We start from the raw sequence: 226,088 nt of genomic DNA, 5'->3' as shown, positions 1-226,088 counted from the left end.
AGATCAGGATGTGGTCGCCGTCGCGTAGGTCGGGGACGCCCTCGAGCGGACGACCGTGACTGACGCGGTGGCCGGTCACGATGAAGTTCCCGATCTCGCCCGGCCCCACACCACCGGCAGGGCCGCGCGGGCTGGCGGCGACGCCGCGGTTCTGGATCCGGGTGCCGGGCCGGTCGTCCGCGGTGCCCTGGTAGGCGACGACGAGCAGATTCCGGACGCCGATCGCAGGAATCGACAGTCGCACCGGGCCGGACGCGGCCGGCGTCCGACCCGACCGCGACGGACTCGAAGGCTGGGAACTCGGAGGCGCGGGACTCGAAGGCTGGGGACTTGAAGGCGCTGAGGCCTGGGGAACCGGGCGGGACTGGATGGGGTTGACCGTGCGTGGCGGCGCCGGATCGCTGGACGGCGCGAGGTCGTTGCACCCGACCAGCACCGCCAGCGCCACGAACGCGCCCACCAGCCTCACCCTCCCAAGGTAGGCCGTGTCGACTGCTCCGGTCTGCGCTTCCGGGCGGTCGCGGAAGCGCAACTCGCGAGTCGGCTGAGCAGTGTTCGCCTGCGGGTCGCACGGTGTTGACCTGCCTGCCGGAGCTGCTTTGACAGCTTCGGAGTTATGACCCCGCCCAGCACTCCCCAGCAACCGTCCAACCAGCAACCGTCCACCGAGCTGACCCGCCGCGGTCTGCTCACGATCGGCGGCCTCGGCGCCGCGGCCGCCCTGGCCGGCGGCGAACTCGCGAAGCCGTCGACGGCCAACGCCGTCCCGCCGCAGTTCGACCACCCGTTCCAGCTCGGAGTCGCGTCCGGAGACCCGCTCCCGGACGGCTTCGTGATCTGGACCCGGCTGGCCCCGGAGCCGCTCGCCACCGACGGCCTCGGTGGCATGCCACCGCAGGCGTTCGGCGTCCGCTACGAGATCGCCGAGGACGAGCGGTTCCGCCGGATCGTCCGCCGCGGCGCCGTCGAGGCGAAGCCCGAGTCAGCGCACTCGGTGCACGTCGAGGTCGGTGGCCTCGCCCCGGGCCGCGAGTACTTCTACCGCTTCCGCGTCGCGACGGCGATCAGCCCCGTCGGCCGGACAAAGACCGCACCGCCGTACGCCGCCTCACCGTCGCGACTGCGGCTCGCGGTGACGAGCTGCCAGAACTACCCCGCCGGGTACTTCGTGGCGTACCGGGACATCGTCGCCTCGGACCTGGACCTGGTCGTGCACCTCGGCGACTACATCTACGAAGGCGCGGGCGCCGACGCGTCGCTCGGCCGGGCGCATGCACCCGCGGTCGAGTTGATGACGTTGACCGACTACCGCATCCGGCACAGCCAGTACAAGACGGACCCGCTGCTGCAGGCGGCTCACGGTCATCTGCCGTTCCTCGTCGTACCGGATGACCACGAGGTGAAGAACAACTACGCGGACGACTCCGCGGCCGGCCAGTCCGGTGCTGTGTTCCTGGCGCGGCGCGCGGCGGCGTACCAGGCGTACTACGAGAACATGCCGCTGCGGCGCTCGTCGTTGCCGGTCGGCCCGGACATCCAGCTGTTCCGGCGGGTCCGGTACGGCGGCCTTGCGCAGTTCCACCTGCTCGACACCCGGCAGTACCGCTCCAAGCAGTCGACGTGGACCGCGGGTACGGCCGTCGGTGGGTACTCGCCCGGCGCGCTCGATCCGGACCGGACGATCCTGGGTGACGCCCAGGAGCAGTGGTTGCAGCAGGGGCTCGGTGCGTCGACCGCGCGCTGGAACATTCTCGGCAACCAGACGAAGTTCGCGCCGTACGACCGGAAGGTGGGTCCGGGGCTGGACTACTCGGGGCAGGACAACTGGGGCGAGGGCTATGTTGCCGACCGCAACCAGTTGATGAGTTTCATCGCCGACCACCGGCCGTCCAACCCGATCGTCATCACCGGTGACGCGCACCGGAACTGGGTCTTCGACCTCAAGGCCGACTTCGCGAACCCGGAGTCCGAGACGCTCGCCACGGAGTACCTCGGGACGTCGATCACGAGTGGTGGGGACAGCACGCCGAGCACCGTCTACGGGCCGACCGCCGACAACCCGCACCTGAAGTTCCAGAACAACCAGCGCGGTTACATCCGCGTCGACGTCACCCCGGACCGCTGGCAGGCCGAGTTCCGCGTCTCCACCACCGTCCGCACCCCCGACGCCGCACTCTCCACCCTCGCCACCTTCGTCACCGAGAACGGCAAACCGGGCGCCCACCGGGTCTGAGTGTCGGCAGCTCGACAGGAGGTCTCCGCCAATAGATAGTGCACCTGAGCCTGCGCGTACACCGTCCCACGGGTGCACTACCTGTCGAGCTGCCGCGTTAGTCCAAGAGGGTGAGGTTGGCGGGGCCTAACTGGAGGGTGCCGGAGGTCAGTGGGGTCGAGCGGATGCCGCCGTGGCCCCGCAGGGCCTTCATCGCGCCGGGGGCGAGGACCTGGTCCATCCAGGCGCAGGGGTTGGCCGGGCGGTTGGCCTGGAAGGTGACGGGGCCGGCGCCCGTGTCGAGGGTGAAGCGGCGGCCCTCGACGCGGGTGCCGTCCGCGGCGCGGTGGGCGGCGAGTTCGTCGATCGGAAAGCCGCGGAGGGTGATGTTGCGGCGAGTGAGGTGTGGGTCAAGTGGCGTGGACAGGCCAAGGACGCGGACGACCTCGTCGAGCGAGGCGGCGTCGATCAGCGTGACGGCGGCGTTCTTGTGGACGGCCTGCCCGTAGTACCGGTCGCCGACGATGCCGAGGTCGGCGCGGATCTCCACCGAGGTCCGCGCAACCGACTCCGGGTCGGGCCGCGGCCCGTCTTGCGGGCGGCCCTCGAAGGCATGCTGCGGGGAGACGGCGAGTGCGACGATCTCGACCTGCATGTCAGCCCCAGGTGAGCGGGTCGAGGAGACGGAAGAAGTGCAGCCGCCGCGGATCCGGATCGGGTACGCCGTACGCGTCGAGGAACGGTGCCGGGTCCGCGGACCACTCGTCGTGGAGCTGGATCGTGGTGAGCGCGAGGTCGGCGTACCGATCGGCGACGCCGAGGCGGCCGAGGTCGATCATGCCGGTCACCTCGAGCGTGTCGGGGTCGAAGAACACGTTCGGCAGACAGGCGTCCCCGTGGCAGACGACCGGCTCCAGGACGCTCTCGACGTACGGGCGCTCGGCGTTCACCTGGTCGAGTAGTTCGGACGGCTGCAACCGCCGCCACTCGTCGGTGAGGAAGTCGGGGTTCACCGCGCCCCGCCGTACGACGTCGGTCGCGGCCGCGATCACCTCGTCCAGGGGACGCTCGAACGGGCAGTCGGTGAGGGCATGCAGCTCGCGAAGGACGGCACCCAGGCTCCGCATCGCCCGCTGATGTGCGGCCGGCGGAAGCGTGTCACCTGGCACACCGGGAACCGCCGAGGTCAGCAGACAAGCACCCGACGGCGACTCGGTCCAGTCCAGGACAGTTGCTCCCGGCAACCCGGTGCCGGCGAGCCAGGTGATCCGGTCGCGCTCCGCGGCGAGGTCCGGTACGCCGGACGGGCCGCAGCACTTGGCGAAGACGTCTCCACGGCGGTAGACAGACGTGTCGGACTCACCGACGTCGATGAGTGTCCAGTCGTCAGACGGCGGCGCGTGCAACGCGTTCCCTTGTGTGGTTGAGGATCGCGGTCACCGGTCGGCCGGTGACCAACTTGCCGTCAGCAACGAACCCTTCCTCCCGGCCGGTCAGGTCCTGGATCAGCCGTTCCCGCCAAAGGTCCCGCAGCTCGGGCCGCGACTCGACAAGATTGTGCAGCTCCCCCGGATCCGCCTCGAGATCGAACAGCTGCTCCACGCCGAGCGCGGAGCCCCATACGTACTTCGTCTTCCCGTCCGTCACCCACTGCACCGACTGCTCGAAGATCACATGCTCCCCGTGCAACCACTCCCGCACCGGAACGGACGAGCCCCGCAGGAACGGCGCCAGCGAACAGCCGTCCACCGTCGACGGGATCGGTACGCCGGCAAGATCGAGGAGCGTCGGCATCACGTCCCGGAGCTCGACCACCTGGTCCACCACACCGCCCCGCGTAGCGTCGGACGCCGACGCCCGGTCCGCGACGATGAACGGCACCCGGGCGGACCCTTCGTACGGCAGCGCCTTCCGGAACATCCGGTGGTCACCCATCATCTCGCCATGGTCGGACGTGAACGCGATGATCGTGTCGTCGTACACGCCGAAGTCGACGAGCGCCTCACGGATCCGGTTGATCTGCAGGTCGATCTGCGCCATCAGCCCGTAGTACCCGGCCCGCGCCCGGTGCACGACGTGATCCGGCAGGTCCCCGATCAGCGCCTGGTAGTCGCCGTCCCGCCGGAACTCGTCCCAGTCGCTCTCCCAGTCCCCCAGCTCACGCTGGTACGGAGGCAGCGCGTTGTACCGGTCGTACGCCCACGCCGGCGGGTCGTACGGCGGATGCGGCCGGTGGAACGACAAATAGAGAAAGAACGGTTTCGTCGGGTCCCGCCGGTACAGCCAGTCGATCGTCTGCGTACCGACCCAGTGCGTCGGGTGCACCTCCTCGGCCTTGTCCCACGGGCGGGCGACGACCGAGTTGCAGTTCACGCCGTGGTCGAAGTACTCCGCGTCCGGCGACACCCCAGGCTGTCGCCGTAGCCAGGGCACGTAGTCGTCGAAGAACCCGAACTGCTGCCGATGCGCCCGCCGCGAGTGATGCAGGTACCCGTCGTGCAGGATCACGTCGTCGAACCCGAGCCGCGCCCGCTCCGGCCAGACGTGCATCTTCCCGATCGCCTGCGTGTGATACCCGGCCTTCTTGAACTCCCCCTGCACTGTCACCGGGTGCGCGGCCTCGAACGGTACGCCGTCGACGTACCCGACCCGTCCGTGGCGTTCCTGCGACTGCCCGGTGAACAACGCGACCCGGGCCGGCACACACGTCGGCGTCGCGGAGTACCCACTGCTGAACCGCACCCCCGCCCGCGCCAACTCGTCCAGATGCGGCGTCTCGACGTACGGATGACCGGCGCACGACAGCGCATCACCCCGCCACTCGTCGACACAGATCAGAACCACATTGGGTTGACTCAAGAAGACTCCCGGACGATCAGTTGCCAGGGGAAGTCGAACACTTCGCCGGGCGCGCCTTCGCGCTCGGTGAGCCGTCCGACGATGATGTTCGACAGCGCCTCGTTGAACCCGACCGGCCCGACGGTCGACAACGACGGATCCAGCCGCTCGCCCTCGGGCGTGTTCCCCACGCCGACGATCGCCAGATCCCGGGGTACGTCGATCCGCAGCCGGTGCGCCGCCCGAACAGCGGCGATCGCGGCGAAGTCCGTGGTGCAGTAGAGCGCGGTCGGCCGCTCGGGCCGGGACAGCAACGCCATCGCGGCCCGGTAGGCGCCCTCGGGGTGCTGTTCGAAGACCTCGATGTCGTCGCTGCGGATCGGCTGACCGGCCGCGCGCAACGTGTTCGCATACGCGTCGAAGCGCGCGAACCCGGTGGTCCGCGAGGTGAGGGCGCCGACCCGGTCGTGGTGCTCGAGCAGGTGCTCGACCGCGAGATGGCAGCGCGGCTCGGCACCGGACCGGATCACGTCGAAACCACGCGGTTCGAGGGTCTCGCTGAACGCCACGATCTGCACGCCCTGCGCCGCGAACGTCTCCAGCTCCGCGACCTGCTCCGGCTCCGCCGTGACGCTGTCGATGAAGATCACGTCCGGCGTCCGGTTGGTCAGCACCGTCCGCCAGTCGCCGTCCGCCACGATCAGGGCCGTCTTGCCGAGCGGGCTCACCGCCGTACTGACGGTGGCCGCGACTGCCTGCGACCACGGGTCCGCGAGCACGCTCAGCGAGAGCAGGACCAGGTCGGACTTGCCGGTCCGGATCGCGCGGGCCGCGTCGTTCCGCCGGTAGCCCAGGCGGGACGCGGCCTCGCGGACCCGGTCCGCGGTCGAGTCCTTGATCGTGTGGCTGCGGTGCCGTCCGGACAGCACGTACGACACGGTCGCGACCGAGACGCCGGCCTCTTTCGCCACCATCCGCAGCGTCGGCCGCTCGGCCAAAGGTGAGGACATGAGACCGATTCTTACAGATCAGCCCTTGACCGCACCGGTGATGACGCCCTTGGTGAAGTGCCTTTGCAGGAACGGGTACACCATGGCGATCGGCACCAGCGCGACGACCACGACGGCCATCTGCAGGGATTGCGGCTGCGGCGGCGGGTGCACGCCGAGCTGGTCCGCGGACAGCGACTTGCCCTGCAGGACATAGGTCCGCAGGATCACCTGGACCGGCCATTTCGACGTGTCGTTCAGGTAGAGCAGCGCGTTGAAGAACGCGTTCCAGAACCCGACCGCGTAGAACAGCCCGACCACCGCGATCACCGCCTTCGACAGCGGCATGATGATTTGCCGGAGGATGGTGAAATCGCTCGCGCCGTCGATCCGCGCGCTTTCCAGCAGTTCACCCGGCACATTCATGAAGAACGTGCGCAGTACGACGAAATTGAACGCGCCCAGTGCGCCCGGGAGGATCAGGGACCACAGGCTGTCGAGCAGCCCGAGCTGCTTCACCACCAGGAACATCGGGATGATCCCGGGCGCGAACAACAGGGTGAACAGCACCATCAGCAGCACCGGCCGGCCGAACAGCACCGGCCGCGAGGTCGCGTAGGCCAGCGAGATCGTGACGGCCAGCGCGATCGCCGTACCGACGAGGGTCACGAAGACGCTGACCAGGATCGCGCGGCCCATCAGACCACCGCTGAACAAGGTCTGGTACGCCTTGAACGTCGGGTGCGACGGCCACAACACGTACCCGCCGGCGTCGATGATGTCCTTGTCGCTGGCCAGCGACGTGGAGATCACCACCAGGATCGGGATCACGATCGCCAGCGCGAAACCGCCCAGGACGACGGCCTTGATCGCCTGGTAGCCAGGCGACGGATTCTCTTTCCACACAGGTCTCATGAGCGCCTCTGGAAGATTCCCGGCTCACCGAGCCGATGAGCGAGCGAGTTCGCACCCCACAGCAGCAACGCACCGACCACGCCCTTCGCGAGCCCGGCCGCCGCCCCGCTGCTCCAGTCGCCACCGACCACGCCCGCGTAGTACGTGAAGGTGTCCAGTACTTCGGCCGCACCCGGACCGACCGAGTCGCGCTGCAGGATGAACTGCTCGAACCCGACGCTCAGGATGTCGCCGATCCGCAGGATCAGCAGCAGCACGATGACCGTCCGCAGGGACGGCAGCGTGATGTGCCACAGCCGCCGCCAGCGCCCGGCGCCGTCCGCCGCGGCCGCCTCGTAGAGCGAGACGTCCACGGTGGTCAGCGCCGCGAGGAAGATGATCATCGCCCAGCCGGCGTCCTTCCAGATCAGCTGCGCGACGACGAGCAGCGGGAAGGTGCTGGGGTTGGTCATGAACGGGATCGCGTCCAGCCCGGCCTGCCGGAGCAGGTTGTTGACGAACCCGGCGCCGCCCAGCGACTGCTGGAACAGCGTCACGACCAGCACCCAGGACAGGAAGTGCGGCAGGTACGCGATCGTCTGGAACCAGCGCCGGATCCGGTTGCTGATCAGCGAATCGACGATCAGCGCCAGCCCGATCGGTACCGGGAAGAACAGCACCAGCTGGACGACGGCCAGCAGCAACGTGTTCCGCAACGCGTCCCAGAAGTCCGGGTTGGCGTAGAGGTTGACGAAGTTCTGCAGGCCGTTCCACTCGCTGTGCATGATGCCCAGGAACGGCTGGAAATCCTGGAACGCGACGACGTTCCCGAGCACCGGCAGGTAGAAGAACACCAGCAGGAACAGCACCCCGGGAATCATCAGCAGCACCATCTGCCAGTCCCGGCGCCACTTCACCGCGAACGGCAGCCCGACTTTCACCCGCTGGGTCGATGACTTCTTCAGCATCGATCAGGACCCGGTGACCGGAACGCTCGACGGCAGCACGGCCGCGAACTCGTCACGCATCTTGTCGCCGCCGCCGGACTTCCAGCGCTTCAGCGCGGCGTCGTACGCGTCGATCTTCTGCCGCCCGGTGACGATGTCGACGATCGTGTCCCGGAATGCCGCGGTGAGCTTCGGGCCGACCTTGCTGCTGGTGTCGGAGTACGTGCCCGCGGTCGGGTTCCGCATCGCGAACTTCAGCAGCTGCTGCTCGGTCGCGTAGATCTTCTTGGTGTCCTCGGGGTACGCCGGGTTGAAGATCACGCTCTCCGGGGAGTTCATGATCTGCAGCGCACTGACCAGACCGGGCGCCTGCTGGTTGCCGGCCTTGGTCAGCACCGGGTTCTTGTTCGCGTCCAGCTGGTACTGCTGGCCCTCGACGCCGAAGTTCTTCACCAGGTACTCCTTGGTGCCGAAGGGCGCGGACAGGTAGTCCATCAGCGCCAGCAGCTCGCGGATCCGGCCCTCGTCGGTCTTCTTGAACGGCGTGAACCCGACGGTGCCGTAGCCCATGTCGTAGACCGGCTTCGCCTTGCCGTCGTGGCCGAACGGGATCATCGTGTCGACGAACAGCGTCGGGTCCAGGTTGCGGAAGTCGGCGGTCGCCCGCGGACCGACCGTGACCTGCGCGGCGATCTGGCCGTTCACGGTCTTCGGGGTCGCGTCGGCCAGGTTCAGGTCCGGGTAGAAGACCTTGGCCGCCCAGAGCTTGGCGGCGTACTCGACGGCCGCCTTGTAGTTGTCGGTCTCGTACAGGTGGGTGAGCGAGCGGTCCTGGTTCACCCGCCAGGAGTTCGGGGCGCCGAACCACTCGCCGAACATGTGCAGCATGTTGATGATCGCCGGCTCGAGCGCGTAGTTCGTACCGTTGCTGAGCTCCTTGCACTTGGCGAAGAACTCGTCCGCGGTGGTGCACTGCAGACCGCCGACCTTCGCCCAGGTCTTCGGGTTGCCCATCATCACCTGGCCGAACGGCGTCGACGGGATCGGGGCGCCCCAGATCTTCCCGTTCACCACCGCGGTCCGCCAGGAGGCCGGCTTCAGCGCGGCGAGGTTCGGGTACTCCAGCACCGCGTCGCCGGACAGGTACTTGGTCAGGTCCTGGAACTTGGCCTCGAGCATCGGGCCGATGTTCGGGATGCCCTGGTTCGGCGGCAGCCACATCAGGTCCGGCAGCGAGTCGCTGGCCAGCAGCGTGGCGAACTTCTCCGGGTACCCCGGGTCGGTGCCGATCGTCAGCTTCAGCTCACCGCCGAGCGCCTGGTTCAGCGCCTGCCACATCGGGTTGCTGCCCATCGGCGGCGGGGGCGTCGCGAAGGTCTCGGTCAGCGCGGTCACCGCGGACTTCAGCGGCGGCGCCTTGACGCTCGCCACCGCGTCCGCCGGGAACTTCAGGAAGCCGGGCTCCAAGCCGGACTCCGCGCCCGCCAGGTCCGGGTGCAGGCCCTCGAACGGCTTGTACGTCGGGAGCTTGAGCTCGCCCGACGCCTTCGCACCGCCACCGGATGCACCGCCGTCACCGCAGGCCGCCAGCGTGGAGGTGGCAATCGCCGCACCGGTGACCTGCAAGAACCGTCGCCGACTGATCATAGTTGCTCCAAGTTTCGAAGAAGTGCTCACTAACACTCACTTAAACGTTAACCGGGACCGTAAACCCCACCCACCCCTGGATGCAAGGTGCAAGCACAAACGAGCCGGCGGCCGCAGGTGGAGAACCTGCGGCCGCCGGCCGTCGTGCAGTTTCAGGTCGTGCAGCTTCAGCGAGTCGTCAGCAGCGCACCATCAGCCCGGTGCGGGCCGTGCACGTCTTCGTCGCCTTGTCGTTCGCCGCTGCCGGGTCGTCCGGCGAGCTCGCGGTCCGCTGCGCCGTCGCGGTCAGCGTGCCGCTCGTGAACAGCGACGTGTTCACGGTCACCGTGCGGGTCACGCTCGCCCCACTGGCCAGCGAGGCGAAGTCGCAGTTCACCGACCGTGTGGTGCCGACCCTGGTACAGGTCGAGGCGGAGTACGACGTCGCCGGCGAGAAGGTCCCGACCACCCGGACCCCGGTCGCCGGTGCCGGCCCGTTGTTCGTCACGGTGATCGTGTACGTGATCCGCGCCGTCCCGACCATCTTGACCGCGGCGGTCATGCCCACCGCGATGTCGGCGGGCACCGGTGGCGGCGGGTCGGCGATCGTCAGCGTCGGTCCGTCGAAGGTTTCGAACGCGTAGTTCTCCCCGATGAACTGGTGCTGCACCGTGTACGTTCCGAGCGGTGCGTCGGCCTTGACCCGGAAGGTGAAGGTCACCGTCCTGGACTCGCCCGGCGCGACGTCGCCGACACCGCCACGCACGCTGGTGCCGAGCGTGTCACACGCGGTGGCCTCCGGGCAGGACAGCAGGTCGACCATCGCCGGCAGGTTCCCGTCCTTGACGTACAGGCCGGCCTTTCCGCCCGTGATCGTGAAGTCGCGGTCGTTGTACACGGTCTGCTTGATCGTGAACGTCTGTCCCCGCTCGACCGAGGCCGGGTTGACCTCGATCGAACTGGTCGGCGGAGCCGCTCCGGCGCTGGTCCCCACCGCTACCAAAGTCGCGCCGGCGACGGCCGTCACCAGCGCAGCACGAAGTAACTTCCAGGCATGCAAAATACAGCCCCCCTATATCCCCAAAGAACCCCAGACAAAACTGCCCCCACAGACCGCCGATGGCGGTTCCAGCAGTATGTAGCGGTCACCAACGGTGGTCAACCGTTCGCTATTGCACGAAAGTGCGGACTTCAGAGTGCCATTTGTTGCAGGAGATCCTCGACCCGTTCGGTGCGGCCGGCCTGCCGGTGCCGATCCCAGTCGTCGCGGGACAACGCGTCACCGACCAGTTCGAGTGCTTCCGCGAGCTCTTCGTCTCGGTAAGGATTCGGGATCTCGAGGCGTTCGCCCATCGCTTCCTCGGCGCCGAACAGCTCGGCGGCGCCGACCGGATCGCCCTGGCGGAGCAGGATGTTCATCGCGGTGTTCGAGAACGCCATCGTGAGACTCGGGCTGCCGAGCGCCAGCACCGTCGGCGTCAGGTCCCGGGCGATCTCGGTCGCCTCGTCGACGCGATCCGCGAGTGCCAGCAAGAACGCCAGGTTCTGCCCTTGGACGGCGAGCTCGTACGCGTCCCCGAGCGATTCGATGATCGTCAACGACTCGCGGAGCAGGATCTCGGCGCGCTGGAGATTCCCGAGCGCCTCCTCGACACCCGCGAGGTGGCTGAGCACCCGACTCAGCCGCCACCGGTCGTCGAGAATGCGAAGCTGCTCGATCGCGGCGGCCAGGGTGGTCCGCGCCGCGTCGAGATCGCCCTGCTGACGTTGCACGGTCCCGAGCACGGTCATCCCGTACGCGACAGCCGCCGGATCCTCGAGCCGCCGCGCCATGTCCACGCTGCGCGTCGCGACCTCGAGCGCCTGATCCGTGTCCCCCTGGATCAGCAGCAGATTGCACAATCCACGGAGACAGGCGGCCAGCTCGGGTGAGGATGTCGTACCCGCGGCCGCGATGACGTCCTCGTGGGACCGGCGGCTCTCGGCGTGGTATCCGCCGATGACCCAGACCCAGCCGAGTGCCGCGCACAGCCGGAGACCGGTCCGTACGTCGTTGGCGGTCGCCCACGTCAGCGCTGCTCGGAAGTTGTCGAGATCGACCTCGACCTGCGCGAGTGGTGGTTCCGCCGTCGACTTCTTGATCTCCTCGAGCTGATCGGCCAGGTCCGCGTAGTACGTCGCGTGGGTGCCGTGCGTCGTCGCCGCCTCGTCCGTGGCGTGCAACTCGTCGGCTGCGAACTGCCGAGTGGTCTCCAGGAACCGGACCCGCGGGCCTTCCGGTCCCTCGGTCAGCGTGAGCAGGTTGGCGTCGGACAACTCGGCCAGGGCATCGAGCGGATCGGTGCCGGTGGCGACTTTCTCGACTGCGGTCAGGTCGGCACCGCCGGAGAAGACGGCAAGCCGACGGAAGGTGCGCCGGTCCTCGGCACTGAGCAGCTCGTACGACCAGTCGATCGTCGCGCGTAACGTGCGCTGGCGTTCCGGCATCGCGCCACTGGCGGACGCGACGTCCAGCGAGCGATCGAGTCGGGCCAGGAGCTCCGCGACGCCGAGCAGCCGGATCCTCGGCGCGCAGAGCTCGATCGCGAGCGGTAGTCCGTCGAGCCGGCGGCAGATCGCGACCACGTCGGCGGTGTTGGCGGCGGTCAACGTGAAGGTGGGCTGGACGGCCTGGGCACGCTGCACGAACAGTTGCACGGCGGCCGAATCCGCGTCGGTGACTTGGAGCGGCGTCACCGGGTGCCGGTACTCGCCGAGCAGACCGAGAGCGCGGCGGGAGGTCGCGACCAGCTTCACGTGCGCGGCGCCCGCCAGAATCTCGGCAGCGACCTTGCCGGCGGCGGGCAGTTGCTCGAGGTTGTCCAGGACGAGCAACAGACTGCGCTGGGCCAGGTAGGCGACGACCCGGCCGCGTTCCCGTGGCGGAATGTCCAGCACCTCGGCGATCGAGGTCCACAGCACGTGTTCCGACGTCGCCGCGGCGAGCGGAACGAAGTACACGCCGTTCGGAAACTTTTCCGTCATGGCGGACGCGGCGCCGATCGCCAGCCGGGACTTTCCGGAACCTCCCGGACCGGTCAGCGTGACGAGCCGTACGTCGGGCTCGGCGAGCAGACCGGTGATGCGGTCGAGGTCCTGCTCGCGGCCGAGCAACGGTGTTGACGGGGCCGGCAGGCTGGTCGCCGTACCGAGGGTCCGGGGCGGCGGAAAATCGGACGGCAGGCCCTCGATCGTGATCTGGAACAGGTGTTCCGGCTCCGGAATGTCCTTCAGATGATGCGTTCCGAGGTCTCGCAACGTGACACCGTCCGGCAACTCCGCGAGACGGCTCGTGACCGCCGAGACGACGATCTGGCCACCGTGCGCAGCGGCTCCGATCCGGGCCGCGAGGTGGACGTCCATGCCCCAGTAGTCGCCGGCGTAGACACCCGGCGTACCGGTGTGGATCCCGATCCGGACGCGCAACTGCTCGCCACCCGGCCACCGGTGGTCCGCCAGCCGGCGCTGACCGTCGACCGCCGCCCGCACCGCATCACCGGCAGTCCGGAAAACGACGAAGAAACTGTCGCCCTCGGTCCCCATCTCGGTACCGCCGTACGCCGCCCAGGCCGCGCGCAGGATCCGCCGGTGCCCTTCCAGCGCCTCGAGGTACAGGTCGCCCAACCGGCGCAGCAGCACCGTCGACCCCTCGATGTCCGAGAACACCATCGCCACCGTTCCCCCACCCATGCCGCCAGTCTCGATGGCGGGCGAAAAAACGTCGAGAGCTGGCGGCAACTTTTGCCGACCACCGGGAGTCAGATGCGGTGCGCGGCCAGGGAGGCCGCCGATGAGCAGGGGGTTCGCAGGAATGAAGCGGTTCGGGATTGTGGCGGGGGCGGTTTCCGGAGTTGCGGCGCTGGCGGGCGCGGGGGCGCTGCTGCTCGGCGGGGCGTTGCCGAGCAACGCGGCCACGGCGCAGGTGAAGACGGTTGCCGCGAGCAACAGCACGGCGGTGACCTACACGACGCGGTACTTCGACCGGTACAGCGAGGGCGCGCACGCCAGCGCGGTGCTGCCGAAGACCTGGCGCGAGGTCCAGCTGGCGAAGTTTCAGACGCGCTTCGACGACAGCGCCAACAACCGGATGATCCGGTTCGACATCACGTACAACTACAACATCAGCACCGTCACGGCGCTGAACCGCAAGATCGCCGCGCTCAAGGGCACCCGCGGTCTGCACATCGTCGGTACGTCGACCGTCGCGATGCGGTCGACCCGGAACCAGGGCCGGCTGCAGGTGAGCACCGTCGTCTACACCTACCGCAGCGGTAACACCACCCGCTGGGTCGCGACCCGGTACGTCGGCCAGCAGGGCGGCAGCAACGCCGAGGTCGAGATCTCGGTGGCCGGATCGCCGGCCCAGAGCAAGGTGCTCGGCGCGGTGATCAACAAGGCGACGGTCTCGCTCGCACTGGCGGGCTGACTCGAACGCTGGGGGGCGTTCGTTGCGGTACGCAAGGATAAATCCCGATCTGCATGATGCCGGTGGCGCGAGCCACCGGCATCATTCGTTGCAGTTAGCTGATCCCGGTTGTGCTTTCGCGGACGACCAGGCTGAACGGGGCCTGGAGACGGACCGGCTCCGCACCCGGTTGCTGGTCGCGCAGCGCCTGCAGAGCCAGCCGGGCGATCGCGACCCGGTCCGGCGCGACCGTGGTCAGAGTCGGCAGCGTGGCGAGGTCGTACGGGATGTCGTCGAAACCGACCACTGCGACATCCTGCGGTACGCGCAAACCACGCAGTACCAAGGCCCGGATCGCACCCATCGCCAGCCAGTCGGTGGCCGCGAAGATCGCGTCCGGGGCGGGGTTTCCCGAGTCCAGCCACTCGCCGAGCGTGCGCTCCGCGTCCTGACCGCGGAGCCCGCCGGTCGGCAGTACGACGTCCTCGTCGACCGGGAGCCCGGCGTCGGCGATCGCGTCGCGGTACCCGTTGATCCGCTCGTCCTCCATGCCGGGGCCGGGCGCCAGCGCCATCACCTGCCGCCTGCCGAGTGCCAGCAGGTGCTCGGTCGCGACCCGACCGGCCTCACGGTTGTCGATCCCGACGTGATCGGCGTCGAACTGCGCCGCGGCCTTCTCACCGAGCATCACCAGCGGCAACGCTGGATCGCGACCCGAGACGTCCTCGGCGGTCAGGCCGAGCGGACTCATCACGATTCCGTCCAGCCGCGCCGGGTGCCGCTCGGTGAGCAGCGCCAGCTCGGTCTCGCGGCGGCCGCCGGTCTGGTGGAACTGCACGATCCACCCGTACGCCTCGGCCGCGTCGAGCATCCGCGCCGCGAGCGAGGCGAAGTACGGCCGATCGAGCTGCGGTACGGCGAGCGCGATCACACCGCTGCGGCCCTGCGCCAGGTTGCGGGCCGCGATGTTCGGCCGGTAGCCGAGCTTGTCGATCGCGGCCAGCACCCGCTGCCGGGTCTCCTCGCGGACGTGCTCGGCCCCGTTGACGACGTTCGACACCGTCTTCATCGACACCCCGGCCGCCTCCGCGACATCGGTCAAGCGAGGCCTCATGGGCGTAAGCATGTCATGGGCCGAAGAGCGCGAGCAGCTAGGTCATGGGGCCTCCCGGCCTGGACTGAGGAGCGCAGGGAGCGCGGTCGCGGGGTCCCCGGTCTGGACTGAGGAGCGCAGGGAGCGCAGCGACTGGAGCGACGAGGGAAGACCGGGAACCAGACCCCGCGACCTGCCGCGCGCCAGCGCGGCATCGAGCACAGCGACTGGAGCGACGAGGGAAGGCCGGGAGTTCCAGCCCCATGACCCCGCCGGCGCCGAAGGCCCGGCCAAAAGAACAGCTTCATTTGAGGCCGGTGTGAGCCATTCCGGCCAGGATCCGGCGCTGGAAGATCACGAACACCACGACCACCGGAACCAGCGTTACCACGCTCATCGCGAACAGCGCGCCCCACTCCGAACTGCCGGTCGTGTCCAGGAATCCGCGCAGCGCGACCGGGACCGTCAGCTTGGTCCTGGTCGACAGGTAGATCAGCTGGCTGAAGAAGTTGTTCCAGGTCCAGATGAACGAGAAGATCGCGGTCGTCACCAGCGCCGGCGACAACAGCGGCAGGATGATCCGCCGGTAGATGCCCCAGTGCCCGCAGCCGTCGATCCGGGCCGCGTCGTCCAGCTCGACCGGGATCGACCGGATGAACTGCACCATCAGGAACACGAAGAACGCGTCGGTGGCGAGGAAACTCGGAACGATCATCGGCCAGAACGTGTCGATCCAGTGCAGGTTCCGGAAAATCGAGTACTGCGCGATCAGCGTCACGTGCGCGGGCAGCATCAGCGTCGCGAGCATCAATCCGAACAACGGTTTCCGCCCGACGAACCGCATCCGCGCGAACGCGTAGGCGGTCAGCGAGCAGGTCAGCACGTTGCCGATCACCACCGCCGCGCAGATGATCAGCGAGTTCATGATGTAGACGCCGAAGTTGGTCCCGGTGGAGGACCAGCCGAGCGCGTAGTTCCCGAGCGTCGGACGCTCCGGGATCAGGCCGGGATGCGAGAAGATCTCGGTGTTCGGACGCAGCGAGGCGGTGATCATCCAGAGCAGCGGGTAGAGCATCACCAGTGCCCCGAGGCTCAGTCCGATGTGTGCCAGGACGCGTTTCATCGGCTGGCCCCTTCGTCTCCGTAGAACACCCAGGTGCGGCCGAGGACGAAGTTCAGTCCGGTGAAGACCGCGATGATGAGGAGCAGCACCCAGGCCATCGCGGCGGCGTACCCCATCCGGAAGTTTCCGAACGCCTGCTGGTAGAGGTACAGGGTGTAGAACAGCGTGGAGTCGGACGGACCGCCCTTTCCGCCGCTGATCACGAACGCCGGGGTGAACGCCTGGAACGCGCCGATGATCTGCAGTACCAGGTTGAAGAACACCACCGGCGACAGCAGTGGGAGCGTCACCCGCCAGAACCGTTGCCATCGGCCCGCACCGTCCACCTCGGCGGCTTCGAGTACTTCGTCCGGAATCTGCCGCAGTCCGGCCAGGAAGATCACCATCGGCGCACCGAACTGCCAGACCCGGAGCACGATCAGCGTCCACAACGCCGTACCCGGTTCGGAGATCCAGCCGTGGCCCTGGATTCCGAAGAGGCCGAGGACCTGGTTGAGCAGACCGTCGCTGCCGAAGATCTGCTGCCAGAGCAGGGCGATCGCGACACTGCCACCGAGCAGGCTCGGCACGTAGTACAGCGCCCGGTAGACGGCCAGACCCTTGAGCCCCCGGTTGAGGAGTACGGCGACCGCGAGCGCGAACGCCATCTCGAGCGGGACCGAGACGCCGACGTAGATGAACGTGACCTTCAGCGACTGCAGGTACCGTGGGTCCTGGAAGAGCGCCGTGTAGTTCTGCAGACCCTTCCACTCGGGGGTGTTGAGCAGCGCGTAGTCGGTGAACGAGTAGTACAGCGACAGCAGCATCGGACCGATGGTCAGTCCAATGATCCCGATCAACCAGGGCAGCAGGAACAGGTACGCCGGGACGCTCCGGCGGAGGTTAGCGATCACTGACCGAGGGTCTTCCCGGCCAGGTCGACGAACTGCTGCGCGCCGGCCGCGGGCGTGGCCTTTCCGAAACCGATGTTCTCGGCGATCCGGCCGAACCCGGTGAGCAGCTCGCCGTACCCCTTCGGCCACGGCTTCGGCGACGGACCGACCTTCCCGGCCAGGCTCTCGACGTACTTGATCGCCCGCGCGCCCGCCGAGCCCGCGTCCGCGGAAACCAGGTCACGCGCTTTCTTCGACGGCGGTACGCCGAGCAGGATCCCGATCGCCTTGATCGCCTTCTCGTCGTTCAGCAGGAACCCGATCAGTTTCGCGGCGTCCTCGGGGTGCTTGCTCGCCGACGACACGCACCACAGGTCGAGGCCCTTGACGAACTGGCCCTTCAGGTCGCCCGCCGTCACCTGCGGGACCGGGAGGATCGTGAGCGGGCTCTTCACCAGCGGCTGGTAGAAGGTGACCTGCTGGACCCAGCCGAACTGCACCGGCGACTTGCCCTTGGCAATCAGCGACTTCTCGATCGCGGTCGTCTCGGCACTGACGTTCTGCGGCGGAGCGGCCTTGGCCTTCCGCAGGTCGTCCCAGTACCGGAACCACGCCTCGACGGTATCCTTGGTGGTCAGCAGTTTTCCGCCGTCGTCGGAAAACATTTCTGTTCCGTGCTGGCGGGCGAACACCTCGAACAGCTGGAAGTTTCCGGCCTGGTCCGTGGACCCGTACGAGCCCTGGACCGAGCCGGTGTAGTCGCGGGCGAACTCGGCGAACGCGTCCCACGTCCAGCCCTGTGCCGGAATCGTTCCGCCGGCTTTCTTGATCGCGCCTTCGTCGACGTACATCGAGTAGCTGATCGAGCTCTGCCCGATGCCATAGCTCTTGCCGTCGACGACACCGCTGTCCGCCACGTCTTTGTCGAGACCCGACGTGTCGATCCCCAGCGAACCGAGGTCCTTCAACGCACTCCGGCCGGCATAGTCACTGAAGTAGCTCATCGACATCCGGAGTACGTCGGGGGCGTTGTTTCCGGACGTCTGCGTGGCGAGCTTGTCCCAGTAGTCGTCGAACGGGGCACTTTCCGCGGTGTACTCCGCGCCGCCGTTCGACTTCCACGCGGCGAGGGCCGTGTTGATGGCCTTGGTCACCGGGTCCGGGCCGTACCAGGAAACTCGCATCGGACCGGACTTTCCGGAGGAGCAGCCGGGGATCATCGTCGCGGCGGTGGCGGCGGCGCCGAGCCCGAGCAGGGTGCGGCGGCTGAAGGTGGGGGTCATCGGGGTTCTCCTTGGGTGGCCGTCCAGCGCCAGTTGTGGGCCAGGCGGAGCGGGACGTAGTTGCCGTTCGGGAGGTCGTCGGTGAGCCGGGCCTGCCAGCGGGTGAGCTGGTGCAGCAGCCGGGCCCGGACGGCCAGGTGACGCTCGTCGTCGAAGAGGTTGTCGAGCTCGACCGGGTCGTTCTCCAGGTCGTACAGCTCGCCGGCGAGATCCGCGTGCACGATGAGCTTCCAGCGGCCGCTCCGCAGCATCCGCGCGGCGCCGGACTGGGTGACCGTGTTGAGTTCGTCGAACGTCCGGCCCTCGTACGCGAAGTGCAGCGGTGGCCGCGCCGTCACGTCGTACGCGCGACCGCCGAAACCTTGCTCGGCGATGACGCTGGCGAACTCCTCCTCGGGTGCTGGTTCCCCCTGGGCGAGCGGGAGCAGGCTGCGGCCCTGGACGCCATCGGGGATGGGTGCGCCGACGGCTTCACAGACGGTCGGGAGTACGTCGACGATCGAGACCGGTTCGTCGCGCTGCTGCACGGCGACGCCGTCGCCGGCGAGGACGAACGGGATCCGCATCAGGAACTCGGACAGGCCGGCGCCCTTGCGTTGCAGGCCGTACTCGCCGACGTAGTCACCGTGGTCGGCCAGCACGATCGTCAGGCGCGGTCGTTGCCGCTGCGCGAGACCGTCGTGCAGGCGGCGAATCTGGTCGTCGAGGAGCCGCAACATCCCGAGATAGTTGGCGGTGTAGCGGCGCCAGTTGTCGTCGTACCCCGGCCGTTTTTCCTCCTGGAGTTTCCGCAACCAGGCGTACGTTCCGCCTTTTTGCTCGGCCGCTTCGGGACCGGTCGATCGTTGCGGAACGTCTTCCGGTGCGACGAGGTCGAAGTACGGCTGCGGGACCTGGTACGGGTTGTGCGGCTCGGGATACGAGACCCAGAACAGACCGGGCTGATCCGGGTCGGCGTCGTCGATCGCCTTCAGCGCGTCGGACGTGATCCGGTACGGGAGCTGGCAGGTCACGTCGTACGGCGTCGGCTCGTCGGAAACACCGTGATCGAGCTGCGCGAGCCACTCGTCGAACGCTTTCTCGTCCGCGCTGCGCTCGGGGCCCTGGGTGTGGAAATAGGGGCCGGCGTAGGTGTCGAAGTCCCCGTCACCGCGGTGCATGTGCGGCTTTCCGGCGAAGTGCAGCTGGTAGTCCGCGCCCCGCAGTACGTCGAGCAGGTCCTGCTGGAAGGCGGCGTACTGCGCGTTGCTGTTCTGGCGGACCTGGTGGGCGCTCGGAAACCGTCCGGTGAGCAGACTCGTCCGCGCCGGAACGCACGCCGGGGCGGCCGTGTACGCGTTCCGGAAATCCGTTCCGCGGTCCGCCAGCCCGTCGACGAAGGGCATGGTGTCCACCGGATACCCACTCCGCCGGGTCAGCCCCACGCGCTGCTGATCGGTCATCACGATGACGATGTCGGGACGCATCGACCTACTCTCTGCTCGGGTTTTACAGCGCTGTAATACAGCGCTGTAAACCATGCCGCAGGGTCCGCGTGGTCGTCAAGAGGTGACCGGGCGGCCCGCTACCATCGCCCTCGTGATGTTCGAGCCGATGAGCCGCCGCCTGGCCGTGTCCTTCGCCGTCACCGGGCTGATCCTGTTCGTCGCCGGCCTTCTGGTGCGCCCGACGAACATCACCGTCGCGGTGGTGCTCTTCCTGCTGGCCGTCGGCCTCCTCGGCCTAGGCGCCTACGGAGCCCTCGAACGCCTCGTCAGCCGCCGCCGCTAACAGCGTCGTTCTCCTAGCGCGGGACCGTTTCCGGTCAGTGCGCAAGTGTTTCCGCGAGCCGGCGTACCCCTCGGTCGGGGCTGGTGAGGACCGGGACGGAGAGGTCCAGCCCTTCGGCCGCCGATGCCATGGATGCCTGCGCCAGCACCACCACGTCGCCATCGGCCGCCTGGATGGCAGCAGCAACCAGCGCATCGTGACGGGCACGATCTCCAGCAACGGCAGCCTCGAACGCGCCGGGCACAACAACTTCAGTGATCTCGACGTCCTGATCCAGGAGCTGCGCACGCTCACGCAGCAGCGCGGCCGTCGGCTGGACGGTGGTCGGCAGCGTCGCGATCACCGTCACACGCTTTCCGGCACGCACCGCCTCGTCCGCCATCGCCTCGTCGACGCGGTACACCGGTACGCCGATGCGGTCGGCGAGCGGAGCGGCGTACTGCGAGATCGACGAGCAGGTGAAGAGCACGGCCTCCGCGCCGGCCGCGACGGCCGCGTCACCGAGGTCGGCCAGCCGCTGGGCGACCTGCTCCGCCGCGGCACCGCGTCCGAGGTCGGCGACGATCTTGTCGTCGAGCAGGTTCTGCACCTCGACGCCCGGCAGGTGCTCCGCGGCCAGCGTCGCGAACGTCGGGATCACCACGGCCCCGGTGTGCAGGAAAGCGATCCGCGTCATCCGACGATCCTCACGTTTCAATGCGTGATACCGCTGTGGTGGCGACATCAACGGCGCTGCTTCGGAACCCAAGATTGACACGTTTCAGAACACCGGGTCAACGCCACGCGTGTCGCGCAGGAAACACCCTCCTCGAGCGTTTCCGGCGCGTTCCGGAACGGGTTTCGCGATCGTTTGACCTCGGGTGGCGGTCCGGCATACGGTCGGTCGCACAATTGCACATCGTGCCGTTCGAACCGGGGCGGAAGAGTTCCCTGCCCGACCAAGGCAGGGGCGCCGGAGGAGCAACTCTCCCCAGAAACTCTCAGGCCCAGTCACCGCTCCGGATGAGGCAACCTCTGGAAAGTCAGGACCGTCGTGTCCTGCACCCACGGTGCAAGCCGCACACTCTGCGGTGAAGCTCTCAGGTACCGATGACAGAGCGGGGAGGTCACCCAACCGGTGGTGCCACTGCGTGGCGCCGGAAGCCAGGGAGCCTCCTCATCGTGTCCCGACACACGCCGCTGTACGCCGTGCACCAAGAGCTCGGCGCGAGTTTCACCGACTTCGCGGGCTGGTCCATGCCGGTCCGCTACACCTCCGACGTCGCCGAGCACCACGCCGTCCGCACCACGTCCGGCTTGTTCGACCTCAGCCACATGGGCGAGCTCGAACTGACCGGTCCACAGGCCGGCCATGCGCTCGACTACGCGCTCGTCGGGCACCCTTCGAAGATCGCCGTCGGCCGCGCCCGCTACTCGATGCTCTGCACCGAGTCCGGCGGCATCGTCGACGACCTCGTCGTCTACCGCCTCGCCGACGAACACTTCCTGGTCGTCGCGAACGCCGGCAACGTCCCGGCTGTCCACGCGGCGCTCCAGGAACGCACCAAGTCGTACGACTGCCAGTTACGGAACACGTCCGACGACTGGGCGCTGCTCGCGGTCCAGGGTCCGGATTCGGAAAACGTTGTCGGAACGCTCACGGAACTCCCGGTCCAGCAACTGAAGTACTACGCCATCACCGCCGGCACCGTTGCCGGGCGCAACGTGTTGCTCGCCCGCACCGGGTACACCGGCGAGGACGGCTTCGAGATCTACTGCCGCCCGACGGACGCGCAGCGGGTCTGGACCACGATCAGCGCCGTACCCAGCGGGCCGCGACCGGCCGGACTCGCGTGCCGGGACACGCTCCGGCTCGAAGCGGGGATGCCGCTGTACGGCCAGGAGCTGAGCACCGCGACCACGCCGTTCGAGGCCGGACTCGGCCGGATCGTCGCCTTCGGCAAAGAAAACGGTTTCGTCGGCCGGGACGCACTCGCCCAGCGCCGCGACGACGGCTCCACGCAGATCCTGGTCGGCCTGGTGTCCGACTCGCGCCGCTCACCACGAGCCGGGTACGCCGTACTCGATCCAAGCGGTGAACCCGTCGGCACGATCACCAGCGGCGCGCCGTCGCCGACCCTGCGCCGCCCGATCGCGATGGCCTACGTCCGCCCCGGTCTGGAGCAGCCCGGAACCCCGTTGCTCGTCGACATCCGCGGCCGGCACGAGCCGGTCGAGGTCGTCACCCTGCCGTTCTACCGCCGCTGACCCCAGGAGCCACCATGCCTGTCCCGACCGACCTGAAGTACACCGCCGACCACGAATGGCTGACGCTCGACGGCGACACCGCGACCGTCGGCATCACCGCGTTCGCCGCCGACGCGCTCGGCGACGTCGTGTACGTCGACCTGCCGATCGTCGGCGCCACTGTCCGGGCCGGCGCGCCCTGCGGCGAGATCGAGTCCACGAAGTCGGTGAGCGATCTGAACGCCCCGGCCGACGGCGAGGTCGTCGAGATCAACCACGAGGTGATCGCCGACCCGTCCGTCCTGAACACCGACCCGTTCCAGGCCGGCTGGCTCTTCCGCCTGAAGGTCTCGGGGACGCCGGACCTCCTCGACGCGACCGCCTACGAAGCGCTGACGGGCGGTGCCTGACATGAGCCTGCTGGACCAGCACCTCGCGGACGCCGATCCCGAGGTACACGCCGCGATCCAGGCCGAGCTCGGCCGCCAGCGCGACACCCTCGAACTCATCGCCAGCGAGAACTTCGCGCCGATCGCCGTGATGCAGGCGCAGGGGTCGGTCCTCACCAACAAGTACGCCGAGGGCTACCCCGGCCGCCGGTACTACGGCGGTTGCGAGCACGTCGACGTCATCGAGCAGCTCGCGATCGATCGCGTGAAGGGTCTGTTCGGCGCCGGTTTCGCCAACGTCCAGCCGCACTCGGGCGCCCAGGCGAACGCCGCGGCCATGGCCGCGCTGCTCGAGCCCGGGGACACCATCCTCGGCCTCGACCTCGCCCACGGCGGCCACCTCACGCACGGAATGCGGCTGAACTTCAGCGGAAAGCTGTACGACGTCGTTTCCTACCACGTCCGCGACACCGATTTCCGGGTCGACATGGACGAGGTCGAACGGCTCGCCGTCGAGCACCGGCCGAAGCTGATCGTGGCCGGCTGGTCGGCGTACCCGTTGCACCTGGATTTCGCCGGTTTCCGGCGGATCGCCGACCTGGTGGGCGCGTACCTGATGGTGGACATGGCCCACTTCGCCGGCCTGGTCGCGGCCGGGCTGCACCCGAGCCCGGTACCGCATGCGGATGTCGTCACCACGACTACGCACAAGACCCTGGGTGGTCCGCGCGGCGGAGTGATCCTCACGAACCGCGCGGACCTCGCCAAGAAACTCAATTCCGCGGTCTTTCCGGGCCAGCAGGGCGGTCCACTGGAACACGTTGTCGCGGCGAAGGCGGTCGCCTTCAAACTGGCCGCGACGGACGAGTTCGCCGAGCGGCAGCGCCGAACGCTCGACGGCGCGCGGGCGATCGCCGGACGGCTGCTCGCGGACGACGTCCAGGCAGCCGGGATCTCGGTCCTGACCGGTGGCACGCAGGTGCACCTGGTCCTGGTCGACCTGCGGCGGTCCGAGCTCGACGGACAGCAGGCCGAGGATCTCCTGCACTCCATCGGCGTCACGGTGAACCGGAACGCCGTACCGTTCGATCCGCGGCCGCCCATGGTGTCGTCGGGCCTGCGCATCGGTACGCCGGCGCTGGCGGCGCGAGGCTTCGGGGACCCGGAGTTCCGCGAGGTCGCAGACATCATCGCGACCGCCCTGCTGCGCCCGCGGGACACCGAGAGTCGCGCCGTACTGCGGGATCGCGTCGCGGTGCTGGCCTCGAAGTTCCCGCTGTACGCCGGGAGCTGACTGGAAGCGCTCCCGGTCATATCCGGCAAAGCGAGAAATGCTCGATTTTGCTTTCTCTGCAAGCGGTTGACGGCAACGCCTGGATCGGACACTATCGGGCATGTTGTCGATACGGTGAGTGATTTCTGAGAGCGCTCCCGGAGCGTCCGCCCCGTTTGCTCGAGACAGGAGCTGCAGAGATGAGATGGATCGTGCGCGGCCTGCTGGCCGCCGGGCTGATCGGTGCCGTGGTGGCACCCGTGATCCGCACCGCCGACGCCTCGACCCCGGCCGGCACAACCCCAGCCGGCGCAGCCACCGCGACGGCCGGCAACCCGGTGCAGCTGACGAGCGGCTTTTACGTCGACCCGAACTCGAACCCGGCGACCTGGGTGCGGAACAACGGCGGCGACGGCCGGGCGACCGCGATCAAGAACTCGATCGCGAGCAAGCCGATGGCGCGCTGGTTCGGCAACTGGAGCGGCGCGATCGGGGCGGCGGTCGGCGGCTTCGTGGGGGCCGCCGACACAGCCGACAAACTCCCGGTGCTGGTCGCGTACAACATCCCGGGCCGGGACGCCTGCGGTGGCCATTCCGGCGGTGGTGCCGGGTCACCGGGCGGCGTACCGGACCTGGATCCAGGAGTTCGCGCGCGGGATCGGGAACCGTCCGGCGGTGGTCGTCATCGAGCCGGACTCGCTGGGCGACTTCAACTGCATGAACAGCGACCAGATCGCGGAACGCAACGGAATGCTCGGGTACGCCGTCCAGCAGTTCAAGGCGCTCGCGCCGAACGCGTGGGCGTACCTTGACGGTGGCAACTCCGGCTGGGTCGCCGCCGACGTGATGGCGCAGCGCCTCCAGGGTGCCGGGCTGGCGAACGCCCACGGTTTCGCGCTGAACGTCTCGAACTACTACACCACCGCCGAGTCGGTGACCTATGGCAACGCGGTGAAGAGCCACCTGTCCGCGGCGAAGCCGTTCGTCGTCGACACCAGCCGGAACGGAAACGGAACCGGAAACGACTGGTGCAACCCGCCGGGCCGGAAACTCGGCGTTCCAGCGCAGAACGGCGGCGGCGCGGAAATGCTGCTCTGGCTCAAGGTTCCGGGCGATTCCGACGGCGACTGCGGCATCGGCGCGGGCATCCCGGCCGGCACCTTCAGCCCCGACCTGGCCACGCACCTGATCAACGGAAACTGAGCCTGCTCAGCGGGAGCTGGCGGAGTCCCGGACAACGAGGCGGGTCGGGAGGATGAGGGGTGAAGGGTCCTTGCCCTCGAGCAGCGCCCGCAACATGCGGGCCATCTCCCGGCCCAGCGCCTGGATCGGCTGACTGACGGTCGTCAGCGGCGGGCTCGTGTGCCGGGCGGTGGCGATGTCGTTGAAGCCGACCACCGCGACATCGGCCGGTACCGATCGGCCGGCGTCGGCCAGCGCTCGCAACGCACCGATCGCCATTTGATCCGAAGCGACGAACACGGCGTCCAGATCCGGGTGTGCGGAAAGCAGTTCCGCCATCGCTTTCCGGCCACCGTCCTCGGAGAAGTCGGCGTGCGCCACCCGGTGCGCCTCCAGCCCGGAAACCGCGAGAGTTTCCTGAAATCCCTTGTACCGCGCGGTTCCGGCGGCCTCGTCCATCCGGCCGGTGATCGTCGCGATCCGAGTCCGGCCGACAGCCACCAGGTGCTCGACGGCAAGCCTCGCCCCGCCGCGGTTGTCCGCGTCCACGTAGTACCGAGGTTCGAAGGTCACCGGCCGGCCGCCGAACACGACCGGCACCTCGGCCTCTTCGGCGAGTCGCGCGAGCGGGTCGTCGCCGTGCATCGACATCAGCATCACGCCGGCGGCCTTTCCGTTCCGCAACAGTTTCCGCAACCGTTCCTGACCGGGGACCGAGGTCGCCGTCCTCAGCACCAGCTCGAGGTCGGTCTCCTCCAGCGCCGAGGCGATCCCGACCACGACCTCCGCCACGAACGGATCCGCGAAGACCTGCGGATCCTCGGCGGAAACCGCGAGCACGACCGATCCCAGTTCGGTTCCGGAGGGCGCGGCACCGTTCCGCCGCGCGAGTTCCCGGGCCGTTGCGTCCGGCACGTATCCGAGCGCCGCGATCGCCCGCTGCACGGCGTCCCGCTTGGCCTGGCTGACATGCGGCGCGTTGTTGATCACCCGCGACGCCGCGGACCGCGAAACCCCTGCCCGAGCGGCAACCTCGTCCAACGTGACCCGCCGGCTCACACCCACAAGCACTCACTATACGAGAGCCGCACGCGCGATCGCCGCGCCTCACTGCACTGCGACCTCAGTGCAGGGCAACCGACAGCAGCAGCACCGCCGCGGTCCGGGCGTGGACGTCGTGTCGCTGCGGCGGTACGGCGACCAGATCGCCTGCCCGCAACTCGACCTCCGCATCACCCGCCCGGAGCACGGCTTCTCCCCGAAGACACAGCAACGACGCGTCCCCGGGACTCTGATGTTCACCCAGCGTGCGCCCCGCGTCCAGCGCGATCAGCGTCTGCCGCAACCGCGCACCCGACCGCCCGTAAACGGTCGTCGCGCTCCGCCCACTGTCACTGGACGCCGCCGACTCAAGATGAGCCGCTGCCAACTCCTCGATCCGCAATGCCTCCATCAACCGATGATGGCACCGGCCTCCCAGGCGAATCCGTCCGGGTCGACGAACTGGCCGCCGTCCGCACGGAGCACGATCCGGTGCGAACCGCTGCCCTCCATCGGTACGCCGGCGTCCTTGGCCAGCGCCTTCCGCGCGTACAGTCCGAGCTTCACCTCGCCGGCCGCCGCGAACTCGACGTACTTGCGCCCGAAGCTCTTCGACACCTCGAGCCCCTGCTCCTGGTAGAACTTCTTGCTCGCGGCCACGTCGTCACACCCGAGCAGCAGGACGACGGAATCGATCGCACGCGTCGCGGGACCGGTGTCCTTCTTCGCCGACGTGGCGATCTTCCAGATCGTCCCGTCGGGTGCCTGCAGCGTTCCGCCGTACCCCCAGATCGACTTGGTCACCGGCTTCACCACCGTCGCGCCGGCCGCGACCGCGGACTCGAACAGGCTGGTCACGGTGCTCGGCTGCCCAACCGTCAGCGACAGCGTGAAACCGCGGAAACCCTGTGTTTCCGCGCTGGCCGCACGCACGGTCACCTGTCCGTCGAGCCCGAACGCCTCGCTCAGGAACCGCTCAGCCGCGGCAACGTCACTAACTTCCAGAACCACACTCTGAAGATTTGTCATGCCTTAAACCTAGGAAGCCGGGCGCCCCCGTGCTTCTCGATTCCTGACCAACCCCGATCCGGAATCTTTCCGGACCGGCGTTTCCGGATCAGCAGGCGTTTCCGTCAGCAGGCGTTTCCGTCAGCAGGAAAGCGTCGCGAACCCGTACCCGCGCGCGGCCAGACTCGTCAGCGCCTGGTCCAGCGCCGCCACCGTCTGTGCTCGGTTTCCCCCACCGTCGTGCATCAGGATGATCGCGCCCGGGTGCGCGCCGGCCAGCACCCGCTGGGCGATCGTCGACGCCCCCGGCCGCTTCCAGTCGTTGGTGTCCACGTCCCACAACACCTGCTGCATCCCGTCTCGCTTGATCTCCGCCTTCACCCGCGCATTGGTCGCGCCGTACGGCGGCCGGAAACACTTCGACACGATCCCGTTCGCCACCTGCCGATGCAACTGCGCCGGCGACAACTTGGTCAGCTGCGGATGCGAGATCGAGTGATTCCCCACCGAGTTCCCCGCCGCCCGTACGTCGGCCACCAGCCCCGGATGCGCCGCTGCGTTCTGCTCCAACATGAAGAACGTCCCATGCGCCCCGTGCTTCGCCAACACCGCCAACACCTCAGGCGTCCACCGAACATCCGGCCCATCATCAAACGTCAGATAAACAACCTTCCCCTTAACCTGCTGGACAGGCTGAGTCGTCCGCACACTCGAAGGCGTGGTCGTGCTCGGCTTCGTCGTGCCCGGCGTGGTCTTGGCCGCTTTAGTAGCACCCGGCTTAACAGAACCAACCGCCACCGGCCGCGCAGTCGTCTCAGCAGCACTGGCCTTCCACCCTGGCCCAGTCACCGCCGCGTGCAGACTCCACACAGCAACCCCAGCCCCCACCGCCAACACCACCGGCAGCCTGAACCCACGCCACATAACCCCAACCCCCAAGCATCGAACCACCCTCACCTACAGCCAGTCCGACGCCCCCAACCCCCAGAAAGTTGACCCTCCGATCACCTGACCCGTGCGAGCCGCACGGGTCCGATCAGGCCGGACTCGAGCTGACCGGACAGCACCCACATCGTCGGTGTCGACTCATGCAGGAACGGCCCCAGCGTGTTGTAGACGCGGATGCTGAGCACGAACGGCGCCGCGCGCCGGCCGAGGGCAAAACGGAACGGCCCACAGAACCGCGTGCCCACGACCTCACCGTCGATCTGCACCTCGGCCGTCCCCCGGATGTGCCCGAGATCGAGTTCCACTTCGCCGTCGAGCTCCGGATCGGAAATCGTCGTACGATACTCGACGCCGCCGCTCCACGCGGCGAGCCCGATATCGCCCCAACTCCCCAGTCTGATCGGCGCCTCGGTCGTCGTCACCTGCAACGGACCCTGCCATGCGGCACCGGCACGCCGGTACGTCCGCTCCGGCAAGCGGACCGTCAAGGACCCTTCGCGTTGCAAGGGTTCGCGGAACACAACGCCGTCGGCTGTTCGCTCCCACTGCGCCGTGTCGTCGTCGAAGGTGATCGACTCCGGCTCGACATCGGCCGGAAGCGTCACGGCGGTAGCGCCCGCCGGCAGCCCGATCCGGTACCACTGCGGCGCCGGCGTCACGTCGTCGGTGAGCGCGAGCCGACGGAACTCGGTACCCACCTCGGCCTCACCACGCATCCAGCTCGCCTCAGGAAGCGGATGCGGACGCCGTACCGCTCGCATCGACGCGGTCTCGCGCCAATGCCGATTGAGTACGGCGGCCTGACGCTCGCCCCCGGGGCCGCGCACCGTCCACGACGGATCGGTCGCGATCACCGTGAGATCACCCGCACCGCTGCGCAGGGCGAGGTCGGCGTACGCGAACTCGGCCCCCGGAAATGCCTCGACCTCGAGCTCGAGGACGTGGTCACCGGGACGCAGTCGTTCAGTGAGGTCGTACGCGAAGTACCGCGGCTCGTCTCCGGTCTGGTCCTCGTACAGTTCGTTCCGAGCCTGGAGGGCCAGCACGTCGTCGTCGAGGCGAACCGCCATCGTGGCGTGGGACCCGGCGATCAGCTGCGCCGACGACAACTCTTCGTCGATGGCGAACTCGGTCCGATAGGTCAAGGTCGCGGGCTCGTCGAGCGCGCCGTACGTGACGAACTGCGCCGGGACGTCGAAGCCACCCGGTTCGGCCAGCCCGACGAACGACCCCAGCTCCGGGGTGCCCCGGGTCGGCCGCGAGATCGCCGTGAGCCGATACTCCACGATGTTGGCTCCAGGCCGTACGTCGACCTGCGCGATGGCGTAGTACCCCTGCTCGTCCGGCGTCACCTCATGCCCGTTCCACCACACCCGTTTCGTGGCCGCGGCCCCGATGACGAGATCGGCCGCGCCCGCGCTGGTGTCGGCGATCACCGCACGAATCTGCACCGTCTCGCCATCGACCGGTTGCGGTGTCCGCACGAACTCCTCGTACACCAAAGACTTGTTGCCCAGCTCACCGTCCTCGCGTTCCCGTCCTCGCGATGCCGAGTACTCGTACCGCTGCCACTCGCCGTCCGCGAGCGGCAGCCGCCCGGCCCGGACAGCCTCGACACCATCGGCGCAGAGCGGCTCGGCCAGTCGATCGACCGGCGCCGGGCCGAAGGTGCGCAACCTTTGGCCGAACGTCACGCGCGTCGGCTCCCACTCGTCAACGGTTGGCTCCGAGGTGGCCGGAGACTCCGCCCACTCCAGCGCCCAGATCTGTAGCCGATCGAGCGATTCGCCGACGGGTCGCGCCAGGTCGCCCCAGCGGTTGTCGAGCGTCGGTATCAGCGTGCCGGTCCACTCGGTGAGGTCCCGTACCGCGACTGGCTGCCGATCCGTGGAAGGCTCGTCGGCAACCGCACTCGACTGATCGACAGCCCGCCAGGTCACGAACAGCGCCGGAGCGCCGTCGAGCGGTACGGCGATCTCATATGAGCCGCCGGCGCGGCGAGCCGTCCCCGATCGACGCTCACCGGTTGCCGGATCCCAGAACTCCACGTCCCCGACCGGGCCCGGCACAGTGATCGTCCGGCTGTCGGCGTACCGACTGCGGTCGAACTGCTTCACCGTTCGCAGTCCCACACCCTCGATGTGTTCGGTGGCGCTCGGCCACACCGCCGGTACCAGCGTCACGTACTGATCGCCGGAGTGTTTGGTCAGCAGCGGTACGTCGCTGCGCGGGCCGTCGTACCGATCCCTGAGGAGTGTGAGCGTCTCGGCGACGGTGTCGACCTGGATGAGCTTCGGATGCTCCACGAGTCGCCGGATCAGCCGCTCATCGGTGGCGAGCCCGCTCGCGAGCCGCGGCACGGCGCCGACGGTGATGACCGCTCCGCCGGCATCGAGCAGATCGGCGAGCGCGGTCACGGTGCCCGGTTCGAGCACGATCGCACCTGGCAGGACCACCGTGCGGTACCGCTGGTCGCGGGCTGCCAGCGCATCGCCGTCGATCGTCGCTGCCTGGATCGACGCGTCGTCGATCACGTCGAACGGTACGCCGGCCCCGTCGAGCGCGCCCGGCTTCGGATTGAACCAGTTCCCTTCGCCGGACAGACCGACGTAGAGCTCCTGGGCGCGGTCCACTTCCGGGTACTCGTCGCCCAGGAGTCCGAGGCCCTCGGCCGAGGTGTTCGTGACGGTGTCGAGCCGCACCAGTGCCTGGGTCGTCGTGGCCGGGTGCAGCAGCGCGACATCGGCGACGAACGTTCCCCAATTGGCGACCGAGCACAACCGCGCGACCGCGGCGGCGAAGTGCGGATAGTGGCCCCAGTACGGTTGCCGCCAGTCCGTCGACGGTGGTGCCCACTCGAACCAGCCACCGAACGTGCCGAAGTAGGTCGCGTGCGGGTTGTACAGGTCGGCGCCGGACCCGACGAACGGGATCAGCCAGTCGTAGGTCTCCTCCAGCGTTCCACCCCAGCCGCTGGAGTGGAACGACTCCATCCACACCCGATCATGGCCGTACAGGTGCGCCATCGAGCTGTGGACCTTCGCGTCACCGTTGTGGTCCGAGCCAAGCGCGCTGTACCAGCGGTGGGTGCGGAAGTAGTCGGAGTACAGCTGGGTCGACTGCGTCGGCCAGCCCGACCGCGCCGGATGTGACTGATCGGCGCCGAGCAGCATGCCGTACCGCTCGTGCCACTCGCCCAGTGGCCGGAAGAACGCCTGCTCGGCGAGTGCCGTGCGTACCTCGTAGTAGTCGGTCCGGATCTTCGCGGCCCGATCGTCACCGCTCCGGAACAGCGCTGGCAACTCGTCGAGCAGGTCGTAGCCCTTGAGCTCCACGAAGCGCTCGGCGAACCGGGGCGTCCACGTGTTCACCGGTGGCAGCTCGTCCTGGAAACTGCCGAAGATCACGGTGCCGAGGTACTGCGGCACGCGCCGCTCGAACTCGCCGTGCACATAGTCGAACAGCAGCCGCGTCGCCTCGGGATTGAGGTAATCGAGCGAGGTCCGCTGGCTCGTGATCACGTCGATCTGGGCACCGCTGCGCTGCGCGTCGGGCAGTTCGTCGAGCGTGTATCTCCGGCCGTTCACGGCGTACGCCCCGACGAACGTGTCCTCGTCGAGTTCGGCCAGATCGTCGGTATCGAGGTCGGCCAGGTCGGTCCGGACCAGCTTGCGTCCCGCTACCCACGGATGCTCGCGGGTCAGGCTGCCGGGAATGTTGGCTCCCGTTCCCGGGAAACCGAGCTGGTCGTAGAACCAGATCTTCATGCCCCGCCGGTCCGCCGCGGCGCAGGTGTGGCCGAAGCGGTCCCACCAAGCCTGCGAGAACCAGGCCGGATCATCGGCGTACGCGCCGACCAATGGTCCCCGCGGAGCCAGGTTGATGATCACCAGATGGTGGACACCGCCGGCGACGAACTGATCGAGCTGCCAGTCGATGCGCTCATCGGTGACCTGATCACCGCTCCACCACCACAGCGGGATCGGCGCGAAGGAACGGTCGGGATCGGTGAAGCGATCGAGCAGGTGACGTGACGGCATGGACGTGACGGTCCTTCCGGATCGATGGTCAGGCGGGCTCGGCCGACTCGCTGGATCGCGCGGCGAGCAGCGCGCGGAGGTCGTTGCGGCGCCGGCGCTGGCGCTCGGGATCGGGCACCGGCGTCGCCATCCGCAACTGCTGCGTGTACGGGTGCTCGGGATCGTTCATGATCTTGCCGGCCGGACCGGACTCGACGATCTCGCCGTGCAGCAGCACCGCGACCCGATCGCTCATCCGGGGCACCACGGCCAGATCGTGGCTGATGAACAGGTACGCGACCCCGGTGCGCTGCTGGATCTCGGTCAGCAAGGTCAGCACCCGGTCCTGGGTGGTCATGTCGAGTGCGCTGGTGGGTTCGTCGCACACGATCAGCTTCGGGTCCAGAGCGAGCGCGCGGGCGATCGCGATCCGCTGCCGTTGCCCACCGGAGAACTCCCGCGAGTACCGCAGGCCGGCGTCGCTGGGCAGGTGAACGGCGTCCAGCAGGTCGCGTACTTTCGTCCGGCCGCTCGTGATGCCCTGGGCGCGCAGGGGTTCGACGAGGATCTCCTCGATGGTCATCGCCGGGTTCAGCGACGAGTACGGGTCCTGGAAGATCACCTGAATCCCGCGGGCGAGCCCGCGGCGCCGGCGCCGCGGCAGGTTGCTGATCGTCCGGCCGTCGAAGGCGATCGTGCCGTCGGTGACCGGAGCGAGTCCGAGCACGGCCCGTCCGATGGTGGTCTTGCCCGATCCGGACTCTCCGACCAGGCTGACCGTCTCGCCACGACCGATGCCGAGCGAGACACCGTTGATCACCTGGACCGGCTGCCGGCGCAGTCCGGGCTGGGGGAAATGGACATGCAGGTTGTCGATCTCGAGCAGTCGGTCAGCCACGGCGATCACCTTGCTCGGCCGCGGCGATCAACGCTTTCGTGTACTCGTGTTGCGGTGACGCGAACAGTGCGCCGCAGTCTGCCGACTCGACGATCTCACCCGAACGCATCACGCTGACGGTGTCGCAGATGTCGGCCACCACGCCGAGGTTGTGCGTGACCAGGATCATCCCTAGTCCGCGCTCGTCACGCAGCCCGCGCAGGATCTCGAGTACGTCGGCCTGCACCGTCACGTCGAGTGCCGTGGTCGGCTCGTCGGCCAGGATCAGATCCGGATCGGACGCCACCGCGCCGGTGATCAACACACGCTGTGCCATCCCTCCGGAGATCTGGTGCGGGTAGGAGTCGAACACCCGTCGCGGGTCGCGGATCCCGACCGATCCGAGGAGCTCGAGCAGCTCGGCGCGGGCCTGCTGCTTGCTGATCCGCCGTACGGCGCGCAGCCCGTAGGTGAGCTGCTGCCCGACGGTCATCGTCGGGTCGAGGTTGGTCATCGGCTCCTGCGGCACGTACGCGATCCGGCGGCCGCGCATCGCCCGGAGCTCCGGCCGGCGGAGGATCTCGGCACCGTCGATCGTCACGCTGCCGCCGAGCAGGACCGCCTCCCGCGGCAGGATGTCGAGTATCGCGAAGATGGTCTGCGACTTGCCCGATCCGGACTCGCCGACCAGGCCGCGGATCTCGCCGCGCCGTACGGACAGGTCGACACCCTTGACGACCTCGGACGTGCGGCCGTCGCGGTCGGGATATCCGACTCGGAGCCCGCGGACGGTCAGGAGTTCGGCGTCGCCGGATCGTTCCGGGCGCGGTGTTTCGTTGGCCTCGACGGGCACGCTCAGCTCGAGTTGGCGCCGGGCTCGCCGGCTGAGCTCGGCGTTGCGGGTCCCGCGCTGCATCGCGTCGCGGAGTGCATTGCCCAACAGCACCAAGGCAAGCACCGTCAGGCTGATCACGACCGCCGGCCAGACGGCGGCCGACCGGTTGATGTAGATGTTGCGGAACGCCAACTGCAGCATCCCGCCCCAGGACGCCTTCTTCGGGTCGCCGAGACCGAGGAACTCCAGCCCCGCTTGGATTCCGATGCCGGCGGCGAGCACGAACGAGCTCTGGATGATCACCGGCGGACGGACCGCGCTCAATACGTGCCGGAAGATGATCCGGGTATCCGACAACCCGGCGACGTACGCGGCGTCGACGAACAGCTCGGAGCGAACCGTCGCGACGACGCCCCGGACCAGGCGGTAGTAGGTGGGGGCGATCATCAACCCGTACACCGCCATCGCGATCGTGGTCGATGTTCCGATCAACGTGTACAGCGCGATCAGCAGGATCATTCCCGGCAGCGCGATGATCGTGTCGGAAAGCCAGTTGGCGACGGTCTCGACGCGGCCGCCGTAGAAGCCGGCCAGCAGTCCGCTCGTGACGCCGACCAGCACAGACACGACCAGCACCACGAGGCAGGCGATGATGGTCGAGCTGGTTGCCCAGAGCAATCGCGACCAGATGTCGCGACCCGCGGCGTCGCCACCGAGCAGATAGTCGCCGGCGAACGGCGGCGCGTTCGTCAGCGCGGGCCGGGTCAGGTTCGGATCGTACGGCGCGATCAGCGGCGCCAGCAGACCCATCACCACGACCAACAGCAAGTAAGCGCTGCAGACCAGGCCCACGGGTTCGCGCAGCAGCGCGCGGAAGACCGACGTACGGCGGCCGCTCGGAGCCGCGATCGCTTCGGACTCGATGATGGTCTCGGCGGTCATTTGGCCCTCGCCTTCGGGTTGACCCACGCGATCACCAGGTCGGCGACGAAGTTCACCACGACCACCACCACGATCGAGAACAGCACGCAGCCCATCACCACCGGTACGTCGGAGCGCAGCGAGTTCGCGACCGTCAGGTTGCCGACGCCGGGCAACGCGAACACCTGCTCGATGATCACCGCCCCGCCCATCATCCCGACGATCTGCAGTCCGAGGATGGTCAGCCCGGGACCGGCCGCGTTCCGCAGTACGTGCCGGAAAATGATCGCGTTTTCGGACATGCCGCGGGTGCGCAGCGTCCGCACGAAGTCCTGCCGCAACACGTCGGCCACTGCGCCGCGGAACTGTTGCGCGGCGCTGGCGGTCGATCCGACCAGGATCGCCGTCCAGGGCAACGCCAGGCTGGCCATCCAGCCCGCCGGGTTCTTCAGCGAGGTGTAGCCGGTCGGCGGAAACCAGCGCACGCTGATCGCGAACGCGATGATCAGCCCGATCGCGACGATGAACTGCGGAACCGCCGCTCCGAGCACGCCCAGGAACTGCAGCACGCGATCGACCCAGCCGCCGCGTACCGCCGCCACCACGCCGACCAGCACGCTGAGCAGCGCCGTCAGCAGCATCACGACGACCATCACCGACAACGTCACCGGGATCCTGGACGCGAGCAGCCGGCTCACCGGCTCATGCGTGTAGAAGCTTTGGCCGAGATCGCCGCGGGTCAGCAGGTCTCCGAGCCAACGCCCGTACTGCGTGATCACCGGCCGATCGAGCTGCAGTTCGACGACCTTCGCGGCCACTTGATCCTGGCGGGCCTCCGGTCCCAGTACCGCGCGTGCGATGGCGGAACCGTTGCTGAACACCATGGCGTACGTAGCGAAGCTCACCACCACGAACAACCAGAGCGCCGACGCCAGCCGTTTCAGCGCGAACCTGATCATCGGCGACCCGGGCTCACTGGAAGTCCCACAGGTGTGGCGTGGTCTGGAAATAGTCGGAATTTCCGCGCAACCGGTCGTTCCGATCGATCCCGAAGTAGAACTTTCCGTTCACCCACGGCGCGAACCACGCCTCCTCGACGCAGAAACGGTTGATCGCCTGGAAGTTCTTCGTGGCCGCGTCCCCGGTCAGGGTCTGCGCCTTCGCGACCATCGCGCTCAGCCGCGGATCCACGGCTTTGCTGGTGTTCCAGACCGCGTCCGGCACCAGCGACTGGACCGTGTCGAAGAGCGGATCGGCCATCCCGATCGTCGCGAACAACACGTCGAACTGCCCGCTCAGGATGTCGTTGATCGCCTTCGGGCCGGACAACGGTTTCTCGATCACCTTGATGTTCAGCTGCCCGAGTTGCTGGATGATCAACGGGTTCGCCTGATCGGTGCTCGGGGACTGGGCCGGAATCGTCAGCTTGAAGCCCGCGGCGTACCCGGCGTCGGCCATCAGCTGCTTGGCCTTGGCGACGTCGTACGGGTACCGCGAGTCGAGGTCCTTGAGGTACGCAGGCGAGTCCGGGTGGAAGATCTGGGTCGTCGGCGTCGCCTCGCCCTGGTAGAGGCCTTTGGCGATCTCCTCACGGTTGAACACCATGTTGATCGCCTGCCGGACGCGCTTGTCCCCCAACGCCTTGGTGCGCTTGCCGTTCCGATCCATGAGGTAGAGGCCGAACCAGCTGTTCACCTTCGTCGTGACCTTGATCCCGGCGCCCTCCGCCTCGGCCGCGACTTCCCGCAGCAGGCTGGCGCCGCTGACCTGTCCGGTCCGAAGCGCGTTGATCCGGGCGTTGACGTCGGTCATCACGGTCAGCTTGAGCTTCTCGTACGGGTAGCGCGAGGCCTCCCAGTGATCCGGTCGCTTGGTGAAGGTGTAGACCGACCCGCTGGTCGTGTTGGCGGTGTCGAGCACATAAGGGCCCGAGCTGACCGGGGTGTTGTCGACGTCCTTCGACTTCAGCGCGGCCGGACTCGCAACCACGCCGGTCGAGAACGACATGAACACCGGGAGCTGACCTCTCGGCTCGGGCGACTTCAGTACGACGGTCAGGTCGTCCGGCGTCTCGATGGTCAGCCCTGCCACCCGGCTCGCGTCGGTGCCGCCACCGTTCTGCATGTTGACGATCGATGCCTTCACCGCCGCCGAGTCGACCGGATTGCCGTCCGAGAACTTCATGCCCTGGCGCAGCTTCATGGTCAGCGTCTTCGCGTCGTCGCTGAAGTCGTACGACTCGGCCGCACCTGGAACGATCTTGCCGCCGGGCTCGGCCCGGAGCAGCGTGTCGTACACGGCCATCCACCGCCACCGAACGTCACCCGCACTGGTCAGCAGCGCCGGATTCCACGAACCCGGCTCCCCCGCGAGCGCCAGGTTCAGCACACTGTGGTCGATCTTGGCGCCGCCCGCGCCCTGCTGCGTCGCCCCCACACAGCCCGAGAGCGCCGCTGTCGCGGCCGCCCCGAGGCCGGCACCCAGCACGGCTCTCCTGGAGAGCGGAACCTGATCAAGATGTCGCGTCATCGTTGCTCCTTGCAACCGATCGCAGACCGTCGGCTGATCATCGGGACCGAGGTTTTTGTATCGATTCACGACTGAACCAGGCCGATAGCGGCGCGTCAAGAGGTGACCACCGAACGTCGTGTCCACAGTCGGACAGCCACGGACGCCCACGCCGGCGACGTTCCGGCGGACGTCGTGGAGTCGGCCAAGAGCCCTGGTGAGATACGGTTTATCCGTCTGGCGACGACGGTGCGGCACGATGGTCGACCGGTTCGGGCAGTCAGTCGACGGAGGTGGGTTCTGTGGCCGGGAAGGCAACGATCGGGCTCGACGCGGTGGCCCGGCATGCCGGCGTCTCAGCCGCCACCGTGTCGAATGTCTTGAATCGTCCGGAAATTGTCACCGCCAAGACCAAGGCCAAGGTCCTCGCCTCCATCGAGGCGCTGGGGTTCGTTCCCAACCGTGCCGCGGCGACCCTGCGACAGGGCCTCAGCCGGCTGGTCGGCCTGGTGGTTCCCGACATCACCAACCCCTTCTACGCCGAGATCGCGCGCGGTGTGACCGACGCCGCGGACGACGCCGGGTTCACGGTCGCGTTGTGCGTCACGCGCGACGAACCGGAACGGGAGGCCCGGCAGCTGAGCATGCTCGCCGAACAGCGTGCCGCGGGCGCACTCATCGTTCCCATCACGGCAGACCAGGGCCGGCTCCGCAGGCTGCGGGCGGTGGGCTCACGGCTCGTGCTGGTCGACCGGTTGGTGCCGACCACCGAGGGGTGCGCGGTCGCGATCGACGACGTACAGGGCGGCCGGATCGCGGTCGACCACCTGTTGTCGACGGGGCACGCCTCGATCGCGTTGATCAACGGCTCGACCACGGTGACGCAGTGCGCGAACCGGCGTACCGGAGCACGCCTTGCCTTCGAGGAGAACGGCCTCGACCCGGACACCCTCGTCGAGTACGAGGTGACCGACATGTCGATCGACGAAGGCCGCGAAATCGGCCGCCAAATGGCCGACAACGCCCTGCCGGATGCGGTTTTCTGCATCAACGACCTGTTGGCCGCGGGCCTCGTCCTCGGGCTGCACGATCGCGGCGCACGGGTACCGGAAGACGTCGCGGTGATCGGGTACGGCGACCTCGAGCCGGCCACGCACGGCATCATCGGACTGACCACCGTCGAGCAACCGAAGTACGAGCTCGGCCAGGCCGCTATGCGCATGCTTCTCGAGGAGACGACGCCCGGTCCAGGGACTCATCGGCACACCACCGTGCTGTACACGCCGAGCCTGATCATCCGCGATTCCGCGCCGGCGTCCGCGTAGACGCCGAACTCCACAGCCTCTTGCCGGGTGCCGTGGAGCGATGTTTCAATCGATTCAAATTTCGCCGGACGATTCCCCTCAGACGGACAAGGATCGACGATGCCCCCAGCGCGTGAGCTCACCGCCGACAACCTGCTCCAGCGCAAGGTCCGCCGACGGCCGCGGATCGGGTTGGTGGCCGGCGGCCTGGGCACCTACTGGCCGCAGTTCCCGGACCTGTTGCCGCAGCTCCAGGAGTCGTCGCGCTACGTCTCGGAGCGCTTCCAGCAGATGTCGGCCGACGTCACCGACGTCGGGTTCATCTCCGACGCGGTCGAAGGCGCCGCGGCGGCCGAACAGCTCCGCAAGGCCGACTGCGACCTGATCGTCCTGTTCCTGACCACGTACCTCACGTCGTCGATGGTGCTGCCGATCGCGCAGCGTTCGCACGCGCCCGTCCTGGTCATCGACCTCCAGCCGTCACCACGAATGGACCACGAGAACTTCGACACCGGCGCCTGGCTCGCGTACTGCGGTCAGTGCTCGGTACCGGAAGTCGGCAACGTGTTCCGGCGCGCCGGCATCGAGTTCCGATCGGTGTCCGGGTGGCTGCGCCAGGAAGCCGCCTGGGCGCGAATCTCGCAGTGGGTCGAGGCGGCGCGCATCCGAGCGGCCTTGCGCGAAGCACGCCATGGGCTCATGGGACACGTCTACCCCGGCATGCTCGACGTCTCGACCGATCTCACCTTGCTGCCCACCACGTTCGGGTCGCATGTCGAAGTACTCGAGTTCGATGACCTGCGGCAACGGATCGAGCGGGTCGACGACACCGCGACCACCGAACGGGTCGAGCTCGCCAAACAACTCTTCACGATCGACGACTCGGTCGTGACCGAAGACTTCGTCTGGGGCGCGCGGGTCTCGGTCGCGCTCGACCAGCTCGTCGACGACTTCGCACTCGACAGCCTCGCCTACTACCACCGCGGGCTGGACGGCGAACTCCACGAACGCATCGGCGCCGGCATGATCCTCGGCGCCTCACTGCTCACTGCCCGCGGCATCCCGACGACCGGCGAGTACGAGCTGCGGACCACGGTGGCGCAACTAGCCACCGAGGTCGCCGGCGCAGGCGGCTCCTTCTGCGAGATCCAGGCACTCAACTTCGACGACGGCGTGGTCGAGATGGGCCACGACGGCCCCGCGCACCTCGCCGTCAGCTCCCGAGACCCGCTGCTCCGCGGCCTAGGCGTTTACCACGGCAAACGCGGGTGGGGCGTCAGCGTCGAGTTCGACGTACAACCTGGCCCGGTCACCCTCCTCGGCCTCGGCCAGGACCGCGACGGCTCCCTCGCCTTCGTCGCAGCCGAAGGCATCGTGGTCCCCGGCCCACTCCTCGCGATCGGCAACACCACCAGCCGAGTCGACTTCGGCCGCGACCCCGGCGAATGGGTAGACGCCTGGAGCGCCACCGGCGTAGGCCACCACTGGTCCCTCTCCACCGGCATCCACGCCGCCAACTACAAAGCCGCCGCCTCTCTCCTGGGAATCGACTTCCGCCAGGTGTGACGTCTGGAGCATCCACCCATGTCAGCGCCACGGACTATTCTGGCGATCCATGCCGACGGCCTGGGGAATCCGCAAACGATCAGCCGGATACGACCCGCTGAAGGACCGCGCGGTGCGGATCGGTTGGGACGAAGTCGGCGACCTGGCAGAGACCGGCGCGACCCGACGCGTTCAAGGCGGCGGTAGCGCTGCAGATGCCAGAACTCGACGAGCCGTCGACCCAGCCAGCGCCGGGACTCTTTGTCGGTTCGTGCACACGATAACCGAGGGCGACGTCGTGGTCTGCCCCAATCGGGCCGACAAGACCCTGGACATCGGCAAGGTCGCGGCCGTACGAGTTTCACCCGGACAGTCAGGTCCATCTGCATTAGAGGCCAGTCACGTGGTTGCGTACTGCCGTGCCTCGCAGCGAGCTGTCAGAGGCAGCCCAGAACGAGGTCGGCGCCGCGACGACGTTGTTCGCCATTTCCCGTAGCGCTTCTCGAGAAGGTGTAGGACGTGGCGGCAGCTTCGGGGCGCCCTCAGTTGTTCAAGTACCTGCAGTCCGATCGCCGGACCGACGGCAGCTACGGGGCCTTGCGTGACGTCGGCCCGTTCACGGTGCCGGGGACATTCAACCGCGGCCTCCGGCCCGAGGCACGTTCCCTCATCGCCCGCGCGTACGGCGAGGAGTTCGATCTGGAGCCGCCCTTCCCTCACACGTTCGCAGGCGTACCAATTGTCAACAATCTCGGCTCGTGGTTCGTCTCCTGGGAGAACGTACGCGGCCCGCACGATGTCGACGCCTTGTGGGAGCTGTCCCGCGCCGCCATCGCCTACGCCGCCGAAGCCACCGAGGAGACACGCGAACGACTCGTCGCCGCCTTCGACGCCTGGGCAACCGTGAGCACGCGCAAGCTGAGCATGGGCATCTACTGGATCCGGCCGCACACGTTCGCGACGACGGCTGCTTCATCCCGACCGCCGACCTCGAGCCGATGATCGAGCGACTGCGATCCCGCAAGAACATCGTCCTTCAGGGACCACCCGGAACGGGGACGACCTGGCTCGCCCGTCGGCTCGGGTGGTCACTGTGCGAGGTACGCGAAATGACGTTGTGATGCTCCAGTGCAGGTGGCGTCCCTGCGTGACGGCCCAGCCGGCCGGGCGAGGCAATCATGTCGGTGTCGAGCATCATGTCGGTCCGCGCAACCTCGTCATCGGACAGGTGGGCGACGTAGTACTGCAAGCCGACAGGCCGTCCTCCTCGCCGCCGAACCACAGGACACCTCAGGCGTCCACCGAACATCCGGCCCATCATCAAAGGTCCGGCAGCGAGACGATCAGGGTCTGACCAGTCTGAGGACGCCGATCATGATTTTGTTGCCGTCGGATCGTACGTTGGCCATCGTGGTCACGAGGGTTCGGTCTCCGGTGACCTCGATCGCGCCCCAGTACCCCTTGCCCGGCAGGAATGCCACCGCATCGCCGAAGTCGCGGGCCTCGCTGTCGCCCAGGCGGATGTATTGGCGGGAAGCCTGGTTGTAGGCCAGGACCGACTCACCGGACCGGAATCGCCCGAGATACGGGCCGGCGCCGAGGAAGAGGTTGTTCTGCCGATCGGCCGGTCCGGTCTCGTCCATGCCCAGCTTGTCCGGCCAGTTTTGCGCGGTGTAGGCCAACGAGATCATGTAATCACCGTTGGCCAGATGGGACTCCATCGCGAGCGCGATCCGGCCGGGATGGGTCTGCAGCGCACTGGGCATCTGGTCGGTGAACATCTTGACGCCGGCGTCGGTGGTCTTGGTGTACTGCTGAGCAACGCGATCGGCGGCGTACGGGGACTCGGTCACGTTCGGCGTCCACGTCCGGCCTCGGTCGTGGGATCGGATGATCGCGACGCCGGTCGACCCCGAGACGTTCTCGAGCACCCGCTTCGGCGCGGTGTGGGTGAAGTACACCTGGACCTCACCGGTCTCGGTCTGGTGCACGAACGGCTCCCAGTTTGCGCCGACATAGATCACCTGCTCGGGCTGCCAGGTCCGGCCGTTGTCGGTACTGCGGCGCAGCATCAGCCCGTCGAGCTTCATGTTGGTGCTGAAGCCGCGATTCGCCCGGAACGAGCACACCGCGAGGATGTCACCGTTGTCCAACACCCGCGCGTCCCCGGAGGAGTAGCACTGGTCGTCCGCGCCGTCGAGGATCTTGTGCGTTGCGAACAGCAACTGCGGCTTGGCCCACTGCTTCAGATCGGAGCTGGTCGTCCAGTAAATGCTCCACGCCTGCGGAGAGGTTTGGTAGAAGAGGATGTAGCGACCGTCACGCATCCGCTTGATCCGCGCGTAATGGGCGGTTTGCGTGTTGAGGAAGTCGGCGTCGAGCTCGACGTACCTCGAGGCGTCCATCTCCAGCGAGGCCACGCGGCGGGGAGACCTGCCGGCGGCCTGCGCCGGCGCAGGTGATCCGGCCAGGAGCGGCGCTCCGATCGCGGCGACAGAACCTGCAAGGACGTGACGGCGGGCGATCCTGCGTTCGGGTGACGGCATTGTCTGGCTCCCTTGTCAGAAGGTGTGGGCGGTGCACGAGAGTGCATGGCTGGAGAGAGCGCGCGATTGCCGCCATGGCTGTGGCGATCCGGTCCGCCGAGAGATCGTCGTACATCAGGACGCAGAAATCGTTGAGTGCCAACGGGATGCCGATCTGCCAATCCCACCAGCCGCCGTAGATGGCGGTCACCCCGTACTTGTTCGCGAGGAACCAGTCGAATGCCGACACCAGGTCCGCGGTCAAGCCGGGGTCGCCGGACAGGTTCGACCCGGGAGATTTGAGCGCCAGCGCGAGTTGTCGCAACCTGCCGATGTTGTTGCGCTGAACCGCGGGAATCGTGCTGCTGTCCAGATCAGCCCACAGATACGAGCGCGAGGACGACGTGTCCATCGTGCGCCACAGCTCCCCCGCACGAGCCGCGGAGTCCTCCACGTACTGGGCGACAACCGGATCATCGGCATCCGGCGCGACCAGCGTCTCGAGCCACTGCAGTCTGACGGTGTCGAAATCAGTCGCCGCCGTGGCTGTCGTGTTGGCGGAGGCGGGCGCCGGAGGTCCGGCGGCCACACCTCCGAGAGAGAGCGGAACCACCGCGGCCCCCTGCAAGAGATGCCGCCGGGAGACGCTGGGCGTGGACGACGGGTCGGACATGAGTCACCTCAGAGACGTCGACGTTCATCGGTCGAGCACCCCATGCAACCCTGCTCCACTCCGCACGTCAAGACGATAATACCTATTAGCACAGAGGCGTCGAGCGGTTCTGCCCAGACGTATCACCGCCCCCGGCATGGATGCCGGGGGCGGTGATCTGTCGGGCGGGTCAGTGGTCGCCGGCTCGCGGTTGGGTGGCGTGTACGGACGTTCACGCCGTGGATGTACTCGGACCTCGAAACACTGCAGCTCGGGTTCTTCGACGAACTGCGGGAGGCGCTCCCGGACGACCACCAGTGGAACCTGACGCGGGAACGTATCGCGAAGCTCGCGCTGGCCGTCAGCCCGGCGGCGAAGGTCCACGGGGTCGACGCCAGCAAAGTCGTTCAAGCGAGTGCGCAGAAGTGGGGCGGCCTGAGCGCCGACGCCATCAAGCGGAAGGCCGAAACCGCACTGGAGAAGTCGGGTCTGCCGATTCTGATGGTGCTCGACGACATCGATCGGCTCACGCCTGCCGAACTGCTGCTCGTCTTCAAGCTCATCCGGGTCGCGGGCCGGCTGCCGAACGTCTACTACCTCATCGCGTACGACGAGCAGACCGTCCTCGACCTGCTCTCGAACACGGACCTGATCGACCGCGAACGCAGCACCGCCCGGGCACGCGACTACCTGGAGAAGATCGTCCAGATCCGCCTCGACATCCCACCATTGCGCGCCCAGGACGCATCAGACCTACTCAACCGGGAACTCGCGCGGTTCTTGATGAGTCAGCACCTCGACGGCCGGGTCGACCTCGTCGAACGCTTCACGTCCGTGTACTACGACCACCTCATCGATCGGCTGAACACGCCGCGACCCGGCGCTATGTGTCGCAGCTGGAAGCACTGTACGGTCGGCTCGCGACGGACGTCGACCTCGCCGACTTCATGCTGCTCACCTGGCTGCGCATCGCCGAGCCGGCGCTGTACCGGCTTATCCCTCGGCACCGTGCGGACCTGACCGGAACGATCTCGGGAAGGCACGAGATCGCCGATTTCGAGATCGAGGTCGACGCCACCTACAGGATCTCGAAGTGGCAGGACCGTCTGCGCGCAGCGGGAGTCGCGAACGAGGACCATCGCGCAGTGCTCGCCGTCCTGGGGCAGCTGTTCTCCCGGATCGGCCTCGCTCAGCGAGGCGCGTCACAGCCCGTCGACGACTCGACCATGGACTTCGTCCATCGACGCAAGGGCGTCGCCCACACGGACTTCTTCGACCGGTACTTCGCCATCGGCATTCCACCCGACGACCTCTCCGACATCGACGTGTCCGAGGCTCTTGACGATCTGTTTCGAGGGGCGGAACTCAAGGCCCCAGTCCGGTTCGCCCTCGTCAATGACACGGCAAGGGTGCTCCGAAAGTTTGATGCCGTGCGACCGCTCGACCTCTTCCCGGTTGCCCCACTGATCACGTTCCTGGTCGATCTGTATCAAACTCTGCCCGACCAACCAGACGTCGTCCTCAGCAGCCGAGATGCCATCCGGTCGCACCTCGAAAGGGTTCTTCCGGCGGTTATCGCGTCGCCCGACAAAGAGCACCACGACCTGATCGAGAGTATGAAGTCGACAGATACCGGCCTGATGCTTCTCACGAACGCAGTCGCGCAGGCTGTCATGCGGGGAACGGCACAGCCGTGGCTGGACGAGCACAAGTCCTCGGTCCGCGACGCCGTCTCGTCGCGGCTCGCGCGAGAGACGTCCGCGCAATCGGTCGACGATATCCTCTGGCGGTCCTTCTGGGCGTGGCACATCGTCGACGAACAGGCAGCCGAGGCCTGGATCCGCGACCAGATCAGCGGTGGACGGTGGACCTTGTCCGAGACGGCTGCATGCCTGTTCGCAACGATGTGGCCCTCCGTCGGCAGCGATCCGCAGGGAGAACTGCGATTGGCCGCGATCCGCGACGTACTCGGCATGGAGAGCGTGGCCGAGTTGATCCGCCACCTCGACCCCGAGATTTCCTCCGCGGGTGCCACCTGAACCCGGAGTGGTTGAATCTTCACTCTGGGTGATCGCCGGTTGTTTACCCGGCGAACATCTGGCGTGCTTGCAGGATTGGAACTCGCGCGGTGCGGGGGTCGCAGGATTGGGCGCGGCCCTGAGGGGTGCAGCAGGGCCGTCCATCCCTGTGAGGAGGAATCGTGATACGGAAGCGCATCGCGGCCATGGTCGTGGCGGTTGCGGCAGTTGTCGCGTCGGCCATGGTAGTCACCACCCACTCGCCCACCGCGCAGGCGGCGACGACGGTGCCGGTGTTCGACCACATCGTGCTGGTGATGTTCGAGAACCACGCGTACTCGCAGATCAACGGGAGCTCCGGCGCCCCGACGTTCAACAGCCTCGCGAGCCAGGGGGCGAAGTTCACCCAGGCGTACGGCGTCACTCACCCCAGCGAGCCCAACTACCTGGCCATCTTCTCGGGGAAGACCCAGGGCGTCACCGATGACAGCTGCCCGCACACGTTCAGCGGGGACAACCTCGGCAACCAGCTGATCAGCGCCGGCAAGACCTTCAAGGGGTACTCCGAAAGCATGCCCTCCGACGGCTACACCGGCTGCTCGAGCGGCACGTATCGGCGCAAGCACAACGGCTGGGTCAACTTCAGCAACGTGCCGTCGTCCAGCAACCTGATGTACGCCGACTTCCCGAGCTCGGCCAACTACGCCGGCCTCCCGACCGTGTCGTTCGTGAGCCCGAACATGTGCAACGACATGCACGACTGCTCGGTCGGCACCGGTGACACCTGGCTGAAGAACAACCTGAACGCCTACGCGACCTGGGCGAAGACCCACAACAGCCTGCTGATCATCACCTTCGACGAGGACAACGGCGGTTCGTCGAACCATATCTTCACCGCGTTCGTCGGCGCTCACACCCAGGTCGGAACCTTCTCCAACCAGATCAACCACTACAACGTCCTGAGCACCATCGAGAGCGCGTACGGACTGAGCCACCTCAACTCGGCGTCCGAGATCACCAACGTCTGGAACTGATCTCGCCGGAATCACCCGCTCGTGGACCCGTTCCACGAGCGGGTTTCCGCCCACTCGTCGGAGGTGACTCTCGTGTACCTGTCCTCGATCGACCGTCCGCACGCCGCGGACCCGTCCCGCAGGCGCGCACTGTTCCTGCTGAGCGGCAACGTCTTCGCGCTCGGCGCCGTCAGCCTGATCACCGACATCTCCTCGGAGATGGTGACCGCGGTGCTGCCCGTCTACCTGATGGTCGGACTGCATCTCAGTCCTGCTGTGTACGGCGCGGTCGACGGCACGTACACCGGCGCGACCGCACTCCTTCGGCTGGTCGGAGGGTACGTCGCCGACCGAGCACGCCGGCGCAAGTTCATCGCCGGCCTCGGCTACGGGTTGTCGGCCGCCGCCAAACTCGGCCTACTTGCTGCGGGCAACAGTGTCGGCGCGATCGGCGCTGTGATCGCGGTCGACCGTACCGGCAAGGGCCTGCGCACGGCACCACGCGACGCGCTGATCACGTTGTCCACCCCGCCGCAGTTGTACGGGCGTGCCTTCGGCGTCCACCGGATGATGGACACGATCGGGGCGTTCGCCGGACCGCTGGTCGCCCTGGGCATCCTGACGGCCACCACCCAGGCGTACGACGCGGTTTTCGTGGCGAGCTTCTGCATCGCGGCATTCGGCGTACTCGTGCTGGCGCTGTTCGTGCGCGATCACCGCAACGAACAGGCACCGAAGAGTACGGTGAGCCCCTCGGCTCTGGGCGGTCTGCTGCGGATGCCGCGGGTACGACGGCTCGTGCTGGCCGCATGCCTGGCCGGGCTGGTCACCATCGGCGACGGCTTCGTCTATCTCCTGCTCCAACGCCGCGAAGCATTGAGCATCACCTGGTTCCCGCTGCTCGCCGTGGGCACCAACCTCTCCTATCTCTTGCTGGCCGCACCCCTGGGCGTCCTGGCCGACAAGGTTGGGCGGCTCAAGGTCGTCGTAGCCGGCTACACCGCGCTGATGCTGGTGTACCTGTTGCTGTTCGGGCCGCTCGGCGGTTGGCCCTTGCTGGTCGTCGTACTGGCGCTGTACGGCGTGTTCTACGCATCCACGGACGGAGTGCTGATGGCGCTCGCTGGACCGGTCCTTCCCGAGGGACTGCGCACGACGGGAATCGCCCTGATCCAAACCGGACAAGCCTTGTCGTACGTCGCCTCCTCGGTGCTGTTCGGGATCGCCTGGACGGCTTGGGGACCAGCCGACGCGTCCCGGATCGCAGCGGCGCTGGCTGCGGCGGCCGTATTCGTGGTTGCGTTCCTGCTGCGCGGCATCTCCGCCACGGAGCAGTCGGCATGACGCGGCGGACAGTGCTCGTCCTCGTCGGCGCGCTAGTGCTTGCCACTGTCGCAGTCGGGTACGGCGTGTTCACGACCGGCCGCGAGCAGCCGACGGTGGCCGCGGCTAATACGCTGAGCCTCACCGGCCCGCGGATCATGTTCCGCAGTACTGCACCGGACAGCAAGGGCCGCCTTGCTCTGGTGGCCAAGGACAACCCCGGCGGGCCACGTTCGGTGTCGGCGCTGACCTGCCTGCGGGTCTACGCCGCCGGCGGCACCGGAACCTGTCTGCGCCAGGACGGTGCCCTGGCCACATTCCAGATCGCCATCCTCGACCAGAACCTCACCGTGAAGAAAGCGATCCCGTTGGTCGGCGTACCGAACCGCACGCGAGTCTCCGCCGACGGACGCCTCGTGGCGTGGACGGTGTTCGTCGCCGGCGACTCCTACAACAACGGCCGCTTCTCCACCCGGGCCGGCTTGATCGACCTCAAGACCGAGGACATGGTCGACTCACTCGAGTTCCTCTCGGTGACGCTGGACGGCCACCCCTACACCGCTCCCGACCGCAACTTCTGGGGCATCACCTTCGCTGCCGACGACAACCGCTTCTACGCCACGATGTCCACCGCCGGACACCGCTACCTGGTGGAAGGCGACATCGCGGCGAAGACCGTCCACACCATCGCGAAGAACGTCGAGTGCCCGTCCTTGTCCCCTGACGGCAAGCGCATCGCCTTCAAGTCCGCGATCGACGACACCCCATCGAAGGGATGGAGGCTGTCAGTCCTTGACCTGGCCACAGGGACGAGAACCCCACTCGCCGAAGCCCGCAGCGTCGACGACCAACCTGCGTGGCTCGACGCCAACACCATCGTCTACGCCGTCCCGGACGGCCCCGACGACTCCAACATCTGGTCAGTCCCCGCCAATGGCACCGGCGCCCCACACCTCGCGATCCCCCACGCCGAGTCCCCAGCCGCACTCGGCTGACCAGTAGCCGCTCCCACGATCATAAGCGGCTACTTATTTTTTCCCACAGAACGGAGCCGGTGAGGGGACTTGAACCCCTAACCCCCGCTTTACAAGAGCGGTGCGCTGCCAATTGCGCCACACCGGCGTGGTGTCGGTACATAGTAGTGGATTGTGTGGGGGTTGCTGCGCGGGTCGGCGGGGTTCAGGGGGCTTTGGGGGGCTCGGGCGGTTTCGGTGCTCGGGGACTCGGTGGGGTTGGTGGCGCTGCTGCTGTATGTGCAGGAGTCGACCGGGGCCGCGTTGGCGGTGGCGTTGTTGCTGTTGGCGGGGGACTTCGTGCCGGGGTTGTTCGGAGCGTTGGCGGGGGCGATCGGGGATCGGTTCGATCTGAAGCGGGTGATGGTCGCTTGTGATCTTGTGCAGGGTGCGCTGACGGTTGCCCTGGCGGTCACGCTGCCGCCGCTCGCGGTGTTGTTGGTCGCCGTCGCGGTGCGGGGTGTCGCGGCGCAGGTGTTTCTGGCCAGTTCGCGGAGTGCGATGCCGGCGTTGGTGCGGGACGAGCAGCTCGAGGCGGCGAACTCGGCGCTCGGTGCGGGGACGAACGGGCTGGAGGCGATCGGTCCACTGATCGCCGCGGGGCTGTTCCTGGTGACCGACGCCCGCGGGATTCTGGCGATCGACGCGGTGACCTTCTTCGTGTCGGCGGCGTTGCTCAATCGATTGCCCAGGCTGGAGTCCGGTGAGCGGTCGGGGCATAGCTTGTTCAAGGACGCGCGGGACGGGCTGGGGTACATCTGGCGGGCGACCCCGATCCGCGTGATCGGGATCGGCTTCTTCGCCGTCGTCGCGTTCAACGGGGTCGACGACGTCGCGATGGTGTTCCTCGCGAAGGACGAGCTGCACGGGAGCGATTCGGCGTCCGCGACGTTGTACGCCGGAGTTGGTATCGGACTCGTCATCGGGTTCGCGATCCTGGCGCGGTACGCGGGCTCGTTCACGATGCCGGCCCTGATGCTCCTCGGGTTCGCCGTCAGCAGCGTGGGCAACCTCCTCACCGGGCTGGCCTGGGCGATCTGGGCGGCGCTCGCGCTGCAGATCATCCGCGGGCTCGGTATCGCGGGCATCGACGTCGGCGTCAACACGCACCTGCAACGCGTCGTACCTGCGCATCTTCGGGCGCGCGTCTTCGGGAATCTGTACGGCGCGATCGGGCTGGCGGCCGGGATCTCGTACGTCCTCGGTGGACTGCTCCTCCAGCACACGAACGCGCGGACCACGTTCGTCGTCGCGGGCGCGGGCGGTCTGGTGGCTACGGTTGCGACTGCGCTCGGAGTTCGGCGATCGGGCGGCGGAGAGCGCGAGCCCCAGGGACGGCGATGAGCGCGATCGCGGCCATCACGAGAAAAGCCGCTGTCGGGTGGTCGACGAGCAGGCCGACGATGACCGCCACGACGAGCCCGCCGAGGTTGCCGGCCATCCAGATCAGGCCGGCCGCAGTGCCTTCGGCTTCTCCGGTACGGCGTTCCACGAGCTCGAGCACGATCGGGAGGGCGGGGAGGAGGAGCAGACCGATCAGGGTGATCGAGACGAAACCGGTGAGCACGCCGGGGGCGACCGCGAGCAGGACACAGGCGGCGGCGGTGGCGGTCAGGCTGGTGACGAGGAGCGCGGATTCGGCGCGGTGGCGGGCGACCAGGATCGGGATGGTGGCGCTGCCGAGGACGCCGGCGACGACGTTGACGAGGAGGATGGTGCTGGCGGTGCCGCCACTAACGCCGGCGGGTTCGAGCAGCGCTTGTGCGAAGGTGCTCATGGCAACGAAGACGCCGAACGGGAAGACCGCGAGAACACACAGGCGGCGGATCAACGGGTCACCCCAGACGGCTGCCAGTGCACCCAGGCCAGGGCGCGTTGCAGGAGTGCCCGAGGCAGAGTCGACCGTCGGATGCTCCGCTGCGGGTTCGAAGGTTCCCGGGTGGCGGAGAGCGATGCCCAGGGCGGCTGCGGCGAGGACGCAGAAGACGGCGGTGACCGTGAGCATGGTCGGTAGGGAGGACTCTGTGGTGAAGATTGCGGAGAGGAGGAAGGCGATCACCATGCCGGCGAAGATGCTGGCGGTGCCGACCGCGATGCCGGTGGGGCGGTCTTTCTCGGCGAGGTAGCGGCCGGTGATGCCGGTGACCGCGTTCAGCACCAGGGGCTGCGCGATCGACGCCAGGATCTGGCCCGCGAGCAGCCAACCGAAGTCGTCACCGATCAACCGCACGACGGCGCCGACGGCGGTCAGTACGGCGCCCGCGATCAGCCCGGCGCGGAACCAGCGGTCGAGCGCCAGTCCGCACGGGATCGCGAGCACGACGTACAGCAGCGGAAACACTTGCGCGAGCCAGCCGATCGCGCTTTCCGAGACGCCGTACCGGGCGGCGGCCACCGTGGTGACGCCGGCGAAGTTCAGCCAGACCAGCTGGGTCGCCGCCCCCACGAGGGAGTAGCCGACGATCGCCGACCAGTGGCTCCGCATCCGCATGCGCGAACTGTACGCCGGTGCGTTGGCCCGAGGGCGTACAAAAGAAACATGGTCGATTGGGAGGGACCGCTCGGTGAGGCGTACGAGCGGGCGACGAAGTATCTGGCGGGGTTGCCGGAGCGACGAGTAGGGCCGCGGGCGACGGCGGACGAGTTGCGGGCGGCGTTGGGCGGGGCGTTGCCTGCCGGGCCGAGCGACCCGCGGGAGGTGGTCGCGCGACTGGCGGAGGGTGTCGAGGACGGGCTGTTGCCGAGTGGGAGCGGCCGGTTCTTCGGGTTCGTGTTCGGTGGGGCGACGCCGGCGTCGCTCGCTGCGGACTGGCTGACGACGACGTGGGATCAGAACGCCGGCCTGTACGCCGCCTCGCCCGCGGCGGCCGTGGTCGAGGACATCACGGCGCGCTGGCTGGTCGAGTTGTTCGGGCTGCCGGAGACGACGTCGGTGGGGTTCGTGACCGGGGCGCAGATGGCGAACTTCACCGGGCTCGCGGCGGCACGGCACGAGGTACTGCGGCGCGTCGGGTGGGACGTGGAGCGGCAGGGGTTGATCGGAGCGCCGCGGATCCGGGTGCTCGCGGGTGCCGAACGGCACGACACGGTGGATCGAGCGCTCAGGTTCCTCGGCCTCGGCACGGACTGCATCGAGCCGATCCCGGTCGACGACCAGGGCCGGATGCGGGCCGACGCGCTTGCGCAAGCAATTGCGCACGACACTCCACAGATCGTCTGCGCTCAGGCGGGGAACGTGAACACCGGAGCGTTCGACGCGGTGGGCGAGATCTGTGCGGTAGCGCATGCGCACGACGCCTGGGTGCATGTGGACGCGGCGTTCGGGCTGTGGGCAGCGGTCAGCCCCTCCCTCGCGCATTTCCTCGATGGCGCCGAGCAGGCCGATTCGTGGGCGACCGACGCGCACAAGTGGCTGAACGTGCCGTACGACTCCGGCCTGGTGTTCTGCGCGCACCCCGAGCCGCATCGCGCCGCGATGTCGATCCGCGCCGCGTACCTGATCCAGGACGAGAACGGGCAACGCGACTCGCTCGACTACAACCCGGAGTTCTCGCGGCGGGCGCGGGGCATCCCGGTGTACGCCGCGATTCGCGCCCTCGGCCGTTCCGGGATCGCGGAGATCGTCGACCGCTGCCACGCGATGGCGATCCGCTTCGCCGACATCCTGCGTGCCGAGGGTGTGGAGGTGCTGAACGACGTCGTACTCAACCAGGTCCTGGTCCGGTTCGGGGACGACGACACGGTGACGCGGCGGGTCGTCACGACGGTCCAGGACGAGGGCACGTGCTGGATGTCCGGGACCACCTGGCAGGGGAAGGCCGCGATGCGGATCTCGGTCACCAACTGGACCACCGGGCCGGACGACATCGACCGGTCGGCGGCGGCCGTGCTCAGGAGCTGGAAACTTTCCTAGGAACCCGTGTCGATTTCCGTGCCAGTCGCTCGACGCAGGTGTGTACGACGACCACACAGGAGGAAATCACCATGTCGTTCCAGGCCTACTTGGACAAGATCGAGGAAAAGACCGGCAAGACCCCGCGGGTTCTGGTCGACGAGGCGAAGAGCCGGGGGTACGACGCCAAGGACGTGAAGGCCGGCGTGATCTGCGACTGGCTGAAGGCGGACTACGAGCTCGGCCGCGGGCACGCGATGGCGCTCGTGCACGTGATCAAGAACGGACCGCAGATCGGCGACAAGCACGTCGGCACCAAGGGCACGCATTCCGACCCGAGCAACATGCTCTGGCTGGACGGGAAGGCAACCAACCCGCTGACCGCGTAGCGCTACCGTAGGCGGGTGGATGCGAAGAAGTCGCCGCGCGACAAGTGGATCACCGTCTACGGGCGGAAGCCGGTACTGGAGGCGTTGCACGATCCGAAGCTGTCGGTGGCGAAGGTGGTGCTCGCGGACAACGCGACCGGAAACTCGATGCAGGAAATTCTGCGGGCGGCGGAAAGGTTCGGCACGCCGGTCGAGCGGGCGACGGCCAGCCGTGTGAAGTGGCTGGCCGGGAACGGCAAGCACGACCAGGGTGTGGTCGCGGACGTGAACGCGCCACGGATGACGCCGCTGGAGGAGTTCGTCCGGGACCGCGGAAAGCGGCCGACCAACGTTTTCCTGCTCGACGGCGTGACCAATCCCGGAAACGTCGGAATGATTCTGCGGACCGCGACCGGCGCCGGCATCGACGGCGTCATCCTCCCCCGCGCCGGTACGCCGCACGTCGGGCCGCTCGTCATCAAGGCGTCGGCCGGCGTCGCGTTCCAGGCGCCGATCGTGAACACGTCCACCGCGAAGGCCGCAGTGGATCTGCTGCGGACGGCCGGGTACCACGTTTACGGGCTCTCGGCCCGTTCCCAGGACTCGCTGTTCAAGACCGAGCTCGAACCGCGGGCGGTGTATGTGCTCGGCGGCGAGACGAACGGCATCACCGTCGCCACCGACTCGGACCTGCAGATCCCGCTGCACGCGACGGTCGAGTCGCTGAACGTCGCCGTCGCCGCCGCGGTCGTCGCCTTCGAGGTCACCAACCGCTGACGCCGGCGGGCGGTAAGGCGGAGTACGCCGCTAGCCGGTGATCTTGGCGGCGAGCTCCTCGGCCGACTCGCGGGTGTAGGAGCCGGAGATCTGGATCTTGCCGCCCGGGATCGCCGACTGCACCGACGGCGCCGCGACCACCTGGTCGTGGACGACGATCGCCAGCTGATTCGCCGGTGGTTGCTGCTGGGCGAGGCTCGCGGTGAGTTGCGCGAACCGCTTGGTGCCCTCCGGGTCGAGGTTCAGGGCGACGTACCACTGGCCGGTCGTTGATCCCTGCTGCATGTCGGCCTTGACCTCCGACACGTTGCTGCCGTCCAGCTCGACCTTGCCGAGTGTGTAGGCGGTGCCCTTGTCGTCGCAGGACACACCCGCGGGAGCCGGCGAGGGACAGCTGCCGGGCTTCGCCGTCAGCACCCGTCGGAACTCGACCGCGGTCGGGTCCGACGGTTTCGTGCGGACGGCCGGGGTCTTGTCTGCCGGCTTGTCGTTCTGGGTCGCGATCAGCACCACACCGGTCACCACGAGGATCACCAGGAGCAGCACCAACCCGCCGACGAGCAGGAACAACCCCTTCGACCGCGGCGGCGGCCCCGGCGGCTGCGACGGAAACGGCGGCGGATAAACCGGCTGCTCCGGCAACTGCCCCGGCGGTCCGGACGGTGCCTGGTATGGCGGTTCGTTCGGCGGCGGGCCCGGCGGTTGCGTCATGGGTCACCATGCTAAGTAACGAGGAAGTCACTCCTTGAGCAACCGCGCCGCCAGTTCCGCGTTCCGCTGCGCGAACCCCCGCCACAACTCAGGCGTCGCGGCCACCCGTTCCCGCGCCGTCGCCTCCCCCACCGCCCGCTGCGTCCACGTACACATCCGCCCGCCCCGCACCTGGAACCGCACGAGCACCCCCGACGCCCACCCGTACACATCAACGTCCCGCGGCTCGAGCCACGCGACCTTCTGCTCGGCGACGATCCAGTCCAGCGCCTCGATCTCCCCCTGCACCTTCGCCGCGAACTCGTACCGCAGCTCACCCGAAGCCCGATCCCGCCGCCGCACCAACTCGTCCCGCACCGTGTCGACCGCGGCCGGATCCCGTTCCAGTACGGCGATCGCGGCCCGCGCCAACGCCTCGCGGTCCTGCGGCCCGATCCCGAACAACCGCCCGAACTCCTCGGCCGACCCGTCACCTTCGACCGTGTACTGCAGCGGCAGCACCCGATGCAGACCGGAGATGGCCTGCCGGATCCGCAGTCCACCGAGGTACGGCCCGAAGTGCGGAGCGCTCCCGGCGACGGTGTGCTCGAAGCGCAGTCCCGGTCGTGCCCCACTGTCGAGGCGGATGTACCCGACCACCTCCGCCCCACCCTCGGTGCGGTTCCAGCGCGGCTTGGAGTGCTCGAGCAGATTCCGTTCGAGCCAGGCCGCCTCGTGCTCCGAGTCGCACCAAACACCTTCCACGCGGGCAATCCGCCGTACCATCCGCGCCAGGTGCGGACGGTCGCCGAGGTTTACCCAGTACGAGCGCACTCGACGCCGCAGGTTGCGCGCGCGTCCGACGTACAGCACCTTGCCGGCGTCGTCGCGGAAGCGGTAGACACCGGGACCGTCCGGAAGCTCCCGGATACTGCGGTTCATCAGCCCAGTGTGCACGGTTCGATCGGCCGAGTGATCAAGCGGTGGAGTGTTTGAAACAAAGGCTCGTCCGGTCTTGCGCGCGGGTGTCGTGAGACGCCATTCTGGCGGGCGATCCGAGTGCTCGTAGGGGGCTGTGAGGGCGAGCGCCGGAGTTCGTGGAGCTGGGGGGCTCGTGAGGATTTCCGCCACGCGGCTGCGCCGTGCGCTGCCCATTTTGTCCGTCCTGCTGGTGCTGCCGCTCGCCGTGATCGCGCCGGCGCGGGCTGCAGTCACGCCGACCGGTTTCAGTGAGCAGGTGGCGTTCAGCGGGTTGACCAATCCGACGAACGTCGCGTTCTCGCCGGACGGCCGGGTCTTCGTCGCCGAGAAGAGCGGCCTGATCAAGGTCTTCCAGTCGCTCGACGACACGACACCGACCGTGTACGCCGACCTACGCACCGAGGTCTACAACTACTGGGACCGTGGCCTTCTGGGGATCGCGCTGCACCCCAACTTCCCCACGGATCCACGCATCTACGTGCTGTACACCCACGACGGCCTGATCGGCGGGCCGACTCCCAAGTGGGGTACGCCGGACACGAACGACGACCCGTGTCCGACGCCGCCCGGCCCCACCGGTGACGGATGTCAGGCCAGCGCGCGGCTGTCGGTGATCAACGGGAACGGCGCCGAGCAAGTGCTCGTCGAGGACTGGTGCCAGTTGTACCCGAGCCACTCGATCGGCTCGATCGAGTTCGGCCCCGACGGCATGCTGTACGCCGGTGGTGGCGACGGCGCGAGCTTCAACTACGTCGACTACGGGCAGGACAGCTACGCGCAGTCCGACGTCACGCCTGACAACCCGTGCGGTGACGGTCCTGCACCCGTCGGCGCGACGCTCACCTCGCCGAGCGCCGAGGGTGGTGCGTTGCGCGCGCAGGACCTGCAGACGTCCGGTGATCCCACCACCCTGGACGGCTCGATCATCCGCATCAATCCTGACACCGGCCAGGCCGCACCAGGCAATCCGCTGATCAGCAACGCCGACCTGAACGCCCGCCGGATCGTGGCGGAGGGTGTGCGCAACCCGATGCGGTTCACGTTCCGCCCGGGGACGAAAGAGCTCTGGCTCGGTGACGTCGGCTACTCGACGTGGGAGGAGATCGACCGGATCGCCGACCCGACCGCGGGCGTCACCAACTTCGGCTGGCCCTGTTACGAAGGAGCCGGCCGCCAGCCCGGATACGACAGCGCGAATCTCAGCATCTGCGAGAAGCTGTACGCCGCCGGCTCCTCCGCGGTCGCATCGCCGTACTACTCCTACAAACACAGCGAGCAGGTCGGCGGAACGTGCTCGACCGGCAGTTCGTCCATCTCCGGTCTGTCGTTCTACTCGGGTGGCAACTACCCATCGGCGTACGACGGGGCGCTGTTCTTCACCGACTACAGCCGCAAGTGTGTGTGGGCGATGATGCCGGGCAGCAAGGGGCTCCCAGATCCCGGCAAGATCCAGCTCTTCGCGTCGGGGTACGGCGCCACTCGCCTGCAGACCGGACCCGGTGGCGATCTGTTCACGGTCGACTACGACAACGGCCGGATCCTGCGCTACGTGTACAACGGCACGAACAACCCGCCGACCGCCGTCATCCACGCCAGCCCGCCGAGCGGGCCGACTCCGTTGACCGTCACGTTCGACGGGACCGCGTCCAACGACGCCGACGGCGACCCGCTCACGTACGCCTGGGATCTGGACGGCGACGGCGTGTACGACGACTCGACCGCAGCGACCGTTCAACACACCTACACGACCACCGCGACCGTGACCGCGCGCTTGCGGGTGTCCGACGGGAAGACGTCCAGTACGACGTCCACGCAGATCGACGTGGCGAACACGGCACCGACCGCGTTCATCACCTCCCCCGGTCCGGCGACGACCTGGAAGGTCGGGGACAAGATCAGCTTCTCGGGTTCGGCGACCGACCCCGAGCAGGGGACGTTGCCGGCATCGGCGCTGACCTGGTCGCTGATCATGCATCACTGCCCGAGCGACTGCCACACCCACACGATCACGTCGATCACCGGTGCGAGCAGTTCGTTCACGGCGCCGGATCACGAGTATCCGTCGTACCTCGAGCTGCGGCTGACGGCGACGGACGCGCAGGGTTTGACCGACACGAAGAGTGTGCGGCTCGATCCGAAGACGGTCGGGTTGACGTTCCGCACCGCGCCGGCGGGGCTGCCCGTGACCTTTCTGGACAAGACCGGGAAGACACCGTTCAGCGACACCGCGATCATCGGGTCCAGTCTGTCGGTGTCGGCAGATCCGGCCCAGTCGATCGCGAACCAGGCGTACCGATTCGCCACTTGGTCGGACGGCGGGGCCCGGAACCACAACCTGAACGCGCCCGCGACGGCCGCGTCGTACACGGCGACGTACGGCGTGAAGCGGAACATCGCGCAGGGCCGGCCGACTGTTGCCTCAAGCGTCTATCTGCCGGGGCGTGAGGCGGCGAAGGCCGTGGACGGATCGATGAGTACGGCGTGGTCGAGCGCGCGGTCCGATCCGCAGTGGATACGGATCGATCTCGGGTCCGTGAAAGTCGTCAACCGCGTGCTGCTGAACTGGTTGTCGACGGCGTATGCGAAGTCGTACCAGGTCCAGGTGTCCGGGAGCGGGCGGACGTGGAAGACCGTTGCGTCGACCGTCAGCGGTGACGGCGGGACGGACGACGTACGGTTCACTCCGAACTATGCGCGGTTCGTGCGGGTCAACGCGACGCGGCGGGCCGTTGCCGGGAGCTACTACTCGCTGTGGGAATTCGGCGTCTACCAGGACACTGGACCGGCGACCGGGATCGCGAACCAGTGCATCGACGTCTACCAGGCGGCGACCGCGGACGGTACTCCGACCACGCTCTACACCTGCAAGGGATCGGTCAACCAGCAGTGGACCCCGTCCACCGACGACGGCACGATCCGCACGATGGGCAAGTGCTTGTCCGCCCGTGCCACCACATCGGGCACTCCTGCGGTGCTGTGGACTTGCGACGGTACTCCGGGGCACCGCTGGGTCCCACAACCCAATGGCACCCTGGTCAACGCCGCCTCGAACCTGTGCCTGGCCGCAACCAACGGCGCAAGCGTCAACGGCACGAGACTCGTCCTCAACGCCTGCAGCACGGCGAGCAGCCAGCGGTGGTTGCTGCCGTAAATTCGATCGTTGACCGCGGCCGCTCCGGCTTATCGTCTTCCCCATGAGCAAGGGCTGGGTGGACCAAGGGTACGGCGCGGTCGCGGACACCTTCGCGGAGAACTTCTCGCTGTTCCCGGAACTGGGTGCGGCGGTCACCGTCTACTCGGGTGGACGGAAGGTGGTGGAGCTCTGGGACGGCGAGGCGGCGCCTGGCCGGGCCTGGTCGCAGGACACCGTCGTCCCGGTGTTCTCGTGCGCCAAGGGGCTCGTGAGTGTCGTCGTACACCTGTTGGCGCAGGAAGGCCGCCTGACGCTCGACGCACCGATCGGTGACTACTGGCCGGAGTTCGTTGCTGAGGGCAAAGAGGGGATCACGTCCCGGATGGTCCTCGGGCACCGGGCCGGGATCCCGGTGCTGGACACCACGCTGTCGTTCGACGAGATCGCGGCGTGGACGCCGGTGGTCGCGGCGATCGAGAAGCAGAAGCCGTTGTGGGAGCCGGGGACGACGTACGAGTACCACGGGCACGTGTTCGGTTTCGTGCTCGGTGAAGTGGTACGGCGGATCACGGGACAGCTGCCCGGCGAATACTTCCGCTCGGTCATCGGCGACCCGCTCGGGCTGCGCGCGTGGATCGGCGTACCGGCGTCGGAGTTGCCCACACTGGCACGGTTGGCGGAGTCGGAAGCCCGACCGGCGATGGATCCCGAACACCTGTTGATGCGCATCGTGACGATGAACGGCGCGCTCGTCTTCCCGGGTCTCGACGTACCGCATGGATGGAACGATCCCGAGCTGCTCGCGATGGAGCTACCAGGCGCTGGCGCCGTGGCGTCCGCGACCGGTCTGGCCGGGGTGTACGCCGCTGCGATCACCGGCATCGACGGATCGGAACGCCTGCTCAGCCGCGACACCATCTCGGATGCGGTCGCCGAGGTCTCCGCCGGTGCGGGTTTCCTGGGATTCGACGCCGGTGCCCGTTGGGGCTCGGGGTTCCTGCTCGACAGCGCCTTCCGCCCGACACTCGGCCCGCGCAGCTTCGCCAACGACGGCGCCGGCGGCCAGTTCGCGTTCGGCGACGACGAGCACGGCATCGCGTTCGCCTACACCACCAACCGGATGATCGGCCACGGCGATCCCCGAGCCACTCGCCTGGTCAGCGCGCTCCGAACGAGTCTGGAACCGGGTGCCAGCTGAACGCAGCGCCGTCGCGGCGGATGTGACCCAGGCCGGGAAACGGTAGGTGGTAGGCGTGGACGAGCAGGTTCTCGTCGGCGGCTCGTTCGAGCAGGTCTCGGCGAGTGGCGACCGACGCCGACTGGTCCAGGTCCCACGGGGTGGACCACGTCGGGTTGCTCAGCTGGAGCGGGTCGTAGAAGGTGTCGCCGATGCAGAGCAGGCGTTCACCTCGGGACTGCAAGAGGATCGCCGTGTGACCAGGCGTGTGGCCGGGGGCCGCGAGGGCATGCACGCCGGGGAGGAGTTCCGCGCCGTGTTCGAAGGGGCGCAGCTTCTCACCGAAGAGGCGGATCGTTTCGCGGGCGGCCTCGAGGTGGGGTTGGGCTGACGGCAGGTCGACAGGGCCTGACCAGAAGGCGACCTCCGAGGCGTGGGCGAAGGCCGTCGCGGCGGGGAACCGCAGGTCGCCGGACCAGATCGCGCCGCGGGAGTGGTCCTGGTGCAGGTGGGTGAAGACCACCGCGGCCAGATTCGACCGCGACAGACCGGCCCCGGGCATACTTCCCTCGAGCTGACCGACGAGCGGTTCGATGTACTCGCCGTACCCGAGGAAGCTGGCGCCGAGACCGGTGTCCACGACCGCCATGCCGTCGGGTGTGCCGATGAACAGGCAGTTGTAGCCGCAGGTCAACGTGGAGCGGTCCGCACGAGCAGCGGCCCGGTCCAGATCCGCGGATGGGACCCCAGAATCCGGCGTGAAGAACTGCTCCAGCGGCGGCTCGAACGGCGGCGCCGGCTGACCGTCGCTGACCACGACGCAGTCCAGCTGTCCCACCGAGAACTGGAAGAACATCGCGCCAGTATCGCACCGGGTCGATCCTTCCCCTGCGGTTCACGAGATGGGTGGGCGGTGTTCATGCGGTCGGGCGAGGGTCACGGGGTCGACTGTGAGGAGAGCTGGGATGTCTCGAGGTCAGTGGTTGGTGGCGACCGCGGTGGTCGGGGTTGCTGCGCTGGTGGGAAGTACGGCGCAGGCGGCGCCAACCAGTGAGCCCCGGGCAATCGGTACGGCGACACTGCCCGACATCTCGCTGAAGAAGTTCTCCAACGACCTGATCCGCGGCTCGGTGGACACCGACCGGAAGGTCGACCTCGGCGGGATCGGCAGCGACCTCTACCCGGCCGGCACGAGTGACGAGTTCTGGACCGTGACCGACCGCGGCCCGAACGGCCAGATCAAGGTCGACGGCGCGAACCGCCGGACGTTCCCGGTGCCGGGGTTCGACCCGGCGATCGTGAAGGTCAAGGTGGCCGGCAAGAAACTGAAGGTGATCGACGCGATCCCGATCACCACCCGGCACGGCAAGCCGGTGACCGGACTGCCGAACCAGGAGAGCCGTGACGAACTCCCCTACACGTACGACGCCTCGACGCGACTCCCGCTGAACCCGAACGGCCTGGACACAGAGGGCATCGTCCGGGCCAAGGACGGGACGTTCTGGCTCGTCGACGAGTACAGCCCGTCGCTGGTGCACGTCTCCGCCCGCGGCCAGGTGCTCGCGCGCTACGTCCCGAAGGGCCTGAACCTGCAGGGCGCCGACTACCCGGTGATCGAGGCGCTGCCGGCGATCTTCCTGACCCGCAAGATCAACCGCGGGTTCGAGGGTCTGGCCGAACTGCCGGGCGGCGACCTGGTGCTCGCGCTGCAGAGCCCGCTGTCGAACCCGAGCAAGAAGGTCGGCGAGGCGTCTCTGAACACCCGCCTGGTGCGGTTCTCGCCGCGGCAGGCGAAGGTGACCGCCGAGTACGCGTATCAGTTCGACCCGGTCGGTGTCGTCGACCCCGGCGAGGACGATACCAGCGAACTGAAGATCTCGTCGATCGTTGCTGCAGGCCCCGAAACGCTGCTGGTACAGGAGCGCACCGACAACGCGGCCCGGTTGCAGCGCGTCGTACTGCGTCCCGCGGACAACATCCTGGGTTCGAAGTGGGACGACGCGGCGACAACCCCGTCGTACGAGGCATCAGCTGCCGGGGTGCCGGCGCTGAAGAAGCAACTGTTCCTCGACTTGAACACTGTCAAGGGTGCGCCGAAGAAGATCGAGGGTGTCGCGCTGATGCCGCGTGACACCCTGGTCGTGATCAACGACAACGACTTCGGGATGACCGACGGTCCCGAGGCGTTCGATGCCGATGGCAACCTGGTCGACGGCGGCATCGAAACGACTCTGGTGACCATCCGGCTCAAGTAGTTTCACGCGGTACGGCGCTTGTCGAGGCAGACCGCGACGAGCCACGAGTACCCGAGGACGACCGCGACGTCGAAGGCGATGATCGTCGGGCGGCTGCCCGCGCCGGCGCTGAGCCCGGCGAACGCACCGAAGAACAGGATGCCGGTGATCGCGGAGAAGCGCGCGAAGGTACGGCGGCCTAGGGCGCGGTAGTGCGCGGCGATTACCAGACATCCGGCGATCAGGCCGGAGAAGCCGATGGTGCCGGCGACGAAGTGACCCATGCCGCGCGTGCTGATCTCGGCGTAGTCGGCCGGCGTACCGACCGGGAAACCGGCGGCCGGGTCAGCGGGGAAGGCTGCGGCGAGTAGCAGGCCGACTCCGTAAGCAGCGACGAGTCGTGGGCCCCAGACCCGGCCGCGTCCGGACATGGTTCGGCGCAGGCCGATGGCCGCGGCGATCGACAGCAGGCCGCTGACGATGAAGTTGGCGGTCTGGATCCAGCCCGGGCCGCCGTTGGCGAGCAGGCTTGCCGGGTGGCGGGTGATGTCGAATCCCTCGCGAGTGAACGCCTGGATCAGCCACACCGCGACGTACAGCGGACCGGCGACGATGCCGGCGGTGAGCAGTGCGCGGGTGGAGACGCCGGCTGCGGGGAGTGTCGCGTGGTTCGTGGTCATCTCGGGTGTCCTTCCAAGGAGTGAGCGTTACCCCTGCGTCGAGCGACCCGGCCGGAAATCGACACGGCCCCAGACGAAATAGCCCGGTGTTTTGTGATGTGGGCTTGTTCACGTCACAGGGGTCGCTCGGTCGACGTCAGGTGTTTGTTCGATGAGGGCAAACGCAAAGGATCGTCATGAGCGCAGTAGTCGAGGGATTCGGTGGGACGATCGTCGCGCCGAGTGACGAGGGGTACGACATCGCGGCGCGCACTGTGCTGGTCGGGGGCAGCCCGGCGTACGTGCTGCGGCCGGCGAGTGTCGAGGACGTGCAGAAGGCCGTGCGGTACGCCGTGGCGAGCGGACTGCCGCTCGCAGTCCGCGGCGGTGGACACAGCTTCCCGGGCTTCGGGACGAACGACGGCGGCGTGGTGATCGATCTCGGCGACCTGGCCGCGATCGAGGTCATCGACAAGGACAAGCACCTGGTCCGGATCGGTGGCGGCGCCACCTGGGGGCAGGTCGCGCCCGCGCTGGCGCCACACGGGCTGGCGATCTCGTCGGGCGACACCCGCAGCGTCGGTGTCGGCGGGCTGACGTTGTCCGGCGGGATGGGCTGGAAGGTCCGCAAGTACGGCCTCGCGATGGACAGCCTGGTCGCCGCGCAGCTCGTGACCGCGCCCGGTGACGTCGTGCGCGCCTCGGCCGACGAGAACGCCGAGCTGTTCTGGGCGCTCCGCGGTGGCGGCGGGAACTTCGGGATCGTGACCGCGTTCGAGTTCGCGGCGCACCCGACGACCGACATCTACTTCGGCAAGGTGGTGTTCCCGGCGGCGGAGATCGCCGACGTACTCCAGGGCTGGGCCGATTACCTGCGCACCGCGCCCGCAGAGCTCAGCTCGATCGCGGCGTTCGCGAACCCGTTCCTCGGCGGTCCCGAGGCGCCGCTGGAGATCCAGGTCGCGTACGACGGTGACGACGCGGAACTCGCCGCGCAGGCGATCGACCCGATCCGAGCGCTCGGTACGGTGCTCGCCGACGACGTCGCGCTGACGCCGTACGCGGAGGTGCTCGTGGACGGCGCGGTGCCGCCGCCCGGGATCCAGCTGGTGACCCGGAGTGCCTTTGTCGACAAGGATTCCGTGCCCGAGGTACTGCGGATCCTCGCCGAGACCGGTACCTCGCCGGGCTCGCCGATCATCGCGATCCGGACCGTGGGTGGCGCCGTGGCGCAGGTGGCCGCCGACGCGACGGCGTACGCGCACCGGCAGGCCGAGCTGATGATCAGCACGACGACGATCGGTCCGCCGCCGGTGATCGAGGCGACCCGTCGGGCGCGGCAGCAGCTGTGGGACCGGCTCGCACCGCTGACCGCCGGCGCGTACGCGAACTTCCTGTCCACCGCTGACGATGCCGATGTCGCGGCGGTCTACCCGGCGGCGACGTACGAGCGGCTCGCGACGGTGAAGCGCGAGTACGACCCGGCCAACCTGTTCGCGGGCAACCACAACGTGCGGCCGGCGTGACTAAGGTCTGGTTCGTCACCGGGTCGTCGCGTGGTCTGGGGCGCAGTTTCGTCGAGGCCGCCTTGTCCCGTGGGGATCGGATGGCCGCGACGGCCCGCAGCAGTCTCACCGAGCTGACGAGCCGGTACGGCGACGCCGTACTCCCGCTCACGTTGGATGTCACCGACCGGAGCGCCGTGTTCGAAGCGGTGGAACAGGCGCACGCGCACTTCGGCCAGCTCGACGTGATCGTGAACAACGCGGGCTACGGGCTGTCCGGTGCGGTCGAGGAGTTCAACGAGGCGCAGCTGCGGGACCAGTTCGACACGAACTTCTTCGGTGCGCTCTGGGTCGTGCAGGCAGCGTTGCCGTACCTGCGCGCGCAAGGCGACGGCCACGTCATCCAGATCTCGTCGGTGGCCGGTCTCACCGGGCTCGCGTTGGGCGGTGCGTACTGCGCGTCCAAGTGGGCCCTCGAAGGTCTGAGTGAGGTGCTCGCCCAAGAGGTCGCCGGATTCGGGATCAAGGTGACGGTGGTCGCGCCGGGCGGTTACGCGACCGACGGCGTGACCGGTGGAGTGCAGGCCGAGCCGAATCACTTGTACGACGACCTTCGCGCGGGACTGTCGGCGTACCTGGCGGCGGCCGACTTCGGCGACACGGACGCGGCCGGGCGGGCGATCCTGAAGCTGGCCGACGCGACCGATCCACCGCTGCGGGTCTTCTTCGGTACGCAGGGGTTCCCGATGGTGCAGCAGGTGTACGCCGACCGCCTGAAGACCTGGGAGGACTGGCAGGGTTTGGCGGCCGAAGCTATGTAGTCTCAGCTATCCAGCCTCGCGATGCAGCCCGACCGCGACGACGACGATCGCCACGGCCGCCACCTCCGCGGCCTGCGGTATCTGCCGCAGGACGACGGCCCCGATCACCGTCGCCACGGCGGGCAGCAACGCAAGCATCACCGCGAACCTCGACCGCCGCACGCGCGCCATCGCGAGCTGATCGGCGACGTACGGAATCACCGACGAACACACGCCAACCCCCACGGCAGCACCGAGCAACCGCAGATCCGTGAAGGCCGGTCCGGCGTCCCGGGCACCGATCGGGAGGGCCAGGACCGTGGCGATACCCATCGCCAGCGCGAGCCCGTCGATCCGGCGCAGCCCGTCCGCGCGGGACACTCGATGCCCGAGGACGACGTACGCCGCGAAGAGGACCGCGTTGAGCGCCGTGAACAGCAAGCCGATCCAGTCGTGTGAGAGCCGGATGTCGGTCAGCAGGTAGACCCCGATCACGGCCAGCGCCAACGCCAGCAGATTGCGCAGGCTTCGGACCGCGATCGCCGCCAGGACGATCACCGGGGCGAACTCGGCGGCCGCGACCGTCCCCAGGGGCACGCGGTCGATCGCGAGGTAGAAGCAGCAGTTCATCGCTGCGAGTACGGCGCCCCACGCGAGCAGCACGTGTCGCGTTGGGTGGTCCAACGATCGCCAAGCGTGCCAGGGCCGACGCCAGATCCAGAAGATCGCGCCGGCGGCGGCGATCCGCAGCCACGCCACACCGAGCGGTTCGATCCGCGCGAACAGCAGCACCGCGAGCGCGGGTCCGAGGTAGTGGAAGGTCGCGCTGACGACGAGGTACACCTGGGGCGGAACGGTCCTGCGCATCACCTCACGGTAGGAACCGGGCCGCGGACGCACCATGGCGTTCCGGCAAGGACGGCGGGCTTCTGCTTGTCACAACGGCAAGTGACCCCGACGCTTGGAGATACTGCGGGTATGCGTCGATCGGGGATGTTTGCCGCGCTGGCAGGGTGTCTGTTGCTGACCGTTTCGCCGTTGACCGCGCAGGCGAAGGTGGAGGCGACCACGGTGAAGACACTGACGTTCAACATCCATCACGGCGCGGGGGTGGTGGACGGGAAGCTCGATCTCGAGCGGGTCGCGCGGACCATCGAGGCCTCGGGTGCCGAGGTCATTGGTCTACAGGAAGTCGACCGGTTCTTCGATGCCCGCAGCAACTTTGTGGACCAACCGGCCTGGCTGGCGGCACGGTTGAAGATGAACTACGTGTTCGCCGCGAACCTCGACTGGGACCCCGCCGAGCCGGGCAAGCCCCGTCGCCAGTACGGCACGATGGTGCTCTCGAAGTACCCGATCGTCGACTCGCACAACACGCTGCTGCCGCTGCATTCGGGGAGCGAGCAGCGCGGTCTGCTGGAGACCCTGATCGACGTCGGTGGTACGCCGTTGCGGTTCGCGGACACGCATCTGACCACGATCAACGACGGCGAGCGCGTCGAACAGGTGAACGCGATCGTCAGCCTGCTGAAGGACGCGCCCGAGGCGACGCTGCTCGTCGGCGACATGAACGCCGTACCGACGAGCACCGAGATCCGGACGCTGACGATGCACTTGACCGACACGTGGCCGCAGAAGGGCTTCGGGCTCGGGCTCACCAGTCCGGTGCCGCTGCCGACCAAGCGGATCGACTTCCAGCTGCACAGTGCGCAGCTGACGCCGACCGCGGCCTCGGTACCGGTGAGCCTCGCCTCCGACCACCTGCCGGTCGCAGCGACCTATTCGTTCAGCTGACGCTCGTACGCCTCCGGTGACCAGCCGGCCGCGGTCTTCGTGACCAGCTTGGCGCCGAGACGCTCGTAGAACCGGTAGCCCGCGGTGTTCTCGATCCGCAGGCCCCAGCTGATCGGGAGTCGATCCGGCAACGCGATCCGGGCCAGCGCGAGCATCAGTTTCCGCCCGGTTCCGGCGTCACGGAACTGCTCACGGACGTACAGATCGTCCAGTGCGAGCTGGTCGCCACCGACCCAGAGGTACGGGCGGCGGACCGCGGAAACGTAGCCCGCGGCGATTCCGTCAACGTGTGCGACCAGGACGAACACGCTTTCCTGCGCGAGGAAACCCCGCCAGTCCTCGACACTCGACGTCACGTATTTCCGTTGTTCCTGGTAGTCGGCCAACTCCCCCAGCAACGTCAGAACGGTTTCCGCGTCCGCGACCACCGCGCGGCGAATCTCAATGGACATGAACCCCTCCGGTCGAAGGCTTGAACGCCGGTACGACGACCAGCGCGAGCGCGGCCCCCACGGCAGCAGTGATCGCGGCGAACGTGAAGCCCCGGGTGAACCCGCTCGTCACCGTCCCGGCCAGACTGGCCGCCGCCACACTCGACACCACCGCGACACCGAGCGACGCACCGAACTCGTGGAACGTGCTCAGCAGTCCGGACGCGAGCCCGGCCTCCCGGGGGTCGACCTGCGCGAACGTCGTGGTCGACGCCGCCACGAACGCGGCTCCGAGCCCGATCGTCCCGATGCTCATCCCGATCACGACCACGGCGGCACCTTCCCAGAGCGCGGGACCAGCGACGCCGAGCGCGGTGATCAGGAACCCGGCGAACGCGACGGGTCGCGCGCCGGCGCTGCCGACGAGCTGACCGCCGACGTGCGCGCCGACGATCGCGGCGAGGGCGACCGGCAGGAACAACAGTCCGGTGCGGAGGGCGCCGTACTGCTGGAAGTGTTGCAGGTAGAACGAGCCGAGGAAGAACATCGAGATCATCAGCGCGGTCGCGACCAGCAGCATGAAGGTGCCTGCGGCAACTGGTCGGCGGGTGAGGATCCGGAGGTCCATCAGCGGTGACCGGACGGTGCGCTGGACCCACGCGAAGACGCCGTACAGCACGATGGCGCCGGCCAGCGTGCCGAGGGTCGCGAGTGAGAGCCATCCGCGGTCGCCGGCGTTGATCAGCGCGTAGATCGCCGTACCGGTGCCGGCCGTGACCAGCAGCGCACCCGGTACGTCGAGGCGACCGGGCTGCTCGCTCGGGGTGTCAGCCGGGAGCATCCGCATCAGCAGCGTGAACACGACCAGGCCGATCGGCAGGTTGATGTAGAACACCCACTGCCAACCGGGGCCCGCGGTGAGCAGGCCGCCGAGCAGTACGCCGACCGCGGAGCCGCCACCCCCCATCGCGGACCAGATGCCCAGCGCCTTGTTGCGTTCTTCACCGTCGAACGTCTTGGTGACGACGGACAGCGCGGCCGGGGACAGCATCGCGGCACCGATCCCCTGCGCGACCCGTCCGGCGAGCAGCATCTCGGGGCCGGTGGCCAGACCGGTCGCCAGCGAGGCGAGCGTGAATACGAACAGGCCGGTCAGGACGACCCGGCGGGATCCGAAGAGGTCGGCGGCCCGGCCGCCGAGGAGCATCAGGCCGCCGAACATCAAGGTGTACGCACTGACCACCCAGGTCAGCGTCTCGCGCTGGAGCTGCAGGTCGGTCTCGATGTTCGGCAGCGCGATCGCCACCACGGTGACGTCCAGGATCAGCATGAACTGCGCGACGGCGAGCAGCCCCAGCAGTCGCCACCGCCGGGGGTCTTGTTGGGTCATGAGCTCATCCTTAAGTTGAACACGGCTGTACGGGTTATGGTCGGTACGGTAACTCGTACACTGGTGTTCGACAAGAGGATTTCGTACAGTGGTGTTCAACTTCTTGGAGGCGCGATGGCGACGGTGACCACCAGGCGTGCGGACGCGCAGCGCAACATCGCGGCGATCCTGACCGCGGCGGCCGACTGCCTGGCCCGCGACCCGGGCGCGAGTACGTCGGAGATCGCGAAGGCGGCCGGCGTCGGCCGGGTCACGCTGTACGGCCACTTCCCGTCCCGCGCCGAGCTCGTCGACGCGGTATTCGTGCAGGCGATCGCGGTCGGCGAGGAAACCCTCGGGAAGGTCGATCTGACCGGCGACCCACGGGCCGCGCTGACCCGGCTGATCGAGTCGAGCTGGCACCTCGTGGACCAGTACCGCGCGCTACTACTCGCGGCTCAGGAGACGCTGCCACCGGGACGCGTACGCGAGCTGCACGCCGACCCGATGGCGCGAGTGGAGCGCCTACTCGAACGCGGCCGCGCCGAAGGGGTGTTCCGTTCCGACCTGCCGACATCATGGCTGGTCAGCGTGATGCACAACGTCATGCACGGCGCCGCAAGCGAAATCCACGCCGGCCGAATCACCTCCACCGACGCCGCCCCCTACATCACCGCAACCCTCCTCGCCGCCTTCACCCCACCAAGCTAATCAGCCAGCTCTCACGACTCGGCTACCCACCACCAACCAAACGCCACGACTCGGGGACACGTGGAGCACGTACTCGAGGGACGCCCGTACGACGCAATCCCCCCGCTCGCCACTCGATCCGCCCGCTCGCTCGCTCGACAACACCTACCCACGATCCGCCGAGTCGTGAGAACTGGCTGCCAATCCACGACCACACCCCACGACTCGGCAAACCCACCACCAACCAAACGCCACGACTCGACAGCTCGCGGACACGCGGGGCACACACGCGAGTGACGCCCGTACCGGGCAATCCCCCACTCGCCGCTCGATCCGCCCGCTCGCTCGACAACACCCACCCACGATCCGCCGAGTCGTGAGAACCGGCTGCCAATCCGCAACCACACCCCACGACTCGGCAAACCCACCACCAACCAACCGCCACGACTCGACGACTCGGGGAGATGTGTGGTGCGTATGCGAGGGGCGCCCGTACGGCGCAATCCCCCGCTCGCCACTCGGTCCGCGGTGGTTGTGCGAGCCGGCCGGCCAGACGTGCAGCATGCCGTTCGCGAATCGGGCGTCGACGGTCTCGTTCGCGACCCCGCCGGCGTCCGCGAGCAACCGGCGTACCTGCTGCTCCGCGTTGTGCTGTTGGGGGTCGTCGTCATCCGGGCTGGGCGACGCGGCGGGTGGTCGCCCAGCCGTGCGTACGCCTACTCCAGCCAGACGGTTTCGAAGGTTGGGTTGGCGTGGATGTGCACTGCTTCGTAGCCGCCCGGACCGGTGCGGAACTTGTGGGGCGTGTCGGCCGGGACCACCAGGATCTGCCCGGCCTTGCCGACGATCTGCTCGGTGCCGACGGTGAACGTCGCCGAACCGCGCCGGATGATGAACGTCTCGGCGTACGGATGTTTGTGCAGTCGCGGGCCGGCGCCCTCCTGCGTGGTCGACTCGAGAATCAGTGAGACGCCGGCGCCACCCGGCAACTCGGTGTAGTTCTCGGTCCATTCCTCCCCGTCGTCCCGCCCGTCGGCGCGGTTGATCACCGCGGCCCCGGAACTCGCGATCTCCGTCATGCCACCCTCCTCGCGGTCAGAGCTGTCACCGTAACTTCGCACCCGGTGCTTTCAAACCCCTTTCGTCCTGGTGCACCCGTGCTCGACCGGCTCGCAGAACTGGTGCACCGGGGTGCCGCCGACCGGCTCGCATAAGGTGTGCCGCATGCCGCTGTACGCGTTCGAAGGTAAGCGCCCGACCGTCCATCCCGACGCCTGGATCGCGCCGACCGCCACGCTCGTCGGCGATGTCGTCGTCGAGGCCGGCGTCTCGATCTGGTACGGCGCGGTGATCCGGGCCGACCTCGGCACGATCACGATCCGGGCCGGCGCGAACATCCAGGACAACACCGTCATCCACGTCGGCCACAACGGCTGCGAGATCGGCCCGAACGCAACGGTCGGCCACCAGTGCCTCGTGCACGACTGCACGATCGGCGAACAGGCGCTGGTCGGCAACGGCGCGATCGTCCTCGACGGCGCCGTCGTCGGCACCCGCTCCCTGGTCGCCGCCGGCTCCACCGTCACTCCCGGCGCCGTCATCCCACCGGAGTCCGTCGCGATGGGCAGCCCCGCGAAGAAGATCGTCCCCCTGGACGGCACCGCCAAGCTCTTCGTCGACCACAACTCCGCCGTCTACCACGCCCTAGCCGAACGCCACGCCGCAACCGTGGAACTAGTGGAGGACTAGGCACCGCGGCCTAGCCCGTTTGAGGGGCCGGCCCCTCAAACGGTGGGTGGACCCCTGGCATTTCGGGTGCGCACCCCACACTCTCAGGGGCCGGCCCCTCAAACGGTTTGGGCTCAAGCGGTGGTTGAGGGGCAGGGCGGTTGTGGCCGAGGAGGGGCTGGGCGATCGGCAGCTCGACAGGAGGTGTCGGCGATATCGGGGGGCCGCGTCGGTGGGCTGAGCGTGGCGATCGGTGGAACCGACCGATACCTCCTGTCGAGCTGCCGATGAGGCGTGCTCAGATCCGCCAGTTGTAGCGGCGTTCGGGGCGGCCGGTGGTGCCGTAGCGGAGGGTTACTTCGGCCTGGCCGCGGGTGGCGAGGAACTCGAGGTAGCGGCGGGCGCTGACGCGGGAGATGCCGACGACTTCCGCGCATTCGGCGGCGGACAGGTTCTCGGGGGCGTTGCGTAGGGCCGCGGTGACCAGGTCGGCGGTCTCCTGGCTGAGGCCCTTGGGGAGGCGGTTGGCGAGCGCCCGCGCCGGCGCCAGCACGCGGTCGACGTCGGCCTGGGACGTGACCTGGTCGGGGACGCTGGCCCGCCGGCGGGCGTACTCCTGCAGACGCGTCCGCAGATCGTCGAACCCGAATGGCTTCAGCAGATAGTTCACGACCCCCTGCCGCACAGCACCCCGTACGGCGTCCGCCTCCCGCGCGGCCGTGATCACCAGGATGTCGACGTCCGGCCGCGCGGCCCGCAGGCGCGCGATCAGGTCGAGGCCGAACACGTCCGGAAGGTAGAGATCGAGCAGCACCAGATCGGGCCGGAGTTCGGTCAGCGCCGCCACCGCCTGGTCGCCGGAGTTCGCCGTACCGACGACCTCGAAGCCGTCCACGCGGTCGACGAAACCGCGGTGGATGCGGGCCACCATGAAGTCGTCGTCGACGACCAGCACCGTGATCATCGGGCTCCTTCGGGAGTGGGTTGGACGGACATCCGGGCGATGAACGCGGCGCCACCGTCGGTCAAGTTGGTGACCGCGACCTCGCCGCCGCGGCGCCGGCAGATCAGCCGTGTCATCGCGAGCCCGATCCCGCGCTCGCCCTCGGCCGCGGCCTTGGTGGTGAACCCGTGCGCGAACACCTCCTGGGCCAGCTCCGGCGCCACTCCCGGTCCGGAGTCGCGGACCACGATCTCGACACTCGTCGCGTCCTGCCGCAGCTCGACCTCGACCCACGCGGGCGACAGCGGCGTACCGGACTGGGCCGCGGCGTCGATCGCGTTGTCCACCAGGTTGCCGAGCACCGTCGCGATATCGGCGGACAGCTCCGGCTCGAGGCGCAGCAGCGTGGTCCGCTCGGACACCCGGAGCTCGACGCGGCGTTCGGCCGCGAGCGAGGACTTCGCCATCAACAGGGCGGCGACCGTCGTGTCGTGGACCCGCCGGGTCACGGTCAGGTCGAGCGACTCACGATAGCGGTTCAGCGCGCCGACGTACGTGACGACCTCGTCGTACTCCCCGATCTGGATCAGTCCGGAGATCGTGTGCAGCTGGTTCGCGAACTCGTGGGTCTGCGCGCGCAGCAGCTCGGCCGACGACCGGAACGAGCCCAGCTCCCGTTCCAGTTGCGCGAGCTCGGTCCGGTCGCGCAGCGTGGTGACGGAACCGAGCGACCGTCCGTCCTTGGTCACACTCATCCGGTTCATGACGAGCACGCGCCCCCGCCGTACGACGACTGCGTCGCGCGCCTCGTCCTCGCCGGCCAACACGTCGCGCAGCCGGCCCTCGATGCCCAGCTCCCGCAGGCTCTTGCCGACCGCGTTCTCGGGAAGGTCGAGCAGCCGGCGCCCGACATCGTTCACCAGCGTCACCCGCAGCTGCGGGTCCAAGGCGACGACGCCCTCGGCGAGCCCGTACAGCATGGCTTCGCGGTGCTCGGCCAGTCCGGCGATCTCGCGCGGCTCGAGACCGAGCGTCTGCCGCTTGATCCGCCGCGCCAGCAACCACGACCCGAGCAGCCCGAGCACACACGCGATCCCGAGATAGATCGCCAGGTACGACGATGCGCCGCGTAGCCGCTGCATCGCCGTCGGTGCGTGCTCACCCACCATCACGGTCCCGATGTGGTCGCCGAGCGTCCCGTCCGAAATGCCACTCCCGTCGCGGCCCTCGCTCAGCACCGGCACCTGGGCGACGAGTTCTTTCCCGTCGCCGCCCTGCAGCTCACCGGACCAGCCACGACCGTCCGCGACCTCGGGAACACCCAGTGTGAGCTTGGTGCCGATCAGCGTCGGATTCGTTGCCGCGATCACCTTTCCTTCGGCGTTGGCGACCGTGATGGAAGTGACTCCCGACTGGGCGAGACTCGTCTGCAACGCAGGCGCCAGCATCTCGGCGGGCGCCGGGTTCCGGATCCCGAACCGGAGCGCCGGGCTGGACGACAACTGCTCGGCCAGCAACGTCACCCGGCGGCCTTCCACCCGGTTGAACGTGGCCGCGGACTGCGCCAGCGAGACCGCGGCAACAGCGACGAGCACGACCACGACGATCGCCAACTGCAGCACGAGCAGCTGCCCGGCCAGCGTCGGCCTCCTGCCCAGCCGGCTGCTCAGTTGTCTGCTCAGCTGCCGGTCCAGTCGCATCGCCATGGTCACCTCCCGTCTCGTCGCAGGTCCTGCCGCATGATCACCGTTCGAGCGCCCGAGTGCCACACTTCACCCAGGTTCGGCCCGTGACCACAATGAACTCAACCACCGCTGCGGCCACAACGCAGACGCCCGTACCGCTGGAGGTCCACGATCGTCGCCACCTGATCCCCTCGAGAAAAGGACTCCGCCAATGAGGTCCAGGCCAGTGCTGATGGCAGCCACGGCGCTGCTCGCCGTGTTCAGCGTCACCGCTTGTGGTGCGACCGCGGACAAGAAGGACGCCTCCGACGGCGCCGACGGGCAGCCGGCCACCGGGCTGCGGCTGATGGTGCCGAACACCGCGGGTGGCGGCTACGACACCACCGCCCGGACCGCCGCGAAGGTGATGGAGGACGCCAAGATCGCCACCGGCATCCAGGTGTTCAACCTGCCCGGCGCCGGCGGCACGGTCGGCCTGCAGCGGACGGTGAACGAGAAGGGCAACGGCAAGCTCGCCATGCAGATGGGCCTCGGCGTGGTCGGCGCGACGTACACCTCGAAGTCGAAGGCGACGCTCACCCAGACCACCCCGCTGGCGAAGCTGATCGAGGAGGCCGGGGCGATCGTCGTCCCGAAGAACTCGCCGTACAAGACGATCCAGGACCTGGTCACCGCCTGGAAGGCGAACCCGAAGGGGATGGCCGTCGGCGGCGGCTCGTCGCCGGGCGGACCGGACCACCTGCTGCCGATGCAGCTCGCGCAGGCGGTCGGCATCGACCCGAAGGACGTCAACTTCGTCTCGTACGACGGCGGCGGCGAACTGCTCCCCGCGCTGCTGGGCAGCAAGATCGCGTTCGGTACCAGCGGGTTCGGTGAGTTCCTTGACCAGGTGGAGAGCGGGCAGGTCCGGGTCCTCGCGGTGAGCAGCGAGAAGCCGATCGACGCACTGAAGGACGTACCGACGCTGAAGGACTCCGGGATCGACCTGGTGTTCACCAACTGGCGCGGGATCGTCGCGCCGCCGGGGATCAGCGACGCGGACAAGAAGGTCTGGATCGACGCGCTGACCAAGATGCACGACTCGGCGGAGTGGAAGGCCGAGATGCAGAAGCACGGCTGGACCGACGCGTTCGTCACCGGTGACGAGTTCGGCAAGTTCCTCACCGACCAGGACAAGGCCGTTGCGGACATTCTGACCAAGTTGGGGCTCGCGGCGTGAGCACCGCCGAGGCTCAGACCGAGGCTCGGCGGGACAAGGCGCAGTACGGAGTGTGTGGGTTCCTGGCGGTGGTCGGCGTCCTGGTGATCGTCGACGCCGCCCGGCTCCAGCACATTGCCAACAGCAACGATCCGATCGGCCCGAAGCCGGTCCCGATCGTGCTCGGCGTACTGCTCCTGGTGGTCGCCGTGCTGTACGCCGTCGACGTCGCGCGCGGCGGCACCGGTGCGGCCGAGGAAGGCGAGGACGTCGATGTGACGTCGGCCGTCGACTGGCGCACCGTGCTGCTGCTGATCGCCGCGTTCGTGGTGAACCTGGTGCTGATCGAGCCGCTCGGCTGGGTGATCAGCGGGACCGTGCTGTTCTGGGGTTCGGCGTTCGCCCTCGGTAGCCGGAACCACATCCGCAACCTGGTCATCGCGGTCGCGCTGGCGCTGATCACGTTCTACGGGTTCGCGATCGGACTCGGGGTCGGCCTGCCCGCCGGCGTACTGCAAGGGATTCTCTGATGGACAACCTGATGAACCTGATGAACGGGTTCGGTGACGTACTGACGCCGATCAACCTGCTGCTCGCCCTGCTCGGCGTGACGGTCGGTACGGCGGTCGGCGTGCTGCCCGGGATCGGCCCGGCGATGACCGTCGCGCTGCTGCTCCCGATCACCTACGGGCTGGAGCCGGTGCAGGCGTTCATCATGTTCGCCGGCATCTTCTACGGCGGCATGTACGGCGGCTCGACGACGTCGATCCTGTTGAACACCCCCGGTGAGTCGTCATCGGTGGTGACGGCGATCGAGGGCAACAAGATGGCGCGGGCCGGACGGGCCGCGCAGGCGTTGGCGACGGCCGCGATCGGTTCGTTCATCGCCGGAACGATCGGGACCGTCCTGCTGGTGCTGGTGGCTCCGCAGGTCGTGAAGTTCGCGATCAGCCTGGGCGCGCCGGACTACCTGGCGATCATGCTGCTGGCGTTCGCCGGCGCGACCTCGGTGCTCGGATCGTCCCGGATCCGTGGCTTCGCGGCGTTGCTGCTCGGTCTGGTGATCGGCCTGGTCGGGATCGACAAGGTGACCGGTCAGCAGCGGCTGACGCTCGGCATTCCGCAGCTCGCGGACGGGATCGACGTCGTGGTGGTTGCCGTCGGCATCTTCGCGGTCGGCGAGGCGCTCTGGGTCGCGGCCCACCTGCGCCGGAACCCGGGCACCGTCATCCCGGTCGGCCGCCCGTGGATGGGCAAGTCGGACTGGCGGCGCTCGTGGAAGCCGTGGCTGCGCGGTACGGCGTACGGCTTCCCGATCGGTGCGCTGCCCGCCGGTGGCGCGGAGATCCCGACGTTCCTCTCGTACGCGACGGAGAAGAAGCTCTCCAAGCACCCGGAGGAGTTCGGGCACGGCGCGATCGAGGGCGTCGCCGGACCGGAGGCCGCGAACAACGCGTCGGCCGCCGGGACGCTGGTGCCGATGCTCGCGCTCGGTCTGCCGACCAACGCGACCGCCGCGGTGATGCTGGCCGCGTTCACGTCGTACGGGATCCAGCCCGGACCGTTGCTGTTCCAGCGCGAGCCGAAGCTGGTGTGGGCGCTGATCGCGAGCCTGTTCATCGGCAACCTGTTCCTGCTGCTGCTCAACCTGCCGCTGGCTCCCGCCTGGGCGAAGCTCCTGCAGATCCCCCGCCCGTACCTGTACGCCGGGATCATCTTCTTCGCCTCGATGGGCGCGTACGCCGTGAACGCGCAGCCGCTCGACCTGCTGCTGCTGTTGCTGCTCGGTCTGCTCGGGTTCGGGATGCGGCGGTTCGGCCTGCCGGTACTGCCGCTGATCATCGGCGTGATCCTCGGCCCGATCGCCGAACGGCAGGCCCGGATGGCGCTGCAACTGTCCAACGGCGACGTCTCCGGCCTGGTCGGCGGCCCGGTGGCGTACCTGATCTACGCGGTCATCCTGCTGATGATCGGCTGGCCCCTGGTCGCGAAACTGCGCCGGAAAATTATGACAAAGGATGTCGCAGTTTCCGCCTGAGACTAGGTGCATGAACGATCTGAACAGGGCTTGGCTGGGTGTGGTCTCCGCGGACCACGCCCAGCGGGCCGTCGACGGCGGTTTCATCCAGCTCAACCACGGCAAGCGGTACGGCGTCGCGCGGCTGCGCAGAGGCGACGGTTTCGCGATCTACTCGCCCACCGAGCGGTACCGCGAGAAGCGCCCGCTCCGCGCCTTCACCGCGCTCGGGATCGTCGCGGACGAGGCGCCGTACCAGGCCGAGGCGATGGACATGGGCAGCCACGGCGTGGTCCAACCGTGGCGGCGACGGATCGAGTTCATTCCGGTTCGGCGGATGCCCATCGGCGATCTCGATCTCGAGCTGACCCAGCAGCCGAACTGGGGTTACCAACTCCGGCGCGGTCTGGTCCCCCTCACCGTTGGCGACTTCGAGAGGTTGCGGGCGGCGACCCGGGTCGCGCTGTAGGTTCGGTCCATGGCGGCCGTTGGGGACGACATCTCGGTGACGAGCGCGCGGCGGATGGCCCTGAACGCGCAAGGGTTCGGCGAGGCGCGCGGGCGTGCTGACCTGCGACGAATGCGGAAGGCGATCCGCCAGGCGGGCGTGCTGCAACTCGATTCGGTGAACGTGCTCTGTCGGTCGCACTACCTGCCGCTGTTCGCGCGGGTGGGCAACTATCCGCGGCCGACGCTCGACAAGCTCGCCTGGGGTCCCGACCGCGAGCTGTTCGAGTACTTCTGGGGCCACAAGGCGGCCTTGCTCCCGTTGACCGTCTATCCGCTGATGCGCTGGCGGATGCGGGCGGCCGAGCGGCAGGTGTGGGACGAGGAACTGAGCCCGGAAGTGACCGCTCCGTGGTCGGTCGTCGCGGGCATGCGGCGGCTCACCGCCGAGCGACCGGGGTACGTCGACCAAGTGCTCGCACTGATCACCGAGAAGGGCCCGTTGACGGCGGGCGAGGCGAGTCCGGACGGCGTACGGCGCAAACGCACCGATCCCGATCCGGATCCGACCACCGGCAAGATGTGGAACTGGCAGGACGCGAAGATCGCGATCGAGTACCTGTTCTGCGCGGGGCGGGTGATGATCGCGGGCCGCCGGCATTTCGAGCGGGTCTACGACCTGACCGAGCGGGTGCTACCGGACGACGTACTGAATGCTCCGGAGCCGAGCGCCGACGAGGCCCGGCGCGAACTGGTCCGGATCGCGGCCCGCGGCCTCGGTGTCGCGACGCTACGAGAGCTCTGCGGCGGCAGCGGGCAGGCGCACTTTCCGTTGCCCGCAGCAACGGGCCGCGAGGTGATCGGCGAACTGGTCGAGGCGGGCGAGCTGATCCCGGTCCGCGTCGAAGGCGTGAAACAGCAGGCCTACCGCTGGCACGAGGCCAAGGACGGCTCGGTCGACGCGCAGGCCCTGCTCTCGCCCTTCGATCCCCTCATCTGGAACCGCGACCGCACCCATCACCTGTTCGACTTCTTCTACCGGATCAGCATCTACACGCCCGCGCCCCAACGCGTCCACGGGTACTACGTGCTGCCGTTCCTCCTCGGCGACGACCTCGTGGCCCGCGTCGACCTCAAGGCCAACCGCCAGACCTCGACCCTCGTCGTCCCCACGCTCACCGCCGAGCCCGGTACGCCGGACTTCGTCGAACCGCTGGCCGCCGAACTGCACCTGATGGCCGACTGGCTGAACCTCGACCACATCGCGATCCCCGCCGACGGCCCGCTCGCCGCTCAGCTGACCGATCGGATCCGCGTCACGAGTACGCCGGCCAGGACCGTGACTACGGACGCCAAGAGGTAGAGCACCGGATATCCGCCCAGGTGCTTCACGATCGGCGCGGCGATGACCGGCGCCAGGACCTGCGGCAGCGAGTTCGCGATGTTGATGACGCCGAGGTCCTTCGCCCGGTCGCGCGCGTTCGGCAGGACCTCGGTGAGCAGCGCGAAGTCCACCGAGAGGTACACGCCGAACCCGGACCCCAGGACGATCGCGCCGAGGACCGCGCCCGGCCAGGTCGGCCAGAACGCGAGGATCACGCCGGCCACCGCCATCACCCACCCGGACGCGGTGACGAACACCTTGCGGCGCGCGGATCTGTCGGACCACCGGCCGAACGAGATCGCGGTGATCAGGACGCAGACGCTGTAGATCGCGGTCAGGATCAGTACGCCGGTGTCGGCGTCCGCGATACCGACCTCGTCCTGCAGGTAGTAGAAGAGGTACAGGGTGCCGAGCGCGTTGCCGACGTTGAACAGGAACCTGGTCAGCCACGCCCAGCCGAAGTCGGGGTACCTGCGCGGGCTGATCCAGAAGCCTTTGACGAACTCGGTCAGGACGAACGGCGGACGCTCCACCAGCCGAGCGTCGCCGCTGCGGAGCAGGTACGGGACGACGGAGAGGAGCAGGAACGCGGCGCAGGCGACGTACCCGAGGGTGTAGTTGCCGAAGGTGGCGGCGAGGGCGGTCCCCACGAGTGCGCCGAGGACCTGCGAGATCGCCACCCAGCCGCCGACGACGCCGCGTTGGGCGACCGGGACGCGATCGGGGACGACCGCGGTCGCCGCGGCGAGCAGCGCGTTGCCGAAGAGCTGGACCAGGCACCAGCCGAGGATCATCAGGCCGACGAACCGCGCGCCGGACAGGATCAGCAACCCGGCGGCACCGCCGAGGGCACCGGCTACGATCCACGGGACGCGGCGGCCGAAGCGGGACGTGGTGCGGTCGGAGATCGCGCCGAACGCCGGGTTCGCGACCACCGACACCGCGGCGCCGACGCCGGTCACCAACCCGAACACGAACTCCTTGTTGCCTGGAGCAACCGCCTCGGACTGTTGCGCGAGCAGGACCTGGATCGGTCCGAGCCAGGCGGCGAACACCCCGATGTTCGCGAGCACGACGGCCGCCGTCCAGCCGGGGCGCACCCGCTCGGTCGGCTCCGCCAGCGCGGACGGCACCACCCCGGGCTCGGGAATCATCGACGACTCTGGGCGATCACATCACGCAACCAGTGGTACGACGCCTTCGGTGTCCGCACCTGGGTCTCGAAGTCCACGTGCACGAGACCGAACCGTTGCGAGTACCCGGCGGCCCACTCGAAGTTGTCGAGCAGCGACCATTGGAAGTACCCACGAACGTCGATCCCGTCGGCGATCGCGGCCTCGAGCGAGCGCAAATAGCCGTCCAGGTAGGCGATCCGCCGCTGGTCGTCGACCACGCCGTCCACCGGACCGTCGTTGATCGCGCAGCCGTTCTCGGTGATGTAGATCGGTGGCAGCCGGTCGCCGTACCGGTCCCGGAAGATCCGCAGAATCTCGCTGAACGCGTCCGGCACTACCGGCCAGCCGAAGTCCGTGGTCGGGTAGCCGGTCAGCGGACGCGGCTCGAACGGCAGGCCCGGCGGGAGCTGTACGCCGTCGGTCGCCGCGGTGTCGGCCTGACCGGTCGCGGCGCCGACGGACACCGGCGCATAGTGGTTGATCCCGAAGAAGTCGAGCGGCGTAGAGATGACCGCGAGGTCGTCGGCGACCGGGCCAGGCATGCCGTCCCCGATGCCGTTCGGGTACTCGCCGAGCAGGATCGGGTCGGCGAACATCCAGTTGACCAGGTTGTCGTACAGCGCGGCCGCTTCCTTGTCCTCCACGCTGTCGCTGGCCGGCCAGGTCGGCGCGTGGTTCGACGCGATGCCGATCTGCTGAGCCCCGGCGGCGCGCAACGCCTGCACCGCGCGGCCGTGGGCGAGCAACTGGTGGTGTGCGACCGGGAGGGCGTCGAAGAGCAGCTGCTTGCCGGGTGCGTGGGCGCCGAGCGAGTAGCCCATCAACGTCAGCACCACCGGCTCGTTGATCGTGATCCACAGCGGCACCCGGTCGGCGAAGCGGGCGCCCAGGAGGGCGGCGTACTCCGCGAAGTGGTCGGTGATGTCGCGGGACAGCCAGCCGCCGGCGTCCTCGAGGGGCTGCGGGGTGTCCCAGTGGTACAGCGTCGGCGCCGGCCGGATCCCGGCACCGAGCAACGTGTCGATCAGCCGGTCGTAGAAGTCCAGGCCGACGGCGTTCCCTGGGCCGGTGCCGGTCGGCTGGATCCGGGGCCAGGCGAACGAGAACCGGTAGGTGTCCACCCCGAGTTCCCGCATCAGCGCGACGTCCTCGGCGTACCGGTGGTAGTGGTCGCAGGCGACCGCGCCAGTGTCGCCGCCCAGCACGCGGCCCGGCTCGGCGCAGAACGTGTCCCAGGTGGAGGGACCGCGGCCGTCCTCGGCCACGGCACCCTCGATCTGGTACGCCGACGTCGAGACCCCCCAGCTGAATCCGGGCGGCAGGTTCAGCTCAGCTGTCATTCGCATCATCCTCATCGGGTTTCGGGGTGGCGTCCTGGACCCGCGGCGGCTCCACCTTGCGGACGATGACCGCCGTACCGTAGGCCGCCACCTCGCTCATCGTGTTGGCGATCTCGTTGCAGTCGAAGCGCATCGCGAGGATCGCGTTGGCGCCCATCTGCTGCGCCATCTGGCACATCCGCATCACCGCGACATGCCGCGACTCGGCCAGCATCTGCGTGTACTCCGGCACCTCACCACCGCCCAGCGACCGGAAGCTCGCGGTGAAGTTCGACCCGAAGTCGCGGCTCCGCACGGTCAGCCCGAACACCTCACCGAACACCATCTCCGCGGTGTACCCGGGCAGGTCGTTCATCGTCGACACCAGCACCGGGTACGGCGAACCCTGCGGCGCGACGTGCGGCGCGTTCTGCCGGGCCGGCTGGTAGTTGCCGGGCGCCTGACCGTACCCGGGCTGCTGCCCGTAGCCCTGCTGCTGGGGCGGCGGCCCCTGCTGGTACCCCTGCTGCTGCGGCGGCGGGCCCTGGTAGCCCGGAGGCGGTCCCTGCTGGTAGCCCTGCTGCGGCGGGTACGGCTGGTTCGGAGGAAAGTTCTGGTTCATGCCCTCATCCTGACAGGCCGACGGGTATCACCATCTGAAGACTTGCAGCTCGTAGAGTGAATACCCGTACGACGTGGCGCGCTGCGTCCCCGTCACTCGGACGTACCGGGCCGGCACCGCCCCGAACCGCACCACGTCCTCCCCGCCGTCACCGGCCGTCGTCGCGTACACCTGCTGCCAGGTCGACCCGTCCCGCGACACCTCCACGCGGTACCCCTTCGCGTACGCCGCCTCCCACTTCAGCACCACTCGCCGGACCGTCTGCTCGTTGCCGAGGTCAACCTTCAGCCACTGCGGATCCGACCAGTCGCTGGCCCACCGGGTGTCCAGCTTCCCGTCGACCGCCTGCGCCGGTGGCGAGTTGTACCAGCCCTTCTCGTAGCTGCTCGCGGTCGCGGTCCTCCCGGCCGCGAGGTTCGTGACGTCGTCACCCCGCCGCGCTGGGAACTCGACGACCTGCTGGTACGTCGGCCGGTTCACCCACGCCATCCGGTCCTGGGTGATGCCACCCATCGGGTTGTGCGCGATCTGGTCGGCGCAGAACTGGTCCCCCGCGGCGCAGTCCGCGGTCGCCGGGTACGTCGTCGCTGCGGGCACCTTGGTCGCGGCGAGCAAGGTGTCGGTGAGCACAGACCGACAGGTAGCCAGCGATCCGCCACCGCAGTACGTCACCGGCTGGGCCGCCTTCACCGGGTCGCCGAGCACCTTGCGCAGGTCGCGCTGGACGAAGCCCCACCAGCCGCTCTGGAACGCGGATCCCTGCGCGCTCGGCCGCTCGTCGATCTTCAGGTTCGCGACCAGTGCGCCGTACAGATCGGGGCCGAGGTCCTTGAACTCGGCGGGGACGAGCAGCGGCCACCACGCGTCGAGGAGGCGGATCGCGTCGGCGTTGTCGTACGTCTTCGACGACGCGTTCGGTGTCTTGCGGTGGGCGCCGGCTTGCTGCCAGGCGGTCAGCTTCGTGACCGCGTCGGCGACGGCCGGGTCGGTGATCGGCGCGCTCTTGAGGACGCGGAGCAGGTACGGCAGGACCTGGTCGCCGCGGAGGTCGACGGTGGCGGCGTCTTCCATCGCCTCGACCAGCTTGCCGCGGGTGAACTTCTGACCGCTGTTGATGATTGCCTTGATGCGGTCGTCGAGCGGCTGACTGCGGTAGACGGCGTTGTAGCCCCACTGGCCGTCCGAGGCGGAGTACCCCGGTGCCTGTTTGTTGTTCCAGCTGGTCAGGTAGTCCTGGTTGACGACCTGTGGGTGCTGGGCGGGCGGGGTGTAGGTCGCGCGGTTGGTGTCCGGGTTCCAGCCCTGCCATTCGTAAGAGCTCCAGGTCGGCAGGTTCGGATCGGCGCCGGCGGCGCGGACCGGGTTGTCACCGGAGTTGAAGTACGCGATCGAGTTCTTGTCGGTGTAGAACCAGTTGAAGGTGTACCCGATGTTCGTGGCGGCCTTCTGGAAGTCGGCGGCCGAGTGGATCCGGTCCGGGTCGTTGAACTGCATGAACCCGAGCGCCGAGCCCGCCTCGTTGCCGTACGTCGACCGGTTCTTGGTGAACAGCACCGGTTTTCCGCCGACCGTTCCGCGATGCGTGACGATGCCGTACTTGGTCCGTAGGGCAACCAATGTGTACGAGCCGGCCGGTTCCGAGGAGCCGAGGCTGGAGTACCACGCGTTGTGCCGCTCGAGTCGCTCGATCGGCACGCACTGGCCGCGGAAAACGTAGTACTGCGACGTTTTCGTCGGCGTTCCGCCGTTCGGCTCGCAGAGTGGGACGGCGAACGTGTCGGTGATGTCCTGCCCCGCGGACGTGGCGCTCCACGAGTAGTCGGGGCCGCGGCCGATCAGCGTGTAGAAGTTCAGGCCGGCGAACGCGATACCGCGGGAGCTGACGCCGGGGCCTTGGAGTTCCTGGCGGAGCAGGAGCTGCGGCGCGAAGTACCCGGTCTGTGGGCCGTAGACGGCGATCGGGTTGCCGCTCTGGGTGTGCGCGCCGGAAACCACCAGCGCGTTGGACATCGCTTTCTTTCCGAAACCTTCCGGAAAGAGTCCGCCGTCGAAGATTCCGCGCAGACTTTCCGCGTTCTTCGGCACCGGTTTCGGGGCCGGTTTCGCGGCGGCGGTCTTGTTCGCGGTCTGATCGATCACCTCGGGTTCCGCGGTGACCGAGCCACGGTCCGGCAGCGCGCGACCGGCCGGGTTCGGTCCGGTGGTCCCGTACGGAAAACTCGTTCCGTCGTGCACCGTCGTACTGGCTTCCGGATCGTTCTGCGAGCGGAACGACTCCCATACCTTGGTGCCCTGGGCAACGCCGTACTTCGCCTGCGCCTCGAGCAGCGCCAGCGCGGACGTGACCTCGGCGCCACCACCCGTACCGAAGATGCCCGCGACGACCGCCGCCGTGGCGACCACGTCGGTCACCTTCCAGTGCGGCGTCGGCCAGGTGAGACCGAGCGCGACGTACTCACCCGGGTACCCGATCCCGACCGTGTCGATGTAGTGGTTCACACCGTCGACCCAGGCCTGGATGTCCTGCTGCATCTTCACCCCGTCGGCGCCGTACAACTCGTCAGCGTCGTCGAACTGCCGCTGCAGATCGGCCTCGGTGTACGGCGCGGTCCGCCAGAACTCCTGCTCGAACTCGCGGTTCGCCGCCGCGCCGCCCGCGAACGGCGTCAGCTGCCCGCGCCCGAGGTGGCGGAACACGTCCATCACGAACAGCCGGTCCTGAGCTCCGGCGTACCCGGCCCCGAACATCGTGCCGAGCCGCGTGGTGCCGGTGATGTGCGGGATGCCGCGCGACTTGTCCCGGACGATCGTGACATCGCTCCGCGGCTGGATCGTGCTCGCGACGTCGTCCGGTTTCACGCCGAACGAGGAGTCGTCGTAGTACGGAGCGAGGCCGGCGTCGGTGATGCCCTGGGAGTTCCAGACCAGGTCCTGGTACGGCTGCACCGTGTCGCTGAAATGCGCGGGCCGGACGCCCAACGCCTTGAAAGCAAGGAGATCCGTGAAGGTCGCGTTCCCGTTCTGCCCGGGCGGCAGGATGTCACGACATTGCTCAAGGCAATAATCATCCGGGCTCGCGGCAACCGCTCGCGGTGCGGCCTGGGTCGGGGCGGGCAGGGCCGCGAGGACGGCGACGACGGCAGCCGCGGCGGCGACGGCACGAAGGCGGGTTCGGAGTGCGGGGCGGGGCACGGTCCCTCCTCAGGTCGAGTAAAAGTGAGGATGACTCACCAGTAGCTTCGGGTCAAGAACTCACCGCCCGGCTCTCGCCTTTTTGGTTGTCGGACCACTACGCTCAGCAACACCATGAGCATCCACGATCGTTACCGATTGAGTGTGGTGATCAATGCCAAGGGGACGTACACGCCGTTAGGGGTGTCGCGGAGCTCCGACGGGGTGGCGGCGGCTGTCGCCCAGGCATTGCCCGAATTCTTCGTGATGGACGAGCTCGGCGACCGGGTCAGCGAGGCCATCGCGCACACCACTGGCGCGCAGGCCGGCGCGGTCGTGCACTGCACCGCGGCCGGTATCACCCTCGCGGTCGCGGCCACGATGACCGGCGGCGACCCACGCCGTACGGCGGCGTTGCCGGACGCAACCGACATGCACAACCGGGTCGTCCTGCCGGCCTGCCAAGTGGTCGACTACGGGCACACGAACCTGCAGGGCATCCGGCTCGCCGGTGCGCAGGTGAACCTGGCCGGCGACGAGGACGGCTGCACGATCGCCGATCTGGAGGCCGAGCTCGACGGGCCCGACGTCGCCTGCCTGATGCTCGTGTCGTCGCGGTTGACGCGTGGCGAACCGATCGATCTGGTGGCCGCGATCCGGGCCGCGCATCGTCGCGGCGTACCGGCGATCGTGGATGCGGCGGCGCAGTTCCCGCGGATCGCGGACCTGCTGGCGACCGGCGCGGATCTCGTGCTGGTCAGCGGGCAGAAGTACCTCGGGTCGCCGACCGCGGGGCTGGTGGCCGGGAACTGGCCGCTGGTGCAGGCGGTGCGGGCCCAGGAGAAGGGCATCGGGCGGGTGATGAAGCCGACCAAGGAAGCGATCGTCGGCGTCCTCGCGGCGCTCGAGGAGTGGCAGGCGTTCGACCGGGTCAAGTGGGAGGCGGACGAACTCGCGAAGGTGGACGCGTTCGTCGAAGCCGCGTCGCGGATCCCGGACATCACGGTCGCGGCGGTCCCGGATCCGACCGGGCTGCAGATCTCGCGCGTACTGCTGAAGGTCCCGGACGCCAAGCGTGCAGCGACCGAACTGGAAGCGGGAACCCCGCCGATCTACGTGATGACCGACCGGATGGCCGACGGCGAGCTGATGCTGGAGCTGGTCCCGCTAAACGCGGACGAGATCGCGACCGTGCTCGCCCGGTTGTGGGCAGTGCTCACGTAGGGACCTTGAACAGAAAGCGGTGGGCTGGGACAGGCTATTTCCTGTCCCAGCCCACCGTTGCTTGTCCCAGCTACCTACCTCAGTGCTGGTAGGACCTGCCGTCGGTACGGCGCTGGCCGCCGTTGCCACTGCGACGCGGGCCGTTGCCGCCCCGGCCCTCGTGACCACGTCCCGGCCGGGTGCTGCCGAACCGGCCGCGGCCACCCTTGTTCCCGCGCGGCTTCGGGGCCGGCAGCTTCACCGGGTGCCCGGACGGCTTGCTGCCGCCGGTCAGCCCGCTGATCAGCCCGTCCCCCGGACGCACCCGGACCGGCTCCGCCGCGACACCGGCAGACTCGGCCAGCCGGACCATCCCGCGCCGCTGGTGCGGCAGGACGAGCGTCACGACCGCGCCCTTGCCACCCGCACGCGCCGTACGGCCGGCCCGGTGCAGGTAGTCCTTGTGGTCCGCCGCCGGGTCCGCCTGGACGACCAGGCCGACGTCGTCGACGTGGATGCCGCGAGCAGCCACATCCGTCGCCACGAGCACCGGAACCGAGCCGTCCTTGAACTGCTCGAGCGTCCGGTTCCGGGCGCCCTGGGTCAGACCGCCGTGCAGCGCCGCGGCCATCACGCCACGGTCCCGCAGCTGGGTGGCGACGCGGTCGGCGCCCAGCTTGGTGCGGACGAACACGATGGTCCGGCCGTCCCGGCTGGCCAGCTCCGCGGTCAGCGACTGCTTGTGCGCCGGCTCGATCACCAGCATGTGGTGCTCCATCGTGCTGACCGACGCCTGGCCGGACTCGGTCGAGTGCTGCACCGGGTCCTTCAGGTACGTCTTCACGATCGTGTCGACGTCGTTGTCCAGCGTCGCCGAGAACAGCAGCCGCTGGCCTGCCGGCGGCGTCATGTCGAGCAGCGTGGTGACCGCCGGCATGAAGCCCATGTCGCACATGTGGTCGGCCTCGTCGAGGACCGCGACCTCCACCGCGCCGAGGTCGGCCGCGCCCTGCTCACACAGGTCGATCAGCCGGCCGGGGGTGGCGATCAGCAGGTCGACACCACGCCGGAGCGCGTCGATTTGCTTCGGGTACGGCAGCCCGCCGGCGATCAGCTTCAGCGACACGTTCATCACGTGCGCGAGCGGCTCGAGCGCGTCGTGCACCTGCATCGCGAGCTCACGGGTCGGCACCAGGATCATGCCGCGCGGACGGCGTGACTCGGTCCGGCCACCGGCCAGCCGCATCAGCGTCGGCAGCCCGAAGCCCAGCGTCTTGCCGGAACCCGTCTGACCGCGACCGAGTACGTCCTTACCGGCCAGCGCGTCCGGGATCGTTGCGCTCTGGATCGGGAACGGCGCGGTGATGCCGTCCCGGGCCAGCCGCTGCACCAGCCGCGGCGCGATGCCGAGCGCCGCGAACTGATTGTCCTCGGCAACGGTCCCGAGATCCACGGATTCCTGCTCCACTACGCGCTCGTCCTTCCGGAAACTCTTGTCACTGCGCTCGAACCGGGGCCGGTCCTCACGGTTGAACCGCTGACGGTCGTCGCGGTTGTACTGCGGACGGTCGTCGCGGTTGAACCGCGGACGCTCGTCGCGGTTGAACTGCTGACGGTCGTCCCGGTTGAACTGCGGCCGGTCGTCCCGGTTGTACTGCGGCCGGTCGTCGCGCCGGTAGCTCTTCTCGTTCCGCTCGAACCGCGCCTTGTCGTCCCGGTTGAACCGCGGCCGACTGTCCTGCCCCCGGTCGTTCCGGTTGGACGACGGACGCTCGTCGCGATCGTTCCGGTTGTACGACGGCCGCTCGTCACGACCACCGCGGTTGTACTGCGGCCGCTCGTCCCGATTACCCCGGTTGTACGAGGACCGGTCGTCGCGGCTGTACGACGAACGCTCGCCACGGTTGGACGACGAACGCTCGCCGCGGTTGGACGACGAACGCTCGCCGCGGTTGGACGACGAACGCTCGTCCCGGTTGTAGGACGACCGCTCGTCACGGTTGTACTGCGGCCGCTCGTCGCGGTTGAAGCGCGGGCGCTCGTCCCGGTTGTAGGACGACCGCTCATCGCGGTTGTACTGCGGGCGCTCGTCGCGGCCGCGCTCGTCGGAGCGCTGCCCGCCGGTGCGCCGGCCGTCGTACCGCTGGCCGCGGTCGGGGCGGGGCTGCTCGGAGCGGTACCCCTTGACCGGCTTGCGGTCCTCGCGGGGGGCTTCGTACGTCGACTCGGCGGCGAGGCGCTCGCCGTAGGACTGGTTCTGGTACTTCTTGTGTCGTGGCTTCTTGACCCGCCCGTCGGCGGAATCGGCGTCGTGCTGGTGGTGCTGGGTCACGCAAACTCTCTCTCGGATTCACGGACGATTTGCCGGATCGCAGCCGCACGTAAGCGCCGGTCACAAAAACATGACCGGACCGGACGTACTCAGCAGGAGACGGGCATCGACCTGCGGGTGCTATCGCGTTGCACCCATGTCGCCGGAGTTTTCAGCGGGGATGCCGAAACCGACGGGTCGGAGCGCCTGGAAACATCTCTGGTGACGCGACGCGCGCACCGACACCTGAAAAGTATAACCGATCGTGACGGCCGTCCCGACCACGCCGTAACCCCCGCGGCAACGACCAGACCACCTACCCCACTGGTGCTCTCGGCGCCGGTTTCACACACTTCAAGCATGGTTGAGTTTTTGGAACGCCGTTCTAGGGTGGCGGTATGGGTGAGGAGAACGTCCCCAGCAAAGAGCACTGGCTCTCGATCGGGGAGATCGCGCATCGGTCCGGAGTGGCGGCGTCCGCGTTGCGGTTCTACGAGGACCAGGGGCTGATCGCGTCCCGGCGTACAGCCGGTAACCAGCGGCAGTACCAGCGCAGCACGCTGCGCCGGATCGCCTTCGTCCAGGCCGCCCAGCGGGTCGGTCTCGCGCTCGCCGAGATCAAGCAGGCCCTGGACTCGCTGCCCGAGGACCGGACGCCGACGCGCGCCGACTGGAGCAAGCTGTCGAAGACGTGGCGCAGCCGCCTGGACGAGCGGATCTCCGAGCTCGAGCGGCTCCGCGACGACCTCGACACCTGCATCGGTTGCGGCTGCCTCAGCCTGCAGCGCTGCAACCTCTACAACAAGGAGGACCGCCTCTCCACGCGAGGCCCCGGCGCCCGCCTCCTCAACGTCGGCATCCCCGGCGAGGCCTGACCACCCGAGCCCACGCCCGGGGCACGAGCGGCTAGGACAGCAGCCCCCGCTCGACCACCTCGACCAGCAACTCGGCGGCCGCCACGGCGTCGTACGCCGGATCTCGCATGGACTCGGCCACGATCGCGTCGATGCCGCCGCCGATCACGAGCGCCGCGGACCGCAGGTCGATCGTCTCGGTGAGCCCCCGGGCGACCCGCGCCGCGGACAGCAACTCCGCAACGGCTGACCACCGGGCTTTCGAGTCGGTCAGCGGCGCGACCGACATCATCGCCTCGACGAGCATCCGGACGTCCCGCGGCCGCTCCCGGAGATGCCCGACCATCGACCGGATGTACGCCGCCGGCCCGTCCGCCGGCGCCGCAGCCTCCACGGCCCCGGCGACGGTCGCGACCAGCGCCGACAGCACCTGCTCGTGCGCGGCCTCGACGAGCGCCTGCTTCGACGCGAAGTGGTACAGCACGCCCGCCTTGGTGATCCCGGCGCTCTCCGCGATCCGTCCGAGCGACGCCGCGGCGTACCCACGTTCGGACACCAACCCGATCGTGACGTCGACCAACTGCGCCCGCCGAGCCTCCTCGGTGAAGGTCAGGTTCCGCCCGCGCGCTGAAGGCATGACCTCAACCTACCGTATGGTCAGATCACTTACCGATCGGTTAGGAGAGGTGGATGGCAAAGAACGGGAGTTGGAACAGCGCGAGCGGGTACGACGACTACCGCTCCAAGTACGACGCCGCGATGCGCGACCTCCCCACGCCGACCGCGATCCTCGACCTCAACACGGAGTACGGCGTAGTTCGCGCCTACAAGTTCGCCGGCGCCGACAGCGACCTCGCCCCCCTCGTCCTCCTCCCCGGCACGTCGTCGGGTACGCCGGTCTGGGCCGACAACCTGAAGTCGCTGCGTGCGATCACCGATGTCTACGCGATCGACCTGCTCGGCGAGCCCGGGATGAGCGTCCAGACCAAGCCGATCACGTCGGTCCAGGACAAGGCGGACTGGCTCGATCAGGCGTTAGCGGGCCTTCCGGAGAAACAGTTCAACCCGCTCGGGTTGTCGATCGGCGGCTGGACCGCGATGAACCTCGCCGTACGCCGGCCGGACCGGATCGCGTCGGTCACCACTCTCGACGCCGTCAACGTGTACGACGGGATTCCACTGGCGACCTTGGTTCGTTCGCTCCCGGCGGCGGTGAAGTGGTTGCCGCGTTCGTGGCGCGACAGCTTCATCTCCTACACAGCGGGCGGTCAGCCGGTGGAGCACTCGCCGATCGCCGACATGATCGAGTCGGGGATGAAGAACTACACGATGCGCCAGCCACAGCCGCAGCGGATCACCGCGCAGGAGTTGGCCGGTCTATCGATACCGGTGCTCGCGATCATCGCCGGTCGCTCGGTGATGCACGATCCCGCGACGGCCCGCCGTACCGCTGAACAGGCGTTGCGGACGAAGACGGTCGCGTTCTACCCGGACGCGTCGCATGCGATCAACGGCGAGTACCCCGACCGGATCGCCGCCGACCTGCGGGCGTTTCTGGCGAACCCATAATCACGCAGCTATGGAGGGCATAGAACGGCCCGCCGGATACGCGGGTTAACCCCTGGTTTTGGGGCGATGTGCTGCGGAAATCCGGAGCGCTTGGGAGCATCCGATGGTGGCGATCGGTAATCCGCCCGTCGCTATCCGCCACCGATTCGGAGTGAGGCCCTCCATGTCGCATCGCCGTCTCTTCGCCAGTCTCGCGGGGCTCGCCGCCGCCGCACTGGCCGTCCCCGCGCTGGCAGCGTCCCCCTCGACTGCCGCGCCGACCGCTGACTCGCACGTCTCGACCGCCGCCACCCGCGCGGCGTACATCGGGTCGCCGCAGGACGAAGCCGCCACCAAGGCGTTCTACGACGCCGTGATGAAGTCCGCGCGCGCCAAGATGGCGCAGCAGGCGAAGTCCGGCCGCAAGGTCACCGCGGTGACCGTCACGTACGCCGTCGACGCGCCGACGTTCGCGTCGCAGATCTCGTCCAGCACGCAGATCTGGAACTCCGCGGTGAGCAGCGTGAAGCTCGTCGAGGGCAGCAACTACGACTTCTACTACACCGAGGGCAACGACTCGCGCGGCTCGTACGCGTCGACCGACGGGCACGGCAGCGGCTACGTCTTCATCGACTACACGCAGGCCGAGCAGTACGACAAGACCCGCATCGTCGCGCACGAGACCGGCCACGTCCTCGGCCTCCCCGACCACTACTCCGGCCCCTGCTCCGAACTGATGTCCGGCGGCGGCCCCGGCCCGTCCTGCACCAACCCGAACCCGGACGCGACCGAGCGCTCCAAGGTCAACTCCCTGTGGGCCAACGGCAAGACCAGCCTCCCCCAGTCCGCCTTCCACCTCTCCAAGTAACCCCTGAATCCTCCGGCCCGGAGCCGCCCGGCAGGGGACGGTTTCCGGGCCGGAGCCTCGTCTTTGGGCATCCACCAACCACTTCGCCACCCCGGAAATGGTCGGTGGGTGCTCAAAGTGCGTTGAGTGGGCCGGTGGAGCCTCGGACGACGAGCTCGGGGCGGAAGAGGAACTCCGTGTGGGGCGTGGCGTGGCCGCGGACCTCTTCGAGGAGTGACTGGACCGCCGCGAGGCCCATCGCCTGGACAGGCTGACGGATCGTGGTCATCGGCGGATCGGTGAACTCCATCATCGGGGCGTCGTCGTAGCCCACGACAGAGACATCCCCGGGTACGGCGAGCCCGCGCTGCCGGGCGGCCCGGATGACGCCGAGCGCCATCATGTCGGAGCCGCAGACGACCGCCGTGACCTCGGCATCCAGCAGTTGCCGGCCGGCCGCCGCGCCGCCCTCGACGCCGAACATGCTGAGCGCGACCCACGGCTCCAGGTCCTCGTCGGTCAACCCCAACTGAGCCTTCATCGAGGTCCGGTAGCCCGCCAGTTTCCGCTGTACGACGATGAATCGCTCCGGCCCCGACGCGAATCCGATCCGGCGGTGGCCGAGGGCAACGAGGTGCGAGACCGCCAGCTCCATCGCGGCGTACTCGTCGGAGGAGACGAACGGCGCCTCGACCGACGGCAGCCAGCCGTTCACGAACACCACCGGCAGCCGGCGTTCGACCAGTGCCTGGTACCGGTCGTGGTCCGCGCCGGTGTCCGCGTGCAGACCGGAGACGAAGATGATTCCGGAGACGCCGCGCTCGAGCAGCATCTCGACGTACTCCTCCTCCGTCGCGCCCGACGGCGACTGCGTACACAGCACCGGGGTGAAACCGCGTTGCGACAGCGCGGACTCGATCACCTGGGCGAACGCCGGGAAGATCGGGTTGATCAGTTCCGGCATCACCAGCCCGATCAGCCCCGCCGACCGCCGCCGCAACCGCGTCGGCCGTTCGAACCCCAGGACGTCGAGAGCAGTCAGCACGGACTGTCTGGTCTCGTCCGCCACCCCCGGCTTCCCGTTCAGCACCCGTGAGACTGTCGCCTCGCTGACCCCCGCCTTGGCCGCGATGTCCGCCAGCCGCGCTCTACTGCTCACGCCCGGCACTGTACCCAGACCCACCTGACATTTCAGCAAGATCCTGCAAGAACTTGCAGGGTGCACGCAGATGTCCACAACGTGAACAGAACGCACATGTCACACGCCGGATGCCTTGTCAGGACGAGCGCGCCAGGTGAGGATAGGCGCACTCCCCCGGCTTGGGGGGCCTTTACTCGGATCGTCCGGCACGTTCCTGCCGGTGAAGGGAAACACAGTCATGGCTACTGTTTCGTTCAAGGCGGCGACCCGCATCTACCCGGGTGGCGACACTCCCGCCGTCGACAAGCTCAACCTCGAGATCGAGGACGGCGAGTTCATGGTGCTCGTCGGCCCGTCGGGTTGCGGCAAGTCCACCTCGCTCCGGATGCTCGCGGGCCTCGAAGAGGTCAACGAGGGCGCCATCTACATCGGCGACCGCGACGTCACGCACCGTCCGCCGAAGGAGCGGGACATCGCGATGGTGTTCCAGAACTACGCGCTCTACCCGCACATGTCGGTCGCCGACAACATGGGCTTCGCGCTGAAGATGCAGGGTGTCTCCAAGGACGACCGGGCCAAGCGCGTCATGGAGGCCGCCAAGCTGCTCGGCCTGGAGGAGTACCTCGACCGCAAGCCGAAGGCGCTGTCCGGTGGTCAGCGTCAGCGCGTCGCGATGGGCCGCGCGATCGTCCGTAACCCGCAGGTCTTCCTGATGGACGAGCCGCTGTCGAACCTGGACGCCAAGCTGCGTGTCCAGACCCGTACCCAGATCGCCGAGCTGCAGCAGCGTCTCGGTGTCACGACCGTGTACGTCACGCACGACCAGGTCGAGGCCATGACGATGGGTGACCGGGTGGCGGTCCTCAAGGACGGTCTGCTCCAGCAGGTCGACACCCCGCTGAACCTGTACGACAACCCGAAGAACAAGTTCGTCGCCGGCTTCATCGGTTCGCCCGCGATGAACCTGCTGACGGCTGACATCGCCGACGGCGGTGCCCAGTTCGGCGACTACGTGATCCCGATCTCGCGCGACCTGCTGGCCAAGGCCGGCAGCGACAAGACCCTGACGGTGGGCGTTCGCCCGGAGGCCTTCAAGGTCGCCGACGAAGGTGTGCCGGTCAAGGTCGCGGTGGTCGAGGAACTCGGCGCGGACGCGTACCTGTACGGCACCGCCGAGCACAGCGGCGAGTCCCAGCAGATCGTCGCTCGCATCGACGCCCGTATGCAGGTCGAGAAGGGCTCGACGGTCCGCCTGGCGGCGGTGCCGGAGAAGCTGCACCTCTTCTCCACCTCCACCGAGGAGCGGCTGACCGCCTGATCCTCAGCAGTAGCTGTCCTACCGGCCCCGGGTGGTTCTTCCACCTGGGGCCGGTGGCTTTTCCAGCCGGTCCGCGGGGTCCATGTTGGTCTGCTTCAGGAGGTAGTGCGGGCGTTTCTTGGTCTCGTAGTAGATCCGCCCGATGTACTCGCCGATCAGGCCGAGCATCACCATCTGCAGCCCGCCGAGGCCGACGATCGCCGCGATCAGCGTGACGTACCCCGGCATGTCCACCCCGTGCAGGATGGCGGCCACGAGCACCCACACGGCGTACCCGGCGGCGACCGCGGTGAGCAGCAGGCCGACGTAGATCGCGGCCCGCAGTGGCTTGTTGTTGAACGACAGCAGCCCGTCGAACCCGTACTCGAGCAGGCGCCGGAACGTCCACCGGCTCTTCCGGTCCGGTGGCGGCTTCACGTTCTCGTACTCGAACAGGATCGACTCGAAGCCGATCCAGGCGAACAGACCCTTCGAGAACCGGTTGTACTCGTTCAGCTCGAGCAGCCCGTCGACCGCGCGCCGGGACAGCAGCCGGAAGTCGCCGACCCCGTCCATCAGTTCGACGTCGGCCCACTTGTTGATCAGCCAGTAGTAGGCGCGCGCGAACAGCGTCCGGGTGGCCGGGTCGCCGGTCCGGTTCCGGCGCGCGATCACCTGGTCGAACCCGCGCTCGTACTCGGCCAGCATCCGGGCGATCAGCTCCGGCGGGTGCTGCAGGTCGGCGTCCATGATCACCACCGCGTCGCCGGTGGCGTACCGCAGACCGGCCAGCATCGCGGCCTCCTTGCCGAAGTTCCGGCTGAAGGACAGATAGCGGACCGTTTCGTCGGTGGCTGCCAACCCGACGAGCGCCTCGAGCGTCCCATCAGAGCTACCGTCGTCGACGTACACGATCTCGTACGGCCGGCCGAGTGCGGTCAGGTCGCTGGTCACGGCCTGATGGAACCGCGTGATGACCTCGACCTCGTTGTAACACGGCACCACCAGACTCAACCGCATCGCTGTCCCCATCCGCCCCACCTGTCGACCCTGATGCGATTCTTGTCCAGACCGGAACTACCCGCTAGCTTTGGCGACCGAACGAGCGGAACGAAGGGGCGGCCAATGGTTTCCGAGGACGGCGCCGAGGGCGCTGCGGGCGGACCTGCGGGAGGCGCTGTTCGACGGCGTTCGGCATGGCTGCCGGCCGTCGTCGCCGCCGTCGTGGTGGCGGCGGTGTTCACCGCCTCCGGAATCATCCGCGGTACCTATCCCTTCGGTTCGCTGTCCCGCAGTACCAACGATCTTGGCACGCAGTACATCCCCTTCTACGCCCACTTGTGGGACGTCCTGCACGGCCAGGCCCAGGGTGATCTGCTGTTCAACTGGCAGAGCGCCTTCGGCGTCGGCTTCCTCGCCGATCTCGGGGTCGATCTGGGCAGCCCATTGTCCCTGCTCGTGGGGCTCTTCCCGCGCGACCGGATCGATCTGGCCGTCTACGTCATCACCACTCTCAAGCTCAGTCTGGCCGCGGCCGCGATGGCCGCCACACTGATGAAGATGCGTCCCGGCCCCCGTTGGGTTGCCGCGATGCTGGGTGTTTCGTACGGCGTCTGCGGCTGGGCACTCGACGACGGATCGTACGTGCCGATGTGGCTGGACGGTCTGATCGCCCTGCCGATGTTCTTCCTGGTCGCCGAGTGGTCACTGCGCAGGACCAACCGGCTGCTCAGTGTGCTGGTCGTCGGCCTGTTCTGGCTGTCCAACTTCTACACCGCCTACATGGCAACGATCGCGGGTGGGATCTACCTGCTCGCCCGGCTGCTCAGCAGTGACCTGAGCTGGTCGCTCCGGCTGCGCGCCGTCGTCCGGCACGGCGTCTCGTTCGTGCTCGGCATGGCCCTGGTCGCGCCCATCCTGCTACCGATCATCACCGCCAACCGCGCCGCAACGCCGTCACCGTCCGGGATCTTCCACCCCTCCGCGCTGGACCTGTTCCTGTCCCGTCTGCTGCCACTGTCCGAGGGCGTCGGCCGCACCGCGAGCCTGTACGTCGGCACGGTGGCCCTGCTGCTCGCACTGACGCTGCCGTTCAACAAGTTCGTCCCGTGGCTGACCAGGACGATCTGGGTGATCACGACCGTGCTCGTCGCGTTGTCGTTCCGGTGGGCGCCGACGCAGGAGTTCTGGCACGCGTTCGACACCCCGAACGGCAGCCAGTACCGCGAGGCGTTCGTACTCTGCGGCCTGCTCGTGGCGGTCGCGTGGGTCTCCGTGTCACACAAGCTTCCCGGTCCGGTCGCGCTGCTCGGCGGCGGGGCGCTGCTCGCGCTGATCGTCGTACTGGCCAATGGCAGTCCGTTGCTGAAGCAACACTGGCTGACCGTCCTGATCACCACCGCGGTGGTGACGTTGGTTGCGTTCGGCACCATCTGGCTGCTGCGCCGGTTCCCCGGCACCCGCCGGGCGAAGTGGCCGGTCGCCGCCGCGTTCGCCCTGGTCCTCGCGGTCGTGGCCGTCGAGACCACCTGGACCGCGGTCGTCACCGACGAGTACCGCGCCAAGGTCCTCGGCGCCTCGAACGCGGCCTGGGACGCCAAGCAGACCGCGCGGTACAACGCGCTGCGGGAGGCCGGCGACTGGCCGAAGTACCGGACCGAACCGGGTACGTCGATCACGCCGAACGACCCGATGTTGCTCGGCGGGCAGGGCGCCGGGTTGTACAGCAGCCTGTTGCCGTTCTCGATCAACCAGGCACTGACGACCCTCGGTTTCGGCTGGTCCGGGTACGGTCGCGCCTCGCGCACCCTGGACAACCCGGTGACCGACGCGATCTTCTCGGTCGGCGCGCGGATGCGGCTGATCAACGACGGCGAGCCGCAGATCACCCGGTCGCAGGCGCCGCCGCTCGTCACGGTCCGGCACCGGCTCACTCCGGCACCGGTCACCACCGACGTCAACGCCCCGAACGCGTACGCCGCGCAGGAGCAGCTGCTCGGGACCACGGTGTACGAAGTCCCGGAGTACAAGGGGACGCGGTTCGCGACCGGCGACGTGAAGCTGGTCGCGCGGTGTACGCCGGGCAGCTCGGCGTACCTGTTCATGCCGCGGGTCGGCGGGCGGGCCCGGCTGGCCGGCGGACAGTGGCACGAGCTGAGCTCCACGCGCCGACCGGGGATCAACACCAGCAGCGCGATGATCGGGCTCGGCGCGGTCCCGACGAGCGGGATCGTGCTGGTCGAGGTCAACTTCGGAGACGCCCCGCAGGGCATCCCGCCGCGCAACGCCATCGGGTGCCTCGACCAGCCGGCGCTGGCCAAGGCGGTCCGCCGGCTGCGGGCGAGCGGGGCGACCGACGTGGAAGCGACCGGCCATGCGATCCACGCGACGCTGCGCCCGGGAAGCACCGGATGGGCCGTGGTCGCCGCACCGAGGATCAGCGGCTGGACCTGCTCGGTCGACGGCAGCAAGGCGCAGGTACCGCGGAACTTCGGCGGCCTGATCGCCGTCCCGCTCACGGGTACGGCGAACCGCGTCGACTGCACGTTCGTCCCACCGGGACTGCGCCGCGGCCTGGCAATCGGCGCAGCCGCCGCCGCAATCACACTCGGCATCGTGCTCATCGGAGCCGCACGCCGACGCCGGCAGCGCCTCGCCAGCTGACGCCGCACCGATAGACCCGCGGCCGCCCACGCCCGCGCTCAGGGGCTGCCCCCTCAGATGGTGGGTTGCCTCGCCGAAATCCGAGGGGGCAACCCGTCGCCTGAAGGGGCGCCGCCTCAATCGGAGATACCCCTACCTGGTATCGCCACGGGGCTTGCATCCGATACCCCAAGGGGGTACTTTGTAGGTGTGGAGATACCCCGGAGGGGTAGTCGGATGCGAGAAGAGGACCGCGAGATGACCACCGATGACGCGCACGTGCACGGTTACACCGCCGAGAAGACCAGCCATCTGAAGCGGCTGCGGCGGATCGAAGGGCAGATTCGTGGTCTGCAGCGGATGGTCGAGGAGGACAAGTACTGCATCGACATCCTGACCCAGGTGTCCGCGGCCACGAAGGCGCTGCAGTCGTTCTCGCTGGAGCTGCTCGACGAGCACCTCTCGCACTGCGTGGTCGAGGCCGCGCAGAAGGGTGGCGCCGAGGCCGAGGAGAAGGTCCGCGAAGCCTCCGACGCGATCGCCCGCCTGGTCCGCAGCTGACAGTCCGCACCATCGGCTGACCTTCCGAACCGTCAGCTGACAGTCCGAAACACCAGCCGGTCTTCCGAACCCATCGGCTGACATTTCTGAACAACACGAGCAAGGAGCACTCATATGACCACCTCGACCTACTCCGTCGCCGGGATGACCTGCGGGCACTGCACCTCCGCTGTCACCGAGGAGATCAGCAAGCTCGTCGGTGTCCAGGACGTCAAGATCGACCTCGTTGCGGGCGGCACCTCAGCGGTGCACGTGACGAGTGATTCCGCGCTCGACGAGGCCGCTGTTCGCGCGGCCGTCGACGAGGCGGGCTACGAACTGGCGGCGTCGTGAGCCGGGCCGTCGCGCTCCGGCTCGGCGCGTTCGCCGGTGCGCTGGCGCTCGCCTTCGGGGCGGCGTACGGCATCGGCTCCGCGGTCGACCCGATCGCGGCGGCCGACGACACCTCCGCGGCCCCTGCCCACGGAGAGGAGATGGGTGGAATGGAGCAAGGCTCACACGGCGGGCACGAGTCGGGCGGGCAACTGCCCGGTCTGGCGGTGTCCGACGCCGGCTACACGTTCACGCCGGCGACGACGTTCTTCACCGGCAAACAGAAGACCGAGCTTCGCTTCACGATTCAGGGACCGGACGGTAGGCCGGTCACGAAGTACACCAAGACCCACGAGAAGGACCTGCACCTGATCGCCGTCCGGCGGGACCTGTCCGGGTTCCACCACGTGCATCCGACGATGGCCGCCGACGGGACGTGGAGCATTCCGTTCACGTTCACCGCCGGCGGGACCTGGCGGCTGTACGCCGACTTCCAGCCGGCCGGCCTGGACAAGAACATCACGCTCGGCACCGACGTCAACGTCTCCGGCCTGTACGTCCCGGTCCCGCTGAACGAACCGGCCGCCGTCACCACCACCGACGGGTACGACGTAACACTGGCCGGCACGCCCGTCGCGGGCAAGGAGTCCGAGCTGACGTTCACGGTCAGCAAGGACGGCAAGCCGGTGGCCAACCTGCAGCCGTACCTGGGCGCGTTCGGGCACCTGGTCTCGCTGCGCAGCGGCGATCTGGCCTACCTGCACAACCACCCGGCCCAGCACGCCGAGGCAAACATGGTGGGCGGGCCAACAATCAAGTTCATGACGACCTTCCCGACCGCGGCGACGTACAGCCTGTTCCTGGACTTCCAGCACGCGGGCGCTGTGCACACCGCCGAGTTCACCGTGAAGGTCGGTTCGACCGGGACGACGATCGTCCCACCGACCACCCCGCCAACCGCTGTACCGAGCCACGAAGAGGAGGCACACGAACATGAGCAACCAGTCCGTTGAACTCATCATCGGTGGGATGACGTGCGCCTCCTGCGCGGCCCGCGTCGAGAAGAAGCTGAACCGGATGGACGGCGTCGTCGCGACCGTCAACTACGCCACCGAGAAGGCGAAGGTGACGTATCCGGAGGGTGTCTCGACCGACGAACTGGTCGCCACGGTCGAGAAGACCGGCTACACGGCGAGTCTGCCGGCGCCGGCCGTCGAACAGGCGGGCGAGGAGCCGGACGAGCTCAAACCCCTGCGGGAGCGGCTGATCGCGAGCATCGCGCTCGCGGTACCGGTGATCGCGCTCGGGATGATCCCGGCGCTGCAGTTCGACTTCTGGCAGTGGGCGTCGCTGACGCTGGCGTTCCCGGTGGTGACGTGGGCGGCCTGGCCGTTCCACAAGGCCGCCTGGACGAACCTGCGGCACGGCGCCGCGACGATGGACACGCTGATCTCGCTGGGTGTGGTGAGCGCGTTCCTCTGGTCGCTGTACGCGCTGTTCATCGGCTCGGCCGGCGAGGCCGGTATGAAGATGCCGTTCACGCTGATCCCGTCGCGCGGCGGCGGCGCCGAGGAGATCTACCTCGAGGTCGCGGCCGGCGTGACCACGTTCATCCTGGCCGGGCGGTACTTCGAGGCTCGGGCGAAGCGCCGTTCCGGGGCAGCGCTCCGGGCGCTGCTGGAGCTCGGCGCGAAGGATGTCGCGGTACTGCGGAACGGGACCGAGACCCGGATCCCGGCCGACCAGCTCGTCGTAGGTGACGAGTTCGTCGTCCGGCCGGGCGAGAAGATCGCCACCGACGGAGTGATCGTGACCGGGAGCAGCGCGGTCGACGCGTCGATGCTGACCGGTGAGTCGGTGCCGGTCGAGGTGGCTCCGGGTGACGCGGTCGTTGGTGCGACCGTCAATGCCGGCGGCCGGCTGGTGGTACGGGCGACGCGGGTCGGTGCGGATACGCAGCTGGCGCAGATGGCGCGGCTGGTCGAGGACGCGCAGAACGGGAAGGCCGCCGTCCAGCGGCTGGCCGACAAGGTGTCGGGCATCTTCGTACCGATCGTGATCGGTCTGGCGCTGGCGACTCTCGGCTTCTGGCTGGGCAACGGTTCTCCGGTGGAGGTCGCGTTCACCGCGGCGGTCGCCGTACTGATCATCGCCTGCCCCTGTGCGTTGGGGCTCGCCACGCCGACGGCGCTGATGGTCGGGACCGGTCGGGGTGCGCAGTTGGGCATTCTGATCAAGGGGCCGGAGGTGCTGGAGTCCACGCGGCGGGTCGACACCGTCGTACTGGACAAGACGGGCACCGTCACCACGGGCCGGATGGAGCTGGTCGACGTACTGCTGGTTCCTGGTCAGGACCGGGCCGAGGTACTGCGGTTGGCCGGCGCGCTCGAGAACTCCAGCGAGCACCCGATCGCGGCGGCGATCGCCCGAGCAGCGGCCGAGGCCGGGAAGTTGCCCGAGGTCGAGGACTTCGGAAATGTCGAGGGTCTCGGCGTGCAGGGGATCGTCGACGGGCACGCGGTACTCGTCGGGCGGACGCGGCTGCTGGAGGAGTGGAGCCAGTACCTGCCGGAGAAGCTCGCGCATGCGAAGGAGCACGCCGAGGCCGAGGGCAGTACGGCGGTTGCGGTCGGATGGGACGGGGAAGCGCGGGCCGTGCTGGTCGTCGCGGACACCGTGAAGCCGACGTCCGTCGAGGCGATCCGTCAGCTTCGCGACCTGGGACTGCGGCCGGTGCTGCTGACCGGGGACAACGAGGCGGTCGCAACCAAGGTGGCCGGCGAGGTCGGCATCGACGAGGTGATCGCCGAAGTACTGCCGGCCGGCAAGGTCGACGCGGTGAAGAAGCTGCAGGACGAGGGCCGGGTGGTCGCGATGGTCGGCGACGGCGTGAACGACGCGGCGGCGCTCGCCCAGGCCGACCTCGGTCTGAGCATGGGCACCGGCACCGACGTGGCGATCGAGGCCAGTGACCTGACGTTGGTCCGTGGCGACCTGCGCGCGGCAGCGGACGCGATCCGCCTGTCCCGCAGCACGCTTCGCACCATCAAGGGCAACCTGTTCTGGGCCTTCGCCTACAACGTGGCCGCCCTGCCGCTGGCTGCCGCCGGTCTCCTCAACCCGATGCTGGCCGGCGCCGCGATGGCCTTCAGTTCGGTCTTCGTGGTCTCGAACAGCCTGCGCCTGCGGCGCTTCCGCCCACTGAGCTGACCAGATGAGGACCTCGGACAAGCTATTGCTTGTCCGAGGTCCTCTGCTGCTGTTCGAGGTCAGCGGATCCAAGCGGTCGCATCGCTCGGAAGGCGGCCGTTGTCGAGGGGAATGCTGGTGAGGAGGACCTCCTTGTGGGGCGGGAGGTCGACTGGGGCGGCGCTCAGGTTGGTGATGCAGGTGAGGTTCTCGCGTTCGAAGACGAGGACGTCGGCGGGCGCGTCGCGCCAGGTGAGCGTGCCGTCGCCGAGGAGACCGCGGCGCAGGCGGAGGCCGGTGCGGTAGAGCGTGAGCATCGAGTTCTGGTCGTCGTGCTGGGACTCGACGGTGAGGTTCTTCCAGTCGCGCGGTTGCGGGAGCCACGGCGTACCGCTGCCGAAGCCGAACGGCGGCTCCTTGCCGGACCACGGTAGGGGCACTCGGCAACCATCTCGGCCGCGATCGGTACCTCCCGAGCGGGCGAAGATCGGGTCCTGCAGTACGTCGTCCGGCAGGTCCTCGACCTCGGGAAGGCCGACTTCCTCACCCTGGTAGACGTACAGACCGCCCGGCAGCGCCATCGCGAGCAGCGCCGCGGCGCGGGCCCGGCGTTCGCCGAGCACCAGATCGGTCCGCATGCCGTGCTTCCGGTCCTGGTGCGAGAAGGACGTGTCCGGCCGGCCGTACTTCGTCACGGGGCGGGTCACGTCATGGTTCGACAGCACCCAGGTCGGCGGCGCGCCGATCGGGACGTGGGTCGACAGCGTGAGATCGATCGACGCCCGGAGCTCCGCGGCCTCCCAGGGGCGGGACAGGAAGTCGAAGTTGAACGCGGTCTGCATCTCGTCCGGCCGCAGGTAGAGCGCGAACCGTTCCTGGTCCGGCATCCACATCTCGCCGACGAAGAACCGGTCGTCGTACGCGTCCGAGACCTGCCGCCAGCCGCGGTACACCTCGTGCACCTCGTCGTGGTCGGTGTACGACTCCTCGACGCTGTCCAGGTCCTTGAACAGTACGGCGGCACTGTCGATCCGGATCCCGTCGACGCCACGGTCGAGCCAGAATCGGAGGATGTCGTGGAACTCCTCGACCACCTCGGGATTGCGCCAGTTGAAGTCCGGCTGCTCGGGAGCGAACAGGTGCAGGTACCACTCGCCGTCCGGGACCTGGGTCCACGCGGGACCGTTGAAGATCGACTGCCAGTCGTTGGGCGGACCGTCACCGCGGCCCGGGCGGAACAGGAACCGTGCGCGCTCGGGTGAGCCCGGGCCGGCCTGCAGCGCCTGGACGAACCAGTCCTGTTGGTCGGACCCATGATTCGGCACGATGTCGATGATCGTGCGGATGCCGAGTGCGTGCGCCTCCGCGATGTACGCCTCGGCCTCCGCGAGGGTGCCGAACGCCGGGTCGATCGCGCGGTAGTCCGCGACGTCGTACCCGCCGTCGGCCATCGGGGACGGGTACCACGGGTTCAGCCAGATCGCGTCGATGCCGAGATCCGCCAGGTACGGCAGTTTCGCGCGCAACCCGGCAAGATCACCGACACCGTCGTCGTTGCCGTCGGCAAAACTCCGCAGATAGACCTGATAAATCGCAGCTCCCCGCCACCATTCGCCGGCCATCAATCTCCTTAACCTTTCAGACTTCCGGCGGTGAGGCCCGCCATGATGCTTCTCTGGAACACGAAGAACACGAGGATTGTGGGAAGGCTGGCGATCACCAGCGACGCGATCAGGACGTTCTGCGGCATCTGTGCGGACAGCGACGCGATGCCGACGCTGATCGACATCTTCTCCGTTTCCGGCAGCACCAGCAGCGGCCAGACGAAGTCCTTCCACACCGTCACGACCGACAGGATCGACACCACGCCGATGATCGGCCGGGACACCGGCAGCACGATCGACCAGAGGATTCGCAGCGGCGACGCGCCGTCGATCTCGGCGGCCTCCAGCAGCTCCTTCGGGATCGAGTCGAAGAATCGCTTCAGCAGGAACACGAAGAAGCCGTTCGCTGCCGCCGGCAACCAGATCGCCCACGGGGTGTTCAGCAGGTCCAGATGGAAGATCGGCAGATCCTTCGCCACCAGGTACGTCGGCAGCAGCAGCACCATCGGCGGGATCATCAACGTCGCCAGCATCGCCCCGAGCACGAGCTTCCCGAACATCGGTCGCAGCTTCGACAGCGCGTACGCCGCGGTCACGTCGACCGCGAGCGTGAACAGCCACGCGCCGCCGGCGTACAGGACCGTGTTCTTCAGGAAGACGCCGAGTTGGAGCTGGTCCCACGCGTCCTTGTAGACGCTGAAGTCGAAGTGCTTCGGGAAGAAGCTCGGCGGGATCTGCGCGAGCTCGTCGGGTGACTTGAGCGCGCCGGTCACCATCCAGTACAGCGGGAACACGAACGCGCCGGTGGAGCCGATCACCGTCACGGCCAGGATCGTCCAGTAGATGATCCGGCCGTGCGGGGTCCGGAGGGCGAGCGGGGACACGAGGGTCCTCATCGGGCGTCCTCCTCTCGCGAGACGCGTAGGTAGATGGTGGAGAAGACCAGCAGCACGATCATCAGCATCAGACCGAGCGCGGAGCCGCCGCCGAAGTCGCCGAAGTTGAACGCGTACTGGTACATCAGGTAGGCGACCGTGACGGTCGCGTTCTCGGGGCCGCCGCCGGTGAGCAGGTACGGCTCGATGAAGACCTGCATGGTCGCGACGACCTGCAGGAGCAGCATCACCAGCAGGATCAGCTTGGTCTGCGGGATCGTCACATGCCAGACCCTCCGGAACAGGCCTGCCCCGTCGAGCTCGGCCGACTCGTAGAGGTCGCCGGGGATGCTCTGCAGCGCTGCCAGGTAGATGAGGGTGCCGGTGCCGAGGTTCATCCAGGTCGACACGATCACCAGGCTGATCAGCGCCGTACTCGTGGAGTCGAGCCAGCTGAGCGGCGGGAGGTGGACCGCGTCGAGCGCCTGGTTGAAGAGGCCGGCTCCTGGGTCGTAGAACCACTTGAACAGGAGTACGGCGACTGCGGGCGGCAGCATCACCGGGAGGTACACGACGAAGCGCAGGTAGGCCTTCGCGTGCTTCAGTTCGTTGAGTACGACGGCGAGGACGAACGGGACGGCGTACCCGATCACCAGCGCGAGCCCGCTGAACGCCGCCGTGTTCAACCACGCCGCGCGGAACGCCGGGTCCGCGATCACCGTGCGGAAGTTGTCGAACCCGACCCACTGGCCCGGATCCACGAAGTTGTTCTGCTGAAAACTCAGCACCACCTCGCGAACCATCGGATACCAGGAGAACAAGGCGAAACAGACCAAAGCCCCACACAAGAACCCGTACGCCGTGAGATTTCGCCCCACGGCCCTTCGCAGCGCACCCGTGGTGTCGGGGGTGGGGTGTTCGTCAGAGCCAATCACCACCACCGACCGCCGCCCCGCACCCGCCGTCCCCGCGGAGCGGGGGCGGCGGGTGTTTGTTGTGGTGTCCTCGACCATCAGGTGTTCTTCGCGAGGATCTTGTTGGCCTTCGACTCGGCGTCGCTCAGGAGTTTGTTGATGTCGGCGTTCTGGCGGGTGAGGACCGCGGACATCGCGACGTCGAGGACGGCGTACAGCTCCTGTGCCTTCGGGGGCTCGAGCTTGTTGGTGATGTCGCCCTGCGCGCTGACGTACGGCGTGAAGTTGTCCACCGGAACCGTCGCGTACTGCTTCCGGAGCGCGTTGATCTCGTTGCCGGGGGCACTCGTCCCGTACAGGTCCGGGATCGGCAACCCGACCGGACGGCCCTGCTGCTTGGACCGCTCGTAGTTGAACTGTCCCTGCCCCGGTGTCAGCTCGTGGAACTCGAGCCACTGCAGACCGGCCTTGATCTTCTCCGGCGAAGCCTTCGGGTTGAACATGTACCCGTCACCACCACTCAGCGACGACTTCCCCTCGGACTCCGGTACGGCGGTCACGCCGTAGTCGTCGAACTTGCCCTTGAAGTCGTTGTTCACCGACTGCACGACGTCCGGCGCACCGATCATCATGCCGAGCTTGCCGCCACCCATCATGCGCATCAGGTCCTCCCACTGGAGCAGCTGCTTGCTGCCCATGGAGTTGTCCTCCCAGCGCATCTTCTGCAGGTTCTCCAGCACCGCCTTGCCCTCGTCGCTGTTGAACGCGGCGGTCTTCCCGTCGTCGCCGACCATCGACCCGCCCCGCGCGTACAGCTCCGCGGCGAAGTGCCAGCCGCCGGTGTTCCCGGCCGAGTACTCACCGAACCCGACGTACGCCGGGCCGAGCGCGGCGATCTTCTTCGCGGCCGCGCGGACCTCTTCCCAGGTCTTCGGCGGGTTCGCCGGGTCCAGACCGGCCTGGGTGAACAGCTTCCGGTTGTAGACCAGGCCCATGTTGTAGTTGTTCCGCGGCAGGCCGTAGGTCTTGTCGGCGTCCTTGAAGACGCTCATCACGTCCTTGCGCAGGTCGTTCAGCGGCTTCACGCTGCCGACGTACTGGCTGATGTCGGCGGCCTGCTTCTTCGCGATGATCTTCTGCACGTCGGTGTAGTAGACGTAGAAGACGTCCTCCTGCGTCCCGCCGGCGAGCTTCGCCTGGAACGTGTCCGGGTTGATGCAGGGGAAGGCGTCCTTGCCCTGGACCGTGATGTTCGGATGCAGCTTCTGGAACGCGGCGACGTCCGCCTCCCAGGCCTCGCGTTCCTTCGGGTTGCTCTTCGGCGGCTCGCAGCCGACCGTGATCGTCACCGGCCCGTCGGCCGAGCCCCCGGCGGACGACTTCTTCGCGTCGTCCGACCCACAGGACGCGGCCACCAGCCCGAGTCCCGCGACCAGCAGCAGGCTGAGCCCGCGGCGCGTTGTCCTCATTTCCACCCTCTCCCTCAGATCGTGGGGACACCGTAGGGAACTCGACGCATGGACGCAATACTTCAATTGGGGATTGCAAAAACGTGACTTTCTCTGGAGATTGGGCGCCAGAAGGCAGACGACAGCAGCCGCCGACCTGAGAGGTCAGCGGCTGCTGGGAGCTGCCCGGAGGCTTAGCTGCGAGCCCGCGCGGTGGAGGCGCGTACGACGAGTTCCGGCTCGAAAAGCAGCTCGTCGGCGGGGAGGACGGCGCGCTCGATCAGCGCGATCAGCATGTCGACGGCGGCCCGACCCATCGCGTCGATCGGCTGCCGCACGGTGGTCAGCGGCGGGTCGGTGCAGTTCATCATCGCGGAGTCGTCGTACCCGATCACCGAGACCTCGTCGGGGACGCTCAGACCGGCCCGGCGGACCGCGCGGATGGCGCCGAGGGCAAGGATGTCGCTGGCGCAGACGATGCCGGTGACGCCGCGGCCGACCAGCCGGGTGGCGGCCGCGTGCCCGCCCTCGAGGGAGAACATCGTGTGCTCGACGAGCTCCGGATCCGCCTCCTCCGCGGCCAGGTAGGCGTCCAGTTTGCGGCGCGAGGGGATGTGGTCGCGTGGGCCGAGCACCATCCCGATCCGGCGGTGACCGAGCGCCCGCAGGTGCCCGATCGCCATCTCCGCGGCGACGTGATCGTCCGACGAGACCTGCGGGAAGCCGAGGTGGTCGACCGCCGCGTTCACCAGCACGGTCGGCAGCTTCCGCTCCTGGATCAGTTCGTAGTGCTGGTGCGGCGCGTCCGCCTGGGCGTAGAAACCGCCGGCGAACACCACGCCGGACACCTGCTGCTGGAGCAGCAGGTCGACGTAATCGGCCTCGGACACGCCGCCGACCGTCCGGGTGCAGAGCAACGACGTGAACCCTTGCTGCGCGAGCGCGCCGCCGACCACCTCGGCGAACGCGGGAAAGATCGGGTTCTGCAACTCCGGCAGCACCAGGCCGACGAGTCGCGCGCGATCGCCTCGAAGCTGCGTGGGCCGCTCGTACCCGAGCACGTCGAGGGCGGTCAGGACGGCTTCCCGGGTCGCCTCGGACACGCCGGGCTTCCCGTTCAGGACGCGGCTCACGGTCGCTTCACTGACGCCGACCTTCTTGGCCACCTCTGCAAGTCGTCGTGTCATGACGCAAACCCTACGCCTTTCAACGCAAGAATTTGCAAGAGCTTGCGTACGCCGTTTCGCGGGGCGGATCGGCTCCCTGCGAGGTCAGCTTGCTGACAGACTGGTGTCCGTGCCCCGATTTGTCGCTACCCGCCCGGACACCGGTCTGCTGTCGCTTCCGTGGGACGTCCCGCTGGAGGACTGGCCCGAGGACCAGCTGGTCGCGCTGCCGCGCGGTATCTCGCGGCACGTGGTCCGCTTCGTCCGGGTCAACGGCAGCGTGTACGCGATCAAGGAGGTCCTCGAACATCTCGCGATGCACGAGTACCGCCTGCTCCGCGACCTCGAACGCCTGGAGGCCCCCTCGGTCGAACCGGTCGGTGTGATCACCGACCGGGTGGACCGCAACGGCGAGCCGATCGACTCGATCCTGATCACCCGGCATCTGCAGTTCTCCCTGCCGTACCGCGCACTGTTCTCCAGCACGCTGCGGCCGGACACGGTGAACCGGCTGATCGACGCGCTCGTCGCGCTGATCGTCCGGCTGCACCTGCTCGGCTTCTTCTGGGGCGACTGTTCACTGTCCAACACCTTGTTCCGGCGCGATGCGGGCGCGTTCGCGGCGTACCTGGTGGATGCCGAGACCGGTGAGCTGCACCAGGACATCTCCGACGGCCAGCGGGCGCACGACCTCTACACCGCGGAGATCAACCTGTTCGGCGAACTGCTCGACCTGCAGGAGGGCGGTCTGCTCGACGAGTCGATCGACCCGCAGGAGACCGTCGAGTCGATCCAGAAGCGGTACGAGGCGCTGTGGGCCGAGCTGACCGCGCCGGAGGAGTTCGCCAACGACGAGATGCACCGGCTGGACTCGCGGATCCGGCGCCTGAACGAGCTCGGCTTCGACGTCGCCGAGATCGACATCATCACCGACTGGGACGGCAGCCAGGTCCGGATCCAGCCGAAGGTCGTCGACGCCGGCCACCACTCGCGGCGGCTGCTGCGGCTCACCGGCCTGGACGTCGAGGAGAACCAGGCGCGCCGGTTGCTGAACGACCTGGACTCGTTCGCCGCCGCCACCGACCAGCAGAACGAGGACGAGGAGATCGTCGCCCACCAGTGGCTGACCGACGTCTTCGAGCCCGTCGTCCGGTCCGTCCCCCGGAACCTGCGCCGCAAGCTCGAGCCCGCCGAGGTCTTCCACGAGGTCCTCGAGCACCGCTGGTTCCTCTCCGAACAGGCCGGCCACGAGGTCGACACCATGGAAGCGGCCCGCTCGTACGTGAACGACGTACTCTCCGCAAAACCCGACGAGAAGCTCGCCCTCCCGACCCCCGGCGTCCCCGAGCCCGACTGACCCTTGCAACGTTCGGGGCCGCACCGGCGTGAACAGGGTGGGAGGCGCCGGATGCAGACACCCGACTTCGACGAGTGGGTCACCCAACGGGGCGCCGTCGGTCGCGCCGAGTCGAGGATGGTACGGCGGAGCGCGTCGTCCCAGGTCCGCACGCTCAGATTCACGCCGCCGATGAGTCGCGTCTCCTCGGTCCAGCCACCGTCGTACCGTTTGATTCCTGGCGCTTGGACATCGTCGAACGGACACCGACTACTACGGCTGCAGCTTCCGGCAACCGGCCGCTGGACCGGACCGCGAGCCAACGGCGCAGGTCACCGCGGCCTCGATCTGCGAGTACTGGAACGGCACGCTGATCGCCGGCTCGAGCGTCCCGTCGGACCAGGTTGCCGAACTGGCCGGCGAACTTCTCAGTCCACCCGAGCCACACTCAGGCCCAGGCCCGCGGCCAGCCGGCTGCCAGGACCCGGCACCTCGTGAGTACGTCGTCCACCTCCGCACCGCCAAACAGTCGTGGCCCGTCCACGTCTCTTACACCACCTGCTCCGTTCACTACCGCCCGCCGGGCCTCAACCTCATCCAGACCGGCCCGCATCACCAAACCCAAGGCGCCGACCTCTTCGACGCCGTCAAACCCATCCCGTCGCTGCCCCGCTGATCAGGACGCTCCCGGACTGGCCGCAGGCAGACCTATCGCCTTGGCAGCGGCCAGGAGCCGGCGGTCGTAGGTGACGAACGCGGTCAGATCGTCGCCGATGACCACCTCCGCTGTTGCCAGATGAATAGCGTCGAGCGCGCGGATCAAGGGATCGTCGTATCCGGCGGCGGTCGAACGCACTGTCGAGTCGACGTCACAGATGCCGATCCGCGACAACACGACGGGTGCGCTGGTCACCAAGGCAGGCTCGTTCCGTCGAAGCGCTCGTGGCAGCTCCACCTCTGCAAGCGCGGATGAGACCAGCAGTCGATCCTCCTGCGCATCGAGCCAGTCCGCGAGCTCGTTCGATGCCACCTCCAGCCGGACAAGCTTCACCAGCGCCGCCGTGTCCAGGTAGATCATCAGTACCGTTCCTCGTCCCGCATCCGCTCGAGGAGCTCCCCGGCCTCGTTGTCCGTGCGCAGCTCACCCTTCGGCCGGGGTATCGGGTTTGTGTACAACGCCGGCCTGAAGCTGCCTGACGCGATCAGGCGCGCCAACGGCGACGGCTTCGCCGGGACGAGGCGGGCGACGACCACGCCGCGTTCGGTGATGTCGATCTCTTCGCCCTGTTTGACCCGGGCCAGCACCCGGGCCGTTTCCTGGTTCAACGTCCGAATCGGAACTTCAGCCATGACTCCAAAATAGTACATATTTGTCTGACACCGCCTCTGTGTTGATTGTCGGCAGAGAAGGTACGGGTGTTCCGGCCGCGCGAAGGCGTTGTCCACAAGGCAGTTCTGCTCACCTCGACCCCGTTGCGCTGAGTAGGGTTACACGCGTAGACCGCCAACCGAATGAGGCTTTGTGAAGATCGTTGGGTACGAGACGTTCCTGGTTGCGCCGCGGTGGCAGTTCTTGCGGATCGACACCGATGAGGGGATCAGCGGGTGGGGTGAGCCGATCGTCGAGGGACGTGCTGAGGCCGTGCAGGGCGCCGTCGCGGCCCTGATGGAGTACCTGGTCGGCGCGGATCCGCTGCGGATCGAGGAGCACTGGCAGGTGATGGCGAAGGGTGGCTTCTACCGCGGCGGTCCGGTGCTGTCGAGTGCGGTGGCCGGGATCGACCAGGCGCTGTGGGACATCAAGGGGCGCTATCACGAGGTCCCTGTGCACGAGTTGCTCGGCGGACCGGTCCGGGAGCGGGCGCGCGTCTACACCTGGGTCCACGGCCGCGACAACGCGCAGCTCGTCGACGAGGCCAAAGCCAAGGTGGAGAAGGGATTCACCGCCCTCAAGCTCAATCTGTCCGAGGCGCTGCCCGCGATCCCGTCGCCCGCTCAACTCCGGGCCGCGGTGAGCCGGGTCGAGGCCCTGCGCGACGCGCTCGGCGACGGCGTCGACATCGCGCTCGACTTCCACGGCCGGTTCAGTACGGCGGCCACTCGCCAGATCCTGCCGCTGCTCGAGCCGCTGCTGCCGATGTTCATCGAGGAGCCCGTACTCCCCGAGTTCTCCCGCGACCTGCGGCGGATCACCGAGTCGACCAGCATCCCGATCGCCACCGGTGAACGGCTCTTCTCCCGCTGGGACTTCCGCGACGTCCTGACCACGGGCATCGCCGTCGCGCAGCCCGACATCTCCCACGCCGGCGGCATCTCCGAGGTACGGCGGATCGCCGCGATGGCCGAGACGTACGACGTCAGCGTCGCCCCGCACTGCCCGCTCGGACCGATCACGCTGGCCGCGAGTCTGCAGATCGACTTCGCCATCCCGAACTTCCTGATTCAGGAACAAAGCCTCGGCATCGAGTACGGCGGCGGCAACGCCCTGCTCGACTACTTGGTCGACCCGGAGGTGTTCGCCTTCACCGACGGGCACGTGCAGCGCCCGACCGGACCCGGGCTGGGGATCGAGGTCAATGAGGACGTGGTCCGCGCGGCCGCAGCGGACCCGCACCGCTGGCGCTCCCCTGTCTTCCGCCACGACGACGGCTCGTTCGCGGAATGGTGAGCGCGCAGACCCCGCCGATGGGGTGGAACAGCTGGGACTGCTTCGGTACGACGGTCACCGAGGCCGAAGTACTCGCGAACGCGCAGGTCATGCACGACCAGTTGCTCGGCGCCGGCTGGGACACGATCGTCGTGGACATCGCGTGGTACGACCCGACCGCCCGCTCGCACGGGTACAACGACAACGCGCCGGTGGTGCTCGACGACTACGGGCGGCAGTTGCCCGCGCCCAACCGGTTCCCGTCGGCCGTCGACGGTGCGGGGTTCGGGCCGTTGGCCGCCAAGGTGCACGAGCTCGGGCTGAAGTTCGGGCTGCACATCATGCGCGGCATCCCGCGGCGGGTGGTCGAGCTCGACCTGCCGATCCACGGCACGTCGTGGACGGCGAGCGAGGTCGCGGACCGGGAGCACGTCTGCACGTGGAACCCGGACAACTTCGGGCTGAACCACGACCACCCCGGCGCGCAGGCGTACTACGACGCGCAGGTCGCGCAGTTCGCCGCGTGGGGGGTGGATTTCGTGAAGGCGGACGACATGCTGGCGCCGTACCACGAGCGTGAGATCGCGGCGTACGCGCGGGCGATCGAGCGGAGCAGGCGGGACATCGTGCTGTCGCTGTCGCCCGGCACCCACTTGTCGACGCATTACGTCGACCATCTGCGGGCCAACGCGCGGATGTGGCGGATCTCCGACGACCTGTGGGATCGGTGGGAGGACGTGCACGCGCAGTTCGCCCGGCTGGCGCGGTGGGCGCCGTTCCAGCAGGCCGGCGCCTGGGCGGACGCGGACATGCTCCCGCTCGGCCACATCGGCATCCGCGCCGAACGCGGCGACGACCGCCCGAGTCGACTCACTGTCGACGAGCAGAAGACGTTGCTCACGCTGTGGGTGATGGGTCGCTCGCCGCTGATGATGGGTGGCGATCTCCCCACCTCGTCCCCGGAAACCCTTGCCCTGTTGGCGAATCCAGCGCTCGCCGAGCTCCTGACGACGTCCTTCGACGGCCGTGAGGTGATCCGCGAGCCGCTCGACGACGGCGAGCTGATCGTGTGGACCGCGAGAGGACAGGACTGCTCGTACGCCGCGATCTTCTGGACCGGGTCGACACCACGCGAGGTGTCCGTTCCGCTGGAATCCCTTGCAGCGCAGGGTTCCGCGCAGAACCTGTGGGGTGACCCCATCGATGGGGACGTGCCGGCGCACGGTGTGCGGTGGCTGAAGTTCAGTCCAGCGCCCTGACGAGCCAGCGGGAAATCGGGGCATTGCCCAGGTCGTCGAGGCTGCTGATCCAGCGGGCCTCGGCGATCTCCGGCGAGCGGCGGAGCTCGTCACCGGCGACGGTCGCGGTGAGCGTCGTCAACGTGTCGTGCTTGCCCTCGAACGTCGTGACGGTGGTGTCGAGCACGGTGAAGTCATCCGCCGGTACGACGATCCCGAGCTCCTCGTGGATCTCCCGCGCAGCCGCTTCGGCGGGGGTCTCGCGGTCGGGCTTGTAGCCGCCACCGGGTAAGCCCCAGCGGCGGGTGTCGGCGTACGAGTGGCGGACGACCAGGAAGCGGCCGTCCGCCTGCCGCAGCAGGGCCTTGACGCCGAACGTGGTCGGCCTGCGGATCCGCCACCACAGCTGAACGAACGGCGAACCCGCACGCAGCAGAACGGCGGGAACCCGCATCAGCGTGGCGGCATCCGGAGGGCGCCGTCGAGGCGGATGACCTCGCCGTTCAGGAGCTGGTTGTCCAGGACGTGCCGGACGAGGGCGGCGTACTCCGACGGCTTGCCGAGCCGGGACGGGTGCGGGACCTGCTGCTCGAGCACCGTCCGGGTCTCCTCCGGCAGACCGGCCAGCATCGGCGTCTCCATCGTGCCCGGCGCGATCGTCACGACGCGGATGCCCTTGTCGGCCAGGTCGCGCGCGGCGGTCAGCGTGAGGGCGACGATCCCGCCCTTGCTGGACGCGTACGCCGCCTGCCCGATCTGACCGTCGTACGCCGCGATCGACGCGGTCATCAGCACGACGCCACGATCACCGTCCGCGGTGGGCTCCGCGGCGATCATCCGCTCGGCGGCGAGCCGGAGCACGTTGAAGGTCCCGATCAGATTGACCTCGATCACCTGCCGGAACGTTGCCAGCGGCAACGGGCCCTTACGACCGACGACCCGGCCCGGGGTCGCGACGCCGGCGCAGTTCACCACCACCCGCAGCGTGCCGAGCTCCGCCGCGGCATCCAGCGCAGCAGTCACCGCGGCCTCGTCCGTGACGTCGCCCGGCGCGAACACCACCCGGTCGCCCAGCTCGTCGGCGACCGCCTTGCCCGGTGACGAGGGCAGGTCCACGATCACGACCGCGAGCCCGTCCGCGGCAAGCCGCCGTACCGTCGCCTCTCCGAGCCCGGAACCACCACCGGTCACCAGGGCGACATCGGACGGGCTGAGGATCATGAAGCGCTCCTGAGTAGGTCGCGGCTGATGACGAGCCGCTGGATCTGGTTCGTTCCTTCGAAGATCTGGGTCACCTTGGCCTCGCGCATGTACCGCTCGGCCGGGAACTCCCGGGTGTAACCGTACCCACCGAGCACCTGGACCGCGTCGGTGGTGACCTTCATCGCCGCGTCCGTGCAGACCAGCTTCGCGATTGCCGCCTCGCGGGTGAACGTCCGGCCGAGATCCCGCCGCCGGGCCGCATGCAGGTACGTCGCCCGCCCGGACTCGACCGCGGCGGACATGTCGGCAAGCAGGAACTGCATACCCTGGAAGTCCGCGATCGCGTGCCCGAACTGCTGCCGCTCCTTCGCGTACGCCGTCGCGAGGTCGAGCGCCGCCTGCGCCAGGCCGGTCGCACACGCGGCGATCCCGAGCCGGCCGGAGTCGAGCGCGGACAGCGCGATCCGCATGCCGTCCCCCTCGGCGCCGATCAGGTTCGCGGCCGGGACCCGGACGTCGTCGTAGTTCACCAGTGTGGTCGTCGAACCGGTCAGGCCCATCTTCCGCTCCGGCGCCCCGAAGCTCAGCCCGGCCACCCCGGCCGGCACATGGAACGCGGTGATGCCGTGCTTGCGGTCGTCCGAAGTCCGGGCGAAGGTCGTGTAGAAGTCGGCGTGCGAGCCGTGGCTGATCCACGCCTTCGTCCCGTTCAGGACGTAATCGTCGCCGTCCCGGACGGCCTTCGTGGTCATCGAGCTGATGTCGGACCCGGCCTGCGGCTCGGACAGCGCGTAGGCGCCCAGCCACTCCCCGCCGACCATCTCCGGCAGCAGCCGCGCCTTCTGCTCGTCGCTACCGAACGTGGCCAGGCCGTAGCTGGTCATCGTGTGCACCGAGAGCCCGACCCCGACCGACATCCAGGCGGACGCGATCTCCTCGAGCATCTGCAGGTACACCTCGTACGGCTGCTCGGCGCCGCCGTACTGCTCCGGGTAGGGCAGGCCGAGCAGGCCGGCCTTCCCGAGGGTGCGGAACGCGTCCCGGGGAAAGGTCTCGCTCTCCTCGGCGCGCGCGGCGTGCGGAGCGAGCTCGTGCTCGCACAGGTCACGGACCAGGGCGAGCAGATCAACGGATTCTTCAGTGGGCAGGAGTCGGTCGACAGCCATCTGGAACCCCCCCTCTCGCAACTGCCCAAAATGATACTCGGAACGATACTGAAGCACATAGCTGAGTATCGTTCTATGCTGTCTCGATATGACAACAGTCGTTCCGGGGCGGCGGACCCGCCGGCAGTCCGAGCTGCTCGACCGACTCCTCTCGCTGTTCCTCGAGCAGGGCTTCAGCCGGTTCACCCTGGATGACCTGGCCGCCGAGCTGCGCTGCAGCAAGACGACGCTGTACGCACTGGCGCCGAGCAAGGAACAGCTCGCCGTCGAGGTGGTCAAGCACTACTTCAAGAATGCCACCGCGCAGGTGGAATCCGCGGTCGGCCGGCAGACCCGGCACGACCGCCGGATCGCGGCGTACCTGGGTGCGGTCGCGGACGCGCTGCGGCCGGCCAGCCGGACCTTCCTCGACGACGTGGCCACGTTCGCGCCGGCCCGGTCGGTGTACGAGCGGAACACCCGGATCGCGGCCGAGCGGGTCCGGCAGCTGATCGAGGACGGCATCAACCACAAGACGTTCCGGCAGGTCGACATCGCGTTCGCGGCCGAGATGATCGCGCACACCATGCAGGCCATCCAGCGCGGCGACATCGCCCGCCGGACCGGGCTGAACGACGCCGAGGCGTACCGCGAACTGGCGTCGTTCGTGCTGCACTCCCTACGCCTCGACTGAACCGCACGGCCAATTAGGGTGGGTGCCCGTCCTCTTGCTGCCACACAGCGCATCAGAGCCGTACGCCCCGGAAGGCTGATGACCATGAAATCTCTCCGCAGAACCGCGGCCCTGGTGGCGGCCGCCGGTCTCGCACTGGCCGCCGCCGTACCGGCCAGTGCGGATCCGGTGAAGCCGCCCCGGCTGTCCGCCCGAGCGATCACCGAGACACTGAACGACCAGATCCACACCGCCGGTACGGCGTGGATGACCAAGCCGGACGGCACCGTCGTGGTGTCGTACGACCCGACCGTCACCGGTACGAAGCTGACCAAGCTGACCGGTCTGACGAAGCAGCTCGGCTCGAACGTGAAGCTGGAGAAGCTGCCCGGCAAGCTGCAGAAATACATCAGCGGCGGAATGGCGACGTTCGGCGGCGACTACAAGTGCTCGGTCGGCTTCAACGTGCAGCGGCGCGGTAAGTACTACTTCCTCACCGCCGGTCACTGCGGCGTCGACGCGGCCCGCTGGTACCAGGACCCGAACCACCGGGTCTACACCGGCGCGGTGCACCACGCGAGCTACCCGTGGAACGACTACTCGCTGGTCGTCTACCGCACCGACATCAAGATGAAGCCGCCGGGCGGCAGCGTCTACCTCTACAACGGGCGCTCGCAGGACATCACCGTCGCGAGGAACCCGGGTATCGGCCAGTTGGTGTACCGCTCCGGCGCCACCAGCGGTCTGCACAGCGGTCGGGTGACGGGTCTGAACGCGGTCGTGAACTACGGCGACGGCCGCGTGGCGGGCCTGATCCGGACCAGCGTGTGCGCGGAGCCGGGCGACTCGGGTGGTCCGCTGTTCTACCGGCAGTACGCCTTCGGACTGACCTCTGGTGGTTCCGGCGACTGCACGTCGGGCGGCGTGACCTACTTCCAGCCGGTCGTGGAGGCGCTGAACGCGTACGGGGTCTACATCTACTGACGGTACTGAGGGTTCTCGCGGCGGAGGTTTCCCCTACTCTCCGACACTCTCCGAGTTTGCCTGAATACTCAGGGAGAAGAGTGGGTAGGACTGCTCACGGTTGAAGTCAAGGACGTCCCGCCCCGTTGGCGTCCTGATTCGTGAGGAGGCTGAAACCGTGAACCTGTCATCTTTCCGCCGTACCACTGCTGTCCTGGCCGCGGCCGGGCTTGCCACCGCCGGACTTCTGGCGACGCAGGCCTCGGCCGCACCGGTCAACCCGTCCACCCTGTCCGCGACCGCGATCACGTCCACGCTCAGCAAGGACGCGACGATCCCCGGTACGGCGTGGCAGACCAATCCCGACGGCCGGATCATCGTCTCGTACGACGACACCGTCAGCGGCACCAAGCTGTCGAAGCTGACCGGCGTCACCAAGCAGTTCGGTGACCGGGTCACGCTGGAGAAGATCTCCGGCAAGCTGACGAAGTACATCGCCGGCGGCGACGCCATCTACGGCGGGCAGTACCGCTGCTCGCTGGGCTTCAACGTGCGCAGCGGCAGCACCTACTACTTCCTGACCGCCGGTCACTGCGGCAACATCGCCTCCAGCTGGTACTCCAACTCCAGCAAGACCACGCTGCTCGGGACGACCTACGGGTCGAGCTTCCCCGGGAACGACTACGCGATCGTGAAGTACAGCACGTCGTACACGAACCACCCCGGCACGGTGGACCTGTACAACGGCAGCACGCAGGACATCACGTCCGCCGGCAACGCGACTGTTGGTCAGGCGGTCAAGCGCAGCGGTAGCACCACCGGTGTGCACAGCGGCTCGGTCACCGCGACGAACGCCACGGTGAACTACGCCGAAGGCACCGTCACCGGCCTGATCCGCACCAACGTCTGCGCCGAGGGCGGCGACTCCGGCGGCGCGCTGTTCGCCGGTTCGGTCGCGCTCGGACTGACCTCCGGCGGCTCCGGCAACTGCAGCTCCGGCGGCACCACCTACTTCCAGCCCGTCACCGAAGCGCTCTCCCGCTACGGCGTGAGCGTCTACTGATCCAGACATGACTGTGGGGCCGGGGAAGCTCTCCCCGGCCCCACACTCGTCTTCTAGCCCCGGCGGCGCGAGATCTCGTACAGCGTCACGCCGGCGGCGATGCCGGCGTTCAGGGACTCGGTGGCGCTGGTCATCGGGATGGAGACGATCAGGTCGCAGTTCTCCCGGACCAGGCGGGCCAGGCCCTTACCCTCGGAGCCGATAACCAAGACGATCGGCTCGGTCGCGGCCTCGAAATCGGGCAGCTCGACGGCGCCGTTCATGTCCAGGCCGATCACCAGCAGCCCGGCGTCCTTGTAGGACTTCAGCGCGCGGTTCAGGTTGCCTGCCCGCGCGACCGGGATCCGGGCCGCGGCACCGGCCGAGGTCTTCCACGCCGACGCCGACATCGACGCCGTACGACGCTCCGGGACAACCACTCCGTGCGCGCCGAAGGCGGCCGCGGAGCGGGTGATCGCACCGAGGTTGCGCGGGTCCGTGACGCCGTCGAGCGCCACGATCAACGGCACCTCGCCCGCGTCGTGCGCCCGGTCCAGCAGGTCGTCCGGGTGCGCGTACTCGTACGGCGGGATCTGCAGCGCGACGCCCTGGTGCGAACCGCCGGCGGTGACCCGGTCGAGCTCCGTCCGCGGCACCTCGAGCACCGAGACACCGGTCTCGACGGCGACGAGCAGGGCTTCGCGCAGCCGGGCGTCCCGCTCGGTGCCCTCGGCAACGTGCAGGGCCGCGGCCGGTACGCCGGCGCGCAGCGCCTCGACCACCGGGTTGCGCCCGTAGACCCACTCGACCGTCGCGTCGCCGTCCCTGCGCCCCGCCGGGCGCCGGCCGCGCTGCTCCCGCTCCTTGGCGCGTTCGGCCGCCTTGGCCCGTTTGTGCGCCGGGTGCTTGACCCGGTCGACCGCCTTCGGCGTCGGGCCCTTGCCCTCCAGTCCGCGGCGGACCCGCCCACCGGATCCGGCCGTCGGGTTGCCCTTCGGCTTCTTCCGGATGGCTCCCTTGCGCTGGCTGCTGCCTGGCACGTCAGTTTCCTTCGTCAGTTGTTGTGGCGAGGGACCAGCGTGGTCCCTGGGGGGTGTCCTCGACGACGACGCCGAGCGCCTTCAGCCGGTCGCGGACGGCGTCCGCGGCGGCGTAGTCCTTGCGTTCCCGAGCGGCCTGCCGCTGCTCCAGCAGCGCCTTCACCAGCCCGTCGACCACCTCGGTCAGCTCGTCGCTGCCACCGGCCCGCGACACCCACGGCTCGGTCAGCGGGTCCAGGCCCAGCACGCCGAGCATGCCACGCACCGAGGCGAGCACCTCCCGCAGGTCCGCGGAGTCGCCGTCGGCGACCAGCTTGTTCCCGTCCCGGACGGTGTTGTGCAGAACGGCGACCGCGGCCGGCGTCCCGAGGTCGTCGTTCATCGCGGTGACGAAGTCCGACGGCAGCTCCGCCGCCGGCTCGACCCCACCGGTCACCTCGGTGGCCCTGTCCACGAACCCTTCGAGCCGCTGGAAGCTCTTCGCGGCCTCGTCGAGCGCCTCGAAGGAGAACTCGACCACCGAGCGGTAGTGCGACTGCACCAGGTAGTACCGCAGCTCGATCGGACGGACCCGCTCGACGACGTTCCGGACGACGGCGCTGTTGCCCATCGACTTCGACATCTTCTCGCCGGCCGTGGTGACCAGCGCGTTGTGCATCCAGAACCGGGCGAACTTCTGCCCGACCGCGGTCGACTGGGCCAGCTCGTTCTCGTGGTGCGGGAACCGCAGGTCCAGACCGCCGCCGTGGATGTCGAACTCGTCGCCGAGGTACTTGCCCGCCATCGCCGAGCACTCCAGGTGCCAGCCCGGGCGGCCGCGGCCCCACGGGGTCGGCCACGAGGCGGTCCGCGGGGTGCCCTCGACGTACCCCTTCCAGAGGGCGAAGTCGCGGGGGTCGCGCTTGCCGCGCGGGTCCGCGTCCTCGGCGGCCTCCATGTCGTCGATCTTCTGGTGCGAGAGGGCGCCGTACTCCGGCCAGGAGCGGACGTCGAAGTAGACGTCACCCGAGCCGTCCGGAGCGACGTACGCGTGGCCGCGCTCGATCAGCTGCTCGATCATCTCGAGCATCTCCGGGATGTGCCCGGTGGCCCGCGGCTCGTACGTCGGCGGGCGGCAGCCGAGCACGTCGTACGCCCAGTGCAGTTCGCGCTCGAACTCGTAGGCGTGGGCCCACCACGGGACGCCGCGCTCGGCGGACTTGGCGAGGATCTTGTCCTCGATGTCGGTCACGTTCGCGATCACGGTGACCTCGTAGCCGGAGCGCTCCAGCCAGCGGCGCAGGACGTCGAAGACCACTTCCTTGTAGATGTGCCCGACATGCGGGGCACCCTGCACCGTCAGCCCACAGTGGTAGATCCCGACCTTGCCCGGATGGACCGGTTCGAAATCCCTCACTACTGCTGTCGCGGTGTCGTACAAGCGAAGTGTCACCGACCAAGGGTACCGGGAAGTGACACGCCCTCTTGACAAGATGTCGGGCACCAGGCAAAGGAGGACTCTTGTCGTACCAGGGACCGTACGGGCCGCCCCCCGGGCAGCAGCAAGGACCACCTCCTCAGGGACCGCCGCCGCAGGGACCGCCGCCGCAGTACGGACCGCCACCCGGTGGACAGCAGCAGTACTGGGGTCCGCCGCCGCGCCCTCCGCAGGGCCCGGGTTTCGGGTTCGGTTCGAACGGCTTCCCGCCGCCCAGGAAGAAGAGCAAGGCCCCGTACATCGTGATTCCGATCGCGCTGCTGGGCCTGGCCGTCGTCGGGCTCCTGACCGTCAGCACGATCCTCAAGCACAACCGCGACGACCAGTACACGCAACCCGAGCCGACGTACACGACCTCCGCGGCGCCGACCCCCGGGACGTCGACGACAGCGCCGACGGTACCGACAGTGCCCGCAACGCGGACGACACAGCCGAAGCCGGTCCCCACTCGGACCACCACCCAGCCGAAGCCGACCCAGACCACGGCACCGCAGCCGTCGGACAACACCATCGTCACGAAGAACCGGATCTACAAGACCGGCGTGATGAAGACGGTGAACTGCCGCGAGCCGGCCTCCCGGCCGACCAGCCTCCCCAACGCCCGCAAGTACTACGCCGGCGTGCTCACCTGCCTGCTGCGCGCCTGGCCACGCCAGGTGACCGCGGCCGGCGGCCGGTTCACGGCGCCGACGCTCCTCGTGTTCACCGGGTACGCCGAGAGTCCGTGCGGGGGTGGTGGCGGTGGCGGAATCTCGTTCTACTGCTCGACGAACCGCACGATCTACATGGACGCCGGTACCGACGTCCAGTTCTGGCGGCAGAACAGCAACGTCTCGTACCAGAACCACTGGAAGCGGATGACGATGGCGGACACCGTCGCCCACGAATTCGGCCACCACGTCCAGTACATGACCGGCATCCTGACCGCCCAGCTGAACCTGCAGTACGAGTCGTCGCAGACCAAGGCGCTGGAGATCAGTCGCCGCAAAGAGCTCCAGGCAAGCTGTTTCGGCAACGTCTTCCTCGGCGCGAACAAGTCCAGCTTCCGGATCACCGGCGACATGAAGTACCAGCTGGACTACCTGCATTCCCACCAGGGTGACGAGTACGGCACGCAGCCGGACCACGGCAGCCGCGAAGTCCTTCCGCTGTGGACCACGCCCGCATTCAAGAGCCGGAGTCCGGCGTCCTGCAACACGTTCATCGCGGCGGCCAGACTGGTTCGGTAATTGTTCACCTGCATCACAGACGAAATGGTTGATTCTTTCCCGGGCCGGGTAAGAATCAACTCCGAGCGCTCTGTCCGCCCCTCATCGCTCTGGAGGAAACCGTGAAGTCCGCCCTTTTCACGGGTGCCGCCGTCACCCTTGGCCTGCTCCTGGCCTCGGTCGGCTCCGCCCAAGCAAGCACCCCGCACCAGCCCACCACCCAGGCCCGGCAGCACGGCATCGACCGCGCCGGCGACGCCTACATGGGCTGGACGCAGAACAAGACCACGGCAGCAACTGCCGCGGCAACGCCGGCCGTGATGGCGCCGGCGGCAACTGTTGAAGGTATCGACGTGTCGAGTCACCAGGGCAACGTCAACTGGGCCGCGCAGTGGAGCGCGGGCAAGCGGTTCGCCTACACGAAGGCGACCGAGGGCAACTACTACACGAACCCGTACTTCGCTCAGCAGTACAACGGTTCCTACAACGTCGGCATGATCCGCGGCGCCTACCACTTCGCCACCCCGAACGACTCCAGCGGCGCCAACCAGGCGACGTACTTCCTGGCGCACGGCGGCGGCTGGTCCAAGGACGGCAAGACGCTGCCGGGTGCGCTCGACATCGAGTACAACCCGTACGGCGCGACCTGCTACGGGCTGAGCGCGTCGGCGATGGTCAGCTGGATCCGCGACTTCGCCAACACCTACAAGGCTCGCACCGGCCGCGACGTACCGATCTACACCAACCTGGACTGGTGGACGCGCTGCACCGGTAACAGCACCGCCTTCAACTCCACGAACCCGCTGTGGGTCGCGAAGTACGCCTCCTCGCCGGGCACGCTGCCGGGCGGCTGGCCGTTCCACACCATCTGGCAGTACAGCTCGTCGCCGATCGACCAGGACCGATTCAACGGCGACATGTCGCGGCTGCAGGCCCTCGCCAACGGCTAAACCTGTTGCGGCGGTCGCATAGTCTCGATCGGTGAGCTATTCGCTGCCGATCGAGACCGACCGCCTGACCCTGCGCCGCTACGTCGAGACCGATTTCGACGACCTGCTGAAACTGCAGTCGAACCCCGATGTCACCCGCTTCCTGCTGTACGACGTCCGTACGCCGGAGCAGGTGCAGGAGGCGCTCGCCGGCCGGATGGCCGACGTGCCGATGGACCGCGACGGTCAAGCGCTCACCGCCGCGGTCATCGTCCGGGACACCGGTCAGCACGTCGGTGAGGTCGTGCTGTTCATGAACAACGTCGAGCAGCGCACCGGCGAGATCGGGTACGTGTTCCACCCGGAGTTCCACGGTCGCGGGTTCGCCCGGGAGGCGGCGGTCGAGTTGCTGCGGCTCGGGTTCGAGGAGCTCGGGATGCACCGGATCATCGCCCGGCTGGACTACCGCAACGACGGCTCGGTGAACCTGCTGAAGCGCCTCGGCCTGCGCCAGGAGGCGCATTTCGTGCGGAACGAGTACCTCAAGGGCGAGTGGACCGACGAACTGGTCTTCGCGATGCTCGCCGACGAATGGAAACAGCGCTCGTAAGTTTTTACCGCGCCACGCCGCCCCAGTGACAGGGACTGTCGCGGCCATTACCGTCGAACTATGACCTCCGCCCGATCCGTCACCGCGCTCGTTGTCGGCGCGGTCGTGCTCAGTGCCGGCGCGTTGCCGAGCGAAGCTGTCAAGGTCGCGCCCGCGCGCGAGATCGCCTACCGCACCTGGACTTCGAGCGCCGACTTCCTGGCCGGCGAGGGGTCCGGGACGACCGTCACGGACGGCGCCCTCACGTTCGGTACGTCGACCGGCACCACGTCGTACGTCGATCCGTTCGGCGACGGCACCGCGAAGACCTACGACCAGACCAGCTGGGTCTCGCCACACGTCAGCACCGGCTTCGGCCTCACCGAACTGGTCGCGTCCTGGAACGCGAGCACGCCACCGGGCACCTGGGTCGAGGTCTCGATGGCCGGTACTACGAACCTCGGCACGGCCACCAAGTGGTACGTGCTCGGCCGCTGGTCCGGTGGCGACGACACCACGGCCGGCGACATCCACCGCACCTCGGTGCCGAGCCAGGGTGATGCGAACGGATCCGTTGCCGTCGACACCTTCCAGGCCGCGACCGGTCAGTGGCTGGACCGCTGGCAGCTCAAGGTCACGCTGTACCGGCTCAGCGGTACGACGCAGTCACCCGTGGTCCGGTCAGTCGGGGCGATGGCCTCCCGGTTGCCGTCCGACAAGAAGGTTGCCGCGAGCCCCCTTGGTGGCGCGGAGGGGACCGTGCTCGACGTACCGACGTACTCGCAGGAGACGCATATCGGGCACTACCCGCAGTGGGACGGTGGTGGGGAGGCCTGGTGCTCGGCGACGTCGACCGCGATGGTGCTGGACTACTACGGTGCCGGACCGACACGGGCCGAGAGCGGCTGGGTCGACCCGTCCGACGCCGACCCACAGGTGGACCACTCCGCCCGTTCGGTCTTCGACTACTCCTACGACGGAGCGGGGAACTGGCCGTTCAACACGGCGTACGCCGGTTCGCGGGGAGTGGACGCTTTCGTCACCCGGCTGCGGTCGCTGACCGAGGCGGAGCAGTTCATCAAGGCGGGGATCCCGTTGATCGCCTCGCTGTCGTTCAAGAAGGGCGACCTGCCCGGTGCGGGGTACGGGACCAACGGGCACCTGATGGTGATCGTCGGGTTCGACCAGGACGGCAATGTGGTCGTCAACGACCCGGCGTCGCATCTGATCGCGAGTGACGAGCAGGTGCGCACGACGTACGACCGGACCGCGTTCGAGAACGCCTGGGTACCGCACTCGGGCGGACTGGTCTACGTGCTGCACCCGGAGGGCATGCCACTGCCGGCACCGTCCGACCCGCAGCACAACTGGTAACAACCCCCAGGTACGACAGAGCCCGCGACGCCGGGGCGGCGTGGCGGGCTCTGTCATGTCAGACCCTCGAACGGCTCAGCGGGCGAACAGCGCACCCGTCAGGTTCGTGGTGAGGTTGCGGAGCGAGTCCGGCAGGTACTGCAGGTGCCAGCCGGACGGACCGCGGTACCAGGGGAAGCCCTCGTCCGCCTCGTCCGGCGTGGTGTCGGTGGCGACCAGTGCGTCGATCCAGCGCTCCGAGCCGCCGAGTACGACGGCGTACGGCAGGGCGCGCGAGCAGAGCTCCGCGTGCTGGTCGGTCGGCAGCTCGCTGACGTCCATTTCCAGCAGCTCACCGCGGATGGCGGCGACCTGACCGAGGACGCGACCAGCGGCCGGCGCCTTGGCCGGCATGTAGCGGCCGACGACCAGCAGGCCGACACCGACCAGGGTGATCGCGATACCGAGCAGACCCCAGGTCGACAGCAGTGCCAGCAGGACGGTGGCGACGACACCGATCGCGGTGGTGGCGATACCGATCGTTGCCCAGAGCGACCGAGTGCGGTCCGGGCGCTCGCTGAACCAGCCGCGCTTGACCACACCGTCGTACAGGGCGTCCTGGACCTGCTCGAGGTTCTCGCGGACCTGCTTGCCGAGCTCGGAGACCAGCACCGAGTCGGCGTCGCCGAAGATCGCCCGGATCAGGACGTTCTCGTAGCGCTGCAGCTCCTCCGACCGGGCGTTCGAGACCCGGCGCAGCTCCCAGTCCGGGCGCGCGTACTCGGTGGTGCGCTCCAGCTCGACGATCGTGATGTGACCGCGGACGGCCAGGTCGATGATCGTCGCGGTCACGTCGACCGGGTCGATCCGCTCGTCGATCAGCGTGCCCACCTCGCCGGGCCGCAGGTCGGACGGCGGGGTGAAGTCGATCCGCGCGTCGGTCCCGAGGCTGAACAGCGACGCCGGTACGACGCGCCGCGGGTCGACCTGGTCACGGCCGCGCATCCGGTAGAGCACGAGCAGCGCGATCGCACCGAGCAGCAGCACCGCCAGCGCGGTGATCAGCTGCGCCGCGTCGGTGGAGAAGGCGCGCGCGAAGGTGTGGCGGTACTCGACGATCGAGTTCGCGGCGATCTGGCCGGCCGGGAAACCGACGGCCATCTTCACCGTGTTCCCCGGCGGCAGGTTGGTCTGCTGGAATGTCGGTCCGGACGTCTCACCGATCTGCGCCAGCGTGCAGGGGATGTTGCTGTCCATCGGGCCCGCGACACAGGAGACGTGCGACACCTCGGGGGCGCTGAAGACCACGTTCGCGCTCTGGATCGGCAAGTTGATGCCGGTCAGCGGCGCGAACCGGACCTCGGTGCCGTCCAGGGTCTTCGCCACCGCGCCCTTCACGGTGTACGTGAAGTCGAGCTCCGTCGTACCGGTGGTGACGTCCGGCACTGCGATCGACGTCACATCGCCGTCGGTCTTCAGCTCGGCCGTCTTGTCCTGGCCGCCGGCCTTGACCTGCAGGTCGCCGATCTCCTGGACGTGGTCGATGTCGTCGGGCAGGTGGTCCCGCGTGACGACGAACCGGGTGAAGGTCCCGGACACGTTGCTGAGCTTCCAGGTCTCCGACACCCGGAGCAGGCCGTCACGCTCGACCCGGACCTGACTGTCGTAGTTGGTGACCACCGGGTCGGCGGCAGCGCTGGTAGCGACTGCGCCGGCGGGGACAGCGGACAGGCCGAGCAGGCCGAGGGCACACAGGGATAGCCCGAGGAGACGTAGACGCATCGCCCAATCACACCGTAGAAAGAGGGTCAGGTTGACACCGGGCACCTTAACGTCTGTGCAGTGTCAGGCCACCAACGGGCACCTGGTCGGCCTCCCCCGCAGGGATAAGTTGAGCCTGGGCTCCGGTAGCGTCTCGGATGTGTCAGGCAACCAATGGGGCCCGCCGCCCGGCCAACCGCCCAACTCCCAGCAGCCGCCTCAGCCGTGGCAACAAGGACCTGGGTACGGCGGCCAGCCGCAGCCCGGCCGCCCGCCTGGACCGCCCCAGGGGCCACCGTTCCAAGGACCTGGCCAGCCGTTCCAAGGGCAGGGGTTCCAGGGGCAGCCGTTCCACGGGCAGCAATTCCAGGGACCTCAGTTCCAGGGGCAGGGGCGTGGGCCCGGTCAGCCGCAGTTCGGCTGGGGCGCTCCGCAGGGTGGCCAGCGGCCGCCGAAGAAGAAGGGCCGCGGCGCTGCGATCGCGGTGTTCACGCTGCTCGGTGTGCTGGTCGTCGGCGTGGTCGGGCTGAAGATCCTGTCGAACACGCTGAAACACAACGGCGACCCGTCGTACGCCGAGCCGACCACGACCTCGTCGTACAGCCCGACGACCGAGCCGACGACGGGGCCGTCCTCGAGCGGGCCCACGACCAAGCCGACGACGACGCAGTCGACCACGCAGGCGCCGCGGCCGACCACGACCCGGTCGACGACAACCACCAAGCCGACGACCAACCCGGGGCCGTCCGACAGCGACCTGGTGCTGAAGAACCGGCTGTACAAGGCCGGTGCGATGTCGCCGGTGGGCTGCAAGGAGTCGAAGACCCGCCCGAGCTCCGCGGCCGGCGCCAAGGCCAACTACAAGAACCTGGTGGGCTGCCTGAACAAGTCGTGGGCGCCGCTGGTGGCCAAGGCCGGTGGCCGGTTCCGGGCGCCGAACGTGCTGGTCTTCAGCGGCTCGGTGGAGACGCCCTGCGGGACCCACTACGACACCGCCCCGCCGTTCTTCTGTGGGACGAACGACACCATCTACATGAACCTGACCGAGGACGTCGGCAACTACAACAGGTACTCGCAGTCCTACCAGAAGGTCTGGGCGCGGATGTGGATGCTGCACCAGTTCGCCCACGAGTACGGGCACCACGTGCAGAACAACATGGGGATCCTGCAGGCGTACGCGCGGATCCGGTACGAGCGGCCGACCTACGCGAAGGAACTGGAGGACAGCCGGCGGCTCGAGCTGCAGGCGTCCTGCTTCTCGGACATCTTCATCGGCTCGAACAAGCGCACCTACCCGATCACCGGGCAGTCGCTGTTCCAGTGGCGCTGGCTGATCGCCAACACCATCGACAAGGGCCGTGACCACGGTGCACCGGCCAACCACAAGTACTGGGCGATGCGCGGGTGGGACGCCCGGAACCCGAGCGCGTGCAACACCTTCGCGTCGTCGTCGAGCAAGGTGCAGTGACGGTGGCCGGGGGCCCGGGCAGCATCTCGTTCGAGACGACTGGCCGGAGTAGCTAGCCTGGTGGGTCCCTGATCGCGCAGAGTATGTCGCGCGAGATGGTGCGCAGGATGTTTCAGGGGGAGGCGGCTTCGGGCCCCCACAAAGCGTGGAGACAGACCCAAGCAAGGTCGTGAGGAGCATCGATGTCGGACAACTGGAACCAGCCCCCGGGGAGCGACCCGGCTGATCATCAGCCGTCGCCCCCACCGGAGACCGGTCCCGGACAGGACCCGGCCGGTCCTGGTGCAGGTCAGAACGCCGGCCAGAACGCTGGTCAAACCGGTGCCGGTGACCAGGGGGCGCCCGGCAGTTGGTTCGGTGCTCGGGAGGACTCAGGTCCGCGAGGTGGTGCGGGGCAGGGGCCCGGCGACGGGCAGCCGGCCGCCTCGTGGTGGTCCGGCGACAACGAGGCCAAGCGCGAGTTCCAGAACCCGTCGCAGTCCGACGAGCCCGCCAACAACTGGTTCGACGGCGGCTGGAACCCGGTCCGCCGCGAACACCCCGACCAGCCGGTCCCCACCCAGAACCCGAACCAGCCCGGCCCGAACCAGTCGGTGCCGCCGTCGGGTCCCCAGCAGTCCGGTCCGAATCAGTCAGGTCCGGCCCAGTGGGGTTCGAACCAGTCCGGCAACTACTCCGGCCCGCCGCCCCGCTCCGGCCCCAACCAGCCCGGCCCTGCGCAGTCAGGTCCTGGCCAGTCGGGTCCGGGTCAGTCTGGTCCGGCGCAGTCGAACTCATGGCAGTCCGGTCCTACTCAGTCGGGCCCTGCGCAATCCAGCCCGTGGCAGTCGGATCCTGCCCAGTCCGGCCCAACATCGTCCGGCCCCGCACAGTCAGGTCCTGGTCAGTCCAGCCCGTGGCAGTCCGGCCCGGCGCAGTCCGGCCCCGCATCGTCCGGTCCCGCGCAGTCCGGTCCTGGTCAGTCCGGTCCTGGTCAGTCGGGCTCTTGGCAGTCCGGGCCTGCTCAGTCGGGTCCGAACCAGCAGGGTCCTGCGCAGAGCGGGCAGCAGCCGGGACAGCAGTCGTGGCAGTCCGGGCCGACGCCGCCCGGGCCGGGCCAGTCTGCTCCGCAGCGGCCGGCACCGAACCAGCCCGCGTCCGACCAGTCGGACCCCTGGGCAGGGCAGTCGTGGGGCTTGGAGACCGACTCGGCGAAGTCCGACTCCGGTCAGTCGTCCGGCTGGTCCGCCACCGGTCAGTCGGAGTCGAGCGCCTGGCAGTCCGCGCCGTCCCAGCAACCCCAGCGTCCGCAGAACGGCCCGCACTCCGAAGGCTCCTACCTGTGGGGCTCCCCAGGTCAGGGCCAGCAGCAACAATCCTCACCGTGGAGCAACGCGCTCCCACCACAGCAACAGCAACCGCAACCGCAGCAACCGCAGCAGCAGTCCGGCCCCCGCCACGCCGCGCCGGGCGGACCCGGCCAGCACGGCCCGATGGGTCAGCCCGTTCAGCAGGCGCCGACCTGGCAGTACCCGCCGATCCCGATCCCGCAGCCCCCGGGCGGCCGCCGGCGCAAGCAGAAGAAGCTGTCCCGCGGCCTGCTGATCGGCCTGGTCGTGCTCGCGGTCCTGGTGGTCGGCTCCGGTGTCACGCTGATCGTCCGCAGCGTCGGCGGCAACGACGACCCGCAGGCGAACAACAGCCCATCGGCGCCGGCCTCGGAGTCCCCGTCGCCGTCGGAGAGCCCGTCCCCGTCCCCGACCGCCCCGCGTGGACCCACGGCCGACGAGGTCGTGAAGAACAGCAAGCTGTACACGATCGGCCCGGTCGCCGCGGCCAAGTGCACGGAGCCGCCGTTCGCCCCGGTGACGGTCGCCGCGGCGCAGCAGTACTACAACCGTCTGCTGCCCTGCATGAACCACACCTGGTGGCTGGCACTGACGAAGGTCAAGCTGCCGTTCCGCAACCCCAAGGCCGTCGTGTACGTCGGCAAGACCCCTTCCCCGTGTGGCATCCAGCGCAGCGTCCGTGCGGCGTACTGCGGTGCGAACGAGACGATCTACCTCCCGTTCGCCGTCGACAACCGGTACTACAAGGCGAAGCCGGTGTACGCCCGCGCGATCATGCTGAACACGTTCGCCCACGAGTACGGGCACCACGTACAGAAGCTGAGCGGGATCCTCGCCGCGTCGATGACCCGGCAGGCGACGCTGACGCCGAACCAGAAGCTCACCGAGAGCCGCCGCCGGGAGCTGCAGGCGACCTGCCTGGGCGCCGCCTACCTGGGCGCGAACGCGGCCGCCATCCCGATGAACGGCCCGCTGCTGGTCAACTGGAAGTTCCTGATCGCGCACTCCGGTGACGACTACGCCCGGCCGCGTGTGCACGATCACGGCAACCGGGTGAGCAACTACCAGTGGTCGATCACCGGCTTCAACGGCAAGAAGCCGGACTCCTGCAACACCTTCACCGCGGCCGACGTCCGGGTGAACTAGACCGCGGGGCTGGCCCGCCGCCCGTCAGCCGAAGAGGCGACGGGCGGTGGTCAGCGAACCGCCGAAGGCGGTCACGAAGTTGCTGAGCGACTCCCCGATGTCGGACAGGTGCCAGTTCTCCGGACCGGAGTACCAGCCGATGCCCGCGTCGGGGTCGTCGTCGTCATCGGTCGCCGCGATCTCGAGCGCCCACTTCTCGGTCAGCCCGAGCACAGCGGCGTACGGCAGGCAGCGGGACGCGAACTCGAGCCGGTGGCTCTCCGGCAGGTCGGCCGAGGACTCGTTCGCCAGGTAGTGCTGCAGACCGGCCACTCGGCCCAGCACGGTGGCACCGCGTGCGGTCCGCGCCGGTGCGGCCTGGCCGACGAGTGCGAGCACCAGTCCGGCCGCCATCACGGCGAAACCGACCAGAGCGAACTTGCTGACGATCGCCAGCACCACAGTCAGTACGACGCCTGCGCCGAGCAGCACCAGACCCGCAGTGGTCCAGCGGTTCCGGTCGGCGTCCGGACGGCTCTTGAACCAGCCCTGCGTGACCACGTCGGCGTACAGCTGCTCGCGGACCAGGTTGAGGCGCGGGCGCAGCGACGGGCCGAGCCCGGAGACCAGCACGGTGTCGCCGTCCGCGAACACGGCGTCCAGCAAGGCCTTCTCGTAGGCCAGCAGCTCCGGTCCGCCCGGGTGCAGCCGCTGCAGCTCCCAGTCCAGTCTGCCAAAGTGCGACTCCCGGGGCTGCTCGACGATCGTCAGGTAGTTGCGCACGGCAAGGTCCAGCAGGGTGGCGGTGATGTCGACGACGTCGGCCGACTCGTCGACCACCGTGCCGACCTGGCCCGGCCGGATGCCGTCCGGCGCCGCGAACTGCGGCCCGTCGGTGCCGTCCAGCACCGGGCGCTCCGGCCCACCGTCGTGGACCTTCGCCGCGTCCCGCCCGCGGAAGAACCACAGCCCGACCGCACCTAGCAGCCCGATCCCGAAGACGATCACGGCCAGACCGACGGTGCTCGAGTCGACCGTGAACGCCCGGCCGAGCGACCAGCGGTCCGCGAACTTCGCGTTCGGCTGCACCGTGGCCTGGTCGCTCAGCCCGGTCAGGAACGTCACCCGGCCACCAGCGGGTACGCCGTTCTGCTGGATCTCCAGCGCCGCCGACTCGGCCAGCTGCGACGACGTACACGGCATGCTCGAACCGGTCCGGCCGGCGAAGCAGGTCACCCAGGTCGCGAACGGGACGCTGATGCTCAGGTCGGCCTTCGGGATCGACACACCGAAGCCCTGGACCACTGGCCAGCTCACCTCACGGCCCTCGATCGAGTCGGCGACCACGTTGTCCACGGTGTAGCTGTAGACGATCTTCGACTGGCCGGACACGTTCAGCGTCAGCTTGCGGCCGTCGTCGGTGCTCTGGTTCTGGAAGCCCTGCGCGGGCTGGCCGTTCACCGTCGCGGACACGTCCTTCAGGTCGTACGTGCGGTCGCGCTCGGAGTCGGACCGGACCCGGGTGGCCAGCGTCCGGCTGAACGTCGTACCGCCGGCGGTCAGGTCGACGGTCTCCTTGACCTGCAGCGCACCGTCCTTGGTGAGCGTCGCGTCCGCGGTGTACGCCGTGATCTGGTCGTCGGCCTGGCCGGCCGCCTGCGCGGAGAGCGGGCTGAGGGCAACGAACAGGGCGGCGACCGGGGCGGTCAGGGACATCAGCAGGGCAGCCGGAAGGAGGCGGCGCTTCGGTGACATGGGTCGAGAGTAGTCTCGTGCCGGTTCGCCCTGCGAACTCGACCGACCGCGTGACCGACGAGCATGGAGGCCAAGCTGTGAGCAGCCCGTATGGCTACGGCGGCCCGCCGCAGGGGCAACCACAGCGCCAACCGCAGGGCCAATCACTGGGCCAGCCACAGGGTCGCCCGCTCGGCCCGCCGCCCGGCGTCCTGCCACCGCCGCAGTCCGCTCCGTGGCCTCCGCAGCAGGGCCAGTTCCCGCCGCGCCCGGGCCAGTTCCAAGGCCCTCCGATGCAGGGCCCGCCGATGCAAGGTCCCCCGATGCAGGGCGGCCCAATGCAAGGCGGTCCGATGCAAGGCCCGCCGTACGGCGGTCAGTGGGGGCAGCCGTACTACGGCGGCCCGGGCCACTTCAACGGGTTCCAGCCACCACGCCGGCGCGGTGGGCCGCTCCGGCTGATCCTGCTCGGCTTCGTGCTGCTGATCTTCATCGGTGTGTCGGTCGCGGTGCTGGCCACCGTCCTCGGCGGCAGCAGCAGCCAGGACACAGCGGAGCCCGGAGTGACCGGCCCGTCGATCGTGCCGACCCCGTCGACCAACCCCGAGAAGGGCTCGGCCGAGGACTACCTGCTGAACGCGGACGTCTACCGCACCGGCCCGCTCACCGAGGAGAACTGCCCAGCGGCGAACCTCGGTGACGGCAGCCTGGCGGTACAGAAGGTCTACTACCAGCGCCTCTTCAAGTGCCTGAACGACGCCTGGCGCCCGGTCTTCCACGAAGTCGGGCAGGACAAGCCGGACCCGGGCCTGGTGGTGTTCGACAAGCCGGTCACGACCGCCTGCGGCAACTTCCAGCCGCTGTCCGGCCGCGTGCTGGCGTTCTACTGCTACGGCAACCAGGTGATGTACGTCGACGTGAAGCAGATGAACCGTGCGTTCGGTCCGAAGCAGGACCTGGCGTACCTGATGACGATCGCGCACGAGTACGGCCACCACGTGCAGGGCGTCACCGGTCTGTTCTACGCGCGTGCGGCGTACCTGCAGGACCACCCGGACCAGAAGCTGGAGAGTTCGCGGCGGAACGAGCTGCAGGCCTCCTGCTTCGGCGGAGTGTTCAGCAAGGCCGTCGAGAAGTCGTATCCGTTGACGGATCGGCTGGCTGAGTTCAAGGAGCAGTCCAGCAACAGCTTCGGTGAGTCAGCGGACACCCCGGAAGACGAACGCACGCACGGTCTGGCGACCAGCCAGGGCTTCTGGATCCAGAACGGCTTCAACATCGGCGCCAACAAGGCCTGTGACACGTTCGCGGTATCCGCGGACCTGGTGAAGTGACCGACCGGCCGGCGAAGGTCTGAGATGGACGCGATCCATAAACTCCCGCAGGAGCAGGCCAGCCTGGCCCAAGGGGTGCCTGACGCCCAGCCTGGCACGCTGTTGGTGCTGACCGCAGGCGGTGGCGTTTCCGTCGACCCAGGACCGCACCGCACCATTCTGTTCGGGCGAAACCGCCCTGAGGTTCACGTCTGCGTCGGCGAGGACGATGCGCGGGTCAGCCGGATGCACGGGGCGATCAGCTACCGGTCCGACCAGTGGTGGCTCGCAGTGACCGGCCGCCTGCCGCTCCGCTCCTCACGGAAGCAGAAGCTGTTCGCAGGCGAGGACCCGACGCCACTGGAGCCCGGCTACACCCAACTATTCGTCCCAGGCTCCAACGACCGCGAACACCTGCTCGAGGTGTACGTCGTCGCCTAGCCCTGGTCATTTCGCCAGGTGGTAGGTGGTTGGTGGTGGACTCGTTTGAAGGCGACTGTGAAGGCGAAGGGGTCTTCGTAGCCGACCTGGTGGGCGACTGTGGCGATGGTGGCGGTTGTGGTGCGGAGGAGGTCGGCGGCGAGGGTCATGCGCCAGGCGGTCAGGTAGGTCAGGGGTGGCTGGCCTACGTGGGTGGTGAAGCGGGCGGCGAAGGTGGCGCGGGAGAGGCCGACCTTGGAGGCCAGTTCTGCGACTGACCACCGATGTGCGGGGTCCTCGTGGATCAGACGGAGCGCATCGCCCACTCCGGCAGTAGTCAGGGCTTCGTACCAGGACGGGAGCTTCGCCTCGGGGCTCGCGCACCACGCGCGGAGTGCGAGGACCAGTACGAAGTCGAGGAGCCTCCGCAGTACGGCGTCCTGCCCGGGCTCCTCGCGTGCGACCTCGGTGGTGAGGAGGTCGAGCGCTGGACGGGTCTGCGGTGTAGCGGACACGACGGCGACCGGCGGCAGCAGCGCCAGGACACGCTGCCCGACCGCACCACGTAGGTCGTACGCACCTCGCACCATCGTCGTCGCCCCGGGCAGTCCGTCGCCGTACGTCCGCGGCGCCAGGAACTCATGCCACTCCACCAGCTCACCATCAACCGTAAGCTTCCGCCCACCGCGAATGACGTAGTACGGCGGCGTCTCCGGACTGTCCGCGATCGTGTAGCTGTCGACGCCGGTGATCAGCGCGATTTCACCAGCCGCAAGTGTCCGTACGTCGTCACTCAGTCGAAGGCACGCGCTACCACCGAGCGTCGCGACGACCGATAGCGACGGTACGTCGGCGTACGTCACCGACCACGGCGCGGTGGCGATCATCTGCCGGACCACCGCGTCCTTCGCCTGCGCTCGCTGCAGCAGGTCGCTCAGCACGTCCACACGCCTGAGGTTAGACGATCACAAAGGCATCGGCGACGATCTCCCATGGATCCGTCCAGTCCTGCGGTCGTTGACTGGACTCCATGCACAACTACCTGGTCCTCGGCGGCACCGGCACCACAGGTCGCCGCGTCGCCGACCTCCTCCGTTCAACCGGCCACTCCGTCCGTACGGCGTCCCGCGCCGGAAGCGACGTACCGCTGGATCTCGACGACCCCGCGACCTGGCAGCCGGCACTGACCGGCATCACCGCCGTCTACCTGATGGAACCCACCGTCCGCCCCGGCGACCGGCTGGCCCGCTTCACCGAGACAGCCCTCACCTCCGGGGTACGCCGCCTTGTACTGCTGTCTGCTGCCCGCGCCGCCGACCCCGCGCACCCTCTGCACTCCGTCGAGCAGACCGTGCGCGGTTCGAACGCCGCGTGGACGATCCTGCACCCCGACTGGTTCGCGCAGAACTTCAGCGAAGGCGCGTGGCGCTCGGCCGTCCACAGCGGGGTCCTCGCTCTTCCCGCCGGCGACGGCCGCACTCCGTTCATCGACGTGGACGACATCGCCGCCGTAGCCGCCGGGGCCCTCACGACGTCCAACCACGACGGCAAGACCTATGAACTGACCGGCCCCGAAGCCATCACCTTCGCCGAAGCAACCAACCACATCAGCGAGGCAAGCGGTCGCCACGTCGAGTACGTCGCCATGGAACCCGCCGACTACACCGAACAGCACGTGGCTCAAGGAGCTCCACGATCCGGCGCCGAGTTGCTCACCAGCATCCTCGTCTCGATCGCCAACGGTCAGGCCGCTGAACCGACCGGCGACGTCGAACAGGCACTCGGCCGCCCCGCCCGCTCCTTCAAGACGTTCGCACACGCTGCGCGATGGGAGGCTGCAATCGGTTGATGGACGGACCCACTTGTTCGTTTCGGGTTATCGAACTGGTAACTGAGCGGCGTATTATCCGGCCGTGACGTTGCGACGCGGGGAGTGGGCGACGGCCGCGCGAACGCTGGTTGATGTGCTGGGGGAAACAGCCACCAAGTACGCCGACGAGCCGGCGCTCGACGACGGCAGCGTCAGCCTGAGCTATCGCGAACTGCTGGACCAGACGACGAAGTTCGCGCACCGGCTGACCGCGTCCGGGATCGGCCCGGGCGACCGGGTCGGCATCCGGATCTCGTCGGGGCACAACGATCTGTACATCGCGATCCTCGGCACCTTGCAGGCGGGAGCGGCGTACGTCCCGGTCGACGCCGACGACCCGGAGGAGCGCGCCGAGCTGGTCTTCGGCGAGGCAGCGGTGGCGGCGACCGTCGGTGACGAACTCGCGCTGACGATCACCCGCCCGCAGCAGCCGCCGATCACTGACAACGAAGCCGCCAACGGCGCCTTCGACTACCCGTACTCCGCCCGCATGGACTCCTCCGGTACGCCGGTCTCCCCGCGTGGCACGTCCGGCCCGGAGACCACCGACGACGCCTGGATCATCTTCACCTCGGGCTCGACCGGCGTACCGAAGGGTGTCGCCGTCACGCACCGCTCGGCCGCGGCGTTCGTCGACGCCGAGGCGCGCCTGTTCCTGCAGCACGAGCCGATCGGCCCGGACGACCGGGTGCTCGCCGGTCTGTCGGTCGCGTTCGACGCGTCCTGCGAGGAGATGTGGCTGGCCTGGCGGCACGGCGCCTGCCTGGTCCCGGCGCCGCGCTCACTGGTCCGTACCGGCATGGACCTCGGTCCGTGGTTGGTTGCCCAGGGCATCACAATTGTCTCGACCGTCCCGACGCTGGCCGCGCTCTGGCCGGCGGACGCGCTCGACCAGGTTCGGCTGCTGATCTTCGGCGGCGAGGCCTGCCCGCCCGAGCTGGCCGAGCGGCTCGCCGTCGACGGCCGCGAGGTGTGGAACACCTACGGTCCGACCGAGGCGACCGTCGTCGCCTGCGCGGCGCAGCTCACCGGCGAAGGACCGGTCCGGATCGGCCTTCCGCTGGACGGCTGGGACCTCGCCGTTGTAGATGCTGCAGGCAACGAAGTCGCCACCGGCGAGATCGGTGAGCTGATCATCGGCGGCGTCGGCCTGGCCCGGTACCTGGACCCGGTCAAGGACGCCGAGAAGTTCGCGCCGATGCCGACGCTGGGCTGGGAACGCGCGTACCGCAGCGGCGACCTGGTCAGGTCCGACCCGTTGGGCCTGCTGTTCCAGGGCCGCGCCGACGAGCAGGTCAAACTCGGTGGCCGCCGGATCGAGCTCGGCGAGGTCGACGCCGCCCTCCAGGCCCTCCCGGGGGTCACCGGCGCCGCAGCCGCCGTACGCAACAGTGCCGCGGGTAATCAGCTTCTCGTCGGGTACGTCGTACCGGATGAGCCGGCCGGCTTCGACACCGCGAAGGCCACCGAGCGGCTCCGCGAGGGCCTGCCCGCAGCCCTCGTACCGCTGCTCGCGATCGTCGACACCCTGCCGACCAGAACATCCGGCAAGGTCGACCGCAACGCGCTGCCGTGGCCGCTGCCGGGGATGGACAGCGACGCCCCGGCCGCCGAGCTCAGTGGCACTGCGGGCTGGCTGGCCGAGCGCTGGACGAAGGTCCTCGGCGCCAAGGTCACCGGAGCGGACAACGACTTCTTCCTGCACGGCGGCGGCAGCCTCGCCGCGGCCCAACTCGTCTCGGCCCTCCGCGAGCGGTACCCCGAGGTCACCGTCGGCGATATCTACGAGTACCCGCGGCTCGGCGCGCTCGCCGAGCGGCTCGACGACTTCCGCCCGGCCGCGATGGAGCCGGTGGAGATCCGCGACATCCGGCCGACGCCACGCAGTACCCAACTGCTGCAGACCGCGCTGACGCTGATCCTGCAGACCGTCGTCGGCGTCCGCTGGCTGGTCTATCTGTTCACGCTGAACAACCTGCTCGCCGAGCTGGTCGACCCGCTGCCCTGGGCGCGGACCGTGTCGTGGTGGTGGATCCTGGCCGGCTGGCTGCTCCTGATCAGCCCGGCGGGCCGGATGGGTATCGCCGTCATCGGCGCCCGCATCCTGCTCCGCGGCCTCAAGCCCGGCACGTATCCACGCGGCGGCAACGTCCACGTCCGGCTCTGGGCAGCCGAGAACCTCGCCGACGCGGCCGGCGCCGCCAACCTCGCGGGCGCACCGTGGATCGCGTACTACGCCCGCGCGCTCGGCGCGAAGGTCGGCCGCGGCGTCGACCTGCACACGCTCCCGCCGGTCACCGGCATGCTCACCATGGGCCGCGGCGCCTCGATCGAACCCGAGGTCGACCTGGCCGGCTACTGGATCGACGGCGACCGGTTGCACGTCGGCTCGATCACCGTCGGCGCCGAGGCGGTCGTCGGCTCCCGGAGCACGCTGCTGCCCGGGACGGAGATCGGCCGGAACGCCGAGATCATGGCCGGCTCCGCGGTTTCCGGCAAGGTCCCCGAGAGCGAGCGCTGGTCCGGCTCCCCCGCGGCCCGGATCGGCCGCGCGCGGCACCCGTGGCCCGAGAACCGTCCGGCCCGGGCGCCCTGGTGGGTAGCGGCGTACGGCGCCCAGTCCGCACTGATGTCACTCATTCCGGTCGCCGGCGCGGCTGCGGCCTTCATCGTCCTCGGCCAGGCTCTGCGGGGCACCCAGACACTCGGTGACGCCGCGCTGAAGGCGCTGACCGCGATCCCGCTGATGACGCTGGTCGGCTTCGCGACGATCGCCGTCCTCACGCTGCTCGGCGTCCGGCTGCTCGGGATCGGTATCAAGCCCGGCCACCACCCGGTCCGGAGCCGGATCGGGTGGCAGGTCTGGGCGACCGAGCGGCTGCTCGACTCGGCCCGCACGCTGCTCTTCCCGCTGTACGCGAGCCTGCTGACGCCGTGGTGGCTGCGGGCGCTCGGCGCGAAGATCGGCCGCGATGTCGAGGCGTCGACCGTGCTGTTGCTGCCGAAGATGACGACGGTCGGCGAGGGCGCGTTCCTGGCCGACGACACGATGATCGCGTCATACGAACTCGGTGGCGGCTGGCTGCACGTGGCCGGCGCGAAGGTCGGCAAGCGCGCCTTCCTCGGCAACTCCGGGATGACCGCCCCTGGCCGTTCGGTCCCGAAGAACGGCCTGGTCGCCGTCCTGTCCGCGGCCCCGAAGAAGTCCAAGGCCGGTACGTCGTGGCTCGGGTCGCCGCCGGTGAAACTGCGCCGCCAGGCCGTCTCCGGTGACCAGAGCCGGACCTTCAACCCGCCGTTCAAGCTCAAGGTCTTGCGCGCCTTGGTCGAGCTGTGCCGGTTCGTGCCGATGATGTGCACGGTCCTGATCGCGCTCGGCGTGCTGTTCGCGCTGCAGGCGCTCGACATCTGGCTCGGCCCGGTGCCGGCCCTGCTGCTGTCCGGAGCGGTGATCCTGGCCGCCGGAGCGGTCGCGGGCGGGCTGGCAACGGTCGCCAAGTGGGCGATCGTCGGCCGCACCCGCGCGGTCGAGTACCCGCTGTGGAGCTCGTTCGTCTGGCGCAACGAGGTCGTCGACAGCTTCGTCGAACTGGTCGCCGCCCCCTGGTTCGCGAACGCCGCCGCCGGTACGCCGGTGCTCAACCTGTGGCTCAGGTCACTCGGGGCCAGGATCGGCAAGGGTGTCTGGTGCGAAACGTACTGGTTGCCGGAGGCGGATCTGGTCACCCTGGGCGACGGCGCCACGGTGAATCGCGGTTGCGTGCTGCAGACGCACCTTTTTCATGATCGAGTTCTCTCCATGAACACAGTCACCTTCGGGCCCGGAGCGACCCTCGGGCCCCACGGAATCGTCCTGCCGGCCGCCGCCGTCGGCGCCGGAGCTACCATCGGGCCGGTGTCGCTCGTGATGCGTGGTGAAGGTGTGCCGGCCGGGACGCGCTGGGCAGGGAACCCGATCGGTCCCTGGCAGGGCTGATGGTTGACCCGTATGTGCCCACCCATGGAAACACCGGCTACACGGTCGAGTCGTACGATCTCGAGCTCGACTACCGGGTCAACAGCAACCGGCTGAGCGGCAAGGCGACGATCACCGCCTTCGCCACCGAGGCGCTGTCCCGGTTCAGCCTCGACCTGAACGGCCTGCGGGTGACGAAGGTGTCGGTGAACGGCCGCCGCCCGCGCCGCTACAGCCACCGCTCGGGCAAGCTCTACATCACCGCGGACATCCCGGACGGTTCGGAGTTCTCGGTCGACGTCCAGTACAACGGGAACCCGAGGCCCGAGGACAGCCCGTGGGGCGAGCTCGGCTGGGAAGAGCTCACCGAGGGCGTGATCGTCGCCAGCCAGCCGAGCGGCGCGGCCACCTGGTTCCCGTGCAACGACGAGCCCGGCGACAAGGCGCACTACCGGATCGCGATCACCACCGACTCGCCGTACCAGGTGGTCGCGAACGGGCGGCTGGTGTCGCGCCGGGTGAAGGCGAGCCGCACGACCTGGGTGTTCGACCAGGCCGCGCCGATGGCGACGTACCTCGCGACCGTGCAGATCGGGCGGTACGACGAGGTTGACGTGGCGACCTCGCCGGTGACGATCCGGGGCGTTCTCCCGGGCGCGCAGATCCGCGCGTTCCGGCACGACTTCGGGCGTCAGCAGGACATGATGAAGCTGTTCTGCCGGCTGTTCGGGCCGTACCCGTTCGGTGGCTACACGGTCGTCGTCACCGACGACCCGCTGGAGATTCCGCTGGAGGCGCAGGGCATCTCGGTGTTCGGCAGCAACCACGTCGACGGTCGGCGCGGGTCGGAGCGGCTGGTCGCGCACGAGCTGGCGCACCAGTGGTTCGGCAACAGCCTGACCCCGGCGCACTGGCAGCACATCTGGCTCAACGAGGGTTTCGCCTGCTACTCCGAGTGGCTGTGGTCGGAGCATTCCGGCGGCCTCACCGCCGACCAGCAGGCGACCAAGGCACACACCCGGCTGCGCGGCCTCCAGCAGGACCTGCTGCTGTCGGATCCCGGTCCGGAGCTGATGTTCGACGACCGGCTCTACAAGCGCGGCGCGATCACCCTGCACGTCCTGCGGAGGCATCTCGGCGACGACGCGTTCTTCGAGCTGCTGCGGACCTGGACCAGGAACCATCGCCACGGCTCGGTCACGACGGCGGAGTTCATCGCACTGGCCACCGTGTTCAGCCCCGACGAGGACGCGCTCCGGCACCTGTTCGCCGCCTGGCTGGACTCCTACGAGCTGCCGCCACTTCCCCGGCGGCGCTGATGAAGTACGTGCCGCTGGAGTTCTTCCTCGGAGTCGCGGCGATCCTCGCGATCGCGATCGTCGCCGGGAAGCCACTCCGGCGGCGCGGGTCCCCGCACGGGCCGATGTGGCGCTACATCGCGTTCGGTACGTCGTTGTTCGTGGTCGCCGGTCTGCTCGCCACGTTCCCGCCACACTCGGTCGTGACCGCGGTACTGGTGATGGTCCTCGGCGCCGCGTTCTTCACCTTCGGCATCGCGATCCTCGGCGGCGGGTACTACGGCTACTTCGGCGCGCTCGCCAGCGGACTGGCCGCCGTACCGTTCTTCATGACGCCGACGCCGGTCGGGCTCGCGAAGGTCGGCCAGACGCTCACCTGCACGGTGCGCGACTACCACTCCTACGGCGTCTCGGACTTCACGGTGGACTGCCCGAACGGCCGGCACTACGACTTCACCACCGATCGTCTGCATCAGTTCCCGGGCGGCCGGGCGCAGGTGATCGTCGACCCGCACGACATCCTGAAGGCACAGTTCGTCGGCCAGGCCCACGCGAAGGTCGACCTGGTCGCGGGCATCCTCTGCCTGCTCGGTGCGGCGGCCATCGTGGTCGCCGCGGCCCGGCACCGACGCAAGCTCGGCAGGCAGGTCAAGCAGGTCGTCAATCCCGGGTTCTCCTCGGGCCCTTAGCCCGAACGGGCCACCTCGACCGCGGCCTTCACGAACCGTTCCGTCAGCGGTGTCCTGGTCGCCCACGCGGCCCCGGTCCACCAGGTCGCCGCGCGCCCCGGCAGCGGGACCAGCCGGATCTCGGGCGGCGCGATCCGTTCGGCCGACTGCGGTACGACGGCCGGCCCGGCACCCGCCGCGGTCAGGGCGAGCACGGTCTGCAGGTCGTCGGCCTCCTGAAGTACTTGCGGGTGGCAACCGAGTTCGGCGTACAGGCTGTTGATCTGCGCGGTCAGCCCCGGCCCGCGTCGCGGGGTCAGGCGGATCAGCGGCCGCGCGTCGATCCAGCCGACCAGGTCCCGCGGCAGCCCCTGATCAGCCGGTACGGCGAGCGCCAGACGGTCCCGCCGCAACCGAAGGTGCTCGAGCCCGGCGGGGACCGGGAGCCGCACGAACCCGATCTGCAGACTGCCGGCCAGCAGCCGCTCGAACTGCACCGATGACGGCAGGTCCGTCAGCGAGATCGTCACTCTCGGCCATCGGCTGCGGAACAGCGCCACCGCCCGGGGCGCCAGCTCGATCCCGGACAGCCCGAACCCGATCGCCAGCGATCCTTCCGCCCCGGACGCCACCTGCGCGGCCCGCCGTTCGAAGGCCTCGGACCGGGCGAGCAACTCCAGAGCGTCAGCAAGCAGCAGCTCTCCCGCCGGGGTCAGCCGGGCACCGTTGCGGCCCCGGCTGAACAGCACCGCGCCGAGCCGGCGCTCCAGTACCTGGATCTGTTTGGTCAGCGCCGGCTGACTGGTCGACAGCTCCGCCGCCGCGGCGCCGAAGTTCCGCAGTCTGGCCACCGTGACGAACGCCCGCAGCAGACGGAGATCCATAACCCCAGGATATGGAAAGCCCAAGAACCACTATTGGACGTCATGGATCGAGCGGCGTTCGATGGAGGTATGACGATCTTCCGCGCAGCCGTTGTCCAGTTCGAAGCCGTTCCTGACCAGCCCGCCGCCAATCTCGCCACCGTCGAACGACTGGCCCGGGAAGCGGTCGCCGACGGCGCCCAGCTCGTGGCGTTCCCGGAGCTGTGCCTGCTCGGCTACTGGCACCTCCGCCGGCACACCCCCGAGCGCCTGCACGAACTCGCCGAGCCGGCCGACGGACCGCTGGTCAGCCGGGTCCTTGCTCTCGCCAAGGAACTCGGCGCCGGCCTCGGCGTCGGCTTCCTGGAGAGCGCGGACGGCACGCTCTTCAACGCGTACGCCGTCTGCTTGCCCGACGGGCGCGTCCACGTGCACCGCAAGCTGCATCGAGGCAGTGGTCCCCGCCGACCTGGATGTCGACTTGGTGCCCTTGGCAACCGGACGCCGCTGGCTTCGCGGCCGCCGCCCCGAGCTCTACGCCCTGCTCACCCAGCCGATGGGCAACGAACTGAACCCGCGCGAGGCCCGGTTCTCTTCGGAGCCGGTCAGTAGATAAGAGCTGTCGCCATCGCGACGATTCCTTCGGCGCGGCCGGGGAAGCCGAGGCCGTCAGTGGTGGCGGCGCTGACCGAGACCTCTGCGTCGCAGGCCGCGGACAGTACTTTCTCGGCCTCGACGCGGCGGGTGCCGATCCGCGGCCGGTTGCAGACGATCTGGACGGTGACGTTGCCGATCTCGAAACCGGCGGCCCGGACCCGTCGCGCCGCCTCGCTCACCAGCGCGGTCCCGGCGGCGCCGGCCCACTCCGGCTCGGCCGTGCCGAAGTTCGACCCGAGATCGCCCAGCTTCGCGGCGGTGAGCAGCGCCGTACAGATGGCATGAGCTGCCGCGTCGCCGTCCGAGTGTCCGGACAACCCAGCAGGTTCGTCCGGCCAGTGCAGACCGGCCAGCCACATCGGGCGCCCGGCTTCCAGCGGGTGTACGTCGATCCCGTTGCCCACCCGAGGGAGCTTCACGAGGTCCGCCTCTCCGCCAACAGCGCTTCGGCCAGCAACAAGTCCTGCGGGCGCGTCACCTTGAACGCGTCCGGAGATCCCTCGACCGTCTGCACGGTCACCCCGAGCCGCTCACACATCATCGCGTCGTCCGTGACACCGGCATCCGCGCCGGCGGCATGCGCCCGCCGCAGCACCTCAGGAGCGAAACCCTGCGGCGTCTGCACCGCGACCAGGGTCGAACGGTCCGGCGTCTCGACCACCTCGCCACCGGGCCCGACCCGCTTGATGGTGTCCGTCACCGGCACCACGGGTACGACGGCTTCGGCGCCGGCTCGCACCGCCGCGACGACGCGCTCGATGGCCTCCGCCGGGACGAACGCCCGGGCCGCGTCGTGCACCAGGATGCAGTCGATGCCGTCCACCGGGACCACGTCCAGCGCGGCCCGGACCGAGGCAGGGCGTTCGGCCCCGCCCGCGACCACGAGCAGCCGCGCGTCCCCGACGTACGGCTCGAGCTCCTTGCCGACCGTCTCCTCGGATCCGGGCGGCACGGCGACCACGAAACAAACGAGGTCGGCGGCGGTCGCTGCCCGCAGCCCACGCACCGCGTGGACCAGCAGCGAGTCGCCACCGACCTCTCGAAATGCCTTCGGGGTGTCGCCACCCAGGCGCAGCCCCAGCCCGGCCGCGGGAATCACGACCGCGCTACTCATCAGGACTACTTCGGTTGGTGTTCGACCGAACTACGAAGCGAGGACCTCGTCGAGGATGGCCTCGGCCTTGTCCTCGTTGGTGTGCTCGGCCAGCGCCAGCTCGGAGACCAGAATCTGGCGAGCCTTCGCCAGCATCCGCTTCTCACCGGCCGACAGGCCACGATCACGTTCCCGGCGCCACAGGTCGCGAACGACCTCCGCCACCTTCAGCACGTCACCCGAGTGCAGCTTCTCCAGGTTCGCCTTGTAACGTCGCGACCAGTTGGTCGGCTCCTCCGTGTGCGGTGCACGCAGCACGTCGAAGACGCGCTCCAGGCCGGCCTGATCCACGACGTCACGCACGCCGACAAGATCGAGGTTGCACGCGGGGACCCGGACGACCAGGTCGTTCTGAGCGACGATCCTCAAGACCAGATAGGTCTTGTCCTCACCTTTGATCTGACGGGTCTCGATGTCCTCGATGACGGCCGCTCCGTGATTGGGGTAAACAACCGTCTCGCCGACTGTGAAAGTCATGTGTGAAGTGCCCCTTTCCGAGATCCATATTACCACGTAGCTCATGGTCCGGTCGGGACGTTTGCGCTGGTCAGAGCCCACTTCCCGCCTTGACAAACGCTCGCTTGCGTGCCTCGTGCGCGTGTGGGCCTTTGCTCCGGGCACCGGTCCGGGAGCACCGCGACGTCCCGGCCGGGGCATCCCGGCGTCGGGCCCGGGACGGCCGAGGGCTACGCTGTGGGGCGCCGGAGGCGGCCGCCTGACGGTGTTCACAGTTGTCGCAGACCAGCTCGATTCAGCTTGCACGAGAGGGATTCCAGTGCCGATCACGTTGTCCTCGCGGTTCGCCCGGCGCACCGCGCTGGCGGGTGCCGCCGCCACTCTCAGTATCGCGCTGGCGGCGTGCAGCGCGAGCTTCGATGCGCCGACCCTGCAGCCGTACCAGGCCGCCGAGGGCACGAACGCCGAGTCCGGCCAGATCAAGGTCCGCAACATGCTGGTGCTGGCCGACGCCGAAGGCAAGGGCGAACTGCACAGCGTGATCGTCAACGACGGCGACGTGGCCGACACACTGGTCAGCATCACGCAGGCCCCGGCCGGGACGCAGGACGGCCAGGCCGGTGGCGACCAGCCGCAGTCGGGCACGGTCAAGTTCGATGGCCTGAGCGACCCCGTGGACCTCGCGCCGCACACCGCACTGATGCTGCCGGGCAGCAGTTCGACGGAGCCCGTGGGCGCGTCGACCACCCCGTCCGCGACACCGTCCGGGACCCCCAGCGCGGGTCCGACCGAGACCCCGTCGGCCACGACGCCGGGCGCTGAGGACAACGGCCCCGCGGTGGTCGTCACCGGCGCGAAGCCGGGCCAGATGGTCAACGTGACGATCAGCTTCGGCCACGCGGCGCCGATCTCCACCTACGTCCCGGTCCTCACCGACGACCACTACTCGCCGCCCACCTCGGCCGAGTAGTCCCCACCTACGACAGAAGGGGCCGCCCCGGCGCGGGACGGCCCGTTCTGCTTGGTACGGCGAGCCTGTGGCCGAGGCTCGCCGTACCCGCTCTCAACCCTTGCTGGCCGCGGCTGCCTTGGACAGGCCGGGAATCACCTTGTCCAGCACCCACGGGACGCTGAGCACGCTGACCGCGCTCATCCCGGAGATCACCTGCTGGTCCTGCAGCGGGTAGGCCCCGCCGCCCTGCACCGCCTTCAGCGACGAGTAGACCGGGTCGGCCAGGAACTTCTGGGTGCCGATGCCGTCGACGTACGCGATCAGCACGTCGGCGTCGACGTCGGCGACCTTCTCCTTGCTGACCGTCAGCGAGAACTCCTTCTTGGTGTTGGTCTTCTCCAGCGCCTCGACCCCCGGCGCGTTCTTGAAGCCCATCTCGTTCAGGATCTGCACCCGCGGGTCGCCCGGCATGTAGATGTAGTTCTCCGGACCGAACGAACCGACCGTGATGGTCTTGTTCTTGAACTCCGGGTGCTCGGTCGCGACCTGCTTGATCTTGTCCTGGATGCCGGTGATCAGCTTCTCCGCGTCGGCCTTCTTGCCGAGCGCCTCGCCGACCAGCAGCGTCTGGTCCTGCCAGCTGGTCTGCCACGGCGCCCCCGGGTACGCGACCGTCGGCGCGATCCCGCTCAGGGTCTTGTACGTCGCCTCGTCGAAGCCCTCGTACGGGGCCAGGATGACGTCCGGCTTGAGCGCCGCGATCTGCTCGAACGGGTACTTGTCCCCGGCGTCCAGCAGCGTCGTCTTCGACTTGTCGAACTTCTCGGCGTCCCACGCGGTGACGCCGTCGGCGGTCTGGCCGTAGGTGACCTTCGGCATCCCGACCGGGGCCTCGCCGAGCGCGTAGACCACGTCCTGGGCGTTCCAGCCGAGCGTGACGATCCGCTCCGGCTTCTTCTCGATCGTGGTCTCGCCGAACGTGTTCTTCAGCGTCACCGGGAACCCGGACGACGCCGTACCGCCCGACGTGTCGGCCTTCGTGTCGCCGTCACTGCCGCAAGCGGCCAGCGAGGTCGTGGCGAGCAGCACGGTGGTGACCGCGCTGACGACCTTGGTACGGGACCAGGACATGAATGACTCTCCTTAGCTTGCCTCAACTAAGGAGAGCCTAAGCTAACCTCACAGGCCGTCGCGACCTGTGGGGGTGTGACTCAGGACTCGAACTTGTACCCCAGACCACGCACCGTGACCAGGTGCGCCGGGTTCGACGGGTCCTTCTCCAGCTTCGAGCGCAGCCGCTTCACGTGCACGTCGAGGGTCTTGGTGTCGCCCACGTAGTCGGCGCCCCAGATCCGGTCGATCAGCTGACCGCGGGTGAGCACCCGGCCGGTGTTCCGCAGCAGCATCTCGAGCAGCTCGAACTCCTTCAGCGGCAACCGGATCTCGGTGCCCGCGACCGTCACCACGTGCCGCTCGACGTCCATCCGGACCGGCCCCGCCTCGAGGGTGTCCGGCAGCAGCTCGACGTCCTGGCCACGACGCAGTACGGCGCGGACGCGGGCCAGCAGCTCACGCGGGCTGTACGGCTTCGTGACGTAGTCGTCCGCACCCAGCTCGAGCCCGACGACCTTGTCGACCTCGGTGTCCTTGGCGCTCACGATGATCACCGGGACGTTGCCCCGGCTGCGGAGCGCCCGGCAGACCTCCGTGCCGGACAGACCCGGCAGCATCAGGTCGAGCAGGACGATGTCCGCACCGGCGCGGTCGTACTCGTCCAGCGCATCCGGCCCGGTCTCCGCGACGGCGACCTCGAACCCTTCCTTGCGCAGCACGTACGACAGTGCGTCGCTGTAGCTCTCTTCGTCTTCGACGACCAGCACTCGGGTCACGAAGCTGTCTCCTTTGCGATCTGACCTGACGGGGTGGGCGTCAGGGATATGGCCGGTTCCTCCTGGCTGGTGGAGCCGGTCTGGCCCGGCGCGGGTTCGAGCCGCAACGGGAGTCTCACGGTGAAGGTGGAGCCTTGGCCCTCGACGCTCCAGACCCGCACGTCGCCGCCGTGGATCGAGGCGATGTGCTTCACGATCGAGAGGCCGAGGCCGGTTCCGCCGGTCTCCCGGCTACGGGCCCGGTCGACCCGGTAGAACCGCTCGAAGATGCGTTCCAGGTCGCTGCTCGGGATGCCCACGCCCTGGTCGGACACGGTCACCTCGACCAGGTCCCCGATCGGGTGCGCGGCGACCGCGACCCGGGTGCCGTCGGGGCTGTAGTTGATCGCGTTCTCGACCAGGTTGCCGATCGCCATCGACAGCTGGTCCTCACTGCCGAGCACCTCGAGCTCCGGCTCGGTCTTCACGACGATCTTGATGTCGCGGTCCTCGGCGTCGATCCGGCAGCGGTCCACCGCGGTCTCGATGATCGCGTTGATGTCCACCGGGCCCGGGTTCTCGAGCGGGTCGTCGCCCTGCAGCCGGGACAGCTCGATGATCTCCTTGACCAGCCGGCTCAGCCGCGAGGCCTCGACCCGCATCCGGTCCGAGAACCGCTGCACCGCCTCCGGGTCGTCGGAGGCCTCGGAGACCGCGTCGGCGAGCAGGATCAGCGCGCCGACCGGGGTCTTCAGCTCGTGGCTGACGTTGACGGTGAAGTCCCGCCGGATCGCGTCCAGGCGGCGCTCCCGGGTCCGGTCCTCGACCAGGACCAGCACCAACTGACTGCCCAGCGGCGCCACCCGGGCACTCACGTACTGCGTGGCGCCGAGCCGGCCGCGGACGATCTCCAGGTCCTGCTGGCGGATCTCACCGTCGCGGCGGACCTGACGGACCATCGTGAGGATGTCGTCCACGACCAGTCGCTCGCCGCGGACGATGCCGAGCACGTGCGCCGGGGCGCTGGCCTGCAGGACCTGGTCCTCGGGGCCCATCACGACCGCCGAGGAGCGCAGTACCGACAGCACGGTGGCGACGCCGGCCGGGACGATCGGATCCGAGGTCTCCGGGATCTTGCGCTGAGCCCGCTCGGAAAGCGTCATCGCCCCGAGCGAAAGCAGAGCCAGGGCCGCGCCGATGACGCCGCCCAGCACCGCAGCCAGCGTGGGGTCCACGGCAACGATGCTACGCGGGCGACCAGCAGGGAAAGACCGAATGAGCACCCGATGACCGGGACACGTCTCAACTGTTCACCAGGCGTTCACCACGCGTCGCCGATCGGCAACCTCGACGGCATACGGTCCCGGTGGGACGGGTACCGTGCGGGTGCTCTCCCGCGGCACCGGACACCACAGATCGGATTCGAACACCATGCGTGACAGCTACCACGAGCAGCTCGACGACATCCTCGCCGAGCTGGAACGGATGACGCGAACGGTGTCCACCGCCGTCCGCCGGTCGACGGCCGCCCTCCTGGAGGCCGACATCCGCAAGGCCGAAGAGGTCATCGCGGCCGACATCCAGCTCGACGCCGCCGGTGAGGGTGTCGAGGAGAAGGTCTTCGAGCTGATGGCCCGGCAGTCCCCGGTCGCCAACGAGCTGCGGATGCTGGTCGCGGCGCTGCGGATGGTCGCGGACCTCGAGCGGATGGGCGACCTGGCCTCGCACGTGTCCAAGATCGCCCGGATGCGCTACCCGGCGCCCGCGATCCCGAACGAGTTGCACGACGTGATCGAGGCAATGGGCTCGGTGGCGGGCAAGATGGTCGACGCCGCCGGTGACGTGATCGCCTCCCGCGACGTCGAGGCCGCCGAGAAGCTCGAGGCCAGCGACGACGAGATGGACAAGCTGCGGTCCAACCAGTTCCGCCTGATGATGGACGAGCACTGGCCGCACGGCGTCGAGGTCGCCGTCGACATGGCCCTGCTCAGCCGGTACTACGAGCGCATCTCCGACCACGCGGTCGCGATGGCCCGCCGGGTCGTCTACCTGGTCACCGGCGAGCTCCCGGTCGCCATCGGTGGCACCGCTGCCGGCTCCGGCGCGGGCGCCTCCACGCCCAACCCGAACGGCAACTGACCTGACCAAAAAGTAGCCCGCAGCAACCAGAAGGTTGCTGCGGGCTACTTTTTTCGTTGGGCTACCCGCTGAACTTCTCGTGCGCGGCCATCGCCGCGCCGACGATGCCGGCGTTGTTGAGCAGCTGAGCCGGCTTCACCGGGGTGGAGATCTCGAGCAGCGGCACCCACTTGTCGGCGTGCTTGCTGACCCCGCCGCCGACCACGATCAGGTCGGGGGTGAACAGGCCCTCCACATGCCGGAGGTACCGCTGCACCCGCTTGGCCCACTGTTTGTACGACAGGTCCTCGTTGTCCTTCGCCGCCGAGGAGGCCTTCTTCTCCGCGTCGTACCCGTCCAGCTCGAGGTGGCCGAGCTCGGTGTTGGGCACGAGCTGGCCGTCGAGCAGCAGCGCGCTACCGATCCCGGTGCCGAAGGTGAGCAGGATGACGACACCGTCGACGCCCTTCGCCGCGCCGAACCGGGCCTCGGCGATACCGGCCGCGTCGGCGTCGTTGAGCACGGTGACGTCGCACTGGGTCTTGTCGGTGAGGACCTTGTCGACGTCGGTCCCGATCCAGCTCTTGTCGACGTTCGCCGCGGTCCTGGCCACACCGTTCTTGATCACGGCCGGGAACGTCGCACCCAGCTCACCGGTCCAGCCGGCTTCCTTGACGATCCGGGCCACGACCTCGGCGACCGGCTCCGGCGTGGACGGGTCGGGCGTCAGGTACTTGACCCGCTCGGTCGCCAGGTCGCCTTTCTCCAGGTCGACGACGGCACCCTTGATCCCGCTGCCGCCGATGTCGATCCCGAAAGCGGTCGACGTCCTCATCCTGGACACCTGCTCTCTCCGCTCGCTGGCACTGTCGAGCCCTACGTGCCGACCATACCGAACCACTGCAGTCGTCCAGGTGAACAACCAGACACGAACTGTAGGCGGTTGCGGCTGGGCGGCTCGGGCTCAGCGGCCCTGGTTCTTGACGGCTTCGATGGCTTCCTTGGCGGCGGTCGGGTCCAGGTACTCGCCACCGGGGGTGACCGGGTTGAAGTCGTCGTCGAGCTCGTAGTACAGCGGGATGCCGGTCGGGATGTTCAGGCCGACGACGGTCTGCTCGTCGAGGTTGTCGAGGTGCTTCACCAGGGCGCGCAGCGAGTTGCCGTGGGCGGTCACCAGGACGGTCTTACCGGTCCGCAGGTCGGGCACGATGGCGTCGTACCAGTACGGCAGCATCCGCTCCACGACGTCCTTCAGGCACTCGGTCGCGGGCAGCAGCTCGGACGGCAGACCGGCGTACCGCGGGTCACCGGCCTGGTCGTACTCGGAGCCGCGCTCGATGGCCGGCGGCGGGGTGTCGTAGGAGCGGCGGAACAGCATGAACTGCTCCTCGCCGAGCTCCTCCAGGGTCTGCTTCTTGTCCTTGCCCTGCAGGCCGCCGTAGTGCCGCTCGTTCAGCCGCCAGGACCGGCGGACGTCGATCCACTGGCGGCCGGCGACCTCGAGCGCGATGTTCGCGGTGCGGATCGCCCGGCGCAGGACCGAGGTGTGCAGGACGTCCGGCAGCAGGTCGCGGTCGCGGAGCAGCTCGCCACCGCGGTGCGCCTCCTCGACACCCTGGGCGTTCAGGTCGACGTCCACCCAGCCGGTGAAGAGGTTCTTGGCGTTCCAGTCGCTGTGGCCGTGGCGGAGCAGGATCAGGCGATAGGTCATGCCTCGGAGTCTATCGAGTGTCCCGTGGGCGGCGTCGCTCGAGTGATAGCGGTGTCCAGGCACACTAGGGCTCCAGCCAGCCTTTGAACGCGTCCAGGTTGCGGGTGGATTCGCCGCGCGAGACGCGCCACTCGTACTCCTTGCGGATCGACGAGGCGAACCCGAGTTCGAGGATGGTGTTGAACGACGAGTCGGAATACTCCAGGACCGCGCCGAGCAGCCGGTCCACCTCGGTCGGGGAGATCGCGTGCAGCCCGACCCGCCCGTCCAGGTGGATGTCGCCCAGGTGGTCGACGGCGAACGCGACGCCGTACATCTTCAGGTTCCGCTCCAGCAGCCAGCGGTAGACGGCCTCGTGGTTCTCGTCCGGGCGCCGCGCCACGAACGCGTGCACATGGACGGACTGCGGGCCGACGGTCAGCGTCACCGTGGTCTTCAGCTTCCGCTCGCCCGGCAGGTCCGCGGTGAACGCACCCGGCGTCGACTCGGTGAACTCGATCTCGTTCTCGGTCAGCACCTGACGGATCACGTCCGCCGCCGCAACTCTCACCCGGCCACCTCCGCGGCGATGTCCGCCGCCATCGTCTGTGTGGCGGTCCGGTAGGCCGCCAGCGTCTTGCGGGCGGTGAGTTCCCAGCCGAAGTGCTGCGCGTGCTCGACCGCCGCGTGGCTCATGCTCTCGCGGGTCGCCGGATCCGTCGCGATCCGCGCCAGCGCGTCGGCGAAGTCGTCCACGCCGTGCCCGCGTACCAGGTACCCGGTCCGGCCGTGCACCACCGCGGTACTCAGACCGCCGACAGCCGCCGCGACCACCGGCGTACCGCAGGCCTGGGCCTCGAGCGCGACGAGCCCGAAGGACTCCGAGTACGACGGGACGCAGACCGCCGACGCGGCGCGGTACCAGTCGGCCAGCCCCGAACGCTCCATCGGTTTCACGAACCGGGTCACGTCGTCGATCCCGAGCGCCCGCGCGAGCTCGGCATGCGCCTCGGGGTGCTCCATCCCGTTGCCGGACGGACCGCCGATGATCGCCACCACCAGCCGCTCGCGTAGCCCCGGGTCCCGCTCGAGCATCCGCGCCGCCGCCCGGATCAGCAGGTCAGGCGCCTTCAACGGCTGGATCCGCCCGACGAACGCCAGGACGACGGCATCCGCCGGTACGCCGACCGCCTGCCGCGCCGCGGCCTGGTCCCCCGGGCTGAACAGCTCCAGGTCGACGCCCGGATTGACCACACCGACCTTCGCGGGATCGGCGCCGTACAGCTCGATCAGCTCGCGCGCCTCGTCGTCGGTGTTGGCGAGCAGGCGGTCCGCGGCCTCGACGACCTGTTCCTCACCGAGCAGCCGCGCGGGCGGCTCTGGTACGTCGTCCTCCGCGAGGCTGGCGTTCTTGACCTTGGCCATCGTGTGCATGGTGTGCACCAGCGGGATCGCCCACCGGTCGCGGGCGAGCAGACCGACCTGGCCGGACAACCAGTAGTGCGAGTGGATCACGTCGTACCAGCCCGGTTCGTGGATCGCCTCGGCGCGCAGGACGGCGCGGGCGAACGTACACAGCTGGGCCGGCAGCTCGTTCTTGGTGAGGCCCTCGTACGGTCCGGCGGCGACGTTGCGGACCGTGACGCCGGGCATCAGCTCGACCCGGGCCGGCAGCGCCGACGCGGTCGCGCGGGTGAACACGTCGACCTCGATCCCCAGACCGGCGAGCTGCTTGGACAGCTCGACGACGTACACGTTCATCCCACCGGCGTCCCCGGTGCCCGGCTGGTCGAGCGGCGACGTGTGCAGGCTGATCATCGCGACCCGCCGGAGGGGACGGTCTGCGGAGGATCCGGTCATGGGGCCTCCCGGCCTGGACTGAGGAGCGGAGGGAGCGAAGCGACTGGAGCGACGAGGGAAGGCCGGGAGTCACAGCCCCATGACCCGCGGCGCCGGAGGCGTCGCATGTGTACAGTCACGCCGTCAGGGTAACTCTGGCGCTTTCGCTGGGGATCGGGAGTTCTCCCTATCGGGCGCGGACCAGCTGGCGAGCAGGCGGAGGTTCTGTTCGGAGGGCGAACCGGGCTCGACGGTGTAGGTGACCAGCATCTGGTCCGGATCGCCCGGCAGCTGGAGAGTTTCGTAGGCGACGGTGATCTCACCGACGTCCGGGTGGTGCAGGACCTTGGCGCCGAAGCTCTTGTCCTTCACATCGTGCCGCGCCCAGCGCTCGCGGAACTCCTCGCTGTGGATCGACAGCTCCCCCACCAGCTCGGCGAGCTCCGGGTCGTCCGGGTACCGCCCGGCGTACATCCGCAGGTAGTCGACGCTCTCCGCGGCGACCGCCTCCCAGTTCGGGTAGAAGTCGTGGGCGGCCGGGTCGAGGAACACCATCCGCGGGACGTTCCGCTGCTTCGGCGCCAGGCTGCCGAAGTCGCCGATCAGCGCGGCAGCGAGGTCGTTCCAGGCCAGCACGTCCATCCGGTGCCCGAGCACGAACGCCGGTACGTCGGTCATCGAGTCGAGCAGCCGTTGCAGGCCGGGGCGGATGCGTTGGGTCGTACGGCGTCGGCTCTTGCGGCGGCCCGGTTTCGCCAGTACTGCGAGGTGTTTGCGCTCGTCGTCGGTCAGCTTGAGGACGTCGGCGACAGAGTCCAGGATCTCCTGCGAGACGTTGTCCGTGCGGCCCTGCTCGAGCCGCACGTAGTAGTCGGCGCTGACACCGGCGGCCTGCGCGAGTTCTTCGCGGCGCAGCCCGGGGACGCGGCGCCGGCCGCCGTACACCTTGAGCCCGAGGTCCTCGGGCTGCACCCGGCCCCGGCGTGACTTGAGGAACTCGGTCAGCTCCGCGCGACGATCCATGCCTCCAGTATCCAGACCGGCCGGGCCCGCAACCTGGTCCTGGCAGAACCAGGCTCGACAGACACCTGGGTAGACCTCGGCGAACGCTCCAGGATCGGTGCCATCAACCACTTCCCCTGGAGGACACGATGACTAATCTGACTGATCTGACCGGCCGTACCGCTGTCCTCACCGGCGCCGCGAGCGGGATCGGCGCCGCGATCGCCACCCAACTGGCCGAGGCCGGCGCCGCGGTCGCCCTGGTCGCCCGGCGCCAGGACCGCCTCGACGACCTGGCCGGCAAGCTCGGCCCGCGGACCATCGGTGTCTCGCTCGACGTCACGTCGCAGGAGTCAGTCGACACCGGCGTCGCGCAGATCCACGAACGGCTGGGCCGCGTCGACCTGGTCGTGAACGCCGCGGGCGTGATGCTGGCGGCGCCGGTCACGGACGGTCGGCTCGACGACTGGACCCGGATGATCGACACGAACGTGACCGGCGTACTGCGGCTGATCCACGCCTTCACCCCGGATCTCGTCTCGGCCGCCGGCGAAGGACGGACCGCCGACCTGGTGAACATCTCGTCGATCGGCGCGCACGCGATCTTCCCCGGGTACGCCGTCTACGGCGCGACCAAGGCGGCGCTCACCCAACTGTCCGCGGCACTCCGCGCGGACCTCTCGCCGTACGACGTCCGCGTGACGAACATCGAACCGGGACTGACGGACACCGAACTCGCGACGCATATGGACGGTCCCGGGCAGGAACTGATCGCTTCGATGAACGAGCAGATCGGGCCGCTCGCCGCCACGGATATCGCCGACGTGGTGACGTTCGCGGTGAGCCGGCGGCGGGAAGTGAACCTGCGTCAGATCATCGCGCTGCCGACTCGGCAGGCGTGACGTCTTGGCCGGCGAGGTACACGGCCGTTGGTGTGGCCAACGCACCGATGTCCGTGACCGGATCGCCTGCCACGACGAGCAGATCCGCGTCCGCGCCCGGCCGGATGCGGCCCTTCGGCAGACCGAGTACGTCGGCTGCGGTCGACGTCGCCGCGATCAGCGCGGCCGCGGCGGGGATGCCTGCTTCGACGTACTCCGCGAGCGTTGCGGGCAGCAGCCCGTGTGGTTTCGCCGGACCGATCCCTCCGTCCGATCCCGCGACGATCCGGACGCCGCCCTCGTACAGGCGGCGGACCGCTTGCTGCAGCTTCGCCTCGCTGATGCCCGCCTTTGCGACCATCTCGAGGATGTGTGGCGGTACGACGATCGAGCGGTCCGAGCCGAGGGTTCCGCAGACGGTGACTCCCTGGAGTTCGGTCAGGAGATCGTCGTCGATGACGACACCGTCCGGGGTGAGGCAGGTGCAGTGCTCGATGCCGTCGACACCGGCCTCGGCGGCTTGGCGGACGGCCGCGAGGGCATGCGCGTGGGCGGTGATCGGCAGGCCGAGCGCGTGAGCCTCGTCGACCGCGGCGGCCAGTTCTTCGCGGGTGAATTGTGGGCTCATCGTGTCCGTGCCTGGTGTGATGACACCGCCGCTGGCCATGATCTTGATGACGCCCGCGCCGTTGGCTGCGCGTGCGCGGACGGCCGCGCGGATCTCGTCGACGCCGGAGACCTCGCCGCCTAGTGACCAGCAGTGACCGCGCTTGCTGGTGAGCGGCGCACCAGAGGCGACGACGGTCGGAAGCCCCGGGGTCCCCTTAGCTGGTGGCGACTGCCCTGATTGCCATCTGAGGACGGCGTCGCGGGGGTCGCCGAGGTCGCGGACGGTGGTGACGCCGACGGCGAGGTGGCGCCGCAGCGAGTGCTCGATGGTCGCGGCCAGCGCGCGAGTGGTGGCCTTGACGCCGGCGGTGGACGCGGAGATGCGCAGATTGTCGGCGAGCCGGTCGAGGGCGCCGGGGCTAGCGTCCGCGGTGAGGTGAACGTGCGCGTCGATCAGCCCCGGAAGGATCGTGCTGCCGGGCAGCTCGCGGACCGGCCAGCCCGGGGGCGGCTCCGCTGCGGTGTCGACGATCCTGCCCTCATCGACGAGCACCACCCGATGGTTGCTCAAACGTTCTCCGTCGAAGATCCGAGCGGCCTGTAGCGCGATCCTGGTCACGAGTCGCAGTGTCTCTCAAGGTGGGTCTAACACCACCCCGGTTGGCGGATTCGCCCCACTGCGCAGGACGCCGTACGCCGAAAGCATTGAGGCATGCGAACAGTCCTGCAGGAAGCCAAGTCCTGGCACCGTCCCCTGATGCTGATGGTGCTCGCCATGACCGGTCTGGTCGTGGCCTCCGGTATCGGGCTGCTGGTCGACCACCGGGAGATCCTCAATGAGTCCGTCTGGCTCAAGCCGTTCAAGTTCGGCATCTCCTTCGTCCTGTACGGCGCGACGCTCGCGTGGCTGTTGTCCAAGCTGCGCAAGGCGAAGCGGTTCGGCTGGTGGATGGGTACCGCGTTCGCGGTCACCGGTGTGGTCGACGTCGGCTTCATCGCGATCCAGGCCGCCCGCGGCACGTTCAGCCACTTCAACTCCAACCCCGACACCTTCAACCAGGTCGGCCAGCAAGTGTTCATGTCCGGCGTCCTCGGACTGTTCGGCGCCAGCCTGGTGGTCGCGATCATGCTGCTCTTCCAGCGGGTCGGCGACGCACCGATGAACCGCGCCATCCGGGTCGGCCTCGGCCTCGCCGTCGCCGGCATGGGAATCGCCTTCTACCTGGTCGGATCGCACAGCACCAACGAGCAGGTCACGGACGCGTACGGCCACCCAGTCACCCTGGGCGGCAGCCACGGCATCGGCGTCGAACCCGGCGGTCCCAGCATGCCGCTCACCCACTGGAGCACCGTCGGCGGCGACCTGCGCATCCCGCACTTCGTCGGCCTGCACGCGATCCACTTCCTGCTCATCACCCTGCTGGTCCTACACCTCCTCGCTCGCCGCGTCGCATGGATCCGCCCGGAACGCGTCCGCGCCCGCCTGGTCGGCGTCGCCGCCTTCGCGTACGCCGGCGTCATGGCGACCGTGACAGTCCAGGCCTTCCGCGGCCAAGCGCTCATCCACCCCGACGGCCAGACGCTGGGCATGCTCGGCGGCTTCCTGGCCATCAGCGCATTGGCCCTCGCCGGAGTCATCACGTCTGCTCGGCGGCATCCCGCCGTACCGACGCATGCGGCACCGCGACAGCCAGTCGGAGCCGGCCGGCCCTGACCAACAAACGCGGCACCGAGGCAGCCGATCAGCACCGGCCGGCCCCGACCGATACCCGCGGCACCGGGGGTGGGCGGTTGGGGGCGGCCGGGTTTGTCATGGCTTGTTCGGGGCTCGGGTGGGGTTGAGACGGCTCGTCGGGGCGCCGGGGTGTTTTGAGAGACTCGGAGTATGACTTCCAGCAAGCGTCCTCTGGCTGTGGTGACCGGTGCGAGCAGCGGGATCGGGGCCGCGTCGGCGCGGTACCTGGCCCGCGAAGGGTTCGAGGTGATCTGCGCCGCGCGGCGGCTGGACCGGATCGAGGCGCTGGCCAAGGAGATCGACGGTCGCGCGGTGCAGTGCGACGTGACGTCCGCCGACGACATCGCCACGCTGACCGCCGCCGTCGGCGACGAACTGCAGGTCCTGGTGAACAACGCCGGCGGCGCCTTCGGCCTCGAGCCGGTCGCCGAAGCAGACCTGGACGCCTGGCGCCGGATGTACGAAGTGAACGTCATCGCAGTCGCCGCGGTCACCAAATCGTTGCTCCCGGCCCTCATCGCCGGCCGCGGCACGATCATCGTGATGGGTTCGACCGCCGGGCAGGTCGCGTACGAGGGCGGCGGCGGGTACGTCGCCGCGAAACACGGCGCCAAGGCAGTCGTCGACACGCTCCGCCTCGAGCTCTACGACCAGCCGGTCCGGGTCAGCGAGATCGCCCCCGGCATGGTCCGCAGCGAAGGATTCGCCCTGACCCGCTTCGACGGCGACCAGTCCAAGGCCGACGCCGTGTACGCCGGCGTCCGCGAACCCCTCACCTCCGACGACATCGCCGACATCGTCGCCTGGATCGCCACCCGCCCCGCCCACGTAAACATCGACCGAATCACAGTCCGCCCCCGAGCCCAAGCCGCCCAACACAAAGTCCACCGCGAGCAGTAACCAACACTCGGCTCCGCCCACCCCGGGCTGCCCGGGCTGTCCCGGCCGGCCCAGCCACCCCGGTCGCCCAGTCCCCACAACCCCAAGCCGCCCCGGCGCGTGACCACACCCTTGGCCCCTCAGGCTCCCGCCCCGGCCATTCGGCGGGCTCGACCACACGCGCCGTTCCCGCCTCGCGCCACCCCGCACCCATTCCACGCCCACCGCTCTCACACCCACGCCCACGCCCGCAGCGAGGCCACCGCCCGCTCCGCCTCTCCGTCATTTCAAGGGGTGCCCCCTGAAATGACGGGTTAGCACCTGTGATCTTGGGGCGGCAACCCACCGCCTGAGGGGTCAACCCCTCGGGCGGTCCGGGAATCCTGCGGCTCGCCGGGCAACGCCTTGCTCGCCGGACAGCGGGTGGTTCGGGGGCGTGGGGCGGGAGGGTGAGCGGGCTCACGGGGTTGGTGCTTGCAATTGCAAGCGGGTTGTTAGCACACTGGGTCTATGGCCAGGTTGAGTGATCGTGCGGCTGGGGCGGTGGGCTCCCTCGGGGAGTACCTCGCCGAGCAGCGGCGGCATGCAGAGTTGTCGTTGCGGCAGTTGTCGGACCTGGCCGGAGTGTCGAACCCGTACCTCAGCCAGATCGAGCGTGGCCTGCGGAAGCCGTCCGCGGATGTGCTGCAGCAGTTGGCGAAGGCGTTGCGGATCTCCGCGGAGACCCTGTACGTGCGGGCCGGCATTCTCGACCCGGACGACAGCCCGGACGGCACGGGCGGTCGGAAGGCCGCGGGCGTGGTCGACGCCGTCCTGCTCGACCCCGCGCTGAACGAACGACAGAAGCGCGTCCTGCTGGACGTCTACACGTCGTTCGTCCGTGAGAACGCAGTCCCCGACGAGCCCCCGGCGAAGCCGCAGCCGGCTCGCAAGCGCAGTACCAACAACCCCAGTACGAACAAGCCGAGTACGAACAAGCGTGGCGCGAACAAGCCTGATGCGAACTAGCGCAGCACGGACGAGCCCGGCACGAACGAGCGCCGTACCGACAAGCTCGGTACGAACAAGCGCGGCACGAACGAGCGCAGTACCGACAAGCCCGGTACGAACACGCGCGGCACGAACCAGTACGCACTGAACCTGCTGAAGAGATCCCGAGGAGAAGCCTGATGGCTACCCGTACGCCCGTTACCCCGTTCTATGCGATCGCCGGCGCCGGCGACCTCGCGGTCGAGAAGTTCCGCGCTGTCGGCGAGGACGTGACCGCCCGGATCGCGAAGCTGGACCAGAAGGCCCTGCAGACCGAGCTCACCAAGGCCCAGTCCGAACTCGCCAAGGCGCAGGCCGAGCTGACCAAGCGCTTCGAGGCGATCGTCGCCGACGCGCGCACCGCCCCGGCCAAGCTGCGGGAGCTGCCGAAGACCGCGCAGGCCGGTTTCACCACCGTGCTCGGGCAGGCCGAGGAGACCTACGAGGACCTGGCCGGCCGCGGCAAGGACCTGGTCGAGCGGATCCGCCACCAGGAGTCGACCGAGGACCTGGTCAGCACCGCGAAGACCACGGTGAGCAAGGCCAAGGCCACCCGGACCACCGCGAAGAAGACCGCGCAGACCGCCCGCCGGAACGTGAAGGCGACCGCGACCAGCGCCCGAAAGACCGCGAAGGCCGCCGCCAAGGCCGCCGAGTCCGCCGCCGACAAGATCGGCGACTGACCCACCGAGACTGACCCACTGGGCGACTGACCCACCGAACGACTGATCCACCGAGGCGACTGGTCCCACAGGCGCGACTGGCGCCACAGCGGGCACTCGCCACACAGAGGCGACTGGAACTACTGACAGTGACGATTCACCCACCTCACGGTGAATCCTGGGTCCGGGCGGTCCACACCTGCCACGCGGCAGAGGTGGGGCGCCCGGTCTGTCGGTTAGGCTCGTAGCATGATCACCTTCCAGAGCCTGATCCCCGGGTTCGCCGATCCCCTATCGGTCATCTGGTGGGTGCTGATCGTCCTGAAGCTGGTCGCCCTCCTCGACGCGGCGCTCCGGCCGCGCGCGGTCTTCATCGCGGCCGACAAGCTCACCAAGCCCGGCTGGGTCCTGATCCTGGCCGTCTTCACCCTGAGCCAGATCTTCCAGGGCTGGCTGAGCTTCTTCGGCCTGATCGGCATCGTCGCGTCCGCCGTCTACCTGGTCGACGCCCGCCCGGCCCTCCGAGCCGCCACCGGCCGCGGCCGAGGCGGCTGGGGAGCCCTACGCCGCCGCCGCGGCCCCCGCCCCCTCTAACCCCTCCTCAAGCCACTCCGTCCCACCCCGACGCGCAAACACCCGCCCGAGGGCAACCGCCCGCGCCCGCGCCGCACCGCGCCGCGCCCGAGCCTCCGCGACGCCCGGTAACCCGGCGTACGCCGTCCCCCTCGCCAGCAGGCGAGCGCGCACACAACCTCCCGTGGGTTCGGACAGGCAATAACCTGTGCCGACCCACCACACCCTGTTCACACCCCCGCCCGCGAGAGGTTACGAGCGGTAGACGATGACCTTGTCGCCTACGTTGACTTCGTCGAAGAGGACTTTGATCTTGGCGAGGTCTCGGACGTTGACGCAGCCGTGGGAGGCGCCGTTGTAGCCTCGGGCGGCGAAGTCGGAGGAGTAGTGGACTGCTTGGCCGCCGCTGAAGAACATCGCGAACGGCATCTTCGAGTCGTACAGCTTGGAGACGTGGTTGCGGCTCTTCCAGCCGACCGTGAAGCTGCCTTCGCGGGTGGCCGTCTTGACCGCGCCGAAGCGGACGTCCATCTGCATCTTCACGACGCCGTCGACGACGTACCGCAGTTTGTGGGTGGACTTGTCGATGCACAGCGCGACACCGGTCGCGCAGCGCGCGTCGAGCTTCTTGCCCTCGACGACGGGCGCCGGCGGGTACAGCTCGGTCTGGGTCGGCTCGTGGGTGACCTTAGCCAGCTGGTCCAGGGTGTTCTGGTCGACGTACCCGAGCTGGGGGATGCCCTTCGACTTCTGGAACTTCTTCACCGCGGACCGGGTCATGGTCCCGAAGTCGTCGTCCAGGTAGCGCTTCTCGAGCAGCTTCAGCTGGACGAGGCGGGCCTCGACCTTGCGGACGTTCGTGCCGCTGGAGCCGTTCTTCCACAGCGCCTTCGGGTAGATCGGCAGCTCGCCGCTCACCTCGAACGGCACCGTTTTCAGGTCCTGCGTCGTCGCGCTGGCACTGGTCCCGGAACTCAGGAGTGCAGCAATCGCCCCGCCCACGACCAGCGTGGTCAGCATCTTGCGAATGATCGGCCCGCGCATCGGACACCCCTCTGGTAGCCCCGTTCCTACAGTTGTAGGACGCCCTCACCGCCAACATGGTTGGCTTCTCAGCGTACCGGAGGAACTGCGTATGGAGATCGGCCTGAGTACGGCGGACATCACCACGGTGCCCGCCGACGCGATCGTGAACGCCGCACATCACGCGTTGCGCGGCGGTGGCGGCGTCGACGGAGCGATCCACCGCGCCGGTGGGCCGGCGATCCTCGCGGAGCTGATCGAGCGCTATCCGAAGGGCACCCCCACGGGTACGGCGGTGTGGACCTCGGCCGGCGCACTACCCGCGACCTACCTGATCCATGTGGTCGGCCCGAACTTCACGGCCGGTCAACGGGATCCGGAGCTGCTCGAGTCGTGTTACCGCAACGCGTTGCGGATCGCGGACGAGCTCGGGGTCACGACGTTGGCGCTGCCCGCGGTGTCGGCCGGGATCTACGGCTGGCCGGCGCAGTCGGCCGCGGAGATCGCCGTGCGGACGCTCCGCTCGACCCCGACGGCTGTTGCCCAGGCCACCTTTTGCCTGGTGGAACCCCGGCTGTACAAGGCGTTCCGGAACGCGACAGCGGCCGGGGAGTAGCTCCCCGGCCGCTGGGCGAACACCAGATTCAGTTCACTTGCTGTAGACGACGACCTTGTCGCCGACGTGCACCCGGCTGAACACCCAGGCGATCTTCTTCTTGTCGCGGACGTTCACGCAGCCGTGCGACGCGCCGTTGTAGCCGCGGGCGCGGAAGTCCGACGAGTAGTGCACCGCCTGGCCGCCGCTGAAGAACATCGCGTACGGCATCTTCGAGTGGTACAGCGTCGAGACGTGGTTCTTCGACTTGCGGTAGACCTTGAACGTGCCGCTGCGGGTCGGCGTCTTCATCGCGCCGAACCGGACGTCCATCACCTGCACCGGCTTGCCGTTCACCAGGTAGACCAGCTTGCGGGTCTTCTTGTTGATGCACAGCACGCGGCCCTTGCTCAGGCACCGTGAGTCCAGCCGGTACTTCGCGATCGCCTTGCTGGACGCCGCGGACGACTTCGCCGCGGTGGCCCGCGGCGGCGCGCCGACCGGCGCCGGCGCGGTCGCCGACTTCTGCGCCGACCCCGCAACCTGGGGCGCGGCCTGAGCCGATGTGGTCGCCGTGAGCGCCCCGACCCCCACGAACGCGGCGGCCGTCAGAGTCGCGCAGACCTTACGCAGAATGCCCATTTTTCCCTTGTCCTTCCCCCAAAGAATGCTTCCACAAGACAGACGTCGCCGAGGCACGTCTGGTTGGTAACAAGTCAGAACTTTCTTCCCCCGCCACCGACCGAGAAGTATCTATCACACCTGCAGCGCTGAGTTCGCGCGGTGTGAGCGACCGTGTCCACTTCGTGCCCTACGTGTTGCCGGCCGGAGTCCCAGCAACCCCTTCAGTCACAGGGGTTACAGGGATTACAGGGATTACAGCCCGGCCAGTGCTCGCAGCCGGCGCAGGACTTCCGGAGCACCGAGCGCCTGAGCCGTCGCGTGCAGGTCGGGGCTGCGCGTCGCACCGGTGATCGCGACGCGGACGAGCTGCGAAGCCTCGCGGATCGAACCGACGTACGCCTCCGGATCCTTCTTGTACTCCTTGGCGTTCGACGCGAACCGATGCTTGCCCGCCAACGCACGGATCTGGCCGAACCACTCCTGCGGATCGTCGAGGTGCTCGTACGTCTCCACCAGGTCCGTGGCGAACGCCGTGACGACGTCCGCGGCGACACCGAGCGGAACCAGCCGCTCGTCGCCAGGACCGTCCACCGGCACGAACAGCTCCGGGAAGAAGAACCCGTACGCCGCCCTGAAGTCCGACCACTTCCGCAGGTCCTTGCGCGGGTTCTCGACACCGTCCCGCTCGACTGCGAGCGCCCGCAGCGCGAGCTCGGTCTCGTTGTCGAGCACGGGCACCAGCGCCGCGTCGTACTCCGTCGCCCAGATCCGCACCGCGTCGAGGATCTGCCGCCCGCTCAGGGTCGCGATGTGATCGGCGCTGATGTCCTCCAGCTTGACCAGATCGACCAGCGGACCAGCGACCCCGCACAGGCTCAGGTCGATCGGCGTCGACAACGCCTCCGCCAGCGGCAGCTCCGCGAGGCGGCCGTTGGCCAGGCCGCGCAGGTAGTACAGGACCGCGTCGGCGGGATAGCCCGCGGAGATGTAGAAGTCGACGCCGGCCTCGGGATCCTTGCGCTTCGACAGCTTCCGCTTCCCGCCCGGGATCTGCTTCATCAACGGCGCGATGTGCGCGTACGTGATCGGCTCGAACCCGAGCGCCGCGAACAGCTGCTGGTGCAGCGGAACCGACGAGATCCACTCGTCACCCCGGATGACCAGATTGACCCGCATCAGGTGGTCGTCCACCGCGTGCGCGAAGTGGTAGGTCGGCAGCCGCGGCGACTGGTCCGAGGACTTCAGGATCACCGCGTCGTTGCGGTTCGCCTCATGTTCGAGCCGCCCGCGGATCGCGTCGGTGAAGCTGACCCGCTGCCCGTCCGCGTCATCAGGTGCCCGGAAGCGCACGACGTACGGCGCACCCTCGGCCAGCTTCGCGGCGACGTCGGCCGGGTCCGCGTCGCGCCAGATCGCCCACGTGCCGTAGTACCCGGTCGGGACCTTCGTCGCCTGCTGGCGGGCGGTGATGTCGGCGAGCTCGTCCTTGGTGGCGAAGCACAGGTACGCCTTGCCCTCGCGGAGCAGGTGCCGCACGTAGCTCAGGTAGATCTGCTCGCGCTCGGACTGCAGGTACGGCCCGTACGACCCGTGGTCCTTGTCCTCGTCGGACGTGATGCCGAAGTAGTCGAAGGCGCGCGCGAACTGCTCGAGCGCGCCCTCGACCTCACGCGACTGGTCGGTGTCCTCGACACGGACGAGGTACACGCCGTTGGTGCTGGACGCGATGTCCCGGTCGATCATCCCGACGTAGATGCCGCCGATGTGGATGAATCCGGTCGGCGACGGGCCGAGCCGGGTGACCTTCGCCCCGTCCGGCAGCTCCCGCTGCGGGTACCGGTCGTCCCAGTCCTGCGGCTCCGGGAGGTCGCTCGGAAACAGCCCGTCGATCACCGCACGCTCCAGCATCGGTCAGCCCTTGTTCTTGCGGCCCAGCTTGGAACGCTCGATCTGCGTGAGCGCCACCTTGCGCATCCGGATCGCGTCCGGCGTGACCTCGACGCACTCGTCCTCGCGGCAGAACTCCAGGGACTGCTCGAGCGACAGCTTCCGGGCCGGCACCAGCTTCTCGAACTCGTCCGCGTTGGAGCGGACGTTGGTCATCTTCTTTTCCTTGGTGATGTTCACGTCCATGTCGTCGGAGCGCGAGTTCTCGCCGACGATCATGCCCTCGTACACCTCGGTGGCCGGCTCCACGAACATGGTGCCGCGCTCCTGCAGGTTGATCATCGCGTACGACGTCGCGGCGCCGGCCCGGTCCGACACCAGCGAGCCGGACGGCCGCGTGCGCAGGTCGCCGAACCACGGCTCGTACCCCTCGAACACGTGGTGCGCGATGCCGGTACCGCGGGTGTCGGTGAGGAACTCGGTGCGGAACCCGATCAGGCCGCGTGCCGGCACCAGGAACTCCATCCGGACCCAGCCGGTGCCGTGGTTGGTCATCTGCTCCATCCGGCCCTTGCGGACTGCGAGCAGCTGCGTGACCGTACCGAGGTACTCCTCCGGGCAGTCGATCGTCAGCCGCTCGACCGGCTCGTGGCGCTTGCCGTCGATCTCGCGGGTGACCACCTGCGGCTTGCCGACGGTCAGCTCGTAGCCCTCGCGGCGCATCTGCTCGACCAGGATGGCCAGCGCCAGCTCACCACGGCCCTGCACCTCCCACGCGTCCGGACGCTCGGTCGCGAGCACCTTCAGCGACACGTTGCCGACCAGCTCACGGTCCAGCCGGTCCTTGACCAGGCGGGCGGTGACCTTGGTGCCCTTGACCCGGCCGGCCAGCGGCGAGGTGTTGGTACCGATCGTCATCGAGATGGCCGGCTCGTCCACCGTGATCAGCGGCAGCGGCTTGGGGTTGTCCGGGTCGGTCAGCGTGTCGCCGATCATGATCTCCGGGATGCCGGCGATCGCGACGATGTCGCCCGGTCCGGCCGAGTCGCCGGGGATCCGCTCGAGCGCCTCGGTGACCAGCAGTTCGGTGATCTTGACCTTCTGGATCGAGCCGTCGTGGCGGCACCAGGCGACCTGGGCGCCCTTCTTCAGCGTGCCTTCGTGCACCCGGACCAGCGCGAGCCGGCCGAGGAACGGCGAGGCGTCCAGGTTGGTGACGTGGGCCTGCAGCGGCGCGTCCTCGGTGTACTCCGGGGCCGGCACGTTGTTCAGGATCGTCTCGAACAGCGGCTCGAGGTCCTCGGAGTCCGGCAGGCCGCCGTCCGCGGGCTGGTTCAGCGAGGCGCGACCGGCGCGGGCCGAGGCGTACACGACCGGGAAGTCCAGGGCGCTCTGGTCGGCGTCGTGGTCGAGCAGGTCCAGGAACAGCTCGTAGGTCTCGTCGACGACCTCGGAGATCCGGGCGTCCGGACGGTCCACCTTGTTCACCACGAGGATCACCGGCATCTTCCGCGCCAGCGCCTTGCGGAGCACGAACCGGGTCTGCGGCAGCGGACCCTCGGAGGCGTCCACGAGCAGCACGATGGCGTCCACCATCGACAGACCGCGCTCGACCTCGCCACCGAAGTCGGCGTGGCCGGGGGTGTCGATGATGTTGATCGTCATCTGCTCGCCGTTGGCCATCTTGTGCCGTACGGCGGTGTTCTTGGCGAGGATCGTGATGCCCTTCTCACGCTCCAGGTCACCGGAATCCATCGCCCGCTCGTCGACGTGCTGATGGGCTCCGAACGCGCCGGACTGCCACAGCATCGCGTCGACAAGGGTGGTCTTCCCGTGGTCGACGTGGGCCACGATCGCGACGTTGCGCAGGTCGTTACGGACAGGCATGAAGGAGCGCTCCAAGTCATCAGAGGGTGTAGGCGGTGGCTACGGCTGGTTTCACGTGCCACTCGACACAGGGCGCAGCGACGTCATCTTACCTGTCGCGGCCGCTGTCCAGAAAACGGCAGAACCTTTGACTTTTGTTGACTGGACGTCCAGTCTATAGAAGGCGCCTGGGGAGGGGCCGAAACAACGGGGGGTCAGTCCCGAGGCGCCGGGCATTGCGATGGGGGTAGCCCGGCGCTTCAGGACCTCGACCGGAAGAGGGAACGTGCCGCGTTCGGCGGTTGTGAACGAGGAGATGCGGGCGCGCTCCCGCGAGCGGATCCTGGCCGCCGCGCTCGAGGTCTTCGCCGCGAAGGGCTTCGAGGCCGCGTCGATCTCCGAGATCACCGCTGCCGCCGGCGTCTCCCGCGGCCTGGTCGCGTACTACTTCGCCACCAAGGAACAGCTGGCCGCCGAGCTGCTGGACCGCTGGCTCGACGGCATCGCCGGCATCCTCAGCATCCCGGGCACCCCGGACGAGCGGCTGGCCGGCATCATCGACGGCGCGCTGATGGCGGCCGCGACCACGCTGCCGATCCAGCGGCTGGCGATCAGCCTGATGATGCAGCCCGGTACGCACGACGTGTTCGCCCGCGTCGAGCAGGCCAAGTCGGACCGGCTGTCCCTGGTCGAGGACGCGATCCGGGACGTCTTCGCGGCCCGCGGCGCCACCGATCCGGCCGTCGAGGAAATGTTGCTGCGGGCAACCTTGGAGGGCGTGACCGTCAAACTCGCGATCTACCGCGAGACCTTCCCCCTCGAAGCGATCCGCCGCCGCCTGTACGCCGGCTACGACCTGCCCGCGCCGTCGGTTCCGCTCCCTGTCCCGTCACCGCCCGTCGACCGACTGCGAGCGAAGTAGCCCGTTGTCCCGTCCCACGACGGCAACGCCGGCCGTCGGCTGGCGACGACCGGCGTTTCGCCGCGGGTCAGTTGATGGCGCGGGTCAGTTGAAGAGCGAGGCGTTGGGGCGGATCGAGCCGACCCGGACTCCGCCGCCCAGGACCGGCAGGCTGATGTGCCGCTCGATCACGGGACCGGTGACGCCGAGCTGCCGAAGGACGGCGGCCAGGACGACCTCACGGGCCCGCTTGGCGCCGTCGCCGTCCTCGATCTTGATCGCGATCCCGCGACCGTCGGCGAGACCGGCGGCGTACACACCCTCCGCGCCGACCTTGCAGAACAGGCCGGGGATCCCCCGCATCAGGTCGGCTTCGTCGCGCGTACTCCCGCTGGCGTACTCCGGGTGCGCCCGGAAGGCGTCGGCGACCTGACCCTCGAAGGTGTCCGGAGCGGCCGCGGCGAACAGGCCGAAGGAGCGGGCCAGGCCGGCGAGGCTGAGGGCGAAGATCGGCGCGCCGCAGCCGTCCACGGCGACGTACGAGATCTTCTCGCCGGCCGTGTCCTCGATCGCGGTGCGGATCTCCTGCTGCAGCGGGTGCTCCGGCGAGCGGTAGTCGTCCCGCCCCCAGCGGGCGTGCGGGTCCTGCTCGGTGGCCGGATCGTGGATCGGCCAGCCCTTCAGCGTGCTCGTCAGGATCTTCGCGGCATGCTTCCCGGAGCAGTTCATCGCGACCGGTTCCGGCGCCCGGTCCGCCCGGATCCAGGCATCCCGAGCGTTCTCGTCCACCGGGTACGCCGCGGGCGTGCGCAGCGCCGACTCGTCGAGCCCGGCCTCCGCGAGGATCTTCCGGACGCCGTCCAGGTGAAACTGCTCGCCCGAGTGTGAGGCGCCCGACAGCGCGAGCAGCTCGCCGGTCAGCGGCAGGCCGTCGCGGAGCATGGCCAGCGTCTGCATCGGCTTGTTGGAGGAGCGGGGGAACATCGGCTCGTCCACGATGCCGAGGGCGCGGGCCACGGTGCCGTCGGGGTTGGTCACCACGAGGGATCCGCGGTGGTGGCCCTCGACGAAATCGCTGCGGACCACGTCGGCCAGGATCACAGGTTCGGTCACGGCTGAACTGTACAGGTGCAAAACAGCATGTTGCGAGTGATCCAAGGCACGCGCAGGTCGGATGCCCACGCCTGCGCGTCGAGCTCCGCGGGCGTCAGAGGCCGGCGGCGCCGTCGATCTGCTCGCGGAGCAGGTCCGCGTGACCGTTGTGTCGCGCGTACTCCTCGAGCATGTGCGTCAGGACCCAGCGGAGCGAGACGGGCCCCTCACCCGGCTCGTTCCCGGTGACGTCGAGGCTCGCGGCCTCCTGCACGAAACGGTCGGCGAACGCGACCTCCTCCGCCCAGACCCGAAACGCCTCAGCGACCGTCTCCGAACTCGCACCGGTCACGTCGAAAGCGGTCTGTGCCGGATAGAGCGGCGCCGCATCGGTACCGGCCATGACCTGCCGGAACCAGAATCGCTCGGAGTCCGCCGCATGCCGCGCCAGCCCGAGCAGCGACAACGCCGACGCACCGACCGATCGCCGGGCGAGATCAGCCGGTTCGAGGCCCGCGCACTTGAGCTTGAGGGTCTCGCGATGCCAGCCCAGGAACGCGAGCATCGTCGTCCGCTCGTCCGCCAGCGGAGGTCGGCTGGTGCGGGGATCGGCGGCCGTCACAGGCGAGAGCGAACGTGCAGGCCGGCTTCCGGGTCGACCAGGACCTCCTGGGTCGCAGTCACGGTCGGCTGGTCGTCGGCGACGACCTCCAGTACTGCGTCGGGGTCGACGTTGCGCTTGACCAGCGCCAGCGCGATCGGGCCGAGTTCGTGGTGGCGGGCCGCGGAGCCGATGAAACCGACCTGTTTGTCGCCCGCGCGAACGGCGTACCCGTGCGCGGGGAGGTGGTCGACGGACCCGTCGAGGTGCAGGCGGACCAGGCGGCGCGGCGGGCGGCCGAGGTTGTGCACCCGCGCGACGGTCTCCTGCCCGCGGTAACAGCCCTTGTTCAGATGGACGCCGACGCCGAGCCAGCCGAGCTCGTTCGGGATCGCGCGCTCGTCGGTGTCCAGCCCGAACCGCGGCGCGCCGGCCTCGATCCGGAGCGCCTCGTACGCCCAGATTCCGGCGGCCGGACCTTCGAGACCGGCCAGCTCCGCACGCGGCAGGAACACTTCGTGCCCGCCGAGCGAGTCCTCACCGGTGCGCGTCAGGTGCTCGCCGCTCGCCGCTCCGGGGCGCCAGACGATCGCGTAGTCGTCGGTCACATCCGCGATCTCGACGCGGGACATGAACACCATCTTCTGCAGCCAGTCGACCAGCGCCTCGGCCGCGCCCGGCTCGGTGTGCAGCCAGAACGTCTCGCCGTCGTCGACGCCGTACATCACGTGCTCGACGTGCCCGGTCGGCGAGAGCAGGAGGGCCGTCGTCGACGCGCCGGGCTTGAAGCCTTCGAAGTACTGCGTGGTCAGCGCGTGCAGCCAGGTCAATCGGTCCGGACCGGTGATCGTGACCACGTCGCGGTGCGACAGATCGACGAACGCTTCACCGGCGACCAGCGCCCGTTGCTCGCGCAGGTCGGAGCCGTAGTGCGCCGCGACCCCGGCGTCGAGTCCGTCGGCCTCGACCGCAGCGGGCCGATCCAGCAAGGGGCTGCGCTTACGTGACATGTCACCAGAGTACGTCGCGCGGCGTACGGCGAACGCCTCCCCTCGTGGGATGTGGACAGACCCTGTGTACGGCGAGTCTGGAGGCATCACAACGACTGAGGGAGCAGGGCGATGAGCGACAGGCGATTCCGGTTCGGCGTGGTCGGTAGCCCGAGGACCGGTGAAGAGTGGATGACGACCGTCCGCCGGGCGGCAGAGCTCGGGTACTCGACCGTGCTGATGCCCGACGGGCTGCAGCTGCCGTCGCCGTTCCCGTCGCTCGCGATGGCCGCCGCGGTCGCGGACATCCGGGTCGGCACGTTCGTCGCGGCCGCTCCGCTGCGGACCCCGCGGGCGGCCGCGTGGGAGGCGCACACGCTGACGGTGCTGACCGACGGCCGGTTCGAGTTCGGCATCGGCACCGGGCGTCCGGTCGCCGAGCAGCAGACCGCCGAGATCGGGCTGCCGTGGGGATCCGCGAAGCAGCGGCGCGACCAGGTGCGGGAGACGCTGGAGCAGCTCGAGAAGCTCGACGGCGACCGGCGTACGCCAATCATGCTGGCGGCCGGCGGACCACGGGCACTCGCGCTCGCGGCGGCCCGGGCGGACATCGTCTCGCTCGCCAAGGACGCGCTGACGCCGCGCGCGGAGATCGCTCAGCTGACGAAGGACCTGCGGGAGCTGGCCGGAGCGCGGGCCGACGACATCGAGCTGGCGATGAACCTGTTCGCGGCGGGGACGCGGGAGCTGCCGCCGTGGACCAAGCGCGCCGCGGGCGTCGATCCCGAGGAGCTGGAGGCGAGTGACTCGCTGATGCTGCTGCGCGGTACGCCGCAGGAGATGGCGGACGAACTGCAGCGGCGCCGGGACGAGTTCGGAGCGTCGTACATCAGCGTGAACGCGATGTACCTCGAGGACCTGGCCCCGGTCGTGGAGCTGCTCAACGGGAAGTAGCGGTCGGCAGCTCGACAGTACGTATACGTCCACTGCCGAGCACTTCAGGCGGGGAGCAGGCAGGCAATCGGCGGTAGTGGACGTATACGTACTGTCGAGCTGCCGATAGCACGGCGCTGCCCGCCGGTTTGTGGCCGGCGGGCAGCGTGGGGAGGGGGAAGGTGGACTAGGCGTCGGTGGAGCGGGCCTCGACCGCGACCGGCTCGGGGGCCGGCACGTCACCACCGTGCGTGTCACCGGCAGCGAACGCGACCTCGTCGAACGGGTCGTTACCGGCGAACACCTGACGGGCCTGCTCCTTGTCGAACTCGCCGACCCAGTGGCCGACCAGCACCGTCGCGACCGCGTTGCCGGCGAAGTTCGTCAGCGCGCGGGCCTCGGACATGAACCGGTCGATCCCGACGATCAGACCGACACCGTCGACGAGGTCCGGACGGTGCGACTGGAGGCCGCCGGCGAGCGTGGCCAGACCGGCTCCGGTGACACCGGCAGCACCCTTCGACGCGACGATCATGAACAGCAGCAGGGAGATCTGCTGACCGATCGAGAACGGCTGGTCCATCGCCTCCGCGATGAACAGCGACGCCATCGTCAGGTAGATCGCCGTACCGTCGAGGTTGAAGGAGTATCCGGTCGGGACGGTGATACCGACCACGGACCGGTCGACGCCGAGGTGTTCCATCTTGCCGATCAGTCGGGGCAGGGCGGTCTCCGACGACGAGCTGGACACGATCAGCAGGAACTCCCGACCGAGGTATCGCAACAGCTGGAAGATCGACAGCCCGGTGACCACTCGCAGAATGGTGCCCAGGACAACGATCACGAACAGCAGACACGTGATATAGAAGGCGAGCATGATCTTGCCGAGGCTCACCAGCGCGTCCCAGCCGGTCGCACCGACGACGGCCCCGATGGCACCGAACGCACCGATCGGCGCGGTCCACATGATCATCGACAGGATCTTGAACACCAGCCGCTGGATGTGGCCGATGCCGGTCAGGATCGGCTGGCCCTTGGAGCCCATCGCCTGCAGCGCGAAGCCGACGAGCAGCGCGACCAGCACGGTCTGCAGTACTTCGCCCTCGGTCAGCGAGGACAGCAGGGACTTCGGGATGATGCCGAGGATGAAGTCCGTCGTACTCGTGTGCGCGCCGGCCGCCTGCTTCTGGCCGGTCTCCCGGAGCTTGTCGGTCAGGTTCAGGCCCGAGCCCGGCTGCACGATGTTGCCGACCACGAGACCGATGGCGAGCGCGACCGTCGACATCACCAGGAAGTAGACGAGCGCGAGGCCGCCGACCTTGCCGACGCTGGCGGCCTGCCGGACGGAGCCGATGCCGAGCACCAGGGTGCAGAAGATGATCGGGCTGATCAGCATCTTGATCAGGTTCACGAAGCCGGTGCCGAGCGGTTTCAGCTCGACCGCGAAGTCGGGGAACAGGAAACCGACACCGATACCGAGCAGGACGGCGACGATGACGGCGATGTAGAGGAAATGGGTCCGGTCGTTGCGGACCGGAGTCGGGCGGGGTTCGGTCGGGCTCGACATGGTGGGACTCCCTGTATCGGCCTGGCGGAGGGGTGGGGGTCGGGTACGTCGTGAGCACCCTCATGAGTACCTGGTGAGTAACTGTGACGTGACGCACAGGAGAAGCGCGCGTTTCGTTCATATCGTTCGCGGTGCAAACTGTTCGGCATGAAACATCGGCCGTGGGAGCTGCGTCGCCAGGTCCTGTGGTGGCAGACCGTCACGGTCACAGTACTCATCGCGATGGTCTGGATCACTATGGTGAGCCGGTCCCGCGCGCAGGCGCTGCGGGACGCGACGGTGTCCGGACTGGCCGCGCCGACCTGGTGGGAGCTGGTCCGGCTCGACCTGCGGTCGATGCTCGGCATCGCGAGCCTGATGCTCGGGATCGCGATCGCCGGAAACGCGCTCGTCACCTGGCGGGTACGCCGCGCGACGCGCGGGATGGGCACGCAGTCGCTGGCCCGCATGCTCGACTTCTACGAGGGCGTGCTGCACGCCGCGCGCGAAGGGCTGATCCTGCTCGACCTCGACGGCCGCGTGCAGCTCGCGAACGACGAAGCACTCACCTTGCTCGGACTGCGCGAGGTCACGCCCGGAACTCCGCTGGAGGAACTGCACCTCAGCGCTCCCCTGGCAGAACTCCTGGTCACCGGCCGGACGGCGTACGACGAACTTCTGCTCGGAGCGCAGGGGGTGGTGGTCGTGAACCAGCAGCCGTCCGGGCGCGGGCGGATCGTCACACTGCGGGACCACACGCAGCTGCAACGGTTGCTCGGCGAGTTGGACGCCGTACGGAGTTTGGCGGAATCGCTGCAGGCACAGAATCATGAGGCCTCGAATCGGCTGCACACAGTCGTCAGTCTGATCGAGATCGGCCGGCCGGAACGGGCCCGGGAGTTCGCGGTGTCGGAGCTGCAGTTCGCGCAGGCGATGACGGATCGAGTCGTCGGTACTGTCGGCGATCCGGTGCTCGCGTCGCTGCTGCTCGCGAAACTGGCGCAGGCGCAGGAGCGGGGCGTCGTACTGACGCTCGATCTCGGACACGAGACGCTGAGCACGCGACTGCCGGCGCAGGACGTCGTGACCGTCGTCGGGAACCTGCTGGACAACGCGATCGAGGCCGCGCGTGGTGGGCCGGTGCCGCGGAAGGTGGAGTTCCGGGCCGCGACGACCGCGGACGCGGTGGATCTGATCGTGACGAACACCGGCGTCGAACTGGGGTCGGTGGAGTTGGCGCACATGTTCGAGCGCGGGTGGACGACTAAGGCCGAGCCCGGGCACGGATTGGGGCTCGTGCTGGTGCGGAGCACGGTGGAGCGATGGCAGGGTTCGCTGATGGTTGATCCGGATTCCGAACTGGACGAAGTACCGGCGCTGACCGTGCGGGTGCGGCTGCCGCGGGCGGTGAGTGCGAGTGCCTGACCTCCGCGTCCTTGTCGTCGAGGACGATCCCGTCGCCGCCGAGGCCCATCGCACGTACGTCGAACGGCTCGGTGGGTTCACGTGTGTCGGAGTGGCCGGGACCGCGGGCCGGGCGCTGCAGGTGCTGGCCCGTGGCGACGTCGACGTGGTCCTGCTCGATATGCACCTGCCGGACGGGCACGGGCTGGACGTCGTCCGGCGGATGCGTGCTCTCGGCAACCAAACCGATGTGGTCGCGGTGACGTCGGCGCGCGAGGTCGCGGCGGTCCAGGCGGCGGCGCGGATCGGGGTCGTGCAGTACGTGCTGAAGCCGTTCGCGTTCGAGACGTTGCGGGACCGACTGTCGGCGTACGCCCGTCAGCGCCGGGCCGGCGACGCGGGTCAGGTCGTCGCGGACCAGGACGAGGTCGACCGGCTGTTGCATCCAGCAACCGTCTCGTCGGTGCCCAAGGGGCTGGTCGGGTCGGTGCTGGATCGCGTGGTGCAGTTGCTGGCCGATCGCGAGGGCTGGACGGCCGAGGAGGTCGCCGCGTCGTTGGGTACCTCGCGGATCACTGCCCGCCGCTACCTCGAGCACCTGGCCGACCAGGGGCAGGCGCTCCGGACGCAGCGCTACGACGGGCGCAGCGGACGGCCCAAAGTCGAATACTCCTGGGTCGCGGAGAGCTAGCGCATTGTCCGACACTCCAGCGTCGGAGAAGTGCGACCAAGAGATCGGGCAACAGCAGGTATGAACCAACCGCGGACAGCGTCGCTCGGTCGCGAACGCATACCTGAGATCCATGGCCCGCCCCCGATACCAGCCCCAATACCGGCTCCGATACCAGCGTCGGCAACCACTGGGTCTGATGTCACGACTCGGTCCGTGGACACGGACCCGGGGTCCACGAGCTTTCAGACGCCAGACGACTTCGCGCTGTTGTTCGACCTGCACGCCCCTGCCATCCATCGGTACATCGCTCGCCGGCTCGGTACCGGCGAGGCCGACGACCTCGTCGGTCAGACCTTCCTCATCGCGTTCGAGCGCCGAGACCGCTTCCGTGGGGAATCGTCCGGTGCGCTGCCGTGGCTGTACGGCATCGCGACCAATCTGATCCGCCGACGACGGCGTGACGAGATCCGTCAGTACCGGGCCTACTCGCGCTCCGACCCGGGCGCAGCGTCTGCCGACGCGGACACCCTGTCCGCCGAGGTTGTCGACCGGGTCGACGCGGAGACGACCTCCCGCGCATTAGCCGGTGTACTTGCCGGCCTCCGGCAGACCGACCGGGACGTCCTCCTGCTCTACGCGTGGGAAGACCTCAGCTATCCCGAAATCGCCGCTGCCCTGAAAATCCCCGCCGGGACGGTCGCGTCCCGCCTGCACCGTGCCCGTCGAGTCCTGCGCGCCGCGCTCGGCTCCGACTTCCAGGAGAACCGGTCATGAACGAGATCGATACGCTCAAGCGCCTCAATGACGACGTACCGCCGGCCACCCCGCTGGCACTCGCCAAGGCTCGTCAGCGGGCACTGACCCCGCGATCCGCCGAACGCCGCCCCGCCGGACGCCGCCGGATGGTGCTCGTCGGCGCCCTCGCCGGAACGCTGGCCGTCGGCTTCCTCGTCAACGACGTCGTCACCAAGACCGGCGGGACGGTGGCGCCCGGCGCGGCGGCCGACGCCGGCACGTTCCTGGCGACCGCCGCCGACCAGTCGGCCGGTGCCCCGGACGCGCCGATCCCGGCCGGCCAGTACCGGCAGGTCACCCAGCGGAGCCTGGAAGGATGGAACTTCGGTCCGCGCAATGCGTACCACGGCACTCGCCTCTCGGTCAGCGACTGGTGGGTTCCGTCCACCCAGTCGCCGCCGTTCGCCGCGATCTCGGTGCTCGGCGCCGAGCAGGAGTTCTCCAGCAAGGCTGCCGAGCAGCTCTGGCGCAAGACCGATCCGCTGAACGTCAAGCCGCAGAAGATCAAGACCGCGGAAGCCTGCGCCGTCCTGACCGGCGGTGGCATTCTGCTGCAGCAGAAGGGTACGGCGAACAGCTGCAAGGGCAGCTGGCTGAGCCCGTCGGCCTCCTTCGTCGCGGGCCTGCCCCGGGACCCGGCCGCTCTGCTCGCGGCGCTGCGGAAGAACGACCACGGCTGGCCGGGTCTGGGTGATGCTCCGGCACAGGGCGACTACAGGGCGTTCGAGCGCGCCGGGAGCATCCTGGTGTCCGGATTCGCGACGTCGGAGCAGCGGGCCACGCTGTACAAGGCACTGCGCGGCATCCAGGGCATCCAGCTCCTCCCCGACGCGGTCAATCTGGACGGGAAGGCCGGCCGGGCGATCGGTCTGGTGGAGCTGTGGGGGCTCCGTAAGGAGCTGATCATCGACTCGAAGACCGGCCAGTTCATCGGTCTGCGCGAGGTCGCTACGGTGACGGCACCGCTCAATGGGGACGGAGACCCGATGTCGTACAAGAGCGGCGATGTCGTCAGCTGGACCTCACTCGCGACACGCATCACTCCGAACCACCCCAAGATCTGAGGACAGGACGAGAGCAGGAGCGCAGGCGAGCACTCTGGCCTGGGCTCCTGCTGAACCGAGCTCTCTGGACGAGGCTACGAGCGGACGAGGGTTGCCCAAAGGTGGGGCTGGAGGGCCTGGCCTTCGGCGGCCATGTCGTACGCCCACAGGAGCTCGCCGTTGACGAGGCCGTAGAGGCGGTGACCGGCGGTGACTTCCTTCGCGGTGACGGTGCGCGCGACCACGTCGGTCTGCAGTTCGATCTTCGCGCCGTCGATGTCGCCGTACCAGATCTCGGCGATGCCGGTCGGGTGGGCGAGGATAACCTCGACCTTGTTGTCGGGCTGCGGGCGCCAGAAGCCGGTCTCGACGGCCAGCGGGCGCTGCTTGGTCCCGTCCTCGCCGACGACGAACGTCTGGCTCACGTAATGCAGGTACGGCTTCCCGTTGTGGGTGAAGTCGATCTGCTGACCGAACTCGAACTTCTCGATGGTTGGGTAGTCGCCGTGCCCGCGGCCCTCCCAGCGACCGAGCAGCCAAGCGAGCGGCACCAGGTCGGGATGCAGGTCCTGCGGGATCTCGAACGCCATCGGATCACTCAGCTCGCGTTGCGGCCGCGGTACAGCCGGTAGACGACAAATGCCGAGAACCAGCCCATGAACACACAGACCAGGATCAGCAGCGAGGTGAAGACGACGTGCAGCACGTCCGTCAGTCTAGAGGATGGGTACGTCGACGTTCGGCTACCGTGGCGTGATGTCCCGCACGCTGGTGATCAAACTGACCGCAGGCGCCGACGAACCCGAGCGCGCCAACCAGGCCTTCACAGTCGCCGCCTCCGCGGTCGCCGCCGGCGCGACGGTCTCCCTCTGGCTCACGGGCGAGGCCGTCTGGTTCGCCGTACCCGGTCGGGCCGAGGCCTTCGGCCTCCCGCACGCCGCGCCACTCGCCGACCTGCTCGCGGCGGTCCTCGAAGGCGGCCAACTCACCGTCTGCACCCAGTGCGCCAAACGCCGCAACCTCACCGAGCCCGACCTCATCCCCCACACCCGAATAGCCGGCGCCCCCGCCTTCACCGAAGAAATCCTCACCGACGGCGTGCAGGCAATCGTCTACTAACCCCAGCCACACCCCACCCGGCGCCACACCAGCCGCCCTCCCACGCACGACCACCCACCGCCGCTCTTCCCACCTGCGGTCTCCGCGCGCACCACCACCGCACACCACCGCACACCACTGCTCCGTCATCGGCCGGCACCGTCGCCGGACAGCCCGCCCTCAGCGGACCCCGGAACGCTGATTCGCCGACTCGTGGAGGGCGGTCGCGGTTCAACAGCCGCGAGCCACGACTCGACGGTCGCTGGAGCCGCCAATCGCCACGACTCGGCGACGAGCACCTGCGAAACACAGCCCGGTTGCCGAACGACCGACGAAACGAGCCCTGCGAACCGCCCATCCGGACCCCCGGGCCGACTGGTGCTGTTGGCCCGCCACAGGCGACAGCACGCACGGATGACGGCGCTGGGCGCCTACACCAACGGGCATGTTCGGTGCCCGGCAAGCGCCGCTGGGCAAGGTGTCGCTAACCCCGCAGCGTTGCCGGGCGGGCGTTGCCGGGCGGGCCTTGCCGGGCGGGCGTTGCCGGGTCGTCGGTGTGGTGGTCCGCGTTCGCGGACAGCGCCGGGCGCGGAGGATGACCGCGGCTGCTGGCGCCGGGCAGCGCAGTTTCGGTGACCTGCGAGTTCCCCCGGGCGCCGTGTTGGTGGGCTGGGGTTATAGACGCGGCGGTCACGGGCGGAGGCCGTGACCGCCGGGCTGGGTGTCAGCGGTGATGGTTAGCGAGCTCGCCGGGTGGGCGTTGTTGGTTCGCGAGATCGCCGGGTGGCGCGTTGTTGGTCAGCGTTCGCGGCCGCCGTCGTTGCCTCGGCCGCGGTCGTCGCGGGAGCGGTCGCCGCGCATGTGGTCGGGGCGCTCGCCGTTGGTCGCAACGCCGCTTTCGCGGGTTGCACCGGAGGCATGAGCGACTCCGCTGGTCGAGTTCTCCAGCGTGTCCCGCTCGCCTTGCGGGATCTGCTGGCCCGGGCCGGTCGTCCCCTTGCCGCTCTGGCGGTACTGGTCGAGCAGCGGTTCCTCGGCGGGCTGGGGCGGCTCCTGCTGTTCCTGGTTTCCCTGACCGCTCTGCTGGTCGCCCGGGCCTTCGCCACCAAGGTCCGCCTGCGACTCGACTGCGTTGTTGACCTTGCTGCTGGCTTGCTGCGCGTCCGGCACAGACATCTGCGGTTGCTGTTGCTGCTGTCCGACCTGGCTCGGAGCCTGCTCACCGCCCTGCGTCCCCTGCTCGGCCGTGTCCACCTGCTGCGACGTATCCGCCTGCTGAGCCGTGTCCGCCTGCTGCGTCGTGTCAACCTGCTGAGCCGAGTCGACCTGCCGAGCCGAGTCGACCTGCTGAGCGGTGTCTACCTGCTGCGTCTGGCCGTCCTGGGTCTGGACGTCCTGCGCCGGCGCCTGCTCGCCCTGGGCCAGGTCGGTTTGCCGCGCAGTGTCTGATCCAAGGTCCTGCTGCTCCGCCAGATCAGCCTGCGCCTGCTCGTCCTGGGCCAGGTCGGTGCGCGGGTCCTGCGCAGGCACATCCTGCTCGTGCGCCTGGTCGCGGTCCTGGCCTTGCGTGACGTCGGTCTGCTGGTCCTGCGCGAGGTCGGCCTGCTCATCTTGAGCTGGGGCTTGCGGCTCTTGGGTCAGGTCGGTCTGCTGCGCGTTGTCCGGCTGGCCCTGCTCGGCCTCGGCCTGCTCCAGGTTCTGGGGCTGGGTTGCCGGGTCCTGATCCTGCCCGGGCTCCTGCTGCTCTTGTTGCTCCTGCTGCTGGCGCTGGGCTTCCGGGTCCAGCGCGGCCTGCTCAGCCACCTCCGCATCCTGCTGGTCCTGGGCAGCCTCGGCCTGCTCCAAGTTCTCGGGCTGCGTCGCCGGATCCTGATCCTGCCCGGGCTCCTGCTGGTCCTGTTGCTCTTGCTGCTCCTGCTGCAGGTCCTCTTGCTGGCGCTGGGCTTCCGGGTCTAGCGCGGACTGCTCGGCCACCTCCGGATCCTGCTGGTCCTGCGCGGCCTCAGCCTGCTCCAAGTTCTCGGGCTGCGTCGCCGGGTCCTGGTCCTGCTCGAGATCCTGCTGCTCCTGCTGGTCCTGCTGGTCCTGGAGGTCGTTGGCGAGCTGGTCTTCTTCCAGCCGGTCGTCGAGCTCGTCGGCCGCAGCCACGGCGCCGGCGGCGGTCGCCGCGGTCGCGGGGTCTATCCCGTCACGGGACTCCTGGGCGCGCCTCTGGTCCTCGTCGCGCTTCCGATCCGCGTCGTCGCGGTCCCGGTCCGCCGCGCGGTCGTCGATCGCCTGGTCCGTCTCGGCATCGGCCTCGGCGTCGTCCCTGGCCCGGTCGTCGGCTGCGGCCTGGTTCTCGCCCTCGACGCGGCGCTCGTAGTCGTCGGGGATGTGGTCCCCGTCGACGTCGTTGAGGGCGTTCGCGTCCCCGTCCCGCTGATCCTGCGCGCGCTCCGTCTCGTTGGCCTGCTGCTCGCGCCGGAGGTCGTCGCGCTGGCCGCGCAGGTTCGCTGCCTCAGCCTCGAGAGATGCGGCCCGCCGCTCGGCTTCCGCAACCTGACGCTCGATGGTCTGGGTGCCCGCGCGGGGGTCGGTCTGTCCTTGCTGAAGGGGCCTGTTGCGGTGGCGATTCAGGGCTTCCTCGATGCCGGCGCGGCGCAACTGCCCGGTGCTGAACTTGCGCCCGGCGATCCGCTCGGCCTGCCTCAAGACTCTGAGCACCTGCTGTATCGAGCGTTGGAGCTCGTCCATCAGGTCTTCAGCATGTACCTCTGTCATCAGGCCACCTCGCTGGCGTAGACGGAGTAGGCGAAGCCGGCTGTGGTGTCCTCCGGTCCCGGCTGAGACGCGAACAGATGGAACTCGGCTCCCGGCTTGAGCCACACGGCCAGATGCCGCCGGCGACCGCGCCACTCGAGCGGGATGCGGAGATCGTCCCCCGGGCCGACGAAGACCGGCGGCCCCCAGTATTGGCGGGCGAGCTCGAGCTGCTCCGGCCAGTGGTCGTCCAGGCCGTCCTCGGCCAGTGACAGCTCGTCAGCAGCGATGTCGTACGCCGACCAGCCGCTGCGGGGACTCTCCGGCAGGACGGCGTCGGGCAGCACGAGCATCACCGTTTCGCGCGGTGTGACAAGGCCCCAGGTGTAACGATCGGGGTCGATGTTGCCTGGCGCCCAGGGACGCCAGCCGGTGGCGGCGGTGACGCGATTGACCAGGGCACGGATCGCGTCCATGCCGGTGGCCGGCGGCCCCCAGATCGATCGCCAGTCGACGACCTCGGCCAGATCCGCCATCGCGCGCTCGTCGTCCTCGGACGACCGCTCCTGCGTCTTCACTCCGCCACACTCCTCTCACGTGTTGGCCCAGAGTATGCCCGGATCGGTACCACCAACCGCCGATCACTGCGCGCCTGTGGATAACGGATTCTCGGACGCCGTTCGCGAGCAGTAACCGCGGAACGCCGTACACGCTGCTCCTGCTGAGTTGTAGTGGAAACATGAAGCCGACGGAGAGGTCGTTCCCCTCGCCCCTGCACCATCCGCGGGTGGCGACGGTGATCGGCCGCTGGCTCGGGATCGCGGTGGCGGTCTGCTTCCTGACCGGGCTGTACAGCCACTTCCAGCAGGACACCCCCACGTGGCTCCACCTGCCGAGCCGTCCGGCCAACCTGTACCGCGTCACTCAGGGCCTGCACGTCCTGAGCGGGACCGTGGCAGTCCCGTTGCTGCTGGCAAAGTTGTGGACGGTCTACCCGAAACTGTTCAAGACCAGCCGCAAGGCTGTGGCATCCCTCCTTGAGCGCGGTTCGATCCTCGTCCTTGTCTCGACCCTGGCGCTCGAACTGTTCATCGGCTTCCTCAACACCCTGCAGTGGTACCCCTGGCCGTTCCCTTTCCGCCAGACCCACTACGCCCTCGCATGGATCATCGTCGGCGCACTCCTGGTGCACCTCGCCGTCAAACTGCCCCTGATCCGCACCCACTGGCGCCGTACGCCGGAACTCGCACCGGAATCGCTGCCACCGGCAATCACCGGACTGACCCGCCGCGGCCTGTTCCGAACCGTCGCCGGCGCCGCGACTCTCGTAGGCATCACGTCGGTCGGCCAGTCCGCACCGACCCTCGGCCCAGTCGCAGTTCTCGCGCCCCGCAAACCGAACGTCGGCCCTCAAGGCCTGCCGGTGAACCGTACGGCGGAAGCCGCCGGCGTCACCGGCATCGCCCCGGACTGGCGCTTCACCATCATCGGACCGCGGCACCTGTCCTACACGCTCGACGAACTCCGAGCGCTGCCGCAGAGCCGCTCCGACCTACCGATCGCCTGCGTCGAGGGATGGAGTCAGGGAGCGCGCTGGGAAGGCGTGCCGATCCGGGATCTCCTCGAACTCTGCGGCGCCCCACCGACGTCCCGGGTCCGCGTGGTGTCGATGGAGAAGGGCGGGTTCTACGCGACCAGCGAGTTGCCGGCAGAGTTCGCGGCCGATCCGCTCACCCTCCTGGCGCTCAGGTTGAACGGCGGTGAGCTCGCGCTCGACCACGGGTTCCCAGCGCGGATCATCGCTCCGAACCGGCCCGGCGTCCTCCAGACCAAGTGGGTTCACCGGCTGGAGGTCATCGCATGAGGCTGCGGATCGGACTGGCTGTCATAGGTGTTGCGACCGGACTCTGGGGTCTGTGGAGCCTGATCCATGCCCTCGACCTCGGGGCTCTCGCCAGGCTGCCGATCTGGTTGGCCGGCGCCGTGATCGCCGACGACTTCCTCCTGATCCCACTGACCCTCGCCGTCGGCTGGCTGGTCACCCGTTGGTCGACCGGCCCCGGCCGCCACCGGACGGTCGGCGCACTGCGCACCACCGTGCTGTACGTCGGCATCACCACCCTGATCGCCCTGCCGTTATTGCTACGGCAGGGAACCGGAGCCAACCCGACGATCCTTCCCCGCGACTACCTCCGCGACTGGCTCTTGCTGGAGGCAACAATCATCGTTGTCGGAGTGATCAGCGCTTCACGTTCAGCAGGTCGCGGGCCTCGTCCGGGGACATCGGCGGACGCTGGGCCAGCGTCGCGAGGGTTGCGGCGCGTTCGACGAGCTCCGCGTTGTGAGTGACCGGCTGACCCTTCGCGAGCGTCAGCGTGTCCTCCATGCCGACTCGGAGATTGCCGCCCTTGGACAGGGCGGCCAGCGCGACCGTCAGCGCCGTACGGCCGATGCCGGTGGCGGACCACGACGTGACCGCGTCGGGGAGGGCGTTGACGGCGGCAACAAGCGCGTCCGCCGTACCGGGCATGCCGCCGGGGACGCCCATCACCAGGTCGCAGTGCACGCGACCGCCGTACGGCAGGCCGTACTTGTCCAGCAGCCGGTGCAGCGCGGCGACATGACCGAGGTCGAACAGCTCGAACTCCGGAACGACCTCGCGCTCCTGGGTGAGCTGGAAGAGCTGCGTGACGAACGGCCACGGGTTCATGAACACGTCGTCGCCGAAGTTGACCGTGCCCATGGTCAGCGAGCAGGAGTCGGGTACGGCGTCCAGCACGCGCAGCCGGTTCTCGTACGGGTCGGTGACGGCGCCGCCCGTGGAGAGCTGGACGATCAACGCGGCGTTCTCGCGGATCGCGGCGACGGCCTCGGTCAGCCGACCGAGGTCGAGCGTCGGCCGGTGCTCGCCGTCGCGGATGTGGAGGTGGATCATCGCGGCCCCCGCGGCCTCGCAGCGCTTCGCGGTCCCGACCAACTCGTCGAGCGTGGTCGGCAACGCCGGGCAGTCCGCCTTCGCGGTCTCGGCACCGGTGGGAGCAACAGTGATCAGAGTCGACGCCATGGACGAATCCTGCCAGATCGCACTTCGAAACGGATATTTGCCGGTCGCAGGGTCCGATCACCGGACGATCTCCCGCGAGGGAGGATGTCCTCATGAGAGCCGTCGTACAGCGAGTCAGTCAGGCATCGGTCACCGTGGACGGCGAGGTGGTCGGAGCGATCGATGCGCCCGGACTATTGGTCCTCCTCGGTGTCACCCACGACGACACCCCCGAGAAGGCCGCCGCGCTCGCCGCCAAGATCTGGACCCTGCGCATCCTGCACGACGAACGCTCCGCCGCCGACGAACAGGCCCCGATCCTCGCGATCAGCCAGTTCACCCTGTACGCCGACACGCGCAAGGGCCGCCGCCCCTCGTGGAGTGCGGCGGCCCCCGGGCCGGTCTCGGAACCGCTCTACGACGCGTTCTGCACCAGCCTCGAGACTCTCGGCGCCAAGGTCGAACGTGGCCGCTTCGGCGCCGACATGGCGGTCTCGCTGGTCAACGACGGCCCGGTCACCCTCATCCTGGACGCCTGAGAAACGAACACTGAGAAACGACAACCGGGAAACGAACAACCGGCCCCCGGATCCGTGCGGGATCCGGGGGCCGGGAGTTCTGGGTCGGTGAGGTTCGACTCAGAGCGTGTCTGCTGAGATCAGCTGACGACGCCGGCGGCCGAGTGACCGACGACAACCTTGGTGTTCAGGCTGTAGACGTCGACGACCAGGGCGTTGACCTCGATGTAGCGCTTCTGCCGCACGACCTGGTTGAAGGTCAGCTTGGCGACACCCGGGATGTCCAGGGTCTTGTTCTCGCCGACGGCGACCGGGTAGGTCTTGTTGCCGACCTTGATGGAGGCGATGCTCGAGGACGAGCTCACGCCGGCCTTGCCGTCCTTGGTCTTCCACGCCGACGCCGAGGACTCGACGGCGCCGATGGACAGCGTGCCCACCTTCACGCCCGCGACGTGCGAGGTGAAGTTGATGTAGGACTTGTCCTCGCCGATGGCGCCGTTCTTGGTGGTGTAGACGCCACCGACGTAGGCAACCTTCGGGATGTTCAGCTCGCCGACGGCAACCTTGACCGTCTTGCCCTCAGTGCCCTGGCAGGTGGTCTGAAGGGACGTCGGGCCGGACACGGCCAGCTTGTCGGCGGTGGCCTGGGTGCCGTACGCGGAACCGATCACCAGCGCGGTGGCCGGCTTCGAGATCTCCGCGCGGGTCTTCAGGACCGCGACGTCGACGCCCTGCGGGATGAACTGGTTCTTCACCGTCGCGTGCAGGACGACCGCCTGGGCGTACGAGTAGATGCCGGAAGCGGTCTTCACGCCGCCGACACGGTTCAGCACGATGTAGCCGAGGCCCGGAACGGCGACCTTGGTGTTCGGCTTGGGGTTCAGCAGCGACGGCACCGTGATTGCGCCGATCTTCACGCCCGCGAACGAGGTGCTACCACTGTAGGACAGCTGCCCGTTCGAGTACTTCGACGTGGTGGTGGTCTTCACGCCGGTCAGCGTGAGCAGGTTGCCGACCTTGACGTCGGCGGCCGTCGCGGTGCTGATGACGCCCGTCCCGCTCTTGTCGTTGAAGCCGTGCGTGTCGGTCTTCACCGTGCGCGCGATCGCCTGGTTGTTCACGTTCGCCGCGGCAAGGTCGTTCTTGTCAGCCTTGGTGGCGTCCGTGGTGCAACCGAACTTGCTGATGACCTGCGGGCCGCTGTTCGCCAGACCGGATTCGACGTCGGTCCCGTACGAGTAACCGCTGTATCCGAAAACCGGCGAGGCGGACGCCGAACCCGAGGTCAGCGCGATCGTAGAAGCAACGCCGACAACCGCAGCAACACCGACGGCGGCGAGCTTCTTGTATCCGATGCGGGGTCGCATTGACCCCTCCTCCCTGAGTGATGACGTGACCCGAAGTGCGGGTCAGGACACAGACACAACTCAGCCGACTGCGTTAGGTGACGAGGTGACCCCGCTCCGAGATCAAACCGTTACATTGCCGCCCGTACCACCGAGAAACTTGCCCAGCGCCCCTTAACCCGGATGCGATGACCGAGGCAAATCTCTGCTATGTAAGCGAATCCGGGCCGTCCCCAGGCATGCCGAAGGGCCCGGACGCGCAAGGTCCGGGCCCCTCGGTGCTTACTTCAGGGTGGGCCACCTCGGGTGGTGGTGGCACCTTCAGTAACGAACGACTTCTCAGACGGTGACGGCCACTTCCGCGACCTCGCCGTACTGCGCGACGACCTGCCGGTCGACCGGTTGCGCCTTCGGGGCCAGCGTCCGCAGCGTCCAGCTGCCCGGCGCCGCGAAGAACCGGAAGTGCCCGGTCGCCGAGGTCGGCACCTCGGCCGTGAACTCACCAGTGGCGTCCAGCAGCCGCACGTACGCGCCGCCGACCGGCTCCTCGCCGCGCAGCACCTGGCCCTGGATCACGGCCTCCTTGTCGACGTCGACGCCCTTGAGGTCGAGGCCGCCCTGCTTAGCTCCGCACATGTGTCACGCCTTTCCGGGCTCGTCGCCGAGGGCAACGGGTACGCCGACCAGCGAACCCCACTCGGTCCAGGATCCGTCGTAGTTCTTCACGTTCTCCTGGCCGAGGATCTCGTGCAGCACGAACCAGGTGTGCGCCGAGCGCTCGCCGATCCGGCAGTACGCGATGGTGTCCTTGCCGAAGTCGACGCCGGCGTCGACGTACAGCTGCTTGAGCTCGTCGTCGGCGCGGAAGGTGCCGTCGTCGTTGGCCGCCTTGCTCCACGGGATGTTCGCCGCGGTCGGGATGTGACCCGCACGCTGCGCCTGCTCCTGCGGGAGGTGCGCCGGGGCGAGCAGCCGGCCGGCGTACTCGTCAGGGCTGCGCACGTCGACCAGGTTCTTCACGCCGATGGCGTCGTTGACCTCGTCGCGGAAGGCGCGGATGTCCAGGTTCGGGGCCTTCGCCGCGTACTCGGTGGCCTCGCGCTTCACAACCTCGTCGGTGAGCTCGCGGCTGTCCAGCTCCCAGCGCTTGCGGCCGCCGTCGAGCAGCCGGACGTCACTGTGTCCGTACAGCTTGAAGTACCAGTACGCGTACGACGCGAACCAGTTGTTGTTGCCGCCGTACAGCACGACCGTGTCGTCGTTCTTCACGCCACGCTCGGACAGCAGCGCGCTGAACTGCTCCTGGTTGACGAAGTCGCGACGGACCGCGTCCTGCAGGTCGTCCTTCCAGTCCAGCTTGATCGCACCGGCGATGTGGCCGGCGTCGTACGCCGAGACGTCTTCGTCGACCTCGATCAGGACGACGTCAGCGTCGTTCTTGTGCTCCTCGACCCAGTCGGCCGAGACGAGCGCGGATTCCCTGCTCATGTGTGCTGCCTCTCAGTTGGTAGCTGGCGTTGTGTCACGCGATGGCGTACGGATGCGGTGGATCAGCAGATAGGCCTCGCAACCGAGGCAGAGCCCCACGGCCGCGTTCACGAACGCGGCGACCAGGGCGAATCCGGTGGCGACCACTCCCAGCACGGTGAAACCGGTCAGGTACCCGACCAGACCGAACACCGCGAAGACAAGGCCGACCAGCTGGGCGAACCGCGGCGGGGCCGCGTCCTCCAGCTCGTTCGGCGGGCCCAGCCGAGGCCGGACCAGCCGCTTGAACAGCAGCCCGTACGGCGACGCGCCCACCCCGAACGCGACCGAGGCCGCGAACACCACGGCTTGCACCGCGAGCGGCCAGGGGTTGTTCAGGACGAGCGTCAGCGCCAGGACGAGCGTGGTCAGTCCGGCAGCGAACCGGAGTCCGCGCGGATCGACCTTCTGTGCCGCCTGTGGTTCGGACATGACGACTCCCGGAAAAGGAGGGTGTCGAGCCGGATCCCGCCCGGGTGTGCGGGGAGGCGACGTACGCGGAACCGTGCTCAGCGACCGGTTCCGCAGCGCTCGGGACGCCGCCTGGTCAGCGGCGACGACACAGCGATGAGCGCACCCGGCAGTTGTCCACTGCCCTGCGCTTCGTCAGCCATGTCGTGTAAACCACGCATCGAGCCTACGGAACCCCGGCAGGCCAGCTCGCCGTGGTCCCATCAGATGAGACAACTGATCACATTGCGGACTTTATCGGGTGCGCACCACGTTGGTCTTCGCGACCTTGTCGTGCAGCGCCTGCTTCTTGTCGTCCCAGAGCGGCCAGAGGTAGTCGAGCAGCACCAGGAAGCTGAACAGCGTCCCGACCAGCGGGACCGCGCTGAGCAGGCTGAGCCCGATCTCGAACCCGTACCGCTTGGCGACGGCCGAGCCCGGAGGATTACCAGGCACATCGCGCAGTCGGACCCCGATGCCGAGCGCCATCTTGCCCGGCGTCGCGCCCTTCTTGGTCAGGAACAGGTACTCGTAGATGAAGCCGACCGCCGCGCTCAGGAGCGTCGCCGGGATGATCCACTTGTAGACCTCGGGCGGCAGCGACGTGTTCGTCTGCGGGGTGCCGGCGGCGGCCGCGTCGAACACGTCGGTCAGGAAGCCCTGGAGGATCTTGCCCTCCTGCCAGTAGAAGTAGCCGGTGAGCGGCAGGCCGACGATCCAGATGATGATCGAGTCGATGAGGTGCGCCCACACGCGGCGCCACCAGCCGGACAGCGGCTGCCCGTCCGGAGTCGCGTAGACCTTCTGGCCCGGGTAGCCGTAACCACCTTGCTGCTGCGGATGACCGCCGTACTGCTGGCCGTATTGGGGCTGCCCGTACTGCGGCTGGCCGTACTGCTGTTGCCCGTACGGCTGCGGGGCGGGTGACTGTGGCTGGCCGGGCGCCGGTGGTTGGTAGCCGGGTGCGTACTGCCCGTACCGCGGCTGCGGGACCGGTTGATCTTGCTGCGAAGGCCCTGGGCCGCCGGCGCCGTACACCTGGCCGTGCTGCGCCGCCTGACCGAACTGGCCCTGGTATGGCGCTGGGCCCTGCTGCGCGCGGCGCTGATCGGTCCAGGTGCTGCCGTCCCAGTACCGCTGCTGCTTGGGGTCCTGGGGATCGTCGTACCAACCGGCTGGAGAGGTCACGCGGAGAGTCTTGCCTACGCCCCGGCTCTTTCGCCATTCTGCTGCTCGATGGCGACGGCCAGCGCGGCGATCACGTCCGGCTTCCGGGGCGCACCGCTGGCGCGCTTCACGACCGCTCCGGCGCTGTCGAGCACCAACGTGGTCGGCGTACGGAGGATGTCGAGGCGCCGGACGAGCTCGAGGTGCGACTCGGCGTCCAGCTCGACGTGGCGCACGCCGTCGACCATGCCCTCGACCTCGGCCAGAGTCCGCCGGGTGGCCCGGCAGGGCGCGCAGAACGCCGACGAGAACTGCAGCAGCGTCGCTCGCTCGCCCAGCTCCCCGCCCAGCTCAGCCGCCGTCACCCGCTCCACGTCGTCCTCGCTCTTCCCGCGAAACCGCCCGTCGACCCATGCCTTGAGCCCACTGAGCACCACGCCGGCGGCAACTGCCCCGACCAGCACCCACAGTCCGAGACTCACAGCTACCAACGGTACGACGCCCCGTTCAGGATTCAACCGTCGGTTTCACGTGCTGAGAAGCTCCAGTGGGTCAGCGGCGAGACGGTGCCGGGATCGCCCGGTCGGCCAGGGCAGGCAGTCGTCACCGTCGCCCGGGTACCGCGGGACCACGTGAACGTGGAGGTGGTCGACGCTGCGACCGGAGTCCGGCCCGCTGGCGTTCAGTACGCAGACACCGGTCGCGCCGAGGCGCTCGACCATCCGCTGGGCGATGCGCTGCGCCAGGTCCATCACCCGCGCCAGGTCGCCAGGCGGCGCGTCCAGAACGCCCGACTTGGTATGGCGCCGCGGGACCACCAGCGTGTGGCCCGGGGAGATCTCCTCGCCGGGCAGCGGGAGGAACGCGACGGCCGCGTCCTCCTTCGCGATCCAGCGAGCGGCATCGGCTGAGATGAGGCCGCAGAAGACGCAGGCATCCATCCCACGATTCTCCTCCGGTCTAATGGGTCCTGTGGAGAGCGGACTGACCGTACGTTCGGGTGTGGTGATCCCCGAGGCCGAACTGGCGTGGCGGTTCTCGCGGTCGAGCGGACCGGGCGGGCAGTCGGTGAACACCACGGACAGCCGCGTTGAGCTCAGCTTCGACGTCGCGGGTACGTCGGCGTTGAGCGACGTACTGAAGACTCGGGCGCTGGAAAGACTGCAGTCGCGGATGGTCGATGGGGTGGTGACGATCGCGGCGTCGGAGTACAAGTCGCAGTGGCGGAACCGGGAGGCAGCGCGGGAGCGGCTGGCGACTCTGCTGCGTGAGGCGATCGCACCGCCACCACGGAAGCGCCGCCCAACGAAGCCGAGCAAAGGCTCGGTCCGGCGCCGACTGGACGACAAGAAGCGCCGCGGCGAGACGAAGCGCCTCCGCGGTCGCCCGTCCGATTAGGGCTGAGTGGTCAGCCGCCGGCGAAGGGCGGGAGGGCGTCCACGAGAGCGCCCTGGGTCAGCGGTGTGTTCGGCTCGGCGCGCTGGCCGTCGAGCAGGAACGTGCAGATCGACAGCACTCGCGCCAGTTCCGGCCGGTCGCTGGAGACGGTCGTCACCAGGTCGCGGATCGAGGCCGCCTCAGCGGTCGCGGACGACTCTCCGGCGGCCGAACGCGCGGCAGCGAAGTACCTGATGGTCACTTCCGGCATCTGGTCGGCGCCTCACTAATCGGTTAAGTCTTCCGCTATTATGTCAGCTTGCTGTTACGACCAAGTGTGTCCCAGGCCCCCGGCAATGACGCCGTCGGGGCCTGACGTGCACGAGGACCGGATCGCCGCCTGTGGATCCGATGATCAGCACGAGGAGATGGCGTGAGCACGCTGCTTCTGCTGACGAACGCATTGCAGGCTTCCACCGAGGTCCTGCCGTCGCTCGCCCTACTCCCGCACCAGATCCGGATCCTGCCCGCCGAGGTCGCCGCGCTGGTCGACGCACCGGACGCCGACGCTGTCCTGCTGGACGCCCGTCGTGACCTGGTCGCCGTTCGCAGCGCCTCCCGGCTGATCCGCACCACCGGCATCGACGTACCGCTGCTGCTGGTCGTCACCGAGGGCGGTCTGACTGCCGTCAACGCCGACTGGGGCGCGGACGACGTACTGCTCGACACCGCCGGACCGGCCGAGATCGAGGCCCGGCTGCGACTGGTGATCGGCCGGCTCGCCGCGACCCGCAACGACGAGCCCGAGTCGACGCTGATCCGCAGTGGTGACGTGATCATCGACGAGGCGTCGTACACGGCGAAGCTCAACGGCCGGGCGCTGGACCTGACGTACAAGGAGTTCGAGCTCTTCAAGTTCCTCGCGCAGCACCCGGGGCGGGTCTTCACCCGGGAGCAGCTGCTGCAGGAGGTGTGGGGCTACGACTACTTCGGCGGCACCCGGACGGTCGACGTGCACGTACGGCGCCTGCGCGCGAAGCTCGGCCCCGAGCACGAGTCGCTGATCGGGACCGTCCGCAACGTCGGCTACCGCTTCGTCGTCCCGCCGCAGCCGACGACGCGTGAGCCGGCGGAATCCAAGTCCTAAGTCTTTAGAAGAAGAACTTCAGCAGGGTGAACGCGAGCGCCACAGCCGTGGTCAGCGCGGCCTTCCAGGAGCCGAGGCCTTGCTTGAACCCGGCGACGAACGTCCCGATCGTGATCGGCACGAGCATCACCAGCAGCGTCACGCCGGCGGCGTGCACGCCGACATGCGACTGCCAGGTCAGCACCCATCCGACGAGGTAGGCGAACGTCAGCCCGAGCCAGCTGGTGATCTGGACCGATCCGTCACTACTGCGGTGACCCCGGTGCGACGCCCGGGCGGGCCGTCGATGCGAGGTCGGAGCAACGTGCGACATCGCTCACCTTCCGTAAGTAGCTGAGTACGCAAGGTACCAGCCCCCTCGGTGGGAACGAAAATGCCGGTACGCCGCCCGCGAGGACGACGTACCGGCTGATCGGTCGTGCTCAGGAACCGATCGAGATCCGGTCCGTTGCGACCGGGGTGTAAGGGTCGTGCGCGGTCAGGTACTTCGCGAAGGCGTCGATGTCGAGCCCACCGAAGTACTTGGCGGTCGCCGTGGTGAAGGCCGGGAACCCGTCACCACCGTCGGACAGGAAGTTGTTCGTGACGATGCGGTACGACGTGCCGTCCACCAGCGGCTGGCCGCCGATCTTGATCGAGCCGGCCACGATCTTCGAGCCCGCCGCGGCCGCCGGGTTCCAGGTGTAGGTGATGCCCGCGACCTGAAGCACCTTGTACTTCGCCGCCTCGGGACCGTTGACGCCGGAGAACTGCTGCTCCAGCAGGGCCTTGATCTGCGTGCCGGTCATGTCCATCGAGACCAGGAAGTTGTTGAACGGCTGCACGGTGAACGCCTGCCCGAAACTGACCTCGCCGTTGGTCGACGCCAGGTCCGCGCGGATGCCGCCCGGGTTCATGAACGCCGCCACCGGGGTCTTGCCGCCCGTCACCACCGACGGATCCGCGAGCTGCGCGTCCGCGATCAGGTTGCCCAGCGGCGACTCGAGCGAGTCGTCGTTCGTCCGGACCACCGACGGTGTCGTGATGTGGCCGATCACCTTGTTCGCGATCGGGGCGACCAGCTCCTTGTACTTCGCGATCAGCTCCGCCGTCTTGCGGTCCTGCACGACGTCCTGGGTGACGATCTGGTTGTTCGCCAGCGTGTTCACCCGGTCGACGTCACCGGTCGCGTTGTCGACACTCAGCCGGACGTCGGTCACGAGCCGGCCGAACGACGACGCGCTGGTCACCAGCCGCGGCTTGCCGGCCTTGTCGGGCAGCGAGCAGTTGTACGCCTGGTGGGTGTGGCCGGAGATGATCGCGTCGATCTCCGGGTCCAGCCCGGCGTTGATGTCGACGATCGGGCCGGAGATCCCCGGGCAGCTGTTGTACGCCTTCGGGTCGGCCGGGAAGCCACCCTCGTGCAGCAGCACGACGATCGACTTCACACCCTTCTTCTTCAGCTCCGGGACCAGCGCGTTGGCGGTCTCGATCTCGTCCTTGAACGTCAGCCCCTCGACGCCGGACTTGGTGACGATGTTCGGCGTGTTCTCCAGCGTCATGCCGATGAAGCCGACCTTCTGACCGTCCGCGAAAGTCTTGATCGTGTACGGCGCGAACAGCGTCTTCTGGGTGTTGGTGAAGAACACGTTCGCCGAGAGGTACTTGAACTTCGCGCCCGTGAACGGGTGTTTCGGGTCGGGGCAGGAGTTCTGGTTGTTCTGCCCGTCGCCGTCCGGCAGGCAGCCGCCGGTCTGCATCCGGAGCAACTCGTGCCAGCCTTCGTCGAACTCGTGGTTGCCCACCGACGCAGCCTCGAGTCCCATCCCGTTCAGCGCTTCGATCGTCGGCTCGTCGTGGAACGCGGCCGACAGCAGCGGCGAAGCACCGATCAGGTCACCGGCGGCGACCGTCACCGAGTCCTGCCCCTTCGCCTTCGCGGCCGCCCGGAGGTCCTTCAGATGCGTCGCCAGGTACGCCGCGCCGCCGGCCGGGATGCCGTTGACGTTGCCGCTCGAACCGGTCGCCGGGTCCAGATTGCCGTGGAAGTCGTTGATCGCGAGCAGTTGGATCTGGGTGTGGGTCGGCTTCGGCTTCTTCGCCTGCACAGCGGTGATCTGGGTCGCGCCACCGGCCTGCGTCGCAGTACCCGACTGCGTCGCTGCGCCGGCCTGGCTCACGGATCCCCCCGCGGCGAAGGCGAGCGCCACGGCCGTCCCGGCGGCGAGCAGACCGACAGCGCGCCGTCCCCCCAGCCGTGTTTTGTCTCGTCCTGTCAGGGCCATGTGTTGTCTTCTCCGTCGTCGTCTCGGTCACCGCGGATCGCGCGGCCCGCGAAATCCTCCGCGGTGACGGGAAAGCTACCCAAGGCGACGTCTCCCCGCCAGGACCTGAGCATGAACTGAACCGGACCTTTTACGGTATTCAGGTGACCCTCGAAGCCGTTCCCTCACCGTTGCCCTCGGCCACCGCCGCCGCCGTCACGGAACTCACCCGCGCCGCCGCGCACAGCGACGGCGTCCATCCCCTCTCCGAACGCACCCTGCTGCACCTCGACGGCGAACACCCCGGCGACGTCCACGTCCTCGCCTACGAAGGCGATCCGGGCACCATCGAGGTCACCGGCCTGCAGAGCGCCCGCAACCTCGTCGGGTACGGCGCCCTCTCCCCCGACGGCTCCGCCGAACTCGTCGTCGCCCCCGCCTCCCGCCGCCAGGGCTACGGTACGGCGCTCCTCCGCATGCTCCTCGACCACGGCGGCGCCCGAACTCGCGTCTGGGCCCACGGACGTCTGCCCGGCTCCGACGAACTCGCGCAGCGCCTCGGCCTCGAGGTATCACGGGAGCTCTACTTCCTCCGGCGTACCAGGGCTGATCTCCCGGAACCGGTGTGGCCCGCCGGGATCGCCGTACGCACGTTTGTCCCCGGCCAGGACGACGCCGCCTGGCTGGCGGTCAACGCGGCCGCGTTCGCCGACCACCCCGAGCAGGGCAGCTGGACCGCCGCCGACCTGACCGAACGCCTACAGCAGCCCTGGTTCGACCCGAACGGCTTCTTCCTCGCCGTCGACTCCAGCGGCGCCGTAGCCGGCTTCCACTGGACCAAGGTCGAAGACGGCGAAGGCGAGGTCTACGTAGTAGGCGTCTCCCCCGCCCACCAGGGCCTAGGCCTGGGCAAGGCCCTAACCCTCCAAGGCCTCCACCACCTACAAACCGACCGCAACCTCGACGCGATCACCCTCTACGTAGACGGCACCAACACTCCAGCCCGCGCCCTCTACACCTCCCTAGGCTTCAAAACCGCAGCCCTGGACGTCCAATACGCCCCCGCCTAACTGCTGGGGAGGATCCCGTCCCGAATCGGGCAGGCAATCCTCCCCACCTCCCTGTGAACGCCATCACAACAAACCACCCACCCCACCCGCGTCATAAACCCTCCCCCCACCCGTCCCACCACCAACCAGGAGCCGTCCGAGCCTCTAACCCCCCAGCCGGGCGGCTCCTGGCCCCAACCCTGGTTGTCCACAACTGCACCTTTTGACATCGAGCCACGCGCCCGCTGCCCGTTACGATCGTGTCGACTACGGAGGGCTGACACTCGTGACACACCGCAACAGGCCAACCCAAGCACTCCTGGCCTGCCTAGCCACCACCACACTCCTCACCGCCTGCGGCCAATCAAGCCCAGAAGCCGGCCAACCAAACACAGCCCCACCCCCGGCGTCGAAATCCGTCAGCCCATCGGCGACGAGCTCGACACCGACCGCCGCGTCGCCCGCTCCGACCGAGGTGCCCCAACGACCGAAGGCGGCTTCCGGCCTCAGCCTTTCTGCCGGTGAGGCTTTCTTGAAGTACTACGTCAGTCTGCTGAACTACGCATCGACGACGGGCGACACCAGCCAGATGTTGTCCGCGACTTCCACGGCCTGCCACCAGTGCGAGCTATATGCCGACTACGTCGCGAAGGTCAATGCCGCCAACGGTGGCTTGAGCGGGGACTACTTCGAATACGTGAACGACGTTCCGGACCTGTTCCGTGCCGACGGCGGACGCCTTGGAGGGTACGCGGCCGTGACTATTGGTGCGTACACGGCGAAAGACACGCCGTCCGCGAAGCCGATGACCAGCAAGAAGCGCAACTACAAGCGTGAATTCACCTTGGCTCCGCAGCAGGGATCCTGGGTGATGGCGGCGATGAGACTGGTTCCGCAATGAGGCCGCGACCGGTCTCGGTCGGTCTGGCATTGACTCTGCTGATCGGCTTCTTGGTCATTGACACGGTGTCGGCACGTGCGCATACCGATGCCTTCAAGACACCGGATCCGCCGATCGTGACCAACCAGTTGACGCGCGAGGGCTTCCAGGGAAGCGCCGAGGGTATCGTCCGCCGGCATCGCGGCGACGCCGACGATCCGCCCGACGGAACGACGAGCGCGTCGGACCACCACTCGGGAGGCGATCGTCCGCGCCGAGAGAACCCGCCGCAGTCGGTCGAGGACGACCTCGAACTGAATATCGGGGTCTGCGGCCGCATGCAGCCGGACGGCACCGTTCCCGGGCCGAACCGCTGCCAGCCGGTGACTCCGGACGAGGACAAGGTCTCACGCCGGCGCGACCCTCGCGTGGTTATTCCGCGACCGCAGGACGTCACATGGGACCAGATCATCGCCGAGACGAAGACTGTGATCTTCCCAGGCCTCCCGGTGAGGATTCAGCCGAACGGGCGCACGCTGGTGAACCTGGACACCATCGTCTACACCGAGAGCAAGGTTGCGTCAGCAACGATCGCGCTGCTCGGATTCCCGGTCCTCGTCCAAGCGACTCCGATCAGCTACACCTGGCACTTCGGCGACGGCACTTCGCTCACCACGAGCACGCCGGGCAAGCCGTATCCATCCAAGGAGATCACCCACAAGTACCTGAAGCGCGGCGCCGTCAAGGTCTCGTTGACGACCACCTACGCCGCACGCTTCAACGTCGCCAACACAGGCTGGCAGTACGCAGACGGCACCGTGCCCGTGACAGGCCCGGCCACCCCTCTCCAGATCCGCGAAGCCGTCCCTGTCCTCGTCGATCCCGGCCGCTGACCATCGCGTCGACTACAGGAGGGCCAGACGCTCATGACACACCGTAAGCCGCTCGCGGTACTGGCCTACCTAGCCGCCGCCACGCTCGTAGCCGGCTGAGGCCAGGGGAGCCTACAAACCGGCCAGCCGGACACAGCCCCACGCCTGCGTCCAGCCACCTTGTTCCAAGGGGAAGAGCGCACGTCTCGGTGGCTATGCGTCAATGGCTATGCGGCGGTGACCATCGGCGGCTACGCCTCGCGGGAGTCACCTTCCGTCAAAGCGGGTGCCGAGCGCCACGCGGTCGTTCAAGCGTCAGTTCAGCCTCTCGTCGCGCGTCAGCGCGTGGGAGACATTCAAGATGAGATTGCTGGAGGAATGACGATCACGACTGCAGCGCTGGTCAGCACGTCGCTGTTGGCCGTCACGGGCTGGACGAATACGCAGTACCAGAGCCGATACCGGCTAGCGCACCCGCCGCGTGGGCGACGCTCCGCTGGTCAACGAGCCTTCGAGGTACATCCGCGAATTCGCCCTTTTCAACCAGCGCGGGATTTGGATCACGTACGAGGTGAAACAGACCAGGCGATGAGGGCGGCATCGGCCAGCCGGCTGTAGGTCGACGGCGCGGTGGTGCGGAAGGCCGGGTCCGTGCGGTTGCCCGGGGTGGGTGATTAGTTCGGGTGCGGTCAGTCTCGGGTTCGGTTTGGGGGGTGCGTGGGTCTGCCTCGGGTTGGGGTGGGCGAGGGGCGTCGTGGGTGGCTGGTTGGGGTTGGGCGGTGGGTTACGGCGTTGGCGGCGGGGGCGTTGGCGGTTAGGAAGCGGAGGCTGTCGAGGGTCTCGCGGCGGGCGTCCGGTCTGGATGGCTGCGGGGGCGATTGGGCAGGTGGCCGGTGCGGTCCGACAGTTTGCTGGTCGGCGGTTGCGGGGGCCGTGGGCTGGTAGCGACGGCGGAGTTCGTCGACCTTGGTGTCCAGGGCTGAGCGGATCTCGCGGGCGACGAGCAGGCCGGTCTCGGTGCTGGTCTGGTGCAACGTTGGCCAGTGCGCGTGGAGCATCGGCTTGATGAGGGCGGCTCGGACCGCCCGCTGATCCGCTTCACGGTTCTGGACCACATCGGCCAGGCGGTTCTGTACGACGGCGTGCGCGAACTGGTCGAAGTGCATGACGCCTGGCCCGCGGCAGGCGTCATTGATCAGAGCATTCTTCGAGTAGGCGGACCCGGTCACCTGCGCCATGAGATCCCGAGTGGCGGCGAATGCCCCGGGGTGCTGCGGGGTGTCGAGCTTGAGATCGCCGTACCCTGCCAGTTTTGCGAAGGCCTCGAAGTCGGCGAACGTGCGGGCTTCGGCGAACCCTTCGATCACGCCACGGGAGTGTTCGGTCAGCACAGCATTCGGCTCGTCCGGCGCCTTGATCTGCATCGCCCCATGAGTCGCCTCGTGGAGGACGGTTGCGAGAGCCTGCGCCTGCTGGCGCCGGTCGGTCGCGGACGCCGCTCCGGTCAGGTACGGCAGCACCCGGTCGGCGGAGAGTCTGAGCGCACCGGTTCGTGGGCTGAGACCGCCCATGGTGTCGGCCCACGTCCTGTACAGCTCGCCGGTCCAGCGGTCGGCTGCGGCCGGACGAAGTGAGCGCGCGATCCGGTACAGGCGCGCGACCTCGCGATAGACGGACGAGTCCGGCGAGACCCGTTCGTCGAGGTCCATCGTCAGTCCCTGGGCCAGTCGCCGCGCAGCATCGTCTCCATGTGGTCAAGCGCTCTCGTCATCGCCCGGATGTCGGCCTCCTCGTCGTGGGAGGCTCGATCGGCGATCGCCCAGATCTTGTGCCGGGCGTCGGCCAGCGCGTCCGCCCGTTCTTCGTCGGTGCCCTCGGCCAGAAACGCCGCCGCGTGGATCGCGCCGGCTTCGTGGTAGAGCGGGCTCCACTCGCGTGGTGGGGGTGGCGGCTCGGCGAGATCTTCGATCAGCTGCACAGCCCAGTCGCGCTCCTCGCCTTCGGGCTCGTTCGCGATCAGCTCGCGGAGCTCCTGTTGAGCTGCAGCCAGGTCGAAGTCGGGATTGATCTCCTGTTGGTGCCTCGCCTCGGAGAATGCGCCGTTGAAGCGCGCGATGTCGAATGGCACGGAGACTCCCTCGGGTGGTCGTGTACTGATCGTCACGATAGTCGGGGAGGGCGGGGCTGGGCGGGGGTTATCCACAGGGTTAGTGGAGGGTGGATTTCAGGTGGTTGGTTAGGTGGGTGTGGGCTTGTTGGGTGGCGCCGGGGACGGTTCTTAGGCTGGCGTAGCCGTGGGTTAGGGAGGGGTGGGGGATGTACGTGAGGGCGTTGCCGGCTGACGTGAGGGCTTCGGCGTAGTCGCGGGCTTCGTCTCGGAGGGGGTCGAAGCCGGCGCTGGTGAGGTAGGTGGGTGGGAGGCCGGTGAGGTCCGTGGCGCGGATCGGGGAGACGATCGGGTCGGGGCGGAGGGTGGGGTCGGGGGTGTAGTGGTCGCGGTACCAGATGATGTCGGCCTCGGTGAGGATGAAGCCTTCGGAGAACAGGTCTCGGCTGGGGCGGCGGGCGACCAGGTCCAGCGCGGGGTAGAGGAGGACCTGGATTGCGGGCGCCGGGAGGCCGCGCCAGACGCACTGCTGGGTGACCACGGCGGCGAGGTTGCCGCCGGCACTGTCGCCGCCGACGGCTACCAGTGACGGGTCGGCGCCCAGGTCCTCGGCGTGCTGGACGGCCCAGGTGAAGGCCGCGATGGCGTCCTCGGCCGCGGTGGGCGCGGGCGCCTCGGGGGCGAGGCGGTAGTCGACGGACAGGACCCGGATACCGGCGTCGGCGGCGATCGCGCGGCAGAGCGCGTCGTGGGTGTCGAGGTCGCCGACGACCCAGCCGCCGCCGTGGAAGAACACGAGCAGACCGCGGCCCTCGTCGCGCGGGACGTACAGCCGGGCGCCGAGCTGGCCGTCGGCCCCGCGGACCGTCAGTTCGGTCACGCGCTGTAGCTCCACGGGCTTGCCGGGTATCAGCTTGCACAAGTTCCGGAAATGCGTCCGGGCGGCCGTGGCGTCGGTCTTGGTTGTGTGCGGCAACAAGTTCTCGACCCGCAGGAGCAGTTGCAGGTCGGGATCGAGCAGGTTGCCGTCGATCTGGACCGGTGCGCCGGCCAGTCGCCGGCGGACGACGGCGGGCAGCGCGTACAGCGGGGTGAGCGCGTTCGCTTGTACGGCGGTCGCCGTGTCACGGAGTACCGAGTCCAGTCGTGGGTTCACAAGGAGTGACGCTAGCAACCGCGGGCCCGCGATGGGCTCCGAAGGCAACGGTAACGTCACATCGGGGAACGCGCGGACGGCTACCCCTTGTTCACCAAACAATGCAATCCTGGTCGATGTGGCTGGAGACCTGCTGGCATCGCACAACCGGGAGTACGACGTCGAACCGCCGTACGACATCAGTGCGGCCGGCGACCTCCCGGCGGACCGGTTCTCGGACCGGGAGCTGAGCTGGCTGGCGTTCAACCAGCGGGTCCTGGAGCTCGCCGAGAACGACAGGATCCCGCTGCTCGAGAGGGCCAAGTTCCTGGCCATCTTCGCGAGCAACCTGGACGAGTTCTACATGGTCCGGATCGCCGGTCTGAAGCGCCGGATCGCGGCCGGGGTCGCGGTGAAGGCGGCCAGCGGCCTGCTCCCCCGCGAGGTCCTGGACCGCAGCCTGGCGAAGAGCCGCGAGCTGATGGACCGGCACGCGGAGACCTGGCGGAAGTCGGTGCAGCCGGCGCTGACCCAGCAGGGCATCGACATCCTGCGCTGGGACGAGCTGGAGCACTCCGAGCGCGAGGACATGACCCGCTTCTTCCGGGAGCGCGTGTTCCCGGTGCTGACCCCGCTGGCGGTCGACCCGTCGCACCCGTTCCCGTACATCTCCGGCCTGAGCCTGAACCTGGCAGTCGTCGTCCGTAACCCGGACAGCGGCGGTGAGCACTTCGCCCGGGTGAAGGTGCCGCCGCTGCTGCCGCGGTTCGTGAACGTCGCCGACGGCCGGTTCGTGCCGCTCGAGGACGTCATCGCCACGCATCTGGGGCAGCTCTTCCCGGGGATGGAGGTCATCCAGCACCACACGTTCCGGGTGACCCGCAACGAGGACCTCGAGGTCGAGGAGGACGACGCCGAGAACCTGCTGGCCGCGCTCGAGAAGGAGCTGCTGCGCCGCCGGTTCGGTCCGCCGGTGCGGTTGGAGGTCGAGGAGTCGATCGACCCGCAGGTGAAGGCGCTGCTGCTGTCCGAGCTGGGCGTCACCGAGGCGGAGGTGTTCGAGCTCCCCGGCCCGCTGGACCTGCGTGGCCTGTTCACCATCGCCGGCCTGGACCGGGCCGAGCTGAAGTACCCGGCGTTCGTTCCGTCGACGCATCCGCACCTGGCCGAGGTGGAGACCTCCAACCCGGCCGACATGTTCCACGCGCTCAAGCAGCGCGACGTACTGGTCCACCACCCGTACGACTCGTTCTCCACCAGCGTGCAGCGCTTCATCGAGCAGGCCGCCGCCGATCCGCACGTGCTGGCGATCAAGCAGACGCTGTACCGCACCAGCGGTGACTCCCCGATCGTGGACGCGCTCATCGACGCCGCCGAGGCCGGCAAGCAGGTGCTGGTCCTGGTCGAGATCCAGGCCCGCTTCGACGAGCAGGCGAACATCAAGTGGGCCCGTCAGCTCGAGCATGCCGGATGCCACGTCGTGTACGGCGTGATCGGGCTGAAGACGCACTGCAAGCTGTCCATGGTCGTGCGTGACGAGCCGGACGGACTGCGTCGGTACGCGCACATCGGCACCGGCAACTACCACCCGAAGACCGCGCGGCTCTACGAGGACCTCGGTCTGCTCACCAGCGACCGGGTGGTCACCGAGGACGTCGCGCTGCTCTTCAACCACCTGTCCGGGTTCGGCCGCAGCGCCGGCTACCGGCGGATCCTGGTCGCTCCGCAGTCGGTACGGCGTGGGCTCGTCGAGCGGATCGACCGCGAGGTGCAGCACCACCTGGCCGGCCGTCCGGCGCGGATCCGGATCAAGGTGAACAGCCTGGTCGACGAGGCCCTGTGCGACGCGCTCTACCGGGCGTCGCAGGCCGGCGTACCGATCGAGCTCTGGATCCGCGGCATCTGCACGCTGCGTCCCGGCGTACCGGGGCTGTCGGAGAACATCCAGGTCCGCAGCATCCTGGGCCGGTTCCTCGAGCACAGCCGGGTGTTCCTGTTCGAGAACGGTGGGGAACCGGAGGTGTGGATCGGGTCGGCCGACCTGATGCACCGGAACCTGGACCGCCGGGTCGAGGTGCTGGTACAGCTGAAGGAGCGTGACCACATCACCGAGTTGAGCGAGCTGTTCGACCTGGCGCTGGACGAGACCACCGGCTCCTGGTGGCTGCAGGCCGACGACAACTGGCAGCCCCGGCTGAGCGCACCCGACGGTGAGCCGCTCCGTGACCTGCAGGAGCGGTTGATCGCCACGCGTGGGCGGCGCCGGGCGATCGACCCCATCAGCTAACACGGAGCGTATTTCTGAGGGTGAACGGATGAGCAACACGGCGACCGTGATCGCCGCGGGTGGTGTCGTCTGGCGGGCAGGCCGCGACACCCGGCAGGTGCTGCTGGTGCACCGTCCCCGGTACGACGACTGGTCCCTGCCGAAGGGGAAGCTGACAACGCACGAGCACGTGCTGCTCGGTGCGCAGCGGGAGATCGAGGAGGAGACCGGACTGCGGGTCGTGTTCGGTCCACCGCTCGGCGTGCAGCGGTACCAGGTCCGCAAGAACGGCGGGACCGCTGAGAAGCTCGTGCACTACTGGTCCGCCGTACCGGCCGACGATGCTGACTTCGAGCCGAACGACGAAGTCGACGAGATCAGCTGGCTCCCGGTGGACAAGGCGCGCAACAAGCTGAGCTATCCGCGCGACGTGGACATCCTGGACGCGCTGGAGCACGTGGTCCCGGTCGTGGCCACGATCGTCGTCGTCCGGCACGCGGAGGCGGTCAAGCGCAAGGACTGGGACGGTAAGGACACGCTGCGGCCCCTGACCAGCAACGGCACGGAGGTGGCCGAGCGACTGACCGGCGTACTGGCGTCCCTCGGCGTCGACCGTGTGATCAGCAGTGACGCGGAGCGCTGCGTGTCGACGGTCGCGCCGTACGCCGCCTCGATCAACCGGCACATCACGCTGTGGCCGGAGATCTCGGAACGCGGGTACGAGGCCGATCCGGGCGGACTGCGTGGTCTGTCCGAGCGAGCGTGGAAACCGGGCAAGGTGACGGTCGTGTGCTCGCACCGGCCGGTGCTGGCGGCGCTGTCGCGAGAGCTCGGTGCGAAGGTGGGCAAGTTCTCCACGGGCTCGTTCCTGGTCGTGCACCGGTTGGCGGACGGCCGCTTGGTGCACGACAGGTTCCGTGCGCCGTAGCAGCGCGACACGGCTCGATGACGATCGAGGCACGGCCGACGGGCCGGTCGGGTGACACTGGAGCTGACGGGTATGTTCCTACCCGAGGAACCGGTTGCCCCACCGGGTGCCGGTCTGAGGAGAGGTTCGAGGCGCACCATGACGATGATGCGGGAACTGACACTGATCGGGATCCGGATGGAATCACCCAACCGGGCCCCGGTGATGATGCTGCGCGAGACCGAGGGCTACCGCTACCTGCCGATCTCGATCGGCTCGGTCGAGGCCACCGCGATCGCGTACGAGGAGCAGGGCCTGCGTCCCTCGCGACCACTCACCCACGACCTGATGCGGGACCTGATCGAGGCGTTCGACGTCCACATCGAGGCCGTCGAGATCGTCGAACTGCGGGACGCCGTCTTCTTCGCCGAGCTCGTCCTGGCCAACGGCGCCCGGGTGTCGGCGCGGCCGAGTGACTCCGTCGCGCTGGCCGTCCGTCTGGGGACGCCGATCCGCTGCACCGAAGAGGTACTCCGGGAAGCCGGCGTCGCCACTCCCGAGGAAGAGCAGGCCGAGCTGGAGCGCTTCCGCCAGTTCCTGGACGGCGTCGCCCCCGAGGACTTCTCCAGCTGACAGCCGGTCGTTCACAGCGGCGATGAGCTGAGCGTTACCAAAGCGTGAGCGGGAAGCCGTTTACATCGACGGAGAGTCACCGCTCTTAACTCAGTTCACCTAATGGCCGCCTGTCGGCACGCCAGGCGTCGCACACGCTACCGAAACCGTTCACCGCTCGTTCACCAGTGACGGGCCGGTCGGTCACCTCGTCTCCCTACCGTCTGTGGAAGTTCAGAAGTCTGATTCCCGCAGAAGGGCAACACTCTCGTGTCCGTCAATCGCCTGCTCCGCGTCGGCTCCGTCGCCGTAGCATCCCTCGGCGTTCTCGCTCTGAGCGCCTGTGGCAGTGACCCGCAGCCGTCCGGCTCCTCGAGCCCTGGCAGCTCGGACTCCTCGACCGCCGCCGACTGCCCGCAGGGCACCCTGAACGCTGAAGGCTCCTCGGCGCAGAAGAACGCCATCGACGAGGTCATCAGCAAGTACAACGAGAAGTGCGCCGACGTCACGGTGAACTACAACCCGACCGGTTCCGGCGCGGGTATCAAGCAGTTCAACGCGAACCAGGTCGACTTCGCCGGCTCCGACTCGGCGCTGAAGCCCGACGAGATGACCGCGGCCACCAAGCGCTGCGCGAACAACCCGGCCGTCGACCTGCCGATGGTCATCGGCCCGATCGCGATCGCCTACAACGTCGACGGTCTCGACAAGCTGATCCTCGACGGCCCGACCGCCGCGAAGATCTTCTCCGGCGCGATCAAGACCTGGAACGACCCGGCGATCGCCAAGCTGAACCCGGGCGTCACGCTGCCGTCGGCCCCGATCTCGGTCTTCTTCCGCTCGGACGAGTCCGGCACCACCGAGAACTTCACCAAGTACCTGAAGGCCGCGGGCGGTGGCGCGTGGACCAAGGACCCGGCGAAGAAGTGGACCGGCACGGGCGCCGGTAAGGAGAAGTCCGCCGGTGTCGCCGAGGGCGTGAAGAGCACCAAGAACTCGATCACCTACGTGGAGTGGTCGTACGCCGTCGACAACAAGCTCGGCGTCGCGCAGATCGACAACGGCTCCGGCACCCCGGTCGACCTGTCCGCGGAGTCCGCGGGCAAGGCGCTGGCCGCCGCGAAGCCGGCCGGCACCGGGTCCGACCTGGCCCTGAAGCTGGACTACGCGACCAAGGCCCCGGGTGCGTACCCGATCATCCTGGTCACCTACGAGATCGCCTGCACCAAGGGTCTCCCGGCCGAGAAGACCGCGCTGGTGAAGAGCTTCCTGAGCTACTTCGTCAGCAAGGACGGCCAGGCGTCGCTGACCGATCTGAACTACGCGCCGCTCCCGGCCGCGATCCAGACCAAGGTCGAGGCCGCGATCAAGGCGATCAGCTGATCGCGGAGCAGTACTGATGCGAGCCCCGGCCGGTCCGAGTTCATCGGAGACACGGTCGGGGCTTCGCCTCGTCAGACCCAGACGTGACATTCACGACTCAGGCGCTTGGAGAGAGAGCACCATCGATGAGTAGTCCAGACGGCACGGCACCGCCCGACCGGCCGGACGGCACGGCCGCCGGCGAGGCAGCCGGGGCGAACGCCGAAGCCCGGATCGAGGATCTGGTCCACGAAGACGCCGGCCCGGCGCCGCAGTTCGGTGGTCTGGCCACCGAACATGCAGAACACGCTGACTCCTCCGGGACGCAGCAGTCCACCGAGGTGATGACCGAATCCGGCCCCGAGGCCGCGGCGAGCACCACCGCCACGACGCCGCCGGCCGCCGAGAACGGTGAGAAGCTCGACCTGGGCGCGGTCGGTCACCTCGGTGACCGGTTGTTCGGCGGGCTCGCCCGCGGGTCCGGCGCCCTGGTGGTCCTGATCGTCGCGTTCGTCGGCATCTTCCTGCTGGCGCTGGCGATCCCGGCGCTGGCCGACGACAAGAGCAGCTTCCTGTTCTCCCGGATCTGGGAGCCGGGCGGCGACCAGCCCCGGTTCGGTATCGCGGCGCTCTTCTACACGACCCTGATCAGCTCGATCATCGCGATGCTGATCGCGGTCCCGATCGCGATCGGGGTCGCGCTGTTCGTCACCTACTACGCCCCGAAGCGGCTGGCCGCGCCGGTCGCGCACGCGGTCGACCTGCTGGCCGCCGTACCGTCGATCGTCTACGGCCTGTGGGGCATCCTGTTCTTCGCCCCGATCCTGCGTCCGGTGATCGACGGCCTGTCCACCGCGCTCGGCTGGATCCCGCTGTTCGAGAAGCCGCCGGGCGACAACGTCGGTGTGGTCTTCACCGCGTCGGTGGTGCTGGCGATCATGATCCTGCCGGTGGTCACGGCGATCAGCCGGGAGATCTTCGCGCAGACGCCGATCTCGCACCGCGAGGGCGCGCTGGCGCTCGGCGCGACCCGCTGGGAGATGATCCGGCTGTCGGTGCTGCCGTACGGGCGTTCCGGTGTCGTCAGCGCCTCGATGCTCGGCCTCGGCCGCGCGCTCGGTGAGACGGTCGCCGTCCTGATCATCTTGTCGGTGCCGAACGGCAACGACCCGTGGAACTCGTCGATCTTCGCCGGTGGCGAGACGTTCGCGTCGAAGATCGCCAACAACGCCGCCGAGTTCGACTCGCCGGAGAAGACCGGCGCGTACATCGCGGCCGGTCTGGTGCTGTTCGTGGTCACGTTCCTGGTCAACTCCGCGGCCCGGATCATCGTCGACCGCAGCGGCCCGGGCGGCAAGAAGCGCCCCCGCAGGAACCGCCGTTCCGGCGCAGCCGAAGGAGCTTCCGCATGAGTGCGATCGCTGAGAACAAACCGGCGTACGACGGGAAGGTCCTGGATCTCACCGGCAAGTCCGGCGCCCGGGCCTTCAAGAACACGCTGGCCACGGTGCTGATCGTGCTGGCGTTCGTGGTCGCGATGATCCCGCTGCTGTGGATCCTGATCACCGTGGTCTCCAAGGGGTACCACCTGCTGCTGAGCGCCGACTGGTGGAGCCAGTCGCAGCGCGGCATCACCGTCCGCCGGGCCGGCGGCGGTGCGTACCACGCGATCATGGGCACGCTGATCATGGCCCTGATCACCGCGGTGATCGCGGTCCCGATCGCGATCCTCGGCGCGATCTACCTGGTCGAGTACGGCAAGGGCACCCGGATCGCCAAGGTCGTCAGCTTCATGATCGACATCCTCACCGGTGTCCCGTCGATCGTGGCCGCGCTGTTCGTCTACGCGGTCTGGATCACGGTGTTCGGGTTCAACCGGGTCGGTTTCGCGGTGTCGCTGTCGCTGGTGCTGCTGATGCTCCCGGTCGTGCTGCGTTCCACCGAGGAGATGCTGAAACTCGTCCCGGACGAGTTACGCGAGGCGTCGTACGCGCTCGGGGTGCCGAAGTGGAAGACGATCCTGAAGGTCGTCGTCCCGACGGCGTTCGGCGGCATCATCACCGGCGTGATGCTCGGTCTGGCCCGCGTCATGGGTGAGACCGCGCCGCTGCTGATCCTGGTCGGCTACTCGAAGAACATCAACCTGAACCCGTTCAACGGCTTCATGGGCGCGCTGCCGACGATGATCAACCAGGACCGCACCGAACTGGCCCTGCCGCACGCCGCGGACCGGGTCTGGGCGGCGGCGCTCACGCTGATCCTGCTCGTCCTTGCCCTCAACCTGCTGGCCCGGCTCATCGCCCGGTTCAGCGCCATCAAGTCGAAATAGTCACGAGAGGTTCTGAGTCGATATGGCGAAGCGCATCGAGGTCAGCGGCCTCAACGTCTACTACGGCGATTTCAAGGCCGTCGAGGACGTGTCGATGACGGTCGAGCCCCGCTCGGTCACGGCGTTCATCGGCCCGTCCGGCTGCGGCAAGTCCACCTTCCTGCGCACCCTGAACCGGATGCACGAGGTGATCCCCGGCGCCCGCGTCGAGGGCAAGGTGATGCTGGACCAGCAGGACCTGTACGGCACCGGGGTCGACCCGGTCGCGGTCCGGCGGGTCGTCGGCATGGTGTTCCAGCGGCCGAACCCGTTCCCGACGATGTCGATCTTCGACAACGTCGCGTCCGGCCTGAAGCTGAACGGTGTCCGGGACAAGAAGAAGCTCACCGAGGTCGTCGAGTCCTCGCTGAAGGGCGCGAACCTCTGGAACGAGGTCAAGGACCGCCTCGACAAGCCCGGCGCGGGCCTGTCCGGTGGTCAGCAGCAGCGGCTGTGCATCGCCCGGGCGATCGCGGTCGAGCCCGAGGTGATCCTGATGGACGAGCCCTGCTCGGCGCTGGACCCGATCTCCACGCTGGCGATCGAGGACCTGATCGAGAAGCTGAAGGACAAGTACACCGTCGTGATCGTCACGCACAACATGCAGCAGGCGGCCCGGGTCTCGGACCAGACCGCGTTCTTCAACCTGGCCGCGACCGGCAAGCCCGGCCGGCTGATCGAGATGGCCCCGACCAAGCAGATCTTCTCCAACCCGTCGGAGAAGGCCACCGAGGACTACATCACCGGCCGCTTCGGCTGATCCGCGGTACGCCGCTGTGCTGCCGGCCGCCGTGACGAAACCTGTCGCGGCGGCCGCTGCTGTTCCGGAACCCCTTTACACGCAGAGCGTCCGGGCAGAACTACACGCAGAGCGTTCGGGCAAAGTTGACCCGGGCAAGCACATCGGCGACATCGCGGGGCGAACCAACGCCGACGTGGGTGTTGTGGGTGCGGTTGCCGTTCTGCACGGTGACCTGGACGAAGCCGGTGGTCCGGCGCTCCTTGCAGAGCAGGAAGAGCAGCCCGAGCAGGCAGGCCAGCGCGAAGACGATCGCCAGGATGATCGCCCAGGCGGGGATCTTCTCCTCGGTCCGCGACATGTCCATCGCCGACCAGTTCGCGCCGTGGGTCGGCAGCACACCGGCCGGGGTGACGATCCGCTGCTGCTCGACCGAGATGTCGCCGACAGTGACAAGCACCGGACCGGCCGGCAAGGCCTGCAAGGGCATCTGCGGCTGCTGGAAGTGACCGCCGACCGGCGGCGGGAACGCACCGGGAGCCATCCCGTAGGGACCTGGTTGTGCCTGTGGGGCGGCCTCGAAGGTGGGCGGGGCGGAGTACTGCACCGGGAGGTGGCGGGTCGGATCGCCGCCGGGGGCCTGGCCGGGCGCAGGTTCACGAGGGGATTCAGTCACAGGCAGACCCTAAGCGTTCCGCGGCCCGGTGTGGGGGCGTGACCGCGAACCTGTGGAAAAGATAGCCTGCGAGGATTCCTCGACGTTCTCAGAAGGGAACCGCGGTGAGCACACCGACGCCACCTCCCGGCGACGACCAGAACGACCAGAACCGGCCGCAGGACACCCCAGAGACCCCGGGTGAACAGCCGAACCAGTACGGACAGTCCGACCCGTACGGTCAGCAGGGCCAGCCTGGCCAGTCCGAGCAGCCTGGTCAGTACGGCCAGCCGGGACAGTACGGTCAGCCCGGTCAGTACGGTCAGGAGCCCGGTCAGCAGCAGCCTGGTCAGTACGGGCAGCAGCCCGGCCAGTCGCAGTACCCGGGTCAGCCGGGGCAGTACGGCCAGCAGGGCGGTTATGAGCAGCAGCAGGGCGGCTATGGCCAGCAGCCCGGTCAGCCTGGTCAGCCCGGCCAGTACGAACAGCAGCAGGGCTACGGCCAGCAGGGTTACGGCCAGCAGGCTGGTTACGGTCAGCAGCAGGCAGGCAGCTACGGGCAGCAGCCCGGTCAGTACGGATCGTACGGCCAGGGGCAGGCCGGCTATGGCTACGGTGCGCAGCCGCAGAACAACACCCCGCAGACGCTGGCCATCATCGGCATCGTCTGCTGGTTCTGCTGCGGTATCGCGTCGGTCGTCCTCGGTCTGATTGCGCAGGGCAAGTTCCGCGAGCAGGGCCGTCCGGACACGCTGGCCAAGGTCGCCTGGATCGGCGGCGTCGTGTCGATCGCGCTGTCGGCCGTCGGCTCGATCGTCAACTACATGAACTGAACCGCGCGCTCCCGGCTGTCAGGCGGTCAGTGCAGGTTGCGAGCGACGCCGTACACGGCGAGCAGCACGAGCACGCCTTTCAGCACCCAGTCCGCGACCCGCGGGCTCATCGACAGCCGGGGCAGGCGCACCAGTCGCAGTGACTCGAGCACCCAGGCAAGCACCTGGTAGCCGAGGGCAACACCCACCAGCGGCCCGAGCACCAGGATCACCGGGTTGAAGTGCCACGCGGTGACCAGATCGCCGCGCAGCAGGGCCGCCGCCATCCGGGTCGAGCCACACAGCGGGCAGTTCAGCCCGGTGGTGGCGTGCAGGATGCACGGGATGCCGAGGCCGGACAGTTGATAGACGCCGGCCAGTGCGAACCCGCCGACACCGACCGCGGACAGGCCCCACACGCGGCGGTCCAGCGGCTGGACCGGTCCGGTGGGCCGAAGTACGACGCTCTGCGAGACGCTCACCCGACAACGGTAACTCTCATCACGTGGGATCCGTTCGCAGGTCTGAGCCGTCCGACCACTAGCCTGCAGTTCACTCCTCAACAGTTATTCGTAGAAGGGATCGTCGTGAGCTCTCCGACGCCACCGCCGGGTTACGGCCCGCAGGACCCACAGCAGCCGGGTCAGTACGGCCAGCCAGGCCAGTACGGTCAGCCCGGTCAGCAGCAGGGCCAGTACGGGCAGCAGCCCGGCTATGGCGGCCAGCAGCAGCCTGGGTACGGCCAACAGCCCGCTCAGCCGGGTCAGTACGGTCAGCAGCCTGGTCAGCAGCAGGGCTACGGCCAGCAGCCGGGTTATCCCCAGCAGGGGCAGTACGGGCAGCAGCCCGGTCAGCCGGGTCAGTACGGGCAGCCGTACGGCGGCCAGGCGGGCTACGGCCAGTACGGGCAGCCGGGCGGCTTCGGCGGCGGCGTCCCGGGCAACCTGGCCGCATGGCCGAACCGGGTCGGTGGCGCGCTCATCGACGGTCTGATCGTCGGTGTGCCCTACGGCATCGGCTCCGCCCTGTCGAACAGCAACAGCTCGGCTGTGGCGATCATCGCGATCGTCTTCTACCTGATCGGCATCGGCCTGGCGATCTGGAACTACATCATCCGTCAGGGCAGCACCGGTCAGACGGTCGGCAAGCAGGTCCTCGGCCTGAAGCTGATCGGCGCCGAGACCGGCCAGCCGCTGGGCGCCGGTAAGACGTTCCTGCGCCAGCTCACCCACATCCTCGACAGCGCGGCCTGCTACCTCGGCTACCTGTGGCCGCTGTGGGACGAGAAGCGTCAGACCTTCGCGGACAAGATCAACAACACGTACGTCGTCAAGCTCTGACACCGACCTGACGACTCCCGGACGCCGTGGCCTGAAGAGGCCGCGGCGTCCGCTCGTTGGGATAACAGAGAGGACCCCTCGTGACCACCCCTCCCTCAGGCCCGTACGGCGGCCAGTTCCCGCCTGGCCAGCCGGGTCAGTACCCGAACCAGGGCTACAACCCTTACGGACAAGGCGCTCCGGGACCGGCGGGCTACGGGTACGGCTACGCGCCGCCCGGCCGCCTCGCGGACTGGCCGATCCGGGTCGGCGCCTCGTTGCTCGACTCGCTGCTCACAGCCATCCCGGCCATCGCCGGCGTGCTCGTCGCGCTGGTCGTCAACGGTGACCAGGAGGAACTGGGCGCGGGCGGCGGGATCGCGATGATCGGCGGGTTCGTGGTGGCGTTCGTGGTCTGGGTGTGGAACCGCGTCGTCCAGCAGGGCCGCACCGGTCAGTCGTTCGGCAAGAAGGTGACCGGGCTGCGGGTCGTGGACGCCCACACCGGTCAGCTGATCGGCATCGGCAAGACCATCGGCCGTGAGGTGTGCGCGCAGATCTTCAACCAGCTCTGCATCCTGAACGTGCTCTGGCCGCTCTGGGACGACAAGCAGCAGACCTGGCACGACAAGGCCGTCGGGGACATCGTCATCCGCCCCTGACCGCCAGAGCAAATGACGGTCAATGCGAGCGGAGCAGTCCCGCGCAGGTGACCGCCCACAGCACGCTGGTGAACGTGCCGATGATGAAGCGCTCGGCAACGGCCTGTGGGGTGACCGACGCCGGCTGATCGGGACTGCGAAGCTCCGGGTATCGCGCCAGGCCCTTGATCGCCAGCACGATGGCGATGCCTTCCGGCCAACCGGAGACCAGTGCGGCGTAGATGGCCATCCGTTCCAGCGCACCGATCAGAGCGCCGCCACGCAGTACCTCGCCGGCTTTCTGGGTCGACTGAGCCCTGGTGTTGCCCCGGTCGGCCAAAGCCATCACAGAGGTCGTCAGCGGCCCGCCGCCGGTGACTGCCAACGCTCCGGCCAGCAGGAGCAGCACATCCCACCAGCGTTCGGCCCAGCCCGCCACTCCGTCACCTGCGAGGAGCAGTACACCGACGGTGACCAGGCAGGCCAGCATCACGCCGCTGATGATGATCTCGAGGTTGGAACCGGACTTGGGCACCCACGCGAGGACGGCGAGGACCAGTGCGGCAGCGGTCAGGGACAGGACCAGTGCCGTCACGCAGCGACTCCGGCATCCAAGAGGTCGGCGGCAAGCACCCGTCCGCGCTGTTCCTCCGCGAATCCGGCGGCCTGCGCCCGCTGCGTCACCGCAGACTGACTGATGCCGAGTTTCACGCCGATCTCCCGCCTCGTGAGTCCTTCTGCCAGCAGGTCCGCGACTGCCCAGCCACGGTCGCTCCGACGGCGCAGCACGGACGCCATCAGCCAGAGCACCGTTTCCACCTGCTCCGCGGTCCGGGTGTCCGATCCGACCACGTTCAGGTGGTGCGGACTCGACTTGGCGCGAGTGACCGCCTCGCGGGCGAACACGAACGCGTCACCGCTGCCGGCCCGGGTACTGCGGGGCAGTGGCTCGATGACCGCGCCGACGCCGAGTCCGACGTACCAGGTGTCCGCGCGGAGCAGCTCGACGATCACGTCGATCGTCGGGCGGGCCTCGGAGAGCACGCCCTGGACCTCGTCGCCGGCGGTGCGTTCGAACTTCCGCAGGAGTCCGGTCCGCCGTGGGCGGCGGTTCAGGGAGTTGAGTAGCTCGGGTACGAGATCGCTCGTGCTTCGGCTGCCGCGCTGATCTACGGTGAGAACGAAGACCACCCTGCACCTCCTTCCGAACGGGTTAAGGCTACAGTCTTATTCACGTAGAGTGAAGGCCAAAACCTGAATCGCTTCACCCCGCTACTCCCTGTATCCGTTTTCACAGGTCGTCGCCGACCGGACCCGCTCCCGGCGGCCGGCCGGGAGCGGGCTCCAGCGATCAGTCGGTGAGCGGGAGGTAGAGCTTCTGGTCGGTGGACCGGAAGGTCTCGGACATCTCGGCGAAGCCGGCCTCGACGGCTTCGGTGGAGGTCAGGCCGTGCTCCTCGGCGTACGCGCGAATGTCGGCGGTGATCCGCATCGAGCAGAACTTCGGGCCGCACATCGAGCAGAAGTGCGCGGTCTTGGCGGGCTCGGCGGGCAGCGTCTCGTCATGGAAGGAGCGCGCGGTGTCCGGGTCCAGCGAGAGGTTGAACTGGTCCTCCCAGCGGAACTCGAACCTTGCCTTGGACAACGTGTCGTCCCAGGCCTGCGCCCCTGGATGCCCCTTGGCCAGGTCCGCCGCGTGCGCGGCGATCTTGTACGTGATCACGCCGGTCTTCACGTCGTCGCGGTCCGGCAGCCCGAGGTGCTCCTTCGGAGTGACGTAGCAGAGCATCGCCGTGCCGAGCCAGCCGATCTGGGCGGCTCCGATCGCCGACGTGATGTGGTCGTAGGCCGGCGCCACATCGGTTGCCAACGGCCCCAATGTGTAGAACGGCGCCTCGCCGCAGAGCTCCTCCTCGAGCCGCACGTTCTCCGCGATCTTGTGCATCGGAACGTGTCCCGGCCCCTCGATCATCACCTGGACGTCGTGCTCCCAGGCGATCCGCGTCAACTCCCCCAGCGTCCGCAGCTCGGCGAACTGCGCCTCGTCGTTCGCGTCCGCGATGCACCCGGGCCGCAGCCCGTCGCCGAGCGAGAACGTCACGTCGTACGCGCGGAGGATCTCGCACAGTTCCGCGAAATGCGTGTACAGGAAGGACTCCTGGTGGTGCGCAAGACACCACGCCGCCATGATCGAACCGCCCCGCGACACGATCCCGGTGATCCGGCGCGCGGTCAGCGGGACATACCGCAGCAGTACGCCGGCATGCACGGTCATGTAGTCGACGCCCTGCTCGCACTGCTCGATCACCGTGTCGCGGTACACCTCCCACGACAGCGCGGCCGGATCGCCCTTCACCTTCTCCAAGGCCTGGTACAGCGGCACCGTCCCGATCGGCACCGGTGAGTTGCGCAGGATCCACTCCCGCGTCTCGTGGATGTTCTTCCCGGTGGACAGGTCCATCACCGTGTCGGCGCCCCACCGCGTGGCCCAGACGAGCTTCTCGACCTCTTCCTCGATCGAGCTGCTGACAGCGGAGTTTCCGATGTTCGCGTTCACCTTCACCAGGAACTTCTTCCCGATGATCATCGGCTCGCTCTCCGGGTGACACCGGTTCGCCGGGATCACGGCGCGACCGCGCGCCACCTCGTCGCGGACCAGTTCCGGATCGAGCCCTTCCCGCAGGGCGACGTACCTCATCTCCTCGGTGATGACGCCGGCCCGGGCGTGCCCGAGCTGGGTCCGCGGCTCGCGGCCGGCGATCCACTCCCGCCGCAGCGCCGGCAGACCGGCCTGGACGTCGATCGCGGCCTTCGCGTCGGTGTACGGACCGGACGTGTCGTAGAGGTCGAAGTGTTCGCCGTCGGTGAGGTGGACGCGGCGCGCCGGCACCCCGAGGTCCCCCCGGTAGATCTTCTCCGAGCCCGAGATCGGGCCGGTGGTGACGGCCGGACGGATCGTGCTGACATTCACCATGCTGGTGCTCCCTACGCCGGAATTACCCGGACAGGTTCGGCGGTCGGCGGCGCCGGCCAGGTGCGATTCCTGGACCAGCCGCCCTCTCAGCCCACTACGGTGCGAGCTCCCGCGATATCGATTTGTCACCGGCCACTCTAACGAGCCGGTACCGTCTAGGGATGCGCGACCTCGTGTACCCGCCCGTCATCGCCTTCGCGAAGACCGCCTTCACGGTGCTGGACCTGCAGATCCGCCGGACCGGGACCGAGCACGTCCCGCGCACCGGCGGAGCGCTGATCGCCATCAACCACATCAGCTACGTCGACTTCATCCTGGGTGGGTACGGCGCGGTGCCGGCCAAACGGGTCGTCAGGTTCATGGCCAAGGAGGTGTTGTTCCGCAATCGGTACTCCGGCCCGCTGATGCGCGGGATGCACCACATCCCCGTCGACCGGGACGCGGGCGCCGCGTCGTACCAGGAGGCGATCCGCCACCTCGGGGCGGGCGAGCTCGTCGGGGTGTTCCCGGAGGCGACGATCAGCCGGTCGTTCGAGCTCAAGGAGTTCAAGACCGGGACGGTGCGGATGGCCGCGGAAGCCGGCGTACCCGTGATCCCGATGATTCTGTGGGGCACGCAGCGGATGTTCACCAAGGACCACCCGCGGGACTTCTCCCGGCACCGCCCGATCGCGATCAGCGTCGGCGCGCCGATCACGGTGACCGCCGACGACGACCCGACCGAGGCGACCGCGCACCTGCGCTCGACGATGGCCGGGATGCTCGACGAGACGATCCGGAGCTATCCCGAGCAGCCGGCCGGCGCCTGGTGGCTGCCGGCTTCGTACGGCGGCAGCGCACCGACACCGGAGGAGGCCGAGCGGCTCGACCGCGAGGAGCTCGCCCGGCGCGCCGAGAAGCGCAAGCAGGCCAACTGACCCCCGTGATTGGGGCCGCTCCGGCGCGGACAAGACCTTGACCCTAGACCCGGATCGAGGGTACGAATGCGCTCGTTGACTGAACAGGTACCTGGGGGGTCCCTGTACGACGGGTCGCCACGAGCGGCCCGGGTACTTGAACGGCGGGGAAGGTCTTGTTCGATTCACCGGAAGAGCTACATCTGTTCGACCCAGGGGCGATGACCCCGGCGCCGCACGTGGCCGAGCACATCCCGGACGCGGGGGCGTTCTTCGTCGAGTGGGCGGTCCGCGGGCTGACCCAGGAGCGGGCCCGCGAGATCGAGTCCGCGGTGAACGGCCGGCGGAACCAGAACGGCTGGTTCCCCCTCGAGACGCTGGACAACATCGGCAGCAAGGGCTTCTGGCGCGGCCCACTGACCTATCTGGCCCGGATGACGGCCGACGACCCACAGATCGTCCAGGAGTGGGCCACGGACGGCCTGCGCGGCGAGCAGGTCGCTCGCATCCACGCGACCGTCGACCACCTGCTGCACCAGCAGGGGCACGCCGCCGCCGCGACCTGGGCGGTGGCGGTCCGGCCGCGCATGTACCTCGACGCCGAGGTCCTGGGCGACCGGCTGCTGGCCGCCTGGGAGTACAACCTCGGCTCGATCCGCAGCAAGGACGTGGCCAAGTCGGTCCGTCGCTGGAACCGCTGACAGCAGCCGGTACGACGGGCAGCCCGCCAGAGCGCCCGTCGTACCTCCTAGTGAAACTGCGGGATGATCAGGTACAGGCCGTAGAGCACGGACGCCAGACAGGCGGCGAAGCACAGCGCAGCGACGCTGGTGTCCACGAAGGACGGCTGCCGCTTGTCGTCGATCGCCACGGCCCGCCGCGACATCGCTGCCACGCCGAGCGCGAACAGCACTGCCAGGCCGGTCCCGAAGAGCAGGCTGACCAGCGCCACCTCACCGAGGGCACCCCATTTGATGGTCATCGTCGTCCTTCTCTCAGGCGGCCGCGGTGGACACGGACGGGGTCGTGGAGCCCGGGTACTCGTTGACGTTGTCCGAGGTCACCGGATGGCGCCTGGAGGCGGCATAGATGGCGCCACCGGCCACGAGCGCGAGTACGGCGATGGCGACCACCCCGAGCGTGCCGGAGTCGGCGACCCGCCCGGACAGCGCGCCGACGACCGCGGCGGCCGGAAGCGTCAACAGCCACGCGACGGCCATCCGGCCGGCGACGGTCCAGCGCACTTCAGCCAGCCGCTTACCGAGGCCGGCGCCGAGGATGCTGCCGGAGCAGACCTGCGTGGTGGACAGCGGGAAGCCCAGGTGGGACGAGGCCAGCAGCACCGCGGTCGAACTCGTCTCCGCCGCGAAGCCCTGTGGCGACTCGATCTCGGCCAGCCCCTTGCCCATGGTCCGGATGATCCGCCAGCCGCCCAGGTAGGTACCGGCCGCGATCGCCAGACCGGCCGCCAGGATCACCCACAACGGCGGCCGCGAGCCCGTCGGCAGACTGCCGGAGGTGATCAGCACCAGCGTGATCACGCCCATCGTCTTCTGCGCGTCACCCGTGCCGTGGGCCAGCGAGACGAGCGAGGCGGACGCGATCTGTCCGGCGCGGAAGCTGTCGTTCACCGTCTGCTTCCGGGCCCGCGCGGTGATCTTGTAGGCCAGGAACGTGCCGAGCAACGCGACCACACCGGCCACGATCGGCGCCACGACGGCCGGCACGATGATCTTCTGGACGACGGTCGCGAAATGGACCGCGTCGCTCCCGGAGGCGATCCAGGTGGCGCCGATCAGGCCGCCGAACAGCGCGTGTGACGAGGAGCTCGGCAGCCCGAGGTACCAGGTCAGCAGGTTCCACAGGATGGCACCGACCAGGCCGCCGAAGATCACCGGGACAGTCACCTTCGCGTCGTCGACGATGCCGCTGGAGATCGTTTTGGCCACCTCGGTGGAGATGAACGCGCCGACCAGGTTCAGCACCGCGGACACCGCGACCGCGACCTTGGGTTTCAGAGCGCCGGTGGCGATCGACGTCGCCATCGCGTTGGCGGTGTCGTGGAAACCGTTGGTGAAGTCGAACACCAACGCGGTGACGATCACCACGACGACCAGGAACGACAGGTCCATGCGACCACTTCCCTTGGGGCGGAGGATCAGCAAAGTCGATCGACCGTAGGCCGGGTGAGTGAATTCGAAATGAACCCGTTCGGACACCGTGCGTGAGGATTACGGAACGGGCTACTCGAGGATCCGGTGGATGATCTCGTAGACCAGCGCGGCCACGATCCCGGCCGCCGGGATGGTCAGCACCCAGGCGGTGACGATGCCCTTGGCAACACCCCAGCGGACCGCGGACAGCCGCTTGGTGGCGCCGGCGCCCATCACCGCGGAGGTGATCGTGTGGGTGGTGGAGACCGGGGCGTGCAGGCCGATCGCCATCACGTACAGCACGGACGCCGAGATCGCCTCGGAGGCGAAGCCACGGGCCGGGTCCAGGTGGATGATCCGGCGGCCGAGCGTCCGCATGATCCGCCAGCCACCGGAATACGTGCCGAGCGAGATCGCGGTCGCGGCGGCCAGCTTCACCCAGACCGGGATGCCGTCGCCGGCGTTCGCGTGGCCGGTGGTGAGCAGCGCCAGGAAGATCACGCCCATCGTCTTCTGCGCGTCCTGCAGGCCGTGGCCGAGCGCCATCGCGGCCGCCGACAGCGACTGCGACAGCCGGAACCCGCGGGTGGTCCGGCCGGGGTTGCGGTTGCGGAACAGCCAGAGGATCGCGGTCATCAGCAGGAAGGCGCCGAGGAACCCGACCGCGGGCGACAGCACCATCGGGATGACGACCTTGTCGACGATGCCGGACCACAGCACGGTGCTCGCCGAGGCGAGGCCGGCGCCGACCAGGCCGCCGATCAGCGCGTGCGACGAGGAGCTGGGCAGGCCGAAGTACCAGGTGATCAGGTTCCAGGTGATGGCGCCGACCAGCGCGGCGATCACGACCACCAGGCCGTGCTGGCCCGCCGGCGTCTCGATGATGCCTTTGCCGACCGTCTCGGCCACCTCGGTGCCGAGGAAGGCGCCGAGGAAGTTCATCACCGCGGCCATCCCCAGCGCCACCCGCGGCGTCAGCGCGCGCGTCGACACCGAGGTGGCGATCGCGTTGGCGGCGTCGTGGAAGCCGTTGGTGTAGTCGAAGCCGAGGGCGATCACCACGACGGCGATGACGAGCGCGAGCTCCACGCTCAGGACTCCTTGACGGCGATCTGCTCGACCGTGTTCGCGACGTGCTCGAAGGCGTCGATCGCGGCCTCCAGCAGGTCGACCACGGTCTTCAGCTTCATGACGGTCAGCGCGTCGTACTCGCCGCTGAACAGTTTCGCGATCAGCCGCCGGTGGACCGCGTCACCGGTGTTCTCCAGCCGGTTGATCTCGATCCAGTACTCGGCCAGGTCCTTCATGGTCCGCAGTCGCGGCATCGTCTCCGCGGTCAGCTGCGCGGCCCGCTGGAGTACTTCGATCTGCTCGGCGATCTCCTCCGGCAGCTTCTCCAGGTTGAAGAGGTGGACGGTGTCGACCGCCTCCTCCATGAAGTCCATGACGTCGTCGAGGTCGGAGGCCAGCCGGTAGATGTCCTCGCGGTCGAACGGGGTGACGAAGGTCGAGTTGACCCGGCGGATGATCGAGTGCGTGGTCTCGTCGGCCGCGTGCTCGGCATCCTTCATCTGGGCGGCGATCTGATGGCTCGAGGACAGACCTGTTCCCGCCGTACTGCCGAGCAGTTCCGCAAGGATCCGGGATCCGTCCACGAGGTGGTTGGCGGACTCGGTGAAAAGGTCGTAGAACGTCGGGTCGTTCGGACGCAGACGTAACGGCACTTCAAGCTCCGGATGAACGAGGGACAAACCGTGAACATGCTAGGGGGAACATGCGGTTGACGTGGCATCAGCCCGGGTCAACGTAGCGCGTCGTGATGAACTTGCCAGTCAAGCGGTCCACAACGGGTAACCGATCGGTTTCAGCGCGTGATGACGGCGTACAGGTCGAAGAGGCCGACGACGAGCACCAGACCGGCCGCGACCCGGAGCACGTGCTGGTGGCCGAGGGCATGCACCGCTCCGCCCTTGGTCCGCCGGTAGACGGCGCTGACAGCGGTCCAGCAGCCCATGGAGAGCACCAGAACGACGATCCCGAGACCGGTCCGGACGTCGGACGAGCCGTGGCCGGAGGCAAGCAGGAGGGCTCCGTTGGCGATCAGGCCGAGCGCCGTACGCCGCCACGCGAGCAGCGTCCGCTCGGGCTGCCGGCCGGGATCCGGTGTGCTCATCGCCACAGTCAGCGCCAGAGGGAGAACAGCAGGCCGACCAGGCCCACGACGGCGATCGTTGCCCCCAGCATCAGCGGCAGCCGGGTCACCGGGAGCGCGCCGCCGCGGCGGATCGCGGTCAGGTTCTGCTGCCAGCGGCGGAAGGCCCCGCCGGTGGTCACGATACCGGCACAAACCAGAATGACGCCGATCACCCGAGCCGGCCAGCGGTCGGGGCCCAGGTCGAGGAACTGCACCGCGGACAGGCCACCGGCGTAGCAGGCGAGCGAGGTCCGCAGGTACGCCAGATACGTGCGCTCGTTCGCCAGGGTGAAGCGGTAGTCCGGCTCCTGCTCGTGATCCTGGTCCGCGTCGGTCATCCGCAGCTCACCAGACCATGGTCCTGTTTGAGGGTCAGCACACGCCGCACGCTACCTGTCAGCTTCGCGGCGAAGGACTTGTCCTCCCCCGCCTTGTCGACCAGGGCGTTCACCATGGTCTCGGTCAGCCCGGCCTTGGCGTTGATGACGACGTCGCCGCCGGCCGCGACGAACCGGGTCGCGCGCTCACCGGCCGGGACCGACGCGACCTCGGCGGCCGCGCCCACGTCGTCGGTGATCACGACGCCGCGCCAGCCGAGGTCGCCGCGCACCATGCCCTGAATGACGGTCGGCGAGAACACCGCGCGGTTGTCCGGGTCGATCTTGGTGTACGTCACGGTCGAGATCATCACCATCGACGTACCGGCCGCGATCCCGTCGGCGAACGGCTGCAGGTCGGCGTCACCGCGCACCGTGACGTTGTCGACGACACCCGACGCGAAGTCGGTGTTGCCGCGCACCCGCCCGAGCCCCGGGAAGTGCTTGACCGACGTCGCCACGCCCGCCTGGCGCATCCCCTGGACGAACGCCCGCACGCCCTGCCCAGCGACCTGCGGCGTGCTGCCGTACTCACGGTCCAGCTGCCCGATCGGCGCGTTCTGCGACTTCAGCGAACTCGGTACGACGTCAGCCACCGGCGCGAGGTCGACGGTGACACCGGCCTGCTTGAGCTGACTGCCCCACTGCCGCGCCTCCACGGTGAGCTTGGAACTGGACCAACCACCTTGCACCGTTGCCGCGGGAATCCGGTCGAAACCAGGACCCTTCAGACGCTGGATCTGGCCGCCCTCCTGATCCGCGGCGATCAGCGGACGCACCCCCTTCACCGTGGCAGCAGTCGTCATTGCGGCCGTCGCCGTACGGGTGTGCGCGAGACCGCCACTCTTGCCGACCAGGAAGACACTGCCGGGCTTCTGCTCCTGTACGACGGCCCGCTGTGCGGAGCTCATGCCACTCGCGTCGACACCGGTCATGATCAGCTGGGCGGCCTGTTCGCGCAGGGTCAGCGCTTGCAGCTTCTGGTCGACACAGCTGGGTGCCTTGGTCGGCGGCTTGCTCGGCGACGGCGTCGCGCGCGGGGTGGCACTCTCGGTCGGAGTCTGGACGGGCAGGCTGGATTCTTCGGTTGTCGGGACCGTCGAGGACGGAGCGGTGCTCGGTCCCGCGGTCGGTGAGTCGTTGCCGCTACAGCCGGCCAGGGCGAGGGCAGTCAGCGCAAGGAGCGCGACCGGGCGCCTCATCTCAGTTTCGCTCCCAGGCCGCTCGGTCGATGGTGTCGCCCGAGTGCCGGGCCAGCGTCGCGCAAACGTCGTACAACTGCTCGACCTGCTCCGGGGTGAGGGCGTCGAAGATCGACTTGCGGACCTCGTCGACGTGGCCGGGGGCGGTGTCGATCAGCTTCTGCCGGCCGAGTTCGGTGAGGATCGCGACCTGGCCGCGGCGGTCGGACTCGATGCCCTCGCGCTTCACCCAGCCGTTCTGCTCGAGCCGGTTGACCGCGTGCGAGAGCCGGCTGCGGGAACCGAGAGTGGCGACCGCTAGTTCACTCATCCGCAGCCGGTTGGCGGGCGCCTCGGACAGTCGGACGAGGATCTCGTAGTACGTGTGCGGAATTCCGGCGTCGCGTTGCAGTTGCTGCTCGATCCGGCCGCTCACCACTCGCTGCGCCGCGATGTACGCACGCCACGCCTGCGCTTCTGTCTGGTTCAGCCACCGGGGTTCCGCCATCCCCGCAGCGTACTTGTTCACCGACCCGGATCAGCAGTACGGCGCTGGCACACACCAGCATGCCGACGACGGCCAGTGCACCGATCGTCTCGTGGAAGAACAGGAACGCGAACACCATCGTGGTCGGCGGGACCAGGTAGAGCAGCGCGCTGATCCTGGTCGCACCGGACAGCTTGAGGTTCACGAGGTACAGACCCCAACCACCTCCGGTCGCCAAGAGCACCAGCCAGAGGACGGCTCCGTAGAAGCCTGGCTGCTCAGGCACCGTCAGTTGGTTGGTCGCTGCGGCCAGTGCGGTGAAGAGGACTGCGGATGTCAGGCTCTGGATCGCGAGTGCGTCCAGTGAGCTTGTGCTCGGCTTTCGACGACGATCCAGGCAGGTGCCAGCGACCAAGCCGAGCAGACCGCCGATCGGGACCAGGAACAGCAGCGGTGACCCATGGCCGGCGCTGAGGTCGTCGGCGACGACCAGACCGACGCCGGAGAGTCCGAGAACCAATCCGAACCACTGACGCCGATTGACCCGCTCGCCGAGCAACGGGCCCGCGACCGTCGCGATCAGCAACGGCTGGAGCGATCCGATCAGCGCGGTCACGCCCGCCGTGATGCCGTGGTCGATGCCGGTGAAGATCAGGCCCAGGTAGACGAACTGGGTGAGGAACGCCATCCACACCTGCGACACGAGGTCCCGGCGGGAGATGCGTGGCCGGCGGATCGCGAGGATCACGACTCCGATCACCCCCGCGACCAGGAACCGCCAGGCGAGCAGATCGAACGCGGAGGTGTACTCCGTGCCCCACCGAGCACCGATGAAGCCGCAGCTCCAGAACACGACGAACCCGGCTCCGGCAGCCAGGGCGAGCACCCGCTGTTTGGTCATAGCGAGACAGTAACCACACCGGTCGGTATACTGTCAGTATGCTCGACCAGCAGATGAGACTGATCGTGGATCGCGATGTGGCCGCGGCGCCCCGGCTGACCCCCGCCGGCGAGCGCATCCTGACGGCCGCGTCGACCCTGTTCTACGAGCAGGGGATCCGGACTGTCGGCGTCGATGCGATCGCCGCGGCCGCGGACGTGACCAAGAAGACGCTGTACGACCGGTTCGGGTCGAAGGACCGCCTGATCGCGGCGTACCTCGAGGAGCGGAACCGGGTCTGGCACCAGTTCCTCGACGAGCAGCTCGCGCAGCGGCGACCGGCGACGCCGGAAGAGGTGATCCTGGCGCTGTTCGCGGCGCTGACGGACTGGCTGGCCGGCTCGCGGAACGGGTGCGGGTTCATCAACGCGAGCGTGGAGCTGGCGGCGCCGGACCATCCGGCGATGCCGGTGATCGTGGGGCAGAAGCAGTGGATGCGGTCCGAGTTCGCGGCGCAGGCCACGGCGGCGGGGCTCGCGGATCCCCATGAGCTCGCCGATCGGTTGCTGCTGCTGCACGAGGGAGCGCTCGTGAGTTACCGAGTGGCGGCGATGACCGATGCGCCCGAGGTCGCGGCGCGGGCGGCCGCCGATCTGCTGGCCGGGTGGCCGCGGGCCTAGGAGCTGGTGCGCTTGGTGAGGGTCAGGCCGACGAGGCGGGACACGACCATGGCGACGTACCCGAGGCCGGCGAGTTGTTCGAGCATGACGACCGAGCGACCCCAGGACGTGATCGGGACGATGTCGCTCAGGCCGGTGCTGGACAGCGTCGTGAAGCTTAGGAAGAGCAGCTCCATCCAGGTACGGTCGTTGGCCGGGGCAACGGCCGCGGTGAAGCTGCCGGGGACGACGGCCTGCACGAACACGTACAGGTAGGCGAATCCCCAGGCCACCAGCGTGAACGTGGCGCCGGTCGCGAAGAGTTCGTCGACGCTGACGTCGTGGTCGGAGAGCATGTAGCGGAGCAGGCAGTACGCCGCGTAGAAGTAGAAGGCGGCGTGCAGGACGCCGGAGATCGCGACCACCGGCTCGGTCGGGTTGAACGCGTCGAGCACCGAGAGCACGACCGCCGGGATCCCTAGGCAGATGCTGATCCAGGTGAGGCCTGGGGTGGCGCGGACGGAGAACACCGCGAGCACGAGAACGACGATGCCGAGGATCTCGAACGCGACCCGGCCGGGCCGTGATCCTTCCATCGCGGGGTAGACCAGCACGCCCAGCAGCTGGACCACGAGCAGGACGGCCGACGGGTTCCGCCGGGCATACTCGACGACCTTCACCGCGCGCCCCTTGCCGGTACGGCGTCCTCGATTTCTGCTGTTTCCTCGGTCGGTGCTGTTTCCTCGCGGGAGGCGATGATCGCGGCGCGGCGGGCCAGGCGGTGGCTCCGCCGGATCTCGGCCTCGCGCAGCCGCCGGCGGTCCTCGTCCGTCACCGGATCCACCTGCGGCACCTCGCGCGGCTTCCCCTCCGCGTCGACCGCCACGAACACCAGGTACGCCGACGCGACGTGTACCTCCGGACCCACCGCGTCCCAGCGATCAGCGGTGATCCGTACGCCGACCTCCATCGAACTGCGGCCGGTCCAGTTCACCTGCGCGCTGAAGTGCACGACGTCGCCGACCCGCACCGGGACCAGGAACACCATCTCGTCCATCGACGCGGTGACCGCGGGACCACCCGAGTGCCGCGCCGCGACCACGCCCGCCGCCGAGTCGACCAGCGTCATGATCACGCCGCCGTGCACGGTGCCGAGCAGGTTCGTCTCGTTCTGCGCGGTGATGTGCGACAGCGAGAGCCGGGTCTCGGAGGTCGGCCGCGACGACGGACTGCTGGACATGCGGGCTCCTTCGGGCGCCTGTGGGCGTGTTGGGGGCGTGTCGGGACCAGGTCGGGTCTGGCCGGGGTCTGCGCAGCGTACCCGTCGAGGTTGTCCACAGGTTCGGATTCGGGCGTTCGGCGGAGGCCGATCCTCGTACCTTCTCTGCCGACTTCTGCAGCCGCTGCCGATCAGGGAGGCCCGCGATGACCCTCGACGTCCCCACCGAACATGCCCAAGGCAACAACTCCGGCCACGCCGATCCGGAGTTCACTCCACTCTCCCGGCGCCAGGCGATGTGGCTCGTGCGACTCGCGCTGGCCACGGCGGCCGACCTCGGCCTCGCCGTCACCTACCAGGGCGGAGCGGCACTGGTGCCGAGCGATCCGTCCGCGAGCGGGCCGGTGCTCGGGTTGAGCAATCTCGCCCGCATCCTGGCCAGGTTCGGCGAGGATCGCTGGCCGGAGCTGATCGCGGAGCATTTCGGTCACCTCGTCGAGCAACTCAGCGCGGGCCCGGTGCCGCCGCCTGCCGATCCTGAGCGGGAGCTGATCCAACGACTCGTGCCCCGCGAGTCACTGCCGCCGGACTGGACGGCGGACCGTCCCGACTTCGTGCCCGGCCTACTGTCCGTCCCGTCCACGGCTGACGACGGCATCGTGACGATGTTCCTCGAGCCCGCCGACCTGGGGCTGACCTGGTCGGATGCCGAGTGCTTCGGGCTGGCGAACCTCCGCCGCCTCGAGGACCACGTGGAGTCCGTCGACCACGACGACCTACGCGTCACCTTCGTCACCGGTTCAGCCTTCGCTGCCTCCCGTGCGCTCGTGCTCGACACCGTGCTCCGCGACTCGCTCCACGTGGAGCACGCGCCGTACGGCGTACTCGCCGCCGTCCCGGCCCGGGACACCCTGCTGCTGCACGTGATCGAGGACCTCTCGGTCATCCCGGCCCTCGGCCTCCTCCTGAACGTCGCAGCCCGCTGCCACTCCCGCGACCCCGGCCCCCTGTCGCCGGACGTCTACCTCGTGACCCCGGACTTCCGCTGGCACCCGGCGACGACCGTGTCCCTCGACCACGCACCGTTGCGCCTCTCCCACGAACTCGAGTCCCTCACAAAGATCCTCGCCACCCGAGAGGCAGCCCGGTGACAACAGATGCGGTGCCAAGAGGCGCGGTGGCGACTCGCGCGGTGATGGCAGGCGCTGCGCCGACCCGTGCGGCGCCGACTCGTGCGGTGGCCACTGGTGCGGTGCCGACACGTGGGGTGACGACAGGCGCGGGTGACAACAGGTGCTGTGGTGACAGGTGCTGTGAGCAACTATTCGGGAGGTGTGAAGTGGCCGGGCCAGTCCGAGTAGCGGATGCGGGAGATCGAGCGGACCTCGCCGAGGGTCGTCCACTCGTCCTTGCCGAGCCGGGCGAGCGGGCGGAGCCGGCGGATCTCCGGGTGGTCACCGTCCAGGACGGCGGCGTCGACGGCGATGTGCCGGACCTGCCCGATCACGAGCGTGCAGTCGCCGAGCTCGATCGTGGTGTGCAGCGTGCACTCGATCGCCACCGGCGACTCCGCGACCCGCGGTACGGCGACCGTTCGGGACGGTTCGGTGGTGACGCCGATTGCCGCGAACTCCGAGACCTCGGGCGGGAAGTTCGTCCCGGAAGCGTTCACCTGCTCGTACAGCGGCTCCGCAGCGAAGTTCACCACGAACTCACCGGTCGCCTCGACGTTGTTCAGGCTGTCCTTGCGCCCGACCGAGGTGAACTGCACCATCGGCGGCTGCACGCTGGCCACGGTGAAGAACGAGTGTGGCGCGAGGTTCAGCACGCCGGCGGCCGATCGGCTCGACACCCACGCGATCGGTCGCGGCACGACCACCGAGTTCAGCAGCGCGTAGAACTCCCGTCGCCCGACGCTGTCCGGATTCACATCGACACGCACGCCCGCAGTACATCAAACTCGTGGAGCGCCGCCATCAGCCGCCTCGCGGATCCGGCCGGCGTTTCCTACGTACCCAGCGTTCGACGGAGAGATGGTTTGGGCGAGCAGTACGACTTCCTGGACCAGGCGATCGCTGTGGCCAAGCGGCACGGCGTCGATCCCGGGCAGGTGAGCGAGGTCGCCGGCGGGGTCGCCAACCGCGCGTTCGTGC

At 68.5% G+C, this 226,088-nt stretch carries 214 protein-coding genes, 1 tRNA gene, 2 pseudogenes and 2 riboswitches (2 of these 219 only partly in view); of the genes and pseudogenes, 100 read left to right on the top strand and 117 right to left on the bottom strand.

Annotated elements, in window-relative coordinates; all coding sequences use genetic code 11:
• A protein-coding gene (locus tag AC0662_RS13635) for a class E sortase (RefSeq protein ID WP_478300662.1) crosses the window boundary here: on the bottom strand, positions 1-244 show its 5' portion. The gene continues 257 nt to the left of window position 1, outside the view; 244 of the gene's 501 nt are visible here — the first part of the coding sequence; the start codon lies at positions 242-244; its stop codon lies off the left edge, out of view.
• A gap of 372 nt (positions 245-616) precedes the next feature.
• Here AC0662_RS13635 and AC0662_RS13630 point away from each other — a divergent pair, with 372 nt between their 5' ends.
• Positions 617-2,233, top strand: a complete 1,617-nt coding sequence (locus AC0662_RS13630) for an alkaline phosphatase D family protein (protein ID WP_452199034.1) — start codon at positions 617-619, stop codon at positions 2,231-2,233.
• Positions 2,234-2,330: 97 nt separating this feature from the next.
• Here the strand turns inward: AC0662_RS13630 and AC0662_RS13625 are convergent, their stop codons facing one another.
• From AC0662_RS13625 to AC0662_RS13585, 9 genes are all read right to left on the bottom strand, one after another.
• Positions 2,331-2,867, bottom strand: coding sequence for an MOSC domain-containing protein (locus AC0662_RS13625; RefSeq protein ID WP_478300660.1), 537 nt, complete (start codon positions 2,865-2,867; stop codon positions 2,331-2,333).
• Between the two features lies 1 nt (position 2,868).
• Positions 2,869-3,618, bottom strand: a complete 750-nt coding sequence (locus AC0662_RS13620) for a phosphotransferase (RefSeq protein WP_478300658.1) — start codon at positions 3,616-3,618, stop codon at positions 2,869-2,871.
• Positions 3,599-5,071, bottom strand: coding sequence for an arylsulfatase (locus tag AC0662_RS13615; RefSeq protein ID WP_478300656.1), 1,473 nt, complete (start codon positions 5,069-5,071; stop codon positions 3,599-3,601). The genes AC0662_RS13620 and AC0662_RS13615 overlap by 20 nt, the downstream gene beginning before the upstream one ends.
• A complete protein-coding gene (locus AC0662_RS13610; protein ID WP_478300654.1) occupies positions 5,068-6,060 on the bottom strand; it encodes a LacI family DNA-binding transcriptional regulator in 993 nt (330 codons plus the stop codon). Before AC0662_RS13610 ends, AC0662_RS13615 begins: the two co-directional genes overlap by 4 nt.
• Before the next feature lie 18 nt (positions 6,061-6,078).
• Complete coding sequence (locus AC0662_RS13605; protein ID WP_452199044.1) at positions 6,079-6,954, bottom strand: carbohydrate ABC transporter permease; 876 nt, start codon at positions 6,952-6,954, stop codon at positions 6,079-6,081.
• A complete protein-coding gene (locus AC0662_RS13600; protein WP_452199045.1) occupies positions 6,951-7,901 on the bottom strand; it encodes an ABC transporter permease in 951 nt (316 codons plus the stop codon). Before AC0662_RS13600 ends, AC0662_RS13605 begins: the two co-directional genes overlap by 4 nt.
• A gap of 3 nt (positions 7,902-7,904) precedes the next feature.
• Positions 7,905-9,527: a type 2 periplasmic-binding domain-containing protein gene (locus AC0662_RS13595; protein WP_452199047.1), complete on the bottom strand. Its 1,623-nt coding sequence runs from the start codon at positions 9,525-9,527 to the stop codon at positions 7,905-7,907.
• A gap of 178 nt (positions 9,528-9,705) precedes the next feature.
• On the bottom strand, positions 9,706-10,533 hold the full coding sequence (locus AC0662_RS13590) for an ML domain-containing protein (protein WP_452199048.1): 828 nt from the start codon (positions 10,531-10,533) through the stop codon (positions 9,706-9,708).
• Positions 10,534-10,697: 164 nt separating this feature from the next.
• Positions 10,698-13,235: an ATP-binding protein gene (locus AC0662_RS13585; protein WP_478300651.1), complete on the bottom strand. Its 2,538-nt coding sequence runs from the start codon at positions 13,233-13,235 to the stop codon at positions 10,698-10,700.
• Between the two features lie 100 nt (positions 13,236-13,335).
• On the opposite strand from AC0662_RS13585, the gene AC0662_RS13580 reads away from it, so the two are divergent.
• Positions 13,336-13,971, top strand: coding sequence for a hypothetical protein (locus tag AC0662_RS13580; protein ID WP_478300649.1), 636 nt, complete (start codon positions 13,336-13,338; stop codon positions 13,969-13,971).
• Between the two features lie 94 nt (positions 13,972-14,065).
• Here AC0662_RS13580 and AC0662_RS13575 read toward each other — a convergent pair whose 3' ends face one another.
• The 5 genes from AC0662_RS13575 to AC0662_RS13555 all read right to left on the bottom strand — a co-directional run bounded on the left by AC0662_RS13575 (position 14,066) and on the right by AC0662_RS13555 (position 19,787).
• Positions 14,066-15,064, bottom strand: coding sequence for a LacI family DNA-binding transcriptional regulator (locus AC0662_RS13575; protein ID WP_452199054.1), 999 nt, complete (start codon positions 15,062-15,064; stop codon positions 14,066-14,068).
• Positions 15,065-15,347: 283 nt separating this feature from the next.
• On the bottom strand, positions 15,348-16,166 hold the full coding sequence (locus AC0662_RS13570) for a carbohydrate ABC transporter permease (RefSeq protein ID WP_452204269.1): 819 nt from the start codon (positions 16,164-16,166) through the stop codon (positions 15,348-15,350).
• The gene (locus AC0662_RS13565) at positions 16,163-17,059 is read right to left on the bottom strand and encodes a carbohydrate ABC transporter permease (RefSeq protein WP_452204268.1); all 897 of its coding nucleotides are present in this window, start codon (positions 17,057-17,059) and stop codon (positions 16,163-16,165) included. Before AC0662_RS13565 ends, AC0662_RS13570 begins: the two co-directional genes overlap by 4 nt.
• On the bottom strand, positions 17,056-18,321 hold the full coding sequence (locus tag AC0662_RS13560) for an extracellular solute-binding protein (protein WP_452204267.1): 1,266 nt from the start codon (positions 18,319-18,321) through the stop codon (positions 17,056-17,058). Before AC0662_RS13560 ends, AC0662_RS13565 begins: the two co-directional genes overlap by 4 nt.
• Complete coding sequence (locus AC0662_RS13555) at positions 18,318-19,787, bottom strand: sulfatase-like hydrolase/transferase (RefSeq protein ID WP_452204266.1); 1,470 nt, start codon at positions 19,785-19,787, stop codon at positions 18,318-18,320. Before AC0662_RS13555 ends, AC0662_RS13560 begins: the two co-directional genes overlap by 4 nt.
• Positions 19,788-19,899: 112 nt before the next feature.
• Here AC0662_RS13555 and AC0662_RS13550 point away from each other — a divergent pair, with 112 nt between their 5' ends.
• The gene (locus AC0662_RS13550; protein ID WP_452204265.1) at positions 19,900-20,091 is read left to right on the top strand and encodes a hypothetical protein; all 192 of its coding nucleotides are present in this window, start codon (positions 19,900-19,902) and stop codon (positions 20,089-20,091) included.
• A 34-nt stretch (positions 20,092-20,125) separates the two neighbouring features.
• Here AC0662_RS13550 and AC0662_RS13545 read toward each other — a convergent pair whose 3' ends face one another.
• A complete protein-coding gene (locus AC0662_RS13545) occupies positions 20,126-20,767 on the bottom strand; it encodes an aspartate/glutamate racemase family protein (RefSeq protein ID WP_452204264.1) in 642 nt (213 codons plus the stop codon).
• 232 nt (positions 20,768-20,999) lie between these two features.
• A riboswitch (glycine riboswitch) is annotated at positions 21,000-21,097 on the top strand.
• A riboswitch (glycine riboswitch) is annotated at positions 21,098-21,197 on the top strand.
• Positions 21,198-21,249: 52 nt separating this feature from the next.
• Between AC0662_RS13545 and gcvT the strand changes: the two genes are divergently transcribed.
• The 5 genes and pseudogenes from gcvT to AC0662_RS13520 all read left to right on the top strand — a co-directional run bounded on the left by gcvT (position 21,250) and on the right by AC0662_RS13520 (position 25,182).
• Entirely contained in the window at positions 21,250-22,338 is a 1,089-nt protein-coding gene (gene gcvT / locus AC0662_RS13540; RefSeq protein WP_452204270.1) for a glycine cleavage system aminomethyltransferase GcvT, read from the top strand.
• Between the two features lie 14 nt (positions 22,339-22,352).
• The gene (gcvH, locus tag AC0662_RS13535; protein ID WP_452204263.1) at positions 22,353-22,727 is read left to right on the top strand and encodes a glycine cleavage system protein GcvH; all 375 of its coding nucleotides are present in this window, start codon (positions 22,353-22,355) and stop codon (positions 22,725-22,727) included.
• 1 nt (position 22,728) lies between these two features.
• A complete protein-coding gene (gene glyA, locus AC0662_RS13530) occupies positions 22,729-24,000 on the top strand; it encodes a serine hydroxymethyltransferase (RefSeq protein ID WP_452204262.1) in 1,272 nt (423 codons plus the stop codon).
• Positions 24,001-24,179: 179 nt separating this feature from the next.
• Positions 24,180-24,533 (top strand): annotated as a pseudogene (locus AC0662_RS13525) (hypothetical protein); the annotation flags it as partial.
• A 31-nt stretch (positions 24,534-24,564) separates the two neighbouring features.
• Positions 24,565-25,182, top strand: coding sequence for a glycoside hydrolase family 6 protein (locus AC0662_RS13520; protein WP_452204261.1), 618 nt, complete (start codon positions 24,565-24,567; stop codon positions 25,180-25,182).
• A 6-nt stretch (positions 25,183-25,188) separates the two neighbouring features.
• Here AC0662_RS13520 and AC0662_RS13515 read toward each other — a convergent pair whose 3' ends face one another.
• The 9 genes from AC0662_RS13515 to AC0662_RS13475 form a co-directional block, all read right to left on the bottom strand.
• Positions 25,189-26,226: a LacI family DNA-binding transcriptional regulator gene (locus tag AC0662_RS13515; protein ID WP_478300643.1), complete on the bottom strand. Its 1,038-nt coding sequence runs from the start codon at positions 26,224-26,226 to the stop codon at positions 25,189-25,191.
• A gap of 58 nt (positions 26,227-26,284) precedes the next feature.
• Positions 26,285-26,614, bottom strand: coding sequence for a cupin domain-containing protein (locus AC0662_RS13510; protein ID WP_452204259.1), 330 nt, complete (start codon positions 26,612-26,614; stop codon positions 26,285-26,287).
• Complete coding sequence (locus tag AC0662_RS13505; RefSeq protein ID WP_452204258.1) at positions 26,614-27,231, bottom strand: VOC family protein; 618 nt, start codon at positions 27,229-27,231, stop codon at positions 26,614-26,616. The genes AC0662_RS13510 and AC0662_RS13505 overlap by 1 nt, the downstream gene beginning before the upstream one ends.
• A 120-nt stretch (positions 27,232-27,351) precedes the next feature.
• Complete coding sequence (locus AC0662_RS13500) at positions 27,352-28,134, bottom strand: polysaccharide deacetylase family protein (protein WP_452204257.1); 783 nt, start codon at positions 28,132-28,134, stop codon at positions 27,352-27,354.
• Positions 28,135-28,214: 80 nt separating this feature from the next.
• Positions 28,215-32,198: a glycosyl hydrolase family 2 protein gene (locus tag AC0662_RS13495; RefSeq protein ID WP_478300640.1), complete on the bottom strand. Its 3,984-nt coding sequence runs from the start codon at positions 32,196-32,198 to the stop codon at positions 28,215-28,217.
• 28 nt (positions 32,199-32,226) lie between these two features.
• Positions 32,227-33,075: an ATP-binding cassette domain-containing protein gene (locus tag AC0662_RS13490; RefSeq protein ID WP_478300638.1), complete on the bottom strand. Its 849-nt coding sequence runs from the start codon at positions 33,073-33,075 to the stop codon at positions 32,227-32,229.
• Entirely contained in the window at positions 33,068-34,831 is a 1,764-nt protein-coding gene (locus tag AC0662_RS13485; protein WP_452204254.1) for a dipeptide/oligopeptide/nickel ABC transporter permease/ATP-binding protein, read from the bottom strand. The genes AC0662_RS13490 and AC0662_RS13485 overlap by 8 nt, the downstream gene beginning before the upstream one ends.
• Positions 34,828-35,769, bottom strand: coding sequence for an ABC transporter permease (locus AC0662_RS13480; protein ID WP_452204253.1), 942 nt, complete (start codon positions 35,767-35,769; stop codon positions 34,828-34,830). The genes AC0662_RS13485 and AC0662_RS13480 overlap by 4 nt, the downstream gene beginning before the upstream one ends.
• Positions 35,770-35,782: 13 nt before the next feature.
• Entirely contained in the window at positions 35,783-37,339 is a 1,557-nt protein-coding gene (locus AC0662_RS13475) for an ABC transporter substrate-binding protein (RefSeq protein ID WP_452204252.1), read from the bottom strand.
• A gap of 281 nt (positions 37,340-37,620) precedes the next feature.
• Between AC0662_RS13475 and AC0662_RS13470 the strand changes: the two genes are divergently transcribed.
• From AC0662_RS13470 to AC0662_RS13460, 3 genes are all read left to right on the top strand, one after another.
• Positions 37,621-38,643 (top strand): LacI family DNA-binding transcriptional regulator, encoded by a 1,023-nt coding sequence (locus AC0662_RS13470; protein WP_452204251.1) that lies wholly within the window; start codon positions 37,621-37,623, stop codon positions 38,641-38,643.
• Between the two features lie 99 nt (positions 38,644-38,742).
• The gene (locus tag AC0662_RS13465; protein WP_452204250.1) at positions 38,743-40,188 is read left to right on the top strand and encodes an arabinose isomerase; all 1,446 of its coding nucleotides are present in this window, start codon (positions 38,743-38,745) and stop codon (positions 40,186-40,188) included.
• Between the two features lie 498 nt (positions 40,189-40,686).
• Positions 40,687-41,169 (top strand): hypothetical protein, encoded by a 483-nt coding sequence (locus tag AC0662_RS13460; RefSeq protein ID WP_478300634.1) that lies wholly within the window; start codon positions 40,687-40,689, stop codon positions 41,167-41,169.
• A 341-nt stretch (positions 41,170-41,510) separates the two neighbouring features.
• Here AC0662_RS13460 and AC0662_RS13455 read toward each other — a convergent pair whose 3' ends face one another.
• Positions 41,511-42,572 carry an exo-alpha-sialidase gene (locus AC0662_RS13455; RefSeq protein ID WP_478300633.1) on the bottom strand — a complete coding sequence of 354 codons (1,062 nt, stop codon included), beginning with the start codon at positions 42,570-42,572 and terminating at the stop codon, positions 41,511-41,513.
• Entirely contained in the window at positions 42,487-43,365 is an 879-nt protein-coding gene (locus AC0662_RS13450; RefSeq protein ID WP_478300631.1) for a hypothetical protein, read from the bottom strand. Before AC0662_RS13450 ends, AC0662_RS13455 begins: the two co-directional genes overlap by 86 nt.
• A gap of 210 nt (positions 43,366-43,575) precedes the next feature.
• Here AC0662_RS13450 and AC0662_RS13445 point away from each other — a divergent pair.
• The 5 genes and pseudogenes from AC0662_RS13445 to AC0662_RS13425 all read left to right on the top strand — a co-directional run.
• Positions 43,576-44,124 (top strand): annotated as a pseudogene (locus AC0662_RS13445) (KAP family P-loop NTPase fold protein); the annotation flags it as partial.
• A gap of 107 nt (positions 44,125-44,231) precedes the next feature.
• The gene (locus AC0662_RS13440; protein ID WP_478300629.1) at positions 44,232-45,383 is read left to right on the top strand and encodes a hypothetical protein; all 1,152 of its coding nucleotides are present in this window, start codon (positions 44,232-44,234) and stop codon (positions 45,381-45,383) included.
• A 161-nt stretch (positions 45,384-45,544) separates the two neighbouring features.
• Entirely contained in the window at positions 45,545-46,396 is an 852-nt protein-coding gene (locus tag AC0662_RS13435) for an alkaline phosphatase family protein (RefSeq protein ID WP_452204245.1), read from the top strand.
• A 72-nt stretch (positions 46,397-46,468) separates the two neighbouring features.
• Positions 46,469-47,719 carry an MFS transporter gene (locus AC0662_RS13430; protein WP_478300627.1) on the top strand — a complete coding sequence of 417 codons (1,251 nt, stop codon included), beginning with the start codon at positions 46,469-46,471 and terminating at the stop codon, positions 47,717-47,719.
• The gene (locus tag AC0662_RS13425) at positions 47,716-48,693 is read left to right on the top strand and encodes a hypothetical protein (protein WP_478300625.1); all 978 of its coding nucleotides are present in this window, start codon (positions 47,716-47,718) and stop codon (positions 48,691-48,693) included. Before AC0662_RS13430 ends, AC0662_RS13425 begins: the two co-directional genes overlap by 4 nt.
• A gap of 54 nt (positions 48,694-48,747) precedes the next feature.
• Here the strand turns inward: AC0662_RS13425 and AC0662_RS13420 are convergent.
• Positions 48,748-48,820 (bottom strand) — tRNA-Thr (locus AC0662_RS13420).
• Positions 48,821-48,846: 26 nt separating this feature from the next.
• Between AC0662_RS13420 and AC0662_RS13415 the strand changes: the two genes are divergently transcribed.
• Complete coding sequence (locus AC0662_RS13415) at positions 48,847-50,055, top strand: MFS transporter (protein ID WP_478300623.1); 1,209 nt, start codon at positions 48,847-48,849, stop codon at positions 50,053-50,055.
• On the opposite strand, the gene AC0662_RS13410 is transcribed toward AC0662_RS13415, so the two are convergent.
• A complete protein-coding gene (locus tag AC0662_RS13410; RefSeq protein ID WP_478300621.1) occupies positions 49,985-51,202 on the bottom strand; it encodes an MFS transporter in 1,218 nt (405 codons plus the stop codon). The genes AC0662_RS13415 and AC0662_RS13410 overlap by 71 nt on opposite strands.
• Positions 51,203-51,250: 48 nt before the next feature.
• Here AC0662_RS13410 and AC0662_RS13405 point away from each other — a divergent pair, with 48 nt between their 5' ends.
• From AC0662_RS13405 to AC0662_RS13395, 3 genes are all read left to right on the top strand, one after another.
• Entirely contained in the window at positions 51,251-52,624 is a 1,374-nt protein-coding gene (locus tag AC0662_RS13405) for a pyridoxal phosphate-dependent decarboxylase family protein (RefSeq protein WP_478300619.1), read from the top strand.
• 71 nt (positions 52,625-52,695) lie between these two features.
• Positions 52,696-52,992, top strand: a complete 297-nt coding sequence (locus AC0662_RS13400; protein ID WP_452204239.1) for a DUF4287 domain-containing protein — start codon at positions 52,696-52,698, stop codon at positions 52,990-52,992.
• A gap of 15 nt (positions 52,993-53,007) precedes the next feature.
• On the top strand, positions 53,008-53,748 hold the full coding sequence (locus tag AC0662_RS13395; protein ID WP_478300617.1) for a TrmH family RNA methyltransferase: 741 nt from the start codon (positions 53,008-53,010) through the stop codon (positions 53,746-53,748).
• 30 nt (positions 53,749-53,778) lie between these two features.
• On the opposite strand, the gene AC0662_RS13390 is transcribed toward AC0662_RS13395, so the two are convergent.
• Together AC0662_RS13390 and AC0662_RS13385 are read right to left on the bottom strand one after the other, a co-directional pair.
• Positions 53,779-54,459 (bottom strand): SecDF P1 head subdomain-containing protein, encoded by a 681-nt coding sequence (locus tag AC0662_RS13390; RefSeq protein ID WP_478300615.1) that lies wholly within the window; start codon positions 54,457-54,459, stop codon positions 53,779-53,781.
• Positions 54,460-54,486: 27 nt separating this feature from the next.
• Positions 54,487-55,380 carry a GIY-YIG nuclease family protein gene (locus AC0662_RS13385; RefSeq protein WP_478300613.1) on the bottom strand — a complete coding sequence of 298 codons (894 nt, stop codon included), beginning with the start codon at positions 55,378-55,380 and terminating at the stop codon, positions 54,487-54,489.
• A 172-nt stretch (positions 55,381-55,552) separates the two neighbouring features.
• On the opposite strand from AC0662_RS13385, the gene AC0662_RS13380 reads away from it, so the two are divergent.
• Positions 55,553-58,570: a PQQ-dependent sugar dehydrogenase gene (locus AC0662_RS13380; RefSeq protein WP_478300611.1), complete on the top strand. Its 3,018-nt coding sequence runs from the start codon at positions 55,553-55,555 to the stop codon at positions 58,568-58,570.
• 43 nt (positions 58,571-58,613) lie between these two features.
• Positions 58,614-59,750, top strand: a complete 1,137-nt coding sequence (locus tag AC0662_RS13375; RefSeq protein WP_478300609.1) for a serine hydrolase domain-containing protein — start codon at positions 58,614-58,616, stop codon at positions 59,748-59,750.
• On the opposite strand, the gene AC0662_RS13370 is transcribed toward AC0662_RS13375, so the two are convergent.
• Positions 59,710-60,585, bottom strand: coding sequence for an MBL fold metallo-hydrolase (locus AC0662_RS13370; protein ID WP_478300607.1), 876 nt, complete (start codon positions 60,583-60,585; stop codon positions 59,710-59,712). The two genes, AC0662_RS13375 and AC0662_RS13370, sit on opposite strands and share 41 nt — an antisense overlap.
• Before the next feature lie 109 nt (positions 60,586-60,694).
• Between AC0662_RS13370 and AC0662_RS13365 the strand changes: the two genes are divergently transcribed.
• Positions 60,695-61,984, top strand: coding sequence for an esterase-like activity of phytase family protein (locus tag AC0662_RS13365; protein ID WP_478300605.1), 1,290 nt, complete (start codon positions 60,695-60,697; stop codon positions 61,982-61,984).
• A 2-nt stretch (positions 61,985-61,986) separates the two neighbouring features.
• Here AC0662_RS13365 and AC0662_RS13360 read toward each other — a convergent pair whose 3' ends face one another.
• Positions 61,987-62,643 carry a DUF998 domain-containing protein gene (locus AC0662_RS13360; RefSeq protein ID WP_478300603.1) on the bottom strand — a complete coding sequence of 219 codons (657 nt, stop codon included), beginning with the start codon at positions 62,641-62,643 and terminating at the stop codon, positions 61,987-61,989.
• A gap of 176 nt (positions 62,644-62,819) precedes the next feature.
• Here AC0662_RS13360 and AC0662_RS13355 point away from each other — a divergent pair, with 176 nt between their 5' ends.
• Entirely contained in the window at positions 62,820-64,148 is a 1,329-nt protein-coding gene (locus AC0662_RS13355) for an FAD-binding oxidoreductase (protein WP_478300601.1), read from the top strand.
• A complete protein-coding gene (locus AC0662_RS13350) occupies positions 64,145-64,948 on the top strand; it encodes an SDR family NAD(P)-dependent oxidoreductase (protein WP_478300599.1) in 804 nt (267 codons plus the stop codon). The genes AC0662_RS13355 and AC0662_RS13350 overlap by 4 nt, the downstream gene beginning before the upstream one ends.
• A 6-nt stretch (positions 64,949-64,954) precedes the next feature.
• On the opposite strand, the gene AC0662_RS13345 is transcribed toward AC0662_RS13350, so the two are convergent.
• Positions 64,955-65,794 carry an EamA family transporter gene (locus AC0662_RS13345; protein WP_478300597.1) on the bottom strand — a complete coding sequence of 280 codons (840 nt, stop codon included), beginning with the start codon at positions 65,792-65,794 and terminating at the stop codon, positions 64,955-64,957.
• A 111-nt stretch (positions 65,795-65,905) separates the two neighbouring features.
• Between AC0662_RS13345 and AC0662_RS13340 the strand changes: the two genes are divergently transcribed.
• Positions 65,906-66,721 (top strand): endonuclease/exonuclease/phosphatase family protein, encoded by an 816-nt coding sequence (locus AC0662_RS13340; protein ID WP_478300595.1) that lies wholly within the window; start codon positions 65,906-65,908, stop codon positions 66,719-66,721.
• Here AC0662_RS13340 and AC0662_RS13335 read toward each other — a convergent pair.
• Positions 66,706-67,173 (bottom strand): N-acetyltransferase family protein, encoded by a 468-nt coding sequence (locus AC0662_RS13335; protein ID WP_478300593.1) that lies wholly within the window; start codon positions 67,171-67,173, stop codon positions 66,706-66,708. The two genes, AC0662_RS13340 and AC0662_RS13335, sit on opposite strands and share 16 nt — an antisense overlap.
• Positions 67,163-68,542 carry an MFS transporter gene (locus AC0662_RS13330; RefSeq protein ID WP_478300591.1) on the bottom strand — a complete coding sequence of 460 codons (1,380 nt, stop codon included), beginning with the start codon at positions 68,540-68,542 and terminating at the stop codon, positions 67,163-67,165. The genes AC0662_RS13335 and AC0662_RS13330 overlap by 11 nt, the downstream gene beginning before the upstream one ends.
• Positions 68,543-68,656: 114 nt before the next feature.
• On the opposite strand from AC0662_RS13330, the gene AC0662_RS13325 reads away from it, so the two are divergent.
• Complete coding sequence (locus AC0662_RS13325) at positions 68,657-69,232, top strand: TetR/AcrR family transcriptional regulator (protein ID WP_452204224.1); 576 nt, start codon at positions 68,657-68,659, stop codon at positions 69,230-69,232.
• A gap of 695 nt (positions 69,233-69,927) precedes the next feature.
• Here AC0662_RS13325 and AC0662_RS13320 read toward each other — a convergent pair.
• On the bottom strand, positions 69,928-70,290 hold the full coding sequence (locus AC0662_RS13320; protein ID WP_452204223.1) for a cupin domain-containing protein: 363 nt from the start codon (positions 70,288-70,290) through the stop codon (positions 69,928-69,930).
• A 145-nt stretch (positions 70,291-70,435) separates the two neighbouring features.
• On the opposite strand from AC0662_RS13320, the gene AC0662_RS13315 reads away from it, so the two are divergent.
• The gene (locus AC0662_RS13315; protein WP_478300589.1) at positions 70,436-70,960 is read left to right on the top strand and encodes a gamma carbonic anhydrase family protein; all 525 of its coding nucleotides are present in this window, start codon (positions 70,436-70,438) and stop codon (positions 70,958-70,960) included.
• Between the two features lie 277 nt (positions 70,961-71,237).
• Here AC0662_RS13315 and AC0662_RS13310 read toward each other — a convergent pair whose 3' ends face one another.
• Both AC0662_RS13310 and AC0662_RS13305 read right to left on the bottom strand, forming a co-directional pair.
• Positions 71,238-71,903, bottom strand: coding sequence for a response regulator (locus tag AC0662_RS13310; protein WP_452203323.1), 666 nt, complete (start codon positions 71,901-71,903; stop codon positions 71,238-71,240).
• Positions 71,900-73,588: a sensor histidine kinase gene (locus AC0662_RS13305; protein WP_452203322.1), complete on the bottom strand. Its 1,689-nt coding sequence runs from the start codon at positions 73,586-73,588 to the stop codon at positions 71,900-71,902. Before AC0662_RS13305 ends, AC0662_RS13310 begins: the two co-directional genes overlap by 4 nt.
• 190 nt (positions 73,589-73,778) lie before the next feature.
• On the opposite strand from AC0662_RS13305, the gene AC0662_RS13300 reads away from it, so the two are divergent.
• The 5 genes from AC0662_RS13300 to AC0662_RS13280 are packed head-to-tail and all read left to right on the top strand — an operon-like array spanning position 73,779 to position 78,592.
• Entirely contained in the window at positions 73,779-74,786 is a 1,008-nt protein-coding gene (locus tag AC0662_RS13300) for a Bug family tripartite tricarboxylate transporter substrate binding protein (RefSeq protein WP_452203321.1), read from the top strand.
• Complete coding sequence (locus AC0662_RS13295; protein WP_452203320.1) at positions 74,783-75,295, top strand: tripartite tricarboxylate transporter TctB family protein; 513 nt, start codon at positions 74,783-74,785, stop codon at positions 75,293-75,295. The genes AC0662_RS13300 and AC0662_RS13295 overlap by 4 nt, the downstream gene beginning before the upstream one ends.
• Positions 75,295-76,803 carry a tripartite tricarboxylate transporter permease gene (locus AC0662_RS13290; RefSeq protein ID WP_452203319.1) on the top strand — a complete coding sequence of 503 codons (1,509 nt, stop codon included), beginning with the start codon at positions 75,295-75,297 and terminating at the stop codon, positions 76,801-76,803. The genes AC0662_RS13295 and AC0662_RS13290 overlap by 1 nt, the downstream gene beginning before the upstream one ends.
• Positions 76,804-76,813: 10 nt before the next feature.
• Positions 76,814-77,251: an EVE domain-containing protein gene (locus AC0662_RS13285; protein WP_478300586.1), complete on the top strand. Its 438-nt coding sequence runs from the start codon at positions 76,814-76,816 to the stop codon at positions 77,249-77,251.
• A 9-nt stretch (positions 77,252-77,260) separates the two neighbouring features.
• Entirely contained in the window at positions 77,261-78,592 is a 1,332-nt protein-coding gene (locus tag AC0662_RS13280; RefSeq protein WP_478300584.1) for a winged helix-turn-helix domain-containing protein, read from the top strand.
• Here the strand turns inward: AC0662_RS13280 and AC0662_RS13275 are convergent.
• Genes AC0662_RS13275 through AC0662_RS13260 form a run of 4 tightly spaced genes read right to left on the bottom strand, consistent with a single transcriptional unit; the run spans position 78,523 to position 84,921 of the window.
• Positions 78,523-79,767 carry an MFS transporter gene (locus tag AC0662_RS13275; protein WP_452203316.1) on the bottom strand — a complete coding sequence of 415 codons (1,245 nt, stop codon included), beginning with the start codon at positions 79,765-79,767 and terminating at the stop codon, positions 78,523-78,525. The genes AC0662_RS13280 and AC0662_RS13275 overlap by 70 nt on opposite strands.
• On the bottom strand, positions 79,764-81,128 hold the full coding sequence (locus AC0662_RS13270) for a GH1 family beta-glucosidase (protein ID WP_478300582.1): 1,365 nt from the start codon (positions 81,126-81,128) through the stop codon (positions 79,764-79,766). Before AC0662_RS13270 ends, AC0662_RS13275 begins: the two co-directional genes overlap by 4 nt.
• Positions 81,118-81,729, bottom strand: a complete 612-nt coding sequence (locus AC0662_RS13265; protein WP_452203314.1) for a YbjQ family protein — start codon at positions 81,727-81,729, stop codon at positions 81,118-81,120. The genes AC0662_RS13270 and AC0662_RS13265 overlap by 11 nt, the downstream gene beginning before the upstream one ends.
• A 27-nt stretch (positions 81,730-81,756) precedes the next feature.
• Positions 81,757-84,921, bottom strand: coding sequence for a penicillin acylase family protein (locus AC0662_RS13260; protein WP_478300581.1), 3,165 nt, complete (start codon positions 84,919-84,921; stop codon positions 81,757-81,759).
• A 114-nt stretch (positions 84,922-85,035) separates the two neighbouring features.
• On the opposite strand from AC0662_RS13260, the gene AC0662_RS13255 reads away from it, so the two are divergent.
• A complete protein-coding gene (locus tag AC0662_RS13255; protein WP_478300580.1) occupies positions 85,036-86,124 on the top strand; it encodes an aminotransferase class V-fold PLP-dependent enzyme in 1,089 nt (362 codons plus the stop codon).
• Positions 86,125-86,203: 79 nt separating this feature from the next.
• Here AC0662_RS13255 and AC0662_RS13250 read toward each other — a convergent pair whose 3' ends face one another.
• Positions 86,204-88,435: a DEAD/DEAH box helicase gene (locus tag AC0662_RS13250; RefSeq protein WP_478300578.1), complete on the bottom strand. Its 2,232-nt coding sequence runs from the start codon at positions 88,433-88,435 to the stop codon at positions 86,204-86,206.
• 377 nt (positions 88,436-88,812) lie between these two features.
• Between AC0662_RS13250 and soxR the strand changes: the two genes are divergently transcribed.
• Positions 88,813-89,289: a redox-sensitive transcriptional activator SoxR gene (gene soxR, locus AC0662_RS13245; protein WP_452203310.1), complete on the top strand. Its 477-nt coding sequence runs from the start codon at positions 88,813-88,815 to the stop codon at positions 89,287-89,289.
• Positions 89,290-89,320: 31 nt separating this feature from the next.
• Here the strand turns inward: soxR and AC0662_RS13240 are convergent, their stop codons facing one another.
• Positions 89,321-89,905 carry a TetR/AcrR family transcriptional regulator gene (locus AC0662_RS13240; protein ID WP_478300576.1) on the bottom strand — a complete coding sequence of 195 codons (585 nt, stop codon included), beginning with the start codon at positions 89,903-89,905 and terminating at the stop codon, positions 89,321-89,323.
• Positions 89,906-89,958: 53 nt separating this feature from the next.
• On the opposite strand from AC0662_RS13240, the gene AC0662_RS13235 reads away from it, so the two are divergent.
• Both AC0662_RS13235 and snpA read left to right on the top strand, forming a co-directional pair.
• Positions 89,959-90,837 carry an alpha/beta fold hydrolase gene (locus tag AC0662_RS13235; RefSeq protein WP_478300574.1) on the top strand — a complete coding sequence of 293 codons (879 nt, stop codon included), beginning with the start codon at positions 89,959-89,961 and terminating at the stop codon, positions 90,835-90,837.
• 163 nt (positions 90,838-91,000) lie between these two features.
• Positions 91,001-91,684 carry a snapalysin gene (gene snpA, locus AC0662_RS13230; protein WP_478300572.1) on the top strand — a complete coding sequence of 228 codons (684 nt, stop codon included), beginning with the start codon at positions 91,001-91,003 and terminating at the stop codon, positions 91,682-91,684.
• 112 nt (positions 91,685-91,796) lie between these two features.
• On the opposite strand, the gene AC0662_RS13225 is transcribed toward snpA, so the two are convergent.
• Positions 91,797-92,822 carry a LacI family DNA-binding transcriptional regulator gene (locus AC0662_RS13225; protein WP_478300570.1) on the bottom strand — a complete coding sequence of 342 codons (1,026 nt, stop codon included), beginning with the start codon at positions 92,820-92,822 and terminating at the stop codon, positions 91,797-91,799.
• Between the two features lie 220 nt (positions 92,823-93,042).
• Between AC0662_RS13225 and AC0662_RS13220 the strand changes: the two genes are divergently transcribed.
• Complete coding sequence (locus AC0662_RS13220) at positions 93,043-94,122, top strand: ABC transporter ATP-binding protein (RefSeq protein WP_452203305.1); 1,080 nt, start codon at positions 93,043-93,045, stop codon at positions 94,120-94,122.
• A gap of 18 nt (positions 94,123-94,140) precedes the next feature.
• Here the strand turns inward: AC0662_RS13220 and AC0662_RS13215 are convergent, their stop codons facing one another.
• On the bottom strand, positions 94,141-95,133 hold the full coding sequence (locus tag AC0662_RS13215) for a glycosyltransferase family 2 protein (protein WP_452203304.1): 993 nt from the start codon (positions 95,131-95,133) through the stop codon (positions 94,141-94,143).
• A 93-nt stretch (positions 95,134-95,226) separates the two neighbouring features.
• Here AC0662_RS13215 and AC0662_RS13210 point away from each other — a divergent pair, with 93 nt between their 5' ends.
• The 5 genes from AC0662_RS13210 to AC0662_RS13190 all read left to right on the top strand — a co-directional run bounded on the left by AC0662_RS13210 (position 95,227) and on the right by AC0662_RS13190 (position 101,826).
• Positions 95,227-97,764, top strand: a complete 2,538-nt coding sequence (locus tag AC0662_RS13210; protein ID WP_452203303.1) for a YfhO family protein — start codon at positions 95,227-95,229, stop codon at positions 97,762-97,764.
• Between the two features lie 237 nt (positions 97,765-98,001).
• The gene (locus AC0662_RS13205; RefSeq protein ID WP_452203302.1) at positions 98,002-98,304 is read left to right on the top strand and encodes a metal-sensitive transcriptional regulator; all 303 of its coding nucleotides are present in this window, start codon (positions 98,002-98,004) and stop codon (positions 98,302-98,304) included.
• 114 nt (positions 98,305-98,418) lie between these two features.
• Positions 98,419-98,637 (top strand): heavy-metal-associated domain-containing protein, encoded by a 219-nt coding sequence (locus tag AC0662_RS13200; RefSeq protein ID WP_452203301.1) that lies wholly within the window; start codon positions 98,419-98,421, stop codon positions 98,635-98,637.
• Positions 98,634-99,629 (top strand): hypothetical protein, encoded by a 996-nt coding sequence (locus AC0662_RS13195; RefSeq protein WP_478300566.1) that lies wholly within the window; start codon positions 98,634-98,636, stop codon positions 99,627-99,629. The genes AC0662_RS13200 and AC0662_RS13195 overlap by 4 nt, the downstream gene beginning before the upstream one ends.
• Entirely contained in the window at positions 99,610-101,826 is a 2,217-nt protein-coding gene (locus AC0662_RS13190; RefSeq protein WP_478300564.1) for a heavy metal translocating P-type ATPase, read from the top strand. The genes AC0662_RS13195 and AC0662_RS13190 overlap by 20 nt, the downstream gene beginning before the upstream one ends.
• A 59-nt stretch (positions 101,827-101,885) precedes the next feature.
• Here AC0662_RS13190 and AC0662_RS13185 read toward each other — a convergent pair whose 3' ends face one another.
• The 5 genes from AC0662_RS13185 to AC0662_RS13165 all read right to left on the bottom strand — a co-directional run bounded on the left by AC0662_RS13185 (position 101,886) and on the right by AC0662_RS13165 (position 107,833).
• Positions 101,886-103,427: a glycoside hydrolase family 13 protein gene (locus tag AC0662_RS13185; RefSeq protein WP_478300562.1), complete on the bottom strand. Its 1,542-nt coding sequence runs from the start codon at positions 103,425-103,427 to the stop codon at positions 101,886-101,888.
• 8 nt (positions 103,428-103,435) lie between these two features.
• On the bottom strand, positions 103,436-104,305 hold the full coding sequence (locus AC0662_RS13180) for a carbohydrate ABC transporter permease (protein ID WP_478300560.1): 870 nt from the start codon (positions 104,303-104,305) through the stop codon (positions 103,436-103,438).
• A complete protein-coding gene (locus AC0662_RS13175) occupies positions 104,302-105,087 on the bottom strand; it encodes a carbohydrate ABC transporter permease (RefSeq protein ID WP_452203296.1) in 786 nt (261 codons plus the stop codon). Before AC0662_RS13175 ends, AC0662_RS13180 begins: the two co-directional genes overlap by 4 nt.
• 209 nt (positions 105,088-105,296) lie before the next feature.
• Complete coding sequence (locus AC0662_RS13170; protein WP_452203295.1) at positions 105,297-106,667, bottom strand: ABC transporter substrate-binding protein; 1,371 nt, start codon at positions 106,665-106,667, stop codon at positions 105,297-105,299.
• Between the two features lie 173 nt (positions 106,668-106,840).
• Complete coding sequence (locus AC0662_RS13165) at positions 106,841-107,833, bottom strand: LacI family DNA-binding transcriptional regulator (RefSeq protein ID WP_452203294.1); 993 nt, start codon at positions 107,831-107,833, stop codon at positions 106,841-106,843.
• Positions 107,834-107,942: 109 nt separating this feature from the next.
• Here AC0662_RS13165 and AC0662_RS13160 point away from each other — a divergent pair, with 109 nt between their 5' ends.
• Positions 107,943-109,169 carry a DUF4032 domain-containing protein gene (locus tag AC0662_RS13160; RefSeq protein WP_478300558.1) on the top strand — a complete coding sequence of 409 codons (1,227 nt, stop codon included), beginning with the start codon at positions 107,943-107,945 and terminating at the stop codon, positions 109,167-109,169.
• Positions 109,170-109,824: 655 nt separating this feature from the next.
• Here the strand turns inward: AC0662_RS13160 and AC0662_RS13155 are convergent.
• Positions 109,825-110,226 (bottom strand): type II toxin-antitoxin system VapC family toxin, encoded by a 402-nt coding sequence (locus AC0662_RS13155; RefSeq protein ID WP_452203292.1) that lies wholly within the window; start codon positions 110,224-110,226, stop codon positions 109,825-109,827.
• On the bottom strand, positions 110,226-110,498 hold the full coding sequence (locus AC0662_RS13150; protein ID WP_452203291.1) for a type II toxin-antitoxin system Phd/YefM family antitoxin: 273 nt from the start codon (positions 110,496-110,498) through the stop codon (positions 110,226-110,228). The genes AC0662_RS13155 and AC0662_RS13150 overlap by 1 nt, the downstream gene beginning before the upstream one ends.
• 172 nt (positions 110,499-110,670) lie before the next feature.
• Between AC0662_RS13150 and dgoD the strand changes: the two genes are divergently transcribed.
• Both dgoD and AC0662_RS13140 read left to right on the top strand, forming a co-directional pair.
• Positions 110,671-111,816 (top strand): galactonate dehydratase, encoded by a 1,146-nt coding sequence (gene dgoD, locus AC0662_RS13145; RefSeq protein ID WP_478300556.1) that lies wholly within the window; start codon positions 110,671-110,673, stop codon positions 111,814-111,816.
• 17 nt (positions 111,817-111,833) lie between these two features.
• Entirely contained in the window at positions 111,834-113,054 is a 1,221-nt protein-coding gene (locus tag AC0662_RS13140) for a glycoside hydrolase family 27 protein (RefSeq protein WP_478300554.1), read from the top strand.
• Here AC0662_RS13140 and AC0662_RS13135 read toward each other — a convergent pair.
• The 3 genes from AC0662_RS13135 to AC0662_RS13125 are packed head-to-tail and all read right to left on the bottom strand — an operon-like array spanning position 113,038 to position 115,402.
• Positions 113,038-113,487: an NUDIX domain-containing protein gene (locus AC0662_RS13135; protein ID WP_478300552.1), complete on the bottom strand. Its 450-nt coding sequence runs from the start codon at positions 113,485-113,487 to the stop codon at positions 113,038-113,040. The genes AC0662_RS13140 and AC0662_RS13135 overlap by 17 nt on opposite strands.
• Positions 113,487-114,254, bottom strand: coding sequence for an SDR family NAD(P)-dependent oxidoreductase (locus AC0662_RS13130; protein ID WP_452203287.1), 768 nt, complete (start codon positions 114,252-114,254; stop codon positions 113,487-113,489). Before AC0662_RS13130 ends, AC0662_RS13135 begins: the two co-directional genes overlap by 1 nt.
• Positions 114,251-115,402, bottom strand: a complete 1,152-nt coding sequence (locus AC0662_RS13125; RefSeq protein WP_452203286.1) for an acyl-CoA dehydrogenase family protein — start codon at positions 115,400-115,402, stop codon at positions 114,251-114,253. The genes AC0662_RS13130 and AC0662_RS13125 overlap by 4 nt, the downstream gene beginning before the upstream one ends.
• Positions 115,403-115,490: 88 nt before the next feature.
• On the opposite strand from AC0662_RS13125, the gene AC0662_RS13120 reads away from it, so the two are divergent.
• The 3 genes from AC0662_RS13120 (at position 115,491) to AC0662_RS13110 (ending at position 118,080) form a co-directional block, all read left to right on the top strand.
• The gene (locus AC0662_RS13120; protein ID WP_452203285.1) at positions 115,491-116,075 is read left to right on the top strand and encodes a TetR/AcrR family transcriptional regulator; all 585 of its coding nucleotides are present in this window, start codon (positions 115,491-115,493) and stop codon (positions 116,073-116,075) included.
• An 84-nt stretch (positions 116,076-116,159) separates the two neighbouring features.
• Entirely contained in the window at positions 116,160-117,038 is an 879-nt protein-coding gene (locus AC0662_RS13115) for a S1 family peptidase (RefSeq protein ID WP_478300550.1), read from the top strand.
• 157 nt (positions 117,039-117,195) lie between these two features.
• Positions 117,196-118,080 carry a S1 family peptidase gene (locus AC0662_RS13110; protein ID WP_452203283.1) on the top strand — a complete coding sequence of 295 codons (885 nt, stop codon included), beginning with the start codon at positions 117,196-117,198 and terminating at the stop codon, positions 118,078-118,080.
• A gap of 53 nt (positions 118,081-118,133) precedes the next feature.
• Here the strand turns inward: AC0662_RS13110 and rlmB are convergent, their stop codons facing one another.
• Both rlmB and cysS read right to left on the bottom strand, forming a co-directional pair.
• Positions 118,134-119,099 (bottom strand): 23S rRNA (guanosine(2251)-2'-O)-methyltransferase RlmB, encoded by a 966-nt coding sequence (gene rlmB, locus AC0662_RS13105; protein ID WP_452203282.1) that lies wholly within the window; start codon positions 119,097-119,099, stop codon positions 118,134-118,136.
• Position 119,100: 1 nt separating this feature from the next.
• Entirely contained in the window at positions 119,101-120,531 is a 1,431-nt protein-coding gene (cysS, locus tag AC0662_RS13100; protein WP_452203281.1) for a cysteine--tRNA ligase, read from the bottom strand.
• A gap of 68 nt (positions 120,532-120,599) precedes the next feature.
• Between cysS and AC0662_RS13095 the strand changes: the two genes are divergently transcribed.
• The 4 genes from AC0662_RS13095 to AC0662_RS13080 all read left to right on the top strand — a co-directional run bounded on the left by AC0662_RS13095 (position 120,600) and on the right by AC0662_RS13080 (position 124,676).
• Positions 120,600-121,805 (top strand): neutral zinc metallopeptidase, encoded by a 1,206-nt coding sequence (locus tag AC0662_RS13095; RefSeq protein WP_478300547.1) that lies wholly within the window; start codon positions 120,600-120,602, stop codon positions 121,803-121,805.
• Between the two features lie 101 nt (positions 121,806-121,906).
• On the top strand, positions 121,907-122,734 hold the full coding sequence (locus AC0662_RS13090) for a lysozyme (protein WP_452203279.1): 828 nt from the start codon (positions 121,907-121,909) through the stop codon (positions 122,732-122,734).
• 31 nt (positions 122,735-122,765) lie between these two features.
• Positions 122,766-123,323, top strand: coding sequence for a GNAT family N-acetyltransferase (locus AC0662_RS13085; protein ID WP_452203278.1), 558 nt, complete (start codon positions 122,766-122,768; stop codon positions 123,321-123,323).
• Between the two features lie 60 nt (positions 123,324-123,383).
• A complete protein-coding gene (locus AC0662_RS13080; RefSeq protein WP_478300545.1) occupies positions 123,384-124,676 on the top strand; it encodes a peptidase C39 family protein in 1,293 nt (430 codons plus the stop codon).
• A gap of 75 nt (positions 124,677-124,751) precedes the next feature.
• On the opposite strand, the gene AC0662_RS13075 is transcribed toward AC0662_RS13080, so the two are convergent.
• Complete coding sequence (locus AC0662_RS13075) at positions 124,752-126,437, bottom strand: DUF2207 domain-containing protein (protein WP_478300543.1); 1,686 nt, start codon at positions 126,435-126,437, stop codon at positions 124,752-124,754.
• A gap of 139 nt (positions 126,438-126,576) precedes the next feature.
• Between AC0662_RS13075 and AC0662_RS13070 the strand changes: the two genes are divergently transcribed.
• Entirely contained in the window at positions 126,577-127,884 is a 1,308-nt protein-coding gene (locus AC0662_RS13070) for a neutral zinc metallopeptidase (RefSeq protein WP_478300541.1), read from the top strand.
• Between the two features lie 182 nt (positions 127,885-128,066).
• The gene (locus tag AC0662_RS13065; RefSeq protein ID WP_478300539.1) at positions 128,067-130,358 is read left to right on the top strand and encodes a neutral zinc metallopeptidase; all 2,292 of its coding nucleotides are present in this window, start codon (positions 128,067-128,069) and stop codon (positions 130,356-130,358) included.
• A 24-nt stretch (positions 130,359-130,382) separates the two neighbouring features.
• Here the strand turns inward: AC0662_RS13065 and AC0662_RS13060 are convergent, their stop codons facing one another.
• Entirely contained in the window at positions 130,383-132,092 is a 1,710-nt protein-coding gene (locus AC0662_RS13060) for a DUF2207 domain-containing protein (RefSeq protein WP_478300537.1), read from the bottom strand.
• Between the two features lie 302 nt (positions 132,093-132,394).
• Between AC0662_RS13060 and AC0662_RS13055 the strand changes: the two genes are divergently transcribed.
• Both AC0662_RS13055 and AC0662_RS13050 read left to right on the top strand, forming a co-directional pair.
• On the top strand, positions 132,395-133,405 hold the full coding sequence (locus AC0662_RS13055) for a neutral zinc metallopeptidase (protein ID WP_478300536.1): 1,011 nt from the start codon (positions 132,395-132,397) through the stop codon (positions 133,403-133,405).
• Positions 133,406-133,429: 24 nt separating this feature from the next.
• Positions 133,430-133,825, top strand: coding sequence for an FHA domain-containing protein (locus tag AC0662_RS13050; protein WP_478300534.1), 396 nt, complete (start codon positions 133,430-133,432; stop codon positions 133,823-133,825).
• Here the strand turns inward: AC0662_RS13050 and AC0662_RS13045 are convergent.
• Positions 133,822-134,751, bottom strand: a complete 930-nt coding sequence (locus tag AC0662_RS13045) for an AraC family transcriptional regulator (protein ID WP_478300532.1) — start codon at positions 134,749-134,751, stop codon at positions 133,822-133,824. The two genes, AC0662_RS13050 and AC0662_RS13045, sit on opposite strands and share 4 nt — an antisense overlap.
• 83 nt (positions 134,752-134,834) lie before the next feature.
• On the opposite strand from AC0662_RS13045, the gene AC0662_RS13040 reads away from it, so the two are divergent.
• From AC0662_RS13040 to AC0662_RS13025, 4 genes are all read left to right on the top strand, one after another.
• Positions 134,835-135,653: an NAD(P)H-binding protein gene (locus tag AC0662_RS13040; RefSeq protein WP_478300530.1), complete on the top strand. Its 819-nt coding sequence runs from the start codon at positions 134,835-134,837 to the stop codon at positions 135,651-135,653.
• Positions 135,654-135,717: 64 nt separating this feature from the next.
• A complete protein-coding gene (locus AC0662_RS13035; protein WP_452203268.1) occupies positions 135,718-139,650 on the top strand; it encodes a Pls/PosA family non-ribosomal peptide synthetase in 3,933 nt (1,310 codons plus the stop codon).
• On the top strand, positions 139,650-140,948 hold the full coding sequence (locus tag AC0662_RS13030; RefSeq protein ID WP_478300528.1) for a M1 family metallopeptidase: 1,299 nt from the start codon (positions 139,650-139,652) through the stop codon (positions 140,946-140,948). The genes AC0662_RS13035 and AC0662_RS13030 overlap by 1 nt, the downstream gene beginning before the upstream one ends.
• A complete protein-coding gene (locus AC0662_RS13025; RefSeq protein ID WP_478300526.1) occupies positions 140,948-141,616 on the top strand; it encodes a hypothetical protein in 669 nt (222 codons plus the stop codon). Before AC0662_RS13030 ends, AC0662_RS13025 begins: the two co-directional genes overlap by 1 nt.
• Here the strand turns inward: AC0662_RS13025 and AC0662_RS13020 are convergent.
• On the bottom strand, positions 141,613-142,479 hold the full coding sequence (locus tag AC0662_RS13020; RefSeq protein WP_452203265.1) for a LysR family transcriptional regulator: 867 nt from the start codon (positions 142,477-142,479) through the stop codon (positions 141,613-141,615). The two genes, AC0662_RS13025 and AC0662_RS13020, sit on opposite strands and share 4 nt — an antisense overlap.
• 42 nt (positions 142,480-142,521) lie before the next feature.
• On the opposite strand from AC0662_RS13020, the gene AC0662_RS13015 reads away from it, so the two are divergent.
• On the top strand, positions 142,522-143,070 hold the full coding sequence (locus AC0662_RS13015; RefSeq protein ID WP_478300523.1) for a nitrilase-related carbon-nitrogen hydrolase: 549 nt from the start codon (positions 142,522-142,524) through the stop codon (positions 143,068-143,070).
• Here the strand turns inward: AC0662_RS13015 and ispF are convergent.
• From ispF to AC0662_RS13000, 3 genes are read right to left on the bottom strand one after another with little or no spacing between them, the layout of a single operon-like run.
• The gene (ispF, locus tag AC0662_RS13010; protein WP_452203263.1) at positions 143,064-143,534 is read right to left on the bottom strand and encodes a 2-C-methyl-D-erythritol 2,4-cyclodiphosphate synthase; all 471 of its coding nucleotides are present in this window, start codon (positions 143,532-143,534) and stop codon (positions 143,064-143,066) included. The two genes, AC0662_RS13015 and ispF, sit on opposite strands and share 7 nt — an antisense overlap.
• Positions 143,531-144,229 carry a 2-C-methyl-D-erythritol 4-phosphate cytidylyltransferase gene (ispD, locus tag AC0662_RS13005; protein WP_478300521.1) on the bottom strand — a complete coding sequence of 233 codons (699 nt, stop codon included), beginning with the start codon at positions 144,227-144,229 and terminating at the stop codon, positions 143,531-143,533. The genes ispF and ispD overlap by 4 nt, the downstream gene beginning before the upstream one ends.
• Positions 144,230-144,259: 30 nt before the next feature.
• Positions 144,260-144,745: a CarD family transcriptional regulator gene (locus AC0662_RS13000; RefSeq protein WP_130446326.1), complete on the bottom strand. Its 486-nt coding sequence runs from the start codon at positions 144,743-144,745 to the stop codon at positions 144,260-144,262.
• Positions 144,746-145,043: 298 nt separating this feature from the next.
• Here AC0662_RS13000 and AC0662_RS12995 point away from each other — a divergent pair, with 298 nt between their 5' ends.
• Positions 145,044-145,694 carry a hypothetical protein gene (locus tag AC0662_RS12995; protein ID WP_452203261.1) on the top strand — a complete coding sequence of 217 codons (651 nt, stop codon included), beginning with the start codon at positions 145,044-145,046 and terminating at the stop codon, positions 145,692-145,694.
• A 93-nt stretch (positions 145,695-145,787) separates the two neighbouring features.
• Here the strand turns inward: AC0662_RS12995 and AC0662_RS12990 are convergent, their stop codons facing one another.
• From AC0662_RS12990 to AC0662_RS12980, 3 genes are all read right to left on the bottom strand, one after another.
• Positions 145,788-146,807: an iron-siderophore ABC transporter substrate-binding protein gene (locus tag AC0662_RS12990; protein WP_452203260.1), complete on the bottom strand. Its 1,020-nt coding sequence runs from the start codon at positions 146,805-146,807 to the stop codon at positions 145,788-145,790.
• A gap of 80 nt (positions 146,808-146,887) precedes the next feature.
• Positions 146,888-147,565 carry a response regulator gene (locus tag AC0662_RS12985; protein WP_184837161.1) on the bottom strand — a complete coding sequence of 226 codons (678 nt, stop codon included), beginning with the start codon at positions 147,563-147,565 and terminating at the stop codon, positions 146,888-146,890.
• Positions 147,562-148,779 carry a sensor histidine kinase gene (locus AC0662_RS12980; RefSeq protein ID WP_478300516.1) on the bottom strand — a complete coding sequence of 406 codons (1,218 nt, stop codon included), beginning with the start codon at positions 148,777-148,779 and terminating at the stop codon, positions 147,562-147,564. The genes AC0662_RS12985 and AC0662_RS12980 overlap by 4 nt, the downstream gene beginning before the upstream one ends.
• 196 nt (positions 148,780-148,975) lie before the next feature.
• Here AC0662_RS12980 and phoU point away from each other — a divergent pair, with 196 nt between their 5' ends.
• Complete coding sequence (phoU, locus tag AC0662_RS12975) at positions 148,976-149,683, top strand: phosphate signaling complex protein PhoU (protein ID WP_452203258.1); 708 nt, start codon at positions 148,976-148,978, stop codon at positions 149,681-149,683.
• A 61-nt stretch (positions 149,684-149,744) separates the two neighbouring features.
• Here phoU and ppgK read toward each other — a convergent pair whose 3' ends face one another.
• The 5 genes from ppgK to AC0662_RS12950 form a co-directional block, all read right to left on the bottom strand.
• The gene (ppgK, locus tag AC0662_RS12970; protein ID WP_478300513.1) at positions 149,745-150,497 is read right to left on the bottom strand and encodes a polyphosphate--glucose phosphotransferase; all 753 of its coding nucleotides are present in this window, start codon (positions 150,495-150,497) and stop codon (positions 149,745-149,747) included.
• Positions 150,498-150,626: 129 nt separating this feature from the next.
• On the bottom strand, positions 150,627-151,373 hold the full coding sequence (locus AC0662_RS12965) for a phosphoglyceromutase (RefSeq protein WP_452203256.1): 747 nt from the start codon (positions 151,371-151,373) through the stop codon (positions 150,627-150,629).
• A gap of 64 nt (positions 151,374-151,437) precedes the next feature.
• Positions 151,438-151,923 (bottom strand): type III secretion system chaperone family protein, encoded by a 486-nt coding sequence (locus tag AC0662_RS12960; protein WP_452203255.1) that lies wholly within the window; start codon positions 151,921-151,923, stop codon positions 151,438-151,440.
• Positions 151,920-153,212 (bottom strand): D-inositol-3-phosphate glycosyltransferase, encoded by a 1,293-nt coding sequence (gene mshA / locus AC0662_RS12955; protein WP_478300510.1) that lies wholly within the window; start codon positions 153,210-153,212, stop codon positions 151,920-151,922. Before mshA ends, AC0662_RS12960 begins: the two co-directional genes overlap by 4 nt.
• A gap of 123 nt (positions 153,213-153,335) precedes the next feature.
• Positions 153,336-154,214 carry a helix-turn-helix transcriptional regulator gene (locus tag AC0662_RS12950; RefSeq protein WP_478300508.1) on the bottom strand — a complete coding sequence of 293 codons (879 nt, stop codon included), beginning with the start codon at positions 154,212-154,214 and terminating at the stop codon, positions 153,336-153,338.
• Positions 154,215-154,342: 128 nt separating this feature from the next.
• Between AC0662_RS12950 and AC0662_RS12945 the strand changes: the two genes are divergently transcribed.
• Complete coding sequence (locus AC0662_RS12945) at positions 154,343-155,095, top strand: SDR family oxidoreductase (RefSeq protein WP_478300506.1); 753 nt, start codon at positions 154,343-154,345, stop codon at positions 155,093-155,095.
• Here AC0662_RS12945 and AC0662_RS12940 read toward each other — a convergent pair.
• Positions 155,067-156,302 carry an amidohydrolase family protein gene (locus tag AC0662_RS12940; RefSeq protein ID WP_478300504.1) on the bottom strand — a complete coding sequence of 412 codons (1,236 nt, stop codon included), beginning with the start codon at positions 156,300-156,302 and terminating at the stop codon, positions 155,067-155,069. The two genes, AC0662_RS12945 and AC0662_RS12940, sit on opposite strands and share 29 nt — an antisense overlap.
• A 93-nt stretch (positions 156,303-156,395) precedes the next feature.
• On the opposite strand from AC0662_RS12940, the gene AC0662_RS12935 reads away from it, so the two are divergent.
• The 5 genes from AC0662_RS12935 (at position 156,396) to AC0662_RS12915 (ending at position 160,582) form a co-directional block, all read left to right on the top strand.
• The gene (locus AC0662_RS12935) at positions 156,396-157,397 is read left to right on the top strand and encodes a hypothetical protein (protein WP_452203250.1); all 1,002 of its coding nucleotides are present in this window, start codon (positions 156,396-156,398) and stop codon (positions 157,395-157,397) included.
• Between the two features lie 171 nt (positions 157,398-157,568).
• Positions 157,569-158,318: an SDR family NAD(P)-dependent oxidoreductase gene (locus AC0662_RS12930; protein ID WP_452203249.1), complete on the top strand. Its 750-nt coding sequence runs from the start codon at positions 157,569-157,571 to the stop codon at positions 158,316-158,318.
• A 489-nt stretch (positions 158,319-158,807) separates the two neighbouring features.
• Positions 158,808-159,305, top strand: coding sequence for a helix-turn-helix domain-containing protein (locus AC0662_RS12925; RefSeq protein WP_452203248.1), 498 nt, complete (start codon positions 158,808-158,810; stop codon positions 159,303-159,305).
• A gap of 161 nt (positions 159,306-159,466) precedes the next feature.
• Positions 159,467-160,009: a hypothetical protein gene (locus AC0662_RS12920; protein WP_452203247.1), complete on the top strand. Its 543-nt coding sequence runs from the start codon at positions 159,467-159,469 to the stop codon at positions 160,007-160,009.
• A gap of 228 nt (positions 160,010-160,237) precedes the next feature.
• Complete coding sequence (locus tag AC0662_RS12915; RefSeq protein WP_478300501.1) at positions 160,238-160,582, top strand: DUF2516 family protein; 345 nt, start codon at positions 160,238-160,240, stop codon at positions 160,580-160,582.
• A 231-nt stretch (positions 160,583-160,813) separates the two neighbouring features.
• Here AC0662_RS12915 and AC0662_RS12910 read toward each other — a convergent pair whose 3' ends face one another.
• On the bottom strand, positions 160,814-161,605 hold the full coding sequence (locus tag AC0662_RS12910; RefSeq protein WP_452203245.1) for a L,D-transpeptidase family protein: 792 nt from the start codon (positions 161,603-161,605) through the stop codon (positions 160,814-160,816).
• Positions 161,606-161,696: 91 nt separating this feature from the next.
• Here AC0662_RS12910 and AC0662_RS12905 point away from each other — a divergent pair, with 91 nt between their 5' ends.
• Positions 161,697-162,200, top strand: a complete 504-nt coding sequence (locus AC0662_RS12905) for a macro domain-containing protein (RefSeq protein WP_478300498.1) — start codon at positions 161,697-161,699, stop codon at positions 162,198-162,200.
• A gap of 33 nt (positions 162,201-162,233) precedes the next feature.
• Here the strand turns inward: AC0662_RS12905 and AC0662_RS12900 are convergent, their stop codons facing one another.
• The 3 genes from AC0662_RS12900 to typA all read right to left on the bottom strand — a co-directional run bounded on the left by AC0662_RS12900 (position 162,234) and on the right by typA (position 166,577).
• The gene (locus tag AC0662_RS12900) at positions 162,234-162,821 is read right to left on the bottom strand and encodes a L,D-transpeptidase (RefSeq protein WP_452203243.1); all 588 of its coding nucleotides are present in this window, start codon (positions 162,819-162,821) and stop codon (positions 162,234-162,236) included.
• A 234-nt stretch (positions 162,822-163,055) separates the two neighbouring features.
• Entirely contained in the window at positions 163,056-164,711 is a 1,656-nt protein-coding gene (locus tag AC0662_RS12895) for a glutamate--tRNA ligase (protein ID WP_478300496.1), read from the bottom strand.
• A 3-nt stretch (positions 164,712-164,714) separates the two neighbouring features.
• Complete coding sequence (typA, locus tag AC0662_RS12890) at positions 164,715-166,577, bottom strand: translational GTPase TypA (RefSeq protein WP_452203241.1); 1,863 nt, start codon at positions 166,575-166,577, stop codon at positions 164,715-164,717.
• Positions 166,578-166,842: 265 nt separating this feature from the next.
• Here typA and AC0662_RS12885 point away from each other — a divergent pair, with 265 nt between their 5' ends.
• The gene (locus tag AC0662_RS12885; protein ID WP_452203240.1) at positions 166,843-167,478 is read left to right on the top strand and encodes a TetR/AcrR family transcriptional regulator; all 636 of its coding nucleotides are present in this window, start codon (positions 166,843-166,845) and stop codon (positions 167,476-167,478) included.
• A gap of 84 nt (positions 167,479-167,562) precedes the next feature.
• On the opposite strand, the gene AC0662_RS12880 is transcribed toward AC0662_RS12885, so the two are convergent.
• The 3 genes from AC0662_RS12880 to ygfZ all read right to left on the bottom strand — a co-directional run bounded on the left by AC0662_RS12880 (position 167,563) and on the right by ygfZ (position 170,160).
• Positions 167,563-168,570: an asparaginase gene (locus AC0662_RS12880; RefSeq protein WP_478300493.1), complete on the bottom strand. Its 1,008-nt coding sequence runs from the start codon at positions 168,568-168,570 to the stop codon at positions 167,563-167,565.
• Between the two features lie 94 nt (positions 168,571-168,664).
• A complete protein-coding gene (locus tag AC0662_RS12875) occupies positions 168,665-169,171 on the bottom strand; it encodes a DinB family protein (protein WP_478300491.1) in 507 nt (168 codons plus the stop codon).
• Positions 169,168-170,160 carry a CAF17-like 4Fe-4S cluster assembly/insertion protein YgfZ gene (ygfZ, locus tag AC0662_RS12870; protein WP_478300490.1) on the bottom strand — a complete coding sequence of 331 codons (993 nt, stop codon included), beginning with the start codon at positions 170,158-170,160 and terminating at the stop codon, positions 169,168-169,170. Before ygfZ ends, AC0662_RS12875 begins: the two co-directional genes overlap by 4 nt.
• Before the next feature lie 111 nt (positions 170,161-170,271).
• Here ygfZ and AC0662_RS12865 point away from each other — a divergent pair, with 111 nt between their 5' ends.
• Entirely contained in the window at positions 170,272-171,093 is an 822-nt protein-coding gene (locus tag AC0662_RS12865; RefSeq protein WP_478300488.1) for an LLM class flavin-dependent oxidoreductase, read from the top strand.
• 166 nt (positions 171,094-171,259) lie between these two features.
• Here the strand turns inward: AC0662_RS12865 and AC0662_RS12860 are convergent, their stop codons facing one another.
• A complete protein-coding gene (locus AC0662_RS12860) occupies positions 171,260-172,639 on the bottom strand; it encodes a cation:dicarboxylate symporter family transporter (protein WP_478300486.1) in 1,380 nt (459 codons plus the stop codon).
• Positions 172,640-172,786: 147 nt separating this feature from the next.
• Here AC0662_RS12860 and AC0662_RS12855 point away from each other — a divergent pair, with 147 nt between their 5' ends.
• From AC0662_RS12855 to AC0662_RS12840, 4 genes are all read left to right on the top strand, one after another.
• Complete coding sequence (locus tag AC0662_RS12855; protein WP_478300484.1) at positions 172,787-174,043, top strand: sensor histidine kinase; 1,257 nt, start codon at positions 172,787-172,789, stop codon at positions 174,041-174,043.
• Positions 174,036-174,713 carry a response regulator gene (locus AC0662_RS12850; RefSeq protein ID WP_452204094.1) on the top strand — a complete coding sequence of 226 codons (678 nt, stop codon included), beginning with the start codon at positions 174,036-174,038 and terminating at the stop codon, positions 174,711-174,713. The genes AC0662_RS12855 and AC0662_RS12850 overlap by 8 nt, the downstream gene beginning before the upstream one ends.
• A 195-nt stretch (positions 174,714-174,908) precedes the next feature.
• Entirely contained in the window at positions 174,909-175,469 is a 561-nt protein-coding gene (locus tag AC0662_RS12845) for an RNA polymerase sigma factor (RefSeq protein ID WP_478300481.1), read from the top strand.
• Positions 175,466-176,554 (top strand): CU044_5270 family protein, encoded by a 1,089-nt coding sequence (locus tag AC0662_RS12840; protein WP_452204096.1) that lies wholly within the window; start codon positions 175,466-175,468, stop codon positions 176,552-176,554. The genes AC0662_RS12845 and AC0662_RS12840 overlap by 4 nt, the downstream gene beginning before the upstream one ends.
• 74 nt (positions 176,555-176,628) lie before the next feature.
• On the opposite strand, the gene AC0662_RS12835 is transcribed toward AC0662_RS12840, so the two are convergent.
• Complete coding sequence (locus AC0662_RS12835; protein ID WP_452204097.1) at positions 176,629-177,123, bottom strand: heme-binding beta-barrel domain-containing protein; 495 nt, start codon at positions 177,121-177,123, stop codon at positions 176,629-176,631.
• Positions 177,124-177,289: 166 nt separating this feature from the next.
• Between AC0662_RS12835 and AC0662_RS12830 the strand changes: the two genes are divergently transcribed.
• Positions 177,290-177,652, top strand: a complete 363-nt coding sequence (locus tag AC0662_RS12830) for a DsrE family protein (protein WP_478300478.1) — start codon at positions 177,290-177,292, stop codon at positions 177,650-177,652.
• Between the two features lie 777 nt (positions 177,653-178,429).
• Here the strand turns inward: AC0662_RS12830 and AC0662_RS12825 are convergent.
• Positions 178,430-180,367, bottom strand: coding sequence for a hypothetical protein (locus AC0662_RS12825; protein ID WP_478300476.1), 1,938 nt, complete (start codon positions 180,365-180,367; stop codon positions 178,430-178,432).
• Positions 180,368-180,393: 26 nt separating this feature from the next.
• Complete coding sequence (locus tag AC0662_RS12820; protein WP_452204100.1) at positions 180,394-180,951, bottom strand: hypothetical protein; 558 nt, start codon at positions 180,949-180,951, stop codon at positions 180,394-180,396.
• 209 nt (positions 180,952-181,160) lie between these two features.
• On the opposite strand from AC0662_RS12820, the gene AC0662_RS12815 reads away from it, so the two are divergent.
• Positions 181,161-182,237 carry a molybdopterin-dependent oxidoreductase gene (locus tag AC0662_RS12815; protein WP_478300474.1) on the top strand — a complete coding sequence of 359 codons (1,077 nt, stop codon included), beginning with the start codon at positions 181,161-181,163 and terminating at the stop codon, positions 182,235-182,237.
• A 375-nt stretch (positions 182,238-182,612) separates the two neighbouring features.
• On the opposite strand, the gene AC0662_RS12810 is transcribed toward AC0662_RS12815, so the two are convergent.
• Positions 182,613-183,437: a beta-keto acid cleavage family enzyme gene (locus AC0662_RS12810; protein ID WP_452204102.1), complete on the bottom strand. Its 825-nt coding sequence runs from the start codon at positions 183,435-183,437 to the stop codon at positions 182,613-182,615.
• Positions 183,438-183,529: 92 nt separating this feature from the next.
• Here AC0662_RS12810 and dtd point away from each other — a divergent pair, with 92 nt between their 5' ends.
• The gene (gene dtd / locus AC0662_RS12805) at positions 183,530-183,955 is read left to right on the top strand and encodes a D-aminoacyl-tRNA deacylase (protein ID WP_478300472.1); all 426 of its coding nucleotides are present in this window, start codon (positions 183,530-183,532) and stop codon (positions 183,953-183,955) included.
• A gap of 119 nt (positions 183,956-184,074) precedes the next feature.
• On the opposite strand, the gene AC0662_RS12800 is transcribed toward dtd, so the two are convergent.
• The 7 genes from AC0662_RS12800 to AC0662_RS12770 all read right to left on the bottom strand — a co-directional run bounded on the left by AC0662_RS12800 (position 184,075) and on the right by AC0662_RS12770 (position 189,365).
• Positions 184,075-185,301 carry a choice-of-anchor P family protein gene (locus tag AC0662_RS12800; RefSeq protein WP_452204104.1) on the bottom strand — a complete coding sequence of 409 codons (1,227 nt, stop codon included), beginning with the start codon at positions 185,299-185,301 and terminating at the stop codon, positions 184,075-184,077.
• A 318-nt stretch (positions 185,302-185,619) separates the two neighbouring features.
• A complete protein-coding gene (locus AC0662_RS12795) occupies positions 185,620-185,916 on the bottom strand; it encodes a DUF1416 domain-containing protein (protein WP_387765733.1) in 297 nt (98 codons plus the stop codon).
• A 3-nt stretch (positions 185,917-185,919) separates the two neighbouring features.
• Positions 185,920-186,768, bottom strand: coding sequence for a sulfurtransferase (locus AC0662_RS12790; RefSeq protein ID WP_478300469.1), 849 nt, complete (start codon positions 186,766-186,768; stop codon positions 185,920-185,922).
• Positions 186,769-186,780: 12 nt separating this feature from the next.
• Positions 186,781-187,239, bottom strand: coding sequence for a DUF4395 domain-containing protein (locus AC0662_RS12785; RefSeq protein ID WP_478300467.1), 459 nt, complete (start codon positions 187,237-187,239; stop codon positions 186,781-186,783).
• Positions 187,240-187,512: 273 nt separating this feature from the next.
• Entirely contained in the window at positions 187,513-188,445 is a 933-nt protein-coding gene (locus AC0662_RS12780) for an RDD family protein (protein ID WP_452204107.1), read from the bottom strand.
• 14 nt (positions 188,446-188,459) lie between these two features.
• Complete coding sequence (locus AC0662_RS12775; RefSeq protein WP_478300464.1) at positions 188,460-188,906, bottom strand: TlpA family protein disulfide reductase; 447 nt, start codon at positions 188,904-188,906, stop codon at positions 188,460-188,462.
• A 45-nt stretch (positions 188,907-188,951) separates the two neighbouring features.
• Positions 188,952-189,365, bottom strand: a complete 414-nt coding sequence (locus AC0662_RS12770) for an HIT family protein (RefSeq protein WP_452204109.1) — start codon at positions 189,363-189,365, stop codon at positions 188,952-188,954.
• A 22-nt stretch (positions 189,366-189,387) separates the two neighbouring features.
• On the opposite strand from AC0662_RS12770, the gene arfB reads away from it, so the two are divergent.
• Complete coding sequence (gene arfB, locus AC0662_RS12765; protein WP_452204110.1) at positions 189,388-189,822, top strand: alternative ribosome rescue aminoacyl-tRNA hydrolase ArfB; 435 nt, start codon at positions 189,388-189,390, stop codon at positions 189,820-189,822.
• Positions 189,823-189,832: 10 nt separating this feature from the next.
• Here the strand turns inward: arfB and AC0662_RS12760 are convergent, their stop codons facing one another.
• Complete coding sequence (locus AC0662_RS12760) at positions 189,833-190,072, bottom strand: MoaD/ThiS family protein (protein ID WP_452204111.1); 240 nt, start codon at positions 190,070-190,072, stop codon at positions 189,833-189,835.
• Positions 190,073-190,234: 162 nt separating this feature from the next.
• Between AC0662_RS12760 and AC0662_RS12755 the strand changes: the two genes are divergently transcribed.
• A complete protein-coding gene (locus AC0662_RS12755; protein ID WP_387765765.1) occupies positions 190,235-190,948 on the top strand; it encodes a winged helix-turn-helix domain-containing protein in 714 nt (237 codons plus the stop codon).
• Positions 190,949-190,952: 4 nt separating this feature from the next.
• Here AC0662_RS12755 and AC0662_RS12750 read toward each other — a convergent pair whose 3' ends face one another.
• Both AC0662_RS12750 and AC0662_RS12745 read right to left on the bottom strand, forming a co-directional pair.
• Positions 190,953-191,261: a hypothetical protein gene (locus AC0662_RS12750; protein ID WP_452204112.1), complete on the bottom strand. Its 309-nt coding sequence runs from the start codon at positions 191,259-191,261 to the stop codon at positions 190,953-190,955.
• Positions 191,262-191,370: 109 nt separating this feature from the next.
• Entirely contained in the window at positions 191,371-193,212 is a 1,842-nt protein-coding gene (locus AC0662_RS12745) for a bifunctional metallophosphatase/5'-nucleotidase (protein ID WP_478300460.1), read from the bottom strand.
• 143 nt (positions 193,213-193,355) lie between these two features.
• On the opposite strand from AC0662_RS12745, the gene mshD reads away from it, so the two are divergent.
• From mshD to AC0662_RS12730, 3 genes are all read left to right on the top strand, one after another.
• On the top strand, positions 193,356-194,261 hold the full coding sequence (gene mshD, locus AC0662_RS12740) for a mycothiol synthase (protein WP_478300458.1): 906 nt from the start codon (positions 193,356-193,358) through the stop codon (positions 194,259-194,261).
• A gap of 265 nt (positions 194,262-194,526) precedes the next feature.
• Complete coding sequence (locus tag AC0662_RS12735; RefSeq protein WP_478300456.1) at positions 194,527-195,141, top strand: DUF6318 family protein; 615 nt, start codon at positions 194,527-194,529, stop codon at positions 195,139-195,141.
• Positions 195,138-196,013: a PKD domain-containing protein gene (locus AC0662_RS12730; protein WP_478300454.1), complete on the top strand. Its 876-nt coding sequence runs from the start codon at positions 195,138-195,140 to the stop codon at positions 196,011-196,013. The genes AC0662_RS12735 and AC0662_RS12730 overlap by 4 nt, the downstream gene beginning before the upstream one ends.
• A 668-nt stretch (positions 196,014-196,681) precedes the next feature.
• Here AC0662_RS12730 and AC0662_RS12725 read toward each other — a convergent pair.
• The 3 genes from AC0662_RS12725 to AC0662_RS12715 form a co-directional block, all read right to left on the bottom strand.
• Positions 196,682-197,701: a hypothetical protein gene (locus tag AC0662_RS12725; protein WP_478300452.1), complete on the bottom strand. Its 1,020-nt coding sequence runs from the start codon at positions 197,699-197,701 to the stop codon at positions 196,682-196,684.
• A 2-nt stretch (positions 197,702-197,703) separates the two neighbouring features.
• The gene (locus AC0662_RS12720) at positions 197,704-198,120 is read right to left on the bottom strand and encodes a hypothetical protein (protein WP_478300450.1); all 417 of its coding nucleotides are present in this window, start codon (positions 198,118-198,120) and stop codon (positions 197,704-197,706) included.
• Between the two features lie 79 nt (positions 198,121-198,199).
• Entirely contained in the window at positions 198,200-199,255 is a 1,056-nt protein-coding gene (locus tag AC0662_RS12715; RefSeq protein WP_478300448.1) for an alpha/beta hydrolase, read from the bottom strand.
• Positions 199,256-199,361: 106 nt separating this feature from the next.
• Here AC0662_RS12715 and AC0662_RS12710 point away from each other — a divergent pair, with 106 nt between their 5' ends.
• From AC0662_RS12710 to pstB, 7 genes are all read left to right on the top strand, one after another.
• Entirely contained in the window at positions 199,362-201,521 is a 2,160-nt protein-coding gene (locus AC0662_RS12710) for an RNA degradosome polyphosphate kinase (RefSeq protein ID WP_478301916.1), read from the top strand.
• 28 nt (positions 201,522-201,549) lie between these two features.
• Entirely contained in the window at positions 201,550-202,428 is an 879-nt protein-coding gene (locus AC0662_RS12705) for an NUDIX hydrolase (protein WP_478300446.1), read from the top strand.
• A 138-nt stretch (positions 202,429-202,566) separates the two neighbouring features.
• Entirely contained in the window at positions 202,567-203,040 is a 474-nt protein-coding gene (locus AC0662_RS12700) for a bifunctional nuclease family protein (RefSeq protein WP_452204121.1), read from the top strand.
• Between the two features lie 249 nt (positions 203,041-203,289).
• Complete coding sequence (gene pstS, locus AC0662_RS12695) at positions 203,290-204,402, top strand: phosphate ABC transporter substrate-binding protein PstS (RefSeq protein WP_478300444.1); 1,113 nt, start codon at positions 203,290-203,292, stop codon at positions 204,400-204,402.
• A gap of 323 nt (positions 204,403-204,725) precedes the next feature.
• Positions 204,726-205,793: a phosphate ABC transporter permease subunit PstC gene (pstC, locus tag AC0662_RS12690; RefSeq protein WP_452204163.1), complete on the top strand. Its 1,068-nt coding sequence runs from the start codon at positions 204,726-204,728 to the stop codon at positions 205,791-205,793.
• On the top strand, positions 205,790-206,710 hold the full coding sequence (gene pstA, locus AC0662_RS12685) for a phosphate ABC transporter permease PstA (protein ID WP_452204123.1): 921 nt from the start codon (positions 205,790-205,792) through the stop codon (positions 206,708-206,710). The genes pstC and pstA overlap by 4 nt, the downstream gene beginning before the upstream one ends.
• A 22-nt stretch (positions 206,711-206,732) precedes the next feature.
• A complete protein-coding gene (pstB, locus tag AC0662_RS12680) occupies positions 206,733-207,509 on the top strand; it encodes a phosphate ABC transporter ATP-binding protein PstB (RefSeq protein ID WP_452204124.1) in 777 nt (258 codons plus the stop codon).
• Positions 207,510-207,609: 100 nt separating this feature from the next.
• Here pstB and AC0662_RS12675 read toward each other — a convergent pair whose 3' ends face one another.
• Positions 207,610-208,164, bottom strand: a complete 555-nt coding sequence (locus tag AC0662_RS12675; protein ID WP_452204125.1) for a hypothetical protein — start codon at positions 208,162-208,164, stop codon at positions 207,610-207,612.
• A gap of 104 nt (positions 208,165-208,268) precedes the next feature.
• Between AC0662_RS12675 and AC0662_RS12670 the strand changes: the two genes are divergently transcribed.
• A complete protein-coding gene (locus AC0662_RS12670) occupies positions 208,269-208,976 on the top strand; it encodes a DUF4190 domain-containing protein (protein WP_452204126.1) in 708 nt (235 codons plus the stop codon).
• Between the two features lie 26 nt (positions 208,977-209,002).
• On the opposite strand, the gene AC0662_RS12665 is transcribed toward AC0662_RS12670, so the two are convergent.
• Positions 209,003-209,437, bottom strand: a complete 435-nt coding sequence (locus AC0662_RS12665) for a DUF2752 domain-containing protein (RefSeq protein ID WP_478300440.1) — start codon at positions 209,435-209,437, stop codon at positions 209,003-209,005.
• A 105-nt stretch (positions 209,438-209,542) separates the two neighbouring features.
• Between AC0662_RS12665 and AC0662_RS12660 the strand changes: the two genes are divergently transcribed.
• Together AC0662_RS12660 and AC0662_RS12655 are read left to right on the top strand one after the other, a co-directional pair.
• Positions 209,543-210,295 (top strand): RDD family protein, encoded by a 753-nt coding sequence (locus tag AC0662_RS12660; RefSeq protein WP_452204128.1) that lies wholly within the window; start codon positions 209,543-209,545, stop codon positions 210,293-210,295.
• A gap of 80 nt (positions 210,296-210,375) precedes the next feature.
• On the top strand, positions 210,376-210,936 hold the full coding sequence (locus AC0662_RS12655; protein ID WP_478300437.1) for an RDD family protein: 561 nt from the start codon (positions 210,376-210,378) through the stop codon (positions 210,934-210,936).
• 19 nt (positions 210,937-210,955) lie between these two features.
• On the opposite strand, the gene AC0662_RS12650 is transcribed toward AC0662_RS12655, so the two are convergent.
• The 3 genes from AC0662_RS12650 to thiC form a co-directional block, all read right to left on the bottom strand.
• Positions 210,956-211,510 carry a hypothetical protein gene (locus AC0662_RS12650; protein WP_452204130.1) on the bottom strand — a complete coding sequence of 185 codons (555 nt, stop codon included), beginning with the start codon at positions 211,508-211,510 and terminating at the stop codon, positions 210,956-210,958.
• Complete coding sequence (locus tag AC0662_RS12645) at positions 211,507-212,106, bottom strand: transposase (protein ID WP_452204131.1); 600 nt, start codon at positions 212,104-212,106, stop codon at positions 211,507-211,509. Before AC0662_RS12645 ends, AC0662_RS12650 begins: the two co-directional genes overlap by 4 nt.
• Positions 212,107-212,266: 160 nt before the next feature.
• On the bottom strand, positions 212,267-213,889 hold the full coding sequence (gene thiC / locus AC0662_RS12640; RefSeq protein WP_452204132.1) for a phosphomethylpyrimidine synthase ThiC: 1,623 nt from the start codon (positions 213,887-213,889) through the stop codon (positions 212,267-212,269).
• Positions 213,890-214,050: 161 nt separating this feature from the next.
• On the opposite strand from thiC, the gene AC0662_RS12635 reads away from it, so the two are divergent.
• A complete protein-coding gene (locus AC0662_RS12635; protein ID WP_478300435.1) occupies positions 214,051-214,806 on the top strand; it encodes a lysophospholipid acyltransferase family protein in 756 nt (251 codons plus the stop codon).
• 200 nt (positions 214,807-215,006) lie between these two features.
• Entirely contained in the window at positions 215,007-215,486 is a 480-nt protein-coding gene (locus AC0662_RS12630; protein ID WP_452204134.1) for a hypothetical protein, read from the top strand.
• 47 nt (positions 215,487-215,533) lie between these two features.
• On the opposite strand, the gene AC0662_RS12625 is transcribed toward AC0662_RS12630, so the two are convergent.
• From AC0662_RS12625 to AC0662_RS12585, 9 genes are all read right to left on the bottom strand, one after another.
• Positions 215,534-215,767, bottom strand: coding sequence for a hypothetical protein (locus AC0662_RS12625; RefSeq protein ID WP_452204135.1), 234 nt, complete (start codon positions 215,765-215,767; stop codon positions 215,534-215,536).
• 13 nt (positions 215,768-215,780) lie between these two features.
• Positions 215,781-216,917: an inorganic phosphate transporter gene (locus AC0662_RS12620; RefSeq protein ID WP_478300433.1), complete on the bottom strand. Its 1,137-nt coding sequence runs from the start codon at positions 216,915-216,917 to the stop codon at positions 215,781-215,783.
• 111 nt (positions 216,918-217,028) lie between these two features.
• Positions 217,029-218,027, bottom strand: coding sequence for an inorganic phosphate transporter (locus tag AC0662_RS12615; protein ID WP_452204137.1), 999 nt, complete (start codon positions 218,025-218,027; stop codon positions 217,029-217,031).
• A 2-nt stretch (positions 218,028-218,029) separates the two neighbouring features.
• A complete protein-coding gene (locus AC0662_RS12610) occupies positions 218,030-218,662 on the bottom strand; it encodes a DUF47 domain-containing protein (RefSeq protein ID WP_387765841.1) in 633 nt (210 codons plus the stop codon).
• A 140-nt stretch (positions 218,663-218,802) separates the two neighbouring features.
• Entirely contained in the window at positions 218,803-219,111 is a 309-nt protein-coding gene (locus AC0662_RS12605) for a DUF202 domain-containing protein (RefSeq protein ID WP_452204138.1), read from the bottom strand.
• 8 nt (positions 219,112-219,119) lie between these two features.
• A complete protein-coding gene (locus tag AC0662_RS12600; protein WP_452204139.1) occupies positions 219,120-219,470 on the bottom strand; it encodes a YidH family protein in 351 nt (116 codons plus the stop codon).
• Complete coding sequence (locus AC0662_RS12595) at positions 219,467-220,711, bottom strand: glycoside hydrolase family 3 N-terminal domain-containing protein (RefSeq protein WP_478300431.1); 1,245 nt, start codon at positions 220,709-220,711, stop codon at positions 219,467-219,469. Before AC0662_RS12595 ends, AC0662_RS12600 begins: the two co-directional genes overlap by 4 nt.
• A gap of 1 nt (position 220,712) precedes the next feature.
• Complete coding sequence (locus AC0662_RS12590) at positions 220,713-221,126, bottom strand: MarR family winged helix-turn-helix transcriptional regulator (RefSeq protein ID WP_478300429.1); 414 nt, start codon at positions 221,124-221,126, stop codon at positions 220,713-220,715.
• On the bottom strand, positions 221,014-222,078 hold the full coding sequence (locus tag AC0662_RS12585; protein WP_478300427.1) for a DMT family transporter: 1,065 nt from the start codon (positions 222,076-222,078) through the stop codon (positions 221,014-221,016). The genes AC0662_RS12590 and AC0662_RS12585 overlap by 113 nt, the downstream gene beginning before the upstream one ends.
• Positions 222,079-222,116: 38 nt before the next feature.
• Between AC0662_RS12585 and AC0662_RS12580 the strand changes: the two genes are divergently transcribed.
• Positions 222,117-222,737, top strand: a complete 621-nt coding sequence (locus tag AC0662_RS12580) for a TetR/AcrR family transcriptional regulator (RefSeq protein ID WP_452204143.1) — start codon at positions 222,117-222,119, stop codon at positions 222,735-222,737.
• Here AC0662_RS12580 and AC0662_RS12575 read toward each other — a convergent pair.
• Together AC0662_RS12575 and AC0662_RS12570 are read right to left on the bottom strand one after the other, a co-directional pair.
• Positions 222,734-223,396 (bottom strand): potassium channel family protein, encoded by a 663-nt coding sequence (locus AC0662_RS12575; protein ID WP_452204144.1) that lies wholly within the window; start codon positions 223,394-223,396, stop codon positions 222,734-222,736. The two genes, AC0662_RS12580 and AC0662_RS12575, sit on opposite strands and share 4 nt — an antisense overlap.
• Positions 223,393-223,956, bottom strand: coding sequence for an acyl-CoA thioesterase (locus AC0662_RS12570; RefSeq protein ID WP_452204145.1), 564 nt, complete (start codon positions 223,954-223,956; stop codon positions 223,393-223,395). Before AC0662_RS12570 ends, AC0662_RS12575 begins: the two co-directional genes overlap by 4 nt.
• A gap of 185 nt (positions 223,957-224,141) precedes the next feature.
• Between AC0662_RS12570 and AC0662_RS12565 the strand changes: the two genes are divergently transcribed.
• The gene (locus AC0662_RS12565) at positions 224,142-225,086 is read left to right on the top strand and encodes a DUF1444 domain-containing protein (RefSeq protein ID WP_452204146.1); all 945 of its coding nucleotides are present in this window, start codon (positions 224,142-224,144) and stop codon (positions 225,084-225,086) included.
• A 170-nt stretch (positions 225,087-225,256) separates the two neighbouring features.
• Here AC0662_RS12565 and AC0662_RS12560 read toward each other — a convergent pair whose 3' ends face one another.
• Entirely contained in the window at positions 225,257-225,877 is a 621-nt protein-coding gene (locus tag AC0662_RS12560) for a flavin reductase family protein (RefSeq protein ID WP_452204147.1), read from the bottom strand.
• A gap of 96 nt (positions 225,878-225,973) precedes the next feature.
• Between AC0662_RS12560 and AC0662_RS12555 the strand changes: the two genes are divergently transcribed.
• Positions 225,974-226,088, top strand: partial view of a phosphotransferase family protein gene (locus AC0662_RS12555; protein ID WP_452204148.1) — the start only. The gene runs 842 nt beyond the window's last position; the window shows 115 of its 957 coding nt (coding positions 1-115); its start codon is at positions 225,974-225,976; the stop codon falls past the right edge of the window.

Source organism: Kribbella sp. NPDC043289 (assembly GCF_056436705.1).
This window is presented reverse-complemented; position numbering and strand designations above follow the sequence as displayed.

Excerpts from the sequence above, each read along its gene's own strand:
- AC0662_RS12930 (WP_452203249.1), top strand. The coding sequence starts at position 157,569 with ATGACTTCCAGCAAGCGTCCTCTGGCTGTGGTGACCGGTGCGAGCAGC.
- AC0662_RS13220 (WP_452203305.1), top strand. The coding sequence starts at position 93,043 with ATGGCTACTGTTTCGTTCAAGGCGGCGACCCGCATCTACCCGGGTGGC.
- AC0662_RS13215 (WP_452203304.1), bottom strand. The coding sequence starts at position 95,133 with ATGGGGACAGCGATGCGGTTGAGTCTGGTGGTGCCGTGTTACAACGAG.
- AC0662_RS12745 (WP_478300460.1), bottom strand. The coding sequence starts at position 193,212 with ATGGCCCTGACAGGACGAGACAAAACACGGCTGGGGGGACGGCGCGCT.
- AC0662_RS12595 (WP_478300431.1), bottom strand. The coding sequence starts at position 220,711 with ATGAGGCGCCCGGTCGCGCTCCTTGCGCTGACTGCCCTCGCCCTGGCC.
- AC0662_RS12915 (WP_478300501.1), top strand. The coding sequence starts at position 160,238 with ATGATCACCTTCCAGAGCCTGATCCCCGGGTTCGCCGATCCCCTATCG.
- AC0662_RS13140 (WP_478300554.1), top strand. The coding sequence starts at position 111,834 with ATGGGGTGGAACAGCTGGGACTGCTTCGGTACGACGGTCACCGAGGCC.
- AC0662_RS13255 (WP_478300580.1), top strand. The coding sequence starts at position 85,036 with ATGAGCATCCACGATCGTTACCGATTGAGTGTGGTGATCAATGCCAAG.
- AC0662_RS12600 (WP_452204139.1), bottom strand. The coding sequence starts at position 219,470 with ATGACCGACGCGGACCAGGATCACGAGCAGGAGCCGGACTACCGCTTC.
- AC0662_RS12895 (WP_478300496.1), bottom strand. The coding sequence starts at position 164,711 with ATGCTGGAGCGTGCGGTGATCGACGGGCTGTTTCCGAGCGACCTCCCG.
- AC0662_RS12905 (WP_478300498.1), top strand. The coding sequence starts at position 161,697 with ATGGAGATCGGCCTGAGTACGGCGGACATCACCACGGTGCCCGCCGAC.
- AC0662_RS12605 (WP_452204138.1), bottom strand. The coding sequence starts at position 219,111 with ATGAGCACACCGGATCCCGGCCGGCAGCCCGAGCGGACGCTGCTCGCG.
- AC0662_RS12860 (WP_478300486.1), bottom strand. The coding sequence starts at position 172,639 with ATGTCGAGCCCGACCGAACCCCGCCCGACTCCGGTCCGCAACGACCGG.
- AC0662_RS12750 (WP_452204112.1), bottom strand. The coding sequence starts at position 191,261 with ATGTCGCACGTTGCTCCGACCTCGCATCGACGGCCCGCCCGGGCGTCG.
- AC0662_RS13165 (WP_452203294.1), bottom strand. The coding sequence starts at position 107,833 with ATGACACGACGACTTGCAGAGGTGGCCAAGAAGGTCGGCGTCAGTGAA.
- AC0662_RS12570 (WP_452204145.1), bottom strand. The coding sequence starts at position 223,956 with ATGTCCAGCAGTCCGTCGTCGCGGCCGACCTCCGAGACCCGGCTCTCG.
- AC0662_RS13270 (WP_478300582.1), bottom strand. The coding sequence starts at position 81,128 with ATGACAGCTGAGCTGAACCTGCCGCCCGGATTCAGCTGGGGGGTCTCG.
- AC0662_RS12580 (WP_452204143.1), top strand. The coding sequence starts at position 222,117 with ATGCTCGACCAGCAGATGAGACTGATCGTGGATCGCGATGTGGCCGCG.
- AC0662_RS13210 (WP_452203303.1), top strand. The coding sequence starts at position 95,227 with ATGGTTTCCGAGGACGGCGCCGAGGGCGCTGCGGGCGGACCTGCGGGA.
- AC0662_RS13330 (WP_478300591.1), bottom strand. The coding sequence starts at position 68,542 with ATGACCCAACAAGACCCCCGGCGGTGGCGACTGCTGGGGCTGCTCGCC.
- AC0662_RS13425 (WP_478300625.1), top strand. The coding sequence starts at position 47,716 with ATGACGCGGCGGACAGTGCTCGTCCTCGTCGGCGCGCTAGTGCTTGCC.
- AC0662_RS13400 (WP_452204239.1), top strand. The coding sequence starts at position 52,696 with ATGTCGTTCCAGGCCTACTTGGACAAGATCGAGGAAAAGACCGGCAAG.
- AC0662_RS13235 (WP_478300574.1), top strand. The coding sequence starts at position 89,959 with ATGGCAAAGAACGGGAGTTGGAACAGCGCGAGCGGGTACGACGACTAC.
- AC0662_RS13360 (WP_478300603.1), bottom strand. The coding sequence starts at position 62,643 with ATGACCACGAACCACGCGACACTCCCCGCAGCCGGCGTCTCCACCCGC.
- AC0662_RS13630 (WP_452199034.1), top strand. The coding sequence starts at position 617 with ATGACCCCGCCCAGCACTCCCCAGCAACCGTCCAACCAGCAACCGTCC.
- AC0662_RS13315 (WP_478300589.1), top strand. The coding sequence starts at position 70,436 with ATGCCGCTGTACGCGTTCGAAGGTAAGCGCCCGACCGTCCATCCCGAC.
- AC0662_RS13335 (WP_478300593.1), bottom strand. The coding sequence starts at position 67,173 with ATGTCCATTGAGATTCGCCGCGCGGTGGTCGCGGACGCGGAAACCGTT.
- thiC (WP_452204132.1), bottom strand. The coding sequence starts at position 213,889 with ATGGTGAATGTCAGCACGATCCGTCCGGCCGTCACCACCGGCCCGATC.
- AC0662_RS13475 (WP_452204252.1), bottom strand. The coding sequence starts at position 37,339 with ATGACGCGACATCTTGATCAGGTTCCGCTCTCCAGGAGAGCCGTGCTG.
- dtd (WP_478300472.1), top strand. The coding sequence starts at position 183,530 with ATGAGAGCCGTCGTACAGCGAGTCAGTCAGGCATCGGTCACCGTGGAC.
- AC0662_RS13410 (WP_478300621.1), bottom strand. The coding sequence starts at position 51,202 with ATGCGGATGCGGAGCCACTGGTCGGCGATCGTCGGCTACTCCCTCGTG.
- AC0662_RS12990 (WP_452203260.1), bottom strand. The coding sequence starts at position 146,807 with ATGTCCTGGTCCCGTACCAAGGTCGTCAGCGCGGTCACCACCGTGCTG.
- ispD (WP_478300521.1), bottom strand. The coding sequence starts at position 144,229 with ATGAGTAGCGCGGTCGTGATTCCCGCGGCCGGGCTGGGGCTGCGCCTG.
- ppgK (WP_478300513.1), bottom strand. The coding sequence starts at position 150,497 with ATGAGGACGTCGACCGCTTTCGGGATCGACATCGGCGGCAGCGGGATC.
- pstC (WP_452204163.1), top strand. The coding sequence starts at position 204,726 with ATGACCGAATCCGGCCCCGAGGCCGCGGCGAGCACCACCGCCACGACG.
- AC0662_RS13485 (WP_452204254.1), bottom strand. The coding sequence starts at position 34,831 with ATGACCGCCGAGACCATCATCGAGTCCGAAGCGATCGCGGCTCCGAGC.
- AC0662_RS13015 (WP_478300523.1), top strand. The coding sequence starts at position 142,522 with ATGGATCGAGCGGCGTTCGATGGAGGTATGACGATCTTCCGCGCAGCC.
- AC0662_RS12565 (WP_452204146.1), top strand. The coding sequence starts at position 224,142 with ATGACCCTCGACGTCCCCACCGAACATGCCCAAGGCAACAACTCCGGC.
- AC0662_RS13365 (WP_478300605.1), top strand. The coding sequence starts at position 60,695 with ATGTCTCGAGGTCAGTGGTTGGTGGCGACCGCGGTGGTCGGGGTTGCT.
- AC0662_RS12700 (WP_452204121.1), top strand. The coding sequence starts at position 202,567 with ATGACGATGATGCGGGAACTGACACTGATCGGGATCCGGATGGAATCA.
- AC0662_RS13155 (WP_452203292.1), bottom strand. The coding sequence starts at position 110,226 with ATGATCTACCTGGACACGGCGGCGCTGGTGAAGCTTGTCCGGCTGGAG.
- AC0662_RS12630 (WP_452204134.1), top strand. The coding sequence starts at position 215,007 with ATGACCCCGGCGCCGCACGTGGCCGAGCACATCCCGGACGCGGGGGCG.
- AC0662_RS13555 (WP_452204266.1), bottom strand. The coding sequence starts at position 19,787 with ATGCGTCCCGACATCGTCATCGTGATGACCGATCAGCAGCGCGTGGGG.
- AC0662_RS12625 (WP_452204135.1), bottom strand. The coding sequence starts at position 215,767 with ATGACCATCAAATGGGGTGCCCTCGGTGAGGTGGCGCTGGTCAGCCTG.
- AC0662_RS12835 (WP_452204097.1), bottom strand. The coding sequence starts at position 177,123 with ATGGCGTTCGAGATCCCGCAGGACCTGCATCCCGACCTGGTGCCGCTC.
- AC0662_RS12925 (WP_452203248.1), top strand. The coding sequence starts at position 158,808 with ATGGCCAGGTTGAGTGATCGTGCGGCTGGGGCGGTGGGCTCCCTCGGG.
- AC0662_RS12760 (WP_452204111.1), bottom strand. The coding sequence starts at position 190,072 with ATGCCGGAAGTGACCATCAGGTACTTCGCTGCCGCGCGTTCGGCCGCC.
- AC0662_RS13405 (WP_478300619.1), top strand. The coding sequence starts at position 51,251 with ATGGTCGATTGGGAGGGACCGCTCGGTGAGGCGTACGAGCGGGCGACG.
- AC0662_RS13320 (WP_452204223.1), bottom strand. The coding sequence starts at position 70,290 with ATGACGGAGATCGCGAGTTCCGGGGCCGCGGTGATCAACCGCGCCGAC.
- AC0662_RS13305 (WP_452203322.1), bottom strand. The coding sequence starts at position 73,588 with ATGGCGATGCGACTGGACCGGCAGCTGAGCAGACAACTGAGCAGCCGG.
- AC0662_RS13280 (WP_478300584.1), top strand. The coding sequence starts at position 77,261 with ATGGCGGCCGTTGGGGACGACATCTCGGTGACGAGCGCGCGGCGGATG.
- AC0662_RS13060 (WP_478300537.1), bottom strand. The coding sequence starts at position 132,092 with ATGTCACCGAAGCGCCGCCTCCTTCCGGCTGCCCTGCTGATGTCCCTG.
- AC0662_RS13135 (WP_478300552.1), bottom strand. The coding sequence starts at position 113,487 with ATGCGGGTTCCCGCCGTTCTGCTGCGTGCGGGTTCGCCGTTCGTTCAG.
- AC0662_RS13040 (WP_478300530.1), top strand. The coding sequence starts at position 134,835 with ATGCACAACTACCTGGTCCTCGGCGGCACCGGCACCACAGGTCGCCGC.
- AC0662_RS12855 (WP_478300484.1), top strand. The coding sequence starts at position 172,787 with ATGAAACATCGGCCGTGGGAGCTGCGTCGCCAGGTCCTGTGGTGGCAG.
- AC0662_RS13575 (WP_452199054.1), bottom strand. The coding sequence starts at position 15,064 with ATGAGGCCTCGCTTGACCGATGTCGCGGAGGCGGCCGGGGTGTCGATG.
- AC0662_RS13200 (WP_452203301.1), top strand. The coding sequence starts at position 98,419 with ATGACCACCTCGACCTACTCCGTCGCCGGGATGACCTGCGGGCACTGC.
- AC0662_RS13340 (WP_478300595.1), top strand. The coding sequence starts at position 65,906 with ATGCGTCGATCGGGGATGTTTGCCGCGCTGGCAGGGTGTCTGTTGCTG.
- AC0662_RS13170 (WP_452203295.1), bottom strand. The coding sequence starts at position 106,667 with ATGAGGACAACGCGCCGCGGGCTCAGCCTGCTGCTGGTCGCGGGACTC.
- AC0662_RS13510 (WP_452204259.1), bottom strand. The coding sequence starts at position 26,614 with ATGGAGGCATTGCGGATCGAGGAGTTGGCAGCGGCTCATCTTGAGTCG.
- AC0662_RS12935 (WP_452203250.1), top strand. The coding sequence starts at position 156,396 with ATGCGAACAGTCCTGCAGGAAGCCAAGTCCTGGCACCGTCCCCTGATG.
- AC0662_RS13120 (WP_452203285.1), top strand. The coding sequence starts at position 115,491 with ATGACAACAGTCGTTCCGGGGCGGCGGACCCGCCGGCAGTCCGAGCTG.
- AC0662_RS13130 (WP_452203287.1), bottom strand. The coding sequence starts at position 114,254 with ATGATCCTCAGCCCGTCCGATGTCGCCCTGGTGACCGGTGGTGGTTCC.
- AC0662_RS13355 (WP_478300601.1), top strand. The coding sequence starts at position 62,820 with ATGAGCGCAGTAGTCGAGGGATTCGGTGGGACGATCGTCGCGCCGAGT.
- AC0662_RS13610 (WP_478300654.1), bottom strand. The coding sequence starts at position 6,060 with ATGTCCTCACCTTTGGCCGAGCGGCCGACGCTGCGGATGGTGGCGAAA.
- pstA (WP_452204123.1), top strand. The coding sequence starts at position 205,790 with ATGAGTGCGATCGCTGAGAACAAACCGGCGTACGACGGGAAGGTCCTG.
- AC0662_RS13265 (WP_452203314.1), bottom strand. The coding sequence starts at position 81,729 with ATGAACCAGAACTTTCCTCCGAACCAGCCGTACCCGCCGCAGCAGGGC.
- AC0662_RS13020 (WP_452203265.1), bottom strand. The coding sequence starts at position 142,479 with ATGGATCTCCGTCTGCTGCGGGCGTTCGTCACGGTGGCCAGACTGCGG.
- AC0662_RS13600 (WP_452199045.1), bottom strand. The coding sequence starts at position 7,901 with ATGCTGAAGAAGTCATCGACCCAGCGGGTGAAAGTCGGGCTGCCGTTC.
- AC0662_RS12770 (WP_452204109.1), bottom strand. The coding sequence starts at position 189,365 with ATGGATGCCTGCGTCTTCTGCGGCCTCATCTCAGCCGATGCCGCTCGC.
- AC0662_RS13625 (WP_478300660.1), bottom strand. The coding sequence starts at position 2,867 with ATGCAGGTCGAGATCGTCGCACTCGCCGTCTCCCCGCAGCATGCCTTC.
- AC0662_RS13545 (WP_452204264.1), bottom strand. The coding sequence starts at position 20,767 with ATGACGCGGATCGCTTTCCTGCACACCGGGGCCGTGGTGATCCCGACG.
- AC0662_RS13055 (WP_478300536.1), top strand. The coding sequence starts at position 132,395 with ATGCAGGGCGGCCCAATGCAAGGCGGTCCGATGCAAGGCCCGCCGTAC.
- mshA (WP_478300510.1), bottom strand. The coding sequence starts at position 153,212 with ATGACCGGATCCTCCGCAGACCGTCCCCTCCGGCGGGTCGCGATGATC.
- AC0662_RS13115 (WP_478300550.1), top strand. The coding sequence starts at position 116,160 with ATGAAATCTCTCCGCAGAACCGCGGCCCTGGTGGCGGCCGCCGGTCTC.
- AC0662_RS13375 (WP_478300609.1), top strand. The coding sequence starts at position 58,614 with ATGAGCAAGGGCTGGGTGGACCAAGGGTACGGCGCGGTCGCGGACACC.
- AC0662_RS13310 (WP_452203323.1), bottom strand. The coding sequence starts at position 71,903 with ATGATCACGGTGCTGGTCGTCGACGACGACTTCATGGTGGCCCGCATC.
- AC0662_RS13455 (WP_478300633.1), bottom strand. The coding sequence starts at position 42,572 with ATGGACGCCTCGAGGTACGTCGAGCTCGACGCCGACTTCCTCAACACG.
- AC0662_RS12620 (WP_478300433.1), bottom strand. The coding sequence starts at position 216,917 with ATGGACCTGTCGTTCCTGGTCGTCGTGGTGATCGTCACCGCGTTGGTG.
- AC0662_RS13385 (WP_478300613.1), bottom strand. The coding sequence starts at position 55,380 with ATGAACCGCAGTATCCGGGAGCTTCCGGACGGTCCCGGTGTCTACCGC.
- AC0662_RS12810 (WP_452204102.1), bottom strand. The coding sequence starts at position 183,437 with ATGGCGTCGACTCTGATCACTGTTGCTCCCACCGGTGCCGAGACCGCG.
- AC0662_RS12920 (WP_452203247.1), top strand. The coding sequence starts at position 159,467 with ATGGCTACCCGTACGCCCGTTACCCCGTTCTATGCGATCGCCGGCGCC.
- AC0662_RS13345 (WP_478300597.1), bottom strand. The coding sequence starts at position 65,794 with ATGCGCAGGACCGTTCCGCCCCAGGTGTACCTCGTCGTCAGCGCGACC.
- snpA (WP_478300572.1), top strand. The coding sequence starts at position 91,001 with ATGTCGCATCGCCGTCTCTTCGCCAGTCTCGCGGGGCTCGCCGCCGCC.
- AC0662_RS12950 (WP_478300508.1), bottom strand. The coding sequence starts at position 154,214 with ATGGATCGTCGCGCGGAGCTGACCGAGTTCCTCAAGTCACGCCGGGGC.
- AC0662_RS12705 (WP_478300446.1), top strand. The coding sequence starts at position 201,550 with ATGAGCAACACGGCGACCGTGATCGCCGCGGGTGGTGTCGTCTGGCGG.
- AC0662_RS13595 (WP_452199047.1), bottom strand. The coding sequence starts at position 9,527 with ATGATCAGTCGGCGACGGTTCTTGCAGGTCACCGGTGCGGCGATTGCC.
- AC0662_RS13030 (WP_478300528.1), top strand. The coding sequence starts at position 139,650 with ATGGTTGACCCGTATGTGCCCACCCATGGAAACACCGGCTACACGGTC.
- ygfZ (WP_478300490.1), bottom strand. The coding sequence starts at position 170,160 with ATGTCACGTAAGCGCAGCCCCTTGCTGGATCGGCCCGCTGCGGTCGAG.
- AC0662_RS12900 (WP_452203243.1), bottom strand. The coding sequence starts at position 162,821 with ATGGGCATTCTGCGTAAGGTCTGCGCGACTCTGACGGCCGCCGCGTTC.
- AC0662_RS12795 (WP_387765733.1), bottom strand. The coding sequence starts at position 185,916 with ATGTGCGGAGCTAAGCAGGGCGGCCTCGACCTCAAGGGCGTCGACGTC.
- AC0662_RS13050 (WP_478300534.1), top strand. The coding sequence starts at position 133,430 with ATGGACGCGATCCATAAACTCCCGCAGGAGCAGGCCAGCCTGGCCCAA.
- AC0662_RS13275 (WP_452203316.1), bottom strand. The coding sequence starts at position 79,767 with ATGATTCCCGAGCCCGGGGTGGTGCCGTCCGCGCTGGCGGAGCCGACC.
- typA (WP_452203241.1), bottom strand. The coding sequence starts at position 166,577 with ATGCCTGTCCGTAACGACCTGCGCAACGTCGCGATCGTGGCCCACGTC.
- AC0662_RS13025 (WP_478300526.1), top strand. The coding sequence starts at position 140,948 with ATGAAGTACGTGCCGCTGGAGTTCTTCCTCGGAGTCGCGGCGATCCTC.
- AC0662_RS13560 (WP_452204267.1), bottom strand. The coding sequence starts at position 18,321 with ATGACCCCCACCTTCAGCCGCCGCACCCTGCTCGGGCTCGGCGCCGCC.
- AC0662_RS12790 (WP_478300469.1), bottom strand. The coding sequence starts at position 186,768 with ATGAGCAGGGAATCCGCGCTCGTCTCGGCCGACTGGGTCGAGGAGCAC.
- AC0662_RS13465 (WP_452204250.1), top strand. The coding sequence starts at position 38,743 with ATGCCCCCAGCGCGTGAGCTCACCGCCGACAACCTGCTCCAGCGCAAG.
- AC0662_RS13205 (WP_452203302.1), top strand. The coding sequence starts at position 98,002 with ATGACCACCGATGACGCGCACGTGCACGGTTACACCGCCGAGAAGACC.
- AC0662_RS13125 (WP_452203286.1), bottom strand. The coding sequence starts at position 115,402 with ATGGCTGTCGACCGACTCCTGCCCACTGAAGAATCCGTTGATCTGCTC.
- AC0662_RS12585 (WP_478300427.1), bottom strand. The coding sequence starts at position 222,078 with ATGACCAAACAGCGGGTGCTCGCCCTGGCTGCCGGAGCCGGGTTCGTC.
- AC0662_RS12635 (WP_478300435.1), top strand. The coding sequence starts at position 214,051 with ATGCGCGACCTCGTGTACCCGCCCGTCATCGCCTTCGCGAAGACCGCC.
- AC0662_RS13075 (WP_478300543.1), bottom strand. The coding sequence starts at position 126,437 with ATGCGTCTACGTCTCCTCGGGCTATCCCTGTGTGCCCTCGGCCTGCTC.
- phoU (WP_452203258.1), top strand. The coding sequence starts at position 148,976 with ATGCGTGACAGCTACCACGAGCAGCTCGACGACATCCTCGCCGAGCTG.
- AC0662_RS12730 (WP_478300454.1), top strand. The coding sequence starts at position 195,138 with ATGAGGCCGCGACCGGTCTCGGTCGGTCTGGCATTGACTCTGCTGATC.
- glyA (WP_452204262.1), top strand. The coding sequence starts at position 22,729 with ATGAGCCTGCTGGACCAGCACCTCGCGGACGCCGATCCCGAGGTACAC.
- AC0662_RS13290 (WP_452203319.1), top strand. The coding sequence starts at position 75,295 with ATGGACAACCTGATGAACCTGATGAACGGGTTCGGTGACGTACTGACG.
- soxR (WP_452203310.1), top strand. The coding sequence starts at position 88,813 with ATGGGTGAGGAGAACGTCCCCAGCAAAGAGCACTGGCTCTCGATCGGG.
- AC0662_RS12865 (WP_478300488.1), top strand. The coding sequence starts at position 170,272 with ATGAGCGACAGGCGATTCCGGTTCGGCGTGGTCGGTAGCCCGAGGACC.
- AC0662_RS13495 (WP_478300640.1), bottom strand. The coding sequence starts at position 32,198 with ATGCCGTCACGTCACCTGCTCGATCGCTTCACCGATCCCGACCGTTCC.
- AC0662_RS12800 (WP_452204104.1), bottom strand. The coding sequence starts at position 185,301 with ATGCGACCCCGCATCGGATACAAGAAGCTCGCCGCCGTCGGTGTTGCT.
- AC0662_RS12945 (WP_478300506.1), top strand. The coding sequence starts at position 154,343 with ATGACTAATCTGACTGATCTGACCGGCCGTACCGCTGTCCTCACCGGC.
- arfB (WP_452204110.1), top strand. The coding sequence starts at position 189,388 with ATGGGTCCTGTGGAGAGCGGACTGACCGTACGTTCGGGTGTGGTGATC.
- AC0662_RS13580 (WP_478300649.1), top strand. The coding sequence starts at position 13,336 with ATGAGCAGGGGGTTCGCAGGAATGAAGCGGTTCGGGATTGTGGCGGGG.
- AC0662_RS13570 (WP_452204269.1), bottom strand. The coding sequence starts at position 16,166 with ATGAAACGCGTCCTGGCACACATCGGACTGAGCCTCGGGGCACTGGTG.
- AC0662_RS13480 (WP_452204253.1), bottom strand. The coding sequence starts at position 35,769 with ATGATCAGGTTCGCGCTGAAACGGCTGGCGTCGGCGCTCTGGTTGTTC.
- AC0662_RS13000 (WP_130446326.1), bottom strand. The coding sequence starts at position 144,745 with ATGACTTTCACAGTCGGCGAGACGGTTGTTTACCCCAATCACGGAGCG.
- AC0662_RS12830 (WP_478300478.1), top strand. The coding sequence starts at position 177,290 with ATGTCCCGCACGCTGGTGATCAAACTGACCGCAGGCGCCGACGAACCC.
- AC0662_RS13325 (WP_452204224.1), top strand. The coding sequence starts at position 68,657 with ATGGCGACGGTGACCACCAGGCGTGCGGACGCGCAGCGCAACATCGCG.
- AC0662_RS12840 (WP_452204096.1), top strand. The coding sequence starts at position 175,466 with ATGAACGAGATCGATACGCTCAAGCGCCTCAATGACGACGTACCGCCG.
- AC0662_RS13370 (WP_478300607.1), bottom strand. The coding sequence starts at position 60,585 with ATGTTCTTCCAGTTCTCGGTGGGACAGCTGGACTGCGTCGTGGTCAGC.
- AC0662_RS13500 (WP_452204257.1), bottom strand. The coding sequence starts at position 28,134 with ATGTGGCGTGGGTTCAGGCTGCCGGTGGTGTTGGCGGTGGGGGCTGGG.
- AC0662_RS13190 (WP_478300564.1), top strand. The coding sequence starts at position 99,610 with ATGAGCAACCAGTCCGTTGAACTCATCATCGGTGGGATGACGTGCGCC.
- AC0662_RS13080 (WP_478300545.1), top strand. The coding sequence starts at position 123,384 with ATGACCTCCGCCCGATCCGTCACCGCGCTCGTTGTCGGCGCGGTCGTG.
- AC0662_RS12965 (WP_452203256.1), bottom strand. The coding sequence starts at position 151,373 with ATGACCTATCGCCTGATCCTGCTCCGCCACGGCCACAGCGACTGGAAC.
- AC0662_RS13300 (WP_452203321.1), top strand. The coding sequence starts at position 73,779 with ATGAGGTCCAGGCCAGTGCTGATGGCAGCCACGGCGCTGCTCGCCGTG.
- AC0662_RS13390 (WP_478300615.1), bottom strand. The coding sequence starts at position 54,459 with ATGACGCAACCGCCGGGCCCGCCGCCGAACGAACCGCCATACCAGGCA.
- AC0662_RS12825 (WP_478300476.1), bottom strand. The coding sequence starts at position 180,367 with ATGGACGAGCTCCAACGCTCGATACAGCAGGTGCTCAGAGTCTTGAGG.
- AC0662_RS13150 (WP_452203291.1), bottom strand. The coding sequence starts at position 110,498 with ATGGCTGAAGTTCCGATTCGGACGTTGAACCAGGAAACGGCCCGGGTG.
- gcvH (WP_452204263.1), top strand. The coding sequence starts at position 22,353 with ATGCCTGTCCCGACCGACCTGAAGTACACCGCCGACCACGAATGGCTG.
- AC0662_RS13585 (WP_478300651.1), bottom strand. The coding sequence starts at position 13,235 with ATGGGTGGGGGAACGGTGGCGATGGTGTTCTCGGACATCGAGGGGTCG.
- pstB (WP_452204124.1), top strand. The coding sequence starts at position 206,733 with ATGGCGAAGCGCATCGAGGTCAGCGGCCTCAACGTCTACTACGGCGAT.
- AC0662_RS13505 (WP_452204258.1), bottom strand. The coding sequence starts at position 27,231 with ATGACAAATCTTCAGAGTGTGGTTCTGGAAGTTAGTGACGTTGCCGCG.
- AC0662_RS13185 (WP_478300562.1), bottom strand. The coding sequence starts at position 103,427 with ATGGCCGGCGAATGGTGGCGGGGAGCTGCGATTTATCAGGTCTATCTG.
- AC0662_RS12910 (WP_452203245.1), bottom strand. The coding sequence starts at position 161,605 with ATGCGCGGGCCGATCATTCGCAAGATGCTGACCACGCTGGTCGTGGGC.
- AC0662_RS13065 (WP_478300539.1), top strand. The coding sequence starts at position 128,067 with ATGTCGGACAACTGGAACCAGCCCCCGGGGAGCGACCCGGCTGATCAT.
- AC0662_RS13285 (WP_478300586.1), top strand. The coding sequence starts at position 76,814 with ATGAACGATCTGAACAGGGCTTGGCTGGGTGTGGTCTCCGCGGACCAC.
- AC0662_RS12785 (WP_478300467.1), bottom strand. The coding sequence starts at position 187,239 with ATGTCCGAACCACAGGCGGCACAGAAGGTCGATCCGCGCGGACTCCGG.
- AC0662_RS13175 (WP_452203296.1), bottom strand. The coding sequence starts at position 105,087 with ATGGTTCGCGAGGTGGTGCTGAGTTTTCAGCAGAACAACTTCGTGGAT.
- AC0662_RS13240 (WP_478300576.1), bottom strand. The coding sequence starts at position 89,905 with ATGCCTTCAGCGCGCGGGCGGAACCTGACCTTCACCGAGGAGGCTCGG.
- AC0662_RS13605 (WP_452199044.1), bottom strand. The coding sequence starts at position 6,954 with ATGAGACCTGTGTGGAAAGAGAATCCGTCGCCTGGCTACCAGGCGATC.
- AC0662_RS12725 (WP_478300452.1), bottom strand. The coding sequence starts at position 197,701 with ATGGACCTCGACGAACGGGTCTCGCCGGACTCGTCCGTCTATCGCGAG.
- AC0662_RS13180 (WP_478300560.1), bottom strand. The coding sequence starts at position 104,305 with ATGAGGACCCTCGTGTCCCCGCTCGCCCTCCGGACCCCGCACGGCCGG.
- AC0662_RS13450 (WP_478300631.1), bottom strand. The coding sequence starts at position 43,365 with ATGTCCGACCCGTCGTCCACGCCCAGCGTCTCCCGGCGGCATCTCTTG.